The sequence below is a fragment of the Enterobacter sp. YSU genome, from assembly GCF_016082135.1.
GTDB classification, from domain to species: domain Bacteria; phylum Pseudomonadota; class Gammaproteobacteria; order Enterobacterales; family Enterobacteriaceae; genus Enterobacter; species Enterobacter hormaechei_C.
On the sequence record NZ_CP059487.1, the window covers coordinates 2,594,763 to 2,823,460 of the forward strand.

Here is a 228,698-nt window from a genome sequence, read left to right on the forward strand (position 1 = left end):
TCCGGTGCGTAATCAGCTGGCGGGAAGCCTGCGTGCGGTCCTGGCGCAGAAGCTACGTCAGGATGTCCAGGGCGGGCGCGTGGCGCTGTATGAGCTACTGGTGAATACCTCGGCGGCGGCAAACCTGATCCGCGAAGGCAAAACCTGGCAACTGCCGGGCATTATTCAAACGGGGCAGCAGGCGGGAATGCAGAACTTTGAGCAGAGTCTGGCGGAGCGACGGGCGCAGGGGCGGCTGTAGCCCCGGCGCTCAGTAACCCTGTTCGAAATAGCTTTCGAGAATAATGACGGCTGAAGCTGAATCCACGCTGCCTTTGTTCAGCGCCCGGAAGCCACCGTGTTCGAACAGGCCAGCGCGTGCCTCGACGGTGCTCAAACGTTCATCGTGCAGCTTAACGGAGACGCCAAAGCGGCCATGGATTTTGTTCGCGAATTTGCGCGCGCGGGCGGTAAGCGGTTGCTCGGTGCCGTCCATGTTTAGCGGCAGGCCGACAATCACGTCGTCCGGCTGCCACTCTTTGAGCAAGCGCTCAATAAGGTTCCAGTCCGGCGTGCCGTCGTTAGCTTTCAGCGCCGTGAGCGGGCGAGCGGTGCCGGTGATCCGTTGACCCACAGCGACGCCGATGCTTTTGGTGCCGAAGTCGAAGGCGAGAAGGGTGCCGCTCATTACGCGTGCCCCGCAACGCCAGGCATGGTCAGAATATCAATGCCAATCAGTTTTGCCGCGTCACGCCAGCGATCGGCGATAGGGGTTTTAAACAGGATATTCATATCCGCAGGGGCTGTCAGCCAGGCGTTGTCCAGAATTTCTTGTTCCAGCTGCCCTTTTTCCCAGGAGGCGTAGCCGAGCGCAACCAGCACCTCAGAAGGCTGACTGGCAGTGCCCAGCGTTTCAAGCACGTCGCGAGAGGTGGTGACGACGGTGTTATCGGAGATACGAATGCTGGACGAGAAAACCGGCGGGGTATGCAGGATAAAGCCACGATCTTCTGCAAGCGGGCCGCCGAGCATCACCGGTTTATCGAGACGGATTTCCGGCAGCCGCGCTTCAGCAGGGATTTTCAGCTTGTCCAGAATGCCTTCCACCTGGAGGTTTTCCAGCGGCTTATTGATGATAATCCCCATCGCGCCGTCTTCGTTGTATTCGCAAATATAGACCACGGAGCGGCGGAAAATCGGATCCTGGAGAGCAGGCATGGCAATAAGAAAGTGATGCTGTAAATTCATTGTCAGAGGTACTGTTTCCTGGTTTAAAAAGCGACAGCGCCCAGTATGGGGATAAACACAGGCGCTGTCACAGGTTATTTCTGTAAACGTTTTTCGATAGCGTCCATCAGCATTCCGGTGATCGAGATCGGGAATTCCGCTTCGATTTCACGAATGCAGGTCGGGCTGGTGACGTTCACTTCGGTCAGGCGATCGCCGATGATATCGAGGCCGACGAAGATCAGGCCTTTGGCTTTCAGCGTAGGGCCGACGCGGCGGGCAATTTCCCAGTCGCTTTCGCTTAACGGACGCGGTTCGCCACGGCCGCCAGCCGCCAGGTTGCCACGGGTTTCCCCTCCCTGCGGGATACGCGCCAGGCAGTAAGGCACCGGCTCGCCGTCTACGACCAGCACACGCTTGTCGCCGTCTTTAATGGCCGGAAGATAGTTCTGCGCCATGCAGTAGCGGGTTCCCAGCTCGGTCAGCGTTTCGGCAATTACGCCAATGTTCGGATCGCCCTCTTTCACACGGAAGATCGACGCGCCGCCCATGCCGTCCAGCGGCTTCATGATGATGTCGCCGTGCTTCTGCCAGAATTCTTTCAGCTGCGTTTTGCTGCGGGTGACGAGCGTTTCCGGCGTCAGGTCAGAGAACCATGCGGTATAGAGCTTCTCGTTGCAGTCGCGCAGGCTCTGCGGCTTGTTGACGATCAGCGTTCCTTTCTCTTCGGCACGCTCAAGGATATAGGTGGCGTAAATGTATTCGGTGTCGAACGGCGGATCTTTACGCATCAGGATCACGTTAAGGTCGGCCAGGGCAATATCCTGCTCGGTACCGAATTCGTACCATTTTTCGTAGTTCTGCTCGACGTTAACGATGCGGGTGCGTGCGCGGGCTTCACCGTTGATCAGGTAAAGATCGTTCATCTCCATATAGTGGAGTTCATAGCCGCGACGCTGCGCTTCCAGCAGCATAGCGAAGCTGGAGTCTTTCTTGATGTTAATGTTTGCGATGGGGTCCATCACGATGCCGAGCTTAATCATCTTCTTCTCCGGTTATGGGTCAGGCTTTGCTTCAACCCAGATCGCCAAATCGCACCTGTAGCGCGGTAATGGCGGTGAGTGCCGTTGTCTCAGTGCGCAGAACGCGAGGTCCCAACAGAATATCAGTAAACTGGTAACGCGCCGTCATGGCAATTTCGTCAGCCGACAGGCCGCCTTCCGGGCCAATCAGCAGGCGTACACGCTCAACGGGCAGCGGCAGCGTATTGATGCTGGCGCTGGCGCGCGGATGAAGATTGAGCTTAAGCCCGCTTTCCTCTTCTGCACACCAGTCCTCCAGATCCATCGCCGGGCGGATCTCCGGGATACGGTTGCGGCCGCTCTGTTCGCAGGCCGCAATGGCAATTTTTTGCCACTGCTGGATCTTTTTGTTCAGACGCTCCGCATCCAGTTTAACGCCGCAGCGCTCAGAAAAAAGTGGCGTAATGAGGCTTACACCCAGTTCAATGGATTTCTGAATGGTGAACTCCATCTTTTCCCCACGCGACATCACCTGGCCCAGGTGAATGTGCAGCGGGGATTCCCGGTCGTCCACGTCGCCACGCAGCACCTTCACGAGCACACTTTTTTTATCGGCGCGCGTAATTTCAGCGTCGAAAACCTGATTAGAGCCGTCAAAGAGCTGAATCGCCTGGCCTGCCCCCATGCGCAGCACGCGGCCTACATGGTTTGCGGCATCATCAGACAGGGCGATTTCGCCGCCTGGGGTAATCAGTTCAGGGTGATAGATGCGAGGGATGCGCATAGTCAGAAATTCCATGTGTCATGCGATATAAGCGAATTGCCGTAGTGTAGGTTAGCTCTTTTGCGCCTGGCAAGCCCGCTGGACGTAAGGGTTGTGATTCCCCTGGACTTTGGCGATACGTTCGTCGCGCTGGCATTCCCAGTCCGTCACCGGGTAGAGCTTGTCCCAGGCATTGAAGAGCTGCGTCTGCTGGCGGGAAAGATTGAGATCGTAGCGGTCGCGCATATAGAAATAAGTGCGGGCGATGCTGCCGCGTGCGCGGGCAGGTGGTTCGGCGACTTTCTCTTTGAAATCGACCTTCATGGCGCACTGACCGTACTGGCCTTCGCCACCGTTCCACTGGCTGTACATGAAGTTTCCGCGGTCGCCATTAACCTCACCCACGGCGGGTTGCAGGTTGTGCATATCGCTTTCCATCTGGCGGTAGACCGGATCTTTTGCGCAATTTTTACGTCCACCGTCCTGCCAGCACTGGCGCTGGTGGCCAAACTGCCAGGCCGGAACAACGTGTTCCCATTCGATTCGGCTGGCGCGATTCTCGTTCTTGCGCACCTTATAGCCGCAGGATCCAAGATCCACGACCCCTTTCTTACCCTGCCAGTTAATTTTACAGCCGCAGTAGAAATCACCCGGTACGTCGGCATTAATCTTTACGCCCGCGGTTTTTGCCTGAGAGAAACTGTGAATACCGTCGGCCAGAGCATGGCCGGAGAGCGCTGTCGCCAGAAAAGCGACCGCAAGAGAAACATTACGGGACATCTTACACTCCGTGTCAAAACGAGCCCGCAACGTAACGAATGTTGTTCCCGTATGCAATCAGTCAGATCAGGAAAGTTCCTGAAAGTTCGAGTGATTATTCCGCAACCAGCGGTTCGCCGCATTTAACGCAGCGATAGGTCGCCTCGCCGCGCACCACGCGGTTATGGCGGCGGACGGTAAGCTGGTGCTGCTGACACTGGCAGCGGTAGGGGAAGGTATTGCGGCGTACCGATTCCAGCTCGAACTGATGGGTGCGGCGAGCCGGAACCCCGAGCACCGCCTCCATCATCCATTTCCACTCTTTGCCGTGCGGCGCGACGCGGCCAAAGTGTTTCCACACCAGCAGGTGCGCCAGTTCGTGCGGGACGACTTCGTCGATAAACGCCTGCTGGTTTTCCATCATCAGCACCGGATTCAGGCGGATCTCATACGATTCCAGCCAGGCGGTGCCTGCCGCGGTGCCACGCTGCTGATAGACCAGCTTCGGTTCAGGATAATTGCGGCCGAGCTTCAGGTTGGCCTGGGCGAGTTTTTCCCGCAGGCTGCGCATGACGGCTTGCTGAATGGCGATGGGGAGACGGGGAGCTTTCATAGGGGCAGAGCATAAAGCGGGAAGCGGGGAGGCGCAAGAGGCGCCTCCCGCAGGAGGATCAGTCGTGTGCGCCGATTTCGCGCAGAGGACGACCTTTCATCAGGTTACGTTCAATGTGTTCCAGTGAAACATGTTTGGTTTCAGGAACCAGCCAGATAGTGAGAACGATAAAGAACAGGTTCAGACCGGCGTAGACCCAGAAGGTATTGGCGTTACCCAGGGTATTGAGCATGGTCAGGAACGTTGCGCCGACGATCATGTTGGCAATCCAGTTGGTTGCGGTAGAACAGGTGATACCAAAATCACGCCCTTTCAGCGGCTGGATCTCAGAGCACAGCACCCAAATCAGCGGACCGGCGCTCATCGCAAACCCAATGATAAACATCAGCAGCATCGCCACGGCGAAGTACTGTGCCGTTGGGGAATGAATGCCCATGTGCATCATGGTACCCAGCACGCCCATCCCGACGGCCATCACCAGGAAGCCTAGCGTCAGGGTTGGCTTACGTCCCCAGCGGTCCACCAGACCGATAGCGATAAAGGTCGCCAGCACGTTGGTCAGGCCGACGATCACGGTGCCCCACATCTGCTCGGTGGTGTTGGTGTAGCCCGCCAGTTCGAAGATTTTCGGCGCGTAATACATGATGACGTTCATCCCGGTGAACTGTTGCATGATCTGTAACAGCACACCGAGGAACACCGCGCGACGGAAGTTGCTGTTCTCTTTAAACAGCGCCCAGCCGGACTGTTTGACCTTCAGGCTTTCGCGGATCTCTTCCAGCTCGTTTTTGGCTTCGGCGCTGGTATCACGCAGGCGTAAGAGCACGCGTTCGGCATCATGGAAGCGGCGTTTGGCGGCGAACCAGCGTGGACTGTCCGGCAGGAAGAAGACGCCAATCAGCAGCAGGATGGCTGGAATGATGATTACGCCCAGCATCCAGCGCCATGCGCCGCTGTAGCTGAATGCGGTATCCGAGAGATAAGCCCCCAGAATACCGATGGTGATCATCAGCTGATACATGGAAATCATGCTGCCGCGGATTTTTTCCGGAGCGATTTCAGACAGGTACAGCGGGGCAGTATAAGACGCCACGCCCACTGCCAGACCGAGCAGCACGCGGGAGATGATCAGCACTTCAACGTTAGGCGCAGCGGCAGAGAACAGTGAGCCGGCAACGAACAGGATCGCGCCGATCATCAGGCTCTTTTTACGCCCGAGCTTAAAGGAGAGCCAGCCGCTACCGACCGCGCCGACGGCGGCACCGAACATCATGGAGCTAACCACCCATTCCTGAGTGTGTGCGCTAATCTGGAACTCATCGGTGATGAAAGGTAATGCACCGGCAATTACGCCAATATCCAGGCCAAAGAGTAATCCTGCCAGAGCGGCGAGGAAGCAGACGAAGAACGTCATTGCCTTATTGGACGTACGCCCCTGTTTATTATTGTCAGGCATTATGCCCTCCAGTTGGGTTATCAGTTTTTACGATATTAAGAGTAGGTGAGCGGCTCATAAAAATATGTGAGTCAAATCACAACGGTGTAATCGGTTACACTGACTTGTAACCGTAAAAATAATTAAAGCTTTGAAAATATAGAGGTAAATTAATTGATGTGCATCGCGTTTGCACAAATTTCAGACTTAACTGAAAGGGAATGTAACAGCAGAAGAAATGCGTTCATGCAAAGAGAATATTCTGAAAGCGGGGTATAGAGAGTGAGGTGTAAACGGTTCCAAACATTGCCGGGTGGCGGCTGCGCCTTACCCGGCCTACAAAAACTCACTACCCGTAGGTCGGGTAAGGCATAGCCGCCACCCGACATAAAAAAGGCCAGCACAAAGGCTGGCCTGTTTAAGCTACTGGCAGTCGATTATTTCAGACCGGCAGCATCACGCAGCAGGGCGGCTTTGTCGGTTTTTTCCCATGGGAAATGTTCGCGGCCAAAGTGACCGTACGCTGCGGTTTCCTGGTAGATTGGGTGCAGCAGATCCAGCATCTGAATCAGACCGTATGGACGCAGGTCGAAGAACTCACGCACCAGCAGGGTCAGCTGTTCAGAAGGCACTTTTTCAGTACCGAAGGTTTCCACCATGATGGAGGTTGGCTCAGCCACGCCGATAGCGTAGGAAACCTGGATCTCACAGCGGTCAGCCAGACCGGCAGCAACGATATTTTTCGCCACATAACGTGCAGCGTACGCCGCAGAACGGTCAACTTTAGACGGATCTTTACCGGAGAATGCACCGCCGCCGTGACGTGCCATGCCGCCGTAGGTATCTACGATGATTTTACGACCGGTCAGACCGCAGTCACCCATTGGGCCGCCGATAACAAAGCGTCCGGTTGGGTTGATGAAGAATTTGGTCGCAGAGCTCAGCCATTCAGTTGGCAGAACCGGCTTGATGATCTCTTCCATCACCGCTTCTTGCAGGGATTTCTGGTCAATCTCTTCAGCATGCTGCGTGGAAAGAACCACTGCATCGATACCGACGATTTTCCCGTCGTCATACTGGAAGGTCACCTGGCTTTTCGCATCCGGACGCAGCCACGGCAGGGTGCCGTTTTTACGCACTTCAGCCTGACGCTGCACCAGACGGTGGGCGTAGGTTACCGGCGCTGGCATCAGCACGTCGGTTTCGTTGGTTGCGTAGCCGAACATCAGGCCCTGGTCACCCGCGCCCTGTTCCAGCGGATCGGCACGGTCAACGCCCTGGTTGATGTCCGGAGACTGTTTGCCAATCGCGCTCAGTACGGCGCAGGAGTTGGCATCAAAGCCCATATCAGAATGTACATAGCCAATCTCACGCACCGTGTTACGGGTGATCTCTTCGATATCAACCCATGCGCTGGTGGTGATCTCACCGCCAACCAGAACCATGCCGGTTTTGACATAGGTTTCACACGCTACGCGCGCCTTTGGATCCTGCGCGAGGATCGCATCCAGCACCGCATCGGAGATTTGGTCAGCAATTTTATCAGGATGTCCTTCTGATACGGACTCGGACGTAAACAGGTGTTTTGCCATGTTTTATTTCACCTAAGAGGAATTTGGTTAGCTCAAGCTGCTGTGTGGAATAGCCATAGGAGATAATTCTACCAAGGCCTACAGGATTTTGACACTGGCAGTCTGAGTGTTAATCGGTATGGATGGATTAACATCTGGACGTCTATTTTAGGTCACTTCTTCACCCGATTTCCAGTTTTTTTTGACTCACCTCTCACTGTGTTGAAAACGCTGCTGGAAATTTTTCCTGACGACGCTGGCAACATGCGCATTTTTGTTTTGCTTTTTAGCGACCTTCTCGGTATAAAACGCGGCGCGCGGCTCATATAAAATAAGCGCTCGATGAACACATCGTGTCGCCACTTCCAGCCGGGTTAAGCAGTGAACTTTTAGCTTTGGCTTGTGGTCCGTTTCAGCAGAGGCGGCCGTGGAGGTGATACGAGATAATGAACCATCGTTTTCCGCTCATTCAGCGCAGCCGTTCTGGCGCGCATTTGATTCCCACCCGCACTTCTGGTCTAAACACCTGCCGATGTTATACCCATCTCGGTGCTTCTCAGGATTCCAGAGCCGGTCACGCTTTGTGAAAACTGAACAAGGGCGCTCTTGTTAATACAGGAGTTTTCTCGTGGTTTCGCCGAACCTTGTCATACAGAGTTCGGATACGTGTTTTACAATGATATGAATAAGAAACCGGTCGCACGGTCTGGATTTCAGCATACTCTGCTGGGAAATGGAGCCGTTAATGGGTTGTTATCGCCGTATAACGCTGCGATAGTAGTCAACTGTTTTACACTTAATACAAAGAGTTGAGGTTCGCTATGTCTGACGACATGTCTTCGCTTTCGCCTTCGTCAGCAGGCGAACAGGGTGTACTACGTTCTATGCAGGAGGTTGCGATGAGCTCCCAGGAAGCCAGCAAGATGCTGCGCACTTACAATATTGCCTGGTGGGGCAATAACTACTACGACGTTAACGAGCTGGGCCACATCAGTGTCTGCCCGGATCCGGACGTCCCGGAAGCGCGCGTGGATCTCGCTAAACTGGTGAAAACCCGTGAAGCGCAGGGTCAGCGCTTGCCTGCACTGTTCTGCTTCCCGCAGATCCTGCAACATCGCCTGCGTTCTATTAACGCCGCGTTCAAACGCGCGCGGGAATCGTATGGTTATAACGGCGACTATTTCCTCGTTTACCCGATCAAGGTCAATCAGCACCGTCGCGTGATTGAGTCCCTGATCCACTCCGGCGAGCCGCTGGGCCTGGAAGCAGGCTCTAAAGCGGAGCTGATGGCGGTTCTGGCGCACGCGGGCATGACCCGGTCGGTGATCGTCTGTAACGGCTATAAAGACCGCGAATACATTCGTCTGGCGCTGATTGGCGAGAAGATGGGCCACAAGGTCTATCTGGTGATCGAGAAGATGACCGAAATCGCGATCGTGCTGGAAGAGGCCGAGCGTCTGAACGTGATCCCACGCCTTGGCGTGCGTGCGCGACTGGCGTCGCAGGGTTCCGGTAAATGGCAGTCTTCCGGCGGTGAAAAATCCAAGTTCGGCCTCGCGGCGAACCAGGTGCTTCAGCTGGTGGAAATTCTGCGCGAGCGCGGTCGTCTGGACAGCATTCAGCTGCTGCACTTCCACCTCGGCTCGCAGATGGCCAATATTCGCGACATCGCCACTGGTGTGCGTGAATCCGCGCGTTTCTACGTTGAGCTGCATAAGCTCGGCGTAAACATTCAGTGCTTTGACGTGGGTGGCGGCCTGGGCGTGGACTACGAAGGGACCCGCTCGCAGTCTGACTGCTCGGTAAACTATGGCCTGAACGAATATGCCAACAACATCATATGGGCGATTGGCGATGCCTGCGAAGAGCACGGCCTGCCGCACCCGACGGTGATCACCGAATCCGGCCGCGCGGTCACCGCGCACCATACGGTGCTGGTCTCTAACATCATCGGCGTTGAGCGTAGCGAAATCACCGAAGCCACGCCTCCGGCAGACGATGCCCCACGTTCCCTGCAAAGCATGTGGGAAACCTGGCAGGAGATGCACGAGCCGGGCACGCGTCGTTCCCTGCGCGAATGGCTGCACGACAGCCAGATGGACCTGCACGATATTCACGTCGGCTACTCGTCAGGCACCTTCAGCCTGCAAGAGCGCGCGTGGGCCGAGCAGCTCTATCTGAATATGTGCCACGAAGTGCAGAAACAGCTCGACCCGAGCAACCGCGCGCACCGTCCGATTATCGACGAGTTGCAGGAGCGTATGGCGGACAAAATGTACGTCAACTTCTCCCTGTTCCAGTCGATGCCGGATGCCTGGGGTATCGACCAGCTGTTCCCGGTTCTGCCGCTGGAAGGGCTGAACCACGCCCCGGAACGCCGCGCCGTGCTGCTGGACATCACCTGTGACTCCGACGGCGCAATCGACCACTACGTCGACGGCGACGGTATCGCAACGACGATGCCAATGCCGGAGTACGATCCCGAGAACCCGCCAATGCTGGGCTTCTTTATGGTGGGTGCGTATCAGGAGATCCTCGGCAACATGCACAACCTGTTCGGTGATACCGAAGCGGTTGACGTGTTTGTCTTCCCTGACGGCAGCGTGGAGGTTGAGCTGTCCGACGAAGGAGACACCGTGGCGGACATGCTCGAATACGTTCAGCTGGATCCGAAAAAACTGCTCACCCAGTTCCGCGATCAGGTTAAAAATACCGGTCTGGACGATGCCTTGCAGCAGCAGTTCCTGGAAGAGTTTGAAGCGGGTCTGTACGGGTATACGTATCTGGAAGACGAGTAAGAAAACCTCCCTCTCCCTGTGGGAGAGGGGCGGGGTGAGGGCATCAGGCCGCTGTGCCGCCGATGCCCGGTGGCGCTGCGCTTACCGGGCCTACGAATGTAGGCCGGAGAAGGCGAAGCCGCCATCCGGCAGAATGCTATACTCACTTGAACCCGTATGAATTAACGGCGATAATTCGCCCCAATATGCGATTTACGAATCAATCCCTTCCTCGTCGGGTTTAACGACGCGGAGGGGATTTTTTTTCATCTGTTTTTAATGTATCGACTTTATAAGAGGTCAGGACATGAGCACTTTAGGTCATCAGTACGATAACTCTCTGGTATCTAACGCGTTTGGTTTTTTACGCCTTCCGATGAACTTCCAGCCGTACGACAGCGATGCGGACTGGGTGATCACCGGCGTACCGTTCGACATGGCAACGTCCGGTCGCGCGGGTGGACGTCATGGCCCGGCGGCGATCCGTCAGGTTTCCACTAACCTGGCCTGGGAGCACAACCGCTTCCCGTGGAACTTCGACATGCGCGAGCGCCTGAACGTGGTGGACTGCGGCGATCTGGTGTACGCCTTCGGCGACGCGCGTGAAATGAGCGAAAAATTGCAGGCGCACGCTGAGAAGCTGCTGGCGGCCGGTAAACGCATGCTCTCCTTCGGCGGTGACCACTTCGTGACCCTGCCGCTGCTGCGCGCCCACGCGAAGCACTTCGGTAAAATGGCGCTGGTGCACTTCGATGCGCACACCGACACCTACGCGAACGGCTGTGAATTCGACCACGGCACCATGTTCTATACCGCGCCGAAAGAAGGCCTGATCGATCCGAACCACTCCGTGCAGATCGGCATCCGCACCGAGTTCGACAAAGACAACGGCTTCACCGTGCTCGACGCGGGCCAGGTGAACGATCGCGGCGTGGACGATATTCTGGCTCAGGTTAAGCAGATCGTCGGCGACATGCCTGTCTATCTGACCTTCGACATCGACTGCCTGGATCCGGCATTCGCACCGGGTACCGGTACGCCGGTGATCGGCGGCCTGACATCAGACCGCGCCATCAAGCTGGTGCGCGGCCTGAAGGATCTGAACATCGTCGGGATGGACGTGGTGGAAGTGGCTCCGGCCTATGACCAGTCCGAGATCACCGCGCTGGCCGCGGCGACCCTGGCGCTGGAAATGCTCTACATCCAGGCGGCGAAAAAAGGCGAATAAGCCTTACGCGCTGATTGCTGCTGCGCGCCGCATGCGCAGCAGCAACATTCCCCCGGCAAGCAGGGTGACAACCTGCGAGACGACCAGCACCGAAAAGCCTGAACTGACCGACCCCACCGATCTCATCACCATCCCCATCAGCAGCGGAATAAACGCCGCGCAGATATTGCCTATCCCATTAATAATGCCGTACGCGCTGCCCACCGCTTCCCGCGCGGCGTGATGCTGGATCACCGCCGGAATAGCCGCTCCCTGTAGCCCCCAGAAGACGTTAGCCGAAAGCATAAACAGCGCCAGCCAGGCAGGCTGATGGCTGAGCATCAGCGCGACCACGGACAGCGCCGTCATCGCCCCGCCCACCACAAACAGCACCGGTGCCTGTTCCGGACGCATTTTGTCGAGCAGCACGCCACCCAGAAACTTTGACCCCAGACTGAGCAGGAAGGGGATCGCCGCAAGCCAGCCCGTGGCATGCAGCGAGAAGTGGTGCTCGTCACGCAGCCACGCGGGTAACCAGGCGCTGCTCCCCCAGAGATAGCTCAGGGTGGCGATTTCAACCAGCAGGATCCAGCCCAGCAGCGGCGTCTGCCAGGCCAGCGTGAAGGTGTGAACAAACCCCGGCTTTTTCGCGGTCGGGAGCTTGCGCGGCGCGGGCAGAAAACGCCAGATTAAGCCGCCGCCGAGGAGAAGGTTGATTGCCGCCAGCGCATAAAACGACCCGGCCCAGCCCAGATGCGACATCAGCCAGGTCACCAGCGGAAAGCCCACGGCCAGCCCGAGCGAGACGCCCAGCGCGGTCACGGCGTTGGGTTTGCCGATCTCTTGCGCGCTAAAGTTATCGCTGATAAAGCGCGTTTTCAGTGAAAAAAGCGGTCCCTCCGCGATCCCCAGAATCACGCGGGCGAAGAGCATTCCCGTCAGCGAGCCGAGCAAAGGTGAAGCCGCGCAGACCGCGGCCCAAATCGCAATGCTGCTTAATAATCCCTGCCGATAATGAAGTTTGCTTTCAATAACCGGCGTTAATAATAAAGCCGAAAAACCATAACCCAGAAGAAAGCAGGTCATGAGCATGCCTTGTAACATTCTGTTTTCATTTAGCTGAAAATGTTCGGCAAATTCCGGGTTTAAAATCATTACCGAGATATTAACCCGGTCGACGTAGGAAATAATAATCAGTAATAACAGTGCAATTGTACCTTGCCATCTTGCCGTCATCATGCCCGCCTTACGTTTTCATCTATTTATATTTTTATCAAAGTGATTGTCACGGAGCTAAAATGGTTCACTGGTGAAACTCGTTGTTTATTAAAGATAAATAAAGTTATGGTTTCACAGGTGAAACACGAAAGGTGTGACGTTACTTTATTTTTAAGGAACAAAAAGAAAAGAATTCAATATCTTTTATTGAAATGTTTAGGGCATTAATAAATCGTATTTATCACGCCGGAATAATGAAAATTTCATATCGCTGCATTTTTTCGTGATCCTTTGCACACTTAGTTAATTAATTACTATCTAATTAACAAATTCGTCACATTGACGCTTGACGAAACATTCATCGCTTTTATATTGACCGTATTAAATAAGAAACAGAGTTTCATATATGAAACAAAAGCCTGGAGGATCGTGATGAGCTGGATAGGCGTATGTGACGCAGAACAAGTACAGGAAGATTTCCCTTTTAGCGGTAGCGTCGAGGGTAAAGAGATCGGCGTTTACCTGATTGACGGTGAATATTACGCGCTGGAAGACGTATGCCCGCACGCCTATGCCCTGCTGAGCCAGGGCTTCGTGGAAGACGGCAAAGTGGAATGCCCGCTGCACGAGGCGGTGTTCGACGTCAAAACCGGCCAGTGTCTGCACGGCCCCGGAGGACGCAACCTCAATCGTTACCCGGTTCGGGTCTTTGAAAACCAGATTCAGATTACCTTCGTCGAGGAGACCGTGGCATGAGCGACACGCTGAACTACAACCCGGCGCTGCCGGAAAGCCGCCAGTTTACCCCGCCGGCAGAGGGCGGCAACGGTGCCATTCATAAGCCAGGCGATTACCAGAATCTGATCTGGCAAACCCGCAGCCGCGAGCCGGAAAGCTGGGAAGTGAAGCTGATTGCGACGCTGGAAGATCTCTTCGAGCAGGGCGTTGAAACCTTGCCGGAGCTGGTAAGCGGGCTGAACGCAGTGCGTATGCACGACCAGCAGGGCGAGCCGTGGAGCGACGCCAGCTTCCAGGCATTCTTACAGGTTAACGGCTACTGAGGGCAACGCGATGACGACGACCGTACAACATTATCTGGATAAAGGCCTGCGCGGCCTCTGGTATCCGGTGCTGGCGAGCTGGGAAGTGCAGTCTGCGCCGGTGGGCATCACCCGCCTGGGCGAGCAGATTGTGGTCTGGCGCAATAAAGATGGCCAGGTTCAGGCGCTGGAGGACCGCTGTCCGCATCGCGGTGCGCGCCTGTCGATGGGCTGGAACCTCGGGGACCGCATTGCCTGCTGGTATCACGGCGTTGAGGTGGCGGGCAACGGCGAAGTGAAAGACGTGCCCGCCGTGGATAAATGTCCGCTGGTCGGCCAGCAGTGCGTGCGCAGCTATAACGTGCAGGAGGCGCACGGCGCCATCTTCCTGTGGTTTGGCGTCACCGCGGACCAGCAGCCGGACGAACTGACCTTCCCGGATGAACTCGCCGACACGGAAAACTTCAGCAACTTCCTCTGCACCGCCGCGTGGAAATGTAATTACCAGTACGCGCTGGAAAACGTGATGGACCCGATGCACGGCACCTATCTGCACTCCTCGTCGCACTCGATGGCGGAAGGGGATCGCAAGGCCGACATGGTGCTCCAGCCGACCAAAACCGGCTTTATTTTCGAGAAAAAAGGGCAGAGCGGCGTCAACTTCGACTGGGTTGAGCTCGGCAACAGCGGCACCTGCTGGATGCGCCTCTCCATTCCGTACAAGAAGCGCTTCGGACCGGGCGGCCACTTCTTTATCGTCGGCATGGTGGTGCCGGAAGATAACGACAACTGCCGCGTCTTCTTCTGGCGCATCCGCCGCGTGCAGGGCTGGCAGCGCGATATGTGGCGCTTCATGTACCGCAACCGTCTGGAAAAACTGCACTGGGAAGTGCTGGAGCAGGACCGTGTGGTGCTGGAAAGCCTGGCGCCAAACGCGCGCGACCATGAGTACCTGTACCAGCACGACGTCGGCCTTTCCCGCCTGCGCCGCATGATGCAAAAGGCCGCCAAAGAGCAGCTGGCGATGCGTGAAGCACAGCAGGGAGCCGCCTGATGAATGGGCTGCTGAGCGGCAAGCGCATCGTGGTGACCGGCGCCGCGCGCGGGCTGGGCTACCACTTTGCCCAGGCCTGCGCGGAGCAGGGCGCGGCGGTGGTGATGTGCGACATACTCAAAGGCGAGCTGGCCGAGAGCGCCCACCGGCTGCGCGAGCAGGGCTATGCGATCGAATCGCACGTTATCGATCTGGCCGATCAGCACTCTATCGAGCAGGTCTTTAGCACCATTGGCGAGCAGGGACAGATCGACGGCCTGGTGAACAACGCGGCGATGGCGACGGGCGTGGGCGGCAAAAACATGCTCGATTACGATCCTGACCTGTGGGACCGCGTGATGAGCGTGAACGTCAAAGGCACCTGGCTGGTGACGCGCGCCGCCGTGCCGCTGCTGCGCGAAGGGGCAGGCATTGTGAACGTGGCGTCCGACACCGCGCTGTGGGGCGCGCCGCGCCTGATGGCGTACGTCGCCAGCAAGGGCGCGGTTATTGCCATGACCCGCTCAATGGCGCGCGAGCTTGGCGAAAAGCGCATTCGAATCAACGCCATCGCCCCGGGATTAACCCGCGTCGAGGCAACCGAATATGTGCCGGCCGAGCGGCATCAGCTTTACGAAAACGGTCGCGCATTAACGGGGGCGCAGCAGCCGGAGGATGTCACCGGCAGCGTGGTCTGGCTGTTAAGCGATCTGTCACGGTTTATCACCGGACAGCTGATCCCGGTCAACGGCGGTTTTGTCTTTAACTAAGGTAGGGCGATGATGGCAAACGATCAGGAAGTGAAGTATCTGGTGCCGGGGCTGGAGCGCGGTTTACAGCTGCTGTTGGCCTTTGGCGAACAGCATCGCGATCTGACCTTTGCCGAGCTGCACCGGCTGGTGGATATGCCGAAGGCGACCGCCTACCGCGTGGTACAGACGCTTGAGTTTATGGGCTTTCTGGAGCGCAACGCGCGTACCAATACCTTCTCGCTGGGCATGAACGTGCTGCGCCTGGGCTTTGAGTACATCGCCTCGCTGGACGTGGCGCAGGTCGGCCAGCCGGTCATCGAGCAGCTGCGCGACGTGAGCCAGTGCAGCAGCCATCTGGCGATCCGCGACGGGCGCGACATTATCTACATCGCTCGCGTCAGCGCCGCCGGGTCGCGCATCAATCAGGTCAGCATTGGCACTCGCCTGCCGGTGCACTGCACCTCGCTGGGCCGCATGCTGCTGACCGATATCTCCCGCGCCGATTTTGATCAGCTGTTCCCGCACGAGCGCCTGCCGGGCAACACGCCGGGACAGCTTCACGACCGCGAGGCCCTGTGGCAGATGGTGCAGCAGGACAAAGCCCGCGGGTACGTGATCGGCGAATCCTTCTTTCGCCACGGTATCTCCTCCATCGTCTACCCGGTGTATGACCGCAGCGGACGCGTGGCGGCGGTGGTCAGCATTCTGGTGCCGTCGGAGGAGATCCCGCAGAGCGACCGCGAGCGCCTGCAAAACGAGGTTCGCCTCGCGGCGGATAAAATTTCTGGCTTCTTAGGGTATTTGTCACAGGCCAGTTAAATCAGTGAGTTAACGTCAGGCGCTTGACTGCGTCGGGCATGTTTTACGCCCAATCTGGGCCAGATGAGGCAACGAACGATGAGTGTAACCGGAATTGAAAAGCTGGAATTTGGTGTGCAAGACCTGACGCACTGCGCCAAATTTATGCGTGATTTTGGCCTGACGGGCGATGCCAGCGGCCAGCGTTTCACCACCCTGAGCGGTGCGCGCGTGGAGCTTAACCCGATCGACAGCCCCGACCTGCCGCCCGCGTTTGAAGCGGGCAACACCCTGCGCCGCATGACCTGGGCGGTTGCCAGCCAGTCTGACCTGGACGCGCTGCGCCCGAAGCTGGCGCAACAGCCAGGTTTTCGTGAAGTGGGCGACGCGCTGGAGTGCCTGGACCCGAACGGCATGACGCTGCGCGTGCAGGTGACCCAGCAAACTGACGTGGAGCTGAACGTCGAGCCGATTAACCAGTGGGGCGATGCCCGCCGTATCGACACCCCCAGCCCGGTTTACGATCGCGCCCAGCCGATCAACGTGGGGCATGTGGTGTTCTTCGTGGAAGAGCTGGCGGCAGTGGAGAAATTCTACCGCGAGGTGCTCGGCTTCCAGGTCTCGGACCGCTATATCAACCGCGCCGTGTTCCTGCGCTGCGGCGTGCGCGGCGGCCATCACAACCTGTTCCTGCTGCAACTGCCGAACCGCAAGCGCGGCCTCAACCACGTGGCCTTCACCGTGCGCGACATCCACGAGGTGATCGGCGGCGGTATCGCGATGAATAAACATGACTGGAGCACCTTTATCGGGCCGGGCCGTCATCCGGTGTCGTCGGCGTACTTCTGGTACGTCAACAGCCCGACCGGCGGGGCGTTTGAGTATTACACCAACGATGATTATCTGACGGAAAACTGGCAGCCGCGTGAGCTGGAGCATTCGCTGGTCTCCTTTACCGAGTGGGCGGTGGAAGGCGGGATTGACCATGACACACGCCGCCAGCAGAAAAAGCCGGAGGCGGTATGACGTCGCGCATTGTCATTATCGGCGGCGGCCAGGCGGGCGGCTGGGCGGCGAAAACCCTGCGCGATGAGGGTTTCGACGGCGAGATTTGCGTGGTAGCGGAAGAAGAGTGGGATTTCTACGAGCGCCCGCCGCTGTCGAAAGCGTCTTTGCTGGAGCCGGACGCGGCGCTCCCAAGGCTGTTTAGCGACGAGGTGCAGCAGGCGCTGAACCTGGCCTGGTACCGGCCGCTGCGCGCTGAATCTGTCGATCGCGATGAGAAAAAAGTTGTTCTTAGCAACGGCGAGCATCTTAGTTACAACATCCTTTTAATCGCTACCGGCGGTCGGGCGCGCCTGCCTTCGCAGGCGTGGGCCAGCCATCCGCAGGTCTATACCCTGCGCCACTGGCAGGACGCGCAGCGCCTGAAAAGTCGTCTGGCGGAAAGTAAAAAACTGGCGATCGTCGGCGGCGGCTGGATCGGACTGGAGATTGCTGCCTCGGCGCGGAAAAGCGGCGTGGCGGTCACCCTGTTCGAGCAGCAGCCAGCGCTCTGCATGCGCTCGGTGAGCGGCGAGGTATCGCAGCGCTTAGAGGCCCTTCACCGCGAGCAGGGCGTGGATATCCGTACCGGCTGCGGTGCGCTGGAGCTGGAGGACGACGGCGGCCTGCCGGTCATCCACTGCGACGGCCAGCGTGAAACCTTTGATGCGGTCGTGGTCGGGATCGGCGTCGATCTCAATCTGGAGCTGGCGCGCGATGCGGGGCTGAAAACCGGGCGCGGGATCGTGGTTGATGCCCAGGGACGCACGTCGGATCCGTTCATCTTTGCCGCAGGAGATGTCGCCCAGCACCATCACTACGGGCTGTGCATCCAGTCCTGGGCCTTCGCCCAGAATCAGGCTGCGGCGACGGCGAAAGCGATGCTCAACCCCGATGAGCCAGGCTATGACGACGCGCCGTGGCTGTGGTCGGATCAATATCAGCACAATATTCAGATCCTCGGTATTCCGCAGCCAGGCAGCAGAACGGTCGTGCGTGAAGAGGCGCTGTACTTCTCGCTGGACGACAACGGGAGGCTGACGCAGCTGGTGGCGTTCGACGATGCGCGTACCGTCAAGCTGGCGAAGCGCTGGATGGCGGCGGGGCGGGATCTGTCCGACGTGCCGCTCGCCGACCCGACCTTTTCACTGATGTCACTGCGATAGCTAACCCGCACCCGTAGGGGGAGAGATGACCACACTAGAGACTAACACCGCACCGGTTGAGGCGAGCGGTGAGGGGACCCGCACGCCCGAAAAAGCGGTGCGCTGGGCCATCCCGCTGTCGCTGCTGGCCTGCGTGCTGCTGGCGTTTTTCGACAAAATCAGCATCGCGGCGCTCTTTTCGGATACCCATTTCCAGCAGGCGATGGGCATTGATTTCGACACCACGCGTCTCGGCATTTTGATGAGCGCTTTCCTGCTGAGCTATGGCTTCTCATCGGTGTTTTTAAGCGGTTTAGGCGACAAAATCGCGCCGCTGCGCCTGCTCACCGGGATGATGGCGGTGTGGTGCGTGCTGATGGTGGCGATGGGCTTTACCCATAACTACACGCTGATGATCGTCCTGCGTATTCTGCTGGGCGTGGCGGAAGGACCGCTGTTCCCGCTGGCCTTCGCCATCGTGCGCCACAACTTCCCGCAGCATTTGCAGGCGCGCGCCACCATGCTGTGGCTGCTGGGCACCCCGGTTGGCGCGGCGATTGGTTTCCCGCTTTCCCTCTGGCTGCTGAACACCTTCGGCTGGCAGAGCACTTTCTTTGTGATGGCCATGCTTACCGTGCCGGTGCTTATCTTTGTGCGCATAGGTCTGCGCGGGATCCGCCTGGAGGCAAAACCCGGCACCTCGCAGGCGTCCCGGGACGAGCGGCGCGCGGCGCGGCGCGAGCTGTTTGTCAGCCCGCACTTCTGGATCATCTGCATCTTTAACATCGCTTTCCTGACCTACCTGTGGGGCATCAACGGCTGGCTGCCGGGCTACCTGATCAAAGGCAAAGGCATTCATCTGGAGCATGCAGGCTGGCTGTCGTCGATGCCGTTCATCGCCATGCTGGCGGGGGAAGTGATTGGCGCGTGGCTCTCGGACAGGGTCGATAAGCGCGCGGCGGCCTGCTTTATCTCGATGGCGGGGGCGGCAGTGGGGCTGGCGGCGGTGATGCACCTCGATACCCCGCTCGCCATCATTGCGGCGATGAGCTTCAGCACCTTTATGTGGGGCACCGGCGCGCCCAACATTTTCGCCCTGCTGGCGAAGGCCACCCATCCCCGGGTGAGCGCCACGGCGGGCGGTATCTTCAACGGGCTGGGAAACTTTGCGGGCGCGCTGTCGCCGGCGGTGATGGGCGCGCTTATCGCCTTCACCCACAGCATGGATTCCGGGCTGATTTTTCTGGCGGTGATGGCGGCGGTGGGCTGCGTCCTGTTACTGCCGCTGCTGAGACGTTACTGAGGAGAGTGTCATGACTGATTCAACCGTAACCAACACAACAGGCATCAAACCTGACCATCTGACGATGGAAGAGTGGGTCGAGTCGCGCATCGCGCGCTTCGAAGGCCGTAAATACGACTGGAACGCGCTGAAGTTCCAGGCCGATTTTGACCCGAAATACCGCCGGGCGCAGATGCGCTACATCGGCACCGGCGCAACGGGCGTCGCGAACGACGCCAACACCGTGCAGGCGGACCATTTTACCTTCTCCACCATGGTGCTGCCGTCGAAGTGCGAAGGACCGCTGCACCTGCACGACGACGTGGAAGAGGTGTTCTTCATGCTCAAGGGGCAGATCACGCTGATGATCCAGGACGGCGACAACTACACAGAAACCGTGCTGCGTGAGCGTGACCTGATCTCCGTTCCGCCGGGCATCTATCGCGGCCTGTTTAACCACGGCGAAGAAGAAGCGCTGATGTGCGTCATGCTGGGGACCAACAAGCCGGAAATCCCAACCTATCCGTCCGACCATCCGCTTTCCAAAGTGAAGCGGAACTAAGGGGGGCATGATGACGGGTTTTCGTGAACAGGGAAGCGGTATTCCGCTGATGCTGCTGCACGGGATCAGCTCCGGCGCCGCCTCCTGGCACAAGCAAATGGCGCTGAACGGTTTTCGCGTGCTGGCGTGGGACATGCCCGGTTACGGCGAAAGCCCGATGCTGGCCGTAGCGCGGGCGAACGCGGGAGATTACGCCGACGCGCTGGCGGCGATGCTGGATCGCGCCGGTGTCTGGAAGGCAGTGCTGGTCGGCCATTCCCTGGGGGCGCTGGTGGCCAGCGCCTTTGCGGCAAAGTTCCCGGATCGCGTCATTCATCTGGTGCTGGCCGACGCCGCGCAGGGGTACGGCAATGCCGCGCCGGAGCAGCGGGAGCAGGTATGGCGCAACCGCGAGCAGCAGATGGCGCTGGGAGGCGACATCCTCGCCCAGACCCGCGCCGCGAAGCTGCTGCGCCCCGGCGCGCGCGCGGAAGATATCGCCACCGTCGCGGCGGGCATGCGAGCGCTGCGCCCGGAAGGCTACCTTGCCGCCGCGTGGATGCTGGCGCATGACGATATCCACGGCTGGCTTAAACGCTACTCCGGCACGTTTGAAGTCTGGTGCGGCGAGCAGGATGCCATCACCCAGCCGGAACTGGTTCAGGGTCTGGCGCTGCGCTACGGCATGCCGTTTATCGCCATTCCGCAGGCCGGGCACGCCAGCTATCTCGATAACGACGCGTTTTTCAACCAACAGCTTTTACGCATTAACGAAGAGGTGCGCGATGAATGCACAAATTGACGGGCGCGTAGCGGTCGTTACCGGCGGTTCTTCCGGCATTGGCTTTGAAACGCTGCGCCTGCTGCTGGGTGAAGGGGCGAAAGTCGCCTTCTGCGGCCGTGACCCGGATCGGCTCGCCAGCGCCCATGCGACGCTGCAAAACGAATTTCCCCACGGGGAGATTTTCGCTTACCGCTGCGACGTGCTGAACGCCGACGAATTTCAGGCCTTCGCGGATGCGGTGCAGGCGCGTTTTGGCGCGGCGGATATGCTGATCAACAACGCCGGGCAGGGCTACGTGGCGCACTTCCATGACACCCCGCGCGAGGCGTGGCTGCACGAAGCCGAACTCAAACTGTTCGGGGTGATTAACCCGGTGCAGGCGTTTCAGCCTCTGCTGGAGCAGTCCGACATTGCCTCTGTTACCTGCGTGAACTCCCTGCTGGCGCTACAGCCGGAGGAGCACATGATCGCCACCTCTGCCGCTCGTGCCGCGCTGCTGAACATGACGCTGACGCTGTCGAAAGAGCTGGTGGGCAAAGGTATTCGCGTCAATTCCATTCTGCTCGGCATGGTGGAATCCGGCCAGTGGCAGCGCCGCTTTGAAAACCGGGCGGACAAAAGCCAGAGCTGGCCGGAGTGGACGGCGGATATCGCGCGCAAGCGCGGCATTCCGATGGCGCGCCTCGGCAAGCCGCAGGAGCCCGCGCAGGCGCTGCTGTTCCTCGCTTCGCCGCTGGCCTCGTTTACCACCGGCGCGGCGCTGGACGTTTCCGGCGGCTTCTGCCGCCATCTGTAAGGACACATCATGAAAAAGGTAATGTTGATTGGTTTTGGCGCCATGGCGCAGGCGGTGATTGAGCGCCTGCCCGCCGGCGTGGCTATCGGCTGGATCGTGGCGCGCGCGTCTCACCATGCCGCCATTCACGACCAGTTTGGCGATGCGGTTGAGGCGCTGACGTCGCCGATGGCGTGCGCACAAACGCCGGATCTGGTGCTGGAATGCGCCAGCCAGCAGGCGGTGGCCCAGTACGGGGAAGAGATCCTGCGTCGCGGCTGGCATCTGGCCGTCATTTCCACCGGCGCGCTGGCGGACAGCGCGCTGGAGCAGCGTCTGCTCGCTGCGGGCGGAAAACTCACCCTGCTTTCCGGTGCGGTGGCCGGTATTGACGGGCTGGCGGCGGCGAAAGAGGGCGGCCTTGAGCGCGTTACCTATCAGTCGCGCAAAAGCCCGGCCAGCTGGCGCGGCAGCTATGCTGAGCAGCTTATCGATCTGAATGCGGTGACAGAGGAAAAGGTCTTTTTTGAAGGCAGCGCCCGCGAGGCGGCGCGGCTGTTCCCGGCGAACGCCAACGTGGCGGCGACCGTGGCGCTCGGCGGCGTCGGGATGGACGATACCCGCGTGCAGCTGATGGTTGACCCGGCAACGAAACGTAACATCCACACGCTCCATGTGGAAGGATTGTTCGGCGAGTTTCATCTGGAGCTGAGCGGACTGCCGCTGGCTTCTAATCCTAAAACCTCCACCCTGGCGGCACTGAGCGCGGTGCGCGCCTGCCGCGAGCTGGCCCTGAGCTGAGGAGAGACGATGGACGATCTGAAGATTTTTATCGGCGGCCAGTGGCGACACGGCGGCGGCAACCCGATGCAGAGCCACTTCCCGGCAGACGGGTCGATCAACGCGACGCTGAACGCCGCCAGTCTGGATGACCTGGAGGAGGCGGTAGACGCCGGAGAGCGCGCCTGGCGCGATCCCGCCTGGCGTAACAGCCTGCCGCATATGCGCGCGAAGATCCTGCATAAGGTTGCCGATCTCATTGAATCCCGCGTCGACGCGTTGGCGCAGATGCAGAGCCGTGATAACGGCAAGCCGCTGGCGGAAGCGCGCGGGCTGGTGATGAGCGCGGCGGGAACGGCGCGCTACTTTGCCGCCGCCTGCGAGCTGCTGGAAGGGGAACTGCCCACGCCGCGCCAGCCGGATCTGCTGACGCTGAGCCGCTATGAGCCGCTCGGCGTGGTAGCGGCCATCACGCCGTGGAACTCGCCGATTGCCAGCGAAATGCAGAAGGTCGCACCGGCGATTGCCGCCGGAAACGCGGTGATCCTCAAGCCGGCCGAAGCCACGCCGCTGATGGCGCTGGAGCTGGCGCGGATTTTTGAACAGGCCGGGCTGCCTGCCGGGCTGCTGAGCGTCCTGCCGGGCAAAGGCTCGGTGATTGGCGATGCGCTGGCGCGCCATCCTCGCGTGCGCAAAATCTCCTTTACCGGTGGAACCACCACGGGCCGCCATCTGGCGCACGTGGCGGCGGAAAAACTGATCCCGGCCTCGCTGGAGCTGGGCGGCAAATCGCCGACCATCGTGCTGGAGGATGCTGATATCGAACAGGCCGCGCGCGGGATCTGCTATGGCATTTTCAGCTCGGCGGGGCAGGCGTGTATCGCCGGGTCGCGGCTGTTTATCCACGAGAGCATTTACGCCCCGCTGATGGCGAGGCTGCTGGAATTAACTCGCGGGCTGCGCGTCGGACACCCGTTTACCGACGGCGTGCATGTCGGACCGCTGATCGGCGAAAAACATCGCCAGAGCGTGATCGAGTACGTCGAACTGGCGAAGCGCGAAGGGGGCCGCGTGCTGTGCGGCGGTGAGATACCCGCCGATCCCGCTCTGGCAAACGGCAGCTTTTTCCTGCCCACGATTATCGAAGGGCTGAGCAACAGCGCCCGCGCCTGTCAGGAAGAGATCTTCGGCCCGGTGCTGGTGGCGATGTCGTTTGCCGATGAAGCCACGCTTATCCGCGAGGCAAACGACTCGGTTTACGGCCTGGCGGCGGGGATTTGGACGTGCGATACCGGGCGCGCCCTGCGTCTCAGCGAGCAGCTGGAGGCTGGCACGGTGTGGATCAACACCTACAAGGTTTTTGCGATTTCGACCCCGTTCGGGGGCTTTAAAGAGAGCGGTCTGGGCCGCGAGAAGGGTATCCAGGGGCTGAAAGCCTGGATGCAACAAAAGAGCATTTATCTGGCGACGGGTAACAGCGTCAACCACTGGTGCGACTGAGAAAGGGTGAGCAATGAGCGAAATGATAACCGTCGGCGACGCCATCGCCAGAACGCTGGAGCAGTATCAGGTTGAGGCCATCTACGGCGTCATCTCTATTCACAACCTGCCGATCGCGGATGCGGTTGGGCAGCGGGGCAATATCCGCTTTGTGCCCGCCCGCGGTGAAGCCGGTTCCGTCACCATGGCCGATGCCCACGGGCGCTTTTCCGGCCTCGGCGTGGCGCTGACCAGCACCGGCGCGGGGGCGGGTAATGCGGTAGGCGCGCTGGTGGAAGCCATGAATGCCTGCACGCCGCTGCTGCATTTAACCGGGCAGGTTGAGAAAGCCTGGCTGGACGCCGACACCGGGTTTATCCATGAAACCCGTGACCAGCTGACCTTCCTGAAGGCCAGCTCAAAACGGGCGTACCGCATCAGCAATGCGAATCAGGCGATAGCGATTCTGCATAAAGCTATCCAGGACGCGCAGACCCCGCCGTGCGGACCGGTCTCGGTGGAAATTCCGATTGATATTCAGGGCGCCAAAATTCCGCTGTCGCTGGTGACTAAACCGGTTAAACCGGCATCGGTTCCAGCCGTGGATACCGAAATGGTGGACGCGCTGTGGGCGCAGCTCAAACAGGCGAAACAGCCGCTGCTGTGGCTGGGGGGCGGGGCGCTGGGCAGCGCAGACGCGGTTAAAACGCTGGCGGATGCGGGCATCACCGTGATTTCCAGCACCCATGCGCGCGGCGTGCTGCCGGACAGCCACCGCGCCAGCCTGCGGGCGTTTCACAACTCGCCGTCGGTGGAGGCGCTGATCGCGCAGTGCGATTTTACGCTGGTAGCCGGTTCTCGCCTGCGCAGCAACGAAACCCGTTCCTGGACGCTTGAGCTGCCTTCCCCGCGGGTGCAGATCGATATCGACCCGGCGGCAGCAAGCCGTAACTACCTGATGGATAGCACGTTGATAGCCGATTGTTCAGCGGTGCTTGGCGCGCTTGCAGACAAAATTCAGGGCCGCGAGTGGGGCAACGCACAGTGGGATACGCAGGTGCAGCAGGCGGTTGAGCAAGCCGAACAGGGGCTGCGCGAGCAGTGCGGCGCCTACGCGAAGCTCAACGATGCCATCGAGAAAGCGCTGCCGAAAGATGGCCTGCTGGTGCGCGATATCACCGTGTCCGGCAGCCTGTGGGGTAGCCGCCTGTTCAGGGCTAACGGTCCGATGATGAACATTCACTCCCTCGCCGGGGCGATTGGTATGGGGCTGCCGATGGCCATCGGCACCGCGATTGCCAACCCGCAGCGCAAGGTGGTGGGGCTGGTGGGCGACGGCGGCGTGAGTCTGAATTTAGGCGAGCTGGCGACGCTGGCGCAGGAGAAAGCCAACGTGACGCTGCTGGTCATGAACGACGGCGGCTACGGCGTAATGCGTGGTATTCAGGATAAATATTTTGGCGGGCGTCAGTACTATAACGAACTGCATACGCCGGACTTTACCCTGCTGGCGCAGGCGATTGGCCTTCAGGCGTGGAGCGTTGAGCGGGCTGAGGACTTTGATGCGGTGATGACGGAAGCGCTGGCGATGCCGGGGCCGTCGGTAGTGGAAGTGCGGATGGGGCAGATTGGCGCCCTTAAGTTTGCGGGGCCGCCGCAGAAGACGCTTTACTAGCAGTGCAGTGCGGTCTGAAGCCCTCACCCCAGCCCTCTCCCAAAGGGAGAGGGTGACAGCGTTCCCTCTCCCTTTGGGAGAGGGTTAGGGTGAGGGGGTAAATCAGAACACGTTAAACGGGTATTCCACGTAAGCGCGGATCTCGTCCCCGCCCACGTTGTACTCGCTGGCGTTGCTGGAGACGCGCAGTACGGAGTAGCGCAGCTTCAGCTTCAGATCTTTCGCCGGGCCATCCTGCACCTGGTACTGGATCTGGTTAAACCACTCGTGCTCTTTGCCATTGCTGGTTTCAGAGGTTTTGATGTTATCGCCGCGCACGTAGGCGGTGGTCCAGCTCAGGCCCGGTAAACCAAGGCCGCCAAAGTCCAGACCGTAGGATGCCTGCCAGGAACGTTCATCTTCGCCGTTGAAATCAGACCAGTAGGAGTTCGCCAGCCAGATGGTGTTACCGCCGTCACCCACGCCGCCTTTGTCGCGATAGCCGCCGTAGTTGTAGCCGGTACTGCCGCTGCTCTGCTGGTACGCCACTTTGAACGTGTGAATGTCCCAGATATAGCTCGCTGCCAGGCTCCAGATGGTGTTGCTGCGGCCCGTGTCGAGGCTGTCCGCGTAATGCTGGTCGAGACGGGAGTTATAGCCGTTGAAGTCGAGCACCAGCTGCTGCCCGGTACTGAACGGCTGTTTGAAGTTCATGCCCAGGTACTGCTTGTTCATCACCTCTTCGTTATGAGAGGCGTACAGCGCGCCGCTGAACTGGTCGTTAAACTGATAGCTCGCACCGCCGAAGGAGAGGCTCTTCAGTCCGCTGTCGTGGCGGTCATCGCTTTTACGCTGCTCGTCGGTGAAGTAACCGGCGTTGACTTCCAGACCGTCGATCTCTTTCGAGGTCAGCATGGTGCCGGTGTAGCTTTCAAACAGCAGGCGGGAGCTGTCGGCATTCACGATGGGCAGCTCAGGGCGCTGATTCCCGTAGCTCAGTACGGTATTGGAGATGCGCATTTTGGCGGTTGCGCCAAACTTTGCCAGATCGGATTTTGCCCGGCCGTCGTCTTCCTGCTTAAAGAAGTCGATGCCGCCCGCGCCGCTCTTGCCGCGGCCACCGTCCAGACGCACGCCATACTGCGCGATACCGTCCACGCCGAAGCCCACCAGCCCTTCGGTATAGCCGGATGCAAACGTGGCGATGATCCCCTGACCCCATTCGGCTTTGTCCTGCTGGCCCTGGTGGTAGTCGCGGCTGATATACGCATTGCGTAAAAACAGATCCAGATGGCTGTCGTCAATAAAACCCTTGCTGTCGGATTGCTGGCTTGCGGCGGCAGGTAATGCGGCAAATAAACTTAAAGCAATTAATGATAATTCTTTTTTCACGGAGGGAACGTCTCTGTCTGGATATATTAATTTGAATAACTGCGGAAGAGATAATTACCGGAAAAAGTAACCTTTGCAATAATTATGTGACCAGACATTTCAGAGTGGCAGGGTAGATTTGGCGGGGCTTTCAGGGGGGTTATCGATACGTGCTTTTAAGTTAACAATTCATGCGAAATAAAAAGGAGGCAAAACTGCCTCCTTCTGAAATTATTTAATTCCGTCTGCCGCCATACGGTCGCGAATATGCTGTGCACGCTCTTCCGAAGCCGGGTGATCGTCAAACATGGAGCTTTGACGGCCCTCCTCCAGTTTCGCCAGTTTTTCGAAGCTGGTAGCTAAACCCGATGGATTGATGCCGCGTTTGCGCAACAGATCGTAAGAGTAGTCATCCGCTTCCGACTCCTGACGCTGGGAGAACTGCGAGTTCACCAGTTTTTCGCCCACGTCGCCCAGCTGCGACTGGGACAGGCTGCCGACGATGCCGCCCGCAGAGGCCGCCGCTGCACGCACGGCATTGGTGCCCAGCGCAACCTGCATCCCTTTCTTCACGTGACCCAGTGCAACGTGACCCATTTCATGGCCGATCACCGCTTCCACTTCGTTGTCGGTCATCATGTCCATCAGGCCGCTGTAAACGCGAATACAGCCGTTCGCCATCGCAAAGGCGTTGACGTCTTTCGCCATATACACCTTGTAGTTCACCGGCTGACCGTTAATGTTGTCGCCCAGCGCGGAAGCAATCTTGTTCAGACGCTGCGTGTAGGTGCTGTTTGCCGGGGCAAGCGTAGCTTTTCCATCCATATCCTTACAGGCCTCGTCGCTCAGCGCTTTCACCTGCGCATCGCTCAATGAGTAGGCCTGAAAAGCTTCTGCGCCTGAGGTCATCAGGCCGTTAGAATCCATATTCTGACAGCCGCTTAGCAGGAGCGTTGTTCCCACAGCCAGCCCGATTGCACGCATTTTCATGATGTTGCTTCCGTACTCGTTAATCTGAATTAATTCCGAAAAATGCACCGTCAACGAAGCCGGTGTCGGGCTAAGTATAAGGAATATCGACAGGGGCGGGCGAGCAGATTGCGCAACATGCGAGCATGATCCAGAGATTTCTTAAGCTGCAAAAGAATGGTCCATGTACATGCCCTGCGGCTTGGGTTACATTGTTGGCACTTTTTTCCGGCGTAGCCCAAAACGCGCTGTCGTCAAGGGCATGGCCTTTAACAGTCCGATCTGGAGTTAAAATGTCCTCACGTAAAGAGCTTGCTAATGCTATTCGTGCGCTGAGCATGGACGCAGTACAGAAAGCCAAATCCGGCCACCCGGGCGCCCCTATGGGCATGGCTGACATCGCCGAAGTCCTGTGGCGTGATTTCCTTAACCACAACCCGCAGAACCCGGCATGGGCAGACCGCGACCGTTTCGTGCTGTCTAACGGCCACGGCTCTATGCTGATCTACAGCCTGCTGCACCTCACTGGCTACGATCTGCCAATCGAAGAGCTGAAAAACTTCCGTCAGCTGCACTCCAAAACTCCAGGTCACCCGGAAGTGGGCTACACCGCTGGCGTTGAAACCACTACCGGTCCGCTAGGTCAGGGCATCGCTAACGCCGTAGGGATGGCGATTGCAGAGAAGACCCTGGCGGCGCAGTTTAACCGTCCTGGCCACGACATCGTTGACCACTTCACCTACGCCTTCCTGGGCGACGGCTGCATGATGGAGGGCATTTCTCACGAAGTGTGCTCCCTGGCAGGCACCCTGAAGCTGGGTAAACTGGTTGCGTTCTACGACGACAACGGCATCTCCATCGACGGTCATGTTGAAGGCTGGTTCACTGACGACACCGCCGCACGTTTCGAAGCCTACGGCTGGCACGTTGTGCGCGGCGTTGATGGCCACGATGCTGACTCGATTAAACGTGCCGTAGAAGAAGCGCGCGCCGTGACCGACAAACCGTCCCTGCTGATGTGCAAAACCATCATCGGCTTCGGTTCTCCGAACAAAGCGGGCACTCATGACTCCCACGGCGCACCGCTGGGCGACGCGGAAATTGCACTGACCCGTGAAGCACTTGGCTGGAAACACCCTGCCTTCGAAATCCCGTCTGAAATCTACGCTCAGTGGGATGCGAAAGAAGTGGGCCAGGCGAAAGAAGCGGCCTGGAACGAGAAGTTCGCGGCATACGCGAAAGCCTTCCCTCAGGAAGCGGCTGAATTCACCCGTCGTATGAAAGGCGACATGCCGTCTGACTTCGACGCGAAAGCGAACGAATTCATCGCGAAGTTGCAGGCGAACCCAGCCAAGATCGCCAGCCGTAAAGCATCTCAGAATGCGATCGAAGCGTTTGGCCCTCTGCTTCCAGAATTCCTCGGCGGCTCCGCTGACCTGGCGCCATCAAACCTGACCCTGTGGTCCGGATCTAAGCCAATCAACGAAGATACTGCCGGTAACTACGTCCATTACGGTGTACGTGAATTCGGGATGACCGCGATTGCCAACGGTATCGCTCTGCACGGTGGCTTCCTGCCATACACCTCTACCTTCCTGATGTTTGTGGAATATGCACGTAACGCCGTACGTATGGCTGCGCTGATGAAACAGCGTCAGGTGATGGTCTACACCCACGACTCCATCGGTCTGGGCGAAGATGGTCCAACCCACCAGCCGGTAGAGCAGGTGGCTTCCCTGCGCGTGACCCCGAACATGAGCACATGGCGTCCATGTGACCAGGTTGAATCTGCGGTGGCGTGGAAATACGGCGTTGAGCGTCATGATGGCCCGACCGCACTGATCCTCTCCCGTCAGAACCTGGCGCAGCAGGAGCGTACCCCAGAGCAGCTGGCAAACATCGCGCGCGGTGGTTACGTGCTGAAAGATTGCGCAGGCCAGCCTGAGCTGATCTTCATCGCTACCGGTTCTGAAGTTGAACTGGCCGTTGCCGCATGGGAAAAACTGACTGCTGAAGGCGTGAAAGCGCGCGTAGTCTCCATGCCGTCTACCGATGCGTTCGACAAGCAGGATGCCGCGTACCGCGAATCCGTACTGCCTAAAGCGGTCTCCGCTCGCGTGGCAGTGGAAGCGGGTATCGCTGACTACTGGTTCAAATACGTTGGCCTGAACGGCGCTATCGTCGGTATGACCACGTTCGGTGAGTCTGCGCCAGCTGAACAGCTGTTTGAAGAGTTCGGCTTCACCGTTGAGAACGTTGTCGCTAAGGCGAAAGAACTGCTGTAATTGCCGTTTTGCCCGGTGGCGCTAACGCTTACCGGGCCTACAAATGGCATAAAATGTAGGCCGGGTAAGCGTTAGCGCCACCCGGCTTTTTTGTATGCACGATTCCTCAGACATGTAACTGCTCTGTAAATTATTCCACCGAAAATGTGATGCAAGTCATATAGCTCGCTTATTCATCTGGACAGAGATTCCTTTTATTCCCCGATTCGCTTATTCTTGCTGAAGCGTTTCAGTCGATTAAATGTTCGACAATTGACCAATCAATCGCAGTTTGTGACAGCAAGGATTCCCCTTCGGGCGTCGCTGGATTACTCTTTCAGCCACCTCAAACTCAGGGATAGCTTTGCAGGAGATCTATGACCGTACGCGTAGCGATTAATGGCTTCGGTCGCATCGGACGCAACGTGGTTCGTGCTTTATATGAATCCGGGCGTCGTGCGGAAATCACCGTGGTGGCAATCAATGAACTGGCGGATGCTGCGGGCATGGCGCATTTGTTGAAATATGATACCAGCCACGGTCGCTTTGCCTGGGACGTTCGCCAGGAAAGGGAACAGCTGTTCGTCGGCGACGATGCCATCCGCGTGCTGCATGAGAACAGTATTGAAGGGCTGCCCTGGCGCGAACTGGGTGTGGATGTGGTGCTGGACTGTACCGGCGTGTACGGTAACCGTGAACATGGCGAAGCGCATCTGAATGCTGGCGCGAAAAAAGTGCTGTTCTCCCATCCCGGCAGTAACGACCTCGACGCCACCGTCGTGTTTGGCGTCAACCAGCACGAGCTGCAAGCTGAACACCGCATTGTCTCCAACGCCTCCTGCACCACCAACTGCATTATTCCGGTCATTAAACTGTTAGACGATGCGTATGGCATTGAATCCGGCACCGTGACCACGATTCACTCCGCCATGCACGATCAGCAGGTCATCGACGCCTACCATCCGGATTTACGACGCACTCGCGCGGCGAGCCAGTCCATCATTCCGGTGGATACGAAACTGGCTGCCGGGATCACCCGTATTTTCCCGCAGTTTAACGACCGTTTCGAAGCGATTGCCGTGCGCGTGCCGACGATAAACGTCACCGCAATCGATCTTAGCGTGACGGTGAAAAAACCGGTAAAAGCCTGTGAAGTCAACCTGTTGCTGCAAAAAGCGGCACAGGGAGCATTTCATGGTATAGTTGACTATACGGAATTACCGTTGGTCTCAGTAGATTTTAACCACGACCCGCACAGCGCTATCGTCGATGGCACACAAACGCGCGTCAGTGGGGCACACCTTATCAAGACGCTGGTCTGGTGTGATAACGAATGGGGCTTTGCTAACCGAATGCTCGACACCACGTTAGCCATGGCCGCAAAAGGTTTCAGGTAGAGCGCACCTTGCGCTTGCAAAACTTTAAGAATCAACGAGAGGATTCACCATGTCTGTAATTAAGATGACCGATCTGGATCTGGCAGGTAAACGCGTTTTCATCCGTGCCGATCTGAACGTACCGGTTAAAGATGGCAAAGTGACCAGCGACGCGCGTATCCGTGCATCTCTGCCAACCATTGAACTGGCGCTGAAGCAGGGCGCTAAAGTGATGGTCACCTCCCACCTGGGCCGTCCAACTGAAGGCGAGTACAACGAAGAGTTCTCTCTGCTGCCGGTTGTTAATTACCTGAAAGACAAACTGTCCAGCCCGGTTCGCCTGGTGAAAGATTACCTGGACGGCGTGGAAGTTGCCGAAGGTGAGCTGGTTGTTCTGGAAAACGTTCGCTTCAACAAAGGCGAAAAGAAAGACGACGAAACCCTGTCCAAAAAATACGCTGCGCTGTGCGACGTATTCGTGATGGATGCATTCGGTACGGCTCACCGTGCGCAGGCATCTACCCACGGTATCGGTAAATTCGCAGACGTCGCCTGTGCAGGTCCGCTGCTGGCTGACGAACTGGAAGCGCTGGGTAAAGCTCTGAAAGAACCTGCTCGTCCAATGGTCGCTATCGTTGGTGGTTCTAAAGTGTCTACCAAACTGACCGTACTGGATTCCCTGTCCAAAATCGCTGACCAGCTGATCGTCGGTGGTGGTATCGCGAATACCTTCGTTGCTGCGCAAGGCCACAACGTGGGTAAATCCCTGTACGAAGCGGATCTGGTTGACGAAGCCAAACGTCTGCTGAGCACCTGTGATATCCCGGTTCCAACTGACGTTCGTGTAGCTACCGAGTTCTCCGAAACCGCTACCGCAACCCTGAAGTCTGTTAACGACATCAAAGATGAAGAGCAGATTCTGGACCTGGGCGACGTTTCTGCACAGAAACTGGCTGAAATCCTGAAAAATGCAAAAACTATCCTGTGGAACGGTCCTGTCGGCGTGTTCGAATTCCCGAACTTCCGCAAAGGGACTGAGATCGTGGCTAACGCTATCGCAGACAGCGAAGCGTTCTCTATCGCAGGCGGTGGTGACACCCTGGCAGCTATCGATCTGTTCGGTATCGCTGACAAGATCTCCTACATCTCCACTGGTGGCGGCGCATTCCTCGAATTCGTGGAAGGTAAAGTCCTGCCAGCAGTAGCAATGCTCGAAGAGCGCGCTAAGAAGTAAGCCATTCAGGGGCAGGGAAACCTGCCCAATTTTCAGCGCGCTTATCAGAGCTCGCACCTTTTCTAACGGCCGAAGATACAGGACTAAGCAACATGTCTAAAATTTTTGATTTCGTAAAACCTGGCGTTATCACTGGTGATGACGTACAGAAAGTGTTCCAGGTAGCTAAAGAAAACAACTTCGCTCTGCCAGCAGTTAACTGCGTAGGTACCGACTCCATCAACGCCGTACTGGAAACCGCTGCAAAAGTTAAAGCACCGGTTATCGTTCAGTTCTCTAACGGCGGCGCTGCGTTCATCGCAGGTAAAGGCGTGAAAACTGACGTTCCTCAGGGCGCTGCTATCCTGGGTGCTATCTCTGGCGCACATCACGTTCACCAGATGGCTGAGCACTACGGTGTTCCGGTTATCCTGCACACTGACCACTGCGCGAAAAAACTGCTGCCATGGATCGACGGTCTGCTGGACGCAGGTGAAAAACACTTCGCAGCAACCGGTAAGCCACTGTTCTCTTCTCACATGATCGACCTGTCCGAAGAGTCTCTGGAAGAAAACATCGAGATCTGCTCTAAGTACCTGGCGCGTATGTCCAAAATGGGCATGACCCTGGAAATCGAACTGGGTTGCACCGGCGGTGAAGAAGACGGTGTGGACAACAGCCACATGGACGCTTCTGCTCTGTACACTCAGCCAGAAGACGTTGATTACGCTTACACCGAGCTGAGCAAAATCAGCCCACGCTTCACCATCGCAGCGTCCTTCGGTAACGTACACGGCGTATACAAACCAGGTAACGTGGTTCTGACCCCGACCATCCTGCGTGATTCTCAGGAATACGTGTCTAAGAAACACAACCTGCCGCACAACAGCCTGAACTTCGTCTTCCACGGCGGTTCCGGTTCTTCTGCTCAGGAAATCAAAGATTCCGTAAGCTACGGCGTAGTGAAAATGAACATCGATACCGACACCCAATGGGCAACCTGGGACGGTATCCTGCAATACTACAAAACCAACGAAGCTTACCTGCAAGGTCAGCTGGGCAACCCGAAAGGCGAAGACCAGCCGAACAAGAAATACTACGATCCACGCGTATGGCTGCGCGCTGCCCAGACTTCTATGATTACTCGTCTGGAGCAGGCATTCAAAGAACTGAACGCGGTTGACGTTCTGTAATTTGAGCTGTTCATAGCGTCAAGAAGGTCCGCATATGCGGGCCTTTTTTTATGCCTTTTCAATAGCCTGATGCCTCTGTTTTTGTGATCTGTTTGGCAATATCATGGCTTTTTGTTTACCCTTTACTGACCTGCCTGTCTCCGTGTGGGATAGATTTTGTGGTTTTTATGAGCATAAGGAAAGATAAATGGAAGATCTCGGTGTTGTAGATAGCATCAATAACGCTGGCTCCTGGCTGGTGCGCAACCAGGCGCTCCTGATTAGTTACGCTGTGAATATTGCGGCGGCAATCGCCATTATTATTGTGGGGATGATCGTTGCCCGCACGGTTTCCCGGGGCGTTAATCGCGTAATGCTATCCCGTCATATCGATGCAACCGTTGCTGATTTCCTATCTGCGCTGGTGCGTTACGGGATTATTGCGTTTACCCTCATTGCGGCAATGGGGCGGGTCGGTGTACAGACCGCTTCGGTCATTGCTGTACTTGGTGCCGCTGGTCTGGCCGTAGGTCTCGCTCTTCAGGGCTCGCTGGCTAACCTTGCAGCTGGCGTACTGTTAGTGACGTTCCGTCCTTTCCGTGCCGGAGAGTATGTTGATCTCGGTGGCACTGCGGGCACCGTGCTGAACGTGCAGATTTTTTCTACCACGCTGCGTTCGGCAGACGGCAAAATCGTCATTGTGCCAAACAAGAAAGTGATTGATGGCAACATTACTAACTTCTCTCGTGAGCCGGTTCGCCGTAATGAACTCATTATCGGGGTTGGCTATGATTCAGATACTGAGCTGGTGAAAAAGCTGATTACCGATATCATCGAATCAGATGACCGCATTCTTAAAGATCGCGAAATGACCGTTCGCCTGAACGAGCTGGGTGCGTCATCCATTAATTTTGTGGTGCGCATCTGGAGTAAAAGCGGCGATCTGCAAAACGTTTACTGGGACGTGCTGGAGCGCATCAAGCGTGATTTCGATGCCAACGGTATCAGCTTCCCTTATCCGCAGATGGACGTAAATCTCAAACGCGAGAAAGCAGCCGAATAATTTGCTTTAACGTAGGCCCGGTAAGCGTCAGCGACACCGGGCTTTTCTTATATTAGCCCGGCTAATCCCCAATTAATATTATCAATTTCCTCTAATGTCGTTCCCGCAGTATAGTCTGCCTTCAGGACAACTCTGCGAGAATTACGTCATGTTATCTTATTATTTTCAGGGGCTTGCGTTAGGCGCGGCCATGATCCTTCCCCTTGGTCCACAAAATGCGTTTGTGATGAACCAGGGCATTCGCCGCCAGTATCATCTGATGATTGCCCTGCTGTGCGCGGTGAGCGATTTGCTACTGATTTGCGCCGGGATTTTTGGCGGCAGCGCCTTGCTGATGCAGTCGCCGTGGCTGCTGGCGCTGGTTACCTGGGGCGGCGTAGCGTTTCTGCTGTGGTACGGGTTTGGCGCCCTGAAAACGGCCATGAGCAGCAATCTTGAGCTGGCGAGCGCCGAAGTGATGAAGCAGGGGCGCTGGAAGATTATCGTCACCATGCTCGCCGTGACGTGGCTTAACCCGCACGTTTATCTTGATACGTTCGTGGTGCTCGGCAGCCTGGGTGGACAGCTGGACGTTGAGCCCAAGCGCTGGTTTGCGCTCGGTACGGTCAGCGCCTCCTTCCTCTGGTTCTTTGGTCTTGCGATCCTGGCGGCATGGCTGGCGCCACGTCTTCGCACCGCTAAAGCGCAGCGCATTATCAATACCCTGGTTGGGCTGGTGATGTGGTTTATTGCCTTCCAGCTGGCGAAAGAGGGCATTCATCACGTACAGGGACTGTTCAACTAAGCGTTGTCTTATGGACATCTGAACAAGACCCGCTAAGCTTGCTGGCATGAGCCCTGTTAACAGGGCACTCTTCGCAACATGGAGGAATGACAGTGAAGTTTAAGGTGATGGCCCTGGCGGCATTAGTAAGTTTAGGTACGGTGTCGGTGCAGGCGAATGAACTGCCAAACGGCCCGCACATTGTCACTTCAGGCACGGCAAGCGTGGATGCGGTACCGGATGTTGCAACCCTGGCAATTGAAGTGAACGTGGCGGCGAAAGATGCTGCTTCCGCCAAGAAACAGGCAGACGATCGTGTTGCGCAATACCTCTCTTTCCTGGAACAGAACGGTGTCGCGAAAAAAGACATCAGCTCTGCGAACCTGCGTACCCAACCGGATTACGACTACCAGAACGGCAAAAGCATCCTGAAAGGCTATCGCGCCGTGCGTACTGTGGAAGTGACTGTACGCCAGCTTGATAAGCTCAACGGATTGCTGGATGGTGCGCTGAAGGCTGGGCTGAACGAAATTCGTTCCGTCTCGCTGGGCGTTGCGCAACCGGAGAAATATAAAGACGAAGCGCGTAAAGCGGCGATTGATGATGCCATTCATCAGGCGCAGCAGCTGGCATCCGGCTTCAAGACCAAGCTCGGTCCGGTTTACAGCGTGCGCTACCACGTTTCAAACTACCAGCCAAGCCCGATGGTTCGGATGATGAAGGCGGACGCCGCGCCGGTTTCTGCTCAGGAAACCTACGAGCAGCCAACCATTCAGTTCGACGATCAGGTTGATGTGGTGTTCCAGCTGGAGCCGACTGAAAAGCCCGCTCAGTAACCCGTAGGCCGGGTAAGGCGAAGCCGCCACCCGGCTAGTTTTTCAATCCTGTCTTAACACCTTATGCCCAAACGCCAGCAGCGCGTCAGTGACGTTGCGCATCATGCGGCTTTCCGGCGCAAAACGGTGCCAGTACAGCATCCGGCGCTGATACAGCCCCGGGGTTAAATCAATCAGCTCACCGCTTTTCAACTCTTTCTCAATCTGCAAATGCGGGATCATGCAGCAGGTGGTTCCCTGACGCGCGAGCTGTACGAAGGCTTCGGACGAGTTAACGATATGACACGGTACGCTGCCCGGCGGCAGATCGAAGTTTTGTTGCAGGAAAGCCTGATGCATATCGTCCAGATGGTCGAAAGCGACGGCAGGCGCTTTCAGCAGCGCGGCGCGGGTCACACCGTTCGGGAAGTAGCGCTCGGCAAAAGCTTTTGAACCGACAAACAGGTAATCCAGCGCGCCCAGCTGATCCACCAGACAGCTTGGCAACGCCTGAGGCTGAATACTGACCGCACCAACCACTTCGCCGCGACGCAGGCGCTCCTGGGTGCGGGTTTCGTCTTCAACCTGGAGATTCAGGCGGATAGGGGAGTCGGCCAGCACCGGCGCAAGGGCCGGCAGCAGCCAGGTCGCCAGACTGTCGGCGTTCACCGCCAGCGACAGCAGCAGCGGCGTGGATCCGGTCTGTTCATCGCCCAGCCATTCATCTTCCAGCAGTTCAACCTGCCGCAGCAGGGCGAGGAGCTTTTGTCCTTGCTCCGTCGGACGCGGCGGTACGGTACGCACCAGCAGCGGCTGCCCGAACATGTTTTCAAGCTGTTTGATACGCTGTGATACGGCGGACTGGGTGATGCACAGCTTTTGCGCCGCGCGCTCAAAACCGCGTTCACGAATAACTGCATCAAGTGCCTGTAGTGTTCTGTAGTCCGGACGTTTCATTGCTCTGGCTGACTCCTTAATTTTGCTTAATCTGCACTATGACACAATTTTCCCTTCGTGGCAGACGAAATCCATTCGACGTGTTCTATAATGCGCCCTGAGTTTTCACACCACAGGCAAAACGATCATGACGCAGGATGAACTGAAAAAAGCAGTAGGATGGGCCGCTCTCCAGTACGTACAGCCGGGTACCATTGTCGGTGTTGGTACGGGGTCGACGGCGGCGCACTTTATCGATGCGCTGGGCACGATGAAGGGGCAGATCGAGGGCGCGGTTTCCAGCTCCGATGCTTCCACGGAAAAGCTGAAAAGCCTCGGCATCACCGTTTTCGACCTCAACGAAGTGGACCGTCTTGGCATTTACGTTGATGGCGCGGATGAAATCAACGGCCATATGCAGATGATCAAAGGCGGTGGCGCGGCGCTGACCCGCGAGAAGATCATCGCTTCCGTGGCGGATAAGTTCATCTGCATCGCGGACGCCTCCAAGCAGGTCGACATTCTGGGGAATTTCCCGCTGCCGGTCGAAGTGATCCCGATGGCGCGCAGCGCCGTGGCACGTCAACTGGTGAAGCTGGGTGGTCGTCCGGAATACCGTCAGGGTGTGGTGACCGACAACGGCAACGTGATCCTCGACGTTCACGGCCTTGAGATCCTCGATGCCATTGCGCTGGAAAATGCGATCAACGGCATTCCAGGCGTCGTTACCGTAGGGTTATTTGCCAACCGTGGCGCGGATGTGGCGCTGATCGGCACGGCTGACGGTGTGAAAACCATCGTAAAATGATCTGACGGGGGGAGCGCTCCCCCCGCTAAAAAATTTTTGAAAAGCTAAATTCGGTGACTTGTGTCACGTTTTTCCGCCTCTTTTGCCGATCCTGCCACGTTCGTAATTTTCCGCAGCATTTTCCTCTGCCATTTTGCTCTGTATGACTTTTCTTCAGAGTGCCGACGCAAACGTTCATATTGCTGCAATAGTTTTTTTTGATATGTTGGCTGCACGGGATTTATATCCAGCACAACATCAGTTCAGATAAAAACAGGGTCGGGTAAATGGCAAAGGTATCACTGGAGAAAGACAAGATTAAATTCCTGCTGGTTGAAGGCGTGCACCAGAAAGCGCTCGATAGCCTTCGCGCAGCAGGCTACACCAACATCGAATTTCACAAAGGCGCGCTGGACACTGAAGAGCTGAAAGCGTCCATCCGTGATGCCCATTTCATTGGCCTGCGATCCCGTACCCAACTGACTGAAGACGTTATTGCTGCGGCGGAAAAGCTGGTGGCGATTGGCTGTTTCTGCATCGGCACCAACCAGGTTGATCTGAATGCCGCCGCAAAACGTGGTATCCCGGTCTTTAACGCGCCGTTCTCTAACACCCGTTCCGTGGCGGAGCTGGTGATTGGCGAGCTGCTGCTGCTCCTTCGCGGCATTCCGGAAGCTAACGCCAAAGCACACCGCGGCGTGTGGAATAAGCTGGCTGCGGGCTCCTACGAAGCGCGTGGTAAAAAGCTTGGGATTATCGGTTACGGCCACATCGGTACGCAGCTCGGTATTCTGGCGGAATCCCTCGGCATGCACGTGTTTTTCTACGATATCGAAAGCAAGCTGCCGCTGGGTAACGCGACGCAGGTGCAGCATCTCTCTGATCTGCTGAATATGAGTGACGTGGTCAGTCTGCACGTGCCGGAAAATGCGTCCACCAAAAACATGATGGGGGCGGAAGAGCTGGCGCTGATGAAGCCGGGCTCTCTGCTGATCAACGCCGCGCGCGGCACGGTGGTCGATATTCCTGCACTGTGCGACGCGCTGAAGCGTAAGCATCTGGCGGGTGCGGCGATTGACGTATTCCCGACGGAACCGGCCACCAACAGCGATCCGTTCACCTCTCCGCTGTGCGAGTTCGACAACGTGATCCTGACGCCGCACATCGGCGGTTCTACTCAGGAAGCGCAGGAGAATATCGGCCTGGAAGTGGCGGGTAAACTGAGCAAATATTCCGACAACGGTTCAACGCTCTCTGCGGTGAACTTCCCGGAGGTGTCTCTGCCGCTGCACGGTGGGCGTCGTCTGCTGCACATCCACGAAAACCGTCCTGGCGTGCTGACCGCCATCAACCAGATCTTTGCTGAGCAGGGTGTTAACATTGCCGCGCAGTATCTGCAAACTAACTCGCAGATGGGTTATGTGGTGATTGATATCGAAGCGGATGAAGACATCGCCGAGAAAGCATTGCAGAGCATGAAGGCCATTCCGGGGACGATTCGCGCGCGCCTGTTGTACTGATGGTGCGGTCTGTGGCGTCGGGTGGCGGCTGCGCCTTACCCGACCTACAGTTGTCGTGCGGTTTGTGTGTCGGGTGGCGCTTACGCTTACCCGACCTGTAATGTTCGAGGATTTATGTAGGCCGGGTAAGGCGTAGCCGCCACCCGGCTTTGTTCTACCAGGTCCAGGTTTTACTGGGCGTCACCACCGCCGGCAACGGCACATCCCATTTCTCTACGGGTAATGCCTCCACGCCCTGGCAATCATGCGCATACCCCACCGGCTGCAATCCGTACTGCTGCCAGCTTTGTAGCGTCCTGTCATAGAATCCCCCGCCCATGCCTAATCGCTGGCCCTGCTCGTCAAACGCCACCAGCGGCGTAATCAGCACATCCAGCCCGGAAAGCGGGAGCACGTCGCGCACGTCGAGTTTGGGTTCGGTGATTTTCAGACGATTCACCACCAGCTCGCTGTGCGGATGGTAGTGCAGAAACAGCAGATTGCCCGGGCTAAAGGGATGCAGAACCGGCAGGTAAACTTTTTTCCCGGCGCGCCAGAGCTGGTCGATAAGCGGTTGGGTATCCAGCTCACCATCAAACGAGAGAAACAGGGCGACGGTGTTTGCCATCACCACAGGGGGATAGGCCATCATGCGGGCGGCGGCCTGCTGAGCAAACTGTGCCTGTTGCTCGGCGCTTAGGGCGCGACGACGCTGGCGAATAAGCTGACGGATGTCCTGGCGTGAAGCAGAAACTTCAGGGAGTTGAGTCATGGTAGTCGGTAGAAGAAAAGAGAGGGAATCTCCGAGATGCCGCCGCAGGCTGTAACCCTTGAACCCTTGGTTCAAGGTGAATGTGTCGTCATAGTTTTAAGGCTTCTCGGACGAACCGAGCATGCTCACCAACCATGGAGCGCCACATTCTTGTGGTATGAAATATCGGCTCAGGGGACTGGCCCGCTTGCGAACATCTCAGAGAAATTTTGTCTTCACAGTTACTCTACCATAGTCAACTGAGAAGTGTTATTCAAACTTTGGTCCCGGTCTTTCGGGACTGCGACCTTGATCAAGCAATGCCTGTTCTATGGTCTGCTGGAGCATTTTAATGCGCTGCTCCATGCTTGCCGCGTAATCGCGGGTCTTCGCTTTTTCCTGAGTCAGTTCATAGCTGATGTTCAACGCGGCGATGAAAACCAGCTGCTCAGTATTTGTGACTCTAGTGCGTTCTTTTAGATCTTGCAACCGCTGATTCAAATCGTCCGCAGCCTGATTCAAGGCATCCCTTTGTTCAGGCGGACAATTCACTCGCAGTGAACGGCCAAAAATCTGGAGATCGACGGGTTGTGCAGACATGCCACCTTCCTGCTGATTGACTGCGCTGCCTTCGCTTACTGCCCCGGGGGCTGCGAAGGGGCGACACTATAGCTACCCTGATGTGAAGATACAAGCCCTTTTCTGGTATCACCAGGGTCCAAAGTGGTAGCATATCATGAATATCCTCCCTTTGATGACGAATGCGTATGTCTATACAGAACGAAATGCCTGGTTACAAGGATTTAAACCAGTTACTGAACCAGCAGGGAGTCGGTCTGACCCCTGCCGAAATGCACGGTCTGATCAGCGGCATACTGTGCGGCGGAAACAGCGACAGCTCATGGCAGCCGCTGATCCACGACCTCACCAACGAAGGGCTGGCGTTTGGCCACGAACTGGCGGAAGCGCTGCGTAAAATGCACGCCGCAACCAGCGATTCCCTGGAAGACGATGGCTTTCTTTTTCAGCTTTATCTGCCTGAAGGCGACGATGTCAGCGTATTCGATCGCGCTGATGCGCTCGCGGGTTGGGTAAACCACTATCTTCTTGGCCTGGGCGTAACCCAGCCTAAACTGGATAAAGTGACCGGCGAAGCGGGTGAAGCGATCGACGATCTGCGCAACATCGCCCAGCTCGGCTACGATGAAGACGAAGACCAGGAAGAGCTGGAGATGTCTCTCGAAGAGATTATCGAGTACGTACGCGTGGCGTCTCTGCTGTGCCACGACAACTTTACGCGCTCGCAGCCGACCGCGCCGGAAGTTCGCAAGCCAACATTACACTAAGAAAAATAACGCACAGGAGGGTGTCATGGTTATCTCCAGTCAAGAGTATTCTCGCCGTCGTCAGGCGCTGCTGGCAAAAATGCAGCCGGGAAGCGCTGCCCTGATTTTCGCCGCGCCGGAAGTGACGCGCAGCGCCGACAGCGAATACCCCTATCGCCAGAGCAGTGATTTCTGGTACTTCACCGGGTTTAACGAGCCGGAAGCGGTACTGGTGCTGATTAAAAGCAATGACACCCACAACCACAGCGTGATTTTTAACCGCGTGCGCGATCTGACCGCGGAAATCTGGTTTGGCCGCCGCTTAGGACAGGAGGCGGCGCCAGAAAAACTGGGCGTGGACCGCGCGCTGGCCTACAGCGAAATCAACCAGCAGCTCTACCAACTGCTGAACGGTCTGGACGTGCTCTATCACGCCCAGGGCGAATACGCGTATGCGGATGACATTGTTTTCACCGCGCTGGATAAGCTGCGTAAAGGCTCACGTCAGAATTTGTCTGCACCCGCCACCCTGACGGACTGGCGACCGATGGTGCATGAGATGCGCCTGTTCAAGTCTGAAGAAGAGCTGAACGTGATGCGCCGCGCGGGCGAAATCAGCGCCCTGGCGCATACCCGCGCCATGGAAAAGTGCCGTCCCGGTATGTTCGAGTACCAGCTTGAAGGCGAAATTCACCATGAATTTAACCGTCACGGCGCGCGCTTCCCGTCCTATAACACCATCGTAGGCGGCGGGGAAAATGGCTGCATTCTGCACTACACCGAAAACGAAAGTGAACTGCGCGACGGCGATCTGGTGCTGATTGACGCCGGCTGTGAATATCAGGGTTACGCGGGCGACATCACCCGTACCTTCCCGGTGAACGGTAAATTCACCTCCGCGCAGCGTGAAATCTATGACATCGTGCTTGAGTCTCTGGAGACCGCGCTGACGCTGTTCCGCCCTGGCACCTCCATACAGGAGGTTACGGGCGAGGTGGTGCGCATCATGATTACCGGGCTGGTGAAGCTCGGCATTCTGAAAGGCGATGTGGACACCCTTATAACCGAAAACGCCCATCGTCCGTACTTTATGCACGGCCTGAGCCACTGGCTGGGGCTGGATGTGCATGACGTCGGGGCATACGGTCCGGAACGTTCGCGCGTGCTGGAGCCAGGCATGGTGCTGACCGTTGAGCCGGGGCTGTACATCGCGCCGGATGCCGACGTGCCGGAACAGTACCGCGGGATCGGCATTCGTATTGAAGATGACATCGTCATCACCGAAACCGGTAACGAAAACCTGACCGCGACCGTGGTGAAAAAAGCTGACGACATCGAGGCGCTGATGGCGGCGGCACGCGGATGAGCGTAATCATCGTTGGCGGAGGCATGACCGGCGCTACTCTGGCGCTGGCTATTTCGCAGTTAACCCAGGGCCAGCTTCCGGTGCATCTCGTCGAGGCGGTCGCGCCGCAGGCGGCCGATCATCCCGGTTTCGACGCCCGCGCTATCGCGCTGGCGCAGGGAACCTGTCAGCAGCTTGCGCGTATTGGGATCTGGCAGGCGATAGCGGATTGCGCAACGGCGATCGGCACCGTTCACGTCAGCGATCGCGGGCATGCCGGGTTTGTGACGCTGGATGCCCACGATTACCGGATCGAGGCGCTGGGGCAGGTTGTCGAGCTGCATAACGTAGGGCTGCGGCTGTTCCGTCTGTTACAGGACGCGCCTGGCGTCACGCTGCACTGTCCGGCGCGCGTCGCCAGCTTTAGCCGTCGTGACGAGGCCGTCAGCGTGACGCTGGACAACGGCACCACGCTGGAGGGGCAACTGCTGGTGGCGGCAGATGGTTCACGCTCCGCGATCGCCACGCAGTGCGGCGTCGAATGGCGCTCTGAACCCTATGGGCAGGCGGCGGTCATCGCTAACGTCTCTACGGCTGGCGCGCATAACGGCAGGGCATTTGAGCGCTTCACGGAACACGGCCCGCTGGCCATGCTGCCGATGTCGAACGGGCGCTGCTCGCTGGTATGGTGCCATGCGCAGGATCGGGCCGATGAGGTTCTCTCCTGGTCCGACGAACGTTTTTGTTCCGAGCTGCAAAAAGCCTTCGGCTGGCGGCTTGGGCGCATCACCCATGCCGGAAAACGCGTGGCCTATCCGCTCGCGCTGACGACCGCATCGCAGACTGTCTCCCATCGTGTCGCCCTGGTCGGCAACGCCGCGCAGACGCTGCACCCCATCGCCGGGCAAGGCTTCAACCTTGGCCTCCGTGACGTGATAAGCCTGGCAGAGCTCCTGGCCCGGACGTGGAGCGAACAACAGGATTGTGGCGCATACTCAGTGCTGAGCCATTACCAGAAACGACGCCAGGCGGACAAAGCGGCGACCATTGGCGTCACCGACGGTTTAGTCCACCTGTTTGCCAATCGCTGGGCACCGCTGGTTGCGGGTCGCAACCTTGGGCTGATGGCGATGGAAATGTTCATTCCGGCACGTGACGTGCTGGCGCAGCGGACCCTGGGTTGGGTCGCGCGTTAAGGAGTATTGACCGTGCAAAATGTTGATGTCGCCATTGTGGGCGGCGGAATGGTAGGACTGGCGCTGGCCTGTGGTTTACAGGGCAGCGGCCTGCGCGTGGCCGTGCTTGAGCAAAAAGCGCCGCAGCCTGTGGCGCAGGATGCACCGCCGGAGCTGCGCGTCTCGGCGATCAATGCCGCCAGCGAAAAGCTACTGACGCACCTTGGCGTCTGGTCTGAAATCGTGGCGCTGCGTGCCAGCTGTTACCATGGCATGGAAGTGTGGGACAAAGACAGCTTCGGCCGTATCGCGTTTGACGATGAAAGCATGGGCTACAGCCACCTTGGACACATCGTTGAAAACGCGGTGATCCACCACGCGCTGTGGCAGAAAGCACAGCAGTGCAGCGACGTCACGCTGATCGCACCGGCGAAACTCCAGCAGGTGGCGTGGGGCGAAAACGACGCGTTTATCACTCTTGAAAGTGGCGACATGCTGACCGCGCGTCTGGTGGTGGGTGCCGACGGCGCCAATTCCTGGCTGCGTAACAAAGCGGATATTCCGCTGACCTTCTGGGATTACCGCCATCACGCGTTGGTGGCCACAATCCGCACCGAAGAGCCGCACGGCGGCGTGGCGCGCCAGATTTTCCATAATGACGGCATTCTGGCCTTCCTGCCGCTTGCCGATCCGCATCTCTGCTCCATCGTCTGGTCCTTAGAGCCGGAGAAAGCGCAGCAGATGCAGGAGGCGACGCCGGATGCCTTCAGTCAGGCGCTATGCGTGGCGTTTGATAACCGTCTGGGCCTGTGCATGCTTGAAAGCGAACGCCAGACGTTTCCGTTAACCGGTCGCTACGCGCGTCAGTTTGCCGCGCACCGTCTGGCGCTGGTGGGGGATGCGGCGCATACCATTCATCCGCTGGCCGGGCAGGGGGTGAACCTCGGCTTTATGGACGCGGCTGAGCTGGTTGAAGAGCTGCGTCGCCTGCATCGGGAAGGCAAAGATATTGGTCAGCATCTGTATCTGCGTCGCTACGAGCGCAGCCGCAAACACAGTGCGGCGATGATGCTGGCGGGAATGCAGGGCTTCCGCGAGCTGTTTGCCGGAGCGAATCCGGCGAAAAAACTGCTGCGCGATATTGGCCTCAAGCTGGCCGACACCCTTCCCGGCGTAAAACCGCAGCTTCTTCGTCAGGCAATGGGCCTCAACGATCTTCCCGACTGGTTACGTTAATCTCGATCCCCGTCACACTTTATTTTCCCGGCCTCCGCGCCGGGGAAATTTCCTCGTTTGAAATAATCTAATTTCACGTCATTTTTCGCATTAGAAAATCTAATCTAACTATTTTTATGTTACGGAAATTCGGCCCGTTTTTCCGCATGAAATATCACCATCTGCTAAATCCTGTTAGATCATTGTTAATTTTATGCGGGTTTAATCGCATTTTCCCAGTGAATAACTCTGTAGGCTTTTCAGCGATTTTTGGTCATAAGCTAATGTGATGACCCGTTTTACCTTATGGTTAACCGCCGGTTTCGGTGGTAAGTTCAGGTAAAAGAGAACGTTTGCGTCGGCCCCCGATCGCGAGGCCGACACCGGGTTTCACGGTGAATTTTTCAACGAGGAAAAGATGGCTCAACAGACTCCTTTGTACGAACAGCACGTGTTGTGCGGCGCCCGCATGGTGGACTTCCACGGCTGGATGATGCCGCTGCACTACGGCTCGCAGATTGATGAGCACCACGCGGTGCGCACCGATGCCGGTATGTTCGACGTGTCTCATATGACGATTGTCGACCTGCGCGGTAGCCGCACCCGGGAGTTTTTGCGTTATCTGCTGGCAAATGACGTCGCCAAACTGAAGACGCCGGGCAAAGCGCTCTATACCGGCATGCTCAATGCCTCTGGCGGCGTGATTGACGACCTCATCGTCTACTACTTCACCGAAGATTTCTTCCGCCTCGTTGTAAACTCCGCCACCCGCGAAAAAGACCTCTCCTGGATCACCCAACACGCCGAACCTTATGCCATCGACATCACCGTCCGTGACGATCTGTCACTGATCGCCGTGCAGGGGCCGAACGCCCAGGCGAAAGCCGCCTCTCTGTTCAGCGACGAGCAGCGCAAAGCCACCGAAGGCATGAAGCCATTCTTCGGCGTGCAGGCGGGGGATCTGTTTATCGCCACCACCGGCTACACCGGTGAAGCGGGCTACGAAATTGCGATGCCAAACGAGAAGGCCGCTGATTTCTGGCGTGCGCTGGTGGAGGCGGGCGTGAAGCCTGCGGGGCTGGGCGCGCGCGATACGCTGCGTCTGGAAGCGGGGATGAACCTCTACGGTCAGGAGATGGACGAAGGCGTCTCTCCGCTGGCGGCCAACATGGGCTGGACCATCGCGTGGGAACCGGCTGACCGTGATTTTATTGGTCGTGAAGCGCTGGAGATGCAGCGCGAGAAGGGCACTGAACAGCTGGTAGGCCTGGTGATGAAAGAAAAAGGCGTTCTGCGCGGCGAGCTGCCGGTGCGCTTCACCGATGCCGATGGCAATCATCGCGAAGGCGTGATCACCAGCGGAACGTTCTCCCCGACGCTCGGCTACAGTATTGCCCTGGCACGCGTGCCGGCGGGGATTGGCGAAACGGCGGTGGTGCAGATCCGCAACCGCGAAATGCCGGTCAACGTGACCAAACCGATTTTTGTTCGCGCCGGTAAGCCGGTCGCCTAACTATTTTTATCAGGAGAACTTCAATGAGCAATGTGCCAGCAGAACTGAAATACAGCAAAGAACACGAGTGGCTGCGCAAAGAGGCGGACGGCACTTACACCGTTGGGATCACCGAGCACGCGCAGGAGCTGCTGGGCGACATGGTGTTTGTTGACCTGCCGGAAGTGGGCGCAACCGTGAGCGCAGGCGACGACTGTGCGGTGGCGGAATCCGTTAAAGCGGCCTCTGACATCTACGCCCCGGTGAGCGGTGAAATTGTTGCCGTGAACGACGCGCTGAGCGACTCCCCGGAGCTGGTCAACAGCGAACCGTATGAAGGCGGCTGGATCTTCAAGATCAAAGCCAGCGACGAAGCGCAGGTTGCCGCGCTGCTGGATGCGACCGCGTACGAAGCACTGTTAGAAGACGAGTAATCAGTAATCCCCCTCTCCCTTTGGGAGAGGGCAGGGGTGAGGGTGCCAATCTTCCCCTCACCCTAACCCTCTCCCAAAGGGAGAGGGAACTTAAATTCACTGCACGTTTCAGGAACCATCGCTCATGACACAGACTTTAAGCCAGCTTGAAAACCGTGGCGCCTTCATTGAACGTCACATTGGGCCGGATGCTCAGCAACAGCAGGAGATGCTGAAAACAGTTGGCGCGGATTCATTAAACGCACTGATCGGCCAGATCGTGCCAAAAGACATCCAGCTTGCTACGCCGCCGCAGGTAGGCGAGTCCACGACGGAGTTCGCCGCGCTGGCGGAGCTGAAGGCCATCGCCGGCCTTAACAAGCGCTATAAGTCTTATATCGGCATGGGCTACACCAACGTGCAGTTACCGCCGGTGATCCTGCGTAATATGCTGGAAAACCCGGGCTGGTACACCGCTTACACCCCATATCAGCCAGAAGTCTCCCAGGGCCGTCTGGAAGCGCTGCTGAACTTCCAGCAGGTGACGCTGGATCTGACCGGTATGGATATCGCCTCTGCCTCGCTGCTGGATGAAGCCACTGCCGCCGCCGAAGCGATGGCGATGGCGAAGCGCGTGAGCAAGCTGAAAAACGCCAACCGCTTCTTCGTCGCGGCGGACGTGCATCCCCAGACGCTGGACGTGGTGCGCACCCGTGCGGAAACTTTCGGCTTTGAGGTGACCGTCGACGACGCTGAAAAAGTGCTGGATCACCAGGACGTCTTCGGCGTGCTGTTGCAGCAGGTGGGCACCACCGGGGAAGTGCACGACTACGGCGCACTGATCGCCGAGCTGAAATCCCGTAAGGTTATTGTTAGCGTCGCCGCTGATTTTATGGCGCTGGTGCTGCTGACCGCGCCAGGTAAACAGGGCGCGGATATTGTCTTCGGCTCAGCTCAGCGTTTCGGCGTGCCGATGGGCTACGGCGGCCCGCACGCGGCGTTCTTTGGCGCGAAAGATGAATTTAAACGTTCCATGCCAGGCCGTATTATCGGCGTATCGAAAGATGCCGCCGGTAACACCGCGCTGCGCATGGCGATGCAGACCCGCGAGCAGCATATCCGCCGCGAGAAAGCGAACTCCAACATCTGTACCTCGCAGGTGCTGCTGGCTAACATTGCCAGCCTGTACGCGGTGTTCCACGGTCCGGCTGGCCTGAAACGTATTGCCAGCCGCATCCACCGTCTGGCCGATATCCTGGCCTGCGGTCTGCAACAGAAAGGTCTCAGGCTGCGTCATGAGCACTACTTCGACACCCTGTGCGTCGAGGTGGCAGACAAAGCGGCCGTGCTGGCGCGCGCCGAGGCAGCGCAAATCAACCTGCGCAGCGACATTCACAATGCGGTCGGCATTACGCTGGACGAAAGCACCACCCGTGACGATATCCTGACCCTGTTCAACGTATTGCTGGGTGACGCACACGGTCTGAACGTTGATACGCTCGACAAAGAGGTTGCGCTCGACAGCCGCTCCATTCAGGAAAGCATGCTGCGCGACGACGCGATCCTGACTCACCCGGTGTTCAACCGCTATCACAGCGAAACTGAGATGATGCGTTACATGCACTCTCTGGAACGTAAAGATCTGGCGCTGAACCAGGCGATGATCCCGCTGGGCTCCTGCACCATGAAGCTGAACGCCGCGGCTGAGATGATCCCAATTACCTGGCCTGAATTCTCTGAGCTGCACCCGTTCTGCCCGGCTGAGCAGGCGGAAGGTTATCACATGATGATCAACCAGCTCTCCGACTGGCTGGTGAAGCTGACCGGGTACGACGCGCTCTGCATGCAGCCGAACTCCGGTGCGCAGGGTGAATACGCTGGTCTGCTGGCGATCCGTCACTATCACGAAAGCCGCAATGAAGGCCACCGTGATATCTGCCTGATCCCAAGCTCTGCCCACGGTACCAACCCGGCTTCTGCCCAGATGGCAGGAATGGAAGTGGTGGTTGTGGCGTGCGACAAAAACGGCAACATCGATCTGGCCGACCTGCGCGCCAAAGCCGAGCAGGCGGGCGACAAACTCTCCTGCATCATGGTGACCTACCCGTCCACCCACGGCGTGTACGAAGAAACTATCCGTGAAGTGTGTGAAGTGGTGCATAAGTTCGGCGGCCAGGTTTACCTCGACGGCGCAAACATGAACGCCCAGGTGGGCATCACCTCTCCGGGCTTTATTGGCGCGGATGTGTCGCACCTGAACCTGCATAAAACGTTCTGCATTCCGCACGGCGGTGGCGGCCCGGGCATGGGCCCAATCGGCGTGAAGGCGCACCTGGCACCGTTTGTGCCGGGCCACAGCGTGGTGCAGATTGAAGGCATGCTGACCCGTCAGGGCGCGGTCTCCGCGGCACCGTTCGGCAGCGCCTCTATCCTGCCAATCAGCTGGATGTACATCCGCATGATGGGCGCGGAAGGGCTGAAGCAGGCCAGCCAGGTGGCGATCCTCAACGCCAACTACATCGCAACGCGTCTGAAGGACGCCTATCCGGTGCTCTATACCGGCCGCGACGGTCGCGTGGCGCACGAATGCATCCTCGATATTCGTCCTCTGAAAGAAGAGACGGGCATCAGCGAGCTGGATATTGCCAAGCGCCTGATCGACTACGGCTTCCACGCGCCAACCATGTCCTTCCCGGTTGCGGGAACGCTGATGGTTGAGCCGACCGAATCTGAAAGCAAGGTGGAGCTGGATCGCTTTATCGACGCCATGCTGGCGATCCGCAGCGAAATCGACCGCGTGAAAGGCGGCGAGTGGACGCTGGAAGATAACCCGCTGGTGAACGCGCCGCATACCCAGAACGAACTGGTGGCAGAGTGGAACCACGGTTATACCCGCGAGCTGGCTGTCTTCCCGGCAGGTGTGGCAAACAAATACTGGCCAACCGTGAAACGTCTTGATGATGTTTACGGCGACCGTAACCTGTTCTGCTCCTGCGTGCCGATGAGCGAATACCAGTAACGTTGTTCCTGTAGTAACGTAGGCCGGGTAAGGCGAAGCCGCTACCCGGCTTTTTTATTGGGAGAAAAGAATGGCAATTGCACTGGTCACCGGCGCCAGCCGGGGTATTGGTAAAGCCACCGCGCTACAGCTGGCAAGCGAAGGCTACACCGTTGCGGTGAATTTTCATCACAACATCAAAGCCGCGACGGACGTCATTAATCAGATCGTGGACGCGGGCGGTAAAGCCTTTGCCGTACGCGCGGACATCAGCGATGAAGCGCAGGTGATGGCGATGTTCGACAGCATCGATCGCGAAGGTGAGCCGCTCGCCGCGCTGGTGAACAACGCCGGGATTTTGTTTGAACAATCCACCATCGAAAACCTCTCCGCTGAACGTATTAACCGCGTGCTGGCTACCAACGTCACCGGCTATTTTCTCTGCTGCCGTGAAGCGGTTAAGCGCATGTCGCATAAACACGGCGGCAAGGGCGGCGCGATTGTGAATGTCTCCTCGGCGGCATCACGGCTGGGCGCGCCGGGGGAATATGTGGATTATGCCGCCTCAAAAGGGGCGGTGGATTCCCTGACCACCGGCCTCGCGCTGGAGGTGGCGGCGCAGGGCATTCGCGTTAACGGCGTGCGGCCAGGCCTGATTTATACCGATATTCACGCCTCCGGCGGCGAGCCGGGGCGTGTGGATCGGGTGAAGTCGATGTTACCGATGCAGCGTGGCGGTCAGCCGGAGGAGGTCGCCCAGGCCATTGTCTGGCTGCTAAGCGACAAAGCCTCCTATGTCACCGGTAGCTTCCTGGAGCTGGCTGGCGGGAAGTAACGCTACGACGCCAGCCACAGCCGCAGGCGCATTCCCCAGCCGCTGGTCCAGCCGGTGGTGATCGACTTCACCTCACCGTGAGAGATCACCACCAGCGTTGGCGTAACCTCAACGTCCCACTCACGCGCCAGTTCTCCGCTGGCGTCGTTGACCGTGGGCATCGTCGCCTTCTTCTTCCTCATCCAGGTTTCGAGCGTCGCGTTATCGCCCGAGCGCAGCGCAACCGACATCACGTTACCCCCGTCCGCGGCAAGCGCCGCCACCGACGGCGTGGTGTAGCGGCAGACGCCGCACCATGTCGCCCAGACGTAGACCAGCAGCGGTCGCTCCTTACTCATGGCGATAAGATCGACGGGCTGGCCGTCGAGGGTGTGCAGTGCCGTCGCGGAGAAATTCTGCGGCAGCGCGGGCTGGCGGAAATAGTCCACCGCCAGGCTCACGGCTACGCCAATCAGCAGCCATACGCCCAGCTCGCGCAGCAGGCGCGGAAGCTTACTTGCCACGGGCGTTTGCCAGCTGTTCTTTGACCAGCCCCTCCAGGTCGTCATACGGAATTGCGCCCGCCACCATCTGGTCGCCGATAATGGTCGCCGGGGTACCCTGAATATTCAGCACCTGCGCCAGGATGAGGTTCATCTTTAGGCTGTCCATGGTTTTATCATCCTTTTTAATGCTGTCCGTTCCGGTCTTTACCTTCGCGGCGGCGATGCTGGCGTCATCGTGATAGCCCTTTTTCATCATCAGCCGCTGGTGGAGCGCCCAGAATTTATCCGGCGCCTGCTGCCACGTTGAGAGTGCCGCTTTCGCGGCATTTACCGAGCTTTGTCCCTTGAACGGCAGCAGTTTGACGATGAGCTGCACGTCGGGATTTTCCTGCACGATTTTCTCAAGCATTGGGTCGAACTGCTTGCAATACGGGCAGTTGTAGTCAGTGAAGGAGACGATGGTCAGCTTCGGCGATGTCGCGCCGGTTCGCGGGCTGTTGGGGTCGTTAAACAGCAGTTTTGCCAGCTGGTCGCTGGAAGCGTCATCAGAAGGTGCGGCGAAACCGAACGTTGATAACGACAGCAGAAGTAAGGCAACGAAGGCTCTCATGTTATTTTCCTTTTGCATCGGACAGGGTGCTCAGCACCGCTTCGCGGCTTAACAACGCAGGCAGCACGTGGCCCTGCGGTAATCCCGGTCCGTAGATCTGGTTAAACGGCACGGCGGCGCTGCCGCGCGTGGTTAAGAACTGGCTGATGGTATCTGAGGGGCGGCTCCAGTCGCCGCGCAGGGCGACAACGTCCGGGGCGGAGAGCGCATCCTGCACGTCGTCGCGCAGCAGCACGTTGTATTTATTGGCTTTACAGGTCACGCACCAGTCGGCGGTCACGTCGACGAACACCCGTTTGTTCTCCGCCAGCGCGCGGGCAATGGCCTGCTCGCTGAGCGGCTGCCAGTGAATACGATCGCGGCGGGAACCCTCGCCGCCGGAACCGGATACAAACGCGACCGCCCCGGCCACCACTACAGCTAATACCCCGGCGCGCAGTGCCGTTTGCCAGCGGTAGCGCCAGGCGGTGACCAGCAGCAGCGTAAGGATCAGGAACACGCCCAGCGTGATGACGGGCAGGCTGCCAATGTGCACCGTCAGCAGGCTCAGCAGCCACAGCGATGAGCCGAGCATCATCATCCCCAGCACTACGCGTACGACGTTCATCCAGCGTCCCGGACGCGGCAACCGCTGGGCCAGCCCCGGCCAGGCCGCCACCAGCAGCCACGGCAGGCTCATGCCGATACCCATCGCCAGGAAGATCCCCCACAGCAGGGGAAGCGGCGCCGCCAGCGCGACCGAGACCGCCGTACCCAGGAACGGCGCGGTGCAGGGCGTCGCCAGCAGCGTGGCAAACGCGCCTTGCCAGAAATGACCCGCAAGCCCGTTGCCGCCGCGCGTGGCGAGGAAGGTGCTGGCGCCGGAAGGGAGACGGATTTCAAACAACCCCAGCAGGCTGGCGCTGAAAAGCACCATCACCAGCGCCATCGCGCCAATAAACCACGGATTCTGGAACTGGATCCCCCAGCCGAGCGCCTGATTGCCTAAGCGTAAAACCGTCATCATCAGCGCCAGCGCGAGGAACGAGATCACGATCCCGGCTACCGACGCAAGAAACTGTCGGCGTACCTGACCCCGCGCCTGCCGTTCGGTTTGCATCAGCGTGCCCAGCTTCATGGCCAGCACGGGCAGTACGCAGGGCATGACGTTAAGGATCAGACCGCCCGCCATCGCCATCAGCAGCACCCAGCCTAACGAGAGCGTCGGCGCGGCGTTCCCCGGCTGAATGCTCAGGCTGGACTCCTGTGCCTGCCCGCTATCGGCCAGAACCAGCGACAGGGTTTTGCCGCTGAGGTTGGGCGCGGCCTCGCCCCAGCTGTCCGTCACGGGCACGGTGGCGACCAGCGAGTCACCGCGCACGGTGAGGGCCGGTTTGCCGAAATCAACATCATCCATACCGTCGATAAACAGGGACGGCGCCTGCCAGCCTGCGTCACGCTGCGCCGTTACGGTCAGCTTGCCGGGGGCATAGGTGGCGTTAAGCGTTGAGGTCAACCCGCCGCTGAGCGGAAGGGTGCCCATGGCCCGACTGAAATCGTAATCAAAACCGGCGCCTGCGGATGCGGTCATGTTCAGCGAAAACGGGTAGTCGGTAAGAATACAGACGTTGCTACAGGTGGAGAGCGTCAGTACGCCGCTCAGGATCTTCGGGACGTCGCCCCGCAGAGTGATGGGAAAGCTGACATCGCCGTGGTAGCCCTGCGTGGTGATGCCCGCGACGTCGAAACGCTGCGGCACAGGCCAGCGCCAGATCGCCTCGACGGGCTGATGCCATTTAATCGCGGGGGCGACGCCGCCTTCGCCCGGCGAGCGCCAGTAGGTTTTCCAGCCTTTTTGCAGGGCGACGTCCAGCAGCAGGCGGGTTTCGCCAGTGCTTTCGGGTTGCGCACGCAGCCTGACGCTGGCGTGCTGATTATCGGCGGCGCGCAGCCAGCCGCTGTCGGCAGCCTGGCTGAGGGGCAGCCATAGCCAAAGCAGGCAGACCAGCAGTCGCCTGAATACAGTAAACATAAATTTTCTCCGTAAATGATGAATTAACCTGAAGTAACAGGCGAAGGCTCATTCACGGAAGACGCATAATCGCAGATGCACCCTTAATCGGGGCGGGGAGATAACGCGGGGAGGCCACTGCCGTTCGCGGCGCGGTGGACTGGCTGCCAGCAACGCCAGCAGCAGGGTGACGGCAATCAGGGCGCCTTCAAATAAAACAGGCGGGACCGACATCAGCGACTTGGCGCTAAGCTCACACGGGGTTACCGGTGCGTCGGCACTCTCCTGTCCCTGCTGGACAGACTGGCTCGTGGTGGTGACGTTCATGACAAGCGCGTGCATCCCGGCCATCCGCTGGGCGGTGCATATCAGCACCACCAGGCAGGCCAGGGCTACAAGCAGGATAGCGTTGCGTTGTCGCTTGATCATGTTCGCCTCAAATATTCAGGACGCCTATATTATCGGGCGAACATATTTTGGCAACGCAAAAGCTGTAAAGAAGTGTCTGGAAGATAAGCGGTTTGCCCTCTCCGCTTGCAGAGAGGGCGAGCCATTACAGCGTTTCGCCGTTGCTGGCAATGACGGTTTTATACCACTCAAAGCTCTTCTTACGGGAGCGGGACATGTCACCGGTACCGTCATCGTGCTTGTTGACGTATATAAAGCCGTAGCGCTTACTGTACTGGCCGGTGGTGAAGGAGACGCAGTCGATGCAGCCCCACGGCGTGTAGCCCATCAGATCCACGCCATCCCAGGTCACCGCCTTCATCATCTCTTCCACGTGGGCGCGCAGGTAGTCGATGCGATAGTCATCGTTGATGCTGCCGTCCTCTTCCACGGTGTCGTAGGCGCCGAAACCATTTTCCACGATAAACAGCGGCTTCTGATAACGCTCGTACAGTTCACACAGCGAATAGCGCAGGCCTACCGGATCAATCTGCCAGCCCCAGTCGGACGCCTTGACGTGTGGGTTCGGCACGCTGCCCTCGAAGCCGGAAATGGCGTCACCGGTACCGCCTTCCGCTTTGACCGCGTTGGTCATGTAGTAGCTGAAACCTAAGTAATCGCAGGTGCCTTCACGCAGGATCTGCTCGTCGCCCGCTTCCATTTTGATGGAGAAGCCACGGCGTTCCCACTCGTTCAGCACGTAAGACGGGTAGTAGCCGCGCAGCTGTACGTCGGTAAAGACGTAGCGCTCGCGCATGGATTCCTGAGCGAACATGACATCTTCTGGCTTGCAGGAGTACGGATAGAGCGCCACCATCGCCAGCATGCAGCCGACTTTCATTTCCGGGTTAATGCGGCGTGCGGCTTTCACCGCCAGCGCGCTGGCCACGAACTGGTGGTGCAGCACCTGGTACATGGTCTCTTCCGGGTTGTCGTGCTCGGTATAGACCACGCCAGAGCAGCAGTAGCCGAACAGCGGCGCACGCCAGTTGCGCTGGTTGTTGATTTCGTTGAAGGTCATCCAGTATTTGACCTTATTTTTGTAGCGCTCAAATACCACTTCCGAGAAGCGCACAAAGAAATCTACCACTTTACGGTTGGTCCATCCGCCATATTCCTGAACGAGGTGCAGCGGCATTTCAAAGTGGGAGAGGGTGATCACCGGCTCGATGTTGTACTTCAGCAGTTCATCGAACATGTCGTCGTAAAACTTCAGCCCCTCTTCATTTGGCTGAGTTTCGTCGCCTTTCGGGAAGATGCGCGTCCAGGCGATGGAGGTACGGAAACATTTGAAGCCCATCTCGGCAAACAGCCTGATGTCTTCTTTGTAATGGCCGTAGAAGTCGACGGCTTCGTGGTTGGGGTAATATTTGCCTTCAATCACTTCCTGCGTGATTTCTCGCGGAACGCCGTGTGCGCCGCCGGTGAGCACGTCGCAGATGCTTGGCCCTTTGCCGCCTTTGTTCCAGCCGCCTTCAACCTGGTGCGCCGCTACCGCGCCGCCCCATAAAAAATCTTTCGGTAAGGTGAGTTTTTTCATCTTTGCTATTCTCAATTCAGGACTTATTGATTTCGAGTCTAGCAAAGCGGAATTAAATGTCACGATATAACATTTTGCGGAAATTGTAATTTGTCACATCAAAAAAACAGGATGTTTTATTCTGTTAATTTCTTCGCCAGTTTCCGGCCTAATGATTCCAGAATATAGATGACGGGAATTTGCGTGGTGATATCGTAAACGCCGCCAATGCGCGTTTGCGGGACATGCCAGGAGAGGTTAAAGTCCGCCAGCTTTGCGAGACGTGAATGTTCGTGGCTGGTGACTGAGAGCACCTTGCAGTGGTGCAGGCTGAACTGGCTGGCGAAGCGCAGGATCTCCTCGGTTTCGCCGGAGACGGAGAGTACAATAGCCAGCGCATTTTTAGCCATGTCGTTAGTGACCGGGAAATAAGGATCGTCGATATGGTTGCTGAATTTCCCGATATTTGAAAAGAAACGTGCGCCATATTTTGCCAGCGATCCGGAGGTGCCCGCACCGACAAAAATAATTCGTTCAGATGATAAAATAATATCGACCGCGTTATCTAATAGCGCATCAAACTCTTCGTTATTTACGCTTTTAAAGAAGCTGATGATTTCACTGGCACCAAAATTCGCCTGCTGCGGCTCGTTCTGCTCCAGATAGAGTTTAAAGCGCACCCGAAATTCCGAGTAACCATCGCAGTTGAGCTTGCGGCAGAAGCGCAGGATAGTGGTAGTGGAAACGCCCGCCGCATCCGCCAGCTCGCGGATGGTCATGTACATCACTTTATCGCGGTTCTTAATGACATAGTTGTAGACCATCATTTCCAGATTGTTGAGGCTGGCAATGGCGGAATGGCTGAACATACTCACAATGGCTAAACTCGCTGTCGGACACTATTCCTGAAGCATACCATGATGACGAAGGACGGGAGACGGATTTATCTCCTTGATTACTTAGATGTTAATGAAATCATTTACACCTGTGCGGTGGATTGTTTTTATATTATGCTGATTTATAAGGATAAATCTTGAATGTGGATTTATTTTAGCTAACAGGTGTTCACTGGAATCATTCTCAGTTAGCATAGACTGGCGATGAATAATCATCTTTTGTTTTCCCGGAGTTAAGTATGGTGAGCAGACCATTAATCGCACAGGGATATTCGCTGGCTGAGGAAGTAGCCAACAGTATAAGCCACGGCATTGGCCTGGTTTTTGGGATTGTCGGCTTAGTGTTATTGCTGGTACAGGCAGTGGATACCAACGCCAGCGCGATGGCCATTACCAGCTACAGTCTGTATGGCGGGAGTATGATCCTGCTTTTCCTGGCCTCAACGCTGTATCACGCTATTCCGCATCAACGGGCGAAGATATGGCTCAAGAAATTTGACCACTGCGCTATCTATCTTCTTATTGCGGGTACCTATACGCCGTTTTTGCTGGTGGGGCTCAACTCACCGCTGTCGCGTGGCCTGATGATTGTGATCTGGAGCCTGGCGCTGCTGGGGATCCTGTTTAAGCTGACCATTGCGCACCGGTTTAAAGTGTTGTCGCTGGTTACCTATCTGACAATGGGCTGGCTGTCGCTGATTGTGGTGTATCAGTTAGCCATTAAGCTGGCGGTGGGGGGCGTGACGCTTCTGGCGGTGGGCGGGGTAGTCTACTCGCTGGGCGTGATTTTCTACGTCTGCAAGCGTATTCCGTACAACCATGCCATCTGGCACGGCTTTGTGCTGGGCGGCAGCGTGTGCCACTTCCTGGCAATTTATCTGTATGTTGGGCAGGTGTAGTTTTTTTGTAAGGTGCGGTCTGATGCCCTCACCCCGACCCTCTCCCACAGGGAGAGGGAGAATATCAACACCGTAGGCCCGGTAAGCGCAGCGCCACCGGGCGATACAGCATCAATCTTCCAGAGAATACGGTAGCGGCTCAATGCTGAGCGTGTTTGCATCATCCCGCACGCGGAACACGCTGTCGGGCTCCATATCATTATTCATGACAACCTGCACCAGCAGGCGGCCATCATCGAGCTGGACGGCGGCTAACACGGTGCCGGTACGGCGCCAGTTTTCGCCCATCTTCATCTCAAGATCTTCACCCGCTTCCGGCACACGGCTGGCGTGACCAGCCAGTGTCCACAGGGCGCGTTTGTTCGCGCCGCGGAATTTCGCACGCGCCACCATTTCCTGACCGGTGTAGCAGCCCTTCTTAAAGCTGATACCACCCAGCGCCTGGATGTTTGTCGCCTGCGGGATAAACTGCGCGCTGTTTGCCGCGTCAATCACCGGCAGGCCCGCTTCGATGTTCAGCGCCAGCCACTGCTGGCTGTTGTTGAACTGTGCTTCACCGCGCAGGGCGTCAGTGACGCGTTCCGCCGTTGCTTCGTCGGTTACCAGCAGGAAGCGCTCCGCCGGGTGTTCGAACCACAGAATGGAGGTCGCTCCCTCGCTGACCAGCTGTTTTTCAGCATCCGGCAGCTCGGCAAACAGGTTTTTCAGCGCTGCACGCGCCTGGAAACCCGCGACCCCCAGCAGAACGTGTTCATCGTCCGGGGCGATGGTGACTTTAGAAAAGACCGCGTATTTTTTCAGCTCTTTAAGCTGGGCGTCACGCAGGCTGCGGCGCTCAATAAAGGCGAATCCGTCCTGACGGCGGAACAGACGCAGGTTGCTCCACATTTTGCCTTTTGGATCGCAATGCGCGGCCAGCAGATGCTGGTGCTCAGTCAACTGCGCCACGTCCGCCGTGACCTGGCCTTGCAGGTATTTTTCACTGTCCGCACCAGTCAGTGTCGCCAGTGCCCAGTCATCAAGAGTAATCAGCGTCAGCGGCAGACGCGCAGAGGCGGCGGGCTGGCGAGGAGAAAATGGTGTAAATGCCATAGTGATGTCCTGAATTGCTTAACGCTTTGATAATACCTAATGGTAAAAGAGACTGTATTCAATGCAAGCGCTTTCAGCAGGCCATTCGTGCCATTACGCGGTTATGCGTGGCGCTACGCAAATATAGTGTAATCCGCTGTCTTTATAAGGATTATTCAGGGAGCCTGCTCGAGGTTCGCAATATTCCAGTAAAGAAACGGTCAAAAACACGTTACACTAGCAGGTGTTCCCGAAGAGCAATAATGAATACCAAACGGGATACCGACTGTGCCAAACGTAATGCAGGAAACAGAACATGGATATTAACAACAAGGCCCGTATTCACTGGGCGTGCCGTCGCGGCATGCGTGAACTTGATATCTCCATCATGCCTTTCTTCGAGTATGAGTACGACAGCTTAAGCGATGACGATAAGCGCCTGTTTGTCCGTCTGCTTGAGTCTGACGATCCGGATTTATTCAACTGGCTGATGAATCACGGCAAGCCCGCCGACACCGAGTTGCAACGGATGGTGCAATTAATTCAAACACGGAATCAGGAACGTGGTCCTGTGGCAATCTGATCTTCGCGTCTCGTGGCGCTCACAGTGGATGTCCTTACTGCTCCACGGGCTGGTGGCGGCACTGGTGTTATTGGTGCCGTGGCCGCTTAGCTATACCCCTCTGTGGTTGCTATTGCTGTCGTTTGTGGTGTTTGACAGCGTGCGCAGCCAGCGTCGAATCAACGCCCGTCAGGGTGAAATTAAGCTGCTGATGGATTCTCGCCTGCGCTGGCAGGGAAAAGAGTGGGAGATGATGGGGACGCCGTGGATGCTTAATACCGGGATGATGCTACGGCTGCGTCGGGTCGAGGATAACCGTCGCCAGCACCTGTGGCTGGCCGCAGACAGTATGGATCCTGCGGAGTGGCGAGATCTGCGCCGGTTGATCGTGCAACAGCCGACGCAGGAGTAAATCAGCTGAACTGCTCGGCCATCTCACCCAGAATCTGCTCGCACCAGCTCTGGAGGCGCTCGTCGCTAAGATCGTACTGGTTGGTTTCATCCAGCGCGAGCCCGACAAACAGCTGACCGTCGGCAATAATCGGTTTTTGACTGGTGAACTCATAGCCTTCCGTAGGCCAGTAGCCGATAAAGGTCGCGCCCTTTGGCGCCAGTTTGTCGTGCAGCATGCCGAGTGCGTCAAGGAACCACTCCCCGTAGCCCAACTGGTCGCCCATGCCGTACATCGCAATGATTTTGCCTTCAAAATTGACTGAATCGAGCTGATCCCAGATGGCTTCCCAGTCTTCCTGAATCTCACCAAAGTCCCAGGTAGGGATACCCAGAATCAGCACATCGTACTGCTCCATCAAGGCAACCGCGTCATCTTTCAGGTTATGCAGCGTCACCAGTTCCGGGCCAATGATGTCACGAATTTTCTCCGCCGCCATTTCGGTGTAGCAGGTGCTGGAACCATAGAACAGACCAATATTCATCGCGTAACTATCTCAATTCTTGCTATGACTTTGCGCGTAGTGTACCAGAAACCGATGGCAATCAGGCATAATGGCCAGATTGCAGAACCAAAGGGGCTGATGTGGAAAAGGATCTCGCACTCATCGAACAGTTTCTCGACGCGCTGTGGCTGGAGAAAAACCTCGCTGAAAATACGCTCAGCGCCTATCGTCGGGATCTCACGCTGCTGGTCGAGTGGCTGGCACATCGTGGGCTGACGCTTGAAAGCGCGCAAAGCGATGACCTGCAAGGGTTACTGGCTGAGCGGATGGAAGGGGGGTACAAAGCCACCAGCTCTGCACGTCTGCTGAGCGCCATGCGCCGCCTGTTCCAGCACCTGTACCGCGAGAAGATCCGCGCGGATGACCCCAGCGCACTGCTGGCATCGCCTAAACTGCCTCAGCGGCTGCCAAAAGATCTCAGCGAAGCACAAGTTGAGAGATTATTACAGTCGCCCGCAGTTGACCTTCCGCTGGAGTTACGCGATAAAGCCATGCTTGAACTATTGTATGCCACGGGCTTGCGCGTTTCCGAGCTGGTGGGCCTGACGATGAGCGATATCAGCCTGCGTCAGGGCGTGGTGCGCGTTATCGGTAAAGGGAACAAAGAACGGCTGGTGCCGCTGGGTGAAGAGGCGGTCTACTGGCTGGAGACGTATCTGGACCACGGGCGTCCGTGGCTGCTGAACGGCGTCTCCATAGATGTATTGTTCCCGAGCCAGCGCGCGCAGCAGATGACGCGACAAACGTTCTGGCATCGCATTAAACATTACGCCACACTGGCGGGTATTGACAGTGAGAAGCTGTCGCCGCACGTTTTGCGTCACGCCTTCGCGACGCATCTGTTAAACCACGGCGCTGATTTACGCGTGGTGCAGATGTTGCTTGGACACAGCGATCTTTCAACGACGCAAATATACACCCATGTCGCGACGGAACGCCTGCGGCAGCTACACCAACAGCACCACCCTCGCGCGTGAGTGCCGACGAATTGTTACAGGAACAAATATGAAAAAGTCTTTAGCGCTGTTCACCCTGCTGGCAGCTTCGGTTTCCGGTTTTGCCCATGCGGACGATGCCGCCATTAAACAGTCTCTGACGAAACTCGGCGTCGCCAGCAGCGAGATCCAGCCAGCGCCGGTGGCTGGCATGAAAACGGTGCTGACCAACAGCGGCGTGCTGTACGTGACCGAAGACGGCAAGCACATCATTCAGGGGCCTATGTACGACGTGAGCGGCGCGCAGCCGGTGAACGTCACTAACCAGCTACTGATGAAAAACCTGAACGCGCTCGAAAAAGAGATGATTGTCTACAAAGCGGCGCAGGAAAAGCACGTTATTACCGTCTTCACCGACATCACCTGCGGCTACTGCCACAAGCTGCATGAAGAGATGAAAGACTACAACGCGCTGGGCATTACCGTGCGTTACCTGGCTTTCCCACGTGCCGGCGTGCAGAGCCAGCCTGAGCAGGATATGAAAGCGATCTGGTGTGCGAAAGACCGCAACAAGGCCTTTGATGACGCGATGAACGGCAAAGGCGTGAAGCCCGCGTCCTGCGATATCGACATCGCTAACCACTACGCGCTGGGCGTACAGTTTGGCGTGAGCGGTACGCCAGCCATTGTGCTGAGTAACGGCTACGTGGTGCCGGGCTACCAGGGGCCAAAAGAGATGAAAGCGTTCCTCGACGAGCACCAGAAACAGATGGGTGGTAAATAATTCGCGTGAAAGCCCCGATAAAACTGCGCCGCCGCGATGCGGGTGAAACCGCGGATTTACCAGACACGCTTCCGCTGCTGTTAAAGCGGCTGTACGCCAGCCGTGGCGTGCGTACGGCAAGCGATCTTGAGCGCAGCGTCAAAGGCATGCTGCCCTGGCAAGCGCTGAGTGGCATCGAAAAAGCGACTGAAATGCTCTACGACGCGTTCCGGGAAGGCACGCGGATTGTCGTGGTGGGCGATTTCGATGCCGACGGCGCAACCAGTACCGCGCTGAGCGTGCTCAGCCTGCGTGCGCTGGGCTGCGATAACGTGACTTACCTGGTGCCGAACCGGTTTGAAGACGGCTACGGCCTCAGCCCGGAAGTGGTCGATCAGGCCCACGCCCGTGGCGCACAGATGATCATGACCGTGGATAACGGGATCTCTTCTCATGCGGGGGTCGATCATGCCCATGCGCTGGGGATCCCGGTACTGGTCACCGATCACCACCTGCCAGGAGAAACTCTGCCTGCCGCCGAAGCCATCATTAACCCGAACCTGCGCGACTGCGATTTCCCGTCGAAATCGCTGGCCGGAGTAGGGGTGGCGTTTTATCTGATGCTGGCATTACGCACGTTGCTGCGAGATAAGGGCTGGTTCGAATCGCGCGGAATTGCCGTGCCGAACCTCGCGGAGTATCTCGATCTGGTGGCGCTGGGAACCGTGGCGGACGTGGTGCCACTCGATACCAATAACCGTATTCTCACCTGGCAGGGCTTAAGCCGCATTCGGGCAGGTAAATGCCGTCCGGGGATTAAGGCGCTGCTGGAAATTGCCAACCGCGATCCGCTGAAGCTTGCGGCAAGCGATTTAGGCTTTGCCCTCGGCCCGCGCCTGAACGCGGCGGGGCGGCTGGATGATATGTCGGTTGGCGTTGCGCTGCTGCTGTGCGACAACATCGGCGAAGCGCGCGTGCTGGCCAGTGAGCTGGACGCACTCAACCAGACCCGTAAAGAGATTGAGCAGGGCATGCAGGCCGAAGCGCTGACCCTGTGCGAAAAGCTGGAGCGCAGCGGCGATACCCTGCCGGGCGGGCTGGCGATGTATCACCCCGAATGGCACCAGGGCGTGGTGGGCATTCTGGCGTCGCGCATTAAAGAGCGTTTCCACCGCCCGGTGATCGCGTTCGCCCCCGCCGGGGACGGCACGCTGAAAGGCTCCGGTCGTTCCATTCAGGGTCTGCATATGCGCGATGCGCTGGAGCGTCTGGATACGCTGCATCCGAACCTGATGATTAAGTTCGGCGGTCACGCGATGGCGGCAGGCCTGTCGCTGGAAGAGGCGAAGTTCGACGAATTCCAGCGTCTGTTTGGCGAACTGGTCACCGAGTGGATCGATCCGGCTCTGTTGCAGGGTGAAGTGGTTTCTGACGGTGAGCTTTCACCGGCTGAAATGACCATGGAGGTGGCGCAGATGCTGCGCGATGCCGGCCCGTGGGGGCAGATGTTCCCGGAGCCGCTTTTCGACGGACGTTTTCGTTTGCTGCAACAGCGCATCGTGGGCGAACGCCATCTCAAAGTGATGGTGGAACCGGTCGGCGGCGGACCGCTGCTCGACGGCATCGCCTTTAACGTTGATACCTCCATCTGGCCGGACAACGGCGTGCGCGAGGTTGAGCTGGCCTATAAGCTGGATATTAACGAGTTCCGCGGTAACCGCTCCCTTCAGATCATCATCGACAATATCTGGCCAATTTAGCGTCAGTAATCTCTATAAAAAAGGGCGTGGATTCGGTACAATCCCGCTCTTATCACCGCATTTTGACAAGCTCATAAAAGAAAACAGACCATGTTTGAAATTAATCCGGTAAAAAACCGCATTCAGGACCTCACGGAGCGCTCTGACGTTCTTAGGGGGTATCTTTGACTACGATGCCAAGAAAGAGCGTCTCGAAGAAGTAAACGCCGAGCTGGAACAGCCGGACGTCTGGAACGAACCTGAGCGCGCTCAGGCGCTGGGTAAAGAGCGTTCCTCCCTCGAAGCCATCGTAGATACGCTGGATCAAATGGCGCAGGGTCTGGAAGATGTTTCTGGGCTGCTGGAGCTGGCTGTCGAAGCCGACGACGAAGAAACCTTTAACGAAGCCGTGGCAGAGCTCGACGTGCTGGAAGAGAAGCTGGCGCAGCTGGAATTCCGTCGCATGTTCTCCGGCGAATACGATAGCGCTGACTGCTATCTCGATATTCAGGCAGGTTCTGGCGGTACCGAAGCGCAGGACTGGGCGAGCATGCTGATGCGCATGTACCTGCGCTGGGCGGAAGCGCGCGGTTTCAAAACCGAGATTATCGAAGAGTCCGAAGGTGAAGTGGCGGGTATCAAATCCGTCACCATCAAGATTATTGGCGATTACGCTTACGGCTGGCTGCGTACCGAGACCGGCGTTCACCGCCTGGTGCGTAAGAGCCCGTTCGATTCCGGCGGCCGTCGTCACACCTCCTTCAGCTCCGCGTTTGTCTACCCGGAAGTCGATGAAGATATCGATATCGACATCAACCCGGCGGACCTGCGTATCGACGTTTACCGCGCATCCGGCGCGGGTGGTCAGCACGTTAACCGTACGGAATCTGCGGTGCGTATTACCCACATTCCAACCGGGCTGGTAACACAGTGCCAGAACGACCGTTCCCAGCATAAGAACAAAGACCAGGCCATGAAGCAGATGAAAGCGAAGCTTTATGAGCTGGAGATGCAGAAGAAAAATGCTGAGAAGCAGGCGATGGAAGACAACAAGTCCGATATCGGCTGGGGCAGCCAGATCCGTTCTTACGTCCTTGATGACTCCCGCATCAAAGACCTGCGTACCGGGGTTGAAACCCGCAACACGCAGGCGGTGCTGGACGGCAGCCTGGACCAATTTATCGAAGCAAGTTTGAAAGCAGGGTTATGAGGAACCAACATGTCTGAACAACAAGCACAGGGCGCTGACGCGGTAGTCGATCTTAACAACGAACTGAAAACCCGCCGCGAGAAGCTGGCAGCGCTGCGCGAGCAGGGCGTGCCGTTCCCGAACGATTTTCGTCGTGACCACACCTCAGACCAACTGCACGCAGACTTCGACGGTAAAGAGAACGAAGAGCTGGAAGCGCTGAACGTTGAAGTGTCCGTGGCGGGCCGCATGATGACCCGTCGTATCATGGGTAAAGCGTCCTTCGTGACCTTACAGGACGTTGGCGGCCGCATTCAGCTGTACGTCTCTCGTGACGACCTGCCGGAAGGCATCTACAACGAGCAGTTCAAAAAGTGGGACCTCGGCGATATCCTGGGCGCTAAAGGTAAACTGTTCAAAACCAAGACCGGTGAACTGTCTATCCACTGCACCGAACTGCGTCTGCTGACCAAAGCCCTGCGCCCGCTGCCGGACAAGTTCCACGGTTTGCAGGATCAGGAAGCGCGCTATCGTCAGCGTTACCTGGATCTCATCTCTAACGATGAATCCCGTAAGACCTTCAAAATTCGCTCCCAGATCATGGCCGGTATTCGCCAGTTCATGGTTAACCGCGACTTTATGGAAGTAGAAACCCCGATGATGCAGGTGATCCCAGGCGGTGCCTCTGCCCGTCCGTTCATCACCCATCACAACGCCCTGGACCTGGACATGTACCTGCGTATCGCGCCGGAACTGTACCTGAAGCGTCTGGTGGTCGGCGGTTTCGACCGTGTGTTTGAGATCAACCGTAACTTCCGTAACGAAGGTATCTCCGTACGTCATAACCCAGAGTTCACCATGATGGAACTCTATATGGCGTATGCGGATTACAAAGATCTGATCGAGCTGACTGAATCCTTGTTCCGCACCCTGGCGCAGGACATTCTGGGCACCACCCAGGTGCCTTACGGTGAAGAGGTGTTCGACTTCGGCAAGCCGTTCGAAAAACTGACCATGCGCGAAGCGATCAAGAAATACCGTCCGGAAACCAACATGGCGGATCTGGATAACTTCGACTCTGCGAAAGCGATCGCTGAAAGCATCGGTATTAAGGTTGAGAAGAGCTGGGGCCTGGGTCGTATCGTGACCGAGATCTTCGAAGAAGTGGCCGAAGCGCATCTGATTCAGCCGACCTTCATCACTGAATACCCGGCGGAGGTGTCTCCCCTGGCGCGTCGTAATGACGAGAACCCGGAAATCACTGACCGCTTCGAATTCTTCATCGGTGGCCGCGAAATCGGTAACGGCTTTAGCGAGCTGAACGATGCAGAAGATCAGGCGCAGCGCTTCCAGGATCAGGTTAACGCGAAAGCGGCAGGCGACGACGAAGCGATGTTCTTCGACGAAGACTACGTGACCGCGCTGGAGCACGGTCTGCCGCCGACGGCTGGCCTGGGTATTGGTATCGACCGTATGGTGATGCTGTTCACCAACAGCCACACCATCCGCGACGTGATCCTGTTCCCGGCGATGCGTCCGGTGAAATAAGCCGTTAAGACGTAAAAAAAGCCCCGTGCGTTTATCGCCGGGGCTTTTTTATTGCGCCGCGAAGGCGCTGAGTTTTTCACGCGCGGTGTTCGCTTCCTGCACCATCCACGGGCTAAATGCCCACGGTGTGGCGTCCAGCGCGCGGAATAGCGCGTCCAGCTCCACCCACTGATACTCCATCACTTCATCGTCATTGATTGCGAGGGTATTCGTTACGCGGGCGGCATAGACCGGGCAGATTTCGTTTTCAACGATCCCTGACGGGTCGGCTTCACGGTAGCGGAACTCCGGGGCAATGGGGGTGATGTCTGTGATTTCGGCGCCGACTTCAAAGCGGCAGCGGCGGATAATCGCCTGCTCTGTCGCTTCGTCGGCCTGTGGATGGCCGCAAACGGAGTTGGTCCATACGCCGGGCCAGGCTTTTTTACTTAATGCGCGCCGGGTGATCAGACATTCTCCGTTAGCGTTAAACAGCCATGAAGAGAAGGCCAGGTGTAGCGGGGTGTGTGACGTGTGCGCGGCGTACTTCTCCTGAGTGCCAATCACCTTTCCCTGGTCATTTACCAAAATAACGTGTTCTTGAATACTCATTGATGCTCCAGTGCCAAAATGCTTAATGGTTCAGCACCATCAGCGGAATTATTATACTGCATTCTTATGCGAACGGTTTGGCCCACAGAGCGGAAAAGGGCATGACCCGCATCAGTTTGGGCTGCTATCATAGTGCGCCATTCACGCTGACCGAGGAGCTGTTTTGTTTGCAGGAAGCCTGACGAGAAACCCGATCATTGCCGTTTTCTGCCTGACGCTGACGCTACTTGTAGCAGGATGCTCGGGGAGTAAATCTTCGGATATGGGCAGTTATTCCGGTGCAGTCTATACCGTTAAGCGCGGGGACACGCTCTACCGCATCTCACGCGCCACGGGAACCAGCGTGAAGGAGCTGGCGCGCCTGAATAATATCTCTCCACCTTATACTATTGAGGTAGGGCAGAAGCTCAAGGTTAACGGCGGTTCCTCCTCAGGGAAAAAGTCCTCAACGCGTAAAACAGCCAAAGTCACGCCATCCTATCAGGTGCCTAAATCATCCTGGCCGCCGGTCGGTCAGCGCTGCTGGATCTGGCCTGCAAGCGGAAAAGTGGTTGCGCCGTACTCGCTCTCGGAAGGTGGCAATAAAGGTATTGATATCGCTGCCGCACGCGGCACACCGGTTTACGCTTCAGGGGCCGGGAAGGTGGTCTATGTCGGTAACCAGCTTCGTGGATACGGTAACCTGATCATGATTAAGCATGGTGAGGACTACATTACGGCGTATGCGCATAACGACACGATGCTGGTCAATAACGGGCAGAACGTGAAGGCGGGGCAGAAGATTGCGACCATGGGCAGTACCGGGACGGATACGGTGAAGCTGCACTTCCAGATCCGCTATAAGGCTACAGCCATCGATCCGCAGCGTTATCTTCCGGCGCAGGGCAGTAAGCCGAAGTGTTAAGTGATTATTTAATCGCCACTTAGTGGGGTAAAGGCTTGTATGAAGAGGCGTAAGGTCTATAATGCCTTACGCACCTCAAAGCGGGCGTAGTTCAATGGTAGAACGAGAGCTTCCCAAGCTCTATACGAGGGTTCGATTCCCTTCGCCCGCTCCAGATCTCTCCCCTCGTACGAACGCCTTAAAATCATTCTCTATCAGCAGCTTAAATAATTATCTGTTTTAGCCGCCTATGAGTTATGCCATCGTGATCCGCCCTTGGTAACTGTCACGCTAAGTTACATGGTGAGAAGACAAGATAACTCAGCGTTGGTGTCAGTTGCATCCTCACATCGCGATAGCAAAACGTGAAGAAAAAACCACCCTGGTATTGTTATGTCATCGACAGACTGCTCAGACGCATTTAAGCCCGATGTGCGGCCTTATGAGCCACGTAATAACCATAACTACAAACGACCTGTAGGCTTTATCAACGTTTCAGCCACGCTCCCGCAAGGGTACACGGTTATCCTGATAAGGTGTGATCCCTCGGACGGTCTGATGTTGTCGCTTAACGGCTCCGCTTGTTGCTGTATCACCAACGGGGAGTAGTGTTTGCACCGTCACTGTGTTTAATAAATGGCTAATGTTCGCGTATAGACTATTTCGACTTATGTTTTTACGATGTAGATAAATCATACAAGGAGGATAGTTTATGAGCGCATATGCAGAGGAAGGAACATTGCGCCGGATGACCTTAGGCGAGATTGCAATGGCTCGCAGAGTGTTCGGTGATTCGATAGTGTATAGCCGTGTCTGGATTCATTGCGACAGCTATTTACCGTTCGGCCTCCAGAAACAGAACTACGCGATGACTCCCAACGGGGAGTTGTGGTACAGAAAACAGATGTACAGGGAAGACTTTTCCGCAAACTCGGTTTTTGTTGAAGATAAATATGTTTTCATCCATGAATTGGGGCATGTCTGGCAACACCAACACGGGCAATGGGTGAGAATGCGGGGTGCGTTTAGCTGGGCTGCTGAATATACCTACAGGCTGGATAAAGAAAAGCTCACTGATTACTCTCTTGAGCAGCAAGCCTCTATTTTAGCTGATTACTGGTTACTGCTGGTTTATGGGATTAGTAAGTGGTCTTATTATCAAAGGCCTGGGCGCATGGGGATGTACAGAGGCGTAGATAAGTTGCAGGATGTCCCTTCGCTTTACCAAAAAATCGTAACAGGGAAGGGGTGTTAAACATGAAGAACAAAATGTTGCTGGGTGTTGTATTCCTCTTGACGGGATGCCCTGGGCCTGGTGATCGAATGGTAGATCGTGAATCTACAACGGCATTTATCAAAGATAATCAAGTTTGTGTGGTGTCACCACTGGAGCCACAGGAACGGATCACTGCTATCCAAATCAACAGTGATAATAGCGACTCTCTTCACAAGATTTTTGATGACAAGCCCGTGTATGTTCAAAAGGGCGGGTGTCTTCCTGTGTTCGGATTTAAGTTTACACCTGGAGAGCGGTATAACTTCGCGTATGACGTCCAATCTTATAAATCAGGGTCACATTTAGTCACTGCTGAATTTTCTTATCCCAAAGAATAAGGGGCTGAACGCCCCATATTCTTAACGGCGTGTAAACGCCAACCTGAGCCCTAATCCAATGAATGTTACACCAACAATTCTATCCAGTATTTTCTGCAACCTTCTGTTTTGCGAAACGGTTCCAGCTGCACTACCTGCAAGTACGGCGAACGTTAAATCAGTCATAAAAGCGATCAATGCGTAGGTCATACCCAGGAGTAGAAAAGAAGCTGTCTGGTGCTCGCTTCCAGGCGCAACGAATTGAGGGAAAAAGGAGATGAAGAATAACAGTACCTTCGGGTTGGTTAAGGTAGTTATGAAACCTTTAGTAAGTAGACTCGTCAGAGTCGCTTTTGCCTTAACGCTTTCAGCTTCGTTGTGATTAGTGGTTTGCTTTGTCAGCGTTCCCCAAATCATCTTACTACCGAGATACATCAGATAAGCCGCACCGAGAGACTTAATGATGGTGAACATCATCGGAGATGCTGTTATCAACGCGGTTAATCCCACAGCGCTTGCAATTGCATGTGTGCAACTACCTAATGCTACTCCAGCGGCAGAGATAATTCCCGCTCGTCTTCCATTAACCACGCTTTGACCTACCACGTAGGCTATATCAGGCCCAGGTGTAACGGAAAGGAGAAATACAGACAGGGCGAAAAGCCCAAAATGAGTTATGTCCAGCATAGCTATCTCCGGAAAAAATTAAGCACCTCCATGCTAACACTGAATTTTTATGCGTAAAGGGTGATTTGCTATGCTTTTAATCTTCTTCTGCTAAACGACGAATCACCCATGGCATAACACGCTAAGTTGCACATTTCCTGTACCCTGGATACCCTGAGATTAATCCTAATAACTCAAGGGTGAGTATGGCTACCGGGAAGAGAAAGAACCAAAAGGAATCACCTGAAGAAGAGTTAGATCGCTTGCTGAATGAGCTTGAACTCACAGAGGAGCAACGGGAGTTTATCGAATCCATGCGGGAGGATAAGGGCGATCCCAGTAGTGAGTAACGCTTGCCTTCAGCCGAACGAATACGAATGGCCGCATAACGGCATTGTAAAGATCTTTTCTCCTCACGAGGGCTTTCCGTCAGCGTCGATGGCTCAGCGTACCGTGCCAGAAATTGTCCTGAAATGATGCGGTATTCAGACCGGATCGGACTACTATTCATTATGATTTATCAATGCATTATACCCTGACCATGTGCATGTAAAATCGCGGAGCCGGGAGAGTTGACGGCAATGTAAAAGAAATCATGAGGAAAGAAATATGGCTGCTACAAACGGTATGATTGATACTGATGACGCTGTAATTTTACTCATCGACCATCAGAGTGGCTTATTCAACACGGTACGTGATGTGCCTGTACCAGACCTTCGTAATTATGTGACAGCGATAGCCAAAGTTGCCACGCTTTTAAATATCCCGGTGATCACCACGGCCTCTGTTCCTGACGGTCCCAATGGCCCGCTCATCCCGGAAATTCACAAATATGCACCCCATGCCGTGTATGTTCCACGCACCGGGCAGATTAATACCTGGGATAATCCGGCGTTTGTGAAGGAAGTGGAAAAGACGGGCAGAAAGACCCTGATTATTGCCGGCACGCTCACCAGCGTCTGCATGGCGTTCCCTGCGGTTAGCGCTGTCCAGGAGGGGTATAAGGTTTACTGTGTTGTGGATGCCTCGGGGAACTGGTCCAAAATCGCGACCGATACCACCATCGCGCGCGTGGCTCAGGCGGGGGCGATCCCTACCGATACGTTTGCCATTGTCGCTGAATTAATGAGAACCTGGAACCGCGCGGAAGGTTCTCGCTTTGCTGAGATCCTGGCAGAGCATGTCTGTCCGGAATATAAGTGCCTGATTGAAAGTTTCGGCAAAGCTCAGGAAATTGCCAGAACGGGCCCGGAAACCAATCTGGAGCATTATAAGTAAGGCAGGATAAACCTGAACAAAATTCCTGGATTTTATCGTCCTGTACCTGAACGTATTACAGGTGCAGGACGTAGCGGCGCCTTATTCCGGACGTCGCTGAATTGTCAGAGATATTAAGAGGGGCTGAACCGCGCATAATTTAAAATTAAACCCTCTTCCTTTTTACGTCATCAGGCGCCCCTGTTATATCTGTCGGCAAATTTTTTATTTCCCGGATCGCAGATGAAAACACGACTCCTCCTGTGCGCGGGCTTATTTGCCGCCTCCAGTGCCCATGCCAGCGCCCTCTATTTTTATGAAGCCGGCACCGAAGATACCGCGCTTGCCGGAGCAGGGCAGGCGGCTCGTGCGCAGGACGCCTCGACAATCATGACCAACCCTGCTGGCATGACGCGCCTGCCGGATCATATGGTCACTGGCGGGTTACAGGTTATGGATGGCTCCATCGACAACCAGCTGGATAACCATGCCCATCAAAGCCCCGGCGACGTGATGAAAACCATCCCGAATGCCAGCGCCTTTTATAGCCAGAAGATAAACGACGATCTTTATGCCGGGATCGGGCTTTACGGTAATTACGGTCTGGGGATCGATTACGGTAGCTGGGCGGGCGACAGGCTGATTAAAAAGAGTACCCTGGTTGCAATGACGCTCAGTCCGTCACTGGCATACAAGCTCACCGACCGACTCTCAATAGGGGCGTCCGCCAACGTTAATTACGGTTATTTCTCGCTGACCCGCAACGTTAATGATAATGACTATCGGCAGCATGATGAGGACTGGGCCATGAGCTATCGGCTTGGGCTACTCATGCAACTGACCGACCAGACGCGAGCCGGTATTACATGGAACAGCGAGACGAACTATCGCTACTCTGTTAACGGCAAAGCTCGAGTACAGAATGGTGCCTACGACCTCCCGGTGTCGGCACAAATCAGCGCGCCGCAGCAAATCATGCTCAGTCTTGTGCATGATATTAACCCTCGGTGGTCGGTTATGGGCGATCTCGGCTGGCAGGACTGGAGCCAGTTCGGTGCCCCGCAAATCGTCGTTGGGGATCGGCAACTGAACAACGTCAGCCGCCTGAAGGATACGTGGCACGGCGCGGTGGGCGTGCAGTATCGTCCAACACCTCAGTGGCGACTGAATACCGGTGTGGCGTTCGACAGCTCGCCGTATGAGAGTCAGAGTGATGTGGCCTTAACTTTACCCACCGGGGATGAGTGGCGATTTGGCACGGGAGCCCAGTATCAGATCACCCCGGCCAGCAATATTGGTATTGCCGTGTCGTATCTTCATATGCAGTCGTCGCATGTGAAATCCCCGACGGCGTTTGCCGGAAGTTACGATCATCCTTATCTTTGGTTTGCCAGCGTCAACTACAGCTATCAGTTTTGATCGGCTAACCGCTTAAAATATATGGTCTATAATGGCAGATATTGAATGTCAGAAGGTTGTACCATGCATATTTTACCGCCTGTTCGACCCGAAAAATCCATCGAAAGACTGACCGCCATCCTTGAGCCGATAGCGGAGAAAGTGCACGTTGTTCCGCGTAAGCGACTCACCTGGTTACGGAAGGGGAAACAGCAGATGTACCTCTTTCTGGAAGGAGAGCTGTCCCTGCTGCGGGCTTCGGATGGACTGGTGGTAGTGACCGTTTACGAGCCGCATTTGTTTGGTATTGCAGAGATGATCCAGCCTACGCAGGGGCACCTTCTCCGTGCTGAAAGAGAGTCGACTATTTTACGTCTCGATGCGGACAAGGCGGCTGAGTTGTTTCGTGCCGAGGGCGTCTGGGAGGATGTCGCCGCGCTGCTCTCATACCATACGGCCTATTTAATATTCCGTGATGCCCAGGTACTCCAGCAGCGTACCTATTCCGTTATTCGTAACCACCTTCAGGAAATGATTTTGCTCCCGGAAGAGACGCGTTTGCGTACCACGATTCTGGAATATATCCAGGATCGTACGCTGCTCTCTCGCAGCAGTATACTCAATGTATTATCTGCCCTTAAGCAGGGGGAATATATCGCCTTTAAGCGCGGTGGATATCTGCTTGAGGTCAGACATTTACCCGAGTCATTCTAGCGGAAGTTTAAAATTAAACAGAAATGCAATTAACGCTACCGTTAATTTTCTATATCGTTTGCTTTCTCAGATTTTACATTATCAAGTAAACGGTATATTTATGAAAAAGACAGTTATCGCATTGATTATGGCTAATGCATTTACCGCCACTTCCGCGTTCGCCGCCGCTGATGCGGGCACCTGGTATAGCGGGGCTAAATTCGGCTGGTCTCACTATTTTGATACCGATATGGGTTCAAAAGCGTTTGAGAACACGCATTCCGATCACTTCGATTTTAACCATGATAATGTCGGCGGGGGTGTTTATACGGGTTATCAGATTACCCCATGGCTTGCGGTAGAAGGTGGTTATGATTATTTAGGCAACATGCAGATTAACGGTCAGCATGGCGCCGGGGCGCAAATGAAGACGCAGGGACTGCAAATGTCTCTGAAGGCCAGTTATGCCCTGACCAGTGACTGGGATATTTACGGCCGTGCCGGCGCAATGGGCTATCGCGCTGAATCCGATGTAAGTGGTCACAATCGTTTTGAAACCGGTGTGCGCCCGCTTGCAGCCGTGGGTACTGAATACGCTTTCAATAAAAACTGGGCGGGCCGCCTGGAGTATCAGTGGGTAAGCAACGTGGGCAATGTTAACCAGATCGGCGTGAGCAGCGACCTGAGTTCCGTCACCGCAGGGCTTAGCTATCGCTTTGGTCAGTACGACTGATGCCCGTGATATGCCCATTAATAAAAAACCCGGCTGCTTATATTGCCGGGTTTTTCGTTTTCAGCTGGTAAATAACGGTTCAAGAATGATATGAATATTTTGCAGGCCCGTGACATTATTATCTTTCAGGTATTGCTGATTAACCATATCTAACTGTTCCAGTTTGGTCAGCGAGGCATAGACGCGTTGAACGGCACTGTCCGCAACAAAAATTTCTTTTGCGGTGGTGTCCTGTAGATACTGAGATTTTACGCTGCGCGTTAAGGTCTCGATCTGCTGTTTATTTTTCTGATAAAGAGACGCGATATGCGATATCTGTGCCTGCGGCGGTTTTTCCCCCGGCAACACCAGTGGAATTTGCAGATGATTAATTTTTTCAACATTGTCTGGTTGGGGAGAACTACAGGCTGTTAATGTGCTGAGGGTTAATACAGCGAAAAAGAACGGCAGGCTCTTCATCGAATCACTCCGGGGAAATAACTGGACTCAGCATTATCCCTTAAGGACGCAGTGACGAAAGAATAAACTAATTTATTTATAAACGTTATTTCCATAGGCTAAAGATAAGCCTGGTGATAGCCTCCTTTCCCCCCATGTACCGCCAGCGTGAATATAACTCCTCGAGGAAGTATGAAATTTAAAACTCTCGTTAGTGCGATAGCCGTTGCTGGTCTGCTATTAGTGTCGTTGACCTCATTGCCTGTCCTGGCACAAAAGGAAGGGAAGGGAGCCACTGTCCATACGAAAGAGATGAATGATGCACTTTATGGTCAACTGCCCTTCTTCGATAAGACGGATTTCCGAAATGCGCACAAAGGCTTTATTGCCCCGCTGCCACCCGCGGTGATTAAAGGCGAAAAAGGCGCCGTTATCTGGAACCCCCAGAAATACGCTTTTATCAAAGAAGGGCAAAAAGCGCCGGATACCGTCAACCCGAGCCTGTGGCGTCAGGCGCAGCTGAATAATATTGGCGGTCTGTTTGAGGTCACGGAAGGCGTCTACCAAATCCGTAACCTCGATCTGTCAAATATGACGATTATAGAGGGCAAAGAGGGGATCACGGTTATCGATCCGCTGGTGTCTGCGGAAACGGCCAAAGCGGGCATGGATCTTTACGTTCAACATCGTGGCAAACGCCCGGTTGTTGCCGTTATTTATACCCATAGTCATGTCGATCATTATGGCGGCGTGCGTGGCGTAGTCGATGAAGCGGGAGTGATAACCGGCAAAGTGAAAGTCTATGCTCCAGCAGGTTTTATGGAAGAGGCGGTATCGGAAAATATCATGGCCGGAAATGCCATGAGCCGCCGTGCCAGTTATATCTACGGAAACCTGTTAAAGGCCAATGTAAAAGGTCAGGTAGGGGCGGGTCTGGGGACGACCACCTCAGCCGGGACGGTCACGCTTATCGCGCCCACTCACGCCATTACCGAAGACGGGCAGAAAGAGATCATCGACGGTCTCACCTATGATTTTATGCTGGCGCCGGGGTCGGAAGCGCCGTCTGAAATGCTCTGGTATGTGGAAGAGAAAAAGCTGATTGAAGCAGCAGAGAACGTCACTCACACCCTGCACAATACTTACTCGCTGCGCGGGGCGAAGATACACGATCCGCTGGCATGGTCAAAATACATCAATAACGCCCTCGATCGTTGGGGGGATAAAGCGGAAATTATTATCGCGCAGCACCACTGGCCCACATGGGGTAATAAGAAAGTGGTGAAGCTGATGAAAAGCCAGCGTGATATCTACCGCTATATCAACGACCAGACGCTGAGGCTGGCGAATAAAGGGCTGACGAGGGATGAGATAGCCGCTAATTTCGCCCTGCCTTACGGGCTGGCAAAATCCTGGGCAGGCCGTGGCTATTACGGCTCGGTGAGTAACAATGTCAAAGCCACCTATGTCTACTATCTTGGCTGGTTCGACGGAAATCCGGCGACGCTCAATGAACTGCCTCCGGTCGAGGCAGCGAAAAAATATGTCGATTACATGGGCGGAGCCCGCGCGATCCTTGAAAAAGCCCGGGTTGATTATGCCCGGGGAAATTACCGCTGGGTGGCGCAGGTAGTGAGTAAAGTCGTTTTTGCCGATCCAAATAATAAGGCGGCGCGCGAACTGGAAGCGGACGCGGTTGAACAGCTGGGATACCAGGCCGAGTCAGGACCCTGGCGTAACGCCTACCTCACCGGTGCGCAGGAGTTGCGTAACGGGGTGAAGAGGATGCCGACGCCCAATACCGCCAGCCCGGATGCGGTTCGTGCCATGTCGACTGAGATGATTTTTGACTACTTCGGCGTTCACCTTAACGGCGTCAGAGCTGCGAATGCCAGAGGGATTTTTAACGTTGATCTGGGTCGCGAGGGCGGCAGGTACAAGCTGGAGCTGGAGAATGGCGTGCTGAACCATATCGCCAACGCTCAGGCAGAAGATCCGGATGCAACCATCACGCTCAGCCGCGAAACGCTGAATAAAATCATCCTCAAAGAGACCACGTTGAAAAAGGCGCAACAGGCAGGAGAGGTGACGATCGTCGGCAATGCCGCGAAGGTAAACGAAATGCTACGCTGCATGGAGAGCTTCAGCTTCTGGTTTCCTGTCGTCACCCCTTAAACGTAAAAAGGGCTGCTTTCGCAGCCCTTTAGCATTCGCCTGCAACAATTTGCCGGGTGGCGGCTTCGCCTTACCCGGCCTACACTCTGCGCGCCTTGAGCGCTAGATGACGCCATCCCCGCCGTCTGAACACCACACCTGCCCGGAGGTGTATGAACACTCATCCGAGGCCAGGGTGACATACAGCGGTGCGATCTCCACGGGCTGTCCCGGGCGTCCCAGAGGGGTACTCTCGCCAAAATGTTTCACTTTTTCCTGTGGCTGCCCACCGCTGGGCTGAAGCACGGTCCAGTAAGGTCCCGGCGCTACCGCGTTCACGCGGATCCCCTTCGGTCCCAGCTGTTTCGCCAGCGCTTTGGTGAACACCGCGAGACAGGCTTTGGTCTGCGCATAGTCAAGCAGTACGGCGCTCGGTTTAACCGCCTGAACGGAGGAGGTGTTAATGATGGAAGCGGGGGCTTTCATGTGGCGCAACGCCGTCTTTGTGATCCAGAAAGGCGCATAGACGTTGGTCTTAAAGGTCGCGTCAAAATCTTCCGTGGTCAGTTCTTCCAGCGACTCACGGTACTGCTGGCGGCCTGCGTTATTCACCAGGATATCCAGCCCGCCCAGTTTTGAGACGGCCTGCTCCACAAGGCGCTGACAAAAAGTTTCGTCCCGCACATCGCCCGGAAGCGCGACGGCATTCCGTCCTTCCGCTTTAATCAGGGCGATGACTTCCGCTGCGTCTTCTTCCTCTTCCGGCAAATAGTTAATCGCGACATCTGCCCCTTCGCGGGCATAGGCAATGGCTACCGCGCGTCCGATGCCGGAATCGCCCCCGGTAATCAGCGCCTTCTTACCGGCAAGACGACCATGCCCTTTGTAGCTCTTCTCGCCGTGGTCGGGTACGGGTTCCATCTCTGAGGCCAGGCCCGGTGGCGTCTGGGGCTGCTCCGGGAAAGGTGGCGTTGGGTAAGCGTTCGTACGTTGTTCATTATCACTCATAGCTAACTCCTTGTTAGGGGTGAGATTTGATGGATAGTTACAGCGTTAACGCTTCGCTGAATTATTTTTGCAAGTGGCTGACCCGCACTACGGGTGGGGATGATTTTTTATCGAGCGAGCCGCTAATACTGATCATGTTGTCAGGTTCCACGGTTCTGTCGTCAAATACGGCTTTCGGGATAATAACGTCGATTTTCCCGGTTTTATCCTGGAATACGTATTTATCGCCATTGCCATCAATAAGATTGCCGCGCAATGAAATAGAGGCACCATCATGCATCTCTTTCGCCTGAGTAATAGTCATAATGCGCGCATCATCGGTACCACGATAACCGCTGTCCAGCGCATGCGGCGGTGGCGGCGCATCACCCTTTTGTAACCCGCCGTTATTATCTGCCCATGCAGTAGGGATAATTAATATAAACAAGGCTGAAATCACTGATAATTTCATCTGATACCCTTCATTTTGGATGTCTTGACTTATTAAGTATTGTTGCTATTCCTTTATGTGGCAAATGTGATAAGTCTTAAAAGCATTTGCACAGAAAAATCAAAAATTTCGGCAATTAAGCGAAACGGTGACCACAGCCATGGAACCAAAAAATGAAAAAGTGCCTGGGATAAAAGAGAGTAGCCGTTTACTGACGTTTGAGTATGCATTTCGCCAGGTGGGTTTTATTGTGCTGTTAGCTATTATCGTGGCCGCGATAGCCGGCCTGTTTTCCAGCGGCGCGGTCAGCGACGTGGAGAAAACAAACGAAGCAAATTCCCTGACCCTGAGCTATGAGCGCTTCGGTCGCCGCCAGACCGAATCGCGGATGGCACTGACGTTTCCGGTGACGTCTGAGGGGAAATATACCCTCAGCATGACCAGCGAAAGCAGCGACGCGTATGAGCCAGGCAGCGTCTGGCCACAGCCGGACAGCATGTACAGCCGGGGGAATACCCTGTTTCTCGTCTACGATCGTTTACAACAGACCGATAAATTTACCGTTTTGTTATTTATCACGCCGTCAAAAGCAGGGAAGTGGACAAACAGCATCCGCGTAAACAACGAGCCAGATATCCATTTCTGGCAGTTTATTTACCCCTAGGAGTCGAATATGGACATGGTTTTTCGTGCCCTGGCAATTTACCTGTTTCTGGTCATTGTGTTTAAAGTTGCCGGGCGACGCGCCCTGCTACAAATGACCAGTTTTGACCTTATTTTGCTCTTAATTATCAGTGAGGCGACACAACAGGCGCTGCTTGGCGAAGATTTCTCCGTCACCGGCGCGATGATTACAATAACGACGCTGGTGGTTGTGGATATTATTTTTGGCCTGCTGAAAAAATATTTTTCCACTGTCGAGAATATTCTTGATGGCACGCCGGTGATATTGGTGGAGAACGGTGTTCCCCTTGCCGATAAACTGAAAAAGGTCGATGTGTCCTGTGATGATATATTGGTATCAGCCCGCCAGAATCACGGTATTACAGAATTGAAGGAGATTAAATACGCTATTCTTGAGCGTAATGGTCATATTTCTATTATTCCTGACGAAAATTAAGGGGCAATGCGATGAGCAACCTTATTCACGACAGCAACAGCACCATCAGCGAGCTGACGAAAAAGCTCGCCACTCAGCTTACGGACAGAGGTTTGCGGTTAACCACCGCAGAGTCCTGTACCGGCGGCAATCTCGCTGTTGCGCTTTGTGCCGAAGAGAACACGGCGGAATTTTATGACGTTGGCATGGTGGTGTTCAGCGATGCGGCGAAGGAGAGGATCCTCGGCGTGCGGCACGAAACCATTGAGCGCTTCACCGCCGTCAGTGAACAAACGGTGACCGAGATGGCCGCTAAAATTCGCGAAATTGCCGAGGCGGATATCGGCCTTGCCATCAGCGGCTATGCGGGACCGGAAGGCGGCGACGATGGCACCGCAGCCGGTACGGTCTGCTTCGGCTGGAATATTCGCGGAAAGACGGAAACCCGCACCGTGCTGTTTTCCGGTGAATGTCAGGATGTGGTGGATAAAGCGGTGCGTTATTCCCTTTCTGAACTGATCGAAATACTCTCCGGCTGGGATAACGTCTGAAACAAGGGGAAAGGCTATGGCTGTGATCGTTATTACCGGCGGTACGGCGGGCGTGGGGAAAGCCACGGCGCTGCACTTTGCCAAAGCGGGCTACGATGTGGGTATCATTGCCCGCGACGAGCAGAGCCTGCGCTCCACAGAAGAGGAGTTGCGCCGTTTTGGGATCAACGCCCGTGCCGTTCAGGCCGACGTGGCGGACAGCAAGGCGGTGACCGATGCTGCTAACGAGATTGAATACCGGCTTGGGGCCATCGATGTCTGGGTGAATAACGCTATGGGCGGGATGCTGGCGCCGTTTCGCACCATGTCCCCGGAGGAGTTTCGCCGCGTCACCGAGGTGACCTATCTGGGCTATGTTAACGGCACCCGCGCCGCGCTGGAGTTAATGACCCCACGCGATCGCGGAACGATTATTCAGGTTGGCTCCGCGCTGGCCTACCGTTCCATTCCCTTGCAGTCAGCCTACTGCGGGGCGAAAGCCGCAATCCGCGGATTTACCGATGCTGTGCGCACCGAACTGATGCATGAAAACAGTCGGGTGCAGATCGCAATGGTACAGATGCCGGGCCTCAATACGCCGCAGTTTGAGTGGGCGAGGAATAAATTTGCCTGGGCGATGCGCCCGGTTCCTCCCGTGTTTCAGCCGGAAGTGGCGGCCAGCGCTATTTTTAAGGTGGCGCAGAAACCGGTGCGGGAACTGTGGGTGGGCAGCAGCACCGTCCAGTCGATTGTCGGGCAATTTCTTTTCCCCGGCTTTCTGGATCGGCTGATGGTTAAAAAGGCCTGGGAAGGGCAGATGACCGATACCTTAAATGCGGATGACCGTCAGGACTATCTGGATCAGCCGGTCAACGACCTGCATAAAATCCACGGGCACTTCACCGACGAAGCAAAAGAGCGCGCCATCAGCGTCACCTCCGGCATGCCGGGGAAAGTGCTGCTCGGCTCCCTTGCCGTCACGGGCGCGATTGTGGCCCGTCTGCTGCTCTCGCGGAGACGATAATCAGCGCAGTGCGGTACGATCGGTCCAGAACCAGCGGTAGCCATAGCCGCTGAGGTTAAGCGCGACGGTTTTGCCGCACACCAGCGCGTCGCTGTAGCGTTTGTCCGCCAGGCAGGCGGTCCAGGTCGCATGCCGGATCCCTCTGGCGGTAAAATTAACGGGCTTATCGCTGAAGTTAACGAAGGTCAGAATGCTGCGCGTGTCGGTTTCGTAATAGATCCCCAGTACCGCATCGCTGTCGATATTAATAAGACGAAACGGCGCGACGCCGATCTCAGGGAACTCCGAGCGCGTATTGGCGATATCGATAATGCAGTGCAGGAGTGAGTTGCGGTGCAACAGCGAATCCGCCACGTTGATTTTTTGATAGCGGTACGGGCCATGGTCAATCATCGGGGCGATAAAGGTTTCCGGGTCGGCGTCTGAGAAACCGCCGCCTTGCGATCCGGCCCACTGCATCGGGGTGCGTACGGCGTAACGCTCCTCCAGATCCAAATCATCCCCCATGCCAATCTCATCCCCGTAGCGCATGACCGGTACGCCCGGCAGCGAAAACAAGACCGCGTGGCAAAAGGCCAGCCGCTTTCGATCGCCATTAAGCATCGGCGCCAGACGGCGGCGGATACCTCGCTGATACACACTCATCTCTTCGTCAGGGGCAAAGGTATCGATGACGGTTTGCTTCGCTTTTTTACCTATCCCTTCCAGATCCAGCTCATCATGATTGCGCAGCCAGTTGGCGAAGCAGCAGGAGTCCGGCGGCACAATCATCTTCTTCACCGCGTTGCGCAGCGGTCGTGCGCTCTTCTCTGCCAGGCTGACGTAAAAGTACTTATTGAGCCAGAAATTCAGCACCAGGTTGAGCCGGTCGTTCTGACCAAAATAATCTTTGTAGGCCTCGACCTCCACGTCGACTTCGCCGAGCAGGATCGCGTCCGGGTTACGCTGCTCGATAAGACGGCGCAGATGTTCAAGGATCCACAGGCCGCGTTTTTCATCCCCACGTCCGGCCTGTTTTGTCAGGTGCGATGCCGCATCCAGGCGAAAGCCCGACACCCCGAGCTTTAGCCAGAAGATGATGATGTTCTCAACCTCCTTCAGCACCGCAGGGGAGGCCAGATTGAGATCCGGCTCGTGGTGATAAAACATATGCCGGTAGTATTGCCCCGCCTCGTCGTCCCATGTCCAGATGCTCTTCTCCACGCCGGGAAACATCGGCGGCGTATCGTCGTCGTCCGTGTCGGACCACAGGTAATAGTCACGGTAGGGTGACTGGGGGTTGCGGCGGGCCTGTTGAAACCAGGGATGCGCATCCGAGGTATGCTGGATCAGCAGCTCAATAATGACCTGCATCCCCAGCTCCCGCGCCTGTTCAATAAAGGCGATGATATCGTTGAGCTTGCCGAAGCGGGGATCGACCTGCAAATGGTCGCTCACGTCATAGCCTTCATCGAGAAAAGGCGTGAGGTAAAACGGGGTGATCCAGATAACCGTCGCGCCCATCCGACGGATGTAGCGCAGCTTCGCGGTGATTCCGGCGATGTCGCCACAGCCATCGCCGTTAAGATCGTAAAACAGGGCGGTATCAATCTGGTAAATAATGGCGCGTGTATGCCAGCCTGCCATAGCAATCCTTAATGATAACCTTCGGTATCAGACACTTTGCCCCGGAAGACGTAATAGCTCCAGGCGGTATAAACCAGGATCACCGGGATGATTAACAGCGTACCAATCAGCATAAACAGCTGGCTGGCAGGCGGCGCGGCGGCTTCCCACAGGGTGATGTGCGGCGGAATAATGTGTGGCCACAGGCTGATGCCCAGGCCGCTAAAGCCGAGGAAGATCAGGCCCAGCGTTAACAGGAACGGACGGGCATGGCTGTCAGGATTGCGCGTCAGCCGCCAGATCCACAGGCTGAATACCGCGACCAGAACCGGAACTGGCAGGAACCAGAAGAAGTTAGGCAGAGTAAACCAGCGCTCGGCGACAAACTGCCAGCCGAGCGGGGTCCAGATACTTACCACCGCAATAACGGTAATCAGCGCCAGCAGCACGTGGCGGGTCAGCTCGCGCATCCGGTTTTGCAGCGCGCCTTCGCTTTTCATGATCAGCCACGTGGTAGCCAGCAGGGTATAGGCGACAATTAAGCCCAGCCCGCAGAACAGATTAAACGGGGTGAACCAGTCCAGCGAGGAGCCCACAAAGCGACGCCCTTCCACGTCAAAGCCGTTGATCATCGCGCCAACCACGATCCCCTGGCTGAAGGTTGCCAGCAGGGAACCGCCGGCAAAGGAGTAGTCCCAGAATTTGCGGTGTGAAGGGGTCGCCTTAAAGCGAAACTCAAACGCCACCCCGCGGAAAATAAGCCCGATCAGCATGGCCGTCAGCGGGATGGTCAGGGCATCGATAATCACTGCGTAGGCCAGCGGAAACGCGCCGAACAACCCTGCACCGCCGAGAACCAGCCAGGTTTCATTTCCGTCCCAGACCGGGGCGACGCTGTTCACCATCACGTCGCGCTCTTTGGCATCGCCCACAAAGCTGAACAGCATGCCGATACCGAGATCGAAACCGTCCATGATGATGTACATCAGCGTGGCGAAGACAATAATGGCAAACCAGATGACCGGGATATCGACGCCCATCAGATCTTCTCCTCTTCCGGAACGGACTCGGCGGCGGACAGCGGACGGGCAGGGGTGCCCGACGTATTAGACGTTAGCGTGCCCACAGGCTGCGGACCTTTCTTAATCAACCGGGCGAGATACACATAACCCACGCCAAACACCGAACAGTAGACCACGATAAAGGCCAGCAGGCTGATGCTCATCTGCAACGTGCTGTGCAGAGACACCGCATCTATCGTGCGCAGATAGCCGTAAACGACCCACGGCTGGCGGCCCACTTCGGTGGTGACCCACCCGGCGAGCAGCGCGAGCAATCCGGCAGGCCCCATACAGAGGGCAAACCAGTGGAATGGCCGCGAGTGATAGAGTCGACGGCGATAGCGCAGCCAGACGCTCAGCACGCCAAGGGTAATCATCAGCAGCCCCATGCCGACCATAATGCGGAAGGACCAGAAGACGATGAGCGAGTTAGGGCGGTCCTCTTTCGGGAAATCCTTCAGCGCCGGGACCTGTTTATCCAGGCTGTGCGTCAGGATCAGGCTGCCGAGCGCGGGAATTTCAAGCCCGTATTTGGTGCGCTCCTCTTCCATATCCGGTACGCCAAACAGCAGCAGCGGGGTGGCCTCGCCGGGCGGGTTTTCCCAGTGGCCTTCAATCGCGGCGATTTTGGCAGGCTGGTGCTCAAGCGTATTCAGGCCGTGCATATCCCCAACCACGGCCTGAATGGGCGCGACCAGCAGCGCCATCCACATGGCCATGGAGAACATTGTGCGAATAGCGGGCGTATCGTTACCCCGCAGCAGATGCCATGCCCCGGATGCGCCCACAAACAAGGCGCTGCACAGGAAGGCGGCGATGGACATATGGATCAGGCGGTAAGGGAATGAGGGGTTAAAGATAATGGCCAGCCAGTCTTCGGGAATGACCTGACCGTTCTGAATACTGAAGCCCTGCGGGGTGTGCATCCAGCTGTTGGAGGCGAGGATCCAGAAGGTGGACATCAGCGTGCCCAGCGCCACCATGCAGGTGGCAAAGAAGTGCAGGCCGGGGCCGACCTTATTCCAGCCGAACAGCATTACGCCTAAGAAACCAGCTTCCAGGAAGAAGGCGGTTAGTACTTCATAGGTGAGCAGAGGGCCGGTTATGCTGCCTGCGAACTGGGAAAAGCCGCTCCAGTTAGTCCCAAACTGGTAAGCCATGACCAGCCCGGAAACCACGCCCATACCAAAGTTGACGGCGAAAATTTTCAGCCAGAAATGGTATAGCGAGCGCCAGACATCATTTTTGGTGCGAAGCCACATGCCTTCGAGAACCACCAGATAGCTCGCAAGCCCGATGGTGATCGCCGGGAAGAGAATATGAAAAGAGACGGTAAAGGCGAACTGTATCCTGGCCAGATGAAACGCATCAAGCTCGAACATGCTCCGTACCTCTGGAACTGATAACGCACAAGGCATTGCCAGACAGCCTCAGGCTGCCTGGCAAAACCGGTTACGGTTTTTTCTTACCTGCGCCAAGCTCGGCACCGGTAAGCGGATCGGCATTGGGGTCGGATTTCGTGCGTGCGCACATCGCTTTGACCAGCGTTTCCTGCTCTGTAGTGAGCGTTACGCTTGCGCCGCCGCCACCGCCATCGACCGCTGGCTGAGGAGATTCCACGTAGTCGAAGTGCTTATCGCTGTTCCAGCTGCCGCGAACTTCTCCCCCCTCAGACATATTGTAGTACTTGTTGGTGTACTCTTCGATTGGCGGCAATTTACCTGGTGGGAAATTGTTACGGATCGACTGGAGCGCCTTCTCAAACGAGAGCTGGTGTGCTGCCTCACGCGTCATTAAAAACGCCAGCGCATCTTTAACACCCGGATCGTCCGTTACGTTAATAAGCCGTTCGTAGATAATTTTGGCGCGCGCCTCGGCCGCTATGTTAGAGCGCAGATCCGCGGTCGGTTCGCCAATGGTATCCACGTACGCCGCCGTCCACGGTACGCCTGCGGAGTTAGTAAGCGGAGTACCGCCGCCGTAGAGCAGGGAGGTGATATGACTGTCGTTGCCGTTCTCGGTCATGGAGCGGTACAGTTCCGCTTCATTTTCAACGCCTTCCGCCAGTTCGCCTTTCGCACCCTTATTGAGCATACCCACCAGGGTGCCGATAATTTCCAGGTGACTTAACTCCTCGGTCGCGATATCCATCAGCATATCTTTACGACCGGGATCGTCGTCGCTTAATCCTTGCGTAAAGTAACGACATGCCGCGGCAAGTTCGCCCTGTGGCCCGCCAAACTGCTCAAGCAGAAGATTGGCCAGGCCCGGATTCGGTTCGGCTACGCGTACCGTGTATTGCAGCTGTTTTACGTGTCGAAACATACATTCTCCCTATTTCGTTATTTTTTCGCTTCAACGCCGTCCGCGTCGGAGCGCAGCAGGAACTGTTCCGTCGTCTGTGGAATATGCTGGAGCAGCCAGTCTGCCATCTGGCGCTCTTCTTCCAGAATGGATTCAAGGGCTGGAATGGAGGCGGTATCGCCTGCTTGTTTGGCCGCAGCCAGCAGAGAGGTGTAGCAGGCAATTTCAAACTGCTCAAAAACGTAGCCGCTGATGGAGCCTTTAACAATTTCGTCGGAAGGGAACATGCCGCCAATGGACTGGCCGAGCGCCGCCATTTTGCTCATGGAATCTTTTATGACCGAACGGGAAATATCATTGCGGTCGAGAATTTCTTCCAGCACGGTAATTTGGTGTTTAGTTTCATTAACGTGTTGTTCAATTCGTGCACGTAAGTCGGGATAATTATCAATACGGCTGGCCATTGATTCCAGCATGGATTCGGCTTGCTTTTCCATCGCATGGGCATCGCGTAGCCAATCATGGTAGTGTTCTACATGATTCATAATTAACTCCTGTGATTTATTTTCTGGTTAATTTTTGGTGCTGATGCTCATCAGATATTAATTATCCTTTCTGGGCTTTTTGATTAATATTACCGACAGCCAGATCGGTTAATTTAAGATCGGTTTCTTTTTCTTCTTCCAGCGTTTCGGCAAGAAGTTTAACGGCTTTTTTATAGCCTAATTGTTCAGCCAGGGTGGCCAGGGTGCCGTAGCTAGCAATTTCGTAGTGTTCAACTTTCTGTGCGGCAGCAATTAATGCAGCGTCACGTACTTCATTTTTCTCAGTGCTCTCAATAACTTCGTTGGCTTCTTCAATTAAGCCTTCCATCGCAACGCATTTCATGCGCTTCAGTTTGAGGCCGGATTCCTGCTCAATAATCTGATCGATACGTTCGATCTGTCCCTGCGTCTCTTCGAGGTGAGCCGTGAACGCGGCACTCAGCTTCTCGCTGGATGCGGCGCGAGCTAATTTGCTTAGCGCGCGGGTCAGCTGCTTCTCAGCGCTGTAGGTGTCGGATAACAGGTGAATAAATACATCTTCAACAGTTTTCATATTCATATTTTCGCTCCAGTGAAATAAAGGGAAGGTACTGCGAGCCGACGGGCCCGCAGTATGCTCTCGGTATATTTATAAGAGCTTTAAATAAGATCAGGAGTTATCAGATTTACGGCCTCCGCCGTGACTGCTCTGTCCCCCTTTCTTACCCGCTTCAGATGCGCGTTGCGGATCGTTTTTGAAATTACCGCCGCTGTGCTGGCCGCCTTTACGTCCAGCTTCTGATGCCTTTTCACGGTCTTCAGCGAAATTACCGGAACCACCACGATGTTGCTCTGCCATATATCAACCCTCATGTTGCGTTTATGTCAGGAGATACGATAAGTAATTCGTATCAGTTGTCGTTCAGAAATTAACATTAGTCGTTATGTGAGAAGAGTCAAATTTCTTGTTTGGGTTGTTTTACGGTAATTTTGCAGGGAATGAAGAAATACCGCTTCGTTACGAGTTTTAAAAACGAATGGGAAATCCATCAGTTAGATGAAAATAAAACCGGAGGTTAAGATTGCGCTTAGCTAATAATCCTAATGTGAACGTGGCGGGAATTATTACAAGAATTGACACAGCGCAAAAATATATCTTCGCAACGGGTGTTCTTGTATTCGGAATAATCCTATGAACGTGACGAAGTCATGCGCTGAAAAGAGTGTGGCTAAACCTCGTTTTTGACGTGGTCAGGTGGATCGGGTGAGGGTATGCTTCTTTTGTCACCACAATAATTACAGAGGCAATGTCATGGATCAGGAGCTACTGGATGCGGGGTACCGGGCCTATACCGGTGAGAAAATCGATGTCTACTTCAACACCGGGATCTGCAAACACTCGGGCAACTGCGTGCGCGGCAGCGCGAAGCTGTTCGATCTGAAGCGTAAACCGTGGATCGCGCCGGATGAAGTAGATGCAGAAACGGCTATGCGCGTAATTGATACCTGCCCGAGCGGCGCGCTGAAGTACCGCCAAAAATAAGTGAGGAACCATGGAAATTCTTGAAGGCCATAACAAGTTTTACGTCAACGACGCCGAAGGCAATCAGGTAGCGGAGATCGTCTTTGTCCCGACCGGCGAGCATCTGAGCATCATTGAGCACACCGATGTGGATCCGAGCCTGAAAGGGCAGGGTGTGGGTAAACAGCTGGTGGCGAAGGTGGTAGAGAAGATGCGCGGTGAGAATCGTAAAATTATCCCGCTGTGTCCATTTGCGAAGCATGAGTTTGATAATACGCGGGAGTATGACGATATTCGGGCGTGACTTTCTGATAAAGCCTTCTTTGCCAGGACCGTAGGATTGTTCCGTTCACTACAGCATCTTTGCTATCTGAAACGCCCGCTGCGGTGAACGTGTTAAGGGGGCTATCGCCGCCCCCTTAACAATCCCGGCTCCCGGCAGGAAAATCGCCGCTTCGCGGTGCCTTCATCTTATTCCTTACGGCTTATCGGGGACGGGCGGAGGTAACGTCCGTGTAAAGCCGCCCTCGACGCGCATCCATGCGCGTCGCCCCGGCCTCCAGGAAACGATTCGGCGATTTTCAGCCGGACTCATCCCTGCTCCAGCTTCTTCATTGCCTGAATGGGGCACGGGTGTTGAGTCCCCGCTAAAATCGGCGAGCCGGAGACCGGATGACAAGGGCTGGGCGCCATGGATGGCGACCAGAGGCGAATCGAGACAGGATGTCGAGTTGAGCCGACCGCAGGCAGACGGTCGGGAGGTGAGCGCAGTGCGAAGCACCGATTTTCCGCGGGGCCGCGGGGATTGATAAGGGGGCCGCGGTGGCCCCCTTATCCCGTTCACAGGTTCAGGGGTAAGATTAACAACCAATCGTAAGGTGAACGGAAAAACGACACACTCAACCCACAAACATCACCGACACACACAGCACACCCACAATCAGCGTCAGCAGGTTACCGATGGAGCGGTACGGTTTTAATGACGGGATCAGGTACGTCGACAGCGTCGGCATGATGAACAGGATCATGGCGATAAGCGGACCGCTGATGGCATAAATCATCGAGATGGCATTCGGGTTGATGCAGCAGACCGCAAAGGTAATCAGCGACACGCCGAGAATCGAAATCGCGCGGTTAAAGGCGCGGCTTTTCTTCACACCCACCTGATTCAGCGACGATTTCACAATTTCCGTTGCCCCTTCAATCACGCCAAAATAGGTGCCGAGGAACGATTTCGACATCGCAATAATCGCCACGATAATGCCGGAAATGCCCAGCCATGCCGGGGACGATGGCATCATCGACAGCGCGGACAGGATCGTCACCCCTTCCTCTTTTGCCGCCACGATATACGACGGTGGAATCGAAAGCAGGCAACTGAACACAAAGAACAGCACGCTGAGGCAGATGATCAGGTACGCCACTTTCATGATTTTTTTGCATTTACCCATCGCCTCTTCACCGTATTTCTCGCTACGGTCTACGGCGAAGGTCGAGATGATCGGAGTATGGCTAAAAGCGAAAACCATCACCGGGATCGAAATCCACACCTGGTGCAGCGTATGCTGGTCGAAGGCCATCTGGCTGGTCAGCAGCGACGGCTGCCAGCTGCCCGTCAGATACAGCGAGACAAACAGGAAATAGGCGATCAGCGGAAAGACAAGGAAACCCATCACCTTAATGGTGATGTGCCGGCCCATCAGGAAGATCAGATTCAAAATCAGCACCACGCCAAAGCTCACCAGCATCCGCATGCCGGTATCCACCGTCATCCGTTTCGCCAGCTGTTCAGTGAGTGAGTTGGTTATCGCCACCGCGTAAATCAGAACTACCACAAAGAAGGCCACAAAATAGAGCGTGGTGATCAGGTTGCCGATCTTTTTGCCGTAGTAATGCGAAACGGCACCGGTGATCCCTTCGTTGCCTTTCGTCTTCGACGACAGAATAAATTGCGCCAGCGCTTTATGCGGCCAGTAGGTTAAGGGATACGCCACAAGGGCGGTGATCAGCAGGACAATCGCGCCAGCAGAGCCGAGCTGAATGGGCAAGAACAGGGTTCCTGCGCCCACGGCAGTGCCGTAGAGGGCGAAACTCCAGAGAGTCTCTTCTTTTGACCAAATTTTCGACATTAGAGCAACGTATCAACTATAAAACGAACAAAAAGGAGTGCAATTTACCATAATTATGCGTTGAGGTCGCCGTTGCTTCGCAGGGGGTGGGCCGGAGCAGGTCTCCGGCCGGAAGGTTATTCGCTTGCCAGGGCGCGTCGTTGCTGGCGGCGCTTGATGATTTTCTCCCGCAGAGTGTCGTACGCCCAGTTGTAGAGCATGGTGTACGGCAGGAAGAACAGAAAGAAACCAATTTCCAGGGTAAAAGCCTGGAGCAGCGTCACGCCCAGCACGGCGGCAACGATGGTTACGCCAATCACAATAAAGCCGCATTCAAAACCCAGGGCATGCAGGGCGCGCACTTTCGCCGTGCGCTTCACCCGCTGGACGGGCCAGAAACGGTCGAAGCCAAAGTTATAGATAATGTTCCAGAGCATTGCCGTGGTCGCCAGAATAATGGTGAGACCCCCCATTTCAACCACCGAGCGCTGCATTAGCCACGCGGCCGTCGGGGCGAGGATCGCCGTAGCAATGCCTTCAAAACAGACGGCATGGAAGATCCGCTCCGGCAATTTACGTTGGAGTGCATCCTGATGTTGCATATTTACCTCATATAGACGCCAGTATGGGCGTTGATGCCGCCTATTCTTATCGTTTAAGGTGATATATAAAAGATGGTATCCATCGATAAAGTAGATACATCATGCGTTACTCTCCCGAAGCACTGACCGCGTTTGTTGAAACTGTCGCCGCAGGTTCGTTTTCTGCTGCGGCACGGCGGCTGCGTAAAAGCCAGTCCACCATCAGCACCTCCATTGCCAACCTTGAAGCTGACCTTGGCTTTGAGCTGTTCGATCGCTCGGCGCGTCACCCGGTATTAACCGCCCAGGGTGAACAGGTGCTGGGCTATGTCCAGTCGATACTCGCCGCCAGCGCGCGCCTGGATGAGCTGGCCGTATCTTTAACCGCGCAAACGGAGGCGCGTTTTACCTTTGTTCTCTCCGATACGCTTAACCCGGCCGTGCTGGAACAGATGATGAGCCAGTTCGACCAGCGTTTTCCGCACACGGAATTTGAGTGCCTGATTGGAGAAGAGGAGGACGTGATCGATCTGCTGCAAAAGGAGCGGGCGCAAATTGGCCTGACGGAAGCGCGCGACAGCTACCCGACCGATATTGGCGCGACCCGTCTGCCTATGCAGACGCGGATGGCCATCTACGTTTCTGCCGGACATCCTCTGGCAGGGCAACATGAGACGCAGGCGGACGAGCTGCATGGCTGGCGCGAGCTGCGGCTGAGCACCTATCTTGAACGGGAAGCGCCCCTTTCGCGCGGGCCGGTCTGGTCTGCGCCGAATTACCTGTTACTGCTGAGCATGGCGGTACAGGGCTTTGGCTGGTGCGCGTTACCCTGCGCGCTGGTCGACGAATTTGCCGCGTCGAAATCGCTGGTGCAGCTGAACGTGCCGGGCTGGCCGAGGTCGATTGCCATCGATCTGGTATGGAACAAACGAACCCCGCCCGGCGTCGCCGGAAGCTGGCTGCGCCAGTACTTGCAGGACGCACGATAATCCTGTGACTAAACTCACTAATTTTAAACATTTGCGTCAATTGTTGATAACAATCCTCTACTATCGTCATGTCATTTTGCACAGAGGTCGTGATGAAAGATGTCGTTATAGTGGGTGCGTTACGTACGGCTATCGGCTGTTTTCAGGGAGCGCTTGCGCGTCACTCTGCGGTTGATCTTGGCAGCGTGGTGGTAAGAGCGCTGGTGGAACGCAGCGGGATTGCCGCATATGAAATTGATGAGGTGATCCTGGGCCAGGTGCTGACCGCTGGCGCGGGACAAAACCCTGCGCGCCAGGCGGCGCTGAAGGGCGGCCTGCCTAATACCGTTTCGGCAATTACCATCAACGATGTCTGTGGTTCAGGTTTGAAAGCGCTCCATCTTGCAACGCAGGCCATCCAGTGTGGTGAAGCGGATGTGGTCATTGCCGGCGGGCAGGAGAATATGAGCCGCGCCCCGCATGTCCTGACCGACAGCCGGACCGGCGCGCAGCTCGGGAACAGTCAGCTGCTTGACAGCCTGGTTCACGACGGGCTGTGGGACGCCTTCAACGACTACCATATGGGCGTAACGGCGGAAAACCTGGCGCGGGAATACGGTATCAGCCGCGAGCTTCAGGATGCATATGCCCTCAGCTCACAGCAAAAAGCGCGTGCAGCGATCGACTCCGGGCGTTTTCGCGATGAAATTGTCCCGGTCAGTACCCAGCGCCAGAACGGTGAAGCGCTCATCGTCGATACCGACGAGCAGCCGCGCACCGATGCCAGCGCAGAAGGGCTGGCAAAACTCGATCCGGCCTTTGAAACGCTCGGTTCCGTAACGGCAGGCAACGCCTCATCCATTAACGACGGTGCGGCGGCGGTGATGATGATGAGTGAAAGCAAAGCCCAGGAGCTGGCGCTGCCGGTGCTGGCGCGGATCAAAGCGTTTGCCAGCGTGGGCGTTGATCCCGCGTTAATGGGGATCGCCCCGGTCTATGCCACGCGCCGCTGCCTGGAGCGGGCGGGCTGGGAGCTGAACGATGTGGATCTGATTGAGGTCAACGAAGCTTTTGCTGCACAGGCGATCTCGGTCGGGAAAATGCTGGAATGGGATCCGCTGCGGGTCAACGTCAACGGCGGAGCCATCGCGCTGGGCCATCCCATTGGCGCCTCCGGCTGCCGCATTCTGGTGTCGCTGGTCCACGAAATGAAAAAGCGTAACGCCCGAAAAGGGATCGCAACGCTCTGTATTGGCGGGGGGCAGGGGGTGGCCCTGGCTATCGAACGGTAATTTCTCCCTCTGCGCACAGAAAACCTCCCACGGGAGGTTTTTTTGTGTCCGCAGAATCCTTTTTTAACACTTATGCGTTCTTTCTGAAGCCCGCAATAATTATTGCGCGGTTAATTATTTGCTTTGTGAAGTGCTTAATGTGATCTCACGCCTGAAATTTACGGTTAATACCCTTTTTTTGTTGATGGGGTTCACGTCAATCTTTGCCAAAAAAAATGAAACAAATAATTTCGATCCTTGTCACTAAAATAACGGTGCATAAAAAATAAACTCAAGTTTCATAAAAACGAAACGTTATTTTAATTGAGGGTTTTTTCATGTTTAAGAAATCTCTGCTCCTTGCTTCCCTTATTAGTGCCTCTTTTGCGGCTAGCGCCGTTACCGTCGATCTGCGTCACGAATATATTGACAGCGGCTCGAATGCCGACCGTGTTGCCGTCTCGCACCGCTTTGATAATGGCTTCGGTTTTTCAGTCGAGGCGAAGTGGAAATCAGGCGGGGACAAGGCAGATCAGCCATTCGCGGATGTAGTGGGGAACGGTCACGAAGATCAGATTAGCTGGCGCTGGAAAGCGACAGACAATATCGCCCTGACCCCTGCGTTTACGATTGAAAGCACAGACAGTCGCACCATTTATAAACCGAATCTGCATGTGCAATATAGCTTCGATAATGGCTTCTACGTGGCTGCGCGTTACCGTTACGAATATACCCGCTACCCGTCAAGCTCAAATAAGGACGACGATAAAGTTAACCGTGGCGATGCGTGGGTCGGTTGGGTATTAGGTGACTGGCGTACCGAGCTGAACTATGTTTACGCGAAAAGTTCTGAAGGCGTGGCCCGAAATAACAATAAAGATTATTCCAACGAATATAACGCCAAGCTGGCCTACAAATGGGATAAAAACTGGGCGCCGTATGTGGAGGTGGGTAACGTGGGGGTTAAAGACACGGACGAACGCCAGACCCGTTTCCGTTTAGGCGTGGCGTACTCCTTCTGATAATTTATCTTCTTCGCTAAAACTGCCGGGTGGCGCTTCGCTTACCCGGCCTACACCTTCTTATCCGACCTACACCTTCCTTCCAATCCGTCGTTTCGTAGGCCGGGTAAGCGAAGCGCCACCCGGCAAAAAGCGCCGCGCAATCACCCAAAAAAAAGCCCTCCGAATCGGAGGGCAAGGCCAGTTACAGAAACACTAACTCAAGTCAGGCATGCAACATTTCAGGTTGCTCGGGGAGTTTCGCGATATAGAGGGCCGGTTTGCCGTCTTTATCGGAACTGTACAGCACCGCTTTTTCGTCCGGCGTGAAGGACGGATGCGGGTGGGTTACCTGGCGGCTGTTCGCCACCGTAGCCCATGAGGTGTCATGACGGGCGATGCGGTAACAGGCTTTTTTCGCCACGTCAAAGGCATACAGATAAGGATCGTTATCAATGGTGTAGCCGCCGGTGTCTTTCACATCGACAGGCGTACCGGAGCCGTCGCCAACCAACAGGGTGCCGTCGACGTTGCTCATCAGGTGCGAACAGGCGGGCATATTCATTACCGCTTCATTCACGCCGGTGTCCGGGTTGAAGCGGGAGATGGTGCGCCCTTGCTGACCTTTCAGGTAAGAAACGTAGATCAGCGCGGACCCGTCCGGCACCCAAAATTCATGTGTACAGCTTTCACCTTCCGCGTGCGTTTTCACTTTCCGCACGTTGCTGCCATCTTCGTTCACCAGCCACATGCGGGCGTCGACCAGGTCGTGCGGCCCTTCATGACAGAAGGCCACGGTATTGTCATCGAACGGGCGATATATCGGATGTCCCAGCCAGATCTTCTCGTCATGAATGGTGGTGCTTTCACCCGTTTTCAGATCAACGCGCAGCAGGCGGCAGTGCGGCCCTTTGTGGAAGAAGTCGTGGAAAATTTTCCAGTCGTTGAGTGGCGTCCAGTCACGTCTGGCAATCTCAATACCCACCAGTTTGGTGCAGTCGCTGTTCGCGACCCAGGTGCCGTAGCCGACCCACTCTTCCGGGACGCGGTACACTTCGCGCTCTGCCAGCGTCTGTAAATCCACCTCCAGCAGGGTGCGATCGTTCTTCACATAGTAGAGGGATTTATCGTCCGGAGAGAGGAACCCGCCAAAGGTGTTATCGCCCGCGCCTTCGGTCAACTGTACCGCTTCGGCGTTTTTCAGATCCAACAGGTAATAGTTCCAGTGACCGTCGAACTCCCCGGCGAACAGCAGGTGGCTGCCATCGTTAAAGAAGCACTTCTGGTAAAAGTAGTTGCGATGACAGGTTACTTCCGGTGGGGTCAGGCGGGTGACTTCCACGCCTGTATCCGGATCGCGGCTGACCTCATAGTTCAGCTTGACCCGCATACCTTTAGCCATAATGCACTCCTTTGAACGCGTAATGTAGGTTGAAAACTAGGTGATAAATTATCAAAACGTTGTTTCATTATGTGTGACTGACAGCGCACTTTCTCAGTTTCATTAACCAGATTGAGGGTCTTAAAGATTTATCGTGATCGAAACACCATTTCTGGCATAAACAAGCAGAAAAAATGAAACGTTGTTTTAAATGCAATTGAAAACCCCGTGGTCAGGGGATAATATGTGTTCATCACGAAAACGGAACGTTGTTTCGTTAATTATCTTTGCCTTCGGGCACGATCAATTCTGGAGGTTTACGTGGACGTCAGACAAAGCATCCACAGTGCGCACGCTAAAACGCTGGATACTCAGGGGCTGCGCAGTGAGTTTTTAGTTGAGCAAGTGTTCGAAGCCGACAAGTACACCATGGTCTACAGCCATATTGACCGCATTATTGTGGGCGGGATTATGCCGGTGGCGAAAACCGTCTCCGTGGGCGGTGAAGTGGGCAAACAGCTGGGCGTGAGCTACTTCCTCGAACGCCGTGAACTGGGCGTGATTAACATCGGTGGGCCGGGCACCATTACCGTTGATGGCCAGTGCTACGAAATTGGTCACCGCGACGCGCTGTACGTCGGCAAAGGCGCGAAAGAAGTGGTGTTCGCCAGCATTGATGGCAGCAAACCGGCGAAGTTTTACTACAACTGCGCCCCGGCTCATACGACTTACCCCACCAAAAAAGTCACGCCAGCGGATGTTGCCCCTGTGACCCTTGGCGATAACCTCACCAGCAACCGTCGCACCATCAACAAATACTTTGTTCCGGATGTGCTGGAAACCTGTCAGCTCAGCATGGGGCTGACCGAGCTTGCGCCGGGCAACCTGTGGAACACCATGCCGTGCCATACCCACGAGCGCCGCATGGAGGTCTACTTCTATTTCAACATGGATGAAGACGCCTGCGTGTTCCACATGATGGGACAGCCGCAGGAGACGCGCCATATCGTTATGCACAACGAGCAGGCGGTCATTTCGCCGAGCTGGTCCATCCACTCTGGCGTGGGAACGAAAGCCTATACCTTTATCTGGGGTATGGTCGGTGAAAACCAGGTCTTCGATGACATGGACCACGTCGCTGTTAAGGATCTGCGCTAGTCGCAGGCAGTTAAGTATATATCTGCCTGTTGCTGACAGGCGCTGAACGATTAAGGAATAAACATGATTCTGGATGCATTTTCTCTGCAAGGTAAAGTGGCTGTGGTTTCCGGTTGTGACACCGGGCTGGGGCAGGGTATGGCGTTAGGTCTGGCTGAAGCGGGCTGCGATATCGTCGGGATTAACATCGTTGAGCCAACGGAAACCATCGAGCGCGTTACCGCACTGGGCCGCCGTTTCCTGAGCCTGACCGCGGACCTGCGCAAAATCGATGCGATCCCTGAGCTGCTGGATCGCGCGGTGGCGGAGTTTGGGCATATCGATATTCTGGTCAACAACGCCGGCCTCATCCGTCGTGAAGACGCGATTAACTTCAGCGAAACGGACTGGGACGACGTGATGAACCTGAACATCAAGAGCGTGTTCTTTATGTCCCAGGCGGCTGCGAAGCACTTCATCGCCCAGGGGAAAGGGGGCAAGATCATCAATATTGCCTCCATGCTCTCTTTCCAGGGCGGCATCCGCGTGCCGTCTTACACCGCATCGAAGAGTGCCGTGATGGGCGTGACCCGTCTGCTGGCGAACGAGTGGGCGCAGCACAACATCAACGTCAACGCGATTGCGCCGGGCTACATGGCCACCAACAATACCCAGCAGCTGCGTGCGGATGAAGAGCGCAGTGCAGCTATCCTGGAGCGTATTCCAGCGGGCCGCTGGGGTCTGCCGAGCGATCTGATGGGCCCGGTTGTGTTCCTGGCGTCCCCGGCTTCGGATTACATTAACGGCTACACCGTTGCCGTTGACGGCGGCTGGCTGGCACGATAATTCAGCCCGAATCAAGAACCTCTGCCCTCGGGTGGAGGTTTTTTTTGCGCCAAAATTGGCTTTATCCATATCCTTAAAGATGAAAAATCCATACTGAAAAGGAATGAATGACAGGTATCACACATTTATTGCTTAAATATTAACTAATTAATAAAAAATAAGGTTAAACCACCCTGATTTGAAATTGTAATGTCCATCACAGATCGGTATGTCGTAGCGAAATAATCCATATCTTCACCAGTTCCGGCCTGACACTTTCTTCCGGTATCTCGTAATTTCACTTAACGAATTTCGCTGTTGAGGCAGGAAACTATGACATCTGTAAATGACTCTACCCTTATGCCCGCTGCGCTGCGCGATACCCGACGCATGAACCAGTTTGTTTCTGTTGCGGCCGCCGTAGCCGGTTTACTGTTTGGTCTGGATATCGGCGTTATCGCTGGCGCACTGCCCTTTATTACCGACCACTTTACGTTAAGCAACCGCCTGCAAGAGTGGGTGGTGAGCAGCATGATGCTGGGTGCGGCCATCGGCGCACTGTTTAATGGCTGGCTGTCGTTCCGTCTCGGGCGCAAATACAGCCTGATGGTTGGGGCGATCCTGTTTGTTGCCGGTTCCATTGGCTCGGCGTTTGCCATCAACGTTGAGGTGCTGCTGCTCTCCCGCGTGCTGCTGGGCGTGGCGGTGGGTATCGCGTCCTACACCGCGCCGCTTTACCTCTCCGAAATGGCGAGCGAAAACGTGCGCGGGAAGATGATCAGCATGTACCAGCTGATGGTGACGCTCGGTATCGTGCTGGCGTTCCTGTCGGATACATACTTCAGCTACAGCGGCAACTGGCGGGCAATGCTTGGCGTGTTGGCGCTGCCTGCGGTGCTGCTGATTGTGTTAGTCATTTTCCTGCCGAACAGCCCGCGCTGGCTGGCGCAAAAAGGGCGTCACGTGGAGGCGGAAGAGGTGCTGCGCATGCTGCGCGACACGTCTGAAAAAGCGCGTGAAGAGCTGAACGAAATCCGCGAGAGCCTGAAGCTGAAGCAGGGCGGCTGGTCGCTGTTTAAGGCAAACCGCAACGTGCGCCGCGCGGTGTTCCTCGGCATGCTGTTACAGGCGATGCAGCAGTTCACGGGGATGAACATCATCATGTATTACGCCCCACGCATCTTTAAAATGGCCGGTTTTACCACCACCGAACAGCAGATGATCGCCACGCTGGTGGTAGGGCTGACCTTTATGTTCGCCACCTTTATCGCGGTGTTCACCGTTGATAAGGCCGGACGTAAACCGGCCCTGAAAATTGGCTTTAGCGTGATGGCGCTCGGCACCTTAATACTCGGCTACTGCCTGATGCAGTTCGATAACGGCACGGCGTCAAGCGGCCTCTCTTGGCTCTCCGTCGGCATGACCATGATGTGCATCGCCGGTTACGCGATGAGCGCCGCGCCGGTGGTGTGGATCCTGTGCTCTGAAATTCAGCCGCTGAAATGCCGTGACTTTGGTATCACCTGTTCCACCACCACCAACTGGGTGTCGAACATGATCATTGGCGCGACCTTCCTGACGCTGCTGGATGCGATTGGCGCGGCAGGCACCTTCTGGCTCTATACGGTGCTGAACGTGGCATTTATCGGCGTGACCTTCTGGCTGATTCCGGAAACCAAAGGCGTGACCCTGGAGCATATTGAACGCAAGCTGATGAGAGGGGAGAAACTACGTAATATCGGCGTGTAATGTCATTGCCCGGTGGCGCTTCGCTTACCGGGCCTACGATACCGTGTAGGCCCGGTAAGGCGTAGCCGCTACCCGGCTTTGTGTTTACCGCATCGCACGTCTCAAAATACGCTCCGCCTGACGCTGGAAGTCAGCGGCCGTCTCTTCCACGGTTTTCTGCCCGTAGTCGATATACTGCAAAGAAGTACCGAACTGCGCCACAATCTGTGGGTCGTCAAAGTATGGCGAGACGGTGAGTTTCGCCGGCAGCGACTGCGCCAGGCGCAGGCCCGCCACGGATGGATCGTCCTCTTTAATGGTGCCGTCTTCGGTCAGATACTGCACCGCCACTTTGCTCAACGGCACGCCGCGCTCAAGACCTAGCGTATCAACCCCTTCTTTGCTGTTGAGCAGGAAGTTAATCAGCTTCGCTGCCGCTTCCGGGTTTTTGGTTGTCTTACCAATCGACAGCATCTGCGCCGGTTTGAAGAACAGACCCGCGTCGGTGGCGCCCGGCAGCATTGGGTAGCTGCCCAGCTCCAGTTTCGCCGGTGGCTTCAGGTTGTCGGAATATTTGTTGATGGTGGAGTTCCACATGTAGGTGCCGCCCCATTCACCCTGGATCCACGGCTTCATCTCATACATGTTGCTCTTACCGAACGAGGCATAGTATTTGGTGTCCGGCATGACGTGGCTGTCGATCAGCTTTTTGTAGGTCTGGAAAAACTCCACCCACTGTTCCTTTGTGTAGCTGAACTTTTTGGTTTTCTCATCCACCGCAGGAATGTTGTACTTCTGGATCATGTACGAATTCAGCAGCGCCAGCGTATCCTGGTGCTCCAGGATCACCGGATAGTATTGCTTGCCGAGCTTGCTCTCGAAGGTTTTACCGGCCGCCATCAGCTCGTCCCAGGTTTTCGGGTACGCAATACCCGCTTTTTTCCAGGTTTCGTCATTGAAGTAGAACACGCGCGCCGTCACCGAGATCGGAATGCCGTTCAGCTTGCCGTCCACGGTGGTGGTTTGCAGCTCTTTGGGATCGAACTGCGACAGGTCGATCACGTCCTTCATCTTGTTCAGATCGTAGAAGCCGTCACCGGTTTTGGAGAAGATCGGCAGCCAGTTCCAGTTGGTCTGCATCACGTCCGGCTCGGTGCCGCCCGCAATCTGGGTGGTCAGACGGGAGAGGTGACCGTCCCAGCCGGTGTATTCCGCTTTTACGTTGATGTCCGGGTTCTGCTTATGGAACTCTTCCAGCGCTTTCAGAGTGACCTGGTGACGGCCATTGCCGCCCCACCAGGACATCCGTAAATCCACATTCTGCGCCATCGATGGCAAAGCGGTAAGGCCCAGGGTCGCGGAGATTGCTGCGCTTAAAAGCACTTTTTTCATTTTTATCACTCCATCAGAGAGAGAGGTTCTGTTCAGTTTTTGCGTCAAAAATATGACACTTGTTCATCTCAAACGTGAAATACACCTTACGATGAAGCCCTTTATCAATCATTGGCTTAGCTTCATCGGACGGGATTCGGGCGGTCAGTTCGTAGTCCGCGACCTTCAGGTACACAAAGAATTCGTGGCCCATGTTCTCCACGCGCACCATCTCCCCGCTACAGCCGCCATTCGGGAAGGGCTCATCAGAGAGCGACACAAATTCCGGGCGCACGCCGTAGAAGATCTCCTGATCCGCGTAAGCCGCGACTTTCTCCTGCTTCTCCGCGTTCAGCGGCATGGTTTCATCGCCAATGGCGATGTGCAGCTGGCCCGCTTTTTCGACCAGCACGCTTTTACGTATATTCATCTCCGGCGCGCCGATAAAGCCCGCCACGAACATGTTCTTCGGCTTGTGGTAGAGGTTGTCCGGCGTATCCACCTGCATGATATGGCCGAGCTTCATCACGCAGATGCGGTCGCCCATGGTCATCGCTTCGGTCTGGTCGTGGGTCACGTAAACGGTGGTCGCCGGTTTTCCTGACTTCTTCAGCTGCTTGTGCAGGTCAGAAATACGGATACGCATCGAAGCGCGCAGTTTGGCGTCGAGGTTTGAAAGCGGCTCATCGAACAGGAACACATCCGGCTTTTTCACAATCGCACGGCCTACCGCCACGCGCTGCGCCTGGCCGCCGGAAAGCTGGCGCGGCAGGCGGTCGAGCAGCTCTTCCAGCTCAAGAATTTTGGCGGCATCATTCACCTGAGACTCAATCTGATCTTTCGGCAGTTTGCTCAGCTTGAGACCAAAGGCCAGATTCTCGCGCACCGTCATGTGCGGATAGAGGGCGTAGTTCTGGAACACCATTGCAATACCGCGCTCCTTCGGCGCGAGGTTGTTCACGATCTTGTCGCCGATGCGCACCTCGCCGCCGCTGATGGTTTCCAGCCCCGCCAGCATGCGCAGGGTCGTGGATTTGGCGCAGCCGGACGGCCCGACAATCACCATGAATTCCCCTTCAGCAATTTTAAGATCGATAGCGTGTACCGCTTTAAAGCCGTTGGAGTAGACCTTTTCCAGCTTGTTGAAAATAACTTCAGCCATGGTATTTCCCTCTTAACCTTTAATTCCGCTGCTGGTGACGCCCTGTACGAAGTAGCGCTGTGCCAGGAAGAAGACAATGATGGATGGCAGAATGGAGATGCTCGCCATTGCCAGAATTTCGTTCCACGGCGCGCCTTCGGTGACGTCGATGGACATTTTCAGCGCCAGTGCGATGGGGTATTTATCCACGCTGTAGACGTAAATCAGCGGCCCGATAAAGTCGTTCATGGACCACATGAACTGGAACAGGGCGACGGAGATAATGGCCGGTTTCAGGATCGGTACCACCACGTACCACAGCACCTGGAAGGAGTTACAGCCGTCAATCTGCGCCGCCTCTTCCATGTCACGCGGGACGCCGCGCAGGAACTGGATCAGCATGAAGACGAAGAACCCCTGAGTGGCGAAGGCCAGCGGCAGGTACAGCGGCATATAGCTGTTGAGCATGCCCATTTCACGGAACATGAGGTACTGCGGGATCAGCAGCACGGTGCTGGGCAGCAGCATGGTGGTGATGAGCGTGGCGAACCAGAACTTCTTCCACGGGATCTCGAAGCGGGCAAAGCCGTACGCCACGATGGTGGAGGAGATAATGGTCAGGATCACTTTCGGGATCACATACTTAAAGGTATTCAGCATGTAATGGCCGAAGTTGTACTCGGTGCCGGTTTTCCAGCCGTTCACGAAACCATCCCAGGTGGCGTGGGCTGGCCACAGGCTCAGGGTGGTGAAGATCTCGTGGTTCGGTTTGAACGACGCGGAGAACATCCACACCAGCGGGTAAAGCATCAGCAGGCCGACAACCAGCAGGATCACATAGCGAACGGAGGCGTTGATTTTCTCTCTGCGCAGCGTGCGGGCCACTTCGCGTTCGGCGACGCTTCTTGCCGTGGAGAGTTGTTGAATATCAGCCATTTTTGCCTCCTTTATCGGCGGAGTAGAACACCCAGTATTTCGACGACTTAAAGGCGATACCGGCGAAGACGGCCACCACCAGGAACAGGATCCACGCCAGCGCCGCGCCATAGCCCATATCGAAATACTTGAACGCGGTGTCGTAGATGTAGAGCGAGAACAGATAGGTCGAATAGGTTGGCCCGCCGCCGGTAATGACGTACGGCCCGGTAAATTCCTGGAACGCCTGCGTGGTCTGCATGATGAAGTTGAAGAAGATCACCGGCGTAATCAGCGGCACGGTCACCTTCATGAACATCTGCCATTTCGATGCGCCATCGATCATTGCCGCTTCATACTGGGACTGCGGTACGTTTTGCAGCGCGGCCAGGAAGATGACCATCGCGGAACCGAACTGCCAGACGCGCAGCAGGGTAACGGACATCAGCGCCAGCGACGGCTCGCCCAGCCAGTTCACCGGATCAAAGCCAAATACACCGATAAAGCTGTTCAGCAGACCATCAATGGCAAATAAGGCGCGCCACAATACGGCAATGGCGACGGAGCTGCCGAGGATCGACGGAATATAGTAGGCCGTTCGGAAAAAGCCGATGCCGCGTAATTTAAAGTTCAGGACAAAGGCAATTCCTAATGCAAAGGCGAGCTTTAACGGGATGGTTAAAAATACATAGGCAAAGGTCACGCCCATGGATTTCCAGAAGAGCGTGTCTTCGGTAAACATGTAGCGATAGTTTTCAATGCCGTTAAACACCGGCGGACTCATCAAATCGTAATCCGTAAAGCTGAGGAAAAACGATGAGACGAAGGGGTATGCCGTAAAGAGTATCAGCCCGATGATGTAGGGTGATATCCATGCGAGCCCCAGCAGCTTGTTTTCATTCATACATACCTACCTGGCAATCAATGGTTTAATACGAAATCTGCTTTGTTACATTTTCCCAGGCCTGCGATGCGCGGCATGAGAGCTGAAATTCAGGGTGCAACGTCTGGAAAAGGCGAAATCTACGTTTGTTTTTTAACGCTTTTTTGTCTTTCTTTGTGCTGTAAGCGCTTCTGGTTTCAAAAGAGCTGAACCGGCGTTCTTGGATACTAAAACATCGTTTTATTTTATATTATTGCGATTTATTTCTGCGTCATTCGCTTAATGGTGGAAATGTGATCGGCGTCGAAACGCTGTTTCAATATAGTGAGGGAGGTGGCATTTTTGACTTTTCACGAAGCTTTGCCGCCGGCCATGAGGAAGAGATAACGAAGCAAAAAGGGAGCGGGAATAAGAATAGTCACGCAGCGTGGCTAACTACCAGATCTGATAGCAGGTCTACAGATGTACCAATTCGTCATTCAGATAATTCTTACATTCTTGTATGATTTGTTACACCGGAACCAGTCAGGCAGAATTTCACTGCATCCTTAAAAGAAGAACAGTTATGTCAGCGATGGATTTCAAAAAACATACGGATCTCAACTTTCCTCACTATGCTCCCCCGGCGGTCAGCGCTAAAGAAATAGATCTTCTGGGTCTGCTGGACGTCCTGCTGGCAGCAAAAAAACGCATCATCACCATTGTCTTTGCATTTGCACTGGTCGGCCTGGCAATCGCCTTTCTGATACCGCAAAAATGGACCAGTAAAGCGGTCATTACGCCCGCGGAACAGACGCAGTGGAGTTCGCTACGCCAGATGATGGTGGCGCTCCAGGTGCTTGATGTCGACGTGAAAATTACCCGTGCGGATGTGTTTAATCTGTTTGTTAAAAAGTTTCAGTCCCAGTCTCTGCTTGAAGAGTACATGAAGAGCTCACCTTACGTGATGGCTCAGCTCGATGGCGCTCAGGTTGACCCGCTGGAGCTGCACCGCGCGGTGGTCAATATTGCCGAAAAGATGAAAGCCGTTGATAACACGCAGGAAAAAAATGCCGATAAAGCACCGTACCTCTCCTGGACGTTAAGCTTCACTGCCCCAACGGCAGAGGACGCGCAGAAAGTGTTGAATGGTTACATTCAGTACATCTCCCGCATCGTCGAGCAGGAGACCATGCAAAACATTCGCGATCAGCTGATCCTGAGAACCAAAACGGTTCAGCAGCAGCTGGAGCTGGATCGGGTCCGTCTGACAAATATCCATAATACCAACCTGCAACGCCTGAACTACTCGCTGGAAGTGGCGAACGCGGCAGGGATCAAAAAGCCGGTCTACAGCAATGGACAGGCGGTGAAAGACGATCCGGATTATTCCGTCGCCCTCGGTGCGGACGGGATTGCGCAGAAATTGCAGATTGAAAAAAATCTGAAGGACGTTTCTGAGCTGAACGCCGATTTCCAGAACCGCGAATACTATCTGGCACAGCTGCAAAAACTTTCCTTCGAAGATGTGAGCCTGGAGCCGTTCAAATATCAGCTTTCACCTTCTATGCCGGTGAAAAAAGATGGCCCGGGCAAAGCCCTGATCGTGCTGCTGGCGTGTATTCTGGGTGGACTGTTCGCCTGTGGCAGCGTGCTGCTGCGCGAGGCAATGAGCACCCGCAACCCGCTGCCGGAACAACTTCCTGAGCCGGTTACGGAATAACATCAAAAAAGGCGCTCAACTGAGCGCCTTTTTTTATTTCAGGAAATCTTCGCGAACCGGCGTAAAGGTATCCAGCAGGGTGCCGGGTTTCAGGCAAACGCAGCCGTGCATCACGTGCGGCGCTTTATAGAGGGTGTCGCCCGCCATCACCACATGCTTCTCCTCGCCAATGGTGAACTCAAATTCCCCCGAGAGAACGTAGGTGAGCTGCTCATGCGGATGGTTATGCATCGGGCCAATCGCGCCTTGCTCGAAATTCACTTCCACCGCCATCATCCTGCCGTCGTGCGCCAGAATACGACGCGTCACGCCGTTGCCCAGATCCTCAAGCGTGGTCTCTTTATGGAAAATAAACATATTTTCGCCCTGTTATGTAATGAAACATTGTTTCAATTAATTTATCTCACCCGCGGCGAAAAGGAAACGTTTAGCCAAATAACTGGAAAGGCGATCACAAGTTTGCTTCACTGGGTGAAACGCACAGGAGGAAAGATGAAAACGATCGGTCTGTTAGGGGGCATGAGCTGGGAATCAACGATCCCGTACTACCGCCTGATTAATGAAGGTGTCAAACAGCGTCTGGGCGGTCTGCATTCGGCCAGCCTGCTGCTGCACAGCGTGGATTTCCATGAAATAGAAGCCTGCCAGTCGAGCGGGGAGTGGGACAAAGCCGGGCAGATGCTGGCGGACGCCGCGCTCGGGCTGGAGCGTGCGGGCGCGCAGGGTATTCTGCTGTGTACCAACACCATGCATAAGGTGGCGTCGCACATTGAAGACCGCTGTTCGCTGCCGTTCTTACATATCGCGGATGCCACCGGGCGTGCCATACGTGCCGCCGGCATGACGCGCGTGGCGCTGCTGGGGACGCGCTACACCATGGAGCAGGATTTTTACCGCGGGCGGCTGAACAGCCAGTTCGGGATTGAAAGCCTGATCCCTGAAGAGGCTGACCGGGCGCGCATTAACCAGATTATTTTTGATGAGCTGTGTCTGGGCACCTTCAGCGAAACGTCGCGCGCATGGTACGTCAGCGTGATTGAGAAACTGGCGCAGCAGGGGGCGGAAGGGGTTATCTTCGGCTGTACCGAAATTGGCCTGCTGGTGCCGGCAGACCAAAGCCCGATAACGGTCTTCGATACCGCCGCCATCCATGCCGCGGATGCGGTGGAGTTCATGCTGTCATAGTGGTTTTTGCAGGTCAGGTAAGCGAAGCGCCACCTGACGCGCGTGCGCAATCAGGTGTTCACTAAACGCATCAACCAACGCTGAGGCGGGCCGGTGCAGCGGGCGGATCAGGCTCACGGTAAAGGGAACGGAAACGCTAAAACGGCGCAGAACCACGCCGCTGCTGGCGTAGTCCATGGCCGTGAGCGGGTTCACCACCGAAATACCCACGCCCGCGCGCACCATCGCGCAAATAGACGCCGCACTGTGCGTTTCCATCACCATCCGCCGCTTCACCTGATGTTCGGCAAACAGGCCATCCAGAAGCTGCCGGTAGCTGTCGGTCTGCGACAGGCTGATATAGTTCTCACCGTGAAAATCCGCCGGCGTCAGCTCCGCTTTGTGGGCAAGCGGGTGGCTGGCAGGTAGCACGCAGACCTCATCCAGCGACAGCAGCTCCGTGCGTTCCGTTCCCGCTGGCGTGACGAGGGTTTCGGTCAGACCCAGATCGTGGCGCTGGGCCGAAAGCCACTCCTCCAGCAGCGGCGACTCCTGCGGCACGATGGTCAGGCTGACCTCCGGATAGCGGGCCAGAAACGGCTGTAACAGTACCGGCAGGAATGACTGGGAAAAGACCGGCAGGCAGACGATGGACAGCTCGCCCTGGCGGAACTCCCTCAGGCTCTCTGCCGCGCTCACGATCCTGTCCAGCCCGTACCAGGAGCGCTGAACCTCCTCAAACAGGCGTAAACCCTGCACCGTTGGATGTAGCCGGCCGCGGGTGCGTTCAAACAGCTTCAGCCCCAGCACTTTCTCAAAACGCGCCAGCTCGCGGCTGACCGTCGGCTGCGAGGTGTGCAGCATGTGCGCGGCTTCAGTGAGATTGCCGGTGGTCATTACCGCATGAAAAATCTCGATATGGCGTAGGTTAACGGCGGGCATAGGGCACCTGATGGCTGAGCGTAGTCCATATCATTTTTGCATAGACTCAAGATAAAACGATATTTTTTATTCTCTTCAGGCTATGGCGTAATGATAAAAAACAGATTTCCGGAGACGACCATGCCACGCCCACTCAACCAGACCGAGACCGATTTAAACGCCGATAACCTGCTGCGCCTGCCTGCCGAATTCGGCTGCCCGGTGTGGGTCTACGATGCGCAGATTGTGCGCGAGAAGATCGCCGCGCTGCATCAGTTTGACGTGGTGCGTTTTGCGCAGAAGGCCTGCTCCAATATTCATATTCTGCGCCTGATGCGCGAGCAGGGCGTGAAGGTTGACTCCGTATCGCTGGGTGAAATCGAACGTGCGCTGGCGGCCGGGTTTGATCCGAAAGCCGACAGCGACGCGATCGTCTTCACCGCTGACCTGATTGACGACGCCACGCTGGCGCGCGTGCATGAGCTGCAAATCCCGGTCAATGCCGGTTCGGTGGATATGCTGGAACAGCTTGGGCAGGTCTCTCCTGGCCATCGCGTCTGGCTGCGCATCAACCCGGGCTTTGGTCACGGTCACAGTCAGAAAACCAACACCGGGGGCGAAAACAGCAAGCACGGGATCTGGTATGCCGATATGCCTGCGGCGCTGGAGGTTTTACAACGCTACAACCTCAAGCTGGTGGGCATTCACATGCATATCGGGTCCGGCGTGGATTACGGCCATCTTGAGCAGGTCTGTGGCGCCATGGTGCGTCAGGTTATCGATTTTGGTCAGGATCTGGAGGCGATCTCCGCCGGGGGAGGGCTTTCGATTCCTTACCGCGAAGGGGAAGAGGCGATCGACACGGATCACTATTACGGCCTGTGGAGCGCCGCGCGTGACAGCATCGCCGCCCATCTGGGCCATGCGGTGAAGCTGGAGATTGAGCCGGGTCGTTTCCTGGTTGCCGAGGCCGGCGTGCTGGTGGCGCAGGTGCGGAGCGTGAAGGAGATGGGAAGCCGTCACTTTGTGCTGATTGATGCTGGCTTCAACGATCTGATGCGCCCGTCCATGTACGGCAGCTATCATCACATCACCGCACTTGCCGCCGATGGCCGCGATCTGGTTAACGCCCCGCGCATCGAGACCGTTGTTGCCGGCCCGCTGTGTGAATCCGGTGACGTCTTTACTCAGCAGGAAGGCGGGAAAGTCGAAACCCGTTCGCTGCCAGAGGTAAAACCGGGAGATTATCTGGTGCTGCATGATACTGGCGCGTACGGGGCGTCTATGTCTTCCAACTACAATAGCCGCCCGCTGCTGCCGGAAGTATTGTTTGATAACGGCGTGGCGCGGCTGATTCGCCGTCGCCAGACCATTCAGGAGCTGCTGGCGTTAGAGCTGGTCTGATTAAACCAGGGCCCCGTCGTCACCGAATCGCGTAACACCAGCGTGCCGGTGAACGGCGGGATCGCTTCAACCGGCTGGTTTTTTGCCAGCCGGATCGCCTGGTCGATCGCCGTGACGATCATGTTGTCGATCGGCAGATACACCGACGACAGGGCAGGCTCCAGCCACTTTGCGCTGGGGGCATCGTCAAAACCAAACAGCGAAATATCCTGCGGGATCTTCAGCCCGGCCTGGTGTAATGCTTTGGAGGCGCCCAGGGCCATATCATCGTTACAGGCAAACAGGGCGCTGAACGATGTCTTTTCCGCAATCAGCTCCTTGCACAGCTCGTAACCCCGCGTCATGCCTGCATCGCCGTATTTAATCCGCCGCTCGTCGAGACGAATACCGTGCTTCTCCAGCGCCTTACGGTAGCCCATCAGTCGCGCTTTACCCGTTGGCGTGTGGATCGGGACGGTGATACAGGCGATCTCCCGGTGGCCCTGGCTTATCAGGTAATCCACCGCTTTGAAGGCTGCGTCCTGCTGTTCAAAGAAGACGCAGCGATCCGCCGCCTGGCTCACTTCACGGTTAATGATCACCAGCGGCGTCTGCACGCTGTTGATCAGCTTCAGGATCGTCTTTTCGCTCATGTAACGCGTATACAGCACGATGGCGTCGCACTTGCGATCGGCGAGCATCTGGACCGCCTGTTCTTCCTGCTCAGGGGCGTCGTGACCGTCGGTAACAATCAGCTGTTTTCCGTGCTTTTCGGTCTGCCGTGACGCCTGCTGTAGCAAACGACCAAAGTAAAAACCGTCGAACGTCGAGACGACCAGACCAATGCTGTTGCTGGTCTGGTTAGCCAGCGAACGCGCGAGAAAGTTCGGACGATAGCCCAGCTCCTCCATCGCGCGAAATACCTGCTGACGCGTGCTCTCTTTAACCTGACCTGTGCCGTTCAGCACGCGCGAAACGGTGGCCTTCGACACGCCCGCACGCAGTGAGACATCCAGCATTGTTGCCATTCGAAATTCCTGTTTCCACGTAATGGTTTGCAGTTTAACACAGACCATCCGGCGCATAAGCGACGTGGGAAGGGCAAAACCCCATAACGATCACGCTTTTCGGTAACGATCCTCGCCCGCGGGATAAATGCCTGTCATTGGCATGCCAAAATGGTGATAAATCGCAATCTGGAATACCTCTTACCTCATTGAGAGCTTAATCACAGAACAAAGCGCCTGTGGAGGCTATTTTTGGCATACCAATAGTATCCGGCTGTCCCTCTTATTCAATAAAAGCCCTTTTACTGAGGTATTACCCTATGGCATTTCAGGAAAAACTGATCGACGCTCTGGGCAGTTTTGCCACCACCTTCAACAGCTATCGCTATATCCAGGCGATTAAGTCTGCGTTTATTACCTTAATGCCGGTCATCATTGTGGGGGCGTTCTCGGTACTGATCTCCAATATGGTGCTGGATCCGAAAAACGGCCTGGCGAGCTTTTAGTCGCTGTCGTTTCTGGCGGCGTTAAAGCCGATCACCAGCGCGCTCAACTATGCCACGCTCAACTTTCTCAACATCGGCGCGGTGTTTTTAATCGGCATTGAGCTGGGGCGTATTAACGGCATTAAGTCCCTGTTCCCCGGCCTGCTGGCGGTGATCTGCTTTATCTGCGTGACGCCGACCACGGTGGAAATGCTGGTGGACGGCGAGATGCATGTGGTGAAAGACGTGCTGCTGCGCCAGTTCTCGGATACCCGCAGCCTGTTCCTCGGCATGTTTATCGCCATCCTGTCAGTGGAGATTTACTGCTGGCTAGAAAACCGCAAGGGGCTGAAAATCAGGATGCCAGACACGGTGCCGCCGAACGTCGCCGCGTCGTTCTCTGCGCTGATCCCGGCCATTATCACCACCACCGCCATCGCCACCTTTGGCTTCGTGTTTCATCAGGTTACCGGAATGTATCTCTACGACGCGGTTTACCAGGTGGTGCAACAGCCGCTGGAGCGCGTGGTGCAAAGCCTGCCGGGGATCCTGCTGCTGATGTTTGTCGCCCAGCTGTTCTGGGTGATTGGTATTCACGGCAACCAGATGATCAAGCCGATCCGCGAGCCGCTGCTGCTGGGGGCAATCACCGTTAACATGAGCGCGTTCGAGCAGGGCAAAGAGGTGCCAAACATCATCACCATGCCGTTCTGGGACGTCTATATGAGCATCGGCGGCTCCGGCCTGACCATCGGCCTGCTGATAGCCGTCATGATTGCCACCAAACGTAAAGAGATGAAGGAGATCGCTAAGCTCTCCATCGGCCCGGGTATTTTTAACATCAACGAGCCGGTGATCTTCGGGATGCCAGTCATGCTCAACCCGATCCTGGCTATCCCGTTCATCATCACGCCGCTGGTGACGGGCTCGATTGGCTACTTTGCGACGGTGACCGGTTTTGCCGGCAAAGCCGTGGTGATGGTGCCGTGGACCACGCCGCCGCTGATCAACGCCTGGCTGTCAACCGCGGGCTCCATGGGGGCGGTGATCACCCAGTTTATCTGCATCGTGACCGCGGTGATTATCTATCTGCCGTTTGTGAAAATTGCCTCACGCCGCGCAGATCAGGCCGCACTGCAACAAGCCACCGATAACGCATGAGGACAGGATGAGCATAAAACAGATAACCATACCGCCAGATTTTATGCTGGGCGCGGCGGCATCGGCCTGGCAGACCGAGGGCTGGAGCGGCAAAAAGCTGGGGCAGGATTCGTGGATCGATCTCTGGTACAAGAACGATCGTCACGTCTGGCACAACGGCTACGGCCCGGCGGTGGCAACCGACTTTATCAATCGCTTTCGCGAAGACGTGGCGCTGATGAAGCAGGCGGGACTGACGCACTATCGCACCTCGATCAACTGGTCGCGCTTTTTGACCGACTATGAAAACGCCACCGTAGATGAAGAGTACGCCGCCTATTACGACGCGCTGTTCGATGAAATGCACCGTCAGGGCATTGAGCCGATGATCTGCCTGGAACACTACGAATTGCCGGGCGTGCTGCTGGAGACCTACGGAGGCTGGGCGTCGAAGCACGTCGTCGGGCTGTTCGTTCGCTATGCGGAAAAGGTGTTTGAGCGCTTTCACGGCAAAGTCACCCGCTGGTTTACCTTCAACGAGCCGATTGTGGTCCAGACGCGCGTCTACCTTGACGCACTGCGCTGGCCCTATGAGCAGAACACCAGCGCCTGGATGCAGTGGAACCACCATAAGGTGCTGGCGACGGCGAAAGTGGTGAAGCTGTTTCGCGAGAAAGGGTATGACGGCACGGTGGGTTGTATTCTCAACCCGGAGGTGACCTACCCGCGCTCGCGCGCGCCGCATGACGTGCGGGCGGCAGAGATGTACGATCTGTTCTATAACCGCGTCTTTCTTGACCCGCTGGTGCACGGGCGCTATCCGCAGGCGCTTTTTACCCTGCTGGCGCAGCATCAGGTGCAGTGGGATTACACGGCTGACGAGCTGGCGCTGATTGCCGACAACACCGTCGACGAGCTGGGCATTAACCTCTATTACCCGCATCGCGTCAAAGCCCCGTCCCGCGCCTGGCACCCGGAGACGCCGTTCCACCCGGCGTACTACTACGAGCCGTTCGAGCTGCCGGGGCGGAGGATGAACACCTCCCGCGGCTGGGAGATCTTCCCGCGCATTATTTACGATATGGCGATGCGGATTAAAAACGACTATCGCAACATTGACTGGTTTGTGGCGGAAAGCGGGATGGGCGTGGAGAACGAAGCGCAATTTCGCAATCGCGACGGCATTATCGATGACGCATACCGCATTGCGTTTCTCAGCGAACATCTTTATTACACGCTGCTGGCGCGGGAGGCGGGGGCTAACTGCCACGGCTATATGCTGTGGGCCTTCACCGACAACGTCTCCCCGATGAACGCGTTTAAAAACCGCTACGGGCTTATTGAGATCGACCTTGAAAACCATCGCGCACGGCGGGCAAAGAAATCGGCATCCTGGTTTCGCCAGCTGCGCGATCAGCATGTGCTGACGCTCAGGGTTGACGATGAATGGAAGTAAGCCTTCTGGTAAAATAGCGCACAAACTGGCCGGGAGGACGTCCGGCCCGCGCATTAACTGAAAAACACAGGTGAAAACGTGGATAAGGCTGTCATCCTGCCGGAAAAAAAACAGTACCAGGAGATTGGCGAGGATTTACGGGCGCAGATTATCCAAGGGCATTATCCCGTGGGATCGCGTCTGCCGCCGGAGCGCAACATTGCCGAGACGTATGGCGTGAGCCGCACTATCGTGCGCGAGGCGCTGCTGATGCTTGAGCTACAGGGGACGGTGGATATTCGCCAGGGGTCTGGCGTGTACGTGATGCGCATTCCGGAGGAGCATGAAAATGAGGAAGAGCGTTTTCTGAACAGTGACGTGGGTCCGTTTGAAATTCTTCAGGCGCGCCAGCTGCTTGAAAGCAACATTGCCGCCTTTGCCGCAAAAATGGCGACGCGGGCGGATATCGACAACCTGCGCCGCATCATCGAGCAGGAGCAACGGGCTATTGCCGCCGACGATCGTAGCCAGGACAACAACAAAATGTTCCACCTGGTGCTGGCGGGAGCCACACAAAACCAGATGCTGCTGGCGACCGTTGAAAGCGTCTGGCATCACATGGACAGCAGCCCGCTGTGGCAGCAGTTTAACGGCCACATCGCCAGCCGCGCATGGCGGCTGAAATGGCTCGGCGACAGGCAAACCATTCTCGCTGCGCTCCGCCGCCGCGACGTGATGGGGGCGTGGCAGGCGATGTTCCAGCATCTTGAAAACGTCAAAAAGAGCCTGCTTGAGCTGTCAGACGAAGACGCGCCCGATTTTGACGGCTATCTCTTTGAATCGGTCCCCCTTTTCCAGGGGAAACTGGTGTGAATATACTGCCGCTTCACGCTGCGCCGCAGTTTACACAGCGGGTGATCGACTGGATCTGGAACGCGTTTGGTGAAGGTATGCCGCGTGCCTTTTTCCAGAGCATTGTTGAGCACAGCCTGACGCCGGGCGAGTTACCGCTCACCTTTATTGCCGTTGAGGATGACCACCTGCTGGGCACCGTTGGGTTGTGGCGTTGCGATTTAATTTCCCGGCAGGATCTCCACCCCTGGCTGGCTGCGCTGTATGTCGATGAAGCCGCCCGGGGAAACGGGCTGGCGGGAAAACTTCAGCAGCATGTTATCGGCTACGCGCGACGCGCCGGATAAAACCGTCCATCTCTATCGCTGTTCGCTCACGGCTTCCGCGGGCGATACCACCGAGTGACGGCGCACTAAGGTTGGGCTGAACAGGTGGGTAATTTCCGGTGGCGGGCGATGCTCGGCCAGCGCTAACGCCAGTTCTGCCGCCTGCGTTGCCATGGTCACAATCGGGTAGCGCACGGTGGTCAGGCGAGGGCGCACGTAGCGCGACACCAGCACATCATCAAAGCCAATCAGCGAAATTTCTGCCGGGACGTCAATCCCGTTATCATTCAGCACGCCCATTGCGCCGGCGGCCATGGAGTCGTTATAGCTGGCCACGGCGGTGAAATTCCGCCCGCGGCCCAGCAGCTCCGTCATCGCCTGCTCGCCGCCACTCTCATCCGGTTCTCCGTACGCCACAAGACGATCGTTGCACGGCAGACCGGCTTCGCGCAGCGCGTCGTAATAGCCCTGAAGGCGATCTTCCGCATCGGAAATTGGGTGGTTGGAGCACAGATAACCAATTCGGGTATGGCCCTGCTGGATCAGATGACGGGTTGCGAGCCATGCGCCGTAACGGTCGTCGAGCGCCACGCAGCGGGTTTCAAAACCGGGAATAATACGGTTGATAATCACCATCCCCGGCATCTGTTTCATCAGATGGATCAGCTCGGCGTCGGGGATCATTTTTGCATGGACCACCAGCGCCGCACAGCGATGACGGATCAGCTGCTCAATGGCCTGGCGCTCTTTCTGTTCATTGTGGTAGCCATTACCAATCAGCAGGAAATTTCCGGTGTGATAAGAGACTTGTTCTACGGCTTTGACCATCGCACCGAAAAACGGATCGGATACATCTCCGACCACCAGCCCGATGGTTTCTGTCGACTGCTGGGCAAGGGCGCGCGCGTTGGCGTTAGGGTGATAATTCAGGTTTTCCATGGCGTCCTGCACGGCCTGGCGCGATGCATCACTCGCTTTAGGGGAGTTGTTGATCACGCGGGAGACGGTCGCGACGGAAACACCGGCCAGACGAGCCACATCCTTAATTGTCGCCATTCAATACCTTCTTATAGGGGTAAGCGTTTACACACTAACTAGTGTTGCGGAAAAGCAGCGCGCATTCAAGGGGAGCGGGTGGGCGTCCTCTGCAAACGTGAAGCAGAACATCCCTCACGGTGTAATCGTTACACGGCCAGTCATGTCTGAATAATGTCAATCTGAACCTTTAGTTACACTTTGCCTCAGGCTGTTGCGATTGTCCGTTAGCAACGATGCGTAGTGAATTGCTAGAGTCGAGATCCCAGAGGTATTGATAGGTGGAATCAACTTCGGTTGATTAACACGATTTACACCAACCTGCGTTTTACGCAGGTTTTTTTTTGCCTGTAAGTTCAACCTGTAACAGCAAAAGAGAATATTCACACCTGGTTGCACTTCGGCTCATTCCCTTGCGTTTTCCCGCTGGCGAAGCCTGTCGCCGGAGGCCACAATCAAGATCCCAGAGGTATTGATTGGTGAGAATTCCTGGTACGTTTTCGTACTCTTCTCTTGCACCAACCTGCGCGGATGCGCAGGTTTTTTTTCGCCTCTGTTTTTGCTATCGCTCCCTCACTACTTCTCGTGTAATCTGCCACCATTTATACCTTCCACACTGGCTGGCAAAGGGAGTTGAAATGCTTTTTGGGTTCTTCCGCACACTGTTTCGTGTCCTGTTTCGCATCCGCGTGACTGGCGATACGCAGGCACTCTATGGCGAGCGTGTGCTTATCACACCGAATCACGTCTCTTTTCTTGATGGCGTATTGCTGGCGCTGTTTTTGCCCGTGCGCCCCGTCTTCGCGGTTTACAGCTCCATCAGTGAAAAATGGTACATGCGCTGGCTCAAACCGCTGATTGATTTTGTCCCGCTCGACCCAACCAAACCGATGATGATTAAACATCTGGTGCGTCTGGTTGGGCAGGGGCGCCCGGTGGTTATCTTCCCGGAAGGGCGTATTTCAGTGACGGGCTCCCTGATGAAAATTTACGACGGGGCCGGTTTTGTCGCGGCGAAGTCTCAGGCCACCGTCGTGCCGCTACGCATCGACGGGGCTGAGCTGACCTTTTTCAGCCGTCTGAAAGGGCTGGTGAAGCAGCGTCTGTTCCCGAAAATTACCCTGCATATATTACCGCCGACGTCACTGCCGATGCCCGAGGCGCCGCGCGCGCGCGACCGCCGTAAAATCGCCGGGGAAATGCTGCACCAGATTATGATGGAAGCGCGCATGGCCGTTCGCCCGCGCGAAACGCTGTATGAATCGTTGCTGTCGGCGCAGTATCGCTACGGTGCGAAGAAAAACTGCATCGAAGACATCAGTTTTACGCCGGATACCTACCGTAAGCTGTTGACCAAAACGCTGTTTGTCGGGCGTATTCTGGAAAAGTACAGCAAACAGGGCGAAAAGATCGGCCTGATGCTGCCAAACGCGGGTATCAGCGCGGCGGTAATCTTTGGTGCCGTCTCCCGGGGCCGCATTCCGGCGATGATGAACTACACGGCGGGCGTGAAAGGGCTCTCCAGCGCGATTACCGCAGCACAAATCAACACCATCTTTACCTCCCGCCAGTTCCTGGATAAAGGCAAGCTGTGGCACCTGCCGGAACAGCTGACGCAGGTGCGCTGGGTGTTCCTGGAAGATCTGAAAGCAGACGTCACGACCGCTGACAAGCTGTGGATTTTCGCGCACCTGCTGATGCCGCGTCTGGCGCAGGTTAAGCAGCAGCCGGAAGATGATGCCATTATCCTCTTTACCTCTGGCTCTGAAGGTAACCCGAAAGGTGTGGTTCACAGCCACAAAAGCATTCTGGCGAACGTCGAACAGATTAAAACTATTGCTGACTTTACCGCCAACGATCGCTTTATGTCGGCGCTGCCGCTGTTCCACTCATTTGGTCTGACCGTGGGTCTCTTTACGCCGCTGCTGACCGGTGCCGAGGTGTTCCTCTACCCAAGCCCGCTGCACTACCGCATTGTGCCGGAACTGGTTTATGACCGTAACTGCACGGTGCTGTTCGGGACGTCCACCTTCCTCGGTAACTACGCGCGCTTCGCCAACCCGTATGATTTCTTCCGCGTACGCTACGTGGTGGCGGGCGCGGAAAAACTCCAGGACAGCACGCGCCAGATCTGGCAGGACAAGTTTGGCCTGCGCATTCTGGAAGGCTATGGCGTGACGGAGTGCGCGCCGGTGGTCTCCATCAACGTTCCGATGGCGGCAAAACCGGGAACGGTTGGCCGCATTCTGCCGGGGCTGGACGCACGTCTGCTGGCGGTGCCGGGTATTGAAGACGGCGGACGTCTTCAGCTGAAAGGGCCGAACGTCATGAACGGCTATCTGCGTGTGGAAAACCCGGGCGTGCTTGAGGCGCCGACGGCCGAGAACGTCAATGGCGAGGTTGAAACGGGCTGGTACGACACGGGCGATATCGTGCGCTTCGACGATCAGGGCTTCGTGCAGATCCAGGGACGTGCAAAACGCTTCGCCAAAATCGCCGGGGAAATGGTCTCTCTTGAAATGGTCGAAACGCTGGCGACCGCAGTCTCGGCGGAGAAAATGCATGCGACCGTGGTGAAAAGTGATGCCAGTAAAGGCGAGGCGCTGGTGCTCTTCACGACAGACGGTGAACTGAAGCGTGATGCGCTGCTCAGGTATGCACGCGAACACGGTATCCCCGAGCTAGCGGTCCCCCGCGATATTCGTTACCTCAAACAGTTACCGGTGCTGGGCAGCGGTAAACCCGATTTCGTGACCCTGAAGGGCATGGTTGAAGAGGCAGAACAGCAAAATGCGTGAGTCAGTGCACACTAACACTTCAATCTGGTCGAAAGGCATGATGGCGGTTATCGCCGCCCAGTTTCTTTCCGCGTTCGGCGATAACGCGTTGCTGTTTGCCACGCTGGCATTGCTGAAAGCTGAGTTTTATCCCGACTGGAGCCAGCCGATCCTACAGATGGTGTTTGTGGGTGCTTACATCGTATTTGCGCCGTTTGTCGGCCAGGTGGCGGACAGCTTCCCGAAAGGTCGGGTCATGATGTTTGCCAACAGCCTTAAGCTTCTGGGCGCGGCAAGTATCTGCTTTGGTATCAACCCGTTTGTCGGCTACACGCTGGTGGGCATTGGTGCGGCAGCCTACTCCCCGGCGAAGTACGGTATTCTGGGTGAGCTCACCACCGGTGATAAGCTGGTGAAGGCCAACGGCCTGATGGAGTCCTCCACCATTGCGGCTATTCTGCTGGGTTCGGTGGCGGGTGGCGTACTGGCAGACTGGCATGTGCTCGCCGCGCTTGGCATCTGCGCCCTGATGTACGGTGGCGCGGTGATCGCCAACCTGTTTATCCCCAAACTGGCCGTGGCGCGTCCGGGGCAATCCTGGCGCTTCGGGCCAATGACCGGCAGCTTCTTCAACGCCTGCCGCGTACTGTGGCGTAACGGTGAAACACGCTTCTCGCTGATGGGCACCAGCATGTTCTGGGGGGCCGGCGTTACGCTGCGTTTCCTGCTGGTGCTGTGGGTGCCGGTGGCGCTGGGCATTACTGACAACGCCACGCCGACTTATCTGAATGCCATGGTCGCCGTCGGGATTGTTGTCGGGGCCGGGGCTGCGGCAAAACTGGTGACGCTGGAAACCGTCGCGCGCTGCATGCCTGCGGGGATCCTGATTGGCGTCGGCGTTCTGTTCTTCTCCCTGCAACATGCCCTATTGCCTGCCTATGCCCTGCTGTTGCTGATCGGCATGTTAGGCGGTTTCTTTGTGGTGCCGCTAAACGCGCTGTTGCAGGAGCGCGGCAAGCAGACCGTTGGAGCGGGTAACGCCATTGCGGTGCAAAACCTTGGTGAAAACATGGCGATGTTACTGATGCTGGGGATTTACTCGCTGGCGGTAAAAGCAGGTGCGCCGGTCGTGGCAATCGGGGTAGGATTCGGCGCGCTGTTCGCGCTGGCGATTAGCGGTCTGTGGGTCTGGCAGCGTCGTCGTTGAATTGTGCGGCCTGATGCCCTCACCCCGGCCCTCTCCCACGGGGAGAGGGTGAAAACCCTAAAAACGGCAACGCACGTTGCCGTTTTGCTTTTATTACGGTGCCGGGTAGGTATAAACCTGATGCACCGCTTCAATCTCCGCTAATACCTCTTCACTCAGGTTCAGATGGAAACTCTCAATATTGGTTTTCAACTGATCCATCGTCGTTGCGCCGAGCAGGGTACTCGCCACAAACGGCTGACGACGCACGAAGGCCAGCGCCATCTGCGCCGGATCGAGTCCGTGGCGTTTCGCGATATCCACGTAGGCCGCAACGGCTTTTTGCGTCTGCTCGCCGCTATAGCGGGTGAAGCGGCTGAAAAGGGTGTTACGCGCGCCAGCCGGTTTCGCGCCGTTCAGGTATTTGCCCGTCAGGGTACCGAAGCCCAGGCAAGAGTAGGCGAGCAGCTCCACCTCTTCGTACTGCGTCACCTCCGCCAGACCTACTTCATAACTGCGGTTCAGCAGGCTGTACGGGTTCTGAATGGTCACGATGCGCGGCAGGTCGTGTTTATCAGCCAGATGCAGATAGCGCATCACGCCAAACGCAGTCTCGTTGGAAACGCCAATGTAGCGGATCTTACCCGCCCGCTGGCACTCCGTGAGCGCTTCCAGCGTTTCCAGCAGGGTAACTGCCGGAGCACTTTCGTTCCAGGTGTAGCCAAGCTTACCGAAGCAGTTCGTCGGACGCTGCGGCCAGTGCACCTGATAAAGATCGAGATAGTCGGTTTGCAGGCGCTTGAGGCTGGCATCCAGCGCGGCACGGATATTCTTGCGATCAAGGATCTGGTTAGGGCGGATCCCGGCATCGTTATTACGGGAAGGGCCGCTGACTTTGGAGGCGATGACCAGCTTTTCGCGATTGCCGCGTTTCGCCAGCCAGTTGCCGACATACGTTTCAGTAAGACCTTGTGTTTCCGGGCGGGGAGGAACGGGGTACATCTCCGCCACGTCAATCAGGTTAATGCCCTGGCTGACGGCGTAATCGAGTTGTGCATGGGCATCGGCTTCGCTGTTTTGTTCACCAAATGTCATGGTGCCCAACCCCAGTTGGCTGATCTCCAGAGCGCTGTGGGGGATACGGTGATAATGCATAGCCGGTTTCCTTTTTTTGACATACAGACTGCGTCAGGAACCTCCCGACAAAGGAATATAAACATGGCAGAGGGAAGGCAAAAGGGGAAGGAAAAAATCAAAAAGGCCAGCAAGCTACTGACCTTTATCTGTTTAACGCTCGATGATCTGGGAGACTTCGTCGCGATTAATCTGCATTTGATTGCCTTCGCGATCGCGGTAACTCACCAGACCGGTATCGTCGTCGACTTCGGGTTTGCCATCGGTCAGGATCATACGACCATCTTTCGTTGACATGACATAGTCGCTGCTGCAACCCGATACCGCAAACGCTAAACCGACTGCTGAGATAATTACTGCCCATTTTTTCATCGTTCTCATCCTCACCTGGCTCGTATCAAATCATAGTGTAGTAATAACCTGATATTACGACAGGTGAAAGGGGGGAAATCTTAAAAAGGAGGAGATTATGTTAGCCGGAGCGCAAAATTGGTAAAAAACTATGTTTTCAACAGGAAGTGGCGTGCCAGCAGCGCCCCGGTGAAATTCTTTTTAAGATAGAAACCGCGCGGCAGCGTCAGGATCGGTTCGCCCTGTGCGCCTACCGCTTCAGTGAGCGCTTTGCTGTTGGCGGCTTTGGGACGAAGTTGCAGCACTTCGCCATGCCGGGCGGTGATACGCTCAACCTGTCCCAGCACAATCATGTCCATCAGCTCTTCCCAGTCCTGGGAAAGCTGTCTCTCCTCTTCTTCATTCGGGCTCCAGAGCAGCGGGGCGCCAACGCGACGCTCAGCCAGCGGGATCTGCCTGTCGCCCTCAACGGGTACCCACAACACCCGCTTCAGCTTATGCCTGACGTGGCTGGTTTCCCATGTCACTCCGCTGTTACCCGTGAGCGGCGCAACGCAGACAAAGGTGGTTTCCAGCGGCCGCCCCTGGCTATCGATGGGGATCGTCTTCAGTTCCACCCCCAGCGCCGCAAAATCTTGCTCGGGTTTACTGCCCGCGCTTGCGCCCAGCCAGCGTTCCAGCAACACGCCGATCCAGCCCTTATCACGCTTTAGATCGTTAGGTATCGTCAACCCCGCCATCACGGCCAGCTCGCCCAGTGAATAGCCTGCCAGGCGTTGTGCCTGCTGGAGCAACTGGGCTTCACTGACGGGAGGAGAGAGCAGTGGGGCGAGAGATTGCATGCTAACGACCTTTTGATTAAAAAATGAGCTGATATTTTATCCCTTGTGGACAGAGTTTACCTTTTTCTGTGCACCTATTCCATGTGGATGATTTATATCATCTTTTTTAGAATATAATCCGTCCCGCGGCGGCTAAAAAACAGGTTGTGCAATTCTGGTCACTGACAATAAACAGGATCTTACACCATGTTATCCACAGAAAAATGGGATAACTGGGAATAACTGCCACTACTGTTTCAATTTACAGCCTTGACGTGCGATGAAAATCGAATTTTCACACAAATTGTGCCTAACTTATTGGCACAAACTGTGGATAAAACCGACGCTGTTCGATCTTTCATCAGCAGGAGGATCTTTGATGTGATGATCGTCACGTTTATCGCACTGGATACCCTTAATTTCAATATAATCATATGAATTTAAATGATTTATTATAAGCGGGGTAAATTGGCGGCTCGTCGGGCTACAAGGTTGTTCATCGGTAATTCCGCACTTCTTCACAACTATATCCACAGAAAAGGTGAATAAAAATGGTCTCTGTCGGCCGCATCTGTTTATAACTCCGCACTAAATTGTGAGTTATTCAAATGTTATTAGGTTGCAGGCCTGTAAGAGAGTGGTTTACCGCCTCCCTGTAGTGTGAAACAATCATTCATATATCAGATTTAGTTTGGGGTAGTCCGGTGATTGATGACGATGGCTACCGCCCAAACGTAGGAATAGTAATTTGTAATCGTCAGGGCCAGGTGATGTGGGCCCGGCGATATGGTCAGCACTCCTGGCAGTTCCCGCAAGGCGGGATCAATCCCGGAGAGTCCCCAGAACAAGCGATGTACCGGGAGCTGTTTGAAGAGGTTGGTTTAAGCCGAAAAGATGTTCGCATCCTGGCTTCGACCCGCAACTGGTTGCGTTACAAGTTACCGAAACGTTTGGTGCGTTGGGACACAAAGCCGGTTTGTATCGGCCAGAAACAGAAGTGGTTTCTTTTGCAGTTGGTGGGCAACGATTCAGATATCAATATGCAAACCAGCAGCACGCCAGAGTTTGATGGCTGGCGCTGGGTAAGCTACTGGTATCCGGTTCGTCAGGTCGTGTCATTTAAGCGCGATGTATATCGTAGGGTGATGAAAGAGTTCGCAAGTGTCGTGATGCAGCTTCAGGAGACGCCTCCGAAGCCACAGAGCGCACCTGCCTGGCGACGTAAAAGAGGTTAAGCTACGCAAATCATGCTCACCCGCTTGCGAGAAATAGTTGAAAAGGTTGCCAGTGCGCCTCGCCTCAACGAGGCGCTGAATATTCTGGTGACGGACATCTGTCTTGCGATGGAAACCGAGGTCTGTTCGGTCTACCTGGCCGACCATGACCGACGTTGCTACTACCTGATGGCAACCCGCGGTTTAAAAAAACCACGGGGACGTACCGTCACGCTCGCGTTTGATGAAGGTATTGTTGGCCTGGTCGGGCGACTGGCGGAGCCAATCAACCTTGCCGATGCGCAAAAACATCCCAGCTTCAAATATATCCCTTCCGTCAAAGAGGAGCGGTTCCGCGCTTTCCTTGGCGTGCCGATTATTCAGCGTCGTCAACTGCTTGGCGTGCTTGTTGTCCAGCAGCGAGAGTTGCGTCAGTACGACGAAAGCGAGGAGTCTTTCCTCGTCACGCTGGCAACGCAGATGGCTGCGATCCTCTCCCAGTCTCAGCTGGCAGCCCTTTTTGGGCAGTATCGTCATACCCGCATCCGCGCGCTTCCGGCCTCGCCGGGCGTCGCGATTGCCGAAGGCTGGATGGATGCCACGCTCCCCCTGATGGAGCAGGTCTATGAAGCCTCGACGCTGGATGAAGCGCTTGAGCGCGAACGGCTTACCGCTGCGCTGGAAGAGGCGGCGAATGAGTTTCGTCGCTACAGCAAACGCTTTGCCGCTGGCGCTCAAAAAGAGACGGCGGCCATTTTCGACCTCTACTCACACCTGCTTTCCGATGCGCGTTTGCGTCGTGAGTTATTTGCCGAGGTCGATAAAGGTTCGGTGGCAGAGTGGGCGGTTAAAAAGGTCATTGAAAAATTTGCCGAGCAGTTTGCGGTGCTGACTGACGGTTATCTGAAAGAGCGCGCCGGCGATTTACGCGCGCTTGGGCAACGTCTGCTGTTCCACCTTGATGATACTATTCAGGGGGCGAATGCCTGGCCGAGCCGGTTTGTACTGGTGGCCGATGAACTCTCGGCGACGACGCTGGCGGAATTACCGCAGGACAGGCTGGCGGGCGTAGTGGTGCGCGATGGCGCAGCTAACTCCCATGCCGCCATTATGGTGCGCGCGCTCGGTATTCCGACCGTGATGGGGGCGGATATTCAGCCCTCCGTACTGCACCGCCGTACGCTGGTGGTGGACGGATACCGCGGTGAGTTGCTGGTGGATCCTGAGCCGGTTCTCCTTCAGGAGTACCAGCGTCTTATCAGCGAAGAGAATGAATTAAGCAAGCTGGCGGAAGATGACGTCAACCTGCCCGCGCAGCTCAAGAGCGGTGAGCGTGTGAAGGTGATGCTCAATGCTGGCTTAAGCCCTGAGCATGAAGAGAAGCTCGGCAGCCGCATCGATGGCATCGGCCTCTACCGCACCGAAATACCGTTTATGCTGCAAAGCGGCTTCCCGTCAGAAGAGGAGCAGGTGGCGCAGTATCAGGGCATGTTGCAGATGTTTAACGACAAACCCGTCACGTTGCGCACCCTGGACGTCGGCGCGGATAAGCAACTGCCCTATATGCCCATCAGTGAAGAGAATCCCTGCCTCGGCTGGCGTGGGATCCGCATAACCCTCGATCAGCCGGAAATCTTCCTTATCCAGGTTCGTGCGATGCTGCGTGCCAACGCGGCCACGGGGAATCTCAGCATTTTGCTGCCGATGGTCACCAGTATTGACGAGATCGACGAAGCGCGGCGGTTGATAGAACGTGCAGGGCGCGAAGTGGAAGAGATGATCGGCTATGCGATCCCTAAACCCCGTATTGGCGTGATGCTTGAAGTGCCTTCGATGGTCTTTATGTTGCCGCAGCTGGCGACCCGCGTTGATTTTATCTCCGTTGGCACCAACGACTTAACGCAATACATTCTGGCAGTCGATCGCAACAATACGCGCGTTGCCAGCATCTACGACAGCCTGCATCCGGCGATGCTTCGTGCCCTGGCGATGATCGCCCGCGAAGCCGAGCAGCATAATATCGACCTGCGCCTGTGCGGTGAAATGGCCGGCGATCCGATGTGCGTGGCGATCCTGATTGGTCTCGGTTTCCGTCACCTGTCAATGAACGGACGTTCCGTTGCGCGTGTGAAATACCTGTTACGTCACATCGAACAAGATGAGGCGCGCGAACTGGCCGCGCGTAGCCTGGAAGCACAGCTGGCAGCCGAAGTGCGCCATCAGGTGGCTGCGTTTATGGAGCGACGCGGCATGGGCGGTTTGATCCGGGGCGGCCGCTGATCCCCACAAAATAATGACGGCTCCGACGACCCCCTCTCCCTTGAGGGAGAGGGATGGGGTGAGGGGGAACAGCGCGCATGAAACCCTATACACATCTTTTACATCTCAGGCGCATCCTCCACGCCTGCCTTATGCTATGATTCGCAACTTTGGAGCACCTGCCAACGGCGGGAATGCAATTCACCCGCTGTCCACTTTCAGCGGAATAACAACATCTTGTGGTGACAGATGAACAGTGGTTATCTGCATTTTCCGGAATTCGATCCGGTTATTTTCTCAATAGGACCTGTAGCGCTGCACTGGTACGGTCTGATGTACCTGGTGGGCTTCGTCTTTGCCATGTGGCTTGCTGGCCGTCGCGCCAGTCGTCCAGGCAGCGGCTGGACGAAGAACGAAGTGGAAAACCTGCTTTATGCCGGCTTCCTCGGCGTGTTCCTGGGCGGTCGCATCGGTTATGTCCTGTTCTATAATTTCCCGGTATTCCTGAACGACCCGCTCTATCTGTTCCGCGTCTGGGACGGTGGCATGTCTTTCCACGGCGGGCTGATTGGTGTGATCCTGGTCATGGTGATCTTCGCCAGACGCACCAAACGCAACTTCTTCCAGGTGGCTGATTTTATTGCGCCGTTAATCCCGTTTGGGCTGGGCGCAGGGCGTTTGGGCAACTTCATCAACGGTGAACTGTGGGGGCGTGTCGATCCGAGCGTGCCGTTTACCATGCTGTTCCCGGGTTCCCGCGCGGAGGACATCGCGCTGCTGCCTTCGCATCCTGAGTGGCAGTCCATTTTCGATACCTACGGCGTTCTGCCGCGCCATATGTCACAGCTCTATGAGCTGGCGCTGGAAGGCGTGGTGCTGTTCATCATCCTGAATCTGTATATCCGCAAACCGCGCCCAATGGGGGCTGTCTCCGGTCTGTTCCTGATTGGCTACGGCGCGTTTCGTATCATCGTCGAGTTCTTCCGCCAGCCGGATGCGCAGTTTACCGGGGAATGGGTACAGTACATCAGCATGGGGCAGATCCTCTCCATCCCGATGATTGTCGCGGGTGCCATTATGATGATTTGGGCGTATCGTCGTCGTCCACAGCAACAACTTTCCTGAGGAATCATGAAACAGTATCTTGAATTGATGAAAAAAGTGCTCGACGAGGGCACGCCGAAAAACGACCGTACCGGCACCGGTACGCTCTCCATTTTTGGCCACCAGATGCGCTTCAATCTGCAAGAAGGCTTTCCTCTGGTGACAACGAAGCGCTGCCATCTGCGCTCGATCATTCATGAACTGCTCTGGTTCCTGCAAGGCGATACCAACGTTGCTTATCTGCATGAAAACAATGTCTCCATCTGGGACGAGTGGGCAGATGAGAACGGCGACCTGGGGCCGGTCTACGGCAAGCAATGGCGCGCGTGGCCTACCCCGGACGGCCGCCATATTGACCAGATCACGACCGTCATGAACCAGCTGAAAAATGACCCGGACTCGCGCCGTATCATTGTCTCTGCCTGGAACGTGGGGGAACTGGATAAAATGGCGCTGGCGCCTTGCCACGCGTTTTTCCAGTTCTATGTGGCGGACGGCAAGCTCTCCTGCCAGCTCTATCAACGCTCCTGCGACGTGTTCCTCGGCTTGCCGTTTAACATCGCCAGCTACGCGCTGTTGGTGCACATGATGGCGCAGCAGTGCGATCTTGAAGTGGGCGATTTTGTCTGGACGGGCGGTGATACCCACCTCTACAGCAATCATATGGAACAGACGCATCTCCAGCTGACCCGCGAACCGCGTGCATTGCCGAAGCTGGTGATCAAACGTAAACCGGAATCGATCTTCGATTACCGTTTTGATGATTTCGAGATTGAGGGTTACGACCCGCATCCCGGCATTAAAGCTCCTGTCGCCATCTGATACGGCAAATCCTGACACAACCGGTGCTCTTTAGCGCCGGTTTTTTTTCTCGCCCGTTTTGTTTTTCGAGCCTGTTTCCAGAGATGATGCAACGCGTTGCAACGGGTGAAAATCTCCGGAAAGCGGCTCGTAAAGTTCTGGTTTGACGCTCGTACCGTTTCTGCTATTCCGCCACACTCCCGCCATGAAAAACGAACAAGGCTTTACGCTTATCGAAACCCTTATCGCCGTTTCGCTGACAGTGATCCTCAGCGCCACAGGGCTCTATGGCTGGGACAGTTGGCAGCAGCGGCAGCGGCTTTGGCAAACTGCCTGCCAGGTGCGGGATTACCTGGTGTTTTTGCGCAATGACGCCAACCGTCACAACAGCGAGCACAGGATCGCGCTGTATAACGACGGTGAAAAGAACTGTCTGGCCAGTTCAGCGGTGACCGGTTGTGACAGCGGCGGACCGTTCGTGATGAAGCCGATGTGGCCCGAGGTCACGATAAGCGACATAACCCCTGCGCTGGGATTTTACGGTTTAAGGGATACCGCATGGGCCGGACATATCCGCGTGCAGAGCCGCGCTGGTGGGTGGTGGGTTATTGTCTCAAATGGCGGACGTATCAGGCTGTGTAATGCCGCAGGAGAAGGTGCATGCCAGTAAATCGAAAAGGGTTTTCCCTGCTGGAAGTGCTTATTGCGATGACGATAAGCAGCATTCTGTTACTCAGCACGTCACGTTTTTTACCGGGGCTACAGCGGGGTGTTTTACTGCAATCCGGACAGCAGGAGCTGGAGGATGAGGTCTGGCAACGTCTGTTCGCGATCGGTAAACAGTTTCAGAGGGCAGGATATTGTGCAGGGCATTGCCAGGGGCAGGGGATGATCATCGGCAGGCAAGGACGATGTGCGATTGTGCTATGGGATGCGAACAGCAACGGCCAGTGGGATAGCACCGCGTCAGAAAACGACAGTACGGGATTCCGGCTTGAGTCCGGATCGCTTGAAACGCTGCGGGGCGCCACATCCTGTGACGGTAAGGGATGGGATAAGCTCACCGACCCGGATCGGGTCCTGATAGAGCAATTTATGGTCACTAAAACCGATCATGATGGCTTCGCGCCGGTCATCAGTATCGAGCTGCGTGCCCGCCGCAAAGGTGAACTGGCCGCACCCTTTTCGGCTCGCCATACCGTAACGGGGTTTAATCTGTGAATCGTCAGCGGGGCATGTCATCGCTGGCGCTGGTCCTGCTATTACTGGTGCTCGGCACGCTGATCCTCACCGGATTAAATCAGCAGCTGCAAACCTTTAGCACGCTGGTAAGTGGCGAGAGTTTGTCTGTTCGCCAGCAGGCTGCCGTGCAATCTGCACTGGAGTGGGGGCGCGTTCAGGAATGGGCTTTACAGCCAGAGGTTCAGTGCAAACAGACACAACGTTTGCGGGTCTGTATAAGGCTGTTTGGGGCGCGTGTGTTGCTTATTGCCGGCAATGACAATCTATTGCTATGGCGAGGCGGGGACATCTCGGAGGGGCAGATACGCTTTTCCGTCCACGGCTGGAGTGATTTCTGCCCCCTTAAGGAAAGTACGCTATGTCAGTTACCCTGAGCAGACAAAAAGGATTTAGCATGGTTGAGGTTTTGCTGGCAATGATGTTGCTGGTTGTGGTTGTGATGGCGTTATCCGGCTATCATCGCGCGCTGGCAGCCCGGTATGCGGCGCTTAGCCAGTATCGTCAGCTATGGCATCATGCGTGGAATCAGTCGCAGATCTCAACATTAACGCTCCCGCCGGGCTGGCAGGTCAGTCGGGGGCAGACAACACAGTCCGGATGTGTCAGCATCACGGTCACACTTATTTCTCCTATGGGGCGGCAGGGCGCGTTGACGCGTCTGCATTGCCCGGTTAGCCGCTAGTCGGGAGCGTTTATGCTAAGGGTTTACCACTCAAATCGTCTGGATGTGCTGGAAGCACTGATGGAGTATATCGTTGAGCAAGAGCGTCTTGACGATCCGTTTGAGCCAGAAATGGTGCTGGTGCAGAGCACCGGTATGGCGCAGTGGCTGCAAATGTCCCTTTCGCAGAAATTTGGCATTGCGGCGAACATCGATTTTCCGCTGCCCGCGAGCTTTATCTGGGAGATGTTTGTTCGCGTCCTGCCGGATATTCCTGAGCAGAGCGCCTTCAACAAACAAAGTATGGCCTGGAAACTGATGACGCTGCTGCCGGACATGCTGGCGCATGATGAGTTTGCCATGCTGCGGCACTACCTGAATGACGACACTGACAAGCGTAAACTTTTCCAGCTTGCCTCACGTACTGCCGACCTTTATGACCAGTATCTGCTTTACCGTGCAGAATGGCTGATTCGCTGGGAAGCGGGAGAATTAGTCGATGGGTTACCGGAAGCGCAAATCTGGCAGGCGCCGCTCTGGAAAGCGCTGGTCGAGCATACCGGGAAACTCGGTCAGCCTAAGTGGCACCGTGCTAACCTGTACGATCGCTTTATCTCAATACTTGAGAACAGCGCAGAACGGCCAGCCCGTTTGCCGTCACGCGTGTTCATTTGCGGTATCTCCGCGCTGCCGCCTGTCTACCTGAACGCGCTAAAAGCGCTCGGTAAGCACACTGATATCCATATCCTCTTTACCAACCCGTGTCGGCACTATTGGGGGGATATTCAGGATCCGCGCTGGCTATCACGGCTGGTCACCCGTCAGAGAAAACGCCTCTTTGAGGAACGCGCCGTGCCGCTGTTTAAAGACAGTGAAAATGCGGCGCAGCTTTTTGATGAAGAGGGGATTCAGAACCTGCCGAACCCGCTGCTTGCCTCGTGGGGCAAGCTCGGACGCGACTATATTTATCTGCTTTCTGAAATCACCTCCTCGGGAGAAGGGGATGTGGATGCGTTTGCGGATATTACGCCGGACAGCCTGCTGCACAATATTCAGCTTGATATTCTGGATTTGGAAAACCGTGCCGTTGCCGGGATCACTGCCGAAGAGTTTGCGCGAAGCGACAAGAAGCGAAAACTGGATCCTGACGATCGCAGTATCGCGATCCACGTTTGCCACAGCCCACAGCGTGAAGTTGAAATTCTTCATGACCGCCTGCTGGCCATGTTACAGGACGATCCAACCCTGACACCGCGCGATATCGTGGTGATGGTGGCGGATATCGACAGCTACAGCCCGTTTATTCAGGCGGTATTTGGCAGCGCAACGGGCGACCGCTATCTGCCCTACGCAATCTCTGACCGTCGCGCTCGTCAGTCACACCCGGCGCTACAGGCCTTTATCAGCCTGCTTTCGCTGCCTGATAGCCGGTTTATCTCTGAGGATGTGCTGGCACTGCTGGATGTGCCAGTTCTGGCCGCACGTTTCAACATTAACGAAGAGGGGTTGCGCTATCTGCGCCAGTGGGTCAACGAATCCGGTGTCCGCTGGGGTATCGACGATGATAACGTCCAGGAGTTCGAACTCCCTGCGACCGGCCAGCATACCTGGCAGTTTGGCCTGACGCGCATGCTGCTGGGGTATGCGATGGAGAGCATCCACGGCGAATGGAATGACGTGCTGCCGTACGATGAGTCCAGTGGGTTAATCGCGGAACTGGTTGGTCACTTAGCCTCGCTGCTTATGCAGCTCAACCGCTGGCGCCGTGCGTTGATGCAGCCCCGCCCGCTCGAAGAGTGGCTGCCGATTTGCCGCGAAATGCTGAGTGATTTCTTCCTGCCGGACAGCGAAACTGAAGCGGCCATGGCGCTTATCGAGAAGCAGTGGCAGGCCATCGTTGATGAGGGGGTTAATTCGCACTATCACGAGGCCGTTCCCCTTTCGCTTCTGCGTGATGAGCTGACGCAACGTCTCGATCAGGAGCGCATCAGCCAGCGCTTCCTTGCGGGGCCGGTGAATATTTGTACCCTGATGCCAATGCGTTCAATCCCGTTCAAAGTGGTCTGTCTGCTTGGCATGAACGACGGTATTTATCCGCGTGCGCTTCCACCTCTGGGTTTTGATCTCATGAGCGCACAACCGAAGCGGGGCGACCGCAGCCGCCGCGATGATGACCGTTATCTCTTTCTTGAGGCGCTGATGTCTGCGCAAAGCAGGCTGTATATCAGCTATATCGGTCGTTCAATTCAGGACAACAGCGAGCGTTTCCCGTCTGTGCTGGTGCAGGAGCTGGTGGATTACATCGGACAGAGTCACTATCTGCCGGGCGATGAAGCCTGCAACTGCGACGAAAGCGAACGTCGGGTGATAGCGCATATCACCTGTCACCATAGCCGTATGCCGTTTGATCCTGTCAATTACGTTCCTGATGAACTGCAAAGCTACGCCAGCGAGTGGCTTCCCGCCGCGAAGAAAGCGGGGACGCCGCAAACCGATTTTATTCAGACGCTCGAACCGCGCGTCATAGATACCCTCTCGTTTGAGCAGCTACAGCGTTTTTGGGCGCACCCGGTCCGGGCTTTTTTCCAGCAACGCTTGCAGGTGAATTTCCGCTCTGAAGAGAGCGAAATCCCCGATGCGGAACCGTTTATTCTTGATGGGCTGGAGCGTTTTAAGCTTAATTCCCAGCTTCTGAATGCGCTGGTTGACGAAGAAGACGCCAGTAAACTGTTCCGACGTTACAGGGCGTCGGGATTACTTCCGTATGGTGCATTCGGCGAAATCGTCTGGGATGCCCAGTGCGAGGAGATGCGAGCGCTTGCTGACCGCGTTATCGCGTGTCGGCAGCCGGCGAGCAGCATTGAAATCGATCTCGATTGTAACGGTATGCACCTCAGCGGCTGGCTCACGCACGTGCAGTCTGACGGGCTGCTGCGCTGGCGGCCATCCATGCTCAGCGTTTCACATGGCCTGCAACTCTGGCTCGAACATCTTGTCTACAGTGCGAGTGGTCACGAAGGTGAAAGCCGGTTGTTTGTACGTAAGGACGGCGAATGGCGTTTCCCGCCGATGGAGCCTGAGCAGGCGTTGACGTATCTGTCGCTTTATATTGAAGGTTACCGTCAGGGCATGAACAAACCTCTGCTTTTGCTGCCTGAAAGTGGGGGGGCGTGGATAAAAGCCTGTTACGACGCGCAGAATGATGCCATGTTAACGGATGAGGCTTCGCTCCAGAAAGCGCGCAGCAAGTTTTTGCAGGCCTACGAAGGGAACATGATGGTACGTGGCGAAGGTGACGATGTCTGGTATCAACGTTTATGGCGAACGCTGGAGCCAGAATATTTCGACATTATCACCCTGGAGGCGCAACGCTACCTGTTACCGTTGTTCAAATTTAATCAGTCCTGAGTGCTGTATAAAAATTGCGCAGTATGAGGTGTTCATTTATGATGCACCTCTTATCACGGACTGATGTACCCAAAGAAAGAGATGCTGGCGTGTCCAGCACGCACGTTGTTAATGATGTAGCCGTGATAAAGAGGTCGTAATGCCAGGCAGCACCTTGTTCAAAGCGTTTGTTTTGTTTGTCGCCCTTTGGGCTCCCGTCACTCAGGCCGATTCCGGTTGGCAACCAGTCAAGGAAACAATCCGTAAGAGCGATAAGGACACCCGTGAGTATCAGGCGATTCGTCTTGATAACGGGATGACCGTGCTGCTGGTTTCCGATCCTCAGGCGGTGAAATCGCTCTCCGCGCTGGTTGTGCCGGTGGGTTCGCTGGAAGATCCTGACGCCCATCCTGGACTGGCGCACTACCTTGAGCACATGACGCTGATGGGCTCTAAAAAATACCCACAGCCTGACAGCCTGTCCGAATTTCTGAAAATGCATGGCGGCAGCCACAACGCCAGTACCGCGCCGTATCGCACCGCGTTTTACCTGGAAGTGGAAAATGATGCGCTTGATGGGGCGGTGGACCGTCTGGCGGATGCCATCGCCGCACCGCTGCTGGATAAAAAATACGCTGACCGTGAACGTAATGCCGTGAACGCCGAACTGACGATGGCGCGCACGCGAGACGGTATGCGCATGGCGCAGGTTAGCGCTGAAACCATCAATCCGGCGCACCCGGGTTCGCGCTTCTCAGGCGGCAACCTTGAAACGCTGAGCGACAAGCCCGGTAGCCCGGTGCTCGATGCGCTGCATGCGTTTCGTGAAAAATACTATTCCGCCAATCTGATGAAAGCGGTTATCTACAGCAATAAACCGTTGCCGACGCTGGCAAACATGGCCGCGCAGACCTACGGCAGGGTGCCAAATAAAAATATCGATCTGCCGCAGATTAACGTGCCGGTTGTCACGGACGCGCAAAAAGGCATTGTTATTCACTATGTGCCGGCCTTGCCGCGCAAGGTGTTACGCGTTGAATTCCGTATTGATAACAACACGGCGCAGTTCCGCAGCAAAACCGACGAGCTGGTGACGTATCTTATCGGCAACCGCAGCCCGGGTACGCTCTCTGACTGGCTGCAAAAGCAGGGGCTGGTGGAAGGTATTCGCGCTGACTCCGATCCCGTTGTAAATGGGAATAGCGGCGTGCTGGCCATCTCCGCGACGCTGACCGATAAAGGGCTGGCTCACCGGGACGACGTCGTTGCGGCCATTTTCAGTTACCTCTCTCTGCTGCGCGATAAAGGCGTCGATAAACGCTACTTTGACGAGCTGGCGCACGTGCTGGATCTCGATTTCCGCTATCCCTCTATCACGCGTGATATGGACTACGTTGAGTGGCTGGCAGATACCATGATCCGCGTGCCGGTGGAACATACGCTGGATGCGGTAAATATTGCCGACCAGTATGACGCCGGAGCGCTCAAAGCGCGACTGGCGATGATGACTCCGCAGAATGCCCGCGTCTGGTATATCAGCCCGAACGAACCGCATAACAAAATGGCCTACTTCGTTGATGCCCCGTATCAGGTTGAAAAAATCAGCGAACAGACCTTCGTGGGCTGGCAGAAAAAGGCGGGGGAAATTGCGCTGGCGTTACCGGAACTTAACCCCTACATCCCGGACAATTTCTCGCTGATCAAACCCGCAAAGGCGTATCCGCACCCGGAGCTGATTGTTGATGAGCCGACGCTGCGCGTGGTCTACACCCCAAGCCGCTATTTCGCCGACGAGCCAAAAGCGGATGTTAGCGTGGTGCTGCGTAACCCCAAAGCAATGGACAGCGCCAGAAACCAGGTGCTGTTTGCGCTTAACGATTATCTGGCCGGTATTGCTCTCGATCAGCTCAGCAACCAGGCTGCCGTTGGTGGTATCAGTTTCTCCACCAATGCCAATAACGGCCTGATGGTGAATGCCAACGGCTATACCCAGCGTTTGCCGCAGCTGTTCCAGGCGCTGCTGGACGGTTATTTCAGCTATACGCCTACGGAAGAACAGCTCGAGCAGGCTAAGTCCTGGTATGCCCAGATGATGGATTCTGCCGAGAAGGGTAAAGCCTACGATCAGGCGATTATGCCAGCACAGATGCTGTCGCAAATTCCGTACTTCCAGCGCGAAGATCGCCGCGCGTTATTGCCCTCAGTCACCTTAAAAGAGGTGCTGGCTTACCGTGATGCGCTGAAAACCAATACCCGTCCGGAGTTCCTGGTTGTAGGGAATATGAGCGAAGATCAGGCTAAAACGCTGGCGCAAAACGTCCGTGCGCAACTGGGTTCAAAAGGCGATGAGTGGTGCCGTAACCAGGATGTGCTGGTAGAGAAAAAGCAGAACGTGATCTTCGAAAAAGCGGGAAGCAGCACGGATTCCGCGCTGGCCGCGGTGTTTGTCCCTGTCGGTTATGACGAATTTACCAGCTCTGCCCAGAGTGCTGTTCTCGGTCAAATTATTCAGCCGTGGTTTTACAACCAGCTGCGCACCGAGGAGCAGCTGGGCTATGCGGTATTCGCTTTCTCTATGAATGTGGGCCGTCAGTGGGGGCTGGGCTTCCTTCTGCAAAGCAGCGACAAGCAACCCGCTTACCTGTGGCAGCGTTATCAGGCGTTCTTCCCGCAGGCGGAAGCAAAACTGCGCGCCATGAAGCCGGAAGAGTTTGCCCAGATCCAGCAGGCGGTTATCGCCCAGGTGATGCAGCCGCCGCAGACGCTGGGTGAAGAGGCCTCGCAGCTGAGCAAAGATTTTGATCGCGGTAATATGAAATTTGATTCGCGTGATAAAATAGTGGCCGAAATAAAACAGCTGACGCCACAAAAGGTTGCCGATTTCTTCCATCAGGCGGTAGTAAAACCGCAGGGTATGGCCATCCTGTCTCAGGTTTCTGGCAGCCAGAACGGGAAAACGGACTACGTAAAATCAAAAGAGTGGACCGTCTGGAAGAGCGTCAGCGCGCTGCAACAAACTATGCCCTGGAGTAAGAAAGAATGACCCATACCGCTGAGCCGCTTGATTCCCTAAGTTTACCTCTACAGGGTGAGCGACTGATTGAAGCCTCAGCGGGAACGGGAAAAACCTATACCATCGCCGCGCTCTATCTGCGTCTGCTGTTGGGGCTCGGCGGCAACGCCGCTTTTTCGCGCCCGTTAAGCGTGGAAGAGCTGCTGGTGGTAACCTTCACCGAAGCGGCCACTGCCGAGCTGCGTGGCCGTATTCGCAGCAACATTCATGAGCTGCGCATCGCCTGTTTGCGTCAGACGACGGATAACCCCCTCTACGCGAGCCTGCTGGACGAGATTGCGGACAAGCAACAGGCTGCGCAATGGCTGCTGCTGGCCGAGCGGCAAATGGATGAAGCGTCCGTCTTCACCATTCACGGTTTTTGTCAGCGCATGTTAAGCCTGAATGCGTTTGAATCCGGCATGCTCTTTGAGCAGCAGCTTATTGAAGATGAATCCGAGCTTCGCTATCAGGCCTGTGCGGATTTCTGGCGTCGTCACTGTTATCCATTGCAGCGCGACATTGCCGAAGCGGTTCACGCCCTGTGGAAAGGTCCGGAAGAGCTTCTTCGCGCCATCGACCGTTACCTGCAAGGCGAAGCGCCGGTCATTAAATCTCCGCCGCCTGCCGATGAAACGCTGGCCTCGCGCCATGAAAAGATCGTCGCCAAAATTGCGGCGCTTAAGCATAAGTGGAATGAGTCGGTTGGTGAAATTGATGCAATCATCGAAAACTCAGGCATCGACAGACGCAAGTTCAACCGTGGGAACCAGGGGAAGTGGATCGAAAAGATCAGCGTCTGGGCCCAGGAGGAGACGCGGGGCTACCAGCTTCCGGACGCGCTGGAAAAATTTTCGCAGCGCTTTTTGACCGAGCGAACCAAAGCCGACGGCATTGTGCCTGAGCATTCCCTGTTTGTGGCGATTGATGCGCTGCTTGCGGAGCCATTAACGCTCAATGACCTGATGATCACCCGCGCTATGACGGAGATCCGCCAGGCCGTCGCGCGCGAAAAACGTCGCCGGGGCGAGCTGGGGTTTGATGACATGCTGAGCCGCCTGGACGAGGCGCTGTCCAGCGAGAATAGTGAAGCGCTCGCCAGCGCGATCCGTACCCGTTTTCCTGTGGCGATGATTGACGAATTTCAGGACACCGACCCTCAGCAGTACCGCATTTTTCGCCGCATCTGGCGACAGCAGCCCGACACTGCCCTGTTGTTGATAGGCGACCCTAAACAGGCGATTTACGCCTTCCGTGGGGCAGATATCTTCACCTATATGAAAGCCCGTAGTGAGGTTGTCGCGCATTACACGTTAGAAACTAACTGGCGTTCCGCGCCGGGGATGGTTGAGAGCGTCAATGCGCTGTTCAGCCGTATGGAGACGGCGTTCATGTTCAATGAAATCCCTTTCCTGCCGGTGAAATCCGCCCCAAAAAACGCATCCCTGCGCTTCGAAGTCAGTAGCGCGGTACAACCCGCCATGACCTTCTGGCTGCTGGAAGGGGAAGGCTATGGGGTTGCCGACTATCAGGCGGCGATGGCCCAGCACTGCGCCGCGCAAATCCGTGACTGGCTGAGCGCAGGCGCGCGCGGCGAGGCGCTGCTGTGGAAGGGGGAACAGGCGAATCCTGTTAAAGCCTCTGATATTACCGTGCTGGTGCGCAGTCGTCAGGAAGCGGCGCTAATCCGCGATGCGCTAACGCTGCTGGATATTCCGTCAGTGTATCTCTCTAACCGCGACAGCGTGTTCGACACGCTGGAAGCCCAGGAAATGCTCTGGCTGCTTCAGGCGGTGCTGGCCCCGGAGCGCGAAAATACGCTTCGAAGCGCGCTGGCCTGCTCTATGCTGGGGTTGAACGCGCGCGATATAGATGAGCTCAACCATGACGAAAACGCATGGGATGCGGTGGTGGAAGAGTTTGTCCATTACCGTGAACGCTGGCAAAAACGCGGCGTCATGGCGATGCTGCGCGAATTGATGACGCGGCGCCAGATTGCCGAAAATATGCTGGCGTCATCGGGCGGTGAAAGGCGTCTTACCGATATTTTACACATCAGCGAACTGTTGCAGGAAGCCGGCACCCAGCTTGAAAGTGAACATGCCCTCGTGCGCTGGCTGGCGCAGCAAATCGCGGATCCAAACAGTAACGCCGCAAGCCAGCAGATGCGTCTTGAGAGCGATAAGCATCTGGTGCAAATCGTCACCATTCACAAATCGAAAGGTCTCGAGTATCCGCTGGTCTGGCTGCCCTTTATCGCCAACTACCGCGTTCAGGATCAGGCCTATTATCATGACCGCGAGACTTTCGATGCGGTGCTCGATCTCAGCAAGGCGGAAACCAGCGTTGAGCTGGCGGAAGCGGAGCGTCTGGCGGAGGATTTGCGCCTGCTTTACGTGGCGCTGACCCGTTCTGTCTGGCATTGCAGCCTGGGCGTCGCGCCGGTTTTCCGCCGTCGCGGGGAGAAAACAGGGGAGAGCGATTTCCATTTAAGCGCCTTAGGGCGGCTTGTTCAGCGTGGTGAGCCGAAAGATGCGGCGGGGTTGCGCCTCTGTATTGAGTCGCTTTGCGGAGACGATATCGCCCTGCATATCCCTTCTCTGCCAGACAACAGCCGCTGGGAAATGGCGCAAGAGCCCGCGACCGATCTTAACGCGCGCCAGATCACACGGGTGCTTGCCGACGACTGGCGCGTCACCAGCTATTCTGGCCTGCAACAGCACGGGCAAAGTATTGCGCAGGATCTCATGCCGAAGCTGGACGTGGATGCCGCAGGGGTGGGCGATGTTCCGGTTGAACCGACGTTAACTCCACATCAGTTTCCACGCGGCGCGTCGCCGGGCACCTTTTTGCACAGCCTCTTTGAAGAGCTTGATTTCACCCAGCCTGTCAGTCAGGAGTGGGTGCTGAAGATGTTGCAGAGCGGAGGCTATGACGCGCACTGGCAGCCCGTTCTCACTGACTGGATCAACGCCATTTTGCAGGCGCCGCTGACGACGCAGGGCTTCTCTCTTCGCCAGTTAACGGCCAAAAATAAGCAGGTTGAGATGGAGTTTTATCTGCCCGTCGCAGGCCCGCTTAAGGCCGACGCGCTCGATGCGCTCATCCGTCAGTACGATCCGCTGTCAGCCGGTTGCCCGCCGCTGAACTTCCGTCAGGTGCAGGGCATGCTGAAAGGGTTTATCGACCTGGTCTTCCGTCACGAAGGACGGTACTACCTGCTGGATTACAAATCGAACTGGCTGGGCGAGAACAGCGAAGCCTATACCCAGCAGGCGATGGCGGCAGCCATGCAAATGCATCGCTACGATCTGCAATATCAGCTCTATACCCTGGCGCTGCACCGCTATTTGCGCCACCGTATTGCGGATTATCGCTACGACGATCATTTTGGCGGTGTCATCTATCTGTTCCTGCGCGGGGTTGATGCTGCCGATCCGCGCTCCGGGATCTTCAGCACTCGTCCGGATGCGGAATTGATTAATAAAATGGATAACCTGTTTGCAGCAAACACGGAGGAGATGGCATGACGATGCAGGACTTATTGCTGGATGCGGTAGAGCAACGCGTGCTGCGTCAGCTGGACGTGCAGTTTGCCATGATGATTGCCGCTGACCAGCCCGCCGTGATGCTTGCCGCTGCCCTGTTGAGTAAAGATGCCGGAGAGGGGCATGTGTGTCTGCCGCTCTCGCGTCTGGTGGTTGACGAGAAAATGCCGCCTGTCCTCCAGTCCTGCTTTGCGCTGCTGGGAGATAAGGTGGACTGGCAGAAAATCTTGCGTGAATCGTCAGCCGTCGGGCCGGGAGACAACCAGGCACCGCTGATCCTGACGGGGGAGCGCTTATACCTGAACCGCCTGTGGCGAAACGAACTGACGGTAGCGCGTTTCTTTAGTGAGACCAATGCGCCGCTTCCCTGCGACGAAGCACAGCTTCGCCAGACGCTGGACAGGCTGTTTGACTCCGGTGAGGCCACAGACTGGCAGAAAGTGGCGGCAGCCGTCGCCCTGACGCGGCGGATCTCGGTGATATCCGGCGGCCCGGGAACCGGGAAAACAACGACCGTCGCAAAGCTGCTGGCAGCCCTGATACAGCTTTCAGGCGAGCAGCGATGCCGTATTCGTCTGGCGGCGCCCACCGGGAAGGCCGCGGCGCGTCTGACCGAATCACTGGGCGGTGCGATGCAACGGCTGCCGCTCACCCAGGAGCAGCTTGCGCTTTTCCCGGGTGAAGCAAGTACTCTGCACCGTCTGCTCGGCGCGCAGCCGGGTAGCCAGCGGCTGCGCTACCATGCGGGCAATCCGCTGCATCTGGACGTGCTGGTGGTGGATGAAGCCTCCATGATCGACCTGACCATGATGTCGCGCCTGATCGATGCGCTACCACCCCATGCGCGCGTGGTTTTCCTGGGCGATCGCGATCAGCTCGCCTCTGTAGAAGCCGGGGCGGTGCTGGGAGATATCTGTACCTACGCCAGTTACGGTTATACCGCCGCGCGGGCGCAGGAGCTCGCCCGTCTGACCGGTTGCTCGCTTGAACCCGATCACACGCCGATCGCGGGCGCACTGCGTGACAGCCTGTGCCTGCTGCAAAAAAGCTACCGTTTCGGTAGCGACTCCGGCATCGGCCAGCTGGCTGCGGCGGTCAACCGTGGCGACAGGCACGCCACGCGCACGGTGTTTGACGGTTCCTTCACTGACATTGAAAAGAAATCGCTGCAAAGCGGGGAAGAGTATCAGGCTATGCTTGAGGAGGCTCTCCAGGGATACCAGCATTTTCTGAGTTGCGTGCAGCAGCGCAGTCAGCCCGGGCAGGTCATCGCCGCATTTGGCGAATACCAGCTTCTGTGCGCATTGCGGGAAGGGCCGTTTGGCGTCGCGGGCCTGAACGACAGGCTGGAGCAGTTGCTGGTGCAGAAGCGCAAAATTAACCGTCAGCTGCATTCGCGATGGTATGAGGGCCGGCCAGTGATGATCTCCCGCAACGACAGTGCGCTGGGGCTGTTCAACGGGGATATCGGCATTGCGCTCGATCGCGGCAACGGTCTGCGCGTCTGGTTCCAGCTACCGGACGGTAGCGTGAAGTCCGTCCAGCCCAGCCGCCTGCCAGAGCATGAAACGGCATGGGCGATGACGGTACATAAATCTCAGGGCTCCGAGTTCAACCATGCGGCGCTGATCCTGCCGACACAGCTGTCGCCGGTTGTGACCCGCGAGCTGGTCTACACCGCCATTACCCGTGCGCGCCAGCGTCTTTCACTGTATGCGGATGAGCGCATGTTGAGTCAGGCGATTGCCACTCGTACCGAGCGCAGAAGCGGATTAAGCGCGATATTTGAATCTGTCTGAGTGAACGCCCTCTCCAGCAGGAGAGGGTGACTGTTATCCCAGGTCCGCCATTAACACCTTCGAGCGGCGCTGGTAGTTGTACATCTCTTTCTTACTTTCCGGCAGGGAATCAATATCCACCGGCGTGAAGCCGCGCTCCTGGAACCAGTGAATGCTGCGCGTGGTAAGCACGAACAGCTTGCTCAGACCCATCTGGCGCGCCTGTGCCGCCACGCGTTCAAGCAGCAGCTCCCCCCGTGAGGAGCTACGGTAATCAGGATGCACGGCGACGCACGCCATTTCGCCAATCTGCTCTTCCGGGAACGGATAAAGCGCCGCACAGGCAATGGTCAGGTTATCCCGCTGAATGATGGTGAACTTGTCGATCTCCATCTCCAGCTGCTCGCGGGATCGGCGAACCAGAATGCCCTGTTGTTCCAGCGGACGGATCAGCTCCAGAATGCCGCCGATATCGTTGATGGTGGCACGGCGGATCTGCTCGGCGCTCTCCATGACGATCTGCGTACCGATCCCGTCACGGGAGAACAGCTCCTGCAACAGCGCGCCGTCTTCCTGATAGCTGATCAGGTGGCTGCGGCGCACCCCGCTACGGCACGCTTTAACGGCGCCGCGCAGAAAACGCACGGTACCGGAATAGTAATCGCCTTCTGCTTCCAGCGCTTCGACGCGCGCCTGGGCTTCATTCGGAAAAAGTTCTGGCACAATCACGCCCTCATCGTTCACGACACCCTGTGAGGAGCAAAAGCCGATCATTTTTTCCGCTTTCAGCTTGATGGCCAACTGGGTGGCAATCTCTTCTGAGGTCAGATTAAAACTTTCACCCGTTACGGAGACGGCAACAGGGCCCATCAGAACGATCGCGCCATTGTCTAACTGGCGGTGAATGGCTTCTTCATCAATACGGCGGATGCGGCCGCTGTGGCAGTAGTCCACGCCATCGTCCACGCCGAGCGGCTGAGCGATGATAAAGTTGCCGCTCACCACGTTGATGTGCGCGCCCTGCAACGGCGTATTGTTCAGGCTCATCGACAGGCGGGCGGTGATATCGAGCTGCAACAGACCCGCCGCCTGTTTGACCAGCTCGAGGGTTTTCGCATCCGTCACGCGCGTGTGTTTGTGGTAGATCGGCTCATGGTGATGGGCGGCCAGGTTGGCTTCAATTTGCGGACGTGCGCCATACACCACCACCAGACGGATGCCGAGGCTGTGCAGCAGGCCGATATCATTGACGATGCTGGAAAAGTTTTCATGCTCAATGGCTTCGCCGCCAAGCATGATGACAAACGTTTTTCCCCGATGGGTGTTGATATAGGGAACAGAATGGCGGAATCCCTGGACCAGTTCGGTTCTGCGTTCCTTAACCATGACACAACCCTTAGTGAATGTTTATTCGTAATTTCTGTATTTTTATTCGATTGTGGCCGCGTGTGCAAGCCTAAATTTTCTGCGACCCACAGAAAATAATAAGTAATCCGTGCGTTAACGTATGATTGTTTACCCTTTTATAGATGACAGTTTATGCGTCATTCGTTAAAGTTTTCGGTCAATTTGGGCGTTTTGTTCATCAATCAGATTTCTTGCTCGGGAGAAGCATGTCGGGATCCAATTCAGCAATAAGCCGCCGCCGCCTGTTAAAAGGGGCCGGGGCGATGTGGTTGCTTAGCGTCAGCCAGGTGGGTCTTGCCGCCACAAGCCTGGTAGTCGCGGTGCGCGTCTGGCCGTCGTCGACCTATACGCGCGTGACGGTCGAGTCCAATCGCGTGCTGAAATACAAGCAATTTGCCCTCAGCAATCCTGAACGTGTGGTGGTTGATCTCGAAGGTGTGAACCTCAACTCCGTGCTTAAAGGCATGGCAGCTCAGATCCGTGGCGACGATCCGTTTATCAAATCGGCGCGCGTCGGGCAGTTCGATCCGCAAACCGTGCGCATGGTGTTTGAGCTGAAGCAGAACGTGAAACCTCAGCTCTTTGCCCTTGCGCCTGTAGCCGCCTTTAAGGAGCGTCTGGTGATGGATCTCTATCCGGCGAATGCGACGGATATTCAGGATCCGCTTCTGGCATTACTTGAGGATTACAACAAAGGCGATCTCGACAGCCAGGTTCCGCCAGCGCAAAGTGGCCCACAGCCGGGCAAGGCGGGGCGCGATCGCCCGATTGTGATCATGCTCGATCCTGGCCACGGCGGAGAAGATTCCGGCGCCGTCGGGAAATATCGCACCCGCGAAAAAGATGTGGTGCTGCAAATTGCCCGTCGTCTGAAGGCCTTGATCGACAAAGAGGGCAATATGCGCGCCTACATGACGCGCAACGAAGATGTCTTTATCCCGCTGAAGGTCCGCGTGGCAAAAGCGCAAAAGCAGCGCGCGGATCTGTTTGTCTCTATTCACGCGGATGCCTTCACCAGCCGCCAGCCGAGCGGATCTTCAGTGTTTGCCCTGTCAACGAAAGGGGCGACCAGTACCGCCGCGAGATACCTGGCGGACACGCAGAACGCCTCGGATTTAATTGGTGGCGTGAGCAAAAGTGGCGACCGTTACGTCGACCATACGATGTTTGATATGGTGCAGTCGCTGACCATTACCGACAGCCTGAAGTTTGGTAAAGCGGTGCTGGGCAAGCTGGGCCGGGTCAACAAGCTGCACAAAAACAGCGTCGAGCAGGCCGGATTTGCGGTCCTGAAAGCGCCAGATATTCCATCCATTCTGGTCGAAACCGCGTTTATCAGTAACGTGGAAGAGGAACGTAAGCTCAAGACGGCTAAATTCCAGCAGGAAGTGGCGGAGTCGATTCTGGCGGGGATCCGGGCCTACTTCTCAGACGGGGAAACGCTGGCGCGGCGGGGGTAGGGCATTAAGCCGGGTATCATGCCCGGCATTTTCACAAACGCCAGATACAAAAAAACACCCTTCAGGGTGTTTATTGTTTTAAGAAGTGTTGGTTGCGGGGGCCGGATTTGAACCGACGACCTTCGGGTTATGAGCCCGACGAGCTACCAGGCTGCTCCACCCCGCGCGGGGGCCGGATTTGAACCGACGACCTTCGGGTTATGAGCCCGACGAGCTACCAGGCTGCTCCACCCCGCGTCCGTGGAAGCGCACTATACTCGGATAGGTTTGTGATGCAACCCCTTTTTCACATAATTCATTATTTTGTATGCAAAATGAACGGCAAAAGCCACTTTGGACTATTTTTTGTGCAGAATTTGCCAAAGGGAAGGTGATTGCATTTCATTAACACGGTGGGTTTGTTATCTTCATCTCGCGGAATTGGGCAACTAAAAGACGAGATATAATGAAAGGACGTTGGGCGAAGTATCTGATGACAGGCGCAATGGTGGCGATTCTTGCGGCCTGCTCTTCCAAACCGACCGATCGCGGTCAACAGTATAAAGACGGGAAGTTATCCCAGCCTTTCTCTTTAGTTAACCAGCCAGACGCCGTGGGCGCTCCGATCAATGCCGGAGACTTCTCCGAGCAGGTCTACCAGATCCGCACTGCTTCTCCGCGTTTATACGGTTCGCAGAACAATGTCTATAGCGCCGTCCAGGACTGGCTGCGTGCAGGCGGTGATACCCGCAATATGCGCCAGTTTGGTATCGATGCCTGGCAGATGGAGGGGGCGGATAACTACGGTAACGTCCAGTTCACCGGTTACTACACCCCGGTTGTCCAGGCGCGACACACACGCCAGGGCGAGTTCCAGTATCCCATTTACCGTATGCCGCCGAAACGCGGTCGTCTGCCGTCCCGCGCCGAGATCTACGCTGGCGCGCTGAGCGAAAATTACGTGCTGGCCTACAGCAACTCCCTGATGGACAACTTCATTATGGACGTGCAGGGCAGCGGCTATATTGATTTTGGCGACGGCTCGCCGCTGAACTTCTTTAGCTACGCCGGGAAAAATGGCCATGCCTATCGCAGCATCGGTAAGGTGCTCATCGACCGTGGCGAAGTGAAACGAGAAGATATGTCGATGCAGGCGATCCGCGAGTGGGGCGAAAAACACAGCGAAGCGGAAGTGCGTGAGCTGCTTGAGCAGAACCCATCGTTTGTCTTCTTCAAACCGCAGAACTTTGCGCCGGTGAAAGGGGCGAGCGCCGTCCCGCTGATTGGCCGCGCTTCTGTGGCATCGGATCGTTCGATTATCCCGGCAGGTACTACGCTGCTGGCGGAAGTTCCACTCCTCGACAACAACGGCAAATTCAACGGCAAGTATGAATTACGCCTGATGGTGGCGCTGGACGTGGGTGGGGCGATCAAAGGCCAGCACTTCGACATTTATCAGGGCATCGGCCCGGATGCCGGCCATCGTGCAGGCTGGTATAACCACTACGGACGCGTGTGGGTGCTGAAGGCAGCGCCGGGTACCGGAAACGTATTCAGCGGCTGATTGTGGTATTCTGAGGGCAAGACGGATTACGGTTCAGGGTGAGGAATACCTCACCCTTTTTACATCTGAGGTTTTATGTCTGTGGTAATCAGCGATGCCTGGCGCCAGCGTTTCGGCGGCACGGCACGGTTATATGGTGAAAAAGCCCTGCAACTGTTCGCGGATGCGCATGTCTGCGTGGTAGGCATTGGTGGTGTGGGTTCGTGGGCGGCAGAAGCGCTGGCGAGAACCGGCATTGGCGCAATTACGTTGATTGATATGGATGACGTCTGCGTCACTAACACTAACCGTCAGATCCACGCCCTGCGTGATAACGTCGGTCTGGCGAAGTCCGAGGTGATGGCGGAGCGTATTCGTCTCATCAACCCGGAGTGTAGGGTGACGGTGATCGACGACTTTGTGACGGCAGATAACGTCGCGGAGTACATGAGCAAAGGCTACAGCTATGTGATTGATGCCATCGACAGCGTGCGGCCAAAAGCGGCGCTGATCGCTTACTGTCGTCGTTACAAGGTGCCGCTGGTGACAACGGGCGGCGCGGGTGGACAAATTGATCCGACGCAGATCCAGGTGGCGGATCTGGCGAAGACCATTCAGGATCCGCTGGCCGCTAAGCTGCGCGAGCGCTTAAAAAGCGACTTCAACGTGGTGAAAAATAGCAAAGGCAAGCTGGGCGTGGACTGTGTGTTCTCGACAGAAGCGCTGGTTTATCCGCAGGCGGATGGTTCGGTCTGTGCAATGAAAAGCACGGCGGAAGGGCCAAAGCGGATGGATTGTGCCTCAGGGTTTGGAGCGGCCACCATGGTGACCGCCTCCTTCGGCTTTGTGGCGGTCTCTCACGCCCTGAAGAAGATGATGGCGAAGGCGGAACGTCAGGCCTGAGCCTCACGGGCGGCATCCAGCACCGCGTCGTTTAGCGCAATCAGTCCCTGACCGCGCGAGGCGCTAAGCTGCGCGCGAAGTCCCAGCTCATCAAACAGCGCCAGCGGAGAATGCGCCAGCAGCTCTGCGGCGCTTTTCCCTTCGATTGCGGTCAACAGCACCGCCAGCAGACCGCGAACAATGCGTCCCTCGCTGTCGCCGAAGAAATGCAGTTTCTCACCGGATACGCTAAACCCAAGCCAGACGCGGTTCTCGCAGCCTGCGATCTCCTTCGCCTGTGATTTCAGCTCGTCTGACAGCGTGGGCAACTGTTTACCCAGCAGGATCAGCTGACGATATTTATCTTCCCACTGCGTGAGCGGGACGAAGGTCTGTTTTAACGTCTCTTCAGTAATAACGGTGCCGAACGGGTGTCCGGCTAAAGCTGAACTTGTCATTAATCCACCAGTAATTCCAGGGCGCGGTCGACGGCGGAAACCAGCGCATCGACGTCGCTTTTTGTATTGTACGGTGCAAACGAGGCGCGCAGGGTACCGCTTACGCCAATGGCCGCCAGCAGCGGCTGGGCGCAGTGCTGTCCGGCACGCAGGGCAATGCCATATCCGGCAAGCAACGTCACCATGTCGCTATGGTGCACGCCCGCGAAATCAAAGGCGAGCAGGCTGGAGTCCTGGACGCGGAACGAGCGAAAACCCGGACGTTTTTTCAGTTCTTCTTCCGCCAGCGTCGCCAGACCCCGGCTCCAGCTTTCAGCCTGAACCACGTCCGTTTCTGCCAGCCATTCGAGCGCCGCGCTCAGGCCGATAACCCCGGCCACGTTTGGGGTACCGGCTTCCAGGCGGTAGGGTACATCCTGCGTTTTAAAACCGTCGAAGGTGACTTCGGTAATCATCTTGCCGCCGCCGAGCCACGGCGTCATCCGGGCCAGCAGTTCAGGTTTGCCGTACAGCGCGCCGATACCGGTTGGCCCGTACAATTTGTGTCCTGAGAAGGCATAGAAGTCGATATCCAGCGCCTGAACGTCAGCCGGAAAATGCACCACACCCTGCGCACCGTCGACCATCACCACCACGCCGCTGGCATGGGCAATCTCAATGGCACGCGCCAGATCCGGGCAGCCGCCGGTGACGTTGGACATCTGCCCCAGCGCCAGAATACGGCTGCGCGGAGTAATCAGCTCAGGCAGACGCGCCACGTCAGGCAGGAAGTCCGCACCCAACGGGAGCTTTACAACCCGTGCCCCGGTTTGTTCGGCCACCATCAGCCAGGGTACCAGGTTGGCGTGGTGTTCCGCCTCGCTGACGATGATCTCATCCCCGGGCTGCAACAGCGGACGCGCGTAACATTGCGCCACCATGTTAATGGCCTCGGTGGTGCCCCGCGTCCAGACGATGTTCTTACCGCTGTCAGCATTGATCAGGCGCGCGACCTGATCCCGTGCGGCTTCGTATTGCGCCGTTAAGCGCTGCGCATCGGCATACTGGCTGCGGTGCACGTTCCCGGCGCTCAGGCTGTAAAACTGGCGGGTTGCCTCAATCACCGCCTGCGGTTTAAGGGCCGTGGCGGCGCTATCAAGATAAATGCCGGCATCGGCCAGCGCAGGAAACTGTGCGCGAAACTGCGCAGGACTGAAAGCGTTCATGGAATTCCTCATATCGATTCTACGATCGTCGCGCAAATTCATCGGCAGGGCAAGGAAGTTGATATCTATCAGATTTGTCTGCTTATCCTGGCGAGTCTGAAAAAGCAGGTTATGCTAAATAGTGTTAGGCGGATGTTTTAGCCTGTTATAAATCGAGGTTTGAATAGCATTAATTGCTAAAGGAGATAATCATGAAAAAGACAGCTGCAATCATTTCTGCCTGTGCGTTGACCTTTGCCCTGAGCGCCTGTTCTGGTAATAACTACGTAATGCATACCAACGATGGTCGATCTATCGTCTCTGAAGGGAAACCGACAACCGATAATGATACCGGGATGATTTCTTACAAAGATGCTAACGGGAACAAACAGCAGATCAACCGCAGTGACGTGAAAGAGATGAAGGAAATCGAGCATTAACAGTTAGATAAGCGAAAAAAAAGCACCGCAAGTTGGCGGTGCTACATTAATCACTATGGACAGACAGGGTAAATGTACAGGAAGTGAAAAATTGGTAGCGTTGCTACCGTGGTCTGAATCGCAGACCAATTGCAAACACAACAACACAACATCACAACCGTAAGCCAAAAGCCCTTCAGAACACGCATTCCAAAAAAAGCTTTTCGTTCCGGCTCAGGAAGTGCCGCCACTATAGGTATTTGCTGGTAGTTCCTCAACGGACAAATTATAATGGCTCAGATAAAAAAAACTAATAGGTTAAACGTTGTTTCCTATATGTTAAATCTCGTTAACATCTAAGCCAGATAACCATGTCCAAGCGATTGCCACCCCTAAATGCATTACGTGTTTTTGATGCAGCAGCACGCCACCTCAGCTTCACCCGCGCAGCCGATGAGCTTTTTGTGACACAGGCCGCAGTAAGTCATCAAATCAAGTCTCTGGAGGATTTTCTGGGGCTTAAGCTGTTCCGTCGACGCAACCGTTCGTTGTTGTTGACCGAAGAGGGGCAGAGCTATTTTCAGGATATTAAAGAGATTTTTTCCCAGCTGACGGAAGCCACTCGCAAGCTTCAGGCCCGGAGCGCAAAAGGCGCTCTGACTGTGAGTTTATTGCCCAGTTTTGCCATTCAGTGGCTGGTGCCGCGACTCTCAAGCTTTAACTCAACTTATCCGGGAATCGATGTCCGAATCCAGGCGGTGGACCGTCAGGAAGACAAGCTGGCAGATGATGTGGACGTGGCGATTTTTTACGGTCGCGGTAACTGGCCGGGCTTGCGTGTGGAAAAATTATACGCAGAATATCTGTTGCCGGTCTGTTCACCGCTGCTGCTGACGGGGGATAAAGCGCTCAAAACGCCCGCCGATCTGGCGCAACATACGCTTTTGCACGATGCTTCGCGTCGCGACTGGCAAACTTATACCCGCCAGTTAGGTCTTAATCATATAAACGTGCAGCAGGGGCCCATTTTTAGCCACAGCGCGATGGTGCTACAGGCTGCCATTCACGGGCAGGGCGTGGCGTTGGCAAACAACGTTATGGCGCAGTCCGAAATTGAGGCAGGCCGTCTGGTTTGCCCATTTAACGATGTACTGGTCAGCAAGAATGCATTTTATCTGGTTTGTCATGACAGTCAGGCAGAACTGGGTAAAATAGCCGCTTTCCGGCAGTGGATACTGGCGAAAGCGGCAAGCGAGCAAGAAAAATTCCGCTTCAGGTATGAACAATAACGTTTGTGTGCCGGGCACGCATCAATTCAGGACTTAAACATGACCAGCCGATTCATGCTGATTTTCGCCGCGGTGAGTGGCTTTATTTTTGTAGCTCTGGGTGCGTTTGGCGCGCATGTCTTAAGCAAATCTCTGGGCGTTGTAGAGATGGGTTGGATCCAGACCGGCCTTGAATATCAGGCGTTCCACACGCTGGCAATTTTTGGGCTGGCGGTGGCGATGCAGCGCCGCATCAGCATCTGGTTTTACTGGAGCAGCGTCTTTCTGGCGCTGGGTACCGTACTGTTCAGCGGCAGTCTTTACTGTCTGGCGCTGTCGCATTTACGCCTGTGGGCGTTTGTTACACCTGTCGGCGGCGTCAGCTTCCTGGCGGGTTGGGTGTTAATGTTTATCGGAGCTATCCGTCTGAAACGCAAGGGCGTTGTTCATGAATAAGGTTGTTTTATATTGTCGCCCGGGGTTTGAGAAAGAGTGCGCCGCGGAAATCACCGATAAAGCGGCGAAGCGTGAAGTCTTCGGATTCGCTCGCGTCAAAGAGAACGCGGGCTATGTGGTATTTGAATGCTATCAGCCTGATGATGCCGACAAGCTGGCGCGCGAACTGCCGTTCAGCTCATTGATTTTCGCCCGTCAGATGTTTGTCGCGGGCGAACTGCTGAAAGATCTTCCGCCGGAAGATCGCATCACGCCGATTGTTGGCCTGTTGCAGGGTGTGGTGGAGAAGGGCGGCGATTTGCGCGTGGAAGTGGCCGACACCAACGAAAGCAAAGAGCTGATGAAGTTCTGCCGTAAGTTCACCGTGCCGCTGCGCGCGGCGCTGCGTGATGCGGGTGTGCTGACAAACTACGAAACGCCAAAGCGCCCGGTCGTGCATATCTTCTTTATTGCGCCAGGATGTTGCTACGCCGGCTACTCGTATACCACCAATAATTCGCCGTTCTTTATGGGGATCCCGCGTCTGCGCTTCCCGGCAGATGCGCCGAGCCGTTCAACCCTGAAGCTGGAAGAGGCGTTTCACGTCTTTATCCCGGCGGACGAGTGGGACGAACGTCTGGCAAACGGCATGTATGCCATCGACCTTGGCGCGTGCCCGGGCGGCTGGACCTATCAGCTGGTGAAACGCAATATGTGGGTTTCGTCTGTGGATAACGGCCCGATGGCGCAAAGCCTGATGGATACCGGGCAGGTCACCTGGCTGCGTGAGGACGGCTTCCGCTATCGCCCGAACCGCAACAACATCTCCTGGATGGTGTGCGACATGGTAGAAAAACCGGCGAAAGTCGCGGCGCTGATGGCCTCCTGGCTGGTGAACGGCTGGTGTCGTGAGACGATTTTCAACCTCAAGCTGCCGATGAAAAAGCGCTACGAAGAGGTGTCGCAGAACCTGGCCTATATTCAGCAGCAGCTGGACGAACACGGGATTAACGCAGAAATCCAGGCGCGTCAGCTTTATCACGACCGCGAAGAAGTGACGGTCCATATCCGTCGCTGGTGGGCGGCAGTGGGTGGGCGTCGCGACGAGCGATAACGTTTGTAACGCCCGGTGGCGCTGCGCTTACCGGGCCTACAAAATCGTGTAGTTGTTTTAACGTTCTAACCTTAACTGCTGTAAATTCCCGTCCAGCTGTAAATCCGTCTGTAGCGTCGCCACCTCCCGGCAGATAAACGCCATCTCTTTATGCGCCTCCAGCTTTTTGCGCCATTTTTCCGGCACTTCATCAAGCCTGGCGTAAATTCCTTCCAGACTCTGAAACTCCGTCAGCAGCAGTGCGGCGCTTTTGGGTCCAATACCGGCGACACCCGGCACCTTAGAGCTGCTGATCCCCGCCAGCCCCCAGTAATCCGGCAGTTGCTCAGGCGATACGCCAAACTCGCTGGCAATGAATGGCGCGTCCAGCCAGCGTTTTTGAAAGTAGTCCCGGATGCGGATCGTTGGTGAGAGCAGCTGGCAGTAGCCTTTGTCGGTTGAAACGATAGTCGCCTGATGCCCGGCGCTCGCGACTTTAACCGCCAGCGTTGCGGCTAAATCGTCAGCCTCATTACCGTGGGCGCCCCAGCACGGAACGCCGCGCTGCTCAAAGGCCGCGCGGATAGCGGGCATTTCTGCGTGCAGATCGTCCGGCATCGGCGCACGTCCGGCTTTGTAGTCCGGCAGGCGCTGGTGCCGCCAGCCGGTATTGCGTGCTTCATCGTCGAATACGGCAACAGCGTGGGTGGGTTCGCTATGGCGAATGAGCTGCTCCAGCGCGTGTAAACAGGTGTCCTTGCAGGGGGTGCCCTGTACTGCATGAATACGGCGAATCAGGTTAAGTGCATCGACGATAAGCAAATGAACGGCCACAGATAATCTCCCTTCTGTCTAATGGGTGAAGGGTAACACTGAGCGCAGCATGAAACTATGAATGGTGGGGAAAACAGGAAGAAGCCTCGCAAAACGAGGCTTCCTGAGAGGCTTAATCGCAGGTGACGATCTTCATCGCCAGGCCACCGCGGGAAGTTTCGCGGTATTTGGCGTTCATATCTTTACCGGTTTCGTACATGGTTTCGATAACCTTGTCGAGGCAGACGCGCGGTTCGCTGGTACGACGCAGCGCCATACGGGCCGCGTTCACCGCTTTCACAGAGGCGATGGCGTTACGCTCGATGCATGGCACCTGGACCTGTCCGCCGACCGGATCGCAGGTCAGCCCCAGGTTATGTTCCATGCCGATTTCCGCCGCAATACAAACCTGCGCAGGACTTGCGCCCAGTAGTTCGGCCAGACCCGCCGCCGCCATAGAGCAGGCGACGCCCACTTCACCCTGACAGCCCACTTCCGCGCCGGAAATCGAGGCGTTCATCTTGTACAGTGAGCCAATCGCACTGGCGACCAGCATATACCGCGCGAGTGAGTTTGCATTCACTTCACGGATAAACTTGTCGTAATACGCCAGAACCGCCGGAACAATTCCGCACGCCCCGTTGGTTGGCGCGGTGACGACGCGGCCACCCGCGGCGTTCTCTTCGTTCACCGCCAGCGCGAACATGTTGATCCAGTCGACGACGGCCATCGGGTCGGTGGTGGTTTTGTCGGTGCTGACCAGCATGCGGCGCAGCGCAGCCGCACGACGCGGAACACGCAGTTTACCCGGCAGCACGCCTTCGGTGGTGATCCCGCGCTCAATGCCGCTGCGCATCACTTCCCAGACGTTAGCGAAGTGCTGTTCCAGCTCCTCTTTGCTGTGCAGGGCCAGCTCGTTTTTCATCATCAGGCCGGAGAGAGAAAGCCCTGTCTCCTGGCAGTGACGCTGTAAGTCGGCCGCGTTTTTGTAAGGGTACGGCACATCAACGGCAGAATTGGTGCTTTGACCAAAATGCTCCTCGTCGACGATAAACCCGCCGCCGATGGAGTAATACGTCTGGCTGTAAACCGCTTTGTCGCCGGCCAGCGCGGTAATGCGCATGCCATTCTCGTGCAGCGACAGGTTATCCGCATGGAAATTCATGCAGTGATCAACCGGGAATTCAACCTCATGCTCGCCGTTCGCCAGCAGCAAACGACCGTGGGTGTTCACGTCCTGGATAAAGCCAGGTATTGCATCAATATCAACGGTATCCGGCAGATTACCCGCCAGCCCCATGATAATGGCAATATCGGTATGGTGGCCTTTACCGGTCAGGGAAAGGGAACCATATACATCGACAACCACGCGGGTGATGTCGTGCAAAATGCCGCGTGCAATCAAGTCATCCGTGAATTGTTTACCGGCTTTCATTGGTCCGACGGTGTGAGAGCTGGAAGGACCAATACCGATTTTGAAGATATCGAATACGCTAATCATGATGCGTCCATTGCTTCAGTCAGAGGGGAGAAGTGCGCCGTCCGCAGACGGCGCAGGAGGTATTAGCTGAACAGCGAGTAGAAAATAGCGGAGATGGCAATCAGGCCCATCACAACAACGAACACGTTGCTGATATGGCCGCTGTATTTACGCATCGCAGGCACTTTCTGAATCGCGTACATCGGCATAAGGAACAGGATCATCGCGATAATCGGGCCGCCCAGGGTTTCAATCATGCCCAGAATGCTTGGGTTCAGGGTGGCTACCGCCCAGGTGGTCACCAGCATGAACAGCGCAGTGATTTTGTTCAGACGGTTGATTTCAATGGTCTTGCCTTTACCACGCAGAGATTTAATCACCATGCCGTTGAAGCCTTCACGTGCGCCCAGGTAGTGGCCCAGGAAGGATTTGGTGATGGCGATAATTGCGATGATCGGCGCCATCCACGCAATCAGCGGTGCGTTAAAGTGGTTTGCCAGGTAAGACAGAATAGAGATGTTCTGCTCTTTCGCCGCCGCCAGATCCGCCGGGGAGAGGCTCAGCACGCAGCTGAACACGAAGAACATTACGGTCAGTACCATCATGATGTGCGCGCGAGCCAGGATGCTGGAGCACTTCTTCTCTGCGCCATTGCCGTACTCTTCACGCTTCGCTACTGCGAAGGAAGAGATGATTGGCGAGTGGTTGAAGGAGAACACCATCACCGGGATCGCCAGCCACAGGGTCAGCAGCAGACCGTTGCCGGTCGTGGATGCGCTGCTCAGAGACAGGGTTTCCAGCGCAGCGCCGTTCCACTGTGGGATCAGGTACAGAGCCAGCACCATCAGAGCCGCAACAAACGGGAACACCAGCACGCTCATCGCTTTCACAATCATCTGCTCGCCGAAGCGCACGATGGTCATCATACCAACGATCAGGATCAGGGACAGAATCGCACGCGGCGGCGGGGTCATCTGAAGCTGGTGCATCATAAAGCTTTCTACGGTGTTGGTGATAGCAACGCTGTACACCAGCAGAATCGGGTAAATCGCGAAGAAGTAGAGCAGGGTAATCAGCTTACCTGCGCCGACGCCGAAGTGTTCTTCAACGACTTCAGTGATATCTTCGCCCGGGTTTTTACCGGACAGCACGAAGCGGGTCAGGCCTCGGTGCGCAAAGAAGGTCATCGGGAAGGCGATGAGAGCCATGATGATCAGCGGGATCATACCGCCGACACCTGCGTTGATAGGAAGGAACAGTACACCAGCGCCGATTGCTGTGCCGTACAGGCCAAGCATCCACATGGTATCCGTTTTGCGCCAACCGCTTCGGGATTCAATCGAAGCAACGGTGCTGGTTTGAGTGGTTTCCATCTGTATCTCCTGGAGGAAGCAAATTGTCAGGTTTTTAGTCAAATCCGATGAAAAAGCGCCTGACGGTAATATGAAATTCGTTCAGTGACGGTTTTTTAATAATTTTTGCCCGTAACTATTGGCGGGCGGAAAGATACATTCTAGTTATGAATCTATCAGTGATCGCGATCCCAAATGCAATAATCCACTTGTGATGTGGGTATATTTAGACCATTTATCTGTTAAAAAAACATCAAAGAGAATTTACGGGCGCGAAGGCTACCATTAACGACATGTTTTCGAAAAGGTCGACCCGCGAGATAGGTGTCTTTCGCTGTAAAGAAATGGGATTTTAGGATTTTCTGGCGGGTAATTTCGATTAAGGCTGATTATTTATGGTTTCAAAAACGAGGTAATCGTTTGCGCAGACGTCAGATTTGTTAATAACATTGAAGATCGCTATGAATTGCAACACGAATAAAAAAGCCGGATGACGATCCGGCTTGAGAGGAGAGGAATGTCGCTTTACTTGATGATTTCGTAACACGGAATATAGGCAGAGCCTGGAAGCTTCATGCGGTGCTGAGCGACAAAGCCCTGCAACATATCATCCATGCGGCGCATCATCTCCGGATCACCGTGGATCTTATACGGGCCAAACTCTTCAATTGCGCGTATCCCCACCTCTTTCACGTTCCCCGCCACGATGCCAGAGAAGGCGCGACGCAGGTCGGCAGCCAGCACTTCCACCGGCTGATCCGGATAGAGTTTGAGGTTCGCCATGTTCTCATGCGACGGCTCGAAGGGGATCTGAAGATCCGGTGCGATACGGATGGACCAGTTAAAGCTGTAGGCATCCCCGGTATCACGACGATTCTCTTTCACCAGCGGCATTGCTTTTTTCATCTGACGGGCCACTTCTGCGGCATCGTCAATAATAATGCGGTAGTGACGGCGTGCGTCTTCGCCCAGCGTATGCACGATAAACTCGTCCAGCACGCGGAAGTAGTCGGCGCTCTCTTTCGGGCCGGTCAGGATCAGCGGCAGAACCTGATCTTTGTTGGCCGGGTTCATCAGGATCCCGAGCAGATAAAGCAGCTCTTCCGCCGTACCTACGCCGCCCGGGAAGATAATAATGCCGTGCGCGATACGGACAAACGCCTCAAGACGTTTTTCGATATCCGGCATAATAATCAGTTCGTTAACCAGCGGGTTAGGCGGCTCAGCGGCGATGATCGACGGCTCGGTCATGCCGATAAAACGGCCTTCTTTATAGCGTTGCTGCGCGTGACCTACTGCCGCGCCTTTCATTGGTGCTTCCATCGCGCCAGGACCGCAACCGGTACAGATATTCAGTTCGCGCAGGCCGAGCTGCGTCCCCACGCGGCGGGCATACAGGTATTCGGTTTCGTTAATAGAGTGACCACCCCAGCAGACGACCATGTTCGGCGCTTCGCCCACGTGCAGGGCGCGGGCGTTACGCAGAATGGAGAAGACCAGGTTGGTGATATGAACGGAACTTTCCAGGTCAAGATGCTGGAAACGTCCGGCGTTGCTGATCTGTCCGTTAACAAACAGAATGTCGCGCAGCACGGCAAACAGGTTGGCCTGAAGTGAGCGAATAATACGCCCGTCGACAAAAGCGTCTTCCGGCGGGTTGATCACTTCCAGCTTCACCCCGCGCTCGCGGCGCAGCACGTTGATATCAAAACTTTCGAAGCGGGACAGCAGCTCTTTACTGTTGTCGGTCAGGCTTCCGGAGTTCAGTACGGCAAGTGAACAGTTACGAAACAGTTGATAAAGGTCGCTACTGGCGGTGCGTTTAAGCATGTCCACTTCCAGCTGCGACAACATATCCATAGAGCCAAGCGGGCTAATATGTGTAATCAAGTGAGCTCCTTATGGGACGATTATCGTCTTTCCCTGTTGATTACAATAGCCCTGGCTTATGACGTTTCACAACACTTCGGGCGGAATACCGCCCGCATATTGTGAAAATATTTATCTTACTGGCGCACCAGCCGTCCGGTGGCAGGCACAAAATCGGTATTGGTGCGCCACGGATTGATATCCAAACCGCCGCGACGGGTGTAGCGGGCGTAAACGCTCAGCTTTTCGGGCTGGCAGAAACGCTGGATGTCGTTGAAGATGCGCTCCACGCACTGCTCGTGGAATTCGTTGTGATGACGGAATGATACCAGGTAACGCAACAGCTTTTCACGGTCAATCTGTGGGCCGCGGTACTGGATCTGTACCGAGCCCCAGTCCGGCTGATGGGTGATAAGGCAGTTGGATTTCAGCAGATGGCTGACCAGCGTCTCGTTGACCACTTTTCCGCCCGCCGCGTTTTCCAGGTAGTCGGTGCTAAATTCATAGCTTTCCACCTCAATGTCCTGATCGTCGATGCAGGTGCCGTGGAAATGGGCGACAGGCTGTCCTTCCAGCTCATGCAGACGGTATAACGAGACGGTTACGTTCCCCTGCGCGCACGCGCTTAAATCACGTTCAAGCGTCTGTTGCACCTCGTCCCAGCTGTTGAATTTGGTCTGGTTAAAGCTGTTGAGATAGAGCTTAAAGCTCTTGGATTCGACCAGGTTTACGCTGGCGTAATCCAGCTCGACGTGGCCCACGGCCACCTGCGGCAGACCGCGCGCATTCAGCCAGGAGAGTTCGTACAGCGTCCAGATGTCGCCGCCGACAAACGGCAGCGCGTCAGCGTGCAGCCCGAGCGGATCGCGGTTCAGACTGCGCGGCACGCCCTGCAACAGGCTTGCATCGTAGGTGTCGCGGTAATCGGTCGATTTACCCAGCGTTAAGCCCGTTAACGCCTGATGATTTTCGTAAGACATGTTTCATAGCCACTTTACAGGTACACTTATGGGCTGAGTTTATCCTGTCTTACAAGAAGAGAGAAATCGGTGGATATCGAAACTGCAAATGCCCTGACGTCCTTCACGACCCGCTATTGCGATGCCTGGCATGAAAAGCGGGGGACGTGGCCGCAAAGTACTGACTTATATGGCGTGCCGTCACCGTGCATTATCGCTTCGCAGGATGGTTACGTTATTTGGCAACCGAAACCGTTCACGGGCGAGCAGAATGTAAATGCGGTTGAACGCGCGATGGACATTGTGATACAACCTGCGCTTCATGCATTTTATACCACGCAGTTTGCCGGGGATATGACTGCATGTTTTGCAGGACAGCCGTTGACGCTGCTGCAAACCTGGAGCGAAGACGATCTGCAACGCGTTCAGGAAAACCTCATTGGTCACCTGGTCACGCAAAAACGCCTTAAGCTCTCTCCGACTCTTTTTATTGCGACGCTCGACAGTGAAATGGACGTCATTTCTGTCTGCAACCTGTCTGGCGAGGTCATCAAAGAGACGCTCGGCACCCGCAATCGCGACGTTCTCGCGCCTTCACTTGCGGATTTTCTTACCCAAATTGAGCCGCTTCTGTAATCCATGATGCTACTGGACGTGTGAGAGATCTCTTACACGCTCTGTGAGACATCGCCGAAACAGTTAGCGTTGCCTTAGGAATTTCAGATTAATATTAACTTTTCTTTCAACAGGTTAGTGTTTTTCTGAAAGGAAATCCCCCGTTTCGCCTGGCTTACATTGCTTACAAGGTGGGTTGTAAGACGAAGCAGAATAGCGGATTCTATCTGTGTCGACAGGATGCCGACACGAGAAACGAACATCAGGATGATGGCGTTTCTTACCAGGGACACGTCAGGATGACGCCGCAGGAAGGCTTCAGGATGAAGCAAAGTGGATCACGCAGGATGCGTAAGGGACACCTCCAGGAAGGAGAACGAGAGCCGGTCAGGATGGTCGGTGGGTCAGGATGGCCAGGACGTTTCAGGATGAAACCTACACATCAGGACGATGTGAGCAGGAAGCAAAAGGTAAATGGATGACCAGGCCTTCGGGCATCAGGAAAAGTTGTCACGGATGAGCAGGGAGCACGTATTGTAGCTGGAATGCTGCGAAACGAACCGGGAGCACTGTTTTTACAGTGCTCCCTTTTTTTATTTCTGTCGTCCGCAATGCTATGCTTCGCGCCATTCCGTTTTTCAGTTGAGGTATATATGTCGCATCATGACAACGTTCGTGCGCAGTTGCACGCCATCGAAGCCCTTATGCGCCACCATCAGCTGTGGCAGGATAACGCGCCGCAGCCAGACGCGTTCGCCAGCACCCAACCGTTTTGTCTGGATACGCTGGCCCCGTTCGAGTGGCTCCAGTGGGTCTTAATTCCGCGTATGCACGCGCTGCTGGAAGGTGGTCACGCGTTGCCCGCATCTTTTGCCGTCTCTCCCTATTACGAAATGGCGCTGGAAGCGACCCACCCGGCGCGTGCCATGATGCTGGTGGAGCTGGAAAAGCTCGATGCGCTTTTCGCCGGTGACGATGCATGACGCTTGAGATCCTTTATCAGGATGAGTGGTTAGTGGCGGTGAATAAACCGTCCGGCTGGCTGGTGCACCGTAGCTGGCTCGATCGCGATGAGAAAGTCGTGGTCATGCAAACCGTGCGCGATCAAATCGGTCAGCACGTTTTTACTGCCCACCGTCTGGATCGGCCAACCTCTGGCGTTCTGCTGATGGGGCTTTCCAGTGAGGCCGGGCGCCTGCTGGCGCAGCAGTTTGAACAGCACCAGATCCAGAAACGCTACCACGCCATCGTGCGTGGCTGGCTGACGGATTCCGCCACGCTTGATTATCCGCTGGTGGAGGAACTGGATAAAATCGCCGATAAATTTGCCCGCGACGATAAAGGCCCGCAGCCTGCGGTGACCGACTATCGCGGTATGGCGACCACAGAACTGCCGGTGGCGACCAGCAAATTTCCGACCACGCGATACAGTCTGGTTGAGCTTTTGCCCAAAACCGGGCGCAAGCACCAGCTTCGCCGCCATCTTGCACATCTGCGCCACCCAATTATCGGCGACAGCAAGCACGGCGATCTGCGCCAGAACCGCAGCGCGGCCGAGCACTTTGGCTGTAACCGGCTGATGCTGCACGCCAGCGAGCTACGCCTGACGCACCCGTTTACCGGCGAACCGCTGACTATTCGCGCAGGACTGGACGAGGTCTGGATGCAGGCGCTGTCACAGTTTGGCTGGCTGGGACAACTCCCCGAAAATGAAAGGGTTGAGTTTGCCGCAGGCAACGTTCAGGATGAACAGCAAGCGCAATAATTACGGGAGCAAAGCATGGCTGAAGTAGGCATTTTTGTCGGCACGATGTACGGCAACTCGCTGCTGGTGGCGGAGGAAGCGGAAGCAATCCTCTTAAACCGGGGCCATAAAGCAACGGTCTATGAAGATCCGGAGCTGGCGGACTGGGAAAAGTATAAAGATAAATACATTCTGGTGGTGACCTCCACCACCGGGCAGGGCGATCTGCCGGACAGCATCGTCCCGCTTTTCCAGGGCATTAAAGACCAGCTTGGCTATCAGCCAGATGTTCACTATGGCATCATCGCCCTCGGCGATAGCTCTTACGCCAATTTCTGCGGTGGCGGTAAGCAGTTCGACGCGCTGTTGCAGGAACAGAGCGCTCAGCGCGTCGGAGAGATGTTGCTGATTGATGCGGGTGAACACCCTGAGCCAGAAAGCGAGTCAAATCCCTGGGTTGAACACTGGGCAACGCTCCTGAACTAACCCTGTACTATACAAACGCCAGGCCGGGTCAGGCGTAGCCGCCACCCGGCATTACACCCCGCCCCAAACGCCATTTCCGTGAACCACCTTCCACTCCTCTGGGCTTATGCCCTAAACAACCTCCCTCACGCCCTTCAATACTGTGTTTTTGCACGGTGAGGTGAAGAGGCACTCCTTCATATACTTTTCCCGTCACTATAAAACGGCTTCTGGCCGTACCAAAACCAAACACAAATCTCTCATTCTGATTACCCTACAGGTGCTGTACAGAATGAACCAGGCGAAAGCTATGTTTCAGGAGTGCAACAATGAGTACATTAAGCCACGCGGCGAGCAGCGCTGAGAAGCGCACCAACGCCCGCTACTGGATAGTGGTGATGCTGTTTATCGTCACCTCTTTCAACTACGGCGACCGTGCCACGTTATCCATTGCCGGCTCTGAGATGGCAAAGGACATCGGACTTGATCCGGTAGGTATGGGTTATGTTTTCTCCGCATTTTCATGGGCCTACGTAATCGGCCAAATCCCTGGCGGCTGGCTGCTGGACCGCTTTGGTTCAAAACGGGTCTATTTCTGGTCCATTTTCATCTGGTCGATGTTTACCCTGTTACAGGGCTTCGTGGATATCTTCAGCGGCTTCGGCATTATCATTGCGCTCTTTACCCTCCGCTTCCTGGTGGGCTTAGCGGAAGCGCCATCGTTCCCTGGCAACAGCCGTATTGTGGCCGCATGGTTCCCGGCGCAGGAGAGGGGAACGGCGGTAGCCATCTTTAACTCGGCGCAATACTTTGCGACGGTTATTTTCGCGCCAATCATGGGCTGGCTGACGCACGAAGTGGGCTGGTCGCACGTCTTCTTCTTCATGGGCGGGCTGGGGATCGTCATCAGCTTCATCTGGCTGAAAGTGATCCACGAACCAAACCAGCATCCGGGCGTGAACAAGAAAGAGCTGGACTACATTGCTGAAGGTGGGGCGCTGATCAACATGGATCAGAAAACCCAGAAAGCTAAAGTTCCGTTCAGCCAGAAATGGGGGCAGATCAAACAGCTCGTCGGCTCACGAATGATGATCGGTATCTATCTCGGCCAGTACTGCATTAACGCCTTAACTTACTTCTTCATTACCTGGTTCCCGGTTTACCTGGTGCAGGCGCGTGGGATGTCGATTCTGAAGGCGGGGTTTGTCGCTTCCGTGCCGGCCATCTGCGGCTTCGTGGGTGGGGTGCTTGGCGGGGTCATCTCCGACTGGCTGATGCGTCGTACCGGTTCGCTGAATATTGCGCGTAAAACGCCAATCGTGCTCGGCATGCTGCTCTCCATGACCATGGTGTTCTGTAACTACGTCAGCGCGGAGTGGATGATTATCGGCTTTATGGCGATGGCCTTCTTCGGTAAAGGCATTGGCGCACTGGGCTGGGCGGTGATGGCAGATACCGCGCCGAAAGAGATCAGCGGCCTGAGCGGCGGTCTGTTCAACATGTTTGGCAACATTTCCGGCATTGTCACCCCAATCGCTATCGGTTACATCGTCGGCACCACTGGCTCCTTCAACGGCGCGCTGATTTATGTAGGCGTCCATGCGCTGGTGGCGGTACTCAGTTATCTGGTGCTGGTGGGTGACATCAAACGAATCGAACTGAAACCTGTTGGGGAGCGCGGATGATGACAACGCAATCAAGCCCGATCGTGACGGAGATGAAGGTCATTCCGGTGGCGGGGCAGGACAGCATGCTGCTCAACATTGGTGGCGCGCATAACGCCTGGTTCACCCGCAACATTGTGGTGCTGACCGACAGCGCAGGGAATACCGGCGTCGGGGAAGCGCCTGGCGGAGAGGTGATTTACCAGACGCTGGTCGACGCCATCCCGCAGGTGGTTGGGCAGGAGGTCGCCCGCCTGAACAAGGTGGTTCAGCGGGTGCATAAGGGCAACCAGTCGGCGGATTTTGATACCTTCGGCAAAGGCGCCTGGACGTTTGAACTGCGCGTTAACGCGGTGGCGGCGCTGGAGGCGGCTCTCCTCGATTTACTGGGCAAGGCGCTGAACGTGCCGGTCTGCGAACTGCTGGGGCCAGGCAAACAGCGTAATGCGGTAACGGTGCTGGGCTATCTGTTCTACGTTGGCGACCGGACGAAAACCGATCTGCCGTATCTGGAACGCTCGCCGGGCAGCCACGAGTGGTATCACCTGCGTCATCAGGAGGCGCTCTCTGGCGAGGCGGTGGTACGCCTTGCAGAGGCGGCGCAGGATCGCTACGGCTTCAAAGACTTCAAGCTGAAAGGCGGCGTTCTGCCCGGCGAGCAGGAGATTGACAGCGTGCGCGCGTTGAAAAAACGCTTCCCGGAGGCACGCATCACCGTCGATCCGAACGGCGCCTGGCTGCTGGATGAAGCTATCACGCTGTGCAAAGGGCTGGGCGACGTGCTGACCTACGCGGAAGATCCGTGCGGCGCCGAGCAGGGATTTTCTGGCCGCGAGGTGATGGCCGAATTCCGCCGCGCTACCGGGCTGCCGGTTGCGACCAACATGATCGCCACCAACTGGCGTGAAATGGGCCATGCGGTGATGCTGAATGCGGTGGACATACCGCTGGCGGACCCGCACTTCTGGACCCTTTCCGGCGCGGTGCGCGTGGCGCAGCTGTGCGATGACTGGGGGCTCACCTGGGGCTGCCACTCCAATAACCATTTCGACATTTCGCTGGCGATGTTTACCCACGTTGGCGCGGCGGCGCCGGGCAACCCGACCGCCATCGATACGCACTGGATCTGGCAGGAAGGCGAAGCGCGCCTGACCAAAAATCCACTTGAAATCAAAAACGGCACAATTGCCGTACCGGATGCGCCGGGGCTGGGCGTGGAGCTTGACTGGGATCAGATCCACAAGGCGCATGAAGCGTATAAAAAACTGCCGGGCGGCGCGCGCAACGACGCAGGCCCGATGCAGTACCTTATCCCCGGCTGGACATTTGACCGTAAGCGCCCTGTATTTGGACGTCACTGATAAAAGGATCGAACGATGAGCACATTTTCTACCCCTGTAGTCACCTCCATGCAGATCATTCCTGTCGCGGGACATGACAGCATGCTGATGAACCTGAGCGGCGCCCATGCGCCGTTCTTCACCCGTAATATTGTGGTGATCAAGGACAACTCAGGGCATACCGGTGTCGGTGAAATCCCGGGCGGGGAGAAGATCCGTAAAACGCTGGAGGACGCCATTCCGCTGGTGGTGGGTAAAACGCTGGGCGAGTACAAAAATGTGCTGACTCGCGTGCGTACGACCTTTGCCGATCGTGATGCGGGTGGCCGTGGTCTGCAAACGTTTGATCTGCGCACCACTATCCATGTGGTCACGGGCATTGAAGCCGCGATGCTGGATCTGCTGGGCCAGCATCTTGGCGTCAATGTCGCCTCCCTGCTGGGCGACGGCCAACAGCGCAGCGAAGTGGAAATGCTCGGCTACCTGTTCTTTATCGGCAACCGCAAACTCACCCCGCTGCCGTACCAGAGCCAGCCGGACGAAAAATGCGACTGGTATCGTGTGCGTCACGATGAAGCGATGACCCCGGACGCGGTAGTGCGCCTGGCGGAAGCCGCGTATGAAAAATATGGCTTTAATGACTTCAAGCTGAAAGGCGGTGTACTGGCGGGTGAAGAAGAAGCAGAGGCGATCGCCGCGCTGGCGAAGCGCTTCCCGCAGGCGCGCGTCACGCTGGATCCGAACGGTGCCTGGTCGCTTGATGAGGCGATAAAAATCGGTAAGCAGCTTAAAGGCGTGCTGGCCTATGCGGAAGATCCGTGCGGTGCAGAGCAGGGGTTCTCCGGACGTGAAGTGATGGCGGAGTTCCGTCGCGCCACCGGGCTGCCAACCGCCACCAACATGATCGCGACCGACTGGCGTCAGATGGGGCACACGCTCTCGCTGCAATCGGTGGACATTCCGCTGGCAGACCCGCACTTCTGGACGATGCAGGGCTCGGTTCGCGTGGCGCAGATGTGCCATGAGTTCGGCCTGACCTGGGGCTCGCACTCCAACAACCACTTCGACATCTCGCTGGCGATGTTCACCCACGTGGCGGCTGCCGCGCCGGGCAACATTACCGCCATCGACACCCACTGGATCTGGCAGGAGGGCAACCAGCGTCTGACCAAACAGCCGTTTGAAATCAAAGGCGGTATGGTACAGGTTCCTGCTACGCCGGGTCTGGGCGTAGAACTGGATATGGACCAGGTCATGAAAGCGCATGAGCTGTACCAGAAACACGGCCTGGGGGCGCGTGATGACGCGCTGGCGATGCAATACCTGATCCCAGAGTGGACATTCGACAATAAACGTCCGTGCATGGTACGATAAGCGCATTGGGACCGCTCCCATGAGTGGTCCCTTACGTGGTGTATGCTTAACGTAACTAACATGCGTAAGGATGGCTTATGAAAATTGTTATCGCTCCGGACTCGTATAAGGAAAGCTTGAGCGCGCTGGAGGTGGCGACAGCGATAGAGGTCGGTTTTCGCGACATTTTCCCGTCAGCGGACTATGTCAAATTACCGGTTGCCGATGGTGGCGAAGGGACGGTGGAAGCGATGGTGGCAGCCACGCATGGGCGTCTTGTCCATGTTCCCGTTACCGGGCCTTTGGGTGAACGCGTGGAAGGGTTTTTCGGGTTATCCGGAGACGGGAAAAGCGCCTTTATCGAGATGGCGGCAGCGAGCGGTCTGGAGCTTGTTGCTCCCGCAAAGCGTAACCCGTTAATCACCACCTCCTGGGGAACCGGGGAACTGATCCGTCATGCGCTGGATGCGGGCGTTAAGCATATCATTATTGGCATTGGAGGCAGCGCGACCAATGACGGTGGCGCAGGCATGGTGCAGGCGCTGGGCGTAAAACTGCTGGATGCGAAAGCGCAGCCCGTAGGGCCGGGCGGCGGCGAACTGGCAAGCCTTGCACATATCGATCTTAGCGGGCTGGATAAGCGGCTGGCAGACTGTCGAATTGAAGTGGCCTGCGATGTGACCAACCCTCTGATCGGCGAGACAGGCGCTTCTGCGGTATTTGGTCCGCAGAAAGGGGCGACGCCGGAGATGATCAGGACGCTGGACAACGCGCTGGCGCATTACGCAAAAATTATCGCCCGGGATCTGGATATTGACGTCTTAAACCTGGCGGGCGGCGGTGCGGCTGGCGGAATGGGGGCGGCGCTGTATGCATTTTGCGGCGCACAGCTCCGTCAGGGGATTGAGATTGTCACCGATGCCCTGCATCTTGATGAACAGGTCGCGGACGCCGATCTGGTGATCACGGGCGAAGGGCGTATCGACAGCCAGACGATCCACGGCAAAGTGCCCGTTGGCGTGGCGAGAGTCGCGAAACGCTATAACAAGCCAGTTATCGGCATTGCCGGCAGCCTGACGGCGGATGTTGGCGTGGTGCATGAGCATGGACTGGATGCCGTATTCAGCGTGATCTACACCATCTGCTCGCTGGAGGATGCGCTGGAAAATGCGCAACAGAATGTACAGATGGCCGCAAGGAATATTGCAGCGGTGATAAAGATGGGGCGGGGGATGTCGCGTTAACGTTCGTGCTCCTGTAGGCCCGGTAAGCGAAGCGCCACCGGGCTTTGGTCTTAGCTCCCCAACACCTTCATTGCTTCCCGCGTCACGTTGTCCATCTCGTCCAGCAGCTCCAGGAACTCCGGTTCGAGATCGGATTCTGGCGTACCCGCGCGGAGCTGCTGTTCAAGCAACTGGCAGAGATTTTTCAACCGCGGTACGCCGCTGTAGCCGCAGCTGCCGTGCAGTTTATGAATGGCTTCCAGCAGTCCTTCGGGGTTTTCACCCACCAGCTGTTCTTCAACCTTGTTACGGATCTCAGGCAGGAAGTCCACCAGCATTTGCAGCATATCGCGGGCCAGATCGGGTTTGCCCGCCGCCTGGCGCAGCGCCAGTTGCCAGTCAAACGTGGCATTCTGGTTAACGCTGATCTCCGGCGATTCAGCTGTAATGGTGTATGTCCCGCCAATGTGCCCCGGCTTGTAGCGCAGCAGCAGGCTGTGCAGCTTCTCTTCGTCGATCGGTTTCGCCAGATAATCGTTCATGCCCGCACCCAGCAGTTTCTCCTTTTGCCCCGCCATCGCGTGCGCCGTCACGGCAATCACCGGCGTCTGCTGCTGGTGCGGAAGCTGGCGAATCAACTCGCAGGCGCGGATGCCATCCATGCCCGGCATCTGAATATCCATCAGGATCAGGTCGAACTGCATCTGTTTGGCTTGTTCCACGGCTTCGGCGCCGCTGGTACACAGCTCAACATGCTGAACCTGATCCTCAAGCAGCACGCCAATCAGCTTCAGGTTCGCCGGGTTGTCGTCCACGGCCATCACCGTCATCGGCAGCTTATGTTCGTCGTTTTCCAGCGGCAGGGACTGATGCGTCAGACGGCAATATTCGGTCAGCGCAGGTAACAGCCGTGTGGCGGTGAGGGGTTTCAGCAGACACGCCGCCGCTCCGTCGTTTTTCAGCTCTTCGGCGTTGATTTGGGCGTGGCACGGCAGCGCCAGCAGCAGGTAGTCCGTCATTGAGGCCGCCTTCGCCAGGCGTTCCTGCTGCATGGTCAGTTCTCCGGTAAACGTCACCGGAATCCCCAACAACAGGATATCGTAATGATCGTTCGCCAGCGCGGAGAAGGTCGGGCTGTAGATGACCTCCAGCGGCGTGCTGCTTAATACATCAAGCGTACACTGCGCCGCCGCGGCGTTCGGTTCCACATAGGCCAGACGCATCCCCTTCAGGCACCCGGTGACCGGGCCGTCGGTCTGCACGTTCGGGTTAAGATCAAGGTTGATATGGAACCAGAAGGTTGAGCCCCGGTTAGGCTGGCTGTGGAAGGAAATATCGCCTCCCATCTCTTTCACCAGCTTTTGGGTGATCACCAGCCCCAGGCCCGTTCCGCCGTGACGACGGGAAATGCTCGCATCGGCCTGGCGGAAAGCCTGGAACAGACGCGTCTGATCGCGCTCCGGAATACCAATTCCGGTATCCCGGATCTGCACTTCAATCTGGACTTTGTTATTACTGAGCGCCCTTTTTTCGACCAGAATATCGATGTTGCCGCTCTCGGTGAACTTAATCGCGTTGCCCACCAGATTGGTAATGACCTGTTGCAGGCGCAACGGGTCGCCAATGACGTTATCCGGCACATCATTTTTAATATTGAGCGTCAGTTCCAGACCCTTATCATGCGATGAGTGGGCAAGAAGCGTGACCACGTCATCCAGCGTGCTGCGCAGCGGGAAGGGAATACTCTCCAGAATCAGCTTGCCCGCTTCCAGCTTCGAGAAGTCCAGTACGTCGTTAATAATGGTCAGCAGGTTGTTGGCTGAGCGTTCAATGGTATGCAGATGGTCACGCTGGGTCGGGTTCAGCTCGCTTTTGAGCGTCAGACGGGTGAAGCCAATCACCCCGTTCAGCGGCGTGCGCAGCTCGTGCGACATGTTCGCCAGGAACTCAGACTTAATACGTGCCGCCTCCTGCGCACGTTTTTTCGCCAGATCCAGCTCCACGTTCTGGATCTCCATCTGCTCCAGCGTTTCGCGCAGGTCAGAGGTGGCCTGGTCAACGTTGTGCTGCATCTCTTCGTGATAAGCCGCCAGCGACATCGCCATTGAGTTGATGCCATTTTTCAGCATATCCAGCTCGCCGAGCATAAAGCCTTCCACGCGGCTGTCGAGCTGACCCCGGCGGATCCGGTCAACGGTATTCACCATGTTGCGGATAGGCCCCGTGACGTCGCGCATCAGTCGCCAGCCGAAGATCAGCGCGATGCCGATGCAGAACAGCATCATCACGCCGGAGATGAATATTTCTTTGTACTGCTGGAGCCGTACCGACTTAAGATCCAGCTCCAGCGCCACATATCCCAGCATATTATTGCTGGACTTCGCATCGGACTGGGCGGATTCATCGGGTGAATAGCTTTCGGAGATAATCGGCGTGCGCAGGATCATGATATCGCCGCGCCGCAACACCGTAAGGTGACGCGGGAAGGGGGTACCATCCGGGATTTTCAGCGACGTGGGATCCAGATGGAAATTCGAGGTGACGAACAGACGGTTATGCTCATCGTAAACGGAAATGGCGCGCACAATCTCTGAATGACGGCGGTGCAGCACGCTGATTAACTGACCAATGGATTCACGGTTTTGCAGGTTCATACCGTACTCGCTGGAGACGGCCAGCGGTTCGATAATGCTGGCCCCGGCATCTTCAAGCTGTCTCTGCAAATCGTTATAGCGATGCACCACAAAGAAAATGCTCAGCAGCAAACCGATGAGAACGGTAGGAGCGAGGATCAAAATCATCATGCGCGCGCGCAGGCTGTAGTTGGTCATGGAGTTCCGTTATGGGACAATCAGGCTAATTATGTTTATTTGAGAACAATCTCGGCGATGGCGCAATTCTACTCTGCAAAACGACGCGTGACGACGCGTCAGATCATAACTGTTGAAGCCACGGACCTCGATCCTTTTGGACAGGGGGTGGCGCGTCACAAGGGTAAGACACTGTTTATCACAGGTTTGCTGCCAGGAGAACGCGCAGATATTACGCTGACGGAAGAAAAACGTCAGTATGCGCGCGGTCAGGTCAAGCGCCGTCTTAATGATAGCCCGGAGCGCGTGATGCCTCGCTGCCCCCATTTTGGCGTCTGCGGTGGCTGCCAGCAACAGCATGCCAGCACAGAATTACAGCAAAAAAGTAAAAGCAGCGCGCTGGCCCGCCTGGTCGGACACGACGTGAATGACATCATTGCCGATCGGCCCTGGGGCTACCGTCGCCGCGCTCGCCTGAGCCTCAGCTACCAGCCCAAAACCGAGCGGCTGGAGATGGGTTTTCGCAAAGCCGGCTCCAGCGATATCGTCTCTGTCACGCAGTGCCCTGTTTTGGTGCCCCATCTTGAGGCGTTGCTCCCGGACGTGCACCACTGTCTTGCATCACTGGATGGCGTGCGTTCGCTGGGCCATGTCGAACTGGTGCTGGCCAACAGTGGCCCGCTGATGGTACTGCGCCACACCGCGCCGCTGTCAAAGGCAGATCGCGAAAAACTGGAACGCTTTTCGCATTCTCATGAGCTTGCGCTTTTCCTCGCGCCGCAAAGCGAGATACTTGAGCAGGTCAGCGGAGAAGCGCCCTGGTATGCGTCAGACGGGCTACGCTTAACGTTCAGCCCGCGGGATTTTATCCAGGTTAACGACGGCGTGAACCAGCAGATGGTGGCGAACGCGCTGGCGTGGCTGGACGTACAGCCCACTGACCGGGTGCTCGATCTGTTCTGCGGTATGGGGAACTTTACCCTGCCGCTGGCCCGCAAAGCAGCAAGCGTGGTCGGGGTGGAAGGCGTTGAGGCGCTGGTGGTGAAAGGCCAGGAAAACGCCCAACAGAACGGCTTGCAAAATGTGACATTCTTTCATCAAAATCTTGAGGATGATGTTACTCAGCAACCGTGGGCTAAGCAGGGCTTTGATAAGATCCTGCTCGACCCGGCGCGCGCAGGTGCGCCGGGCGTGATGCAGCATATAATTAAACTCGCGCCTGAACGCGTGGTCTATGTTTCCTGTAACCCGGCGACGCTTGCCCGTGACAGCGAAGCATTATTGAGCGGGGGTTACCAGATTCGACGTCTGGCAATGCTGGACATGTTCCCGCACACTGGTCATCTGGAATCGATGGTGTTGTTCGAGCACATCTAATGAGTTTGGCTTGTCGACTTCGACAGGCCCTTGTCCCTAAAGGAGAGGACGATGGTTGCGGTAAGAAGTGCACATTTAAATAAAGCTGGTGAGTTTGACCCTCAAAAATGGATCGCAAGTCTGGGGATTTCCAGCCAGCAGTCGTGTGAACGCTTAACCGAAACCTGGGCCTATTGTTTACGCACAACGCAGGGGCATCCGGACGCTGAACTGCTGTTGTGGCGCGGCGTGGAGATGGTTGAAATTCTCTCCATGCTGAACATGGATATCGAAACGCTACAGGCCGCACTGCTGTTCCCCCTGGCGGACGCCGACGTGGTGACGGAAGACGTCCTGCGTGAAAGCGTCGGCCAGTCCGTCGTGGCGCTTATCCACGGCGTGCGTGACATGGCAGCCATTCGTCAGCTTAAAGCCGCGCAAACGGACTCTGTCTCTTCCGAGCAGGTGGATAACGTCCGTCGCATGCTGCTGGCGATGGTAGATGATTTCCGCTGCGTGGTTATCAAGCTGGCCGAACGGGTTGCCCATCTGCGTGAAGTGAAGGATGCGCCGGAAGACGAGCGCGTCCTGGCCGCTAAAGAGTGTACGAATATCTATGCGCCGCTGGCGAACCGTCTCGGTATCGGGCAACTGAAGTGGGAGCTGGAAGATTACTGCTTCCGCTATCTGCATCCGGCGGAATACAAACGCATTGCAAAATTGCTGCACGAACGCCGCATTGACCGCGAGCACTATATCGAGGAATTTGTCAGCGGGCTGCGCCAGTCGATGAAAGAGGAGAATGTGCGCGCCGAGGTCTACGGGCGTCCAAAGCACATCTACAGCATCTGGCGCAAAATGCAGAAGAAACATCTCGCCTTTGACGAGCTGTTTGACGTGCGCGCCGTACGTATCGTGGCAGAGCGTCTCCAGGACTGCTATGCCGCGCTGGGGATAGTGCATACTCACTTCCGCCATCTGCCGGATGAGTTCGATGACTACGTCGCCAACCCCAAACCAAACGGCTATCAGTCTATTCATACCGTGGTGCTCGGCCCTGGCGGCAAAACGGTGGAAATTCAGATCCGTACCAAACAGATGCACGAAGACGCCGAGCTGGGCGTGGCGGCGCACTGGAAATACAAAGAGGGTACCTCCGGCGGCGGTCGCTCCGGTCACGAGGACCGTATCGCCTGGCTGCGTAAGCTGATTGCGTGGCAGGAAGAGATGGCCGACTCCGGCGAAATGCTCGACGAAGTGCGCAGTCAGGTCTTCGACGATCGCGTCTACGTCTTTACCCCGAAAGGGGATGTTGTTGATTTGCCGGCAGGCTCCACGCCGCTCGATTTCGCCTACCACATCCACAGCGATGTGGGGCACCGTTGCATCGGGGCGAAGATCGGCGGACGTATCGTACCGTTTACCTACCAGCTCCAGATGGGCGATCAGATTGAAATCATCACCCAGAAGCAGCCAAACCCAAGCCGCGACTGGCTGAATCCGAACCTCGGTTACGTTACCACCAGCCGTGGGCGCTCTAAAATCCACGCCTGGTTCCGCAAGCAGGATCGTGACAAGAACATCCTTGCCGGTCGTCAGATCCTGGACGACGAGCTGGAACATATCGGGATAAGCCTGAAAGAGGCGGAGAAGTTCCTGCTGCCGCGCTACAACTTCAACGAGCTCGACGAACTGTTAGCGGCGATTGGTGGCGGCGATATCCGCCTGAACCAGATGGTGAACTTCCTGCAAGCGCAGTTCAACAAGCCAAGCGCAGCGGAGCAGGATGCGGCGGCGCTGAAACAGCTCCAGCAGAAAACCTACGCTCCGCAGCAGCGCAGCAAGGACAATGGCCGCGTGGTGGTTGAAGGGGTGGGTAACCTCATGCACCATATTGCCCGCTGCTGCCAGCCGATCCCGGGAGACGATATTGTCGGCTTTATCACCCAGGGGCGTGGGATCTCGATTCACCGCTCCGACTGCGATCAGCTTGCAGAGCTGCAATCGCATGCGCCGGAACGTATCGTGGAAGCCGTCTGGGGGGAGAGCTACTCGGCGGGTTACTCGCTGGTGGTGCGCGTCACTGCCAACGACCGCAGCGGCCTGCTGCGCGACATCACCACCATTCTCGCCAACGAGAAGGTCAACGTGCTGGGCGTTGCCAGCCGCAGCGATACCCGCGAGCAGCTTGCCACCATCGATATGACTATCGAAATCTATAACCTTCAGGTGCTGGGCCGCGTACTCGGCAAACTGAACCAGGTGCCGGATGTGATTGACGCGCGTCGTCTGCACGGCGGCTAAACATCCTCTTCTGTAGGCCGGGTAAGGCAACGCCGCCACCCGGCTCAGGCATTTAATGGAATCTGTTATGACTCAAATCGACCGCCTGCTTGGCATCATGAAACGCCTGCGCGACCCGGAAAACGGCTGCCCGTGGGATAAAGAGCAGACTTTCGCCACCATTGCGCCTTACACGCTGGAAGAGACCTACGAAGTGCTGGACGCGATTTCGCGCGAAGATTTCGACGACCTGCGCGGTGAGCTGGGCGACCTGCTGTTCCAGGTTGTGTTCTACGCGCAGATGGCGCAGGAAGAGGGGCGCTTTAACTTTGACGATATCTGCGCCGCTATCAGCGACAAGCTGGAGCGTCGTCATCCGCATATTTTTGGCGATGCCTCCGCAGGCAACAGTGCGGAAGTGCTGGCGCGCTGGGAGCAGATAAAAAGCGCCGAACGCGCTGAAAAATCCCAGCACTCGGCGCTGGACGACATTCCCCTGAACCTTCCCGCGCTGATGCGCGCGCACAAAATTCAAAAGCGCTGCTCGGCGGTAGGGTTTGACTGGAACTCTCTCGGCCCGGTGCTGGAAAAAGTGCACGAAGAGATCGACGAAGTGATGCATGAAGCGCAGCAGGCCGTTGTGGATGAAGCAAAGCTGGAAGAGGAGATGGGCGATCTGCTGTTTGCGACCGTCAACCTTTCGCGCCACCTCGGTGTAAAAGCGGAAACCGCCCTGCAAAAAGCGAACATTAAATTCGAGCGACGCTTTCGCGAAGTTGAGCGGATTGTGGCCTCGCGCGGCCTGGAAATGAGCGGGATTGACCTCGACGCGATGGAAGAAGTCTGGCAGGAAGTAAAACGCCAGGAACATGATCTCTAACGAGATTTTGCGATCAAGCGCAATTTGTGTGATTTTTTAAATGACAAGCGCTTGATTTGCGTCAAAAACATTTACCCAAAAGGGGCTATTTTCTCACTCCTTATGTTTGTCATGGCCTGGAGTGGAGACGGAGAATGAAAGTTTGTGGCGCTCGTCGTGTTCGGGTATACTACTTTCCCGTCCTGGTTATTCCATCGTTTCACCCTAACTTCTCAGGTTCAGCATGACAACGAACTATATTTTTGTGACCGGCGGGGTCGTATCCTCTCTGGGTAAAGGCATTGCCGCAGCCTCCCTCGCAGCCATTCTTGAAGCCCGTGGCCTCAATGTGACCATGATGAAACTGGATCCGTACATCAACGTCGATCCTGGCACCATGAGCCCAACCCAACACGGGGAAGTGTTCGTTACTGAAGACGGCGCTGAAACCGATCTGGATCTTGGCCACTACGAGCGTTTCATCCGTACCAAAATGACCCGTCGTAACAACTTTACGACTGGCCGTATCTACTCTGACGTTCTGCGTAAAGAGCGCCGTGGTGACTACCTGGGCGCGACCGTGCAGGTCATCCCACACATCACTAACGCCATCAAAGAACGTGTCCTTGCCGGTGGCGAAGGGCATGACGTTGTGCTGGTTGAAATCGGCGGTACCGTAGGGGATATCGAATCCCTGCCGTTCCTCGAAGCGATTCGTCAGCTGGCGGTAGATATTGGTCGTGAGCACGCGCTGTTCATGCACCTGACGCTGGTGCCTTACATGGCAGCAGCAGGTGAAGTGAAAACCAAACCGACTCAGCACTCTGTTAAAGAGCTGCTCTCCATCGGTATTCAGCCTGACATCCTGGTTTGCCGTTCCGATCGCGCGATTCCGGCGAACGAACGCGCGAAAATTGCATTGTTCTGTAACGTGCCTGAAAAAGCCGTTATTTCAATGAAAGATGTCGATTCCATTTATAAAATCCCGGGCCTGTTGAAATCACAGGGTCTGGACGATTATATTTGTAAACGATTCAGCTTGAACTGTCCGGAAGCTAACCTGTCTGAATGGGAGCAGGTGATTTACGAAGAAGCCAATCCGGGCGGCGAAGTGACTATCGGTATGGTCGGCAAGTACATCGAACTGCCGGATGCCTACAAGTCAGTTATCGAAGCGCTGAAACACGGTGGTCTGAAGAACCGCGTCTCTGTGAACATCAAGCTGATTGATTCACAGGATGTGGAGACGCGCGGCGTTGAAATTCTTAAAGATCTGGATGCTATCCTCATCCCTGGCGGCTTCGGCTACCGTGGTGTTGAAGGCAAGATCGCCACTGCACGCTATGCGCGTGAAAACAATATTCCATACCTCGGTATCTGCCTGGGTATGCAGGTTGCGCTGATTGAATTTGCGCGCAACGTAGCGGGAATGGAAAACGCGAACTCTACGGAATTTGTGCCAGACTGTAAGTACCCTGTTGTGGCGCTGATTACGGAATGGCGCGACGAAGACGGTAACGTCGAAGTCCGTACCGAGAAGAGCGATCTGGGTGGCACCATGCGTCTTGGCGCACAGGCCTGCCAGCTGTCCGACGATAGCGTGGTACGCAAGCTGTACGGCGAGCCGGTCATCACCGAGCGCCATCGTCACCGCTATGAAGTCAACAACATGTTGTTGAAACAAATTGAAGCTGCGGGTCTGCGTGTTGCGGGCCGTTCCGGGGATGATCAGTTAGTCGAGATCATCGAAGTGCCTAACCATCCGTGGTTCGTGGCCTGCCAATTCCACCCGGAATTTACTTCAACGCCGCGTGACGGGCATCCGCTGTTTGCAGGCTTCGTGAAAGCCGCCAGCGAGTACCAGAAGCGTCAGGCGAAGTAAAAAAAGTTAGAACGGCAACGCGTACCTTTGGTACGCGTTGTTTGTCTGGAGTTTTAGTTTAACTTGTACTGAGGAAAATCTAATGTCCAAAATCGTTAAAGTCATCGGTCGTGAAATCATCGACTCCCGTGGTAACCCGACCGTTGAAGCTGAAGTTCATCTGGAAGGTGGTTTCGTCGGTATGGCAGCGGCTCCATCAGGTGCTTCTACAGGTTCCCGCGAAGCGCTGGAACTGCGTGATGGCGACAAATCCCGTTTCATGGGCAAAGGCGTACTGAAAGCGGTTGGCGCTGTTAACGGTCCTATTGCTCAGGCTATCGTTGGCAAAGATGCTAAAGATCAGGCTGGCATCGACAAGATCATGATCGATCTGGACGGTACTGAAAACAAATCTAACTTCGGTGCGAACGCAATCCTGGCCGTTTCCCTGGCGAACGCCAAAGCGGCAGCGGCAGCTAAAGGCATGCCACTGTTCGAGCACATCGCTGAACTGAACGGCACCCCAGGCAAATACTCCATGCCTGTACCAATGATGAACATCATCAACGGTGGTGAGCACGCAGACAACAACGTTGATATTCAGGAATTCATGATTCAGCCAGTTGGCGCGAAAACCCTGAAAGAAGCGGTACGTATGGGTTCTGAAGTGTTCCACAACCTGGCTAAAGTTCTGAAAGCTAAAGGCATGAACACGGCTGTTGGTGATGAAGGCGGCTACGCGCCAAACCTGGGTTCTAACGCAGAAGCACTGGCTGTTATCGCTGAAGCGGTTAAAGCAGCAGGCTACGAGCTGGGCAAAGACATCACCCTGGCGATGGACTGCGCAGCATCTGAATTCTACAAAGACGGTAAATACGTTCTGGCTGGCGAAGGCAACAAAGCGTTCACCTCTGAAGAGTTCACCCACTTCCTGGAAGACCTGACCAAACAGTACCCAATCGTTTCTATCGAAGACGGTCTGGACGAGTCTGACTGGGATGGTTTCGCATACCAGACCAAAGTACTGGGCGACAAAATCCAGCTGGTTGGTGACGATCTGTTCGTAACCAACACCAAGATCCTGAAAGAAGGCATCGAGAAAGGCATCGTTAACTCCATCCTGATCAAATTCAACCAGATCGGTTCTCTGACCGAAACGCTGGCTGCGATCAAAATGGCGAAAGACGCTGGCTACACCGCGGTTATCTCTCACCGTTCTGGCGAAACTGAAGATGCTACCATCGCTGACCTGGCTGTTGGTACCGCTGCTGGCCAGATCAAAACCGGTTCTATGAGCCGTTCTGACCGTGTTGCTAAATACAACCAGCTGATTCGTATCGAAGAAGCGCTGGGCGAAAAAGCACCTTACAACGGTCGTAAAGAGATCAAAGGCCAGGCATAAGCCTGAACCTTCGTTCTTATGAAAAAACCCGCTTCGGCGGGTTTTTTGTTTTCTATAGCAGAAGCGGCAACGTGGCGCTTGCCGTTTGCTGGCTAACGTCACCGTAATGGCTGTCTACTGCAATAAGGGAAGTGGTTAGCAGTTCAACCAGCAGCATCACGCCAACCTTGGCGTTGAGCGCACCCGCGCTCAGCGGTCCCTCTGGCTTGGCTGCAACCAGCTGTAAATCGCTCAGGGAGGCCAGCGGGCTGCGGGGCGTATTGCTGAGCGCCAGTACCTTAACGCCGCGCTTGCGGGCGAGTTTCACCACGTGAAGCAGATCCCGTGTAGAGCCGGAACTTGAGATGGCCACCACCAGCGTCTCTTTCGAGAGCGTCGTCGCATTCATGGCGGCGCGATGCATATCGCTAAACAGCTGTGCAGGTTTGCCGAGTCGCAGCAGCTTGTAATGCAAATACTCCCCCAGAATTGCGCTGGCCGCCACCCCGTAAATTTGCACTGACTGCGCCTGATGCAGGGCCAGTGTCGCCTGTTCAAGCTGGGCCCGGTCGAGGAGTTTTGCGGTATCTTGCAGCGCCTGGACAGACTCATCCACCACGTTATCTATTGCATCTCCTGCCTGACGCTCTGGCAAACCCTGCTGAATATCCAGCGCAAGCGCCATTTTAAATTCGTTATATCCCTTACAGCCCAGCGTGCGGCAAAGGCGTGTGACGCTGGCCTCGCTGGTGCCGCTTTCACGCGCCAGCTCGGTGATCGTCAGGTAGAGCACTCTGGCAGGATCGTTGAGGACAAACTCCCCCAGTTTTTGTTGCGTTGGGCTGTACCCGGAAGCCTCCTGGCGTAGCTTCAGCAGCAGGTTTTCATGGTCCGACATGCTAGATCCTTAATGCGTTTCTCTGCCAACTAGTGTGGCGGAAAGCGGGGGAGAGATGCCAGTCATTTCGAAAAAGTATGATCGGTGTCCTGGTTTTTGGTGGTAATTTTCACAATTAAAAATATATATGGTAAAAATTTTCATCAATAACCAGGGGGATAAAAAAATGATGCAAATGTTCAGCGGAGCGTCTTCCGGCGGATGGTTTGAAAAAGCGCAGCGCTTCGGCAAATCCTTTATGTTACCCATCGCCATACTGCCCGCAGCAGGTCTGTTGCTGGGGATCGGCGGGGCGCTATCGAATCCAAATACGCTTACTGCGTATCCATTTTTAGACGTTGGCTGGCTACAGGCCATCTTTACCATCATGAGCAGCGCAGGCTCGATTGTGTTTGCAAACCTGTCGGTACTGTTTGCTGTTGGGGTCGCCGTTGGGCTGGCGAAAAATGATAAAGGCACGGCAGGGCTGGCGGCGTTGCTCGCTTATCTGGTGATGAATGCCACTATCAATGCGCTGCTGATCCTGACCGGAAAACTGGCGCATGAGAACCCGGGCGCCGTAGGGCAGGGCATGACGCTGGGTATTCAGACGCTTGAAACGGGCGTGTTTGGTGGGGTAGTTATTGGGCTGGTGACCTGCGCACTGCATCATCGGTTTAATAAAATTGCGCTTCCGCAATTCCTGGGCTTTTTTGGCGGCTCACGCTTCGTTCCCATTATCAGCTCACTGGCGGCGATACTCGTCGGCGCGCTGATGACCGTGGTCTGGCCGCATTTTCAGAAGCTGATCTTTGGCCTCGGCGGGCTGGTGGATGCCACCGGCTATCTGGGGACTTTGCTGTACGGCTTCATCCTGCGCATGCTTGGCCCGTTTGGTTTGCACCACATCTTCTATCTTCCGTTCTGGACCACCGCACTTGGCGGCAGTGAAATTGTTAACGGTCACCTGGTTGAGGGCACGCAGCGGATCTTCTTCGCCCAGCTCGCCGACCCGAACACGCAGCATTTCTATGAGGGCACGTCGCGCTTCATGTCCGGGCGCTTTATTACCATGATGTTTGGTCTGCTCGGCGCCTGCCTTGCGATGTACCACACGGCCAGGCCGGAGAACAAAAAGCGGGTTGCCGGGCTGCTGCTCTCTGCGGCGTTAACCTCATTCCTGACGGGAATTACCGAGCCCATAGAGTTCTCATTCCTGTTTATTGCCCCGGTGCTGTACGTCATTCATGCGCTGTTTGACGGGCTGGCGTTCATGCTCGCGCACATGCTGCACATCACCATCGGACAAACATTCTCCGGCGGGTTTATTGATTTCGTGCTGTTCGGCATTTTGCAGGGGGAAGCGAAAACTAACTGGATGTTCGTCCCGCTGGTGGGCGTACCGTGGTTCTTCCTTTACTACTGTACCTTCCGCTATCTGATCAAACGTTTTGATTTTGCCACGCCGGGCCGTGAAAAGGAGGCGTTGGCTGACGAGGCTACCCTGCCGCAAAGCGAGCGCGCCGCGGCGGTGATCGCCGGGCTGGGAGGAAAAGACAATCTGGATGACGTTGACTGCTGCGCCACGCGCCTTCGCGTCACGGTGAAAGACGGTAGCAAAGTCAATGAATCTGCACTGAAAGCGACCGGCGCCCGCGGCGTAATCGTCCGCGGCAACGGTGTCCAGGTCATCTATGGCCCGCACGTCACCATTATTAAAAACGAAGTAGAAGAGATCTTATCGTAATGAAAACTGTACTGGATAACCTGAAAGGAAAACTGGTCGTCTCCTGCCAGGCGCTGGAAAACGAACCGCTGCACAGCCCGTTTATTATGTCGCGAATGGCGCTGGCGGCGGCCCAGGGCGGTGCCGCTGCGATCCGCGCCAATAGCGTGGTGGATATCGAGGCTATCAAAGGGCTGGTCTCACTGCCGGTAATCGGCATCATCAAACGAGACTATCCGGACAGCGAGGTGTTCATCACCGCAACGCTCAAAGAAGTGGATGAGTTGATGGCGGTCGCCCCGGACATTGTTGCGCTGGATGCGACCGCCCGGAAACGGCCCGGTGGCGGATCGCTGGACATGCTGATCGCGCAGATCCGCACCCGTTACCCTTCGCTGCTGCTGATGGCGGATATTGCCACCGTGCAGGAGGCCGTGGCCGCGCAGGTGCTGGGGTTTGATTGCGTCGGAACCACCCTTTACGGTTATACGGCGGAGACTGCGGGCCATTCGCTACCGGAAAATGACTGCGCGTTTTTGAAAGAGGTGCTGTCTGCCGTCACGATCCCCGTGATTGCTGAAGGTAACGTGGATACGCCTGAACGCGCGGCCAGGTGTCTGGCGCTGGGGGCGCACACGGTTGTCGTCGGCGGGGCGATCACCCGACCACAGCAAATTACGGAACGGTTTATGGCGGCAATTGGCGCGCAAAGCACCGATGGAGCATGATCATCTGACGGGGATCTGCGATACTTATCGTTTATCCCCTTAACAGAGTTGACTATGCAGTACCCGATTAACGAGATGTTCCAGACCCTGCAAGGCGAGGGTTACTTTACCGGCGTTCCCGCTATCTTTATTCGTTTACAGGGATGCCCGGTTGGCTGCGCCTGGTGTGATACCAAACATACGTGGGATAAGCTCGCAGATCGGGAAGTGTCGCTGTTCAGCATTCTGGCGAAAACCAAAGAGAGCGATAAATGGGGCGCGGGCAGCGCGGAAGATCTGCTTGCCATTATTAGTCGTCAGGGCTGGACGGCGCGGCATGTGGTGATCACCGGCGGGGAACCCTGCATTCACGATCTGATGCCGCTCACCGAACTGCTCGAGAAGAACGGCTATAGCTGTCAGATCGAAACCAGCGGCACCCATGAAGTGCGCTGCTCCCATTCAACGTGGGTTACGGTTTCACCAAAAGTGAATATGCGCGGCGGGTATGACGTACTGTCGCAGGCGCTTGAGCGTGCTGATGAGATCAAACATCCGGTGGGGCGCGTGCGTGACATCGAAGCGCTGGATGAACTGCTGGCGACGCTGACGGACGAAAAGCAGCGCGTGATCGCGCTACAGCCTATCAGCCAGAAAGACGATGCGACCCGTCTGTGCATTGAAACCTGTATCGCCCGCAACTGGCGGCTGTCGATGCAGACGCACAAATATCTGAACATTGCCTGATACTTTTGTGGCCCCGCTTAACGCGGGGCTTTTGTTGTTGGCAGTAAAGCCCAGGTCACGACTGCCGACCCAAGGCAAATCGCACTGTTGAAAAGCAAGGCATACTGCGCGGCACTGGCCGTTCCCATCGGCAGCCATAGCGCGTACAACGATGCGGTGACCGCGATACCCATTGCGCCGCCCAGGGAACTGCCCATCTTATAGATCCCTGAAGCCACCCCCACTTTGTTTTCAGGGGCATTCATTACCGCCGTGTCCGTTGAGGGCGTGGCGTAACATCCGAGCCCCAGCCCGAATAAAATATTGCTCAGAAAAACGGTAACAATGTAGACCTCTTTGCTTAAGAAGGTGCATGAAATCAGCGAAATACCTGTTGCGGTCAGCAGCGGGCCGGTCATCATCGGCAGCCTGGCGCCATAGCGCTGAAGCAGTTTTTCACCCACCCGGATCATCGCCAGTACGGTAACCAGATACCCCAGCGTCATCATGCCTGTCTGTAGTGGTGACAGATGATGGCCTTGCTGCAACCAGATGCTGGCGATCATCATGGTGCCAATGCAGCCGTTGAGCAGGAAATTTGAGAATACCGAGGCGCTATAGGCCCGGTTTTTAAACAGGGCGAAATCGATCAGCGCCGCATCGCCTTTCCGCCGCCCGGTAACGATAAAGCACATCAGTGCAATCACGGCTCCACACAGTACAAGAAGCGATAAACTGCTGCTCCAGCCCCAGCTGTGTCCTTTGCTGATAAACAGATTGAACAGCACCAGCATAAGGACAAAACTCACCAGGCCGCTGATATCCAGTTTGTGTCGACACGCATCAGGGCTGCGGCTTTCCGGCGTGGCGCGGATAAGCAATAGCGCGACCAGCGCTACCACCATCGACAGAATAAAAATCCAGCGCCAGCCCAGCGTGGTGGCGATGGCGCCTCCCACAAGCGAGCTCAGGCCACTCCCGCCCCATGAACCGATAACCCAGAAACTGATTGCGCGCTGGCGTGCTTTACCTTCATACCAGGTTTTAATCAGCGCCAGCGTGGCGGGCATAATGCAGGCCGCTGATAGCCCCTGTATCGCTCGTCCCAACAGAAACAGGACGGGCTCCCATGAAATGAACAGCAGACCACTCCCGGTCATGCTCAGGATCAGGCCAATCATGGTCAGGCGCATGCGCCCAAACTTATCGGCAAACCCACCGCAGGCGACGACAAAACAGCCGCTGAACAACGCGCTAAGGCTGACGGCCAGCGTAAGGGTTTCGAGGGCAATATCGAGGCTATTCTGCATGGCCGGAACCACGTTGATAACCGACTGGGCAAACAGCCAGAATGTCAGAACGCTCATGACGATACCCGCCAGCAGCCGATCGTTACCGGCGTAGGCGGATGCGCCTGTCAGGGAAACGGTACTCATAGTGCAGCCCTCCCGGGAAGGTGCGAATCAGCGCAGATAGTGTTCGGCCAGTGCGGCCCACAGCGCCGCGCCGGTGAGGAGAATGTTGTCGTTAAAGTCGTAGCCCGGGTTATGTACCATGCAGCGGTCAGGCTCATCCCCGGCGCCAAGCGTGAAATAGCAGCCATTGGGATTTTTCTCGAGCATGAAAGCAAAGTCCTCGCTGCCCATAAACGCATTGACCTCCGCGACGGCATCCTGACCGAACAGATCGGTGGCGACGCTGCGCACCATCTCGTTGGCTTGCGGATTGTTTTTCAGCACCGGGCTGCCGTTAATGTGTCGAATGGTGGCCGTCGCATTGAAACTTTCCGCCTGTGCAACGGCGATATCATGGATACGCTGTAGCACGGTTTGCCGCACGCGTTCATCCAGCGTGCGTACGGTAAGTTTCATCAACACTTTGTCGTTGATAATGTTAGGGGCGTGCCCGGCCTGAATGCTGCCTACGGTAACGACGGCTGGCTGGAAGGGGGTAATGTTGCGCGAAACAATGGACTGCAACGCGATAGTGATATGACAGGCAACCAGGGTGGCGTCAACGGTATGTTCTGGCACCGCGCCGTGACCACCCACGCCGTTAACCTCAATATGAAGGGTGTCGGAAGAGGCCATCATGGCGCCATCGCGCAGACCAATTTTTCCGAGGGGCTGTGACGGCATATTGTGCAGACCAAAGATGTGGTCGCAGGGGAACAGGTCAAACAAACCGTCCTCTACCATAACGCGTCCGCCATACAGAAGTTCTTCCGCGGGCTGAAAAATAAGGTGCAGCGTGCCGTTAAAATTGCGGGTGCGTGCCAGGTACTCCGCTGCATACAGGAGCGTTGTTGTGTGGCCGTCATGACCGCAGCCGTGGAATTTACCCTCAACGGTACTGCTCCACGCCTTGCCGTTGTTTTCCTGCATTGGCAGCGCATCCATATCGGCGCGCAGACCCAGGCGTTTATGCCCGTTACCCACCTTCAGTGTGCCGACCACACCGGTTTTCGCCAGGCCGCGATGAACCTCATATCCCCATTCCTGAAGCAGCGCTGCAACGCGATCGCTCGTGTTGTGCTCCTCAAAACCAATTTCAGGATGCTGATGAAAATAGTGACGTAATTCAGTGAACCGGGCTTCGTTGCCACGCAGAGCTTCGATAATTGGATGTGTCATTTTTGTTATCCTTTTTCTGCCAAACGATGATAATTTCGAGTCTATGACGATCGTCCCGCCTGAAAATGCATTTTTTTGTTGTAAAGCGACGGCTTTATTTTGATTGTTTTTCATACAATTCAGTTATGACAAAAAAGATCAGGTCATTTTTTGTCTTTGGTGAGGGGTAAGATGGCGCAACGGGGAGATGAGTTTTGGATAGAGATTCAGGACATTCGCCACTGCGTGGAGGATGAAGGCGATACGCTAACGTTGCTCTGGGTGCTGGAAGGGCGGGCAGAGCTGAACACCGAAGTGGGACATGACATCCTGGAGGCCAATACCCTTGCTATCATCAACCGTCATCGGCGCTGGCAGTTCACGAGCGAAACGGCAAATGTCACCCTGCGCGTAACCCTTTCCGGGCGCTGGGTCGTCCAGCTCTGCAATGATTTTTTTGCCCATGATTATGCTGTACCGGCAGAAGCCGGAGGCGTCTGGCCCCAATGCGATGCGCTTCGCGATCTGCTGCGCCAGCTTCTTGTGGTCACCCTCATCAACGACCCGCACCGCTACCGGCTGGAGGCGTACCGCTGGCTGAGCGAGATATTGCTGTTGCTGACCAGCCGCTTTCAACAGCCCGCCCGTATGCTGTCACGGGAACTTTCCTCAGCGCACAGCAAACGCATCGCCCGGGTGATAGAGCGGATCAATGCCAGTTATTCCCGCCGTATTACGCTTGCGGAAATCGCCGCGAGTGAATATGTCTCTGAAGCCTGGCTCTCTCGTCTCTTTCGCAAGGAGGTGGGGATCAGTTTCATGCAGTACATCACCCACCTGCGGCTGGAAAAGGCGGCCGACGCTCTCCGGCTGACGAACCGACCGCTGCACCAGATTGCGCTTGAGCAGGGTTTCGCCAGCACGCGTATGATGAGCGATCGGTTCAGGCGTGTTCACAATATGTCTCCGGGTGAGTTTCGTAAGGCCCGGCGCCAGCACCCGGAGGCGGCACGTATTCGGACGGACAGGCGTGAGCAGCGCTATCCGGTCGCCGTGGACAAGCTGTTTAGCCTGCTCAATGAACCGGTGGCGCGCGGTTGGGGAGCCTCGCCGCTCATCGTTCATCCGCAGCAGGAGCAGAGCCTGGATCTTGAGCAGCTCAATCCTCTTTCTGCCTCGCTGCGCCGTATGCGGGTGGTCATTACCCTGCGTGAGCTCGACGATTTGCTGCGTGAGGACGTTCGACAAAATCTGGAGGCGATAAATGAGGCCATTCCCATAGAGGGAATTGATATCGCCGAGCCTTTTCTCAGCAGTCGTCTGTTTGCCACCGGGTGGGATGACCCACAGATGGCGGGCTACGCCTGCTGGTACAATCTGCATCAGCTCTTCACCTGGCTGGCAAAAAAACAGTGGACGGTGCTACTGCACACCGGCGTAACGACCCGTCGCGATCTTCTTACCCGTTTTTTACAACAGTCGGTTAATCATTTTTCGCCAGAGATCACCGCGGGCTGGCACTTCGTCATGCACTGGTCAACACAGGCAAGTGAGGAGACCCGGGAGCAGGTCTGGCTGGCCCAGCAAAAGGCAATACGAACTTATCTTCCGCAGGCAAAGTTTGGTTTATGGCACCGATTTGCCCCCGTCAGCGCGGGCGTAAGTGAGGATACCCTGTTCAGTTCAGCCATCCTGATGCAGGCCGATTTTCTTGCCTGTTCGGCCGATGCCAATGAGCTTCTCGATCCCGCGCAACTGGAGGCAACCCCTCTCTCCTCAACGGAAAATTATCCGATACTGAAGGTCCGCCAGATCCTCGCCGCCCTTCGCCTGCGAAAAAGTTCGCTTCCCGTCTGGCTTCTCTCCTGGAATACCCTCACCGGCAACACGCGGGCGACAAACGGCTGGTTTTTTCGTGGGGCGCTGCTGATGCAGAACCTGCTCGGGCTTTCGGAGCAGGTCTGGCTGGCGGGATTCTGGCTCAATTCGGGCCTTCAGGGAGAAGCCCGTGCGAACAACACCATCGATACCTCAAGCCTGGCGCTACAGTATAACCATGGTCTGCCGCGTCCGGTTTATTGGGTACTCTGGCTCTGGCAACGTCTGCGGGGCGAGGTGCTGGTCAATGATAAGCGTGTCCTGCTTACGCGCCATCGCAATGGTTATCAGCTGTTGCTGCGTAATGTGGTGGTTTTTAATCCGCTCCTTTCCAGTGAAGAAGCATTCATCCAGCGTTTTCGCCAGCAGTATCATTTACACCTGAAGGGAATGCGCGGTAAATGGCGAATTAAATGTCATCTGTTTGATCAGCACAACGGCGCGCTCTATCCGTTACTTGAAGGGGTTGGCAGCGAAAGCGGCCCTGATGAAGAGATGTGGCGCTGGATAGCGCATAAAGCGCGTCCAACGCTTTCCGTACGCGATGAACGCCTTTATGACGGCTGGCAACTGAGTGAATCACTGGAGAGTAATGCGCTGGTGCTCTACGAGTTTACGCCGCTCGTGCCTCGTGAGACCGCAACGGAGGAGATTCACTCCCCGCGGTAGACGCAGCCTGCCGTGCAGGTCTCTTTGATCATCACCGCGCTCAGCAGCGGAACCAGCGGTTTCATCTGATCCCAAATCCATTTCGCCAGCACTTCGCTGGTCGGGTTTTCAAGGCCCGGAATATCATTCAGATAGTAGTGATCGAGACGATCGTAGGTCGGCTTAAACGCAGCCTTCAGTTCGGCAAAGTCCATGATCCAGCCCGTATGGGGATCGACTTCACCGGTGATTTCAAGACGCACCATAAACGAGTGTCCATGCAGGCGGCCACATTTGTGTCCGGCAGGAACGTGTGGAAGGTGGTGTGCGGCTTCGAAGGTGAAATCTTTAAACAGTGTGGTGGACATCATAGCTCTCAGGAATGCGGAAAAAACCGCCGCATAGTACCGGAAAGCACAATTTTTATCATTAACTAAAACGGCTCTGAACGGTCACCGCCTCGTATTCATGGTGTTTATCGGCCTTTATTGTTTTATTTCAAATAGTTATTTAATCGCTTTTATCGTTAAGAACGATAACTAAAACAGGTTAGTCCATTTGGTTATTTATTATTTCCATCCCTTCTTTAATTGTTATTATCCCCGCCGTTAACCTTATCTTCAGTTTGGATTTATTCGCTTAAAGTCCGCTTTGCTACTGGAACATAACGACGCATGACAACACAGGCCCCACCTTCAAATTTGCTTCCCCTTAACCCGGAGCAACTGGCGCGCCTCCAGGCCGCGACTTCCGATTTTTCACCCACCCAGCTCGCCTGGGTCTCCGGCTATTTCTGGGGAATGCTCAATCAGCAGCCGGGTGCTGTGGCTGGCGTCCCGCCAACGGCCGTTGAAATTCCTGCCATCACGCTTATCTCCGCTTCGCAAACGGGTAATGCCCGTCGTGTGGCCGAAGCGCTGCGTGATGACCTGCTCGCCGCGAAGCTGAACGTTAACCTGGTCAACGCCGGGGATTATAAATTCAAACAGATCGCGTCAGAAAAACTGCTGGTGGTGGTGGCGTCAACGCAGGGGGAAGGTGAGCCTGCGGAAGAAGCCGTCGCGCTGCATAAGTTCCTGTTCTCGAAAAAAGCGCCGAAGCTGGACGGCACCGCCTTTGCCGTCTTCGGCCTCGGTGATACGTCCTATGAATTTTTCTGCCAGTCCGGTAAAGACTTCGACAGCAAGCTGGCGGAGCTGGGTGCAGAGCGCCTGCTGGATCGCGTAGACGCTGATGTCGAATACCAGGCCGCCGCCGCCGAATGGCGGACGCGCATCGTTGAGGTGCTGAAGGCCCGCGTCCCGAAAGAGACGCCAGCGCAGGCCGCCGTTACCGCAGCGGGCACCGTCAACGAAATCCACACCAGCCCTTACACGAAAGAGGCGCCGCTGACGGCGAGCCTGTCGGTAAACCAGAAAATCACGGGCCGTGATTCGGAAAAAGACGTGCGCCATATCGAAATCGACCTCGGTGACTCCGGCCTGCGTTATCAGCCTGGCGATGCGCTGGGCGTCTGGTATCAGAACGATCCGGCGCTGGTGAAAGAGCTGGTCGAGCTGCTGTGGCTGAAAGGCACGGAGCCGGTCCAGGTGGAAGGTAAAACCTTACCGCTCTCTGAGGCGCTTCAGTGGCATTTCGAGCTGACGGTGAACACCGCCAATATCGTTGAAAACTACGCCACCTTAACGCGCAGCGAGTCCCTTCTGCCGCTGGTGGGGGACAAAGTGAAGTTACAGCATTACGCCGCGACGACGCCGATTGTCGACATGGTGCGTTTCTCCCCGGCACAGCTGGATGCCGACGCGCTGATCGGCCTGCTGCGTCCGCTGACGCCGCGTCTTTACTCCATCGCCTCTTCACAGGCGGAAGTGGAAAACGAAGTCCACATCACCGTTGGCGTGGTGCGTTACGACATCGAAGGCCGCGCGCGGGCGGGCGGGGCGTCGGGCTTCCTGGCCGACCGCGTGGAAGAAGAGGGCGAGGTGCGCGTCTTTATCGAACACAACGACAACTTCCGCCTGCCGGCAAACCCGGAAACGCCGGTGATCATGATTGGCCCGGGCACCGGCATCGCACCGTTCCGCGCCTTTATGCAGCAGCGTGCAGCGGACGAGGCGCCGGGTAAAAACTGGCTGTTCTTCGGCAACCCGCATTTTACTGAAGATTTCCTCTACCAGGTTGAATGGCAGCGCTACGTCAAAGAGGGCGTGCTGACCCGCATCGATCTGGCCTGGTCCCGCGATCAGAAAGAAAAAGTATACGTACAAGACAAACTGCGCGAACAGGGCGCAGAGCTGTGGCGCTGGATCAATGACGGCGCCCACATTTATGTCTGCGGCGACGCCAATCGCATGGCGAAAGACGTTGAGCAGGCACTGCTGGAAGTGATTGCCGAATTCGGCGGTATGGATGCCGAAACGGCGGATGAATTTTTAAGTGAGCTGCGCGTAGAGCGCCGTTATCAGCGAGATGTCTACTAATGAGCGAAAAACATCCTGGCCCACTGGTGGTCGAAGGCAAACTGTCTGATGCCGAGCGCATGAAGGTAGAGAGCAACTACCTGCGCGGTACCATTGCCGAAGATTTAAATGACGGCCTGACCGGCGGTTTCAAAGGCGACAACTTCCTGCTGATCCGTTTCCACGGTATGTACCAGCAGGACGACCGCGATATCCGCGCCGAACGTGCCGAACAGAAGCTGGAGCCGCGTCATGCGATGCTGCTGCGCTGCCGCCTGCCGGGTGGCATCATCACCACCAAACAGTGGCAGGCGATCGACAAGTTTGCCGGTGAAAACACGATTTACGGCAGCATCCGTCTGACTAACCGTCAGACCTTCCAGTTCCACGGCATTCTGAAGAAGAACGTCAAGCCGGTGCACCAGATGCTGCACTCCGTGGGGCTGGACGCGCTGGCGACCGCCAACGACATGAACCGTAACGTGCTTTGCACCTCGAACCCGTATGAGTCCGAGCTGCACGCCGAAGCGTACGAGTGGGCGAAGAAGATCTCCGAGCACCTGCTGCCACGCACGCGTGCCTATGCGGAGATCTGGCTCGATCAGGAGAAAGTCGCGACCACGGACGAAGAGCCGATCCTCGGTCAGACCTACCTGCCGCGCAAATTCAAGACCACGGTGGTTATCCCGCCGCAGAACGATATCGACCTGCACGCCAACGACATGAACTTCGTGGCGATTGCCGAAAATGGCAAGCTGGTCGGCTTTAACCTGCTGGTGGGCGGCGGTTTGTCCATCGAGCATGGGAACAAGAAAACCTATGCCCGCACCGCGAGCGAGTTCGGCTTCCTGCCGCTGGAGCACACGCTGGCCGTGGCTGAGGCGGTGGTTACTACCCAGCGCGACTGGGGCAACCGTACCGACCGTAAAAACGCGAAAACCAAATACACCCTGGAGCGCGTGGGCGTCGAGACGTTCAAAGAAGAAGTGGAGCGTCGCGCGGGGATCAAGTTTGAGCCGATCCGCCCTTACGAATTCACCGGTCGCGGCGATCGCATTGGCTGGGTGAAAGGTATCGATAATAAATGGCACCTGACGCTGTTTATTGAAAACGGTCGTATTCTGGATTATCCGGGCCGCCCGCTGAAAACCGGTCTGCTGGAAATTGCTAAGATCCATAAAGGCGAGTTCCGCATTACCGCCAACCAGAACCTGATTATTGCCGGCGTGCCGGAAAGCCAGAAGGCGAAGATCGAGAAGCTGGCGCGCGATCATGGGTTGATGAATGCGGTTAAACCGCAGCGTGAAAACTCGATGGCCTGCGTGTCGTTCCCGACCTGCCCGCTGGCGATGGCCGAAGCGGAACGTTTCCTGCCGTCCTTCACTGATAAAGTGGAAGCGATTCTGGAAAAGCACGGTATTCCGGACGAGCATATTGTTATGCGCGTCACCGGCTGCCCGAACGGCTGCGGTCGCGCGATGCTGGCCGAGCTGGGTCTGGTGGGCAAAGCGCCGGGTCGTTACAACGTGCACCTTGGCGGCAACCGTATGGGGACGCGCATTCCGCGTATGTACCGTGAAAATATTACGGAACCGGAAATTCTTGATTCCATCGACGAGCTTGTCGGGCGCTGGGCGAAAGAGCGTGAAGCGGGTGAAGGCTTCGGCGACTTTACGGTGCGTGCGGGCATCATTCGCCCGGTGCTCGATCCCGCAAGGGATTTCTGGGAGTAACGCATCCTTTGCCCGGTGGCGCTTCGCTTACCGGGCCTACGGGTTTTGTAGGCCGGGCAAACGCAGTGCCGCCCGGCAAAACAGGCAAACGAGGTTCTTATGTCCGTACTCGATCTAAACGCCCTTAATGACCTGCCAAAAGTCGAACGCATTCTGGCCCTGGCAGAAACCAACGCCCAGCTGGAAAAACTCGACGCCGAAGGGCGCGTGGCGTGGGCGCTGGAAAACCTGCCGGGTGACTATGTGCTGTCGTCAAGCTTTGGCATCCAGGCGGCGGTCAGCCTGCACCTGGTGAATCGGCTCCGCCCGGACATTCCGGTGATCCTCACCGATACCGGCTATCTGTTCCCGGAGACCTACCAGTTTATTGACGAGCTGACGGACAAGCTCAAGCTGAACCTCAAAGTTTACCGCGCGACGGAAAGCGCGGCCTGGCAGGAGGCGCGCTACGGCAAGCTGTGGGAACAGGGCGTTGAGGGCATTGAGAAATACAATGAGATCAACAAGGTCGAGCCGATGAACCGGGCGCTGAAAGAGCTGAACGCTCAGACCTGGTTCGCGGGCCTGCGCCGCGAGCAGTCCGGGAGCCGGGCAACGCTGCCGGTGCTGGCGGTGCAGCGCGGCGTGTTCAAAGTGCTGCCGATCATCGACTGGGATAACCGCACGGTGTACCAGTATCTGCAAAAGCACGGGCTGAAGTACCATCCGCTGTGGGATCAAGGCTACCTGTCGGTAGGCGACACCCACACCACGCGTAAATGGGAACCGGGAATGGCGGAAGAAGAGACGCGATTCTTTGGGCTGAAGCGCGAGTGCGGGCTGCACGAAGGGTAATGTTTTTTCGCCCGGTGGCGCTGCGCTTACCGGGCCTACAACGGCACAAAACGTAGGCCCGGTAAGGCGTAGCCGCCACCGGGCTTAACGACATCAGGCTTTCCCCGCTTTCGCCAGCTCCTTCACCAGCGGCAGCATCACTTTCACGACATCCCGGCTGCGGTGCTCAATCCGCTGCGGCAGCGCTTTATCAATGTGCTGCTGATTATCCAGCCGCACATCATGCCAGCTGGTCCCGTCCGGAAAGGCTTTCGATTTGCTGCGCTGCTGATAGCCATCTTTTTTGCCCAGCGCCCAGTTCGTCGCCTCGACGTAAAGCACCGGAATGCCCGCCTTATCAAACACTTCACCGTCATTACAGCAGCCTGTGCCTTTAGGATACTGCGGGTTACCGCCCGGATTTGTCGCGGCATAGACGCCATGCGTGCGGGCAAGCGCCAGCGCGCGGTCGCGGGTGAGTTTACGTACGCTGCTCGGCGTGCTCTGTCCGCTATTAAAATAGAGCTTATCCCCCACGATCAGATTATCGAGGTTAATCACCAGCAACGTATTTTTCTTCTCCTCAGCGCTCATGCGCTTAAGGAGATTCTCAGCGCCGAGTTTTCCTTCTTCTTCGCCGCTGGTCGCAACAAAGCGAATGCTGTATTTCGTCGGAATATTCTTCAGGCGTTCGGCCAGCTCAAGCATCACGCCCAGCCCCGCCGCATTGTCATCCAGTCCCTGAAGCGTCAGCCCGCCGAGGTTATTATCGACATCGGCGTCGCTCAACGGCGTGTAGGTATCAAGGTGCGCCATAATAATAATCTGCTCAGCCGCCTTTCCTTCGTGCGCGGCAATGACCGTGCTGCCGGTTACGTTATGCCAGTTTTGCGTTTTATTGCGTGTGGTATAGATGTAGCGGCTGTGGAAAGCGCGAATGTCGCTCTCATAGCCCATATCCGCAAATTGCTGACGAATATAGTCTGCTGAGAGCATCTCGGCTGGGGTTCCGGTCATACGGCCCGGAAAGACCGTCGCAATATGCCGCGCCTGCATACTGGCTATTTCACCGTAAGATTGATTTTTTGCCTGAGCCGGAAGGATAAAGCAAACGCCGAGCGCCAGGGCAACGAATCGGTGGCGCATTGCGGAAAACATAGTGAGTCCTTAAAAACAGAGCAAAATTTTAACCCGCATAGTATGAAACTGTGATCGGGTAGACACAATTTGAATTGCTCCTAAATGCCCGAAATTTCGCGTGTTAAGCACTTTTTGATATTTGCTTTTCCACGGCGTTATTCCATTGAGTAACTACTCATTCCAATTCGTAATTTCATTCGATCTAAGCCGCCCCCTATAGTCCCTTTATTCGTGGTTGTTAGTGAGTTGTTGCCTGTGGACTATCTCCCCCTTTTTGCTGCCTTAAAAGACCGACCGGTACTGGTTGTCGGGACGGGTGAAATTGCCGATCGCAAAATCGCCTTCCTGCAACGCGCCGGGGCGCAGGTGCAGATCGTTGCAGAGGCGGATTTTGAAGAGTCTCAGATCGACAGCGTGGTGCTGGTGATTGCGGCAACCGAAGATCGGGCGCTCAACCGCCGCATCTCCGACGCAGCTCAGGCCTGTCACCGTCTGGTGAACGTGGTAGACGACCAGCCGTTATGTTCATTTATCTTCCCGTCGATTGTCGACCGCTCGCCGCTGCTGGTAGCGATCTCCTCCGGCGGCACCGCCCCGGTGCTGGCGCGCGTGCTGAGAGAAAAAATCGAAGCGCTGCTGCCGACCAGCCTCGGACGCATGGCGGAGAAGGCCAGCTACTGGCGCAACCATTTGAAAACGCGTCTGACCAGCGTGACGGAACGCCGTCGCTTCTGGGAGCGTGTGTTTCGCGGCCGCTTTGCCAGCCTGATGCAGGCCGGTAACGAGACGGCGGCGCAACAAATTCTCGAAGACGAACTGGATAACCCCGGCAGTACGGGCGGAGAGATCATTCTGGTGGGCGCCGGGCCGGGCGATGCCGGGCTGCTCACGCTGCGTGGCCTCCAGGTTCTTCAGGATGCGGATGTCGTGTTCTATGACCACCTGGTCACCGACGGGATTCGCGAGCTGATCCGCCGTGACGCGGAGCAAATTTGCGTCGGCAAACGTGCCGGCGAGCACTCCGTGCCCCAGCACGACACCAACCAGATGCTGATTGCCGCCGCGAAAGCGGGCAAGACCGTGGTGCGCCTGAAAGGGGGCGACCCGTTTATCTTCGGTCGTGGTGGCGAGGAGTTGCAGGCGGCAGCTGAAGCGGGCGTCCCGTTCCAGGTGGTTCCCGGCATTACGGCGGCGTCTGCCGTCACGGCCTACGCCGGTATTCCGCTGACCCATCGCGATTACGCCCAGAGCGTGACCTTTGTGACCGGGCACTATAAAGCCGACAGCACGCCGTTTGACTGGTCGCATCTCGCCCAGAGCCGACAAACGCTGGCGATTTATATGGGCACGATGAAAGCGGCTGACATCAGCGAACAGCTTATTCAGCACGGTCGCGATGCGACGACGCCGGTAGCGGTGATCTCCCGCGGGACACGCGTCGATCAGCATGTCGCCATCGGCACCTTACAAGACCTTGCAACCCTGGCGAAAGACGCCCCAATGCCCGCCCTGATCGTGGTGGGAGAAGTGGTGCAGCTGCACAGCACGCTCGCCTGGTTCCAACACACAACCGACACAGAAGGCTTTGGCGCTTCTGTTATAAATTTGGCTTAAGGAACGGTTATGGACCAAAAACGACTTACTCACCTGCGGCAGCTCGAAGCGGAAAGTATCCACATTATCCGCGAAGTGGCCGCCGAGTTTTCTAACCCGGTGATGATGTACTCCATCGGTAAAGATTCCAGCGTCATGCTGCACCTGGCGCGTAAAGCGTTTTATCCGGGTACGCTGCCGTTCCCGCTGTTACACGTGGATACCGGCTGGAAATTCCGCGAGATGTACGAGTTTCGTGACCGTACCGCCAAAGCCTACGGCTGCGAGCTGCTGGTGCACAAAAACCCGGAAGGGGTGGCGATGGGCATCAACCCGTTCGTGCACGGCAGCGCCAAGCATACCGACATCATGAAAACCGAAGGGCTGAAGCAGGCGCTGAATAAATACGGTTTTGATGCGGCCTTCGGCGGCGCGCGACGTGACGAAGAGAAATCCCGCGCCAAAGAGCGTATCTACTCTTTCCGCGACCGCTTCCACCGCTGGGACCCGAAAAACCAGCGTCCGGAGCTGTGGCACAACTACAACGGCCAGATCAACAAGGGCGAAAGCATTCGCGTCTTCCCGCTCTCCAACTGGACCGAGCTGGATATCTGGCAGTACATCTATCTGGAAAATATTGAGATCGTTCCGCTGTATCTGGCGGCCGAGCGCCCGGTGCTGGAGCGCGACGGCATGCTGATGATGATCGACGACGATCGCATTGATTTACAGCCGGGCGAAGTGATCAAAAAACAGATGGTCCGTTTCCGTACTCTCGGCTGCTGGCCGTTGACCGGCGCGGTGGAATCCAGTGCGCAGACGCTGCCCGAGATCATCGAGGAGATGCTGGTGTCGACCACCAGTGAGCGACAGGGCCGCGTGATTGACCGCGACCAGGCAGGCTCCATGGAGCTGAAGAAACGTCAGGGTTATTTCTAAGGAGCCGCCATGAATACGACTATTGCCCAACAAATTGCCGATGAAGGCGGCGTAGAAGCTTATCTGCACGCCCAACAGTACAAAAGCCTGCTGCGTTTCCTGACCTGCGGCAGCGTGGATGACGGGAAAAGTACCCTGATTGGTCGTCTGCTGCACGACACGCGCCAGATCTACGAAGATCAGCTCTCTTCCCTGCACAACGACAGTAAACGCCACGGCACCCAGGGCGAAAAACTCGATCTGGCGCTGCTGGTGGACGGCTTGCAGGCGGAGCGCGAGCAGGGCATTACCATTGATGTCGCCTATCGCTACTTCTCTACCGAAAAGCGCAAATTTATTATCGCCGACACCCCGGGGCACGAGCAGTACACCCGTAACATGGCGACCGGCGCGTCCACCTGTGACCTGGCGATCCTGCTGATCGACGCCCGTAAAGGTGTGCTGGATCAGACTCGTCGTCACAGCTTTATCTCTACGCTGCTGGGGATCAAACACCTGGTGGTGGCAGTAAACAAAATGGATCTGGTGGACTACAGCGAAGCGCGTTTCGACGAGATCCGCCAGAGCTACCTGACCTTTGCTGAACAGCTGCCGGGCAACCTCGATATTCGCTTTGTGCCGCTGTCGGCGCTGGAAGGGGATAACGTCGCCTCTCAGAGCGCGAACATGCCGTGGTACAGCGGCCCGACGCTGCTGGAAGTGCTGGAAACCGTTGAAATTCAGCGCGTGGTCGATACCCAGCCGATGCGCTTCCCGGTGCAGTACGTGAACCGTCCGAACCTCGATTTCCGCGGCTTCTCCGGTACTCTCGCTTCAGGCTCCGTGAAGGTGGGTCAGCGCGTCAAGGTGCTGCCATCCGGCGTGGAATCGACCATCGCCCGTATCGTCACCTTTGATGGCGATCTGGACGAAGCCGGGGCAGGTGAAGCGGTAACCCTGGTACTGAAAGACGAAATTGATATCAGCCGCGGCGACCTGCTGGTCGACGCGCAGGAAACGCTGGCGGCGGTGCAGGGCGCATCCGTGGATGTAGTGTGGATGGCCGAACAGCCGCTGACCGCAGGCCAGAGCTATGACATTAAAATCGCCGGCAAGAAAACCCGCGCCCGCGTGAACGGCATTCAGTTCCAGGTGGACATCAACAACCTGACCCACCGTGACGTGAGCGAGCTGCCGCTGAACGGCATCGGTCTGGTGGATGTGACCTTCGACGAGCCGCTGGTGCTGGATCCGTATCAGCAGAATCCGGTGACGGGCGGGCTGATCTTCATTGACCGCCTGACCAACGTCACCGTCGGTGCCGGCATGGTCCGCGAGCCTGACGCACAGGCGAGCGTGACGTCTGAGTTCAGCGCCTTCGAGCTGGAACTGAACGCGCTGGTGCGTAAGCACTTCCCGCACTGGGGCGCACGCGATCTGCTGGGAGGCAAGTGATGGCCGCCCATGATGAGAACGTCGTCTGGCATCCTCATCCGGTCACCGTCGCCCAGCGCGAACAGCTCCACGGTCACCGTGGGGTTGTGCTGTGGTTTACCGGGCTGTCTGGCTCCGGTAAATCCACGGTGGCAGGCGCACTGGAAGAGGCGCTGCATCAGCAGGGGGTGAGCACCTACCTGCTGGACGGCGACAACGTGCGTCACGGCCTGTGCAGCGATTTAGGGTTCAGCGATGAAGACCGTAAAGAGAACATTCGTCGGGTAGGGGAAGTCGCCAGCCTGATGGCGGATGCCGGGCTGGTGGTGCTAACGGCGTTTATCTCACCGCACCGCGCCGAACGTCAGATGGTGCGTGAGCGCGTTGGGCAGAATCGCTTTATTGAAGTGTTTGTGGATACCCCGCTGGCAATCTGCGAAGCGCGCGATCCAAAAGGGCTGTACAAAAAAGCCCGCGCGGGAGAGCTGCGAAACTTCACCGGCATTGACTCGGTTTACGAAGCGCCTGAATCCCCTGAGATTCATCTGGAAGGCCAACAATTGGTAACAAATTTAGTAAGCCAATTATTAGACCTGCTCAGACGGGACGATATTATCAGATCCTGAGACGGTATCGTTCGGGAGCTGTCTTCCCGAGCGATGAGTCACGGTCACAGGATTAGCTATGCGCAACAGTGAAAACTACATGATTACCACCGGGTCGGAACCGTTAACGACCGACGACGAGACGACCTGGTCCTTCCCTGGTGCGATAGTCGGCTTCGTATCGTGGCTACTGGCGCTGGGTATCCCGTTTTTGATCTACGGTGGTAACACCCTCTTTTTCTTCCTCTATACCTGGCCTTTCTTTCTGGCGCTGATGCCCGTTGCGGTGGTTGTGGGCGTGGCGCTGCACTCCCTTTTCAACGGCAAGCTCCTGTATAGTACGCTCATCACTATCGCCACCGTTGTGGTCATCTTTGGCCTGCTGTTTTTATGGCTGATGGGCTAACTTACGGCATAATTAAAACCCCGCAGTAGAGTCCAGCGGAAAGTTATGGGATGATGATGCCGTTTTTTCAGGGGGCAGGATGGGTAAACTAACGCTGCTGTTGCTGGCTTTGCTGGTCTGGCTGCAATATTCGCTGTGGTTCGGCAAAAACGGACTGCACGACTACAGCCGGGTGAGCGATGACGTCGCGGCACAGCAGGCTACAAACGCCAAACTTAAAGCGCGTAACGATCAACTTTTTGCTGAAATTGATGACCTCAATGGCGGCCAGGAGGCGATTGAGGAACGCGCACGCAATGAACTCAGTATGACTAAGCCAGGCGAAACGTTTTATCGCCTGGTTCCGGATGCGTCTAAACGCAATCAGGGCTCCGCACAAAACAATCGATAATCAGGCCCAGGATTACGACATGGCAGCAACTTTTTCGGACGTCTGTGCCGTGGTGCCGGCCGCAGGTTTTGGCCGGCGCATGCAGACAGAATGTCCTAAGCAGTACCTCTCAATTGGCGATAAAACGATCCTCGAGCACGCCGTGGCAGCGCTGCTGGCGCATGCCCGGGTGAAACGCGTGGTTATTGCCATCAGCCCCGGCGATGCGCGTTTTGCACAGCTCCCGCTGGCAAATCATCCTCAGATTACCGTTGTTGACGGCGGCGCCGAGCGGGCCGACTCTGTTCTGGCGGGCATTCAGGCTGCCGGGAACGCGCAGTGGGTGCTGGTGCACGATGCCGCGCGTCCCTGTCTGCATCACGACGATCTGTCACGTCTGCTGGCCCTGAGTGAAACCAGTAACGTGGGCGGCATTCTGGCCGCCCCGGTGCGTGACACCATGAAGCGTGCCGAACCGGGTAAACCGGCGATTGCCCACACCGTCGAGCGCGTCGATCTCTGGCACGCGCTGACGCCACAATTTTTTCCCCGCGAATTACTCCACGACTGCTTAACGCGTGCGCTTAAAGAAGGTGCGACCATTACGGACGAAGCCTCGGCGCTGGAGTATTGCGGTTTTCACCCAACGCTAGTTGAAGGGCGCGCTGATAATATAAAAGTGACGCGCCCGGAAGACTTACAGCTCGCGGAATTTTATCTTACCCGTACGACCCCTCAGGAGAAGGCATAATGCGTATTGGACACGGTTTTGATGTACACGCCTTTGGCGGCGTTGGCCCAATTATCATTGGCGGCGTGCGCATTCCTTACGAAAAAGGTCTGCTGGCGCATTCTGATGGCGACGTGGCGCTGCATGCGCTGACCGACGCGCTGCTGGGTGCCGCCGCATTGGGCGACATTGGCAAACTGTTCCCGGACACCGATCCTGCTTTTAAAGGCGCAGACAGCCGCGAACTGCTGCGCGAAGCCTGGCGTCGTATTCAGGCCAAAGGCTACACCCTAGGCAACGTTGATGTGACGATCATTGCTCAGGCACCGAAGATGCTGCCGCACATCCCTCAGATGCGCGTGTTTATCGCTGAAGATCTGGGCTGCCATATGGACGACGTCAACGTCAAAGCGACCACCACGGAGAAGCTGGGCTTTACCGGTCGTGGCGAAGGCATTGCCTGTGAAGCCGTGGCGCTGCTGGTGAAGGCGGCCAAATGACGGATTTCGACAACCTGACGTATCTGCACGGTAAACCGCAGGGCAAGGGGCTGCTGAAAGCCAACCCTGAAGATTTCGTGGTAGTGGAAGATCTGGGTTTTGAGCCGGACGGCGAAGGCGAGCACATCCTGGTGCGCATTCTGAAAAACGGCTGCAACACCCGCTTCGTGGCGGACGCGCTGGCAAAATTCCTCAACATTCACGCCCGCGAGGTGAGCTTTGCCGGTCAAAAGGATAAGCATGCCGTGACCGAACAGTGGCTTTGCGCCCGCGTGCCCGGCAATGCCATGCCCGATTTAAGCAAATTTGAGCTTGAGGGCTGTAAGGTACTGGAGTATGCCCGCCACAAACGCAAACTGCGTCCGGGAGCGTTGAAAGGCAACGATTTCACGCTGGTGCTGCGTGAAGTGACCGACCGCGATGACGTTGAAAAACGCCTGAAGGCCATTACCGAACGCGGCGTGCCAAACTATTTTGGCGCACAGCGCTTTGGCATTGGTGGCAGCAACCTGCTGGGCGCGCTGCGCTGGGCGCAAAGCAGCGCGCCGGTGCGCGACAGGAATAAACGCAGTTTTTGGTTGTCGGCGGCCCGCAGTGCGTTGTTTAATCAGATTGTGAGCGAACGGCTGAAAAAACAGGACGCGAATCAAGTTGTTGTCGGCGATGCGCTACAATTAGCGGGACGCGGAAGCTGGTTTATGGCAACGGCCGATGAGATGGCCGATGCCCAGTCGCGCGTGGACGCTAAAGCGCTGATGATTACCGCCGCCTTGCCGGGCTCAGGCGACTGGGGAACCCAGGGCGAGGCGCTGGCCGCTGAGCAGTCAGCGGTGGCGGATGCGCCAGAATTACAATCATTGCTGGTGCGGGAAAAAGTCGAGGCGGCGCGCCGTGCGATGCTCCTCTACCCGCAACAGCTGAGCTGGAACTGGTGGGATGACGTAACCGTCGAGTTACGCTTCTGGCTGCCGGCAGGTAGCTTTGCCACCAGTGTTGTCAGGGAACTTATCAACACGTCGGGTGATTATGCGAATATTGCTGAGTAACGATGACGGGATCCATGCGCCAGGTATTCAGACGCTGGCGAAACACCTCCGCGAATTTGCGGATGTGCAGGTCGTGGCTCCCGATCGTAACCGCAGTGGCGCGTCTAACTCATTGACGCTGGAGTCTTCACTTCGCACCTTTACCTTTGAGAATGGCGATATTGCCGTCCAGATGGGGACGCCGACCGACTGCGTGTTTCTGGGCGTAAATGCGCTGATGCGCCCGCGGCCGGATGTTGTGGTCTCCGGCATCAATGCCGGGCCGAATCTTGGCGATGATGTGATTTACTCCGGCACCGTGGCCGCGGCGATGGAGGGGCGTCACCTGGGGTTCCCGGCGCTGGCGGTCTCGTTAAACGGCCACACCCACTATGACACTGCCGCCACGGTAACCTGCTCTATTCTCCGTGCGCTTGGCCGCGAGCCGCTGCGTACCGGACGTATCCTCAATATTAACGTGCCGGATCTCCCGCTGGACGAGATCAAAGGGATCCGCGTGACGCGCTGCGGCAGTCGCCATCCGGCCGATCAGGTTATTCCCCAGCAGGATCCGCGCGGCAATACCCTGTACTGGATCGGCCCGCCGGGAGATAAATGCGATGCCGGGCCAGACACCGACTTCGCTGCGGTGGATGAGGGTTACGTTTCCGTTACGCCGTTGCACGTAGATTTAACCGCTTATAGCGCGCATGATGTGGTGTCGGACTGGTTAGATCGGGTCGGAGTGAACGCGCAATGGTAAGTAAACGTGTACAAACTCTTCTGGAACAATTACGCGCACAGGGGATTGCCAACGAGCAGGTGCTGGATGCGCTTGCCCAGGTTCCCCGTGAGAAGTTTGTAGATGAGGCGTTTGAACATAAAGCGTGGGAAAACGTGGCGCTGCCCATCGGGCAAGGCCAGACGATTTCGCAGCCTTACATGGTGGCGCGTATGACGGAGCTTCTGGAGTTAACGCCAGACTCCCGGGTGCTGGAAATTGGCACCGGTTCAGGGTATCAGACCGCGATCCTGGCCCACCTTGTGCACCATGTCTGTTCCGTGGAACGGATTAAAGGCTTGCAGTGGCAGGCGCGCCGTCGCCTGAAACAGCTTGATTTACATAATGTATCGACACGCCACGGCGATGGATGGCAGGGTTGGCAGGCTCGCGCCCCGTTTGACGCCATAATAGTCACGGCAGCGCCACCTGAAATTCCCGCTGCACTTCTCTCGCAGCTGGACGAGGGCGGCATTCTAGTTTTGCCCGTCGGCGATGAGCAGCAGCTTTTAAAGCGCGTTCGTCGACGCGGCGGCGAGTTTATTATCGATACCGTGGAAGCCGTGCGCTTTGTGCCCCTGGTTAAGGGCGAGCTGGCCTGAGACTCGGATTTTTCCAGGGTTATTGAGGCAAATTCAGCGTATGGTGTGGCGCGATAGGTTCGTGCCATCACGGTTATTTTTAAGTCACTGGTAGTTAACACATTCCTGGGGGATAAATGAGCGCGGGAAGCCCAAAATTCACCATCAGCCGTGTTGCGGCATTATCACTGGTTTCGCTCTGGCTGGCAGGCTGTACAAGTTCTGACAATGCACCTGCGCCCGTCAGTTCCGTCAATGGAACCAGCGGCTCGGGTAACACGTCCAGCGGAATGTTGATTACCCCTCCGCCTAAAATGGGCACGTCCACGGCGCAGCAAACTCCGCAGATCCAGCCGGTTCAGCGTCCAGTTACGCAGCCTTCGCAGATTCAGCCAGTGGATCAGCCTGTTCAGACCGAAAATGGCCGCATAGTGTATAACCGTAAGTATGGGAACATTCCGAAAGGTAGCTATACCGGCGGCAGCACCTATACCGTGAAGCGCGGCGATACGCTGTTCTATATTGCCTGGATCACCGGGAACGATTTCCGCGATCTGGCACAGCGAAACAACGTCCAGGCCCCGTATGGTCTGGAAGTCGGGCAAACGCTCCAGGTAGGCAATGCAACGGGTACCCCACTGACGCCTGGCAACACGGTTTCAGCGGCAGATGTTACGGCTCAAAATAACAGCGTTAAGCCTGCACAAAAATCCACCACGGTGGTTGCTTCACAACCTGTAATTACGTATTCTGAGGATTCAGGTGATCAGAGTGCTAACAAAATGTTGCCGAATAATAAAGGTACTGCGACTGTTGTCACAGCACCGACTACGGCACCTGTGGTTAGCTCTACTGTACCGACTGCAAGCAGTCAGAATGCCAGCTCGTCAATCACCACCTGGCGCTGGCCAACTGACGGCAAGATTATCGAGAACTTTGCTACCTCTGAGGGGGGCAACAAAGGGATCGATATCGCAGGCAGTAAAGGACAGGCAATCATCGCGACCGCAGACGGGCGCGTTGTCTATGCCGGTAACGCACTGCGCGGTTACGGTAATCTTATTATCATCAAACATAATGATGATTACCTGAGTGCCTACGCCCATAACGACACTATGCTGGTCCGGGAACAACAAGAAGTTAAGGCGGGGCAAAAAATCGCTACCATGGGTAGCACCGGAACCAGTTCTACACGCTTGCATTTTGAAATTCGTTACAAGGGGAAATCCGTAAACCCGCTGCAATATTTACCGCAGCGATAAATTGATGGGACATGCCAGCCAGGGTGTCTCGTCCAGGGATCACGGGTAGGAGCCACCTTATGAGTCAGAATACGCTGAAAGTTCATGATTTAAATGAAGACGCGGAATTTGATGAGAACGGAGCAGAGGCTTTTGACGAAAAAGCCTTAGTAGAAGAGGAACCCAGTGATAACGATTTGGCTGAAGAAGAGCTGTTATCGCAGGGTGCCACACAGCGTGTGCTGGACGCGACTCAGCTTTACCTTGGGGAGATTGGTTACTCCCCACTGCTAACGGCCGAAGAAGAAGTCTATTTCGCACGTCGTGCTTTGCGTGGTGATGTTGCCTCGCGTCGTCGCATGATCGAAAGTAACCTGCGACTGGTCGTGAAAATTGCCCGCCGTTACGGCAATCGTGGTCTGGCTCTGCTGGATCTGATTGAAGAGGGCAACTTAGGTCTCATCCGCGCAGTTGAGAAGTTTGACCCGGAACGCGGGTTCCGTTTCTCAACCTACGCGACCTGGTGGATTCGTCAGACCATCGAACGGGCTATTATGAACCAGACCCGTACGATCCGACTGCCGATCCACATCGTCAAAGAGTTGAATGTTTATCTGCGTACCGCGCGCGAGTTGTCCCATAAACTGGACCACGAGCCAAGTGCGGAAGAGATTGCAGAGCAACTTGACAAACCGGTTGATGACGTAAGCCGTATGCTGCGTCTCAACGAGCGCATTACCTCGGTTGACACCCCGCTGGGTGGCGACTCCGAAAAAGCGCTGCTGGACATCCTGGCCGATGAAAAAGACAACGGCCCGGAAGACACCACGCAGGACGATGACATGAAACAGAGCATCGTCAAATGGCTGTTCGAACTGAACGCCAAACAGCGTGAAGTGCTGGCACGTCGTGGGGTATGAAGCTGCGACACTGGAAGATGTCGGTCGTGAGATTGGCCTGACCCGTGAACGTGTTCGTCAGATTCAGGTTGAAGGACTACGTCGCCTGCGTGAAATCCTGCAAGGGCAAGGTCTGAATATCGAAGCGCTGTTCCGCGAGTAAGCAACCATTCGTCAGAAAAGGCCCGTCGTGAGACGGGCCTTTTTTATGCCTTACGGCTGCGCCGTTTCGTGCAGCAAACGCCAGGTGATGTTATCCCCTTCCTGATTAAGCACCGCGGTTGACCAGCGCACGTTGACGGGCTGGCCTGGCCGGGTTTGCGTCTCCCGGTAATGGAGCACTGCGCCGTTGTCCCATGTCTGAAGCGTTGTTAACGCATCAATGTCGATCCTGAGCCCCGGTCGAGTTCCCCGCTGCGCATATAAAAATTGGGCAAGCGCGTGATGATCTAAAGGGTTACCACTCGGTGGAACCATCACAAAATCCGGACGGAAACGGGCGAGCAGGGCGTCCCGATCGCCTTCGCCTGCACCTAACCAGTTTTCAAGGGCGACGTGAATGTCGAGGATCTCTTGTTCGAAATGGGTCATGGTTGCTCCTGTTGCAGTTGCGCAAGTAACTGCGTGTTGTTAAGACGGTAGACGTACAGTACGGGCAGTAGGGTGATGACTGCGGCAAAAACAAACATCCCGTGCCAGGCGGCCAGCGGCGCGACATAATCCTGCATGAAGCTCAGCGCCTGCGCCAGCAGCAGAGCGCCCGCAAAAAAGCTCAACTGACGATTCAGATTCCATAGCGCGCTGGCATCGGGCATATCTTTCGGTCGCATCGTCAAAAACGCGCTGCTCTGAGCCGTACTGCTGCAAAGGCTTCCCCCCGCGCCCATCAGCGCAAACGCAACGGCAGGTAGCAGCATTGCCGGGCCGACGTTAACTAAAAGCAGAATGCCCGTCGCCTGCAAAAGGCAACCGATGACCACCAGCGGCCGGGGGCCGATACGGTTGAAATAGCGTCCTGTCGCGGTGATAGCCAAAAACGAAGCCACAGACCACGGCAGCATAAGCATGCCCGTTGCGGCGGGTGTCATATTGGCCTCGCTCTGGAGGTAATACATGCCCGTTACGTTCACGCCGATAAATATGCCGGGTACGCACACATAGATAAGCATGGATAAGCGCAACAGCGGATCCGTCAGCAAAGACAGGTTTACTGTCCTGGTGGTGTTTATCGGCGACGGTTCTGTTTTAAGCCACGCGCAGGCCAAAGCAAAGGTGACAATGGCGACGGGCAGGGTGGCAAAAAATATCCAGCGCCAGCTGAATGTCTGAACCAGCATACCGCCCACAGCCGGTGAGCACGCGGGGGCAAGCAGTGCGACCAGCATCACCGCCGAGGAGAGTCTGGCCCGCTCATGAGGCTTAAACTGTTGCCAGGTCAGCGCCTGACCAACCGGGATCAGTAAACCCCCTCCGGCGCCCTGTACGACTCGCCAGGCAATCAGACTTTCCAGCGAAGATGAGAGACCCGCCGCAACGGAGGCCGCGCTAAAGAGAAGCAGTGAGAGCAGGATAACGCGCTTCGGCCCGACGCGGCGCGTCAGGATACTGCTGAAAGGGATGACTAGCGTCAGCCCGGCAATGTATCCGTTACTTACCCAGGCAAGCGCGGAAGGTGTTGTATTGAAAGCGCGAGCCATCGCCGGAAAGGCGACGCTGGCAATAAACATGTTTATCAAATCAAGGAAAAAGCCGAGCAGAAAGACGACGGCGATTTTGCTGCGATACGTCATGGAAGTTCCTCCGGTGAGGTGGCGTATCGTATCGGCCCGCGCGTTACGGATAAACGCGACAAAGCACGATATACTGTCAACATTATTTTGACAGTTAACCAGGCAAGCGATGCTTAATTTACAGCGTACGGCGATGTTTATCGCCGTAGCGGACACCGGCAGTTTCACCGCCGCGGCGGAGGCGATGGGGCTGACAAAAGCGGTGGTCAGCTTTCATATTCGTCAGCTTGAAGAGGAGCTGGGCGTCACCCTGTTGCTGCGAACCACCCGACGCCTGACGCTGACCGAGGCGGGGAAGCTCTTTCATCAACGAAGCGTGATGCTGTTACGGGATGCAGAGCGATTGCAGGATGACGTTCGCGCCAACCACGCCGGGCTGACGGGAGACCTGCGGATCACCACCACGCCCGAATATGGCTCGCAGGTGGTGGTGCCTTTGCTGGCTGAATTTAGCCAGCTGCACCCGGACCTTCGCGTGCGGCATGTCTCGTCCTCTTTGCATGCCGATCTTATCGCCGAGCGCTTCGATGTCGCTATCCGGCTCGGCACGCTTGCAGATTCGCGCTACCACGCCGCGTTGATGACCTCCTTCACCATCTTGCCCGTGGCAACGCCAGGCTGGCTGGCAAACCATCCGGTTAACTCGCTGGAGCAGCTGGCGGAAGCGGACTGGATCATTCACGAGCGTTTAACCTCGCCGCTGCGCTGGCAGGTGAGAGGTGTTGATGAGCAGCCGGTTTCCTTTGAGATCAAGAGAGCGCCGCGCCTGTATGCAGACAGCGCCCAGGCGCTGATGGCTTTTGCCCTCGCGGGATGTGGAGTGGCGCTGCTGCCGGAGTGGCTGGTGCGAAACGCACTGGATGCAGGGGAACTGGTCTCGCTGTTACCGGCGTACACGTTCGCTCAGCAGGGCATCTATGCCGTTTATCCTGATGCCCGGCATGTGCCCGCGAAAGTGCGAACATTTATTGATTTTATGCGCGTCAGGGTTACTTAATCCTGCATCATCTTTTTAATGAGCGCTGAAAATTGCTCTCGTTCCGCGCCGTTAAGGCGCCCTAAAAACGCCTCATCCACCTCATTTCCAATCGGTTTACTGCTCTCAAGCAGGGCCTCACCTTCGGCCGTCAGAAAGACAAACCGACGGCGCTTGTCCGCCGGATCGTGCTCGCGCCTGACCAGGCCGCGTGCTTCCATGCGGCTCAGCATTTCTGCCAGCGTCGCTTTGGTGCTCACCGCGACTTCAGTCAGGGCAACCTGCTCAATGCCAGGATTTTCAGCAATTGACCGCATCACCGCATACTGTGGCTTTGTCAGTTCGGGCAATGCGTGCTGCCACTGGGCGGTATGCTGTTGAAAAAGCTGACGTAGCAGGTGGAAAGCTTCTTGTCTTAACTCCATGGACACTCCGACGGAAAAATACTCCCTCTATGATAGCCGCTCTCGGGCTGAATTTTAACGCGAGAGTTTTTTAGCGATTAGTGTGATCGTATACGAACGATCTTGTCAGCAGCAGGATCAAGGCGTAGTTTAATTAATATGTTCGTATACGAACAAACTAATTGAGGTGCTGAATGAGATTGATTGTGGGAATGACGGGCGCAACGGGTGCGCCATTAGGCGTGGCGTTGTTGCAGGCGCTGCGGGAAATGCCGGAGGTGGAAACGCATCTGGTGATGTCGAAGTGGGCAAAAACCACGATTGAGCTGGAAACGCCCTTCACTGCGCATGACGTTGCTGCCCTGGCGGATGTCGTCCATAGCCCGGCCGATCAGGCTGCCACCATCTCCTCCGGCTCGTTTCGCACCGACGGCATGATCGTCATCCCGTGCAGCATGAAAACGCTGGCGGGTATCCGCGCGGGCTACGCCGAAGGGCTGGTTGGGCGTGCGGCAGACGTGGTGCTGAAAGAGGGACGCAAGCTGGTGCTGGTTCCCCGTGAGACGCCGCTCAGCACCATCCATCTCGAGAACATGCTTGCCCTTTCCCGCATGGGCGTGGCGATGGTGCCGCCTATGCCTGCGTACTACAACCACCCGCAAACCGCCGATGACATTACCCAGCATATCGTGACCCGCGTTCTCGACCAGTTTGGTCTGGAGCATAAAAAAGCCCGGCGCTGGGAAGGTTTGCAGGCAGCGAAACATTTTTCACAGGAGAATAAAGATGGCATTTGATGATTTGAGAAGCTTCTTGCAGGCGCTCGATGAGCAAGGGCAGCTGCTGAAAATTGAGGAAGAGGTAAACGCTGAGCCGGATTTAGCGGCGGCCGCCAACGCTACCGGGCGCATTGGCGATGGCGCACCTGCGCTGTGGTTCGATAATATTCGCGGTTTCACCGATGCCCGTGTGGTGATGAACACTATCGGCTCGTGGCAAAACCACGCTATTTCGATGGGGCTGCCGGCGAATACCCCGGTGAAAAAACAGATCGACGAGTTTATTCGTCGCTGGGACAAATTTCCCGTCGCGCCAGAGCGTCGTGCAAACCCGGCCTGGGCGCAGAACACGGTGGACGGGGAAGACATTAACCTGTTCGACATTCTGCCGCTGTTCCGCCTGAACGACGGTGACGGGGGCTTTTATCTCGATAAAGCATGCGTTGTCTCCCGCGATCCGCTCGACCCCGATCACTTCGGCAAGCAGAACGTCGGGATCTATCGTATGGAAGTGAAGGGCAAGCGTAAGCTCGGCCTGCAACCTGTGCCGATGCACGATATTGCGTTGCATCTGCATAAGGCAGAAGAGCGCGGCGAAGACCTGCCAATTGCCATTACGCTGGGTAACGATCCGATCATCACTCTGATGGGCGCCACGCCGCTGAAATACGATCAATCCGAGTATGAGATGGCCGGTGCGCTACGTGAAAGCCCGTATCCGATTGCGACGGCTCCGCTGACCGGTTTCGATGTGCCGTGGGGGTCGGAAGTGATCCTGGAAGGGGTGATTGAAGGCCGGAAACGTGAAATTGAAGGGCCCTTCGGTGAGTTTACCGGTCACTACTCCGGCGGGCGCAACATGACGGTTGTGCGTATCGACAAAGTTTCTTACCGCACTAAACCGATTTTCGAATCTCTCTACCTGGGCATGCCGTGGACCGAAATTGATTATCTGATGGGGCCCGCCACCTGCGTACCGCTCTATCAGCAGCTGAAGGCTGAATTCCCGGAAGTGCAGGCGGTAAACGCCATGTACACCCACGGTCTGCTGGCGATTATCTCCACTAAAAAGCGTTACGGCGGTTTTGCCCGTGCGGTCGGGCTCCGCGCCATGACCACGCCACACGGTCTGGGTTACGTGAAGATGGTGATTATGGTGGATGAAGATGTCGATCCGTTTAACCTGCCGCAGGTGATGTGGGCGCTGTCATCGAAGGTCAATCCGGCAGGCGATCTGGTGCAGCTACCGAATATGTCTGTGCTTGAGCTTGACCCTGGCTCCAGCCCGGCGGGGATCACTGACAAGCTGATCATTGATGCCACCACCCCTGTTGCCCCGGACAACCGTGGTCACTACAGCCAGCCGGTACAGGATCTCCCTGAAACCAAAGCCTGGGCCGAAAAACTGACCGCGATGCTGGCGGCACGTCAATAAGGAGGAAAAAATGATTTGTCCACGTTGTGCCGATGAACATATTGAAGTGATGGCAACATCACCTGTGAAAGGTGTCTGGACGGTATACCAGTGTCAGCACTGTCTGTATACCTGGCGCGATACCGAACCGCTGCGCCGTACCAGCCGCGAGCATTACCCGCAAGCGTTCCGCATGACGCAGAAGGATATTGATGAGGCGCCGCAGGTGCCGACGATCCCGCCGCTGCTGTAAAAAAAGCCCGGTGGCGGCTGCGCTTACCGGGCGATAATATTGTGCGGTCCTTTGCCCGGTGGCGCTACGCTTACCGGGCCTACGGGTTTTGTAGGCCGGGTAAGGCGAAGCCGTCACCCGGCAAAAAAGACCGCAGAGAACTAAACCAGACTCTTCAACCGATAAATCCACTCCAGCGCCTGTCGCGGCGTCAGGGAATCCGGGTCGAGATTTTCCAGCGCTTCCACGGCCGGAGAGGTCTCTTCCGGGACCGCCAGCAGTGACATCTGCGTACCATCTATCTGCGTCGCCGCCGCATTCGGTGACAAACTTTCCAGCTCACGCAGTTTCTGACGCGCGCGCTTGATCACCTCTTTCGGCACGCCCGCCAGCGCCGCGACGGCCAGGCCATAACTCTTGCTTGCCGCGCCGTCCTGCACCGTGTGCATAAAGGCGATGGTGTCGCCGTGCTCAAGCGCATCAAGGTGGACGTTAGCCACGCCTTCCATTTTCTCTGGCAGCTGTGTCAGTTCGAAATAGTGCGTTGCGAACAGCGTCAGCGCCTTGATTTTATTTGCCAGACTTTCCGCGCACGCCCAGGCCAGGGACAAGCCGTCATAGGTGGAGGTACCGCGTCCTACTTCGTCCATCAACACCAGACTGTTCTCTGTTGCGTTATGCAGAATGTTGGCGGTTTCGGTCATCTCGACCATAAAGGTAGAGCGACCGCTCGCCAGATCGTCCGCCGCCCCCACACGGGTGAAGATACGGTCGATAGGGCCAATCTCAACTTTCTGCGCCGGAACGTAGCTGCCGATGTAGGCGAGCAGCGCGATAAGGGCTGTCTGGCGCATATAGGTGCTTTTACCGCCCATGTTGGGGCCGGTAATGATCAGCATTCTTCGCTGCGGTGACAGGTTCAACGGGTTGGCAATAAACGGTTCGTTCAGCACCTGCTCAACCACCGGGTGGCGGCCTTCGGTAATGCGAATGCCGGGTTTGTCAGTAAAGGTCGGACAGGTGTAGTTCAGCGTATCGGCGCGCTCGGCCAGGTTTACCAGGACATCCAGCTCGGCCAGCGCAGCGGCGCTCAGTTGCAGGTCAGCCAGGTGCGGCATCAGGATGTCGAACAGCTCGTCGTACAGCTGTTTCTCCAGCGCCAGCGCTTTACCTTTCGACGTGAGCACTTTGTCTTCGTACTCTTTCAGCTCGGGAATAATATAGCGCTCGGCATTTTTCAGCGTCTGGCGGCGAACGTAGTGAATAGGTGCCAGGTGGCTCTGCCCACGGCTGATCTGGATATAGTAACCGTGTACCGCGTTGTAGCCGACTTTCAGGGTGTCGAGCCCCAGACGTTCACGCTCGCGGATTTCCAGCTTATCCAGATAATCCGTCGCGCCATCGGCCAGCGCACGCCATTCGTCCAGCTCTTTGTTATAACCTGGAGCAATAACCCCGCCATCCCGCACCAGAACAGGCGGCGCATCAATGATGGCGCGTTCCAGCAGTTCGCGAAGCTCGGTAAATTCGCCCATGGTTTCGCGCAGCTTCTGCACTGGCGCGCTGTCGATCTCTCCCAGCTGGGCGCGCAGTTCCGGCAACTGCTGGAACGCGTGGCGCATACGGGCGAGATCGCGTGGACGCGCGGTGCGCAGTGCCAGGCGCGCCAGGATACGCTCAAGATCACCCACCTGACGCAGCACCGGCTGCAAGTCGGTGTAACGATCCTGCAATGCGGCAATGGTTTGCTGGCGACCGATCAGCGTGTCGGTATTGCGGATCGGCATATGCAGCCAGCGTTTGAGCATACGGCTGCCCATGGGGGTAACCGTGCTGTCGAGAACCGACGCCAGCGTATTTTCCATGCCGCCAGCGAGGTTCTGAGTGATCTCCAGGTTGCGGCGCGTGGCGGCATCCATGATGATGCTGTCCTGCTGACGCTCCATGGTAATGGAACGGATATGGGGCAGGGCGGTACGCTGCGTATCCTTAACGTACTGCAACAGGCAGCCTGCGGCACACAGTCCGCGCGGGGCGTTTTCTACGCCAAAGCCAATCAAATCTCGCGTGCCAAATTGCAGGTTCAGCTGCTGGCGCGCGGTATCAATTTCGAACTCCCACAGTGGACGACGACGCAGGCCGCGGCGACCTTCAATCAGCGCCGTCTCGGCGAAATCCTCTGCATAAAGCAGTTCTGCCGGATTGGTGCGCTGTAGTTCAGCCGCCATGGTTTCACGGTCAGCCGGTTCACTCAGGCGAAAACGACCGGAGCTGATATCCAGCGTGGCGTAGCCAAACCCTTTACCGTCCTGCCAGATCGCCGCCAGCAGGTTATCCTGGCGCTCCTGAAGCAGGGCCTCATCGCTGATGGTTCCCGGCGTCACGATGCGTACGACCTTGCGCTCAACGGGGCCTTTCGACGTGGCCGGGTCGCCAATTTGTTCGCAGATAGCGACAGACTCACCCTGGTTCACCAGCTTCGCCAGATAGTTTTCAACCGCGTGATGCGGGATACCTGCCATCGGGATGGGCTCGCCTGCCGACGCGCCACGTTTCGTCAGGGAAATGTCGAGCAGCTGAGACGCACGTTTCGCATCGTCATAAAAAAGCTCGTAAAAATCGCCCATACGGTAAAACAGCAAAATTTCCGGATGCTGTGCTTTCAGCTTCAGGTACTGCTGCATCATTGGCGTATGCGCGTCGAAATTGTCGATTGTGCTCATGGAGTTATGATATCCATTTCTTTGAAAATATTACGCTTTGAGCGGCTCAATGGCCGATTGTTCCTTCTATTGTCGCATGAAAAAAAGGTGCGGCGCAGAAAAAAGTCACGACTTTACGAGGCATCTTCCACCATTAATTCAATGATGATTTTCCCGTGCTCGACGCCCACCCGAACCTGCGAGTTGGTGGTAAATCCCGCTTGCTCAAGCCAGTCGCCTTTCAGGCTCAGCGCTGCGTGTACGCTGTAGCGTTTTGGAATTTTCGTTTTACGGTCTTCAGGACGTTTTCTGAAGTAACCCACTTTCAAGTGACGATAGGGTTTGGCGATCGCGATCTCTTGCATAAGCTCTCCGGTGAATGCGGTCAAAGGTGGTTATTTATGCCTGTATAAAATACCAGTAAAACGCAGCGGGGGGCGGGGTAATTCTGGAAGGGCGCTTCAGAAAATGGAATGCAATGACTGAAAATGTGCGGATAAAAGGGTATTATAAATGCACTTTATTGTTGAGGACGACGTTATGTCCGGTAAACGTATTTCACGAGAAAAAAAGACGATCGCCAGAATGATCGCCCTGTACGAAAACAGGTGTCCGCACGCCATAAAAGAAGAGGGGCACTATTCAGCGCTCAAGGCTTATGCCGATAAGCGGCTGGATAAATGCGTGTTTGGTGAGGAAAAACCTGCCTGCAAACAGTGCCCTGTGCACTGTTATCAGCCCGCCCGACGGGAAGAGATGAAGCAGGTGATGCGCTGGGCAGGGCCACGTATGTTATGGCGCCATCCGATTCTGACCATCCGTCATCTGATCGACGATCGCCGTCCGGTTCCGGAATTACCCGAAAAGTATCGGCCCAAAAAATAACCGGCTCCGCGCCGCAGTGGGCGACAAATTACGCGCAGGGCGACGTCGCCGGAATGACGGGTTAATTCAGGCTCTCTTTATCGATTCCCAGACGCTTCATGCGCGAGAGCAGGGTGGTACGCTTCAGCCCCAGCCGTTGCGCCGCACCTTTCGGTCCGGCTACCACGCCGTTGGTCTCCTTCAGCACTCGCATAATGAGCTGATATTCATCTTCTCCCTCTTTCGCAAGCTCGGTTGCGGTCACGGTCGTTTCAGAGAGAGTAACCTCTGGCAGGGAGAGCTGGAGCACGTTCCCGCGGGTCAGCAGGACCGCGCGCTCAATGACGTTTTCCAGCTCGCGCACGTTCCCCGGCCACTCCATCGCCGAGAGTGTGCGTAGCGTTTCGGCAGGAATACTGTCGATATTTCGCCCCATCCGGCGGGCAATCTTCGCGGTAAAGGCTTTTACCAGCAGCGGAATATCTTCCGGGCGCTCGCGCAGCGGCGGCAGGCAGATCGGGAAGACGTTCAGGCGATAGTAAAGATCGCTGCGAAACTCGCGGTCGGCGACCATTTTTTTCAGATCGCGATTGGTGGCGGCAATCAGACGCACGTCGGTCTGGATCAGCTTGTTGCTGCCGAGGCGCTCGAACTCCTGCTCCTGCAAAACGCGCAGCAGCTTGGGCTGAAGCTCCAGCGGCATATCGCCCACTTCGTCGAGGAACAACGAGCTTTTATCCGCCAGTTCAAAACGGCCCAGCCGCTGGCTGCTGGCGCCGGTAAAGGCGCCACGCTCGTGGCCGAACAGGTCGCTTTCCAGTAAGCCCGCAGGCATCGCCGCGCAGTTCATCTTCACCATCCGGCGGCTATTGCGGTTGCTCAGGTTGTGGATCGCCCGGGCAATCAGCTCTTTCCCGGTACCGGTTTCACCGAGGATCAGCACCGTGCTGTCGCTCTGCGCCACCATTTCCACCTGCTTAAGGACGCTGTACATGGCATCGCTGCGTCCGATGATTTCGCCAAACTCGCTGTCCACGTTGTTGAGCTGCTCGGTCAGCGCCAGGTTTTCGTCCACCAGCCTCTCCTTCAGGCGGTGGATCTCCTGATAGGCGAGGGCGTTATCCAGCGCAATGGAGATACGCTCGGCGATCTGGCGCAGCAGCTTCAGGTTGGCGGTGGTAAATACGGCCTCATCGCACTGCGCCAGTTTAAGCACGCCGAGCATGGTGTTGCCGGACATCAGCGGCAGCAGGCACAGGGTCTGGATCTTGTTGCCCCAGGTGTTGAACAACATCCGCTCGTAGGGGGCTACCGGATCCTGTTCATTGAGATTGAGCAGCAGGATCTCTTTGCTTTTAAATACCCGCTCGGACAGCGTTCCCGCTTCGTCCACTTCGCTCTGCTCGTGCGCCGGGTTGGCTTCATCAAGGTAGTGGGTGGAGTAGATGTTCAGCTTGCCTTTCCGGTTGCCGCGTAGCGCAATGCTGATGGCATCGATTTTAAAATAGTGATGGATCTCTTTTGACACTTCGCTGACCAGCTCATCCATGTCCAGGCGGGAGAGCACGGCGTTGGTGATGGCAACCAGAATGCGGAAGTTATCGCGCTCGCGGCTCAGCAGGTCGTAGTCCACGTTATTGGTGACGCGGCTTTGGATCTGCTCCGCGACAACGGCCACAATCTGGGTAAAGGTGTGCAGGCGTTCGTACTCCGCCTCGCTCCAGGGCTGGTCGGTATCGCGGATAAACTCGCAGCCGCCAAAAATTTGCCCTTCCACCGCCAGCGGCAGCATGCTGTAGTGGCCGAACGGGTGGTAAAGATTGCTCTCTGCCAGCTTCGGCCAGGCCTGGCGAAACTGGTCAAAATTGCAGTGCAGCGCTTCCGGGCGGGAGAGAATACGCCGCACCGGACCGTGGGCCAGAAACGTTTCATCTTCATATTCGAAGATTTTGCCGTTATCACGCGTTGAGAAATAGCTCGCGCGGTGGGTTGCGCTATGCCAGAGCACAATGGCGGCGCTGTCCGCCAGCGCTGATTGCCTGACCAGCCGCGTCAGGGCATCGCTCAGCGCGCCGAGATCGGGCTGTTGTAAAAGTGTGCGCGTGATGTCAAACAGGCCCTGCTGTCCAAGATCGCTCATCGGTGTATACGGCATTGTTGCTTTCCAATAGAAACTGGCAAAAAGAGAAATTCAGCGCTGACCGCTTTTGGCGCGGTCTAGCAAATTCGGGGTAACGGTTCAGCGTGCGGCAGATCCAGCGTGCGCTTCACGCCGTAAAGCCCGGTCAGGCGCACCCCTTTGCGCTCAACCACGTCGCCGATGATGGCCGCGTCTTTCCCTAAAGGATGTGCGCGCAGCTGTGCAAGTACGGCTTCCGCCGCCGCGCGTTCCACGCCGATCACCAGCTTGCCCTCATTGGCAAAGTTAAGCGGGTCTAGCCCTAATAGCTCGCACAGCCCGCGCACGGCGGGCTTAACGGGCAGGCCGCGCTCGGTCAGCTCAATCCCGCAGCCGCAGCTTGCCGCGAACTCGTGCACGACGGCATTCACGCCGCCCCGCGTGGCGTCGCGCAGGGCTTTTACGCCCGACATGTCGCGCAGCGTCTGGATCAGCGGCGTGAGTACCGCGCAGTCACTGCGCAGCTCGCCATCCAGCCCCAGGCCTTCGCGCAGGTTCAGGATGGTTGCCCCGTGGCAGCCCAGCGTGCCGCTGACAATCAGCACGTCGCCTGCGCAAAGCTGCTGCGCGCTCCAGTGAATGTCGGCAGGGATCGCCCCCATCCCGGCGGTGTTGATGAAGAGCTTATCCGCCGCGCCGCGCTGTACCACCTTGGTATCCCCGGTGACGATGGCGATCCCCGCCTCGCGGGCGGTGTGCGCCATGCTGTTGACCACCGCCGTGAGCGTCTCCATCGGTAACCCTTCTTCGAGGATAAACCCGCAGGAGAGGTAGCGGGGGATCGCGCCGCTGACGGCGACGTCGTTTGCCGTGCCGCAGACGGCGAGCTTGCCGATATCGCCTCCCGGGAAGAACAGCGGGTCAATCACGTAGCTGTCGGTAGAGAACGCCAGCCTGTCACCGTGGGCGGTCAGGGCCGCGAGGTCAATACGCGCCTGATCTTCCTGCTCGGCGAGCCAGGGGTTATTAAAGGCTTCCATAAACAGCCGGTTAATCAGCTGCTGCATCGCCTGTCCACCGCTTCCGTGCGCCATTTCCACCGTGTTCATGCTTCACACTCCTGGTTGCGATAGTGATACCACGCGGCGCATGCCCCTTCGGAAGAGACCATCAGCGCGCCAAACGCGGTTTGCGGGTTACAGGCGTTGCCAAATAACGGGCAGTGATGAGGTTTGCATTTGCCGGTGAGTACGTCGCCACAGCGGGCGCGGGGATCGTCGCACACCTGCTGCGGCTGCGGGCGGAAATGCGCTTCGGCGTCGAAGGCGCGATACGTGGGCGTCAGGTGCACGCCGGATTCGGCAATCAGCCCCAGTCCGCGCCACTCGCTGTCGCCTTCGACGCTAAACACGTCGGCTATGGCCTGCTGTGCCCGTCTGTTACCTGCATCGGGCACCACGCGACGATACTGATTTTCCACCGCACTCAGGGTCGCTATTTTCTGCTCAACCAGCATGGTCACGCCTTGCAGTAGATCAAGTGGCTCGAAACCAGCCACCACTAACGGACGATTGTACTGTTCAGCGATAAAACCGTAGGCTTCTGTGCCGATCACCATGCTGACGTGGCCCGGCGCCAGAAACGCGTCGATACCGTTATCCGGCGCTTCAAGCAGGCTGCGCAGCGTGGGAATAAGCGTGATGTGCTGGCAGAAAAAGTAAAAGTTAGTGACGTTGCGGGCTTTCGCCTGCTGGAGGGTAATGGCGGTGGCGGGCATGGTGGTTTCAAAACCCAGCCCGAAAAAGACGACCTTACGCTCAGGATTAGCCATCGCCAGCGTCAGGGCATCCATCGGTGAGTAGACGATCCGCACGTCTGCGCCGCGCGCCTTCGCCTGGAGCAGCGAGCCATTTTTTCCCGGTACACGCATGGCGTCGCCAAAGGTGCAAAAAATCACACCGGGGCGGCTGGCGATGTCGATACAGCTGTCGATGCGCCCCATCGGCAGCACGCACACCGGGCAGCCGGGGCCGTGGATAAACTCGATGTTCTCCGGCAGCAGCTGGTCGAGGCCAAATTTAAAGATGGCGTGGGTGTGTCCGCCGCACACCTCCATGATCCGCAGCGGTTTTTCTTTCGTGTAGTCCAGCAGCGAGGCGCGGGTTTTCAGGCGATCGATAAGCTGCAACACCTGCTCCGGCGCGCGATATTCATCAACGTAACGCATGTGTTATCGCTCCTCGCCATACAGCAGGGCGCCCACGTCCGGCTCGACGTCAAACATATTCTGTAGCGCATCCAGCGTGTCGCGGGCTTCTTCCTCATTAATCACGCTCATGGCAAAACCCACGTGGACCAGCACCCACTGGCCGAGACGCGTTGCGCCGGTCTCATCGTGGCTGCCTACCAGCGTCAGGTCGACATCGCGCAGGATGCCGCAGACCTCCACTTTGGCCTGATTGCCGTCGAGGGAATGAATTTGTCCGGGGACGCCTATGCACATCGTTCGTTCTCCAGCCAGTTCAGCCAGGCGTCCATCCCGTCGCCGCGCGTGGCGGAAACCAGCAGGATCTCAATGTCCGGGTTCACTTCCCGGGCGTAAGCCAGGCACTTATCCACGTCGAAATTCAGGTACGGCAGCAGGTCGACCTTGTTCAGCAGCATGAGGGAGGCGGCGGCAAACATATGCGGATATTTAAGCGGCTTGTCTTCCCCTTCGGTCACCGAGAGCACCGCCACTTTATGCCGCTCGCCGAGGTCGAAGCTTGCCGGGCAGACCAGGTTGCCGACGTTTTCAATAAACAGGATACCGTTATCCGCCAGCGGCAGGCGCGGGGCGGCGTCGGCAATCATCTGCGCGTCCAGGTGGCACCCTTTCCCGGTGTTGACCTGAATCGCAGGCGTACCGGTTTCGCGGATGCGCGCCGCGTCGTTTACCGTTTGCTGGTCACCTTCGATCACGGCGCAGGAGACGCGTTTATTCAGCCGTTTGAGGGTTTCGGTCAGCAGCGTGGTTTTACCGGAGCCGGGGCTGGAGACCAGGTTCAGCACCAGCTGTTCGCGCGCGGCAAAGCGGGCGCGATTGCGGGCGGCGAGCTGGTTATTCTTGTCCAGCACGTTGATCTCCACCTCCAGCATCTGGCGCTGGCTGATGCCCGGCGCGTGCGTACCCGCTTCGCCGTGGCCGTAATGGAGGTCGCCCGCGTCGGAACGCTGCGGGGCAAAGGTGATGCCGGTCAGGGCCGCCGCGGGACGCGGGGCAGGGGAAAAGGGCGCGGAGCGAAACGCGGAGTGGGGACGGTGTTCATCCCCTTCTATATACAGGTTGCCTTCAGCGCAACCGCAGGTACTACACATACATTACTCCTTCTCGATTTCGAGGCGTTGGATCTGCATACCGTCATCCGCCACGATGCGCAGCCCGCTGCTCTGGCACTGCGGACAGCGCTGTACCTTCGATGACAGCAGCGTGACGTACTGCTGACACTGCTCGCACCAGCACTCTGCCTGCTGCTCTTCGATATGCAGGTCGCAGCCTTCCGCCAGCGTGCCGCGGCACACCAGCTCAAAACAGAAGGTGAGGGCGCTGGTCTCGACGCAGGAAAACGCCCCGACCTTCAGCCAGACGCCGGTGACGCGTTTCGCGTGGTTTTGCACTGCCTGCTGTTCGATAAGTTCCAGTGCCCGCTGGCAGAGGGTGATTTCGTGCATGACGCCTCCTTAATGAATTGCCCCTTCAATGCAATAACGGTGCCAGCTTGATTTGCGTTACGGCGTGACGATGTCAACGCTGTCGAAATGACACGTCGACACCGCGGCGGTGACAGTGCGCATCTCTTTAAAATCCATTTAAATCAACAAATTAAAAACTGGCACGAAATCTGCTTAACAGCCGCTAACTCCATTAACCGGATACCTTTTATGACTATTTGGGAAATTAGCGAAAAAGCGGATTACATCGCACAACGTCATCAGCAGCTCCAGGAGCAATGGCACCTGTACTGCAATTCACTGATCCAGGGGATCACGCTGTCGAAGGCCCATCTGCATCACGCCATGAGCTGTGCGGCGCAGGGGGATATGCGTTTTGTCCTGTTCGGTCACTTTACGATTTACGTCACCCTGGCGGAGACCTTCAACAGCCACACGATTGAGTACTACGTCGAGACGAAAGAGGGCGACAGGCACTGCATCGCCCGGGCGCAGCTGATGGCGGACGGCATGGTGGACGGTCACGTCAGCAACCGCGATCGCCAGCAGGTGCTGGAGCACTATCTGGAGAAAATCGCGCCGGTTTATAACGGCCTCTACGCCGCCGTTGAGCATGACAGGCCAGTCAACCTGAAACAGCTGATCGACGGAAAATCCTCCGCGAACGTGGCCTGAAAAGCGAGTGTCGAGAAGTGTCGATAAGACAGTTTTTTTCGTCAAAAATGACCATCACCAGAGGATGACCCGGTGAACCGTTTTGTAATTGCTGACTCGACGGTCTGTATTGGCTGTCGGACCTGTGAGGCGGCGTGCTCGGAAACGCACCGCCTGCACGGGCTACAGTCCATGCCGCGCCTGCGCGTCATGCGTAATGAGAAAGAGTCTGCCCCGCAGCTCTGTCACCACTGTGAAGACGCCCCGTGCGCGGGCGTCTGTCCTGTCAATGCCATCACCCGCGTTGACGGCGCGGTACAGCTGAACGAAAGCCTGTGCGTGAGCTGCAAGCTGTGCGGCATCGCCTGTCCGTTCGGCGCCATTGAGTTTTCCGGCAGCCGTCCGCTGCATATTCCGGCGAATGCTAATACTGCGAAAGCGCCGCCTGCGCCACCGGCTCCGGCACGCGTGAGTACGCTGCTGGACTGGGTGCCGGGCATTCGCGCCGTTGCGGTGAAGTGCGATCTGTGCAGCTTCGATGAGCAGGGTCCGGCCTGCGTGCGGACCTGCCCGACCCGGGCGCTGGTCCTGGTCAACATCCGCGACATCGCTCGCACCAGCAAACGCAAGCGCGAGCTGACCATCAATACCGACGTCGGCGATCTTTCGCTGCTGCAGGCGCTTAACGAGGGGGCGAAATGAACGCGATAGTTATGATGACCAGCGGTGTGGCCTGGTTTGCCGCCGCCGCTGTCCTGGCGCTGCTTCTCTCCTTCCATAAAAGGCTGAGCGGGGTGATCGCCGGTATCGGCGGGGCGGTCGGCAGCCTGATGACGCTGGCGGCGGGCGGGGTTGTCCTGATCGACGGCCAGTCCGTCGACACCCTCATCCCGCTGATTCACCACGCCGTTGAGCTTACGCCGCTGAACGCCATCTGGCTGATAACCTTTGGCCTGTGCGGGCTGTTTATCAGCCTGTTTAATATCGACTGGCACCGACATCAGCACACCAAAGCCAATGGCCTGCTGGTTAACCTGTTGATGGCCGCCGCGGTCTGTACCGTTATCGCCAGCAACCTCGGCGCGCTGGTGGTGATGGCAGAAATCATGGCCCTGTGCGGCGTGTTCCTGACCGGATGCAGCGCCTCCGGCAAGCTGTGGTTTGCGCTCGGACGTCTCGGTACGCTGCTGCTGGCGCTGGCCTGCTGGCTGGTGTGGCAGCGTTTCGGCACGCTGGATTTTGCCGCGCTTAACGGTCAGCCGCTGGGCAACGACGTCTGGCTGTTGGGCGTAGTCGGTTTTGGCCTGCTGGCCGGGATTATCCCGCTGCACGGCTGGGTGCCGCAGGCGCATGCCAATGCCTCAGCCCCGGCCGCTGCGCTGTTCTCCACCGTGGTGATGAAGGTCGGTCTGTTCGGCATCCTGATGATAACCCTGACGGGCGGTCAGCCGCCGCTGTGGTGGGGCGTGGCGCTGCTGATTGCGGGGATGATCACCGCGTTCGTCGGCGGGCTGTACGCGCTGATGGAGCACAACATCCAGCGTCTGCTGGCGTACCACACCCTGGAGAACATCGGGATTATCCTGCTCGGCATGGGCGCAGGCGTCACCGGGCTGGCGCTCAACCAGCCGGCGCTGATTGCCGCCGGGTTTATTGGTGGTCTGTATCACCTTATCAACCACAGTCTGTTTAAAAGCACCCTGTTCCTCGGTGCGGGCAGCGTCTGGTTCCGCACCGGGCACCGCGATATTGAAAAGCTCGGCGGGATTGGCAAAAAAATGCCCGTCATTTCGCTGGCGATGCTGGTCGGGCTGATGGCGATGGCTGCGCTGCCGCCGCTGAACGGCTTTGCCGGCGAGTGGGTGATTTATCAGTCCTTCTTCGCCCTCGGCCAGAGCGAGGCGTTTATCGGGCGTTTACTCGGCCCGCTGCTGGCGGTGGGCCTGGCGATCACCGGCGCGCTGGCGGTGATGTGTATGGCGAAGGTTTACGGCGTCACCTTCCTGGGCGCACCGCGTACGCGTGAGGCTGAGAACGCCTGCTGCGCACCGCTACTGATGGGCGTAAGCGTGGTCGCACTGGCGCTGTGCTGCATCGCGGGCGGGGTTGCCGCGCCGTGGTTGCTGCCGCAGCTGGGCCACGCCATTCCGCTGCCGCTGGTCACGGCGCATACCGTCGTTTCCCAGCCGATGATGGCGCTGCTGCTGATTGCCGCGCCGCTCCTGCCGTTCGTGCTGATGCTGTTCTTCAGACGCGACCGTCTCGCCTCCCGCTCGCGCGGCGCGGCGTGGGCCTGCGGCTACGAACATGAGCAGTCGATGGTCATCACCGCCCACGGTTTCGCTATGCCGGTGAAGGAGAACTTCGCCGCCGTGCTGAAGCTGCGCCACTGGCTGAACCCGGTGGGCTGGGTGCCGGGCTGGCAGGGTGCCGCCGTGCCCGTGCTGTTCCGCCGCCTGGCGCTGATCGAACTGGCGGTGCTGGTGGTGATTGTCATTTCACGAGGAGCCTGACATGAGTCTGTTACTGGCAATTCTTCAGGCGCTGGTGCTGTTCGCCGCCGCGCCGCTGCTGTCGGGCATCACGCGCGTGGCGCGCGCCCGGCTGCACAACCGTCGCGGACCTGGCGTGCTCCAGGAGTACCGCGATCTCTTCAAACTGCTTTCCCGTCAGAGCGTCGCGCCGGACGCCGCAGGCTGGGTGTTCCGCCTGACGCCGTTTGTGATGGTGGGCGTGATGCTGACCATCGCCACCGCGCTGCCGGTGGTGACGGTGGGCTCGCCGCTGCCGGTGCTGGGCGATCTGATTACGCTGATCTACCTCTTCGCCATCGCGCGTTTCTTCTTTGCGATTGCGGGTCTGGATACCGGCAGCCCGTTTACGGGTATCGGCGCCAGCCGCGAAGCGATGCTCGGCGTGCTGGTTGAGCCAATTCTGCTGCTGGGGCTGTGGGTCGCCGCGCAGGTTGCAGGCTCGACCCATATCAGTTTTATCACCGACACCGTTTACCACTGGCCGGTTTCACGTTCTCTCCCGCTGGTGCTGGCGCTCTGCGCCTGCGCGTTCGCCACCTTTATCGAGATGGGCAAGCTGCCGTTCGATCTCGCGGAAGCGGAGCAGGAATTACAGGAGGGGCCGCTCACCGAATACAGCGGCTACGGCTTTGCGGTGCTGAAGTGGGGCATCAGCCTCAAGCAGCTGGTGGTGTTGCAGATGTTCGTCGGCGTTTTCTTCCCGTGGGGGCAGATGACGCACTTCTCTGCGGGCGGCCTGCTGCTGGCCGTGGTGGTGGCTGCGCTCAAGCTGATTTTCGGCGTGCTGGTGATTGCCCTGTTTGAAAACAGCATGGCGCGCCTGCGTTTTGTCGAAACGTCACGCATCACCTGGGCCGGTTTTGGTTTTGCATTTTTAGCGTTCGTCTCCTTGCTGGTGGCGTGATTAAAGAGAGTGTTTATGTCTGAAGAAAAGAAAGGTCAGCAGTATCTCGCCGCGTTGCATCAGGCTTTCCCGGGCGTGGTGCTGGAGGAGTCCTGGCAAACCAAAGACCAGATCACCGTCACCATTAAGGTGAACTATCTGCCGGAAGTGGTGGAGTTTCTCTATTACCAGCAGGGCGGCTGGCTGTCAGTGCTGTTCGGCAACGACGAGCGTCAGCTGTGTGGCAACTATGCGGTGTACTACGTGATGTCGATGGAGCAGGGGGAGAAGTGCTGGCTCACCGTGCGCGTCGAAGTCGACCCGAACAAGCCGGAATACCCCTCCGTCACGCCGCGCGTGCCTGCCGCCGTCTGGGGCGAGCGCGAAGTGCGCGACATGTATGGTCTGGTGCCGGTTGGCCTGCCTGACGAGCGTCGCCTGGTGCTGCCGGACGACTGGCCGGATGAACTCTATCCGCTGCGCAAGGACAGCATGGACTACCGCCAGCGCCCGGCCCCGACCACCGACAGCGAAACCTACGAGTTCATCAACGAGCTGGGCAGCAAGAAGAATAACGTGGTGCCGATTGGCCCGCTGCACGTTACCTCCGACGAACCGGGCCACTTCCGCCTGTTCGTCGACGGCGAGAACATTATCGACGCCGACTACCGCCTGTTCTACGTCCACCGCGGCATGGAGAAGCTGGCGGAGACCCGCATGGGCTACAACGAAGTCACATTCCTCTCTGACCGCGTGTGCGGCATCTGCGGCTTTGCCCACAGCACCGCCTACACCACCTCTGTGGAAAACGGCATGGGGATCGTGGTGCCGGAACGCGCGCAGATGATCCGCGCCATTCTGCTGGAGGTGGAGCGCCTGCACTCGCACCTGCTCAACCTCGGCCTGGCCTGCCACTTCGTCGGCTTTGACTCCGGGTTTATGCAGTTCTTCCGCGTGCGCGAGGCGTCGATGAAGATGGCGGAGATCCTTACCGGGGCGCGTAAAACCTACGGCCTGAACCTGATCGGCGGGATCCGCCGCGACCTGCTGAAAGACGACATGATCCAGACCCGCCAGCTGGCGCAGCAGATGCGGCGGGACGTGCAGGAGCTGGTGGACATGCTGCTCAGCACGCCAAACATTGAGCAGCGCACCGTGGGCATCGGCCGTCTTGACCCGGAAATCGCCCGCGACTTCAGTAACGTTGGTCCGATGGTGCGCGCCAGCGGCCACGCCCGCGATACCCGCGCCGATCACCCGTTCGTCGGCTACGGCCTGCTGCCGATGAGCGTGCACAGCGAGCAGGGCTGCGACGTCATCTCCCGTCTGAAGGTGCGCATCAACGAGGTATTCACCGCGCTGAACATGATCGACTACGGCCTCGATAATCTGCCGGGCGGCCCGCTGATGGTGGAAGGCTTCACCTACATTCCAAACCGCTTTGCCCTCGGCTTTGCCGAAGCGCCGCGCGGGGACGACATCCACTGGAGCATGACCGGCGACAACCAGAAGCTCTACCGCTGGCGCTGCCGCGCGGCGACCTACGCCAACTGGCCAACCCTGCGCTACATGCTGCGCGGCAATACGGTCTCTGACGCGCCGCTGATCATCGGCAGCCTCGACCCGTGCTACTCCTGCACCGACCGCATGACCGTCGTGGACGTGCGCAAGAAGAAAAGCCAGGTGGTGCCGTACAAAGAGCTTGAGCGCTACAGCATCGAGCGTAAGAACTCGCCGCTGAAATAAGGATTCGCCATGTTTACCTTCATCAAAAAAGTGATCAAAACCGGCGCGCAGACCAGCAGTTATCCGCTGGAGCCGATCCCGGTGGATAAAAACTTTCGCGGCAAGCCGGAGCACAACCCGCAGCAGTGCATCGGCTGCGCGGCCTGCGTCAACGCCTGCCCGTCGAATGCCTTAACGGTGGAAACGGACCTGAAAACCGGCGAGCTGGCCTGGCAGTTTAACCTCGGGCGCTGCATCTTCTGCGGCCGCTGCGAGGAGGTCTGCCCGACGGTGGCCATTCGCCTGTCTCAGGAGTACGAGCTGGCGGTGTGGAAAAAAGAGGACTTCCTCCAGCAGTCGCGCTTTGCGCTGTGCAACTGCCGCGTCTGCAAGCGTCCCTTCGCCGTGCAAAAAGAGATCGACTACGCCATCGCGCTGCTGAAGCACAACGGCGACGTCCGCGCGGAGCATCACCGTGAAAGCTTCGAAACCTGCCCGGAGTGCAAGCGTCAGAAGTGCCTGCTGCCGTCTGACCGCATCGATTTAACCCGCCATATGAGAGAGGCCAGCTGATGGAAAACTTACTCGGCCCGCGCGACGCTAACGGCATTCCGGTGCCGCTGACGGTGGAGGAGTCCATCGCCAGCATGAAGGCGTCGCTGCTGAAAAAAATCAAACGCTCGGCCTACGTCTATCGCGTGGACTGCGGCGGCTGCAACGGCTGCGAGATCGAGATCTTCGCCACGCTGTCACCGCTGTTTGACGCCGAGCGCTTCGGCATCAAAGTGGTGCCGTCTCCGCGCCATGCGGACATTCTGCTGTTTACCGGGGCCGTCACCCGCGCCATGCGATCCCCCGCGCTGCGCGCCTGGCAGTCCGCGCCGGACCCGAAAATCTGCATCTCGTACGGTGCCTGCGGCAACAGCGGCGGCATCTTCCACGACCTGTACTGCGTCTGGGGCGGCACCGACAAAATCGTGCCGGTTGATGTTTACATTCCAGGCTGTCCGCCAACGCCTGCCGCGACGCTGTACGGTTTTGCCATGGCGCTCGGCCTGCTGGAGCAAAAAATCCACGCCCGCGAGCCGGGCGAGCTGGACAACCAGCCTGCCGCCATTCTGCACCCGGACATGGTGCAGCCGCTGCGGGTGAAGGTTGACCGCACGGCGCGGAAACTGGCGGGCTACCGCTACGGACGCCAGATTGCCGACGATTATCTGCGCCTGCTGAGCCAGGGCGACCATCAGGTGGCGCGCTGGCTGGAGGCGGAAAACGATCCACGACTCAATGAGATCGTGGCGAACCTGAACAGCATCGTCGATGAGGCGCGTATCCGATGAGTGAAACGGTGGTGTTCAGCCAGCTGAGCCGTAAGTTTATTGATGAGAACGACGCCACGCCGGATGCGGCGCAGCAGGTGGTCTATTACAGTCTGGCGATTGGGCACCACCTCGGGGTGATCGACTGCCTGGAGGCGGCGTTAAGCTGCCCGTGGGCCGATTACCTGGCGTGGATCGCCACGCTGGAGGAGGGCAGCACGGCGCGGCGCAAGATGGAGGGCGTGCCGAAATACGGCGAGATCGTCATCGATGCCAACCACATTGCGATGCTCGCCAACGCCTTTGACGAGGCGCTGAGCAGGCAAACCCCCGAGCAGCAGGCGTGGAGCAAAACGCTGCTTAGCATGCTGCACGATATTCATCAGGAGAGCGCCATCTACCTGATGGTGAGGAGATTACGTGACTGACGTTTTACTGTGTGTCGGCAACAGCATGATGGGCGACGACGGCGCGGGTCCGCTGCTGGCGGAACTGTGCGCCGCAAACCCGCCGGGCAGCTGGGTGGTGATTGACGGCGGCAGCGCGCCGGAAAACGACGTGGTGGCCATTCGCGAGCTGCGCCCGGACAGGCTGTTAATCGTTGATGCCACCGATATGGGGCTCAACCCCGGTGAGATCCGCCTGATTGACCCGGACGACATCGCCGAAATGTTTATGATGACGACGCACAATATGCCGCTGAACTACCTGGTCGATCAGATTAAAGACGACGTGGGCGAGGTGCTGTTTCTGGGGATTCAGCCGGACATTGTCGGGTTCTATTACCCGATGACGCAGCCGGTGAAAGAGGCGGTGGACGTGGTCTATTCACGGCTTGCCGGGTGGGTTGGGGATGGGGGATTTTCTCAGCTCTGAGCAGTGCCGGGTGGCGGCTTCGCCTTACCCGGCCTACCAAACCCATCCCCCTCTCCCTGTGGGAGAGGGCTGGGGTGAGGGCAACAGGCTACTCCAGATCCCCCCCGTTACTCGCAATCACCTTCTTATACCACCAGAATGATTTCTTGCGCTTGCGGTCCAGCGTGCCGTTCCCGGCGTCGTCCCGGTCGACGTACACAAACCCGTAGCGCTTGCTCATTTCCCCCGTTGAGGCCGAGACAAGGTCAATGCAGCCCCAGGTGGTGTAGCCCAGCAGCGGTACGCCGTCCTCAATCGCATCAGCCATTGCGCGAATATGCTCGCGCAGGTAGCTGATTCGGTAGTCGTCGTTGATCTCGCCGTTTTCATCAATGACGTCCTTCGCTCCAAGGCCGTTTTCCACCAGGAACAGCGGCTTCTGGTAGCGGTCGTACATCATGTTCATGGTGATGCGCAGGCCGAGCGGGTCAATGCCCCAGCCCCATTCGCTCACCTGAATATGCGGGTTGCGCAGGGACTTCACGATGTTCGCCGCGCTGGTGTTTCCCGCGTTCATGTCCGCCGACGCGCAGCGCGAGGCGTAATAGCTGAACGAGACAAAGTCGACGGTGTTTTTCAGCAGTTCATCGTCGCCCGGGTCTTTCACAATCACCACGCCTTTCTCGCGGAACACGCGGGCAGAGTAAGCCGGATAGCTGCCGCGCGCCTGCACGTCGATAAAGAACAGGTTCTCGCGGTCTTTTTCCAGCGCCATCCACACGTCTTCCGGCTTGCAGGACCAGGGGTAAAAATTGCCGCCCGCCAGCATACAACCGACCTGGTTTTCCGGGTTCACCTCGTGGGCAATTTTGGTCGCCAGCGCGCTCGCCACCAGCTCGTGGTGCGCGGCCTGGTATTTCACCTGATCTTCGTTTTCACCTTCTTCAAATACCAGCCCCGCGCCGGAGAACGGGCTGTGCAGCATGATGTTGATTTCGTTGAAGGTCAGCCAGTATTTCACCAGCCCGTTAAACGCCTCGAAGCAGGTGCGGGCGTAGCGGGCGAAGAAATCCACCATCTTACGGTTGCGCCAGGAGCCGTACTCCGTCACCAGGTGCATCGGCACGTCGAAGTGGCAGAGCGTCACCAGCGGCTCGATGTTGTACTTTTTACACTCCTCGAACACCGCGCGGTAGAAGGCAATGCCTTCCTGATTCGGCAGCGGTTCGTCGCCGTTCGGGTAGAGGCGGCTCCAGGCAATCGAGGTGCGGAACACCGTAAAGCCCATCTCCGCCATCAGGGCGATGTCTTCTTTGTAGCGATGGTAAAAATCAATCGCCTCGTGGCTCGGGTAGAATTCGTCGTCCCGCAACGAAAACCGTTTTTCCTTGCCGACTTTTACCGCCAGACGGTTTGCGCCGTGGGGGATCATGTCGACCGTCGTCAGTCCTTTGCCGCCTTCACGGTAAGCACCTTCACTCTGGTTGGCGGCAAGCGCGCCGCCCCATAAAAATCCTTGTGGAAAAACAGACATTCTTACCTCGCTTTCAGTTTATGCTTCTGCTGCTTTGTTCTGTACCGGTGCGGTTTGCAGGGCGCGTGCTTTTTCGGCTTCGTCTTCTACAGGGATATCCTCAAACCCTAACAGCAGGGTTAGCACAAACGACAGCACTACCGCCAGACCCATCACGCCAAACACCCAGACGATGGTCATCGGGTTGGCCGGGTCGAAGAACTGCACGCTGGTAAACAGCCCCGGCGCCGCCATCGAATGGCTGGCAAGGCCTGCCATGCCTGCCACCGCGCCGCAGATAAAGCCGCTGATCAGGCTCGCAATCAGCGGACGCTTCAGGCGTACCGCTACGCCGTACAGGGCCGGTTCAGAGATCCCCGCCATGATGGCGGAGGCCGCCGCGGCCAGCGCCGTCTGGCGCAGCTCCGGATTTTTGGTTTTCCACGCCACCGCCAGCGACGAACCGCCGAGCGACAGGTTGGCGCCGATCTCCGACGGCATCACCATCCCTTCTTTGCCCGTTTCGGCAATGGTCTGGATGATGGTCGGCGTAAACACGCGGTGCATCCCGGTCATCACCAGCAGCGGCCACAGCGCGCCCATAATGGCAACGGAGAGCCAGCCCAGATAGCCGTGAATGGTGTAGACCAGCGCGGAGATGGCGCTGCCGATCCAGATCCCGAGCGGGCCAATCAGTACGATGGCGAGCGGGGCGGCAATCAGCACGATCAGCATCGGCTTGAGGAAGTTTTTGGTCACCGCCGGGGTAATGCGATCCACCCAGCGTTCGATGTATGACAGGCACCAGGTCATCACCAGGGCGGGGATCACCGTGTAGGTGTATTTCACCGCCGTCACCGGAATGAAGGCGAACTCAACGTGCTCGCCCTGCGCGGCCTTGGCCATCAGCTCGATAAAGCTCGGGTGAACCAACACGCCCGCGATGGCGATTGCCAGCGACATGTTGGTTTTGAACTTCACCGCCGCGGACGCCGCCACCATCAGCGGCAGGAAGAAGAACGCGCCATCGCCGATAACGGTCAGGATCGTCAGCGTCGGGTCGCCTTTGCCCAGCACGCCGGTCATCTCAAGGATCATCGCCAGCAGCTTGACCATTGACCCGCCGATGATCGCCGGGATCAGCGGAGACATGGTGCCGATCAGCGCATCGAGGATCCCGGCACCAATGCGGCGCAGCGTGAGCTTCTGTGGACCTTCCGCTACGGCAGGTTGCAGGTTAGCGGGCAGCAGGCTCACCACTTCACGGTATGCCTGGGACACGGTGTTGCCGATGATCACCTGACACTGGTTGTCGTTGCGCACCACGCCGAGCACGCCGCTGATGCTTTTCAGGCGTGCGGCGTCGGTGAGGCTTTCGTCTTTCAGGACGAAGCGCAGTCGCGTCATACAGTGGGTGACGGCGACGATGTTCTCTTTGCCGCCCAGCGCGCTAACGACGTCGGTCGCCAGCGCAGCGTAATTTTTTGCCATCGGATGTGATCCTGTTATCGTTGTGTGAAATGTAGGAAACCGGTTTCACATAATCATCATGAGTTTCTTTTAATGAAACAAGACCACTTTTTATGCATTTTTTCGTTTCGTGATAACGATCACT

Annotated in this window: 212 protein-coding genes, 2 tRNA genes, 1 other RNA gene and 3 pseudogenes (1 of these 218 only partly in view); 140 read left to right on the forward strand and 78 right to left on the reverse strand. The window is 56.5% G+C overall.

Annotated elements, in window-relative coordinates; all coding sequences use genetic code 11:
* A protein-coding gene (locus H2Z33_RS12630) for a type IV pilus twitching motility protein PilT (protein WP_032669250.1) crosses the window boundary here: on the forward strand, positions 1-241 show its 3' end. The gene continues 740 nt to the left of window position 1, outside the view; only the last 241 of its 981 coding nucleotides appear in the window; its start codon lies beyond the left edge, outside the window; it ends in the stop codon at positions 239-241.
* A gap of 9 nt (positions 242-250) precedes the next feature.
* Here H2Z33_RS12630 and ruvX read toward each other — a convergent pair whose 3' ends face one another.
* From ruvX to metK, 8 genes are all read right to left on the reverse strand, one after another.
* Positions 251-667: a Holliday junction resolvase RuvX gene (gene ruvX / locus H2Z33_RS12635; protein ID WP_006811925.1), complete on the reverse strand. Its 417-nt coding sequence runs from the start codon at positions 665-667 to the stop codon at positions 251-253.
* Positions 667-1,227, reverse strand: a complete 561-nt coding sequence (locus H2Z33_RS12640; RefSeq protein WP_006811924.1) for a YqgE/AlgH family protein — start codon at positions 1,225-1,227, stop codon at positions 667-669. Before H2Z33_RS12640 ends, ruvX begins: the two co-directional genes overlap by 1 nt.
* A 74-nt stretch (positions 1,228-1,301) precedes the next feature.
* Positions 1,302-2,249 carry a glutathione synthase gene (gshB, locus tag H2Z33_RS12645; RefSeq protein ID WP_015571835.1) on the reverse strand — a complete coding sequence of 316 codons (948 nt, stop codon included), beginning with the start codon at positions 2,247-2,249 and terminating at the stop codon, positions 1,302-1,304.
* A gap of 31 nt (positions 2,250-2,280) precedes the next feature.
* Entirely contained in the window at positions 2,281-3,012 is a 732-nt protein-coding gene (rsmE, locus tag H2Z33_RS12650) for a 16S rRNA (uracil(1498)-N(3))-methyltransferase (RefSeq protein ID WP_063134841.1), read from the reverse strand.
* Positions 3,013-3,063: 51 nt separating this feature from the next.
* Complete coding sequence (gene endA / locus H2Z33_RS12655; RefSeq protein ID WP_003860034.1) at positions 3,064-3,771, reverse strand: deoxyribonuclease I; 708 nt, start codon at positions 3,769-3,771, stop codon at positions 3,064-3,066.
* A gap of 94 nt (positions 3,772-3,865) precedes the next feature.
* Entirely contained in the window at positions 3,866-4,363 is a 498-nt protein-coding gene (locus tag H2Z33_RS12660) for a SprT family zinc-dependent metalloprotease (RefSeq protein ID WP_015571833.1), read from the reverse strand.
* A gap of 58 nt (positions 4,364-4,421) precedes the next feature.
* The gene (gene galP, locus H2Z33_RS12665; RefSeq protein ID WP_015571832.1) at positions 4,422-5,819 is read right to left on the reverse strand and encodes a galactose/proton symporter; all 1,398 of its coding nucleotides are present in this window, start codon (positions 5,817-5,819) and stop codon (positions 4,422-4,424) included.
* Between the two features lie 416 nt (positions 5,820-6,235).
* Entirely contained in the window at positions 6,236-7,390 is a 1,155-nt protein-coding gene (metK, locus tag H2Z33_RS12670) for a methionine adenosyltransferase (RefSeq protein WP_003860037.1), read from the reverse strand.
* Positions 7,391-8,050: 660 nt separating this feature from the next.
* Here metK and yqgB point away from each other — a divergent pair.
* From yqgB to speB, 3 genes are all read left to right on the forward strand, one after another.
* Positions 8,051-8,182 carry an acid stress response protein YqgB gene (yqgB, locus tag H2Z33_RS12680; protein WP_057979949.1) on the forward strand — a complete coding sequence of 44 codons (132 nt, stop codon included), beginning with the start codon at positions 8,051-8,053 and terminating at the stop codon, positions 8,180-8,182.
* A gap of 8 nt (positions 8,183-8,190) precedes the next feature.
* Entirely contained in the window at positions 8,191-10,167 is a 1,977-nt protein-coding gene (speA, locus tag H2Z33_RS12685) for a biosynthetic arginine decarboxylase (RefSeq protein WP_017382922.1), read from the forward strand.
* A 286-nt stretch (positions 10,168-10,453) separates the two neighbouring features.
* Positions 10,454-11,374, forward strand: coding sequence for an agmatinase (speB, locus tag H2Z33_RS12690; RefSeq protein WP_017382921.1), 921 nt, complete (start codon positions 10,454-10,456; stop codon positions 11,372-11,374).
* Positions 11,375-11,377: 3 nt separating this feature from the next.
* Here the strand turns inward: speB and H2Z33_RS12695 are convergent, their stop codons facing one another.
* Positions 11,378-12,589 carry an MFS transporter gene (locus H2Z33_RS12695; protein ID WP_063134842.1) on the reverse strand — a complete coding sequence of 404 codons (1,212 nt, stop codon included), beginning with the start codon at positions 12,587-12,589 and terminating at the stop codon, positions 11,378-11,380.
* Positions 12,590-13,003: 414 nt separating this feature from the next.
* Between H2Z33_RS12695 and H2Z33_RS12700 the strand changes: the two genes are divergently transcribed.
* The 14 genes from H2Z33_RS12700 (at position 13,004) to H2Z33_RS12765 (ending at position 25,699) form a co-directional block, all read left to right on the forward strand.
* Complete coding sequence (locus tag H2Z33_RS12700) at positions 13,004-13,327, forward strand: Rieske (2Fe-2S) protein (protein ID WP_061097121.1); 324 nt, start codon at positions 13,004-13,006, stop codon at positions 13,325-13,327.
* Positions 13,324-13,632, forward strand: coding sequence for a recombinase-like helix-turn-helix domain-containing protein (locus tag H2Z33_RS12705; RefSeq protein WP_063134843.1), 309 nt, complete (start codon positions 13,324-13,326; stop codon positions 13,630-13,632). The genes H2Z33_RS12700 and H2Z33_RS12705 overlap by 4 nt, the downstream gene beginning before the upstream one ends.
* A gap of 10 nt (positions 13,633-13,642) precedes the next feature.
* The gene (locus H2Z33_RS12710) at positions 13,643-14,665 is read left to right on the forward strand and encodes an aromatic ring-hydroxylating oxygenase subunit alpha (protein WP_017692695.1); all 1,023 of its coding nucleotides are present in this window, start codon (positions 13,643-13,645) and stop codon (positions 14,663-14,665) included.
* A complete protein-coding gene (locus tag H2Z33_RS12715) occupies positions 14,665-15,414 on the forward strand; it encodes an SDR family oxidoreductase (protein ID WP_040118080.1) in 750 nt (249 codons plus the stop codon). Before H2Z33_RS12710 ends, H2Z33_RS12715 begins: the two co-directional genes overlap by 1 nt.
* A gap of 12 nt (positions 15,415-15,426) precedes the next feature.
* Positions 15,427-16,215, forward strand: coding sequence for an IclR family transcriptional regulator (locus H2Z33_RS12720; protein ID WP_063134945.1), 789 nt, complete (start codon positions 15,427-15,429; stop codon positions 16,213-16,215).
* A gap of 78 nt (positions 16,216-16,293) precedes the next feature.
* Positions 16,294-17,220 carry a VOC family protein gene (locus H2Z33_RS12725; RefSeq protein ID WP_023304399.1) on the forward strand — a complete coding sequence of 309 codons (927 nt, stop codon included), beginning with the start codon at positions 16,294-16,296 and terminating at the stop codon, positions 17,218-17,220.
* Positions 17,217-18,404 carry an NAD(P)/FAD-dependent oxidoreductase gene (locus H2Z33_RS12730; RefSeq protein WP_062938032.1) on the forward strand — a complete coding sequence of 396 codons (1,188 nt, stop codon included), beginning with the start codon at positions 17,217-17,219 and terminating at the stop codon, positions 18,402-18,404. Before H2Z33_RS12725 ends, H2Z33_RS12730 begins: the two co-directional genes overlap by 4 nt.
* Positions 18,405-18,429: 25 nt before the next feature.
* Positions 18,430-19,686: an MFS transporter gene (locus H2Z33_RS12735; RefSeq protein ID WP_023314815.1), complete on the forward strand. Its 1,257-nt coding sequence runs from the start codon at positions 18,430-18,432 to the stop codon at positions 19,684-19,686.
* A gap of 10 nt (positions 19,687-19,696) precedes the next feature.
* Entirely contained in the window at positions 19,697-20,227 is a 531-nt protein-coding gene (locus H2Z33_RS12740) for a cupin domain-containing protein (protein WP_063134844.1), read from the forward strand.
* Positions 20,228-20,237: 10 nt separating this feature from the next.
* A complete protein-coding gene (locus tag H2Z33_RS12745) occupies positions 20,238-21,008 on the forward strand; it encodes an alpha/beta fold hydrolase (RefSeq protein ID WP_063134845.1) in 771 nt (256 codons plus the stop codon).
* Positions 20,992-21,786: an SDR family oxidoreductase gene (locus tag H2Z33_RS12750; protein WP_058707354.1), complete on the forward strand. Its 795-nt coding sequence runs from the start codon at positions 20,992-20,994 to the stop codon at positions 21,784-21,786. Before H2Z33_RS12745 ends, H2Z33_RS12750 begins: the two co-directional genes overlap by 17 nt.
* Positions 21,787-21,795: 9 nt before the next feature.
* Entirely contained in the window at positions 21,796-22,566 is a 771-nt protein-coding gene (locus tag H2Z33_RS12755; RefSeq protein WP_063134846.1) for an aspartate dehydrogenase, read from the forward strand.
* Between the two features lie 9 nt (positions 22,567-22,575).
* Positions 22,576-24,045, forward strand: coding sequence for an aldehyde dehydrogenase (locus H2Z33_RS12760; RefSeq protein WP_063134847.1), 1,470 nt, complete (start codon positions 22,576-22,578; stop codon positions 24,043-24,045).
* 13 nt (positions 24,046-24,058) lie between these two features.
* Positions 24,059-25,699, forward strand: coding sequence for a thiamine pyrophosphate-binding protein (locus H2Z33_RS12765; protein ID WP_063134848.1), 1,641 nt, complete (start codon positions 24,059-24,061; stop codon positions 25,697-25,699).
* A 102-nt stretch (positions 25,700-25,801) separates the two neighbouring features.
* Here the strand turns inward: H2Z33_RS12765 and H2Z33_RS12770 are convergent, their stop codons facing one another.
* On the reverse strand, positions 25,802-27,070 hold the full coding sequence (locus tag H2Z33_RS12770; RefSeq protein ID WP_058689569.1) for an OprD family outer membrane porin: 1,269 nt from the start codon (positions 27,068-27,070) through the stop codon (positions 25,802-25,804).
* Positions 27,071-27,280: 210 nt separating this feature from the next.
* On the reverse strand, positions 27,281-28,039 hold the full coding sequence (locus H2Z33_RS12775) for a M48 family metallopeptidase (protein WP_017382909.1): 759 nt from the start codon (positions 28,037-28,039) through the stop codon (positions 27,281-27,283).
* A gap of 272 nt (positions 28,040-28,311) precedes the next feature.
* On the opposite strand from H2Z33_RS12775, the gene tkt reads away from it, so the two are divergent.
* The 7 genes from tkt to H2Z33_RS12810 all read left to right on the forward strand — a co-directional run bounded on the left by tkt (position 28,312) and on the right by H2Z33_RS12810 (position 36,705).
* The gene (gene tkt, locus H2Z33_RS12780) at positions 28,312-30,303 is read left to right on the forward strand and encodes a transketolase (protein ID WP_063134849.1); all 1,992 of its coding nucleotides are present in this window, start codon (positions 28,312-28,314) and stop codon (positions 30,301-30,303) included.
* Positions 30,304-30,659: 356 nt separating this feature from the next.
* Positions 30,660-31,679 carry an erythrose-4-phosphate dehydrogenase gene (gene epd / locus H2Z33_RS12785; RefSeq protein WP_015571810.1) on the forward strand — a complete coding sequence of 340 codons (1,020 nt, stop codon included), beginning with the start codon at positions 30,660-30,662 and terminating at the stop codon, positions 31,677-31,679.
* 49 nt (positions 31,680-31,728) lie between these two features.
* Positions 31,729-32,892, forward strand: a complete 1,164-nt coding sequence (pgk, locus tag H2Z33_RS12790; RefSeq protein WP_015571809.1) for a phosphoglycerate kinase — start codon at positions 31,729-31,731, stop codon at positions 32,890-32,892.
* Positions 32,893-32,984: 92 nt separating this feature from the next.
* The gene (gene fbaA, locus H2Z33_RS12795) at positions 32,985-34,064 is read left to right on the forward strand and encodes a class II fructose-bisphosphate aldolase (protein ID WP_017692704.1); all 1,080 of its coding nucleotides are present in this window, start codon (positions 32,985-32,987) and stop codon (positions 34,062-34,064) included.
* A 187-nt stretch (positions 34,065-34,251) separates the two neighbouring features.
* Positions 34,252-35,106 (forward strand): small-conductance mechanosensitive channel MscS, encoded by an 855-nt coding sequence (gene mscS / locus H2Z33_RS12800; protein WP_015571808.1) that lies wholly within the window; start codon positions 34,252-34,254, stop codon positions 35,104-35,106.
* A 148-nt stretch (positions 35,107-35,254) separates the two neighbouring features.
* A complete protein-coding gene (argO, locus tag H2Z33_RS12805) occupies positions 35,255-35,890 on the forward strand; it encodes an arginine exporter ArgO (RefSeq protein WP_003860085.1) in 636 nt (211 codons plus the stop codon).
* A 92-nt stretch (positions 35,891-35,982) separates the two neighbouring features.
* Complete coding sequence (locus H2Z33_RS12810) at positions 35,983-36,705, forward strand: oxidative stress defense protein (RefSeq protein WP_032654935.1); 723 nt, start codon at positions 35,983-35,985, stop codon at positions 36,703-36,705.
* Between the two features lie 42 nt (positions 36,706-36,747).
* Here the strand turns inward: H2Z33_RS12810 and argP are convergent, their stop codons facing one another.
* The gene (gene argP / locus H2Z33_RS12815; protein ID WP_003860089.1) at positions 36,748-37,641 is read right to left on the reverse strand and encodes a DNA-binding transcriptional regulator ArgP; all 894 of its coding nucleotides are present in this window, start codon (positions 37,639-37,641) and stop codon (positions 36,748-36,750) included.
* A 127-nt stretch (positions 37,642-37,768) separates the two neighbouring features.
* Between argP and rpiA the strand changes: the two genes are divergently transcribed.
* Both rpiA and serA read left to right on the forward strand, forming a co-directional pair.
* A complete protein-coding gene (rpiA, locus tag H2Z33_RS12820) occupies positions 37,769-38,428 on the forward strand; it encodes a ribose-5-phosphate isomerase RpiA (RefSeq protein ID WP_003860091.1) in 660 nt (219 codons plus the stop codon).
* Positions 38,429-38,694: 266 nt separating this feature from the next.
* A complete protein-coding gene (gene serA, locus H2Z33_RS12825) occupies positions 38,695-39,927 on the forward strand; it encodes a phosphoglycerate dehydrogenase (protein WP_017692705.1) in 1,233 nt (410 codons plus the stop codon).
* 154 nt (positions 39,928-40,081) lie between these two features.
* On the opposite strand, the gene H2Z33_RS12830 is transcribed toward serA, so the two are convergent.
* The 3 genes from H2Z33_RS12830 to zapA form a co-directional block, all read right to left on the reverse strand.
* Positions 40,082-40,678 carry a 5-formyltetrahydrofolate cyclo-ligase gene (locus tag H2Z33_RS12830; RefSeq protein ID WP_063134850.1) on the reverse strand — a complete coding sequence of 199 codons (597 nt, stop codon included), beginning with the start codon at positions 40,676-40,678 and terminating at the stop codon, positions 40,082-40,084.
* Between the two features lie 24 nt (positions 40,679-40,702).
* Positions 40,703-40,886, reverse strand: a non-coding RNA gene (gene ssrS / locus H2Z33_RS12835) — 6S RNA.
* Positions 40,887-40,927: 41 nt separating this feature from the next.
* Entirely contained in the window at positions 40,928-41,257 is a 330-nt protein-coding gene (gene zapA / locus H2Z33_RS12840) for a cell division protein ZapA (RefSeq protein WP_003860096.1), read from the reverse strand.
* Between the two features lie 167 nt (positions 41,258-41,424).
* On the opposite strand from zapA, the gene H2Z33_RS12845 reads away from it, so the two are divergent.
* The 8 genes from H2Z33_RS12845 to H2Z33_RS12880 all read left to right on the forward strand — a co-directional run bounded on the left by H2Z33_RS12845 (position 41,425) and on the right by H2Z33_RS12880 (position 51,455).
* On the forward strand, positions 41,425-42,003 hold the full coding sequence (locus H2Z33_RS12845; RefSeq protein ID WP_003860099.1) for a YecA family protein: 579 nt from the start codon (positions 41,425-41,427) through the stop codon (positions 42,001-42,003).
* Positions 42,004-42,034: 31 nt separating this feature from the next.
* The gene (gene pepP / locus H2Z33_RS12850; RefSeq protein ID WP_026080576.1) at positions 42,035-43,348 is read left to right on the forward strand and encodes a Xaa-Pro aminopeptidase; all 1,314 of its coding nucleotides are present in this window, start codon (positions 42,035-42,037) and stop codon (positions 43,346-43,348) included.
* Positions 43,345-44,523 (forward strand): 2-octaprenyl-6-methoxyphenyl hydroxylase, encoded by a 1,179-nt coding sequence (gene ubiH, locus H2Z33_RS12855; RefSeq protein WP_063134851.1) that lies wholly within the window; start codon positions 43,345-43,347, stop codon positions 44,521-44,523. The genes pepP and ubiH overlap by 4 nt, the downstream gene beginning before the upstream one ends.
* A gap of 12 nt (positions 44,524-44,535) precedes the next feature.
* On the forward strand, positions 44,536-45,738 hold the full coding sequence (gene ubiI, locus H2Z33_RS12860) for an FAD-dependent 2-octaprenylphenol hydroxylase (RefSeq protein ID WP_033487631.1): 1,203 nt from the start codon (positions 44,536-44,538) through the stop codon (positions 45,736-45,738).
* A gap of 397 nt (positions 45,739-46,135) precedes the next feature.
* Entirely contained in the window at positions 46,136-47,230 is a 1,095-nt protein-coding gene (gene gcvT / locus H2Z33_RS12865) for a glycine cleavage system aminomethyltransferase GcvT (protein ID WP_017382898.1), read from the forward strand.
* Between the two features lie 23 nt (positions 47,231-47,253).
* Complete coding sequence (gene gcvH / locus H2Z33_RS12870) at positions 47,254-47,643, forward strand: glycine cleavage system protein GcvH (RefSeq protein WP_006811885.1); 390 nt, start codon at positions 47,254-47,256, stop codon at positions 47,641-47,643.
* A gap of 124 nt (positions 47,644-47,767) precedes the next feature.
* The gene (gene gcvP, locus H2Z33_RS12875) at positions 47,768-50,641 is read left to right on the forward strand and encodes an aminomethyl-transferring glycine dehydrogenase (RefSeq protein WP_058689566.1); all 2,874 of its coding nucleotides are present in this window, start codon (positions 47,768-47,770) and stop codon (positions 50,639-50,641) included.
* Between the two features lie 70 nt (positions 50,642-50,711).
* Positions 50,712-51,455 carry an SDR family oxidoreductase gene (locus H2Z33_RS12880; protein ID WP_015571798.1) on the forward strand — a complete coding sequence of 248 codons (744 nt, stop codon included), beginning with the start codon at positions 50,712-50,714 and terminating at the stop codon, positions 51,453-51,455.
* A 2-nt stretch (positions 51,456-51,457) separates the two neighbouring features.
* Here H2Z33_RS12880 and H2Z33_RS12885 read toward each other — a convergent pair whose 3' ends face one another.
* From H2Z33_RS12885 to H2Z33_RS12910, 6 genes are all read right to left on the reverse strand, one after another.
* Positions 51,458-51,958: a protein disulfide oxidoreductase gene (locus tag H2Z33_RS12885; RefSeq protein ID WP_063134854.1), complete on the reverse strand. Its 501-nt coding sequence runs from the start codon at positions 51,956-51,958 to the stop codon at positions 51,458-51,460.
* Positions 51,948-52,550, reverse strand: coding sequence for a DsbA family protein (locus H2Z33_RS12890; protein ID WP_032669266.1), 603 nt, complete (start codon positions 52,548-52,550; stop codon positions 51,948-51,950). The genes H2Z33_RS12885 and H2Z33_RS12890 overlap by 11 nt, the downstream gene beginning before the upstream one ends.
* Before the next feature lies 1 nt (position 52,551).
* The gene (locus tag H2Z33_RS12895; protein ID WP_045356749.1) at positions 52,552-54,561 is read right to left on the reverse strand and encodes a protein-disulfide reductase DsbD family protein; all 2,010 of its coding nucleotides are present in this window, start codon (positions 54,559-54,561) and stop codon (positions 52,552-52,554) included.
* Between the two features lie 48 nt (positions 54,562-54,609).
* The gene (locus tag H2Z33_RS12900; RefSeq protein WP_032660255.1) at positions 54,610-54,969 is read right to left on the reverse strand and encodes a hypothetical protein; all 360 of its coding nucleotides are present in this window, start codon (positions 54,967-54,969) and stop codon (positions 54,610-54,612) included.
* 124 nt (positions 54,970-55,093) lie between these two features.
* Positions 55,094-56,527, reverse strand: coding sequence for a 6-phospho-beta-glucosidase BglA (bglA, locus tag H2Z33_RS12905; protein ID WP_017382891.1), 1,434 nt, complete (start codon positions 56,525-56,527; stop codon positions 55,094-55,096).
* 116 nt (positions 56,528-56,643) lie between these two features.
* Positions 56,644-57,375, reverse strand: a complete 732-nt coding sequence (locus H2Z33_RS12910; RefSeq protein ID WP_015571796.1) for a MurR/RpiR family transcriptional regulator — start codon at positions 57,373-57,375, stop codon at positions 56,644-56,646.
* A 266-nt stretch (positions 57,376-57,641) separates the two neighbouring features.
* Here H2Z33_RS12910 and trhA point away from each other — a divergent pair, with 266 nt between their 5' ends.
* Complete coding sequence (gene trhA / locus H2Z33_RS12915; RefSeq protein ID WP_003863433.1) at positions 57,642-58,301, forward strand: PAQR family membrane homeostasis protein TrhA; 660 nt, start codon at positions 57,642-57,644, stop codon at positions 58,299-58,301.
* Positions 58,302-58,412: 111 nt separating this feature from the next.
* Here the strand turns inward: trhA and ygfZ are convergent, their stop codons facing one another.
* Positions 58,413-59,393: a tRNA-modifying protein YgfZ gene (ygfZ, locus tag H2Z33_RS12920; RefSeq protein ID WP_048219529.1), complete on the reverse strand. Its 981-nt coding sequence runs from the start codon at positions 59,391-59,393 to the stop codon at positions 58,413-58,415.
* A gap of 295 nt (positions 59,394-59,688) precedes the next feature.
* On the opposite strand from ygfZ, the gene sdhE reads away from it, so the two are divergent.
* A complete protein-coding gene (gene sdhE / locus H2Z33_RS12925) occupies positions 59,689-59,955 on the forward strand; it encodes an FAD assembly factor SdhE (protein ID WP_003863437.1) in 267 nt (88 codons plus the stop codon).
* Positions 59,936-60,346, forward strand: coding sequence for a protein YgfX (locus H2Z33_RS12930; protein ID WP_017382887.1), 411 nt, complete (start codon positions 59,936-59,938; stop codon positions 60,344-60,346). Before sdhE ends, H2Z33_RS12930 begins: the two co-directional genes overlap by 20 nt.
* 1 nt (position 60,347) lies before the next feature.
* Here H2Z33_RS12930 and fldB read toward each other — a convergent pair whose 3' ends face one another.
* Positions 60,348-60,869 (reverse strand): flavodoxin FldB, encoded by a 522-nt coding sequence (gene fldB, locus H2Z33_RS12935; protein ID WP_015571793.1) that lies wholly within the window; start codon positions 60,867-60,869, stop codon positions 60,348-60,350.
* A 101-nt stretch (positions 60,870-60,970) separates the two neighbouring features.
* Between fldB and xerD the strand changes: the two genes are divergently transcribed.
* From xerD to lysS, 5 genes are all read left to right on the forward strand, one after another.
* Entirely contained in the window at positions 60,971-61,867 is an 897-nt protein-coding gene (gene xerD, locus H2Z33_RS12940; protein ID WP_032669270.1) for a site-specific tyrosine recombinase XerD, read from the forward strand.
* A gap of 28 nt (positions 61,868-61,895) precedes the next feature.
* Positions 61,896-62,609: a bifunctional protein-disulfide isomerase/oxidoreductase DsbC gene (gene dsbC, locus H2Z33_RS12945; RefSeq protein ID WP_003863443.1), complete on the forward strand. Its 714-nt coding sequence runs from the start codon at positions 61,896-61,898 to the stop codon at positions 62,607-62,609.
* Between the two features lie 5 nt (positions 62,610-62,614).
* Positions 62,615-64,348 carry a single-stranded-DNA-specific exonuclease RecJ gene (gene recJ, locus H2Z33_RS12950; RefSeq protein WP_017382886.1) on the forward strand — a complete coding sequence of 578 codons (1,734 nt, stop codon included), beginning with the start codon at positions 62,615-62,617 and terminating at the stop codon, positions 64,346-64,348.
* A gap of 90 nt (positions 64,349-64,438) precedes the next feature.
* Positions 64,439-65,537, forward strand: a protein-coding gene (gene prfB, locus H2Z33_RS12955; RefSeq protein WP_096147815.1) for a peptide chain release factor 2 whose coding sequence is annotated in 2 segments (ribosomal slippage) — positions 64,439-64,513 and positions 64,515-65,537 — 1,098 coding nt in all. Because the reading frame shifts where the segments join, the coding sequence is not laid out codon by codon here.
* Between the two features lie 9 nt (positions 65,538-65,546).
* Positions 65,547-67,064 (forward strand): lysine--tRNA ligase, encoded by a 1,518-nt coding sequence (gene lysS, locus H2Z33_RS12960; protein ID WP_003863452.1) that lies wholly within the window; start codon positions 65,547-65,549, stop codon positions 67,062-67,064.
* Positions 67,065-67,112: 48 nt separating this feature from the next.
* On the opposite strand, the gene idi is transcribed toward lysS, so the two are convergent.
* Positions 67,113-67,655, reverse strand: a complete 543-nt coding sequence (gene idi / locus H2Z33_RS12965; RefSeq protein WP_003863454.1) for an isopentenyl-diphosphate Delta-isomerase — start codon at positions 67,653-67,655, stop codon at positions 67,113-67,115.
* A gap of 163 nt (positions 67,656-67,818) precedes the next feature.
* Between idi and actS the strand changes: the two genes are divergently transcribed.
* The 4 genes from actS (at position 67,819) to H2Z33_RS12985 (ending at position 70,152) form a co-directional block, all read left to right on the forward strand.
* Positions 67,819-68,559: an amidase activator ActS gene (gene actS, locus H2Z33_RS12970; protein ID WP_022651807.1), complete on the forward strand. Its 741-nt coding sequence runs from the start codon at positions 67,819-67,821 to the stop codon at positions 68,557-68,559.
* Positions 68,560-68,639: 80 nt separating this feature from the next.
* Positions 68,640-68,713 (forward strand) — tRNA-Gly (locus tag H2Z33_RS12975).
* 537 nt (positions 68,714-69,250) lie between these two features.
* Positions 69,251-69,793, forward strand: coding sequence for a type IV secretion protein Rhs (locus tag H2Z33_RS12980; RefSeq protein WP_033487626.1), 543 nt, complete (start codon positions 69,251-69,253; stop codon positions 69,791-69,793).
* Between the two features lie 2 nt (positions 69,794-69,795).
* A complete protein-coding gene (locus H2Z33_RS12985) occupies positions 69,796-70,152 on the forward strand; it encodes a putative T6SS immunity periplasmic lipoprotein (RefSeq protein WP_063134855.1) in 357 nt (118 codons plus the stop codon).
* 21 nt (positions 70,153-70,173) lie between these two features.
* Here H2Z33_RS12985 and H2Z33_RS12990 read toward each other — a convergent pair whose 3' ends face one another.
* Positions 70,174-70,818 carry a LysE family translocator gene (locus H2Z33_RS12990; RefSeq protein WP_033487624.1) on the reverse strand — a complete coding sequence of 215 codons (645 nt, stop codon included), beginning with the start codon at positions 70,816-70,818 and terminating at the stop codon, positions 70,174-70,176.
* Positions 70,819-71,003: 185 nt separating this feature from the next.
* Between H2Z33_RS12990 and H2Z33_RS12995 the strand changes: the two genes are divergently transcribed.
* The 5 genes from H2Z33_RS12995 to H2Z33_RS13015 all read left to right on the forward strand — a co-directional run bounded on the left by H2Z33_RS12995 (position 71,004) and on the right by H2Z33_RS13015 (position 74,878).
* A complete protein-coding gene (locus tag H2Z33_RS12995) occupies positions 71,004-71,147 on the forward strand; it encodes a hypothetical protein (RefSeq protein WP_032654893.1) in 144 nt (47 codons plus the stop codon).
* 259 nt (positions 71,148-71,406) lie between these two features.
* A complete protein-coding gene (locus tag H2Z33_RS13000; RefSeq protein WP_023295377.1) occupies positions 71,407-72,075 on the forward strand; it encodes an isochorismatase family protein in 669 nt (222 codons plus the stop codon).
* A gap of 222 nt (positions 72,076-72,297) precedes the next feature.
* The gene (locus H2Z33_RS13005) at positions 72,298-73,473 is read left to right on the forward strand and encodes an OmpP1/FadL family transporter (RefSeq protein ID WP_063134856.1); all 1,176 of its coding nucleotides are present in this window, start codon (positions 72,298-72,300) and stop codon (positions 73,471-73,473) included.
* A 63-nt stretch (positions 73,474-73,536) separates the two neighbouring features.
* Positions 73,537-74,166 (forward strand): winged helix-turn-helix transcriptional regulator, encoded by a 630-nt coding sequence (locus H2Z33_RS13010; protein ID WP_015571785.1) that lies wholly within the window; start codon positions 73,537-73,539, stop codon positions 74,164-74,166.
* 100 nt (positions 74,167-74,266) lie between these two features.
* Complete coding sequence (locus tag H2Z33_RS13015; protein WP_047057545.1) at positions 74,267-74,878, forward strand: outer membrane beta-barrel protein; 612 nt, start codon at positions 74,267-74,269, stop codon at positions 74,876-74,878.
* A gap of 60 nt (positions 74,879-74,938) precedes the next feature.
* Here the strand turns inward: H2Z33_RS13015 and H2Z33_RS13020 are convergent, their stop codons facing one another.
* Positions 74,939-75,337, reverse strand: a complete 399-nt coding sequence (locus tag H2Z33_RS13020; RefSeq protein WP_058689560.1) for a hypothetical protein — start codon at positions 75,335-75,337, stop codon at positions 74,939-74,941.
* 171 nt (positions 75,338-75,508) lie between these two features.
* Between H2Z33_RS13020 and H2Z33_RS13025 the strand changes: the two genes are divergently transcribed.
* The gene (locus H2Z33_RS13025) at positions 75,509-77,491 is read left to right on the forward strand and encodes an alkyl/aryl-sulfatase (RefSeq protein ID WP_048973793.1); all 1,983 of its coding nucleotides are present in this window, start codon (positions 75,509-75,511) and stop codon (positions 77,489-77,491) included.
* 102 nt (positions 77,492-77,593) lie between these two features.
* On the opposite strand, the gene H2Z33_RS13030 is transcribed toward H2Z33_RS13025, so the two are convergent.
* The gene (locus H2Z33_RS13030) at positions 77,594-78,478 is read right to left on the reverse strand and encodes an SDR family oxidoreductase (RefSeq protein ID WP_063134858.1); all 885 of its coding nucleotides are present in this window, start codon (positions 78,476-78,478) and stop codon (positions 77,594-77,596) included.
* Positions 78,479-78,539: 61 nt separating this feature from the next.
* Complete coding sequence (locus H2Z33_RS13035; RefSeq protein WP_032649404.1) at positions 78,540-78,929, reverse strand: YdeI family stress tolerance OB fold protein; 390 nt, start codon at positions 78,927-78,929, stop codon at positions 78,540-78,542.
* A gap of 139 nt (positions 78,930-79,068) precedes the next feature.
* Here H2Z33_RS13035 and H2Z33_RS13040 point away from each other — a divergent pair, with 139 nt between their 5' ends.
* Genes H2Z33_RS13040 through H2Z33_RS13055 form a run of 4 tightly spaced genes read left to right on the forward strand, consistent with a single transcriptional unit; the run spans position 79,069 to position 81,561 of the window.
* Positions 79,069-79,572: a hypothetical protein gene (locus H2Z33_RS13040; protein WP_047636533.1), complete on the forward strand. Its 504-nt coding sequence runs from the start codon at positions 79,069-79,071 to the stop codon at positions 79,570-79,572.
* Positions 79,573-79,581: 9 nt separating this feature from the next.
* Positions 79,582-80,028: a DUF421 domain-containing protein gene (locus tag H2Z33_RS13045; protein ID WP_006811854.1), complete on the forward strand. Its 447-nt coding sequence runs from the start codon at positions 79,582-79,584 to the stop codon at positions 80,026-80,028.
* Positions 80,029-80,039: 11 nt separating this feature from the next.
* A complete protein-coding gene (locus H2Z33_RS13050) occupies positions 80,040-80,558 on the forward strand; it encodes a 2-oxo-tetronate isomerase (RefSeq protein WP_017382875.1) in 519 nt (172 codons plus the stop codon).
* A gap of 16 nt (positions 80,559-80,574) precedes the next feature.
* A complete protein-coding gene (locus H2Z33_RS13055; RefSeq protein ID WP_015571781.1) occupies positions 80,575-81,561 on the forward strand; it encodes an SDR family oxidoreductase in 987 nt (328 codons plus the stop codon).
* Here H2Z33_RS13055 and H2Z33_RS13060 read toward each other — a convergent pair whose 3' ends face one another.
* The 7 genes from H2Z33_RS13060 to H2Z33_RS13090 form a co-directional block, all read right to left on the reverse strand.
* The gene (locus H2Z33_RS13060) at positions 81,562-83,187 is read right to left on the reverse strand and encodes an alpha-amylase family protein (RefSeq protein ID WP_063134859.1); all 1,626 of its coding nucleotides are present in this window, start codon (positions 83,185-83,187) and stop codon (positions 81,562-81,564) included.
* 8 nt (positions 83,188-83,195) lie between these two features.
* On the reverse strand, positions 83,196-84,206 hold the full coding sequence (cydB, locus tag H2Z33_RS13065) for a cytochrome d ubiquinol oxidase subunit II (RefSeq protein ID WP_063134860.1): 1,011 nt from the start codon (positions 84,204-84,206) through the stop codon (positions 83,196-83,198).
* The gene (locus H2Z33_RS13070; protein ID WP_017382872.1) at positions 84,206-85,609 is read right to left on the reverse strand and encodes a cytochrome ubiquinol oxidase subunit I; all 1,404 of its coding nucleotides are present in this window, start codon (positions 85,607-85,609) and stop codon (positions 84,206-84,208) included. Before H2Z33_RS13070 ends, cydB begins: the two co-directional genes overlap by 1 nt.
* A 70-nt stretch (positions 85,610-85,679) precedes the next feature.
* Positions 85,680-86,552: a manganese catalase family protein gene (locus H2Z33_RS13075; protein ID WP_033487616.1), complete on the reverse strand. Its 873-nt coding sequence runs from the start codon at positions 86,550-86,552 to the stop codon at positions 85,680-85,682.
* A gap of 17 nt (positions 86,553-86,569) precedes the next feature.
* Complete coding sequence (locus tag H2Z33_RS13080) at positions 86,570-87,076, reverse strand: ferritin-like domain-containing protein (protein WP_017382870.1); 507 nt, start codon at positions 87,074-87,076, stop codon at positions 86,570-86,572.
* A 61-nt stretch (positions 87,077-87,137) separates the two neighbouring features.
* Entirely contained in the window at positions 87,138-87,635 is a 498-nt protein-coding gene (locus H2Z33_RS13085; protein ID WP_003862851.1) for a ferritin-like domain-containing protein, read from the reverse strand.
* Positions 87,636-87,725: 90 nt separating this feature from the next.
* Positions 87,726-87,914, reverse strand: coding sequence for a general stress protein (locus H2Z33_RS13090; protein ID WP_015571775.1), 189 nt, complete (start codon positions 87,912-87,914; stop codon positions 87,726-87,728).
* A 453-nt stretch (positions 87,915-88,367) separates the two neighbouring features.
* Between H2Z33_RS13090 and yjdI the strand changes: the two genes are divergently transcribed.
* Together yjdI and H2Z33_RS13100 are read left to right on the forward strand one after the other, a co-directional pair.
* A complete protein-coding gene (gene yjdI, locus H2Z33_RS13095) occupies positions 88,368-88,598 on the forward strand; it encodes a 4Fe-4S mono-cluster protein YjdI (protein ID WP_033487615.1) in 231 nt (76 codons plus the stop codon).
* A 10-nt stretch (positions 88,599-88,608) separates the two neighbouring features.
* Positions 88,609-88,881, forward strand: a complete 273-nt coding sequence (locus tag H2Z33_RS13100; protein WP_003862848.1) for a GNAT family N-acetyltransferase — start codon at positions 88,609-88,611, stop codon at positions 88,879-88,881.
* A 595-nt stretch (positions 88,882-89,476) separates the two neighbouring features.
* On the opposite strand, the gene H2Z33_RS13105 is transcribed toward H2Z33_RS13100, so the two are convergent.
* Both H2Z33_RS13105 and H2Z33_RS13110 read right to left on the reverse strand, forming a co-directional pair.
* The gene (locus H2Z33_RS13105; RefSeq protein ID WP_063134861.1) at positions 89,477-90,706 is read right to left on the reverse strand and encodes an amino acid permease; all 1,230 of its coding nucleotides are present in this window, start codon (positions 90,704-90,706) and stop codon (positions 89,477-89,479) included.
* Positions 90,707-90,822: 116 nt separating this feature from the next.
* A complete protein-coding gene (locus tag H2Z33_RS13110; protein ID WP_022651793.1) occupies positions 90,823-91,287 on the reverse strand; it encodes a multidrug/biocide efflux PACE transporter in 465 nt (154 codons plus the stop codon).
* A gap of 101 nt (positions 91,288-91,388) precedes the next feature.
* Between H2Z33_RS13110 and H2Z33_RS13115 the strand changes: the two genes are divergently transcribed.
* The 3 genes from H2Z33_RS13115 (at position 91,389) to H2Z33_RS13125 (ending at position 94,527) form a co-directional block, all read left to right on the forward strand.
* Positions 91,389-92,255 (forward strand): LysR family transcriptional regulator, encoded by an 867-nt coding sequence (locus H2Z33_RS13115; protein WP_032649394.1) that lies wholly within the window; start codon positions 91,389-91,391, stop codon positions 92,253-92,255.
* 92 nt (positions 92,256-92,347) lie between these two features.
* Positions 92,348-93,526 (forward strand): acetyl-CoA C-acetyltransferase, encoded by a 1,179-nt coding sequence (locus tag H2Z33_RS13120; RefSeq protein WP_063134862.1) that lies wholly within the window; start codon positions 92,348-92,350, stop codon positions 93,524-93,526.
* A 317-nt stretch (positions 93,527-93,843) separates the two neighbouring features.
* Positions 93,844-94,527, forward strand: a complete 684-nt coding sequence (locus H2Z33_RS13125) for an oligogalacturonate-specific porin KdgM family protein (protein ID WP_003862842.1) — start codon at positions 93,844-93,846, stop codon at positions 94,525-94,527.
* 205 nt (positions 94,528-94,732) lie between these two features.
* Here the strand turns inward: H2Z33_RS13125 and H2Z33_RS13130 are convergent, their stop codons facing one another.
* Positions 94,733-95,908, reverse strand: a complete 1,176-nt coding sequence (locus tag H2Z33_RS13130) for an oligogalacturonate lyase family protein (RefSeq protein WP_033487612.1) — start codon at positions 95,906-95,908, stop codon at positions 94,733-94,735.
* Between the two features lie 300 nt (positions 95,909-96,208).
* Between H2Z33_RS13130 and kduI the strand changes: the two genes are divergently transcribed.
* The 3 genes from kduI to H2Z33_RS13145 all read left to right on the forward strand — a co-directional run bounded on the left by kduI (position 96,209) and on the right by H2Z33_RS13145 (position 99,598).
* On the forward strand, positions 96,209-97,045 hold the full coding sequence (gene kduI / locus H2Z33_RS13135) for a 5-dehydro-4-deoxy-D-glucuronate isomerase (protein ID WP_017382863.1): 837 nt from the start codon (positions 96,209-96,211) through the stop codon (positions 97,043-97,045).
* Between the two features lie 63 nt (positions 97,046-97,108).
* Complete coding sequence (gene kduD, locus H2Z33_RS13140; protein ID WP_003862835.1) at positions 97,109-97,870, forward strand: 2-dehydro-3-deoxy-D-gluconate 5-dehydrogenase KduD; 762 nt, start codon at positions 97,109-97,111, stop codon at positions 97,868-97,870.
* 312 nt (positions 97,871-98,182) lie between these two features.
* Positions 98,183-99,598 (forward strand): sugar porter family MFS transporter, encoded by a 1,416-nt coding sequence (locus tag H2Z33_RS13145; protein WP_023295370.1) that lies wholly within the window; start codon positions 98,183-98,185, stop codon positions 99,596-99,598.
* 84 nt (positions 99,599-99,682) lie between these two features.
* On the opposite strand, the gene H2Z33_RS13150 is transcribed toward H2Z33_RS13145, so the two are convergent.
* From H2Z33_RS13150 to H2Z33_RS13165, 4 genes are read right to left on the reverse strand one after another with little or no spacing between them, the layout of a single operon-like run.
* Positions 99,683-100,969, reverse strand: coding sequence for an ABC transporter substrate-binding protein (locus tag H2Z33_RS13150; protein ID WP_017382862.1), 1,287 nt, complete (start codon positions 100,967-100,969; stop codon positions 99,683-99,685).
* Positions 100,970-100,982: 13 nt separating this feature from the next.
* Positions 100,983-102,110: an ABC transporter ATP-binding protein gene (locus H2Z33_RS13155; protein ID WP_063134863.1), complete on the reverse strand. Its 1,128-nt coding sequence runs from the start codon at positions 102,108-102,110 to the stop codon at positions 100,983-100,985.
* Between the two features lie 12 nt (positions 102,111-102,122).
* The gene (locus H2Z33_RS13160; protein ID WP_017692724.1) at positions 102,123-103,025 is read right to left on the reverse strand and encodes a carbohydrate ABC transporter permease; all 903 of its coding nucleotides are present in this window, start codon (positions 103,023-103,025) and stop codon (positions 102,123-102,125) included.
* The gene (locus tag H2Z33_RS13165) at positions 103,018-103,908 is read right to left on the reverse strand and encodes a carbohydrate ABC transporter permease (protein ID WP_063134864.1); all 891 of its coding nucleotides are present in this window, start codon (positions 103,906-103,908) and stop codon (positions 103,018-103,020) included. The genes H2Z33_RS13160 and H2Z33_RS13165 overlap by 8 nt, the downstream gene beginning before the upstream one ends.
* Positions 103,909-104,452: 544 nt before the next feature.
* On the opposite strand from H2Z33_RS13165, the gene wzz(fepE) reads away from it, so the two are divergent.
* Positions 104,453-105,589, forward strand: coding sequence for an LPS O-antigen length regulator Wzz(fepE) (gene wzz(fepE), locus H2Z33_RS13170; protein ID WP_032669284.1), 1,137 nt, complete (start codon positions 104,453-104,455; stop codon positions 105,587-105,589).
* 33 nt (positions 105,590-105,622) lie between these two features.
* On the opposite strand, the gene H2Z33_RS13175 is transcribed toward wzz(fepE), so the two are convergent.
* Positions 105,623-105,946, reverse strand: coding sequence for a cupin domain-containing protein (locus H2Z33_RS13175; protein ID WP_015571763.1), 324 nt, complete (start codon positions 105,944-105,946; stop codon positions 105,623-105,625).
* Positions 105,947-106,081: 135 nt separating this feature from the next.
* Between H2Z33_RS13175 and H2Z33_RS13180 the strand changes: the two genes are divergently transcribed.
* The gene (locus tag H2Z33_RS13180; RefSeq protein ID WP_015571762.1) at positions 106,082-106,774 is read left to right on the forward strand and encodes an aspartate/glutamate racemase; all 693 of its coding nucleotides are present in this window, start codon (positions 106,082-106,084) and stop codon (positions 106,772-106,774) included.
* Here the strand turns inward: H2Z33_RS13180 and H2Z33_RS13185 are convergent.
* Positions 106,769-107,695 (reverse strand): LysR family transcriptional regulator, encoded by a 927-nt coding sequence (locus H2Z33_RS13185; protein WP_017692726.1) that lies wholly within the window; start codon positions 107,693-107,695, stop codon positions 106,769-106,771. The genes H2Z33_RS13180 and H2Z33_RS13185 overlap by 6 nt on opposite strands.
* 120 nt (positions 107,696-107,815) lie before the next feature.
* On the opposite strand from H2Z33_RS13185, the gene lysA reads away from it, so the two are divergent.
* Entirely contained in the window at positions 107,816-109,078 is a 1,263-nt protein-coding gene (lysA, locus tag H2Z33_RS13190) for a diaminopimelate decarboxylase (RefSeq protein ID WP_017692727.1), read from the forward strand.
* Here lysA and H2Z33_RS13195 read toward each other — a convergent pair.
* Complete coding sequence (locus H2Z33_RS13195; RefSeq protein ID WP_003862814.1) at positions 109,048-110,085, reverse strand: LacI family DNA-binding transcriptional regulator; 1,038 nt, start codon at positions 110,083-110,085, stop codon at positions 109,048-109,050. The two genes, lysA and H2Z33_RS13195, sit on opposite strands and share 31 nt — an antisense overlap.
* 299 nt (positions 110,086-110,384) lie before the next feature.
* Between H2Z33_RS13195 and H2Z33_RS13200 the strand changes: the two are divergent.
* From H2Z33_RS13200 to H2Z33_RS13215, 4 genes and pseudogenes are all read left to right on the forward strand, one after another.
* Positions 110,385-111,710 (forward strand): annotated as a pseudogene (locus H2Z33_RS13200) (PTS sugar transporter subunit IIC).
* A gap of 7 nt (positions 111,711-111,717) precedes the next feature.
* The gene (locus tag H2Z33_RS13205) at positions 111,718-113,145 is read left to right on the forward strand and encodes a glycoside hydrolase family 1 protein (protein ID WP_063134865.1); all 1,428 of its coding nucleotides are present in this window, start codon (positions 111,718-111,720) and stop codon (positions 113,143-113,145) included.
* A gap of 78 nt (positions 113,146-113,223) precedes the next feature.
* A complete protein-coding gene (locus H2Z33_RS13210; RefSeq protein ID WP_003862809.1) occupies positions 113,224-113,997 on the forward strand; it encodes a GntR family transcriptional regulator in 774 nt (257 codons plus the stop codon).
* Positions 113,994-114,381: pseudogene (locus H2Z33_RS13215) on the forward strand (GNAT family N-acetyltransferase). Before H2Z33_RS13210 ends, H2Z33_RS13215 begins: the two are co-directional and overlap by 4 nt.
* Here the strand turns inward: H2Z33_RS13215 and galR are convergent.
* Positions 114,336-115,358, reverse strand: a complete 1,023-nt coding sequence (galR, locus tag H2Z33_RS13220; protein WP_003862806.1) for an HTH-type transcriptional regulator GalR — start codon at positions 115,356-115,358, stop codon at positions 114,336-114,338. The pseudogene H2Z33_RS13215 and the gene galR overlap by 46 nt on opposite strands.
* A 617-nt stretch (positions 115,359-115,975) precedes the next feature.
* Here galR and aas point away from each other — a divergent pair.
* Positions 115,976-118,135 (forward strand): bifunctional acyl-ACP--phospholipid O-acyltransferase/long-chain-fatty-acid--ACP ligase, encoded by a 2,160-nt coding sequence (gene aas / locus H2Z33_RS13225; RefSeq protein ID WP_033487605.1) that lies wholly within the window; start codon positions 115,976-115,978, stop codon positions 118,133-118,135.
* Positions 118,128-119,321: a lysophospholipid transporter LplT gene (gene lplT, locus H2Z33_RS13230; protein ID WP_003862801.1), complete on the forward strand. Its 1,194-nt coding sequence runs from the start codon at positions 118,128-118,130 to the stop codon at positions 119,319-119,321. Before aas ends, lplT begins: the two co-directional genes overlap by 8 nt.
* A gap of 93 nt (positions 119,322-119,414) precedes the next feature.
* Here lplT and H2Z33_RS13235 read toward each other — a convergent pair whose 3' ends face one another.
* The 3 genes from H2Z33_RS13235 to mutH all read right to left on the reverse strand — a co-directional run bounded on the left by H2Z33_RS13235 (position 119,415) and on the right by mutH (position 121,627).
* A complete protein-coding gene (locus H2Z33_RS13235; RefSeq protein WP_015571754.1) occupies positions 119,415-120,455 on the reverse strand; it encodes an NADP(H)-dependent aldo-keto reductase in 1,041 nt (346 codons plus the stop codon).
* 132 nt (positions 120,456-120,587) lie between these two features.
* On the reverse strand, positions 120,588-120,806 hold the full coding sequence (locus tag H2Z33_RS13240) for a YgdI/YgdR family lipoprotein (RefSeq protein WP_003862794.1): 219 nt from the start codon (positions 120,804-120,806) through the stop codon (positions 120,588-120,590).
* 128 nt (positions 120,807-120,934) lie between these two features.
* On the reverse strand, positions 120,935-121,627 hold the full coding sequence (gene mutH / locus H2Z33_RS13245; protein WP_033487604.1) for a DNA mismatch repair endonuclease MutH: 693 nt from the start codon (positions 121,625-121,627) through the stop codon (positions 120,935-120,937).
* A 683-nt stretch (positions 121,628-122,310) separates the two neighbouring features.
* On the opposite strand from mutH, the gene rppH reads away from it, so the two are divergent.
* The 12 genes from rppH (at position 122,311) to recD (ending at position 140,673) form a co-directional block, all read left to right on the forward strand.
* Entirely contained in the window at positions 122,311-122,841 is a 531-nt protein-coding gene (rppH, locus tag H2Z33_RS13250; protein ID WP_003862791.1) for an RNA pyrophosphohydrolase, read from the forward strand.
* 12 nt (positions 122,842-122,853) lie between these two features.
* Positions 122,854-125,100: a phosphoenolpyruvate--protein phosphotransferase gene (gene ptsP, locus H2Z33_RS13255; protein WP_015571752.1), complete on the forward strand. Its 2,247-nt coding sequence runs from the start codon at positions 122,854-122,856 to the stop codon at positions 125,098-125,100.
* A 228-nt stretch (positions 125,101-125,328) separates the two neighbouring features.
* On the forward strand, positions 125,329-126,204 hold the full coding sequence (lgt, locus tag H2Z33_RS13260) for a prolipoprotein diacylglyceryl transferase (RefSeq protein WP_003862787.1): 876 nt from the start codon (positions 125,329-125,331) through the stop codon (positions 126,202-126,204).
* A 6-nt stretch (positions 126,205-126,210) separates the two neighbouring features.
* Positions 126,211-127,005 (forward strand): thymidylate synthase, encoded by a 795-nt coding sequence (thyA, locus tag H2Z33_RS13265; protein ID WP_015571751.1) that lies wholly within the window; start codon positions 126,211-126,213, stop codon positions 127,003-127,005.
* 184 nt (positions 127,006-127,189) lie between these two features.
* The gene (locus H2Z33_RS13270; RefSeq protein ID WP_017692737.1) at positions 127,190-127,654 is read left to right on the forward strand and encodes a prepilin peptidase-dependent protein; all 465 of its coding nucleotides are present in this window, start codon (positions 127,190-127,192) and stop codon (positions 127,652-127,654) included.
* Positions 127,645-128,205 (forward strand): prepilin peptidase-dependent protein, encoded by a 561-nt coding sequence (locus tag H2Z33_RS13275; protein ID WP_015571748.1) that lies wholly within the window; start codon positions 127,645-127,647, stop codon positions 128,203-128,205. Before H2Z33_RS13270 ends, H2Z33_RS13275 begins: the two co-directional genes overlap by 10 nt.
* On the forward strand, positions 128,202-128,600 hold the full coding sequence (locus H2Z33_RS13280; RefSeq protein ID WP_032671942.1) for a DUF2509 family protein: 399 nt from the start codon (positions 128,202-128,204) through the stop codon (positions 128,598-128,600). Before H2Z33_RS13275 ends, H2Z33_RS13280 begins: the two co-directional genes overlap by 4 nt.
* On the forward strand, positions 128,585-128,908 hold the full coding sequence (locus tag H2Z33_RS13285; protein ID WP_023295356.1) for a prepilin-type N-terminal cleavage/methylation domain-containing protein: 324 nt from the start codon (positions 128,585-128,587) through the stop codon (positions 128,906-128,908). Before H2Z33_RS13280 ends, H2Z33_RS13285 begins: the two co-directional genes overlap by 16 nt.
* Before the next feature lie 12 nt (positions 128,909-128,920).
* Entirely contained in the window at positions 128,921-132,295 is a 3,375-nt protein-coding gene (recC, locus tag H2Z33_RS13290) for an exodeoxyribonuclease V subunit gamma (protein WP_063134868.1), read from the forward strand.
* Between the two features lie 139 nt (positions 132,296-132,434).
* On the forward strand, positions 132,435-135,317 hold the full coding sequence (gene ptrA, locus H2Z33_RS13295) for a pitrilysin (protein WP_063134869.1): 2,883 nt from the start codon (positions 132,435-132,437) through the stop codon (positions 135,315-135,317).
* Positions 135,314-138,856 (forward strand): exodeoxyribonuclease V subunit beta, encoded by a 3,543-nt coding sequence (gene recB / locus H2Z33_RS13300; protein WP_063134870.1) that lies wholly within the window; start codon positions 135,314-135,316, stop codon positions 138,854-138,856. Before ptrA ends, recB begins: the two co-directional genes overlap by 4 nt.
* The gene (recD, locus tag H2Z33_RS13305; protein ID WP_063134871.1) at positions 138,853-140,673 is read left to right on the forward strand and encodes an exodeoxyribonuclease V subunit alpha; all 1,821 of its coding nucleotides are present in this window, start codon (positions 138,853-138,855) and stop codon (positions 140,671-140,673) included. Before recB ends, recD begins: the two co-directional genes overlap by 4 nt.
* Positions 140,674-140,706: 33 nt before the next feature.
* Here recD and argA read toward each other — a convergent pair whose 3' ends face one another.
* The gene (gene argA, locus H2Z33_RS13310) at positions 140,707-142,038 is read right to left on the reverse strand and encodes an amino-acid N-acetyltransferase (protein ID WP_015571744.1); all 1,332 of its coding nucleotides are present in this window, start codon (positions 142,036-142,038) and stop codon (positions 140,707-140,709) included.
* Positions 142,039-142,265: 227 nt separating this feature from the next.
* Between argA and amiC the strand changes: the two genes are divergently transcribed.
* The gene (amiC, locus tag H2Z33_RS13315; RefSeq protein WP_063867057.1) at positions 142,266-143,519 is read left to right on the forward strand and encodes an N-acetylmuramoyl-L-alanine amidase AmiC; all 1,254 of its coding nucleotides are present in this window, start codon (positions 142,266-142,268) and stop codon (positions 143,517-143,519) included.
* Between the two features lie 89 nt (positions 143,520-143,608).
* Here the strand turns inward: amiC and H2Z33_RS13320 are convergent.
* Positions 143,609-143,685: transfer RNA gene (locus H2Z33_RS13320), tRNA-Met, on the reverse strand.
* A gap of 279 nt (positions 143,686-143,964) precedes the next feature.
* Between H2Z33_RS13320 and mltA the strand changes: the two genes are divergently transcribed.
* Both mltA and tcdA read left to right on the forward strand, forming a co-directional pair.
* Complete coding sequence (gene mltA, locus H2Z33_RS13325; RefSeq protein WP_015571742.1) at positions 143,965-145,062, forward strand: murein transglycosylase A; 1,098 nt, start codon at positions 143,965-143,967, stop codon at positions 145,060-145,062.
* Positions 145,063-145,137: 75 nt separating this feature from the next.
* Positions 145,138-145,944, forward strand: a complete 807-nt coding sequence (gene tcdA / locus H2Z33_RS13330) for a tRNA cyclic N6-threonylcarbamoyladenosine(37) synthase TcdA (protein WP_006811804.1) — start codon at positions 145,138-145,140, stop codon at positions 145,942-145,944.
* Here tcdA and csdE read toward each other — a convergent pair.
* Complete coding sequence (gene csdE / locus H2Z33_RS13335; RefSeq protein WP_017692743.1) at positions 145,935-146,381, reverse strand: cysteine desulfurase sulfur acceptor subunit CsdE; 447 nt, start codon at positions 146,379-146,381, stop codon at positions 145,935-145,937. The two genes, tcdA and csdE, sit on opposite strands and share 10 nt — an antisense overlap.
* Positions 146,381-147,586 carry a cysteine desulfurase CsdA gene (csdA, locus tag H2Z33_RS13340; protein WP_045338404.1) on the reverse strand — a complete coding sequence of 402 codons (1,206 nt, stop codon included), beginning with the start codon at positions 147,584-147,586 and terminating at the stop codon, positions 146,381-146,383. Before csdA ends, csdE begins: the two co-directional genes overlap by 1 nt.
* Positions 147,587-147,777: 191 nt before the next feature.
* On the opposite strand from csdA, the gene H2Z33_RS13345 reads away from it, so the two are divergent.
* The 4 genes from H2Z33_RS13345 (at position 147,778) to rlmM (ending at position 150,801) form a co-directional block, all read left to right on the forward strand.
* Complete coding sequence (locus H2Z33_RS13345) at positions 147,778-148,005, forward strand: YgdI/YgdR family lipoprotein (RefSeq protein ID WP_015571738.1); 228 nt, start codon at positions 147,778-147,780, stop codon at positions 148,003-148,005.
* A gap of 350 nt (positions 148,006-148,355) precedes the next feature.
* Positions 148,356-149,273, forward strand: a complete 918-nt coding sequence (gcvA, locus tag H2Z33_RS13350) for a glycine cleavage system transcriptional regulator GcvA (protein WP_003862758.1) — start codon at positions 148,356-148,358, stop codon at positions 149,271-149,273.
* 39 nt (positions 149,274-149,312) lie between these two features.
* Positions 149,313-149,708: a DUF423 domain-containing protein gene (locus tag H2Z33_RS13355; protein WP_003862756.1), complete on the forward strand. Its 396-nt coding sequence runs from the start codon at positions 149,313-149,315 to the stop codon at positions 149,706-149,708.
* Entirely contained in the window at positions 149,701-150,801 is a 1,101-nt protein-coding gene (gene rlmM, locus H2Z33_RS13360; RefSeq protein ID WP_045340018.1) for a 23S rRNA (cytidine(2498)-2'-O)-methyltransferase RlmM, read from the forward strand. Before H2Z33_RS13355 ends, rlmM begins: the two co-directional genes overlap by 8 nt.
* A gap of 57 nt (positions 150,802-150,858) precedes the next feature.
* Here the strand turns inward: rlmM and xni are convergent, their stop codons facing one another.
* The 5 genes from xni to queF form a co-directional block, all read right to left on the reverse strand.
* Positions 150,859-151,614 (reverse strand): flap endonuclease Xni, encoded by a 756-nt coding sequence (gene xni / locus H2Z33_RS13365; protein ID WP_063134873.1) that lies wholly within the window; start codon positions 151,612-151,614, stop codon positions 150,859-150,861.
* A gap of 112 nt (positions 151,615-151,726) precedes the next feature.
* Positions 151,727-153,094, reverse strand: coding sequence for an L-serine ammonia-lyase (locus H2Z33_RS13370; RefSeq protein ID WP_045911285.1), 1,368 nt, complete (start codon positions 153,092-153,094; stop codon positions 151,727-151,729).
* A gap of 62 nt (positions 153,095-153,156) precedes the next feature.
* A complete protein-coding gene (locus H2Z33_RS13375) occupies positions 153,157-154,446 on the reverse strand; it encodes an HAAAP family serine/threonine permease (RefSeq protein ID WP_003862749.1) in 1,290 nt (429 codons plus the stop codon).
* A gap of 504 nt (positions 154,447-154,950) precedes the next feature.
* Entirely contained in the window at positions 154,951-156,315 is a 1,365-nt protein-coding gene (gene ppnN, locus H2Z33_RS13380) for a nucleotide 5'-monophosphate nucleosidase PpnN (protein WP_003862748.1), read from the reverse strand.
* 116 nt (positions 156,316-156,431) lie between these two features.
* A complete protein-coding gene (gene queF, locus H2Z33_RS13385; RefSeq protein ID WP_015571734.1) occupies positions 156,432-157,274 on the reverse strand; it encodes an NADPH-dependent 7-cyano-7-deazaguanine reductase QueF in 843 nt (280 codons plus the stop codon).
* A gap of 69 nt (positions 157,275-157,343) precedes the next feature.
* On the opposite strand from queF, the gene syd reads away from it, so the two are divergent.
* From syd to H2Z33_RS13425, 8 genes are all read left to right on the forward strand, one after another.
* Complete coding sequence (syd, locus tag H2Z33_RS13390) at positions 157,344-157,889, forward strand: SecY-interacting protein (RefSeq protein WP_063134874.1); 546 nt, start codon at positions 157,344-157,346, stop codon at positions 157,887-157,889.
* Between the two features lie 632 nt (positions 157,890-158,521).
* Positions 158,522-158,851, forward strand: coding sequence for a YqcC family protein (locus H2Z33_RS13395; protein ID WP_045347787.1), 330 nt, complete (start codon positions 158,522-158,524; stop codon positions 158,849-158,851).
* Positions 158,848-159,633: a tRNA pseudouridine(65) synthase TruC gene (truC, locus tag H2Z33_RS13400; RefSeq protein ID WP_058689543.1), complete on the forward strand. Its 786-nt coding sequence runs from the start codon at positions 158,848-158,850 to the stop codon at positions 159,631-159,633. The genes H2Z33_RS13395 and truC overlap by 4 nt, the downstream gene beginning before the upstream one ends.
* A 15-nt stretch (positions 159,634-159,648) precedes the next feature.
* A complete protein-coding gene (locus H2Z33_RS13405) occupies positions 159,649-160,098 on the forward strand; it encodes a flavodoxin (RefSeq protein WP_058689542.1) in 450 nt (149 codons plus the stop codon).
* A gap of 308 nt (positions 160,099-160,406) precedes the next feature.
* Positions 160,407-161,762: a galactarate/glucarate/glycerate transporter GudP gene (gudP, locus tag H2Z33_RS13410; RefSeq protein WP_003862734.1), complete on the forward strand. Its 1,356-nt coding sequence runs from the start codon at positions 160,407-160,409 to the stop codon at positions 161,760-161,762.
* On the forward strand, positions 161,762-163,102 hold the full coding sequence (locus H2Z33_RS13415) for an enolase C-terminal domain-like protein (protein WP_026080574.1): 1,341 nt from the start codon (positions 161,762-161,764) through the stop codon (positions 163,100-163,102). Before gudP ends, H2Z33_RS13415 begins: the two co-directional genes overlap by 1 nt.
* A gap of 15 nt (positions 163,103-163,117) precedes the next feature.
* The gene (gene gudD / locus H2Z33_RS13420) at positions 163,118-164,455 is read left to right on the forward strand and encodes a glucarate dehydratase (protein WP_032619132.1); all 1,338 of its coding nucleotides are present in this window, start codon (positions 163,118-163,120) and stop codon (positions 164,453-164,455) included.
* Between the two features lie 77 nt (positions 164,456-164,532).
* Complete coding sequence (locus H2Z33_RS13425; protein ID WP_032102905.1) at positions 164,533-165,678, forward strand: glycerate kinase; 1,146 nt, start codon at positions 164,533-164,535, stop codon at positions 165,676-165,678.
* Between the two features lie 50 nt (positions 165,679-165,728).
* On the opposite strand, the gene barA is transcribed toward H2Z33_RS13425, so the two are convergent.
* Positions 165,729-168,488 (reverse strand): two-component sensor histidine kinase BarA, encoded by a 2,760-nt coding sequence (barA, locus tag H2Z33_RS13430; protein WP_003862726.1) that lies wholly within the window; start codon positions 168,486-168,488, stop codon positions 165,729-165,731.
* Positions 168,489-168,545: 57 nt separating this feature from the next.
* On the opposite strand from barA, the gene rlmD reads away from it, so the two are divergent.
* The 5 genes from rlmD to eno all read left to right on the forward strand — a co-directional run bounded on the left by rlmD (position 168,546) and on the right by eno (position 176,228).
* Positions 168,546-169,844 (forward strand): 23S rRNA (uracil(1939)-C(5))-methyltransferase RlmD, encoded by a 1,299-nt coding sequence (gene rlmD, locus H2Z33_RS13435; RefSeq protein WP_015571727.1) that lies wholly within the window; start codon positions 168,546-168,548, stop codon positions 169,842-169,844.
* 51 nt (positions 169,845-169,895) lie between these two features.
* Positions 169,896-172,127 carry a GTP diphosphokinase gene (relA, locus tag H2Z33_RS13440; protein ID WP_003862722.1) on the forward strand — a complete coding sequence of 744 codons (2,232 nt, stop codon included), beginning with the start codon at positions 169,896-169,898 and terminating at the stop codon, positions 172,125-172,127.
* 67 nt (positions 172,128-172,194) lie between these two features.
* Positions 172,195-172,986: a nucleoside triphosphate pyrophosphohydrolase gene (gene mazG / locus H2Z33_RS13445; RefSeq protein ID WP_017382826.1), complete on the forward strand. Its 792-nt coding sequence runs from the start codon at positions 172,195-172,197 to the stop codon at positions 172,984-172,986.
* A 223-nt stretch (positions 172,987-173,209) separates the two neighbouring features.
* On the forward strand, positions 173,210-174,847 hold the full coding sequence (pyrG, locus tag H2Z33_RS13450) for a glutamine hydrolyzing CTP synthase (RefSeq protein WP_003862718.1): 1,638 nt from the start codon (positions 173,210-173,212) through the stop codon (positions 174,845-174,847).
* 82 nt (positions 174,848-174,929) lie between these two features.
* The gene (eno, locus tag H2Z33_RS13455) at positions 174,930-176,228 is read left to right on the forward strand and encodes a phosphopyruvate hydratase (protein ID WP_006811784.1); all 1,299 of its coding nucleotides are present in this window, start codon (positions 174,930-174,932) and stop codon (positions 176,226-176,228) included.
* Positions 176,229-176,280: 52 nt separating this feature from the next.
* Here eno and H2Z33_RS13460 read toward each other — a convergent pair whose 3' ends face one another.
* Positions 176,281-177,105, reverse strand: coding sequence for a MurR/RpiR family transcriptional regulator (locus H2Z33_RS13460; protein ID WP_015571725.1), 825 nt, complete (start codon positions 177,103-177,105; stop codon positions 176,281-176,283).
* Between the two features lie 166 nt (positions 177,106-177,271).
* Here H2Z33_RS13460 and H2Z33_RS13465 point away from each other — a divergent pair, with 166 nt between their 5' ends.
* From H2Z33_RS13465 to queE, 3 genes are read left to right on the forward strand one after another with little or no spacing between them, the layout of a single operon-like run.
* Positions 177,272-178,831: a maltose/glucose-specific PTS transporter subunit IIC gene (locus H2Z33_RS13465; RefSeq protein WP_017382825.1), complete on the forward strand. Its 1,560-nt coding sequence runs from the start codon at positions 177,272-177,274 to the stop codon at positions 178,829-178,831.
* The gene (locus H2Z33_RS13470) at positions 178,831-179,538 is read left to right on the forward strand and encodes an N-acetylmannosamine-6-phosphate 2-epimerase (RefSeq protein WP_047741221.1); all 708 of its coding nucleotides are present in this window, start codon (positions 178,831-178,833) and stop codon (positions 179,536-179,538) included. Before H2Z33_RS13465 ends, H2Z33_RS13470 begins: the two co-directional genes overlap by 1 nt.
* A gap of 54 nt (positions 179,539-179,592) precedes the next feature.
* Positions 179,593-180,264, forward strand: a complete 672-nt coding sequence (queE, locus tag H2Z33_RS13475) for a 7-carboxy-7-deazaguanine synthase QueE (protein WP_015571722.1) — start codon at positions 179,593-179,595, stop codon at positions 180,262-180,264.
* 17 nt (positions 180,265-180,281) lie between these two features.
* Here the strand turns inward: queE and H2Z33_RS13480 are convergent, their stop codons facing one another.
* Together H2Z33_RS13480 and H2Z33_RS13485 are read right to left on the reverse strand one after the other, a co-directional pair.
* Complete coding sequence (locus tag H2Z33_RS13480; protein WP_063136083.1) at positions 180,282-181,679, reverse strand: MFS transporter; 1,398 nt, start codon at positions 181,677-181,679, stop codon at positions 180,282-180,284.
* 27 nt (positions 181,680-181,706) lie between these two features.
* Positions 181,707-182,876, reverse strand: a complete 1,170-nt coding sequence (locus H2Z33_RS13485; RefSeq protein WP_045328182.1) for a M20 aminoacylase family protein — start codon at positions 182,874-182,876, stop codon at positions 181,707-181,709.
* Between the two features lie 171 nt (positions 182,877-183,047).
* Here H2Z33_RS13485 and H2Z33_RS13490 point away from each other — a divergent pair, with 171 nt between their 5' ends.
* Entirely contained in the window at positions 183,048-185,402 is a 2,355-nt protein-coding gene (locus H2Z33_RS13490) for a helix-turn-helix domain-containing protein (RefSeq protein ID WP_063134877.1), read from the forward strand.
* Here H2Z33_RS13490 and queD read toward each other — a convergent pair.
* Positions 185,387-185,752, reverse strand: a complete 366-nt coding sequence (queD, locus tag H2Z33_RS13495; protein ID WP_006811776.1) for a 6-carboxytetrahydropterin synthase QueD — start codon at positions 185,750-185,752, stop codon at positions 185,387-185,389. The genes H2Z33_RS13490 and queD overlap by 16 nt on opposite strands.
* Before the next feature lie 303 nt (positions 185,753-186,055).
* Here queD and cysJ point away from each other — a divergent pair, with 303 nt between their 5' ends.
* From cysJ to cysH, 3 genes are all read left to right on the forward strand, one after another.
* On the forward strand, positions 186,056-187,861 hold the full coding sequence (gene cysJ / locus H2Z33_RS13500; protein ID WP_032669310.1) for an NADPH-dependent assimilatory sulfite reductase flavoprotein subunit: 1,806 nt from the start codon (positions 186,056-186,058) through the stop codon (positions 187,859-187,861).
* Positions 187,861-189,573 carry an assimilatory sulfite reductase (NADPH) hemoprotein subunit gene (cysI, locus tag H2Z33_RS13505; RefSeq protein ID WP_015571717.1) on the forward strand — a complete coding sequence of 571 codons (1,713 nt, stop codon included), beginning with the start codon at positions 187,861-187,863 and terminating at the stop codon, positions 189,571-189,573. Before cysJ ends, cysI begins: the two co-directional genes overlap by 1 nt.
* 99 nt (positions 189,574-189,672) lie before the next feature.
* On the forward strand, positions 189,673-190,407 hold the full coding sequence (gene cysH, locus H2Z33_RS13510; protein WP_015571716.1) for a phosphoadenosine phosphosulfate reductase: 735 nt from the start codon (positions 189,673-189,675) through the stop codon (positions 190,405-190,407).
* Between the two features lie 93 nt (positions 190,408-190,500).
* On the opposite strand, the gene H2Z33_RS13515 is transcribed toward cysH, so the two are convergent.
* The gene (locus tag H2Z33_RS13515) at positions 190,501-191,544 is read right to left on the reverse strand and encodes an aminopeptidase (protein ID WP_015571715.1); all 1,044 of its coding nucleotides are present in this window, start codon (positions 191,542-191,544) and stop codon (positions 190,501-190,503) included.
* A gap of 237 nt (positions 191,545-191,781) precedes the next feature.
* Between H2Z33_RS13515 and cysG the strand changes: the two genes are divergently transcribed.
* From cysG to H2Z33_RS13570, 11 genes are all read left to right on the forward strand, one after another.
* Positions 191,782-193,140, forward strand: coding sequence for a siroheme synthase CysG (cysG, locus tag H2Z33_RS13520; protein WP_045615868.1), 1,359 nt, complete (start codon positions 191,782-191,784; stop codon positions 193,138-193,140).
* 9 nt (positions 193,141-193,149) lie between these two features.
* Positions 193,150-194,058 carry a sulfate adenylyltransferase subunit CysD gene (gene cysD / locus H2Z33_RS13525; protein WP_006811770.1) on the forward strand — a complete coding sequence of 303 codons (909 nt, stop codon included), beginning with the start codon at positions 193,150-193,152 and terminating at the stop codon, positions 194,056-194,058.
* Positions 194,059-194,067: 9 nt separating this feature from the next.
* The gene (gene cysN / locus H2Z33_RS13530; protein ID WP_063134878.1) at positions 194,068-195,492 is read left to right on the forward strand and encodes a sulfate adenylyltransferase subunit CysN; all 1,425 of its coding nucleotides are present in this window, start codon (positions 194,068-194,070) and stop codon (positions 195,490-195,492) included.
* Complete coding sequence (gene cysC, locus H2Z33_RS13535; RefSeq protein ID WP_015571713.1) at positions 195,492-196,097, forward strand: adenylyl-sulfate kinase; 606 nt, start codon at positions 195,492-195,494, stop codon at positions 196,095-196,097. Before cysN ends, cysC begins: the two co-directional genes overlap by 1 nt.
* Before the next feature lie 58 nt (positions 196,098-196,155).
* Positions 196,156-196,482 (forward strand): DUF3561 family protein, encoded by a 327-nt coding sequence (locus H2Z33_RS13540; RefSeq protein ID WP_006811767.1) that lies wholly within the window; start codon positions 196,156-196,158, stop codon positions 196,480-196,482.
* A 79-nt stretch (positions 196,483-196,561) separates the two neighbouring features.
* Complete coding sequence (gene ftsB / locus H2Z33_RS13545; protein WP_003862095.1) at positions 196,562-196,873, forward strand: cell division protein FtsB; 312 nt, start codon at positions 196,562-196,564, stop codon at positions 196,871-196,873.
* Between the two features lie 19 nt (positions 196,874-196,892).
* Complete coding sequence (gene ispD / locus H2Z33_RS13550; protein WP_017692759.1) at positions 196,893-197,603, forward strand: 2-C-methyl-D-erythritol 4-phosphate cytidylyltransferase; 711 nt, start codon at positions 196,893-196,895, stop codon at positions 197,601-197,603.
* Positions 197,603-198,082, forward strand: coding sequence for a 2-C-methyl-D-erythritol 2,4-cyclodiphosphate synthase (gene ispF, locus H2Z33_RS13555; RefSeq protein WP_003862097.1), 480 nt, complete (start codon positions 197,603-197,605; stop codon positions 198,080-198,082). Before ispD ends, ispF begins: the two co-directional genes overlap by 1 nt.
* Complete coding sequence (gene truD, locus H2Z33_RS13560; protein WP_063134879.1) at positions 198,079-199,128, forward strand: tRNA pseudouridine(13) synthase TruD; 1,050 nt, start codon at positions 198,079-198,081, stop codon at positions 199,126-199,128. Before ispF ends, truD begins: the two co-directional genes overlap by 4 nt.
* Complete coding sequence (gene surE, locus H2Z33_RS13565) at positions 199,109-199,870, forward strand: 5'/3'-nucleotidase SurE (RefSeq protein WP_033487588.1); 762 nt, start codon at positions 199,109-199,111, stop codon at positions 199,868-199,870. Before truD ends, surE begins: the two co-directional genes overlap by 20 nt.
* Complete coding sequence (locus tag H2Z33_RS13570; RefSeq protein ID WP_015571709.1) at positions 199,864-200,490, forward strand: protein-L-isoaspartate(D-aspartate) O-methyltransferase; 627 nt, start codon at positions 199,864-199,866, stop codon at positions 200,488-200,490. Before surE ends, H2Z33_RS13570 begins: the two co-directional genes overlap by 7 nt.
* Positions 200,491-200,584: 94 nt before the next feature.
* Here the strand turns inward: H2Z33_RS13570 and H2Z33_RS23415 are convergent, their stop codons facing one another.
* A complete protein-coding gene (locus H2Z33_RS23415; protein ID WP_223230135.1) occupies positions 200,585-200,725 on the reverse strand; it encodes a peptidase in 141 nt (46 codons plus the stop codon).
* Here H2Z33_RS23415 and nlpD point away from each other — a divergent pair.
* Both nlpD and rpoS read left to right on the forward strand, forming a co-directional pair.
* Complete coding sequence (gene nlpD, locus H2Z33_RS13575) at positions 200,658-201,731, forward strand: murein hydrolase activator NlpD (protein ID WP_223230139.1); 1,074 nt, start codon at positions 200,658-200,660, stop codon at positions 201,729-201,731. The two genes, H2Z33_RS23415 and nlpD, sit on opposite strands and share 68 nt — an antisense overlap.
* A gap of 59 nt (positions 201,732-201,790) precedes the next feature.
* Positions 201,791-202,772: pseudogene (rpoS, locus tag H2Z33_RS13580) on the forward strand (RNA polymerase sigma factor RpoS).
* A gap of 50 nt (positions 202,773-202,822) precedes the next feature.
* Here rpoS and H2Z33_RS13585 read toward each other — a convergent pair.
* Together H2Z33_RS13585 and H2Z33_RS13590 are read right to left on the reverse strand one after the other, a co-directional pair.
* Positions 202,823-203,200 (reverse strand): DUF4440 domain-containing protein, encoded by a 378-nt coding sequence (locus H2Z33_RS13585; protein ID WP_045141988.1) that lies wholly within the window; start codon positions 203,198-203,200, stop codon positions 202,823-202,825.
* Entirely contained in the window at positions 203,197-204,399 is a 1,203-nt protein-coding gene (locus tag H2Z33_RS13590) for an MFS transporter (RefSeq protein WP_063134880.1), read from the reverse strand. The genes H2Z33_RS13585 and H2Z33_RS13590 overlap by 4 nt, the downstream gene beginning before the upstream one ends.
* Positions 204,400-204,508: 109 nt before the next feature.
* Between H2Z33_RS13590 and H2Z33_RS13595 the strand changes: the two genes are divergently transcribed.
* Positions 204,509-205,396, forward strand: coding sequence for a LysR family transcriptional regulator (locus H2Z33_RS13595; RefSeq protein ID WP_063134881.1), 888 nt, complete (start codon positions 204,509-204,511; stop codon positions 205,394-205,396).
* Here H2Z33_RS13595 and H2Z33_RS13600 read toward each other — a convergent pair.
* The gene (locus H2Z33_RS13600) at positions 205,393-205,800 is read right to left on the reverse strand and encodes a MarR family winged helix-turn-helix transcriptional regulator (RefSeq protein WP_015571704.1); all 408 of its coding nucleotides are present in this window, start codon (positions 205,798-205,800) and stop codon (positions 205,393-205,395) included. The genes H2Z33_RS13595 and H2Z33_RS13600 overlap by 4 nt on opposite strands.
* A 173-nt stretch (positions 205,801-205,973) precedes the next feature.
* On the opposite strand from H2Z33_RS13600, the gene H2Z33_RS13605 reads away from it, so the two are divergent.
* Genes H2Z33_RS13605 through H2Z33_RS13615 form a run of 3 tightly spaced genes read left to right on the forward strand, consistent with a single transcriptional unit; the run spans position 205,974 to position 208,225 of the window.
* Positions 205,974-206,576 (forward strand): non-oxidative hydroxyarylic acid decarboxylases subunit B, encoded by a 603-nt coding sequence (locus tag H2Z33_RS13605; protein ID WP_003862111.1) that lies wholly within the window; start codon positions 205,974-205,976, stop codon positions 206,574-206,576.
* The gene (locus tag H2Z33_RS13610; RefSeq protein ID WP_015571702.1) at positions 206,566-207,993 is read left to right on the forward strand and encodes a non-oxidative hydroxyarylic acid decarboxylases subunit C; all 1,428 of its coding nucleotides are present in this window, start codon (positions 206,566-206,568) and stop codon (positions 207,991-207,993) included. The genes H2Z33_RS13605 and H2Z33_RS13610 overlap by 11 nt, the downstream gene beginning before the upstream one ends.
* 10 nt (positions 207,994-208,003) lie before the next feature.
* Positions 208,004-208,225, forward strand: a complete 222-nt coding sequence (locus tag H2Z33_RS13615; protein WP_063134882.1) for a non-oxidative hydroxyarylic acid decarboxylases subunit D — start codon at positions 208,004-208,006, stop codon at positions 208,223-208,225.
* Positions 208,226-208,365: 140 nt separating this feature from the next.
* Here the strand turns inward: H2Z33_RS13615 and mutS are convergent, their stop codons facing one another.
* Together mutS and H2Z33_RS13625 are read right to left on the reverse strand one after the other, a co-directional pair.
* Positions 208,366-210,927, reverse strand: a complete 2,562-nt coding sequence (gene mutS, locus H2Z33_RS13620; RefSeq protein WP_045349494.1) for a DNA mismatch repair protein MutS — start codon at positions 210,925-210,927, stop codon at positions 208,366-208,368.
* Between the two features lie 113 nt (positions 210,928-211,040).
* Positions 211,041-211,271 carry a SymE family type I addiction module toxin gene (locus H2Z33_RS13625; RefSeq protein ID WP_198091800.1) on the reverse strand — a complete coding sequence of 77 codons (231 nt, stop codon included), beginning with the start codon at positions 211,269-211,271 and terminating at the stop codon, positions 211,041-211,043.
* Positions 211,272-211,446: 175 nt separating this feature from the next.
* Here H2Z33_RS13625 and H2Z33_RS13630 point away from each other — a divergent pair, with 175 nt between their 5' ends.
* Positions 211,447-211,791 (forward strand): nitrous oxide-stimulated promoter family protein, encoded by a 345-nt coding sequence (locus H2Z33_RS13630; RefSeq protein ID WP_022649174.1) that lies wholly within the window; start codon positions 211,447-211,449, stop codon positions 211,789-211,791.
* A 61-nt stretch (positions 211,792-211,852) separates the two neighbouring features.
* Here H2Z33_RS13630 and flhA read toward each other — a convergent pair whose 3' ends face one another.
* From flhA to hypA, 6 genes are all read right to left on the reverse strand, one after another.
* Positions 211,853-213,925, reverse strand: a complete 2,073-nt coding sequence (flhA, locus tag H2Z33_RS13635) for a formate hydrogenlyase transcriptional activator FlhA (protein ID WP_032669319.1) — start codon at positions 213,923-213,925, stop codon at positions 211,853-211,855.
* Positions 213,926-213,987: 62 nt separating this feature from the next.
* The gene (gene hypE, locus H2Z33_RS13640) at positions 213,988-214,998 is read right to left on the reverse strand and encodes a hydrogenase expression/formation protein HypE (RefSeq protein ID WP_033487584.1); all 1,011 of its coding nucleotides are present in this window, start codon (positions 214,996-214,998) and stop codon (positions 213,988-213,990) included.
* Positions 214,995-216,116, reverse strand: a complete 1,122-nt coding sequence (hypD, locus tag H2Z33_RS13645) for a hydrogenase formation protein HypD (protein ID WP_063134884.1) — start codon at positions 216,114-216,116, stop codon at positions 214,995-214,997. The genes hypE and hypD overlap by 4 nt, the downstream gene beginning before the upstream one ends.
* 3 nt (positions 216,117-216,119) lie before the next feature.
* The gene (locus H2Z33_RS13650; protein ID WP_015571696.1) at positions 216,120-216,392 is read right to left on the reverse strand and encodes a HypC/HybG/HupF family hydrogenase formation chaperone; all 273 of its coding nucleotides are present in this window, start codon (positions 216,390-216,392) and stop codon (positions 216,120-216,122) included.
* Positions 216,383-217,246, reverse strand: coding sequence for a hydrogenase nickel incorporation protein HypB (gene hypB, locus H2Z33_RS13655; RefSeq protein ID WP_015571695.1), 864 nt, complete (start codon positions 217,244-217,246; stop codon positions 216,383-216,385). Before hypB ends, H2Z33_RS13650 begins: the two co-directional genes overlap by 10 nt.
* A 3-nt stretch (positions 217,247-217,249) precedes the next feature.
* Entirely contained in the window at positions 217,250-217,600 is a 351-nt protein-coding gene (gene hypA / locus H2Z33_RS13660; protein WP_047365790.1) for a hydrogenase maturation nickel metallochaperone HypA, read from the reverse strand.
* A gap of 210 nt (positions 217,601-217,810) precedes the next feature.
* On the opposite strand from hypA, the gene hycA reads away from it, so the two are divergent.
* The 9 genes from hycA (at position 217,811) to hycI (ending at position 225,591) form a co-directional block, all read left to right on the forward strand.
* Positions 217,811-218,275 carry a formate hydrogenlyase regulator HycA gene (gene hycA, locus H2Z33_RS13665; protein WP_017382804.1) on the forward strand — a complete coding sequence of 155 codons (465 nt, stop codon included), beginning with the start codon at positions 217,811-217,813 and terminating at the stop codon, positions 218,273-218,275.
* 72 nt (positions 218,276-218,347) lie between these two features.
* The gene (locus H2Z33_RS13670) at positions 218,348-218,956 is read left to right on the forward strand and encodes a 4Fe-4S dicluster domain-containing protein (RefSeq protein ID WP_063134885.1); all 609 of its coding nucleotides are present in this window, start codon (positions 218,348-218,350) and stop codon (positions 218,954-218,956) included.
* Positions 218,953-220,767 (forward strand): formate hydrogenlyase subunit 3, encoded by a 1,815-nt coding sequence (gene hycC, locus H2Z33_RS13675; protein ID WP_063134886.1) that lies wholly within the window; start codon positions 218,953-218,955, stop codon positions 220,765-220,767. The genes H2Z33_RS13670 and hycC overlap by 4 nt, the downstream gene beginning before the upstream one ends.
* 1 nt (position 220,768) lies before the next feature.
* A complete protein-coding gene (locus H2Z33_RS13680; RefSeq protein ID WP_015571691.1) occupies positions 220,769-221,692 on the forward strand; it encodes a respiratory chain complex I subunit 1 family protein in 924 nt (307 codons plus the stop codon).
* A 15-nt stretch (positions 221,693-221,707) separates the two neighbouring features.
* Complete coding sequence (hycE, locus tag H2Z33_RS13685) at positions 221,708-223,417, forward strand: formate hydrogenlyase subunit HycE (RefSeq protein ID WP_032654795.1); 1,710 nt, start codon at positions 221,708-221,710, stop codon at positions 223,415-223,417.
* 9 nt (positions 223,418-223,426) lie between these two features.
* A complete protein-coding gene (locus H2Z33_RS13690; protein ID WP_003862138.1) occupies positions 223,427-223,969 on the forward strand; it encodes a formate hydrogenlyase complex iron-sulfur subunit in 543 nt (180 codons plus the stop codon).
* Positions 223,969-224,736, forward strand: coding sequence for an NADH-quinone oxidoreductase subunit B family protein (locus tag H2Z33_RS13695; protein WP_048973218.1), 768 nt, complete (start codon positions 223,969-223,971; stop codon positions 224,734-224,736). The genes H2Z33_RS13690 and H2Z33_RS13695 overlap by 1 nt, the downstream gene beginning before the upstream one ends.
* Positions 224,733-225,143 (forward strand): formate hydrogenlyase maturation HycH family protein, encoded by a 411-nt coding sequence (locus H2Z33_RS13700; protein ID WP_032654790.1) that lies wholly within the window; start codon positions 224,733-224,735, stop codon positions 225,141-225,143. The genes H2Z33_RS13695 and H2Z33_RS13700 overlap by 4 nt, the downstream gene beginning before the upstream one ends.
* Entirely contained in the window at positions 225,136-225,591 is a 456-nt protein-coding gene (hycI, locus tag H2Z33_RS13705; RefSeq protein WP_017382797.1) for a hydrogenase maturation peptidase HycI, read from the forward strand. The genes H2Z33_RS13700 and hycI overlap by 8 nt, the downstream gene beginning before the upstream one ends.
* Positions 225,592-225,679: 88 nt before the next feature.
* On the opposite strand, the gene H2Z33_RS13710 is transcribed toward hycI, so the two are convergent.
* Entirely contained in the window at positions 225,680-227,104 is a 1,425-nt protein-coding gene (locus H2Z33_RS13710) for a 6-phospho-beta-glucosidase (protein ID WP_040118032.1), read from the reverse strand.
* An 18-nt stretch (positions 227,105-227,122) separates the two neighbouring features.
* Positions 227,123-228,574 (reverse strand): PTS cellobiose/arbutin/salicin transporter subunit IIBC, encoded by a 1,452-nt coding sequence (gene ascF, locus H2Z33_RS13715; protein ID WP_017382795.1) that lies wholly within the window; start codon positions 228,572-228,574, stop codon positions 227,123-227,125.
* Positions 228,575-228,698: the final 124 nt, after the last annotated feature.

Excerpts from the sequence above, each read along its gene's own strand:
- ruvX (WP_006811925.1), bottom strand. The coding sequence starts at position 667 with ATGAGCGGCACCCTTCTCGCCTTCGACTTCGGCACCAAAAGCATCGGC.
- H2Z33_RS12640 (WP_006811924.1), bottom strand. The coding sequence starts at position 1,227 with ATGAATTTACAGCATCACTTTCTTATTGCCATGCCTGCTCTCCAGGAT.
- gshB (WP_015571835.1), bottom strand. The coding sequence starts at position 2,249 with ATGATTAAGCTCGGCATCGTGATGGACCCCATCGCAAACATTAACATC.
- rsmE (WP_063134841.1), bottom strand. The coding sequence starts at position 3,012 with ATGCGCATCCCTCGCATCTATCACCCTGAACTGATTACCCCAGGCGGC.
- endA (WP_003860034.1), bottom strand. The coding sequence starts at position 3,771 with ATGTCCCGTAATGTTTCTCTTGCGGTCGCTTTTCTGGCGACAGCGCTC.
- H2Z33_RS12660 (WP_015571833.1), bottom strand. The coding sequence starts at position 4,363 with ATGAAAGCTCCCCGTCTCCCCATCGCCATTCAGCAAGCCGTCATGCGC.
- galP (WP_015571832.1), bottom strand. The coding sequence starts at position 5,819 with ATGCCTGACAATAATAAACAGGGGCGTACGTCCAATAAGGCAATGACG.
- metK (WP_003860037.1), bottom strand. The coding sequence starts at position 7,390 with ATGGCAAAACACCTGTTTACGTCCGAGTCCGTATCAGAAGGACATCCT.
- yqgB (WP_057979949.1), top strand. The coding sequence starts at position 8,051 with ATGAATAAGAAACCGGTCGCACGGTCTGGATTTCAGCATACTCTGCTG.
- speA (WP_017382922.1), top strand. The coding sequence starts at position 8,191 with ATGTCTGACGACATGTCTTCGCTTTCGCCTTCGTCAGCAGGCGAACAG.
- speB (WP_017382921.1), top strand. The coding sequence starts at position 10,454 with ATGAGCACTTTAGGTCATCAGTACGATAACTCTCTGGTATCTAACGCG.
- H2Z33_RS12695 (WP_063134842.1), bottom strand. The coding sequence starts at position 12,589 with ATGACGGCAAGATGGCAAGGTACAATTGCACTGTTATTACTGATTATT.
- H2Z33_RS12700 (WP_061097121.1), top strand. The coding sequence starts at position 13,004 with ATGAGCTGGATAGGCGTATGTGACGCAGAACAAGTACAGGAAGATTTC.
- H2Z33_RS12705 (WP_063134843.1), top strand. The coding sequence starts at position 13,324 with ATGAGCGACACGCTGAACTACAACCCGGCGCTGCCGGAAAGCCGCCAG.
- H2Z33_RS12710 (WP_017692695.1), top strand. The coding sequence starts at position 13,643 with ATGACGACGACCGTACAACATTATCTGGATAAAGGCCTGCGCGGCCTC.
- H2Z33_RS12715 (WP_040118080.1), top strand. The coding sequence starts at position 14,665 with ATGAATGGGCTGCTGAGCGGCAAGCGCATCGTGGTGACCGGCGCCGCG.
- H2Z33_RS12720 (WP_063134945.1), top strand. The coding sequence starts at position 15,427 with ATGGCAAACGATCAGGAAGTGAAGTATCTGGTGCCGGGGCTGGAGCGC.
- H2Z33_RS12725 (WP_023304399.1), top strand. The coding sequence starts at position 16,294 with ATGAGTGTAACCGGAATTGAAAAGCTGGAATTTGGTGTGCAAGACCTG.
- H2Z33_RS12730 (WP_062938032.1), top strand. The coding sequence starts at position 17,217 with ATGACGTCGCGCATTGTCATTATCGGCGGCGGCCAGGCGGGCGGCTGG.
- H2Z33_RS12735 (WP_023314815.1), top strand. The coding sequence starts at position 18,430 with ATGACCACACTAGAGACTAACACCGCACCGGTTGAGGCGAGCGGTGAG.
- H2Z33_RS12740 (WP_063134844.1), top strand. The coding sequence starts at position 19,697 with ATGACTGATTCAACCGTAACCAACACAACAGGCATCAAACCTGACCAT.
- H2Z33_RS12745 (WP_063134845.1), top strand. The coding sequence starts at position 20,238 with ATGACGGGTTTTCGTGAACAGGGAAGCGGTATTCCGCTGATGCTGCTG.
- H2Z33_RS12750 (WP_058707354.1), top strand. The coding sequence starts at position 20,992 with ATGAATGCACAAATTGACGGGCGCGTAGCGGTCGTTACCGGCGGTTCT.
- H2Z33_RS12755 (WP_063134846.1), top strand. The coding sequence starts at position 21,796 with ATGAAAAAGGTAATGTTGATTGGTTTTGGCGCCATGGCGCAGGCGGTG.
- H2Z33_RS12760 (WP_063134847.1), top strand. The coding sequence starts at position 22,576 with ATGGACGATCTGAAGATTTTTATCGGCGGCCAGTGGCGACACGGCGGC.
- H2Z33_RS12765 (WP_063134848.1), top strand. The coding sequence starts at position 24,059 with ATGAGCGAAATGATAACCGTCGGCGACGCCATCGCCAGAACGCTGGAG.
- H2Z33_RS12775 (WP_017382909.1), bottom strand. The coding sequence starts at position 28,039 with ATGAAAATGCGTGCAATCGGGCTGGCTGTGGGAACAACGCTCCTGCTA.
- tkt (WP_063134849.1), top strand. The coding sequence starts at position 28,312 with ATGTCCTCACGTAAAGAGCTTGCTAATGCTATTCGTGCGCTGAGCATG.
- epd (WP_015571810.1), top strand. The coding sequence starts at position 30,660 with ATGACCGTACGCGTAGCGATTAATGGCTTCGGTCGCATCGGACGCAAC.
- pgk (WP_015571809.1), top strand. The coding sequence starts at position 31,729 with ATGTCTGTAATTAAGATGACCGATCTGGATCTGGCAGGTAAACGCGTT.
- fbaA (WP_017692704.1), top strand. The coding sequence starts at position 32,985 with ATGTCTAAAATTTTTGATTTCGTAAAACCTGGCGTTATCACTGGTGAT.
- mscS (WP_015571808.1), top strand. The coding sequence starts at position 34,252 with ATGGAAGATCTCGGTGTTGTAGATAGCATCAATAACGCTGGCTCCTGG.
- argO (WP_003860085.1), top strand. The coding sequence starts at position 35,255 with ATGTTATCTTATTATTTTCAGGGGCTTGCGTTAGGCGCGGCCATGATC.
- argP (WP_003860089.1), bottom strand. The coding sequence starts at position 37,641 with ATGAAACGTCCGGACTACAGAACACTACAGGCACTTGATGCAGTTATT.
- rpiA (WP_003860091.1), top strand. The coding sequence starts at position 37,769 with ATGACGCAGGATGAACTGAAAAAAGCAGTAGGATGGGCCGCTCTCCAG.
- serA (WP_017692705.1), top strand. The coding sequence starts at position 38,695 with ATGGCAAAGGTATCACTGGAGAAAGACAAGATTAAATTCCTGCTGGTT.
- H2Z33_RS12830 (WP_063134850.1), bottom strand. The coding sequence starts at position 40,678 with ATGACTCAACTCCCTGAAGTTTCTGCTTCACGCCAGGACATCCGTCAG.
- zapA (WP_003860096.1), bottom strand. The coding sequence starts at position 41,257 with ATGTCTGCACAACCCGTCGATCTCCAGATTTTTGGCCGTTCACTGCGA.
- H2Z33_RS12845 (WP_003860099.1), top strand. The coding sequence starts at position 41,425 with ATGTCTATACAGAACGAAATGCCTGGTTACAAGGATTTAAACCAGTTA.
- ubiH (WP_063134851.1), top strand. The coding sequence starts at position 43,345 with ATGAGCGTAATCATCGTTGGCGGAGGCATGACCGGCGCTACTCTGGCG.
- gcvT (WP_017382898.1), top strand. The coding sequence starts at position 46,136 with ATGGCTCAACAGACTCCTTTGTACGAACAGCACGTGTTGTGCGGCGCC.
- gcvH (WP_006811885.1), top strand. The coding sequence starts at position 47,254 with ATGAGCAATGTGCCAGCAGAACTGAAATACAGCAAAGAACACGAGTGG.
- gcvP (WP_058689566.1), top strand. The coding sequence starts at position 47,768 with ATGACACAGACTTTAAGCCAGCTTGAAAACCGTGGCGCCTTCATTGAA.
- H2Z33_RS12880 (WP_015571798.1), top strand. The coding sequence starts at position 50,712 with ATGGCAATTGCACTGGTCACCGGCGCCAGCCGGGGTATTGGTAAAGCC.
- H2Z33_RS12890 (WP_032669266.1), bottom strand. The coding sequence starts at position 52,550 with ATGAGAGCCTTCGTTGCCTTACTTCTGCTGTCGTTATCAACGTTCGGT.
- H2Z33_RS12895 (WP_045356749.1), bottom strand. The coding sequence starts at position 54,561 with ATGTTTACTGTATTCAGGCGACTGCTGGTCTGCCTGCTTTGGCTATGG.
- H2Z33_RS12900 (WP_032660255.1), bottom strand. The coding sequence starts at position 54,969 with ATGATCAAGCGACAACGCAACGCTATCCTGCTTGTAGCCCTGGCCTGC.
- bglA (WP_017382891.1), bottom strand. The coding sequence starts at position 56,527 with ATGAAAAAACTCACCTTACCGAAAGATTTTTTATGGGGCGGCGCGGTA.
- H2Z33_RS12910 (WP_015571796.1), bottom strand. The coding sequence starts at position 57,375 with ATGTTCAGCCATTCCGCCATTGCCAGCCTCAACAATCTGGAAATGATG.
- trhA (WP_003863433.1), top strand. The coding sequence starts at position 57,642 with ATGGTGAGCAGACCATTAATCGCACAGGGATATTCGCTGGCTGAGGAA.
- ygfZ (WP_048219529.1), bottom strand. The coding sequence starts at position 59,393 with ATGGCATTTACACCATTTTCTCCTCGCCAGCCCGCCGCCTCTGCGCGT.
- sdhE (WP_003863437.1), top strand. The coding sequence starts at position 59,689 with ATGGATATTAACAACAAGGCCCGTATTCACTGGGCGTGCCGTCGCGGC.
- fldB (WP_015571793.1), bottom strand. The coding sequence starts at position 60,869 with ATGAATATTGGTCTGTTCTATGGTTCCAGCACCTGCTACACCGAAATG.
- dsbC (WP_003863443.1), top strand. The coding sequence starts at position 61,896 with ATGAAAAAGTCTTTAGCGCTGTTCACCCTGCTGGCAGCTTCGGTTTCC.
- lysS (WP_003863452.1), top strand. The coding sequence starts at position 65,547 with ATGTCTGAACAACAAGCACAGGGCGCTGACGCGGTAGTCGATCTTAAC.
- idi (WP_003863454.1), bottom strand. The coding sequence starts at position 67,655 with ATGAGTATTCAAGAACACGTTATTTTGGTAAATGACCAGGGAAAGGTG.
- H2Z33_RS12980 (WP_033487626.1), top strand. The coding sequence starts at position 69,251 with ATGAGCGCATATGCAGAGGAAGGAACATTGCGCCGGATGACCTTAGGC.
- H2Z33_RS12985 (WP_063134855.1), top strand. The coding sequence starts at position 69,796 with ATGAAGAACAAAATGTTGCTGGGTGTTGTATTCCTCTTGACGGGATGC.
- H2Z33_RS12990 (WP_033487624.1), bottom strand. The coding sequence starts at position 70,818 with ATGCTGGACATAACTCATTTTGGGCTTTTCGCCCTGTCTGTATTTCTC.
- H2Z33_RS12995 (WP_032654893.1), top strand. The coding sequence starts at position 71,004 with ATGGCTACCGGGAAGAGAAAGAACCAAAAGGAATCACCTGAAGAAGAG.
- H2Z33_RS13000 (WP_023295377.1), top strand. The coding sequence starts at position 71,407 with ATGGCTGCTACAAACGGTATGATTGATACTGATGACGCTGTAATTTTA.
- H2Z33_RS13005 (WP_063134856.1), top strand. The coding sequence starts at position 72,298 with ATGAAAACACGACTCCTCCTGTGCGCGGGCTTATTTGCCGCCTCCAGT.
- H2Z33_RS13010 (WP_015571785.1), top strand. The coding sequence starts at position 73,537 with ATGCATATTTTACCGCCTGTTCGACCCGAAAAATCCATCGAAAGACTG.
- H2Z33_RS13015 (WP_047057545.1), top strand. The coding sequence starts at position 74,267 with ATGAAAAAGACAGTTATCGCATTGATTATGGCTAATGCATTTACCGCC.
- H2Z33_RS13020 (WP_058689560.1), bottom strand. The coding sequence starts at position 75,337 with ATGAAGAGCCTGCCGTTCTTTTTCGCTGTATTAACCCTCAGCACATTA.
- H2Z33_RS13025 (WP_048973793.1), top strand. The coding sequence starts at position 75,509 with ATGAAATTTAAAACTCTCGTTAGTGCGATAGCCGTTGCTGGTCTGCTA.
- H2Z33_RS13030 (WP_063134858.1), bottom strand. The coding sequence starts at position 78,478 with ATGAGTGATAATGAACAACGTACGAACGCTTACCCAACGCCACCTTTC.
- H2Z33_RS13035 (WP_032649404.1), bottom strand. The coding sequence starts at position 78,929 with ATGAAATTATCAGTGATTTCAGCCTTGTTTATATTAATTATCCCTACT.
- H2Z33_RS13040 (WP_047636533.1), top strand. The coding sequence starts at position 79,069 with ATGGAACCAAAAAATGAAAAAGTGCCTGGGATAAAAGAGAGTAGCCGT.
- H2Z33_RS13045 (WP_006811854.1), top strand. The coding sequence starts at position 79,582 with ATGGACATGGTTTTTCGTGCCCTGGCAATTTACCTGTTTCTGGTCATT.
- H2Z33_RS13050 (WP_017382875.1), top strand. The coding sequence starts at position 80,040 with ATGAGCAACCTTATTCACGACAGCAACAGCACCATCAGCGAGCTGACG.
- H2Z33_RS13055 (WP_015571781.1), top strand. The coding sequence starts at position 80,575 with ATGGCTGTGATCGTTATTACCGGCGGTACGGCGGGCGTGGGGAAAGCC.
- H2Z33_RS13060 (WP_063134859.1), bottom strand. The coding sequence starts at position 83,187 with ATGGCAGGCTGGCATACACGCGCCATTATTTACCAGATTGATACCGCC.
- cydB (WP_063134860.1), bottom strand. The coding sequence starts at position 84,206 with ATGGGCGTCGATATCCCGGTCATCTGGTTTGCCATTATTGTCTTCGCC.
- H2Z33_RS13070 (WP_017382872.1), bottom strand. The coding sequence starts at position 85,609 with ATGTTCGAGCTTGATGCGTTTCATCTGGCCAGGATACAGTTCGCCTTT.
- H2Z33_RS13075 (WP_033487616.1), bottom strand. The coding sequence starts at position 86,552 with ATGTTTCGACACGTAAAACAGCTGCAATACACGGTACGCGTAGCCGAA.
- H2Z33_RS13080 (WP_017382870.1), bottom strand. The coding sequence starts at position 87,076 with ATGAATCATGTAGAACACTACCATGATTGGCTACGCGATGCCCATGCG.
- H2Z33_RS13085 (WP_003862851.1), bottom strand. The coding sequence starts at position 87,635 with ATGAATATGAAAACTGTTGAAGATGTATTTATTCACCTGTTATCCGAC.
- H2Z33_RS13090 (WP_015571775.1), bottom strand. The coding sequence starts at position 87,914 with ATGGCAGAGCAACATCGTGGTGGTTCCGGTAATTTCGCTGAAGACCGT.
- yjdI (WP_033487615.1), top strand. The coding sequence starts at position 88,368 with ATGGATCAGGAGCTACTGGATGCGGGGTACCGGGCCTATACCGGTGAG.
- H2Z33_RS13100 (WP_003862848.1), top strand. The coding sequence starts at position 88,609 with ATGGAAATTCTTGAAGGCCATAACAAGTTTTACGTCAACGACGCCGAA.
- H2Z33_RS13105 (WP_063134861.1), bottom strand. The coding sequence starts at position 90,706 with ATGTCGAAAATTTGGTCAAAAGAAGAGACTCTCTGGAGTTTCGCCCTC.
- H2Z33_RS13110 (WP_022651793.1), bottom strand. The coding sequence starts at position 91,287 with ATGCAACATCAGGATGCACTCCAACGTAAATTGCCGGAGCGGATCTTC.
- H2Z33_RS13115 (WP_032649394.1), top strand. The coding sequence starts at position 91,389 with ATGCGTTACTCTCCCGAAGCACTGACCGCGTTTGTTGAAACTGTCGCC.
- H2Z33_RS13120 (WP_063134862.1), top strand. The coding sequence starts at position 92,348 with ATGAAAGATGTCGTTATAGTGGGTGCGTTACGTACGGCTATCGGCTGT.
- H2Z33_RS13125 (WP_003862842.1), top strand. The coding sequence starts at position 93,844 with ATGTTTAAGAAATCTCTGCTCCTTGCTTCCCTTATTAGTGCCTCTTTT.
- H2Z33_RS13130 (WP_033487612.1), bottom strand. The coding sequence starts at position 95,908 with ATGGCTAAAGGTATGCGGGTCAAGCTGAACTATGAGGTCAGCCGCGAT.
- kduD (WP_003862835.1), top strand. The coding sequence starts at position 97,109 with ATGATTCTGGATGCATTTTCTCTGCAAGGTAAAGTGGCTGTGGTTTCC.
- H2Z33_RS13145 (WP_023295370.1), top strand. The coding sequence starts at position 98,183 with ATGACATCTGTAAATGACTCTACCCTTATGCCCGCTGCGCTGCGCGAT.
- H2Z33_RS13150 (WP_017382862.1), bottom strand. The coding sequence starts at position 100,969 with ATGAAAAAAGTGCTTTTAAGCGCAGCAATCTCCGCGACCCTGGGCCTT.
- H2Z33_RS13155 (WP_063134863.1), bottom strand. The coding sequence starts at position 102,110 with ATGGCTGAAGTTATTTTCAACAAGCTGGAAAAGGTCTACTCCAACGGC.
- H2Z33_RS13160 (WP_017692724.1), bottom strand. The coding sequence starts at position 103,025 with ATGGCTGATATTCAACAACTCTCCACGGCAAGAAGCGTCGCCGAACGC.
- H2Z33_RS13165 (WP_063134864.1), bottom strand. The coding sequence starts at position 103,908 with ATGAATGAAAACAAGCTGCTGGGGCTCGCATGGATATCACCCTACATC.
- H2Z33_RS13175 (WP_015571763.1), bottom strand. The coding sequence starts at position 105,946 with ATGTTTATTTTCCATAAAGAGACCACGCTTGAGGATCTGGGCAACGGC.
- H2Z33_RS13180 (WP_015571762.1), top strand. The coding sequence starts at position 106,082 with ATGAAAACGATCGGTCTGTTAGGGGGCATGAGCTGGGAATCAACGATC.
- H2Z33_RS13185 (WP_017692726.1), bottom strand. The coding sequence starts at position 107,695 with ATGCCCGCCGTTAACCTACGCCATATCGAGATTTTTCATGCGGTAATG.
- lysA (WP_017692727.1), top strand. The coding sequence starts at position 107,816 with ATGCCACGCCCACTCAACCAGACCGAGACCGATTTAAACGCCGATAAC.
- H2Z33_RS13195 (WP_003862814.1), bottom strand. The coding sequence starts at position 110,085 with ATGGCAACAATGCTGGATGTCTCACTGCGTGCGGGCGTGTCGAAGGCC.
- H2Z33_RS13205 (WP_063134865.1), top strand. The coding sequence starts at position 111,718 with ATGAGCATAAAACAGATAACCATACCGCCAGATTTTATGCTGGGCGCG.
- galR (WP_003862806.1), bottom strand. The coding sequence starts at position 115,358 with ATGGCGACAATTAAGGATGTGGCTCGTCTGGCCGGTGTTTCCGTCGCG.
- aas (WP_033487605.1), top strand. The coding sequence starts at position 115,976 with ATGCTTTTTGGGTTCTTCCGCACACTGTTTCGTGTCCTGTTTCGCATC.
- lplT (WP_003862801.1), top strand. The coding sequence starts at position 118,128 with ATGCGTGAGTCAGTGCACACTAACACTTCAATCTGGTCGAAAGGCATG.
- H2Z33_RS13235 (WP_015571754.1), bottom strand. The coding sequence starts at position 120,455 with ATGCATTATCACCGTATCCCCCACAGCGCTCTGGAGATCAGCCAACTG.
- H2Z33_RS13240 (WP_003862794.1), bottom strand. The coding sequence starts at position 120,806 with ATGAAAAAATGGGCAGTAATTATCTCAGCAGTCGGTTTAGCGTTTGCG.
- mutH (WP_033487604.1), bottom strand. The coding sequence starts at position 121,627 with ATGCAATCTCTCGCCCCACTGCTCTCTCCTCCCGTCAGTGAAGCCCAG.
- ptsP (WP_015571752.1), top strand. The coding sequence starts at position 122,854 with ATGCTCACCCGCTTGCGAGAAATAGTTGAAAAGGTTGCCAGTGCGCCT.
- lgt (WP_003862787.1), top strand. The coding sequence starts at position 125,329 with ATGAACAGTGGTTATCTGCATTTTCCGGAATTCGATCCGGTTATTTTC.
- thyA (WP_015571751.1), top strand. The coding sequence starts at position 126,211 with ATGAAACAGTATCTTGAATTGATGAAAAAAGTGCTCGACGAGGGCACG.
- H2Z33_RS13270 (WP_017692737.1), top strand. The coding sequence starts at position 127,190 with ATGAAAAACGAACAAGGCTTTACGCTTATCGAAACCCTTATCGCCGTT.
- H2Z33_RS13275 (WP_015571748.1), top strand. The coding sequence starts at position 127,645 with ATGCCAGTAAATCGAAAAGGGTTTTCCCTGCTGGAAGTGCTTATTGCG.
- H2Z33_RS13285 (WP_023295356.1), top strand. The coding sequence starts at position 128,585 with ATGTCAGTTACCCTGAGCAGACAAAAAGGATTTAGCATGGTTGAGGTT.
- recC (WP_063134868.1), top strand. The coding sequence starts at position 128,921 with ATGCTAAGGGTTTACCACTCAAATCGTCTGGATGTGCTGGAAGCACTG.
- ptrA (WP_063134869.1), top strand. The coding sequence starts at position 132,435 with ATGCCAGGCAGCACCTTGTTCAAAGCGTTTGTTTTGTTTGTCGCCCTT.
- recB (WP_063134870.1), top strand. The coding sequence starts at position 135,314 with ATGACCCATACCGCTGAGCCGCTTGATTCCCTAAGTTTACCTCTACAG.
- recD (WP_063134871.1), top strand. The coding sequence starts at position 138,853 with ATGACGATGCAGGACTTATTGCTGGATGCGGTAGAGCAACGCGTGCTG.
- argA (WP_015571744.1), bottom strand. The coding sequence starts at position 142,038 with ATGGTTAAGGAACGCAGAACCGAACTGGTCCAGGGATTCCGCCATTCT.
- amiC (WP_063867057.1), top strand. The coding sequence starts at position 142,266 with ATGTCGGGATCCAATTCAGCAATAAGCCGCCGCCGCCTGTTAAAAGGG.
- mltA (WP_015571742.1), top strand. The coding sequence starts at position 143,965 with ATGAAAGGACGTTGGGCGAAGTATCTGATGACAGGCGCAATGGTGGCG.
- tcdA (WP_006811804.1), top strand. The coding sequence starts at position 145,138 with ATGTCTGTGGTAATCAGCGATGCCTGGCGCCAGCGTTTCGGCGGCACG.
- csdE (WP_017692743.1), bottom strand. The coding sequence starts at position 146,381 with ATGACAAGTTCAGCTTTAGCCGGACACCCGTTCGGCACCGTTATTACT.
- csdA (WP_045338404.1), bottom strand. The coding sequence starts at position 147,586 with ATGAACGCTTTCAGTCCTGCGCAGTTTCGCGCACAGTTTCCTGCGCTG.
- H2Z33_RS13345 (WP_015571738.1), top strand. The coding sequence starts at position 147,778 with ATGAAAAAGACAGCTGCAATCATTTCTGCCTGTGCGTTGACCTTTGCC.
- gcvA (WP_003862758.1), top strand. The coding sequence starts at position 148,356 with ATGTCCAAGCGATTGCCACCCCTAAATGCATTACGTGTTTTTGATGCA.
- H2Z33_RS13355 (WP_003862756.1), top strand. The coding sequence starts at position 149,313 with ATGACCAGCCGATTCATGCTGATTTTCGCCGCGGTGAGTGGCTTTATT.
- rlmM (WP_045340018.1), top strand. The coding sequence starts at position 149,701 with ATGAATAAGGTTGTTTTATATTGTCGCCCGGGGTTTGAGAAAGAGTGC.
- H2Z33_RS13370 (WP_045911285.1), bottom strand. The coding sequence starts at position 153,094 with ATGATTAGCGTATTCGATATCTTCAAAATCGGTATTGGTCCTTCCAGC.
- H2Z33_RS13375 (WP_003862749.1), bottom strand. The coding sequence starts at position 154,446 with ATGGAAACCACTCAAACCAGCACCGTTGCTTCGATTGAATCCCGAAGC.
- queF (WP_015571734.1), bottom strand. The coding sequence starts at position 157,274 with ATGTCTTACGAAAATCATCAGGCGTTAACGGGCTTAACGCTGGGTAAA.
- H2Z33_RS13395 (WP_045347787.1), top strand. The coding sequence starts at position 158,522 with ATGTCGCATCATGACAACGTTCGTGCGCAGTTGCACGCCATCGAAGCC.
- truC (WP_058689543.1), top strand. The coding sequence starts at position 158,848 with ATGACGCTTGAGATCCTTTATCAGGATGAGTGGTTAGTGGCGGTGAAT.
- H2Z33_RS13405 (WP_058689542.1), top strand. The coding sequence starts at position 159,649 with ATGGCTGAAGTAGGCATTTTTGTCGGCACGATGTACGGCAACTCGCTG.
- gudP (WP_003862734.1), top strand. The coding sequence starts at position 160,407 with ATGAGTACATTAAGCCACGCGGCGAGCAGCGCTGAGAAGCGCACCAAC.
- H2Z33_RS13415 (WP_026080574.1), top strand. The coding sequence starts at position 161,762 with ATGACAACGCAATCAAGCCCGATCGTGACGGAGATGAAGGTCATTCCG.
- gudD (WP_032619132.1), top strand. The coding sequence starts at position 163,118 with ATGAGCACATTTTCTACCCCTGTAGTCACCTCCATGCAGATCATTCCT.
- H2Z33_RS13425 (WP_032102905.1), top strand. The coding sequence starts at position 164,533 with ATGAAAATTGTTATCGCTCCGGACTCGTATAAGGAAAGCTTGAGCGCG.
- barA (WP_003862726.1), bottom strand. The coding sequence starts at position 168,488 with ATGACCAACTACAGCCTGCGCGCGCGCATGATGATTTTGATCCTCGCT.
- rlmD (WP_015571727.1), top strand. The coding sequence starts at position 168,546 with ATGGCGCAATTCTACTCTGCAAAACGACGCGTGACGACGCGTCAGATC.
- relA (WP_003862722.1), top strand. The coding sequence starts at position 169,896 with ATGGTTGCGGTAAGAAGTGCACATTTAAATAAAGCTGGTGAGTTTGAC.
- mazG (WP_017382826.1), top strand. The coding sequence starts at position 172,195 with ATGACTCAAATCGACCGCCTGCTTGGCATCATGAAACGCCTGCGCGAC.
- pyrG (WP_003862718.1), top strand. The coding sequence starts at position 173,210 with ATGACAACGAACTATATTTTTGTGACCGGCGGGGTCGTATCCTCTCTG.
- eno (WP_006811784.1), top strand. The coding sequence starts at position 174,930 with ATGTCCAAAATCGTTAAAGTCATCGGTCGTGAAATCATCGACTCCCGT.
- H2Z33_RS13460 (WP_015571725.1), bottom strand. The coding sequence starts at position 177,105 with ATGTCGGACCATGAAAACCTGCTGCTGAAGCTACGCCAGGAGGCTTCC.
- H2Z33_RS13465 (WP_017382825.1), top strand. The coding sequence starts at position 177,272 with ATGATGCAAATGTTCAGCGGAGCGTCTTCCGGCGGATGGTTTGAAAAA.
- H2Z33_RS13470 (WP_047741221.1), top strand. The coding sequence starts at position 178,831 with ATGAAAACTGTACTGGATAACCTGAAAGGAAAACTGGTCGTCTCCTGC.
- queE (WP_015571722.1), top strand. The coding sequence starts at position 179,593 with ATGCAGTACCCGATTAACGAGATGTTCCAGACCCTGCAAGGCGAGGGT.
- H2Z33_RS13480 (WP_063136083.1), bottom strand. The coding sequence starts at position 181,679 with ATGAGTACCGTTTCCCTGACAGGCGCATCCGCCTACGCCGGTAACGAT.
- H2Z33_RS13485 (WP_045328182.1), bottom strand. The coding sequence starts at position 182,876 with ATGACACATCCAATTATCGAAGCTCTGCGTGGCAACGAAGCCCGGTTC.
- H2Z33_RS13490 (WP_063134877.1), top strand. The coding sequence starts at position 183,048 with ATGGCGCAACGGGGAGATGAGTTTTGGATAGAGATTCAGGACATTCGC.
- queD (WP_006811776.1), bottom strand. The coding sequence starts at position 185,752 with ATGATGTCCACCACACTGTTTAAAGATTTCACCTTCGAAGCCGCACAC.
- cysJ (WP_032669310.1), top strand. The coding sequence starts at position 186,056 with ATGACAACACAGGCCCCACCTTCAAATTTGCTTCCCCTTAACCCGGAG.
- cysI (WP_015571717.1), top strand. The coding sequence starts at position 187,861 with ATGAGCGAAAAACATCCTGGCCCACTGGTGGTCGAAGGCAAACTGTCT.
- cysH (WP_015571716.1), top strand. The coding sequence starts at position 189,673 with ATGTCCGTACTCGATCTAAACGCCCTTAATGACCTGCCAAAAGTCGAA.
- H2Z33_RS13515 (WP_015571715.1), bottom strand. The coding sequence starts at position 191,544 with ATGTTTTCCGCAATGCGCCACCGATTCGTTGCCCTGGCGCTCGGCGTT.
- cysD (WP_006811770.1), top strand. The coding sequence starts at position 193,150 with ATGGACCAAAAACGACTTACTCACCTGCGGCAGCTCGAAGCGGAAAGT.
- cysN (WP_063134878.1), top strand. The coding sequence starts at position 194,068 with ATGAATACGACTATTGCCCAACAAATTGCCGATGAAGGCGGCGTAGAA.
- cysC (WP_015571713.1), top strand. The coding sequence starts at position 195,492 with ATGGCCGCCCATGATGAGAACGTCGTCTGGCATCCTCATCCGGTCACC.
- H2Z33_RS13540 (WP_006811767.1), top strand. The coding sequence starts at position 196,156 with ATGCGCAACAGTGAAAACTACATGATTACCACCGGGTCGGAACCGTTA.
- ftsB (WP_003862095.1), top strand. The coding sequence starts at position 196,562 with ATGGGTAAACTAACGCTGCTGTTGCTGGCTTTGCTGGTCTGGCTGCAA.
- ispD (WP_017692759.1), top strand. The coding sequence starts at position 196,893 with ATGGCAGCAACTTTTTCGGACGTCTGTGCCGTGGTGCCGGCCGCAGGT.
- ispF (WP_003862097.1), top strand. The coding sequence starts at position 197,603 with ATGCGTATTGGACACGGTTTTGATGTACACGCCTTTGGCGGCGTTGGC.
- truD (WP_063134879.1), top strand. The coding sequence starts at position 198,079 with ATGACGGATTTCGACAACCTGACGTATCTGCACGGTAAACCGCAGGGC.
- surE (WP_033487588.1), top strand. The coding sequence starts at position 199,109 with ATGCGAATATTGCTGAGTAACGATGACGGGATCCATGCGCCAGGTATT.
- H2Z33_RS13570 (WP_015571709.1), top strand. The coding sequence starts at position 199,864 with ATGGTAAGTAAACGTGTACAAACTCTTCTGGAACAATTACGCGCACAG.
- H2Z33_RS13585 (WP_045141988.1), bottom strand. The coding sequence starts at position 203,200 with ATGACCCATTTCGAACAAGAGATCCTCGACATTCACGTCGCCCTTGAA.
- H2Z33_RS13590 (WP_063134880.1), bottom strand. The coding sequence starts at position 204,399 with ATGACGTATCGCAGCAAAATCGCCGTCGTCTTTCTGCTCGGCTTTTTC.
- H2Z33_RS13595 (WP_063134881.1), top strand. The coding sequence starts at position 204,509 with ATGCTTAATTTACAGCGTACGGCGATGTTTATCGCCGTAGCGGACACC.
- H2Z33_RS13600 (WP_015571704.1), bottom strand. The coding sequence starts at position 205,800 with ATGGAGTTAAGACAAGAAGCTTTCCACCTGCTACGTCAGCTTTTTCAA.
- H2Z33_RS13605 (WP_003862111.1), top strand. The coding sequence starts at position 205,974 with ATGAGATTGATTGTGGGAATGACGGGCGCAACGGGTGCGCCATTAGGC.
- H2Z33_RS13610 (WP_015571702.1), top strand. The coding sequence starts at position 206,566 with ATGGCATTTGATGATTTGAGAAGCTTCTTGCAGGCGCTCGATGAGCAA.
- H2Z33_RS13615 (WP_063134882.1), top strand. The coding sequence starts at position 208,004 with ATGATTTGTCCACGTTGTGCCGATGAACATATTGAAGTGATGGCAACA.
- mutS (WP_045349494.1), bottom strand. The coding sequence starts at position 210,927 with ATGAGCACAATCGACAATTTCGACGCGCATACGCCAATGATGCAGCAG.
- H2Z33_RS13625 (WP_198091800.1), bottom strand. The coding sequence starts at position 211,271 with ATGCAAGAGATCGCGATCGCCAAACCCTATCGTCACTTGAAAGTGGGT.
- H2Z33_RS13630 (WP_022649174.1), top strand. The coding sequence starts at position 211,447 with ATGTCCGGTAAACGTATTTCACGAGAAAAAAAGACGATCGCCAGAATG.
- flhA (WP_032669319.1), bottom strand. The coding sequence starts at position 213,925 with ATGCCGTATACACCGATGAGCGATCTTGGACAGCAGGGCCTGTTTGAC.
- hypE (WP_033487584.1), bottom strand. The coding sequence starts at position 214,998 with ATGAACACGGTGGAAATGGCGCACGGAAGCGGTGGACAGGCGATGCAG.
- hypD (WP_063134884.1), bottom strand. The coding sequence starts at position 216,116 with ATGCGTTACGTTGATGAATATCGCGCGCCGGAGCAGGTGTTGCAGCTT.
- H2Z33_RS13650 (WP_015571696.1), bottom strand. The coding sequence starts at position 216,392 with ATGTGCATAGGCGTCCCCGGACAAATTCATTCCCTCGACGGCAATCAG.
- hypB (WP_015571695.1), bottom strand. The coding sequence starts at position 217,246 with ATGTGTAGTACCTGCGGTTGCGCTGAAGGCAACCTGTATATAGAAGGG.
- hypA (WP_047365790.1), bottom strand. The coding sequence starts at position 217,600 with ATGCACGAAATCACCCTCTGCCAGCGGGCACTGGAACTTATCGAACAG.
- hycA (WP_017382804.1), top strand. The coding sequence starts at position 217,811 with ATGACTATTTGGGAAATTAGCGAAAAAGCGGATTACATCGCACAACGT.
- hycC (WP_063134886.1), top strand. The coding sequence starts at position 218,953 with ATGAACGCGATAGTTATGATGACCAGCGGTGTGGCCTGGTTTGCCGCC.
- H2Z33_RS13680 (WP_015571691.1), top strand. The coding sequence starts at position 220,769 with ATGAGTCTGTTACTGGCAATTCTTCAGGCGCTGGTGCTGTTCGCCGCC.
- hycE (WP_032654795.1), top strand. The coding sequence starts at position 221,708 with ATGTCTGAAGAAAAGAAAGGTCAGCAGTATCTCGCCGCGTTGCATCAG.
- H2Z33_RS13690 (WP_003862138.1), top strand. The coding sequence starts at position 223,427 with ATGTTTACCTTCATCAAAAAAGTGATCAAAACCGGCGCGCAGACCAGC.
- H2Z33_RS13695 (WP_048973218.1), top strand. The coding sequence starts at position 223,969 with ATGGAAAACTTACTCGGCCCGCGCGACGCTAACGGCATTCCGGTGCCG.
- H2Z33_RS13700 (WP_032654790.1), top strand. The coding sequence starts at position 224,733 with ATGAGTGAAACGGTGGTGTTCAGCCAGCTGAGCCGTAAGTTTATTGAT.
- H2Z33_RS13710 (WP_040118032.1), bottom strand. The coding sequence starts at position 227,104 with ATGTCTGTTTTTCCACAAGGATTTTTATGGGGCGGCGCGCTTGCCGCC.
- ascF (WP_017382795.1), bottom strand. The coding sequence starts at position 228,574 with ATGGCAAAAAATTACGCTGCGCTGGCGACCGACGTCGTTAGCGCGCTG.